Origin of the sequence: Streptomyces sp. NPDC048002, assembly GCF_040653275.1 — a bacterium.
GTDB lineage: Bacteria > Actinomycetota > Actinomycetes > Streptomycetales > Streptomycetaceae > Streptomyces.
Genome location: NZ_JBEZNL010000002.1, coordinates 229,060 through 457,745, shown reverse-complemented (window position 1 = coordinate 457,745; position 228,686 = coordinate 229,060). Strand labels below are relative to the sequence as shown.

General features: G+C 71.5%; 195 protein-coding genes, 1 tRNA gene and 3 pseudogenes (2 of these 199 only partly in view). 112 read left to right on the top strand and 87 right to left on the bottom strand.

The window, feature by feature from the left end; translation table 11 throughout:
- The 3 genes from AB0E07_RS05020 to AB0E07_RS05010 all read right to left on the bottom strand — a co-directional run.
- Positions 1-253: the 5' end (the start) of a PTS transporter subunit EIIC gene (locus AB0E07_RS05020; RefSeq protein WP_362246517.1), read on the bottom strand. It extends 1,076 nt beyond the left edge of the window; the window shows 253 of its 1,329 coding nt (coding positions 1-253); its start codon is at positions 251-253; its stop codon lies off the left edge, out of view.
- Positions 254-269: 16 nt separating this feature from the next.
- Positions 270-1,205 carry an N-acetylmuramic acid 6-phosphate etherase gene (gene murQ / locus AB0E07_RS05015; RefSeq protein ID WP_362246515.1) on the bottom strand — a complete coding sequence of 312 codons (936 nt, stop codon included), beginning with the start codon at positions 1,203-1,205 and terminating at the stop codon, positions 270-272.
- Positions 1,206-1,282: 77 nt separating this feature from the next.
- Positions 1,283-2,215, bottom strand: coding sequence for a MurR/RpiR family transcriptional regulator (locus AB0E07_RS05010; protein WP_362246513.1), 933 nt, complete (start codon positions 2,213-2,215; stop codon positions 1,283-1,285).
- 55 nt (positions 2,216-2,270) lie between these two features.
- Here AB0E07_RS05010 and AB0E07_RS05005 point away from each other — a divergent pair, with 55 nt between their 5' ends.
- Positions 2,271-2,663: a hypothetical protein gene (locus AB0E07_RS05005; RefSeq protein ID WP_362246511.1), complete on the top strand. Its 393-nt coding sequence runs from the start codon at positions 2,271-2,273 to the stop codon at positions 2,661-2,663.
- Positions 2,660-2,920, top strand: a complete 261-nt coding sequence (locus AB0E07_RS05000) for a DUF4031 domain-containing protein (protein WP_362246509.1) — start codon at positions 2,660-2,662, stop codon at positions 2,918-2,920. The genes AB0E07_RS05005 and AB0E07_RS05000 overlap by 4 nt, the downstream gene beginning before the upstream one ends.
- Here the strand turns inward: AB0E07_RS05000 and AB0E07_RS04995 are convergent.
- Both AB0E07_RS04995 and AB0E07_RS04990 read right to left on the bottom strand, forming a co-directional pair.
- Complete coding sequence (locus AB0E07_RS04995) at positions 2,917-4,017, bottom strand: GNAT family N-acetyltransferase (RefSeq protein ID WP_362246832.1); 1,101 nt, start codon at positions 4,015-4,017, stop codon at positions 2,917-2,919. The two genes, AB0E07_RS05000 and AB0E07_RS04995, sit on opposite strands and share 4 nt — an antisense overlap.
- 18 nt (positions 4,018-4,035) lie before the next feature.
- A complete protein-coding gene (locus tag AB0E07_RS04990) occupies positions 4,036-4,698 on the bottom strand; it encodes a hypothetical protein (RefSeq protein ID WP_362246507.1) in 663 nt (220 codons plus the stop codon).
- Positions 4,699-4,827: 129 nt separating this feature from the next.
- On the opposite strand from AB0E07_RS04990, the gene AB0E07_RS04985 reads away from it, so the two are divergent.
- The gene (locus AB0E07_RS04985) at positions 4,828-5,520 is read left to right on the top strand and encodes a copper homeostasis protein CutC (RefSeq protein WP_362246505.1); all 693 of its coding nucleotides are present in this window, start codon (positions 4,828-4,830) and stop codon (positions 5,518-5,520) included.
- Positions 5,521-5,776: 256 nt separating this feature from the next.
- Here AB0E07_RS04985 and AB0E07_RS04980 read toward each other — a convergent pair whose 3' ends face one another.
- Positions 5,777-7,819 (bottom strand): UvrD-helicase domain-containing protein, encoded by a 2,043-nt coding sequence (locus AB0E07_RS04980; RefSeq protein WP_362246503.1) that lies wholly within the window; start codon positions 7,817-7,819, stop codon positions 5,777-5,779.
- 307 nt (positions 7,820-8,126) lie between these two features.
- Here AB0E07_RS04980 and AB0E07_RS04975 point away from each other — a divergent pair, with 307 nt between their 5' ends.
- Positions 8,127-8,312 carry a hypothetical protein gene (locus AB0E07_RS04975; protein WP_362246501.1) on the top strand — a complete coding sequence of 62 codons (186 nt, stop codon included), beginning with the start codon at positions 8,127-8,129 and terminating at the stop codon, positions 8,310-8,312.
- A 6-nt stretch (positions 8,313-8,318) separates the two neighbouring features.
- Here the strand turns inward: AB0E07_RS04975 and AB0E07_RS04970 are convergent, their stop codons facing one another.
- Both AB0E07_RS04970 and AB0E07_RS04965 read right to left on the bottom strand, forming a co-directional pair.
- Positions 8,319-9,965 (bottom strand): DNA repair helicase XPB, encoded by a 1,647-nt coding sequence (locus AB0E07_RS04970; RefSeq protein ID WP_362246499.1) that lies wholly within the window; start codon positions 9,963-9,965, stop codon positions 8,319-8,321.
- A gap of 85 nt (positions 9,966-10,050) precedes the next feature.
- The gene (locus tag AB0E07_RS04965) at positions 10,051-12,573 is read right to left on the bottom strand and encodes a helicase C-terminal domain-containing protein (protein WP_362246496.1); all 2,523 of its coding nucleotides are present in this window, start codon (positions 12,571-12,573) and stop codon (positions 10,051-10,053) included.
- Positions 12,574-12,706: 133 nt separating this feature from the next.
- Here AB0E07_RS04965 and AB0E07_RS04960 point away from each other — a divergent pair, with 133 nt between their 5' ends.
- Together AB0E07_RS04960 and AB0E07_RS04955 are read left to right on the top strand one after the other, a co-directional pair.
- Complete coding sequence (locus tag AB0E07_RS04960) at positions 12,707-13,705, top strand: hypothetical protein (protein ID WP_362246494.1); 999 nt, start codon at positions 12,707-12,709, stop codon at positions 13,703-13,705.
- A 23-nt stretch (positions 13,706-13,728) separates the two neighbouring features.
- Positions 13,729-14,376 carry an HAD family hydrolase gene (locus AB0E07_RS04955; RefSeq protein WP_362246492.1) on the top strand — a complete coding sequence of 216 codons (648 nt, stop codon included), beginning with the start codon at positions 13,729-13,731 and terminating at the stop codon, positions 14,374-14,376.
- On the opposite strand, the gene AB0E07_RS04950 is transcribed toward AB0E07_RS04955, so the two are convergent.
- A complete protein-coding gene (locus AB0E07_RS04950; protein WP_362246490.1) occupies positions 14,355-14,603 on the bottom strand; it encodes a hypothetical protein in 249 nt (82 codons plus the stop codon). The genes AB0E07_RS04955 and AB0E07_RS04950 overlap by 22 nt on opposite strands.
- A 165-nt stretch (positions 14,604-14,768) precedes the next feature.
- Between AB0E07_RS04950 and AB0E07_RS04945 the strand changes: the two genes are divergently transcribed.
- Positions 14,769-15,152 (top strand): cold-shock protein, encoded by a 384-nt coding sequence (locus AB0E07_RS04945; protein ID WP_362246487.1) that lies wholly within the window; start codon positions 14,769-14,771, stop codon positions 15,150-15,152.
- A 24-nt stretch (positions 15,153-15,176) separates the two neighbouring features.
- On the opposite strand, the gene AB0E07_RS04940 is transcribed toward AB0E07_RS04945, so the two are convergent.
- From AB0E07_RS04940 to AB0E07_RS04925, 4 genes are all read right to left on the bottom strand, one after another.
- A complete protein-coding gene (locus AB0E07_RS04940; protein ID WP_362246485.1) occupies positions 15,177-16,016 on the bottom strand; it encodes a 1,4-dihydroxy-6-naphthoate synthase in 840 nt (279 codons plus the stop codon).
- On the bottom strand, positions 16,013-16,645 hold the full coding sequence (locus AB0E07_RS04935) for a futalosine hydrolase (protein WP_362246483.1): 633 nt from the start codon (positions 16,643-16,645) through the stop codon (positions 16,013-16,015). The genes AB0E07_RS04940 and AB0E07_RS04935 overlap by 4 nt, the downstream gene beginning before the upstream one ends.
- Before the next feature lie 23 nt (positions 16,646-16,668).
- Positions 16,669-17,157: a DUF2771 domain-containing protein gene (locus tag AB0E07_RS04930; RefSeq protein WP_362246481.1), complete on the bottom strand. Its 489-nt coding sequence runs from the start codon at positions 17,155-17,157 to the stop codon at positions 16,669-16,671.
- A 70-nt stretch (positions 17,158-17,227) separates the two neighbouring features.
- A complete protein-coding gene (locus AB0E07_RS04925; protein ID WP_362246479.1) occupies positions 17,228-18,652 on the bottom strand; it encodes an MFS transporter in 1,425 nt (474 codons plus the stop codon).
- Positions 18,653-18,926: 274 nt separating this feature from the next.
- Here AB0E07_RS04925 and AB0E07_RS04920 point away from each other — a divergent pair, with 274 nt between their 5' ends.
- From AB0E07_RS04920 to AB0E07_RS04905, 4 genes are all read left to right on the top strand, one after another.
- Entirely contained in the window at positions 18,927-19,853 is a 927-nt protein-coding gene (locus tag AB0E07_RS04920) for a DUF3027 domain-containing protein (protein ID WP_362246477.1), read from the top strand.
- A gap of 863 nt (positions 19,854-20,716) precedes the next feature.
- Entirely contained in the window at positions 20,717-23,866 is a 3,150-nt protein-coding gene (locus AB0E07_RS04915) for a molecular chaperone Hsp90 (protein ID WP_362246475.1), read from the top strand.
- Between the two features lie 175 nt (positions 23,867-24,041).
- Positions 24,042-24,902: a DUF5707 domain-containing protein gene (locus tag AB0E07_RS04910; RefSeq protein WP_362246473.1), complete on the top strand. Its 861-nt coding sequence runs from the start codon at positions 24,042-24,044 to the stop codon at positions 24,900-24,902.
- 158 nt (positions 24,903-25,060) lie between these two features.
- Positions 25,061-25,969, top strand: coding sequence for a hypothetical protein (locus AB0E07_RS04905; RefSeq protein WP_362246471.1), 909 nt, complete (start codon positions 25,061-25,063; stop codon positions 25,967-25,969).
- Positions 25,970-25,987: 18 nt separating this feature from the next.
- On the opposite strand, the gene AB0E07_RS04900 is transcribed toward AB0E07_RS04905, so the two are convergent.
- Positions 25,988-28,381: a cation-translocating P-type ATPase gene (locus AB0E07_RS04900; RefSeq protein ID WP_362246469.1), complete on the bottom strand. Its 2,394-nt coding sequence runs from the start codon at positions 28,379-28,381 to the stop codon at positions 25,988-25,990.
- A gap of 135 nt (positions 28,382-28,516) precedes the next feature.
- Positions 28,517-28,780 (bottom strand): DUF2530 domain-containing protein, encoded by a 264-nt coding sequence (locus tag AB0E07_RS04895; RefSeq protein WP_362246467.1) that lies wholly within the window; start codon positions 28,778-28,780, stop codon positions 28,517-28,519.
- A gap of 132 nt (positions 28,781-28,912) precedes the next feature.
- Here AB0E07_RS04895 and AB0E07_RS04890 point away from each other — a divergent pair, with 132 nt between their 5' ends.
- The gene (locus tag AB0E07_RS04890; protein ID WP_362246465.1) at positions 28,913-30,364 is read left to right on the top strand and encodes an NCS2 family permease; all 1,452 of its coding nucleotides are present in this window, start codon (positions 28,913-28,915) and stop codon (positions 30,362-30,364) included.
- 81 nt (positions 30,365-30,445) lie between these two features.
- On the opposite strand, the gene AB0E07_RS04885 is transcribed toward AB0E07_RS04890, so the two are convergent.
- Positions 30,446-30,628, bottom strand: coding sequence for a ribbon-helix-helix protein, CopG family (locus tag AB0E07_RS04885; protein WP_015659639.1), 183 nt, complete (start codon positions 30,626-30,628; stop codon positions 30,446-30,448).
- Positions 30,629-30,781: 153 nt separating this feature from the next.
- Here AB0E07_RS04885 and AB0E07_RS04880 point away from each other — a divergent pair, with 153 nt between their 5' ends.
- The 3 genes from AB0E07_RS04880 to thpR all read left to right on the top strand — a co-directional run bounded on the left by AB0E07_RS04880 (position 30,782) and on the right by thpR (position 33,400).
- The gene (locus AB0E07_RS04880; RefSeq protein WP_362246462.1) at positions 30,782-31,219 is read left to right on the top strand and encodes a MarR family transcriptional regulator; all 438 of its coding nucleotides are present in this window, start codon (positions 30,782-30,784) and stop codon (positions 31,217-31,219) included.
- Positions 31,220-31,271: 52 nt separating this feature from the next.
- Complete coding sequence (locus AB0E07_RS04875) at positions 31,272-32,606, top strand: MFS transporter (RefSeq protein WP_362246460.1); 1,335 nt, start codon at positions 31,272-31,274, stop codon at positions 32,604-32,606.
- Positions 32,607-32,827: 221 nt separating this feature from the next.
- A complete protein-coding gene (gene thpR, locus AB0E07_RS04870; RefSeq protein ID WP_362246458.1) occupies positions 32,828-33,400 on the top strand; it encodes an RNA 2',3'-cyclic phosphodiesterase in 573 nt (190 codons plus the stop codon).
- Between the two features lie 136 nt (positions 33,401-33,536).
- Here the strand turns inward: thpR and AB0E07_RS04865 are convergent, their stop codons facing one another.
- From AB0E07_RS04865 to AB0E07_RS04855, 3 genes are all read right to left on the bottom strand, one after another.
- Entirely contained in the window at positions 33,537-34,526 is a 990-nt protein-coding gene (locus tag AB0E07_RS04865; protein WP_362246456.1) for an aldo/keto reductase, read from the bottom strand.
- 44 nt (positions 34,527-34,570) lie between these two features.
- Positions 34,571-35,191 (bottom strand): 1,4-alpha-glucan branching protein, encoded by a 621-nt coding sequence (locus AB0E07_RS04860; RefSeq protein ID WP_362246454.1) that lies wholly within the window; start codon positions 35,189-35,191, stop codon positions 34,571-34,573.
- Between the two features lie 85 nt (positions 35,192-35,276).
- Positions 35,277-35,960: a GDSL-type esterase/lipase family protein gene (locus AB0E07_RS04855; protein ID WP_362246452.1), complete on the bottom strand. Its 684-nt coding sequence runs from the start codon at positions 35,958-35,960 to the stop codon at positions 35,277-35,279.
- An 89-nt stretch (positions 35,961-36,049) separates the two neighbouring features.
- On the opposite strand from AB0E07_RS04855, the gene AB0E07_RS04850 reads away from it, so the two are divergent.
- The gene (locus tag AB0E07_RS04850) at positions 36,050-37,033 is read left to right on the top strand and encodes a WD40 repeat domain-containing protein (RefSeq protein ID WP_362246449.1); all 984 of its coding nucleotides are present in this window, start codon (positions 36,050-36,052) and stop codon (positions 37,031-37,033) included.
- A gap of 93 nt (positions 37,034-37,126) precedes the next feature.
- Here the strand turns inward: AB0E07_RS04850 and AB0E07_RS04845 are convergent, their stop codons facing one another.
- Positions 37,127-37,894, bottom strand: a complete 768-nt coding sequence (locus AB0E07_RS04845) for a TetR/AcrR family transcriptional regulator (RefSeq protein WP_362246447.1) — start codon at positions 37,892-37,894, stop codon at positions 37,127-37,129.
- 88 nt (positions 37,895-37,982) lie between these two features.
- Between AB0E07_RS04845 and AB0E07_RS04840 the strand changes: the two genes are divergently transcribed.
- Both AB0E07_RS04840 and AB0E07_RS04835 read left to right on the top strand, forming a co-directional pair.
- Positions 37,983-38,945, top strand: a complete 963-nt coding sequence (locus AB0E07_RS04840) for an ATP-binding cassette domain-containing protein (RefSeq protein ID WP_362246444.1) — start codon at positions 37,983-37,985, stop codon at positions 38,943-38,945.
- The gene (locus AB0E07_RS04835) at positions 38,942-39,781 is read left to right on the top strand and encodes an ABC transporter permease (RefSeq protein WP_362246442.1); all 840 of its coding nucleotides are present in this window, start codon (positions 38,942-38,944) and stop codon (positions 39,779-39,781) included. The genes AB0E07_RS04840 and AB0E07_RS04835 overlap by 4 nt, the downstream gene beginning before the upstream one ends.
- Positions 39,782-39,887: 106 nt before the next feature.
- On the opposite strand, the gene serC is transcribed toward AB0E07_RS04835, so the two are convergent.
- Positions 39,888-41,006 carry a phosphoserine transaminase gene (serC, locus tag AB0E07_RS04830; protein ID WP_362246440.1) on the bottom strand — a complete coding sequence of 373 codons (1,119 nt, stop codon included), beginning with the start codon at positions 41,004-41,006 and terminating at the stop codon, positions 39,888-39,890.
- A 91-nt stretch (positions 41,007-41,097) separates the two neighbouring features.
- On the opposite strand from serC, the gene AB0E07_RS04825 reads away from it, so the two are divergent.
- The 4 genes from AB0E07_RS04825 (at position 41,098) to AB0E07_RS04810 (ending at position 45,936) form a co-directional block, all read left to right on the top strand.
- Entirely contained in the window at positions 41,098-44,124 is a 3,027-nt protein-coding gene (locus AB0E07_RS04825) for an FAD-binding and (Fe-S)-binding domain-containing protein (protein ID WP_362246438.1), read from the top strand.
- Between the two features lie 160 nt (positions 44,125-44,284).
- Positions 44,285-45,241, top strand: coding sequence for an EamA family transporter (locus AB0E07_RS04820; RefSeq protein ID WP_362246436.1), 957 nt, complete (start codon positions 44,285-44,287; stop codon positions 45,239-45,241).
- A 69-nt stretch (positions 45,242-45,310) separates the two neighbouring features.
- A complete protein-coding gene (locus AB0E07_RS04815) occupies positions 45,311-45,673 on the top strand; it encodes a DUF6247 family protein (RefSeq protein ID WP_362246433.1) in 363 nt (120 codons plus the stop codon).
- Positions 45,670-45,936: a hypothetical protein gene (locus AB0E07_RS04810; protein ID WP_362246431.1), complete on the top strand. Its 267-nt coding sequence runs from the start codon at positions 45,670-45,672 to the stop codon at positions 45,934-45,936. The genes AB0E07_RS04815 and AB0E07_RS04810 overlap by 4 nt, the downstream gene beginning before the upstream one ends.
- A gap of 86 nt (positions 45,937-46,022) precedes the next feature.
- On the opposite strand, the gene AB0E07_RS04805 is transcribed toward AB0E07_RS04810, so the two are convergent.
- A complete protein-coding gene (locus AB0E07_RS04805) occupies positions 46,023-46,211 on the bottom strand; it encodes a DUF397 domain-containing protein (RefSeq protein ID WP_362246830.1) in 189 nt (62 codons plus the stop codon).
- 49 nt (positions 46,212-46,260) lie between these two features.
- Positions 46,261-47,109 carry a helix-turn-helix transcriptional regulator gene (locus tag AB0E07_RS04800; RefSeq protein WP_362246429.1) on the bottom strand — a complete coding sequence of 283 codons (849 nt, stop codon included), beginning with the start codon at positions 47,107-47,109 and terminating at the stop codon, positions 46,261-46,263.
- Positions 47,110-47,229: 120 nt separating this feature from the next.
- On the opposite strand from AB0E07_RS04800, the gene AB0E07_RS04795 reads away from it, so the two are divergent.
- From AB0E07_RS04795 to AB0E07_RS04760, 8 genes are all read left to right on the top strand, one after another.
- Positions 47,230-48,060 carry a TIGR03084 family metal-binding protein gene (locus tag AB0E07_RS04795; RefSeq protein ID WP_362246426.1) on the top strand — a complete coding sequence of 277 codons (831 nt, stop codon included), beginning with the start codon at positions 47,230-47,232 and terminating at the stop codon, positions 48,058-48,060.
- Positions 48,057-49,742, top strand: coding sequence for an acyclic terpene utilization AtuA family protein (locus AB0E07_RS04790; RefSeq protein ID WP_362246424.1), 1,686 nt, complete (start codon positions 48,057-48,059; stop codon positions 49,740-49,742). Before AB0E07_RS04795 ends, AB0E07_RS04790 begins: the two co-directional genes overlap by 4 nt.
- Complete coding sequence (locus tag AB0E07_RS04785; protein ID WP_362246422.1) at positions 49,739-51,337, top strand: carboxyl transferase domain-containing protein; 1,599 nt, start codon at positions 49,739-49,741, stop codon at positions 51,335-51,337. The genes AB0E07_RS04790 and AB0E07_RS04785 overlap by 4 nt, the downstream gene beginning before the upstream one ends.
- Positions 51,338-51,342: 5 nt before the next feature.
- A complete protein-coding gene (locus AB0E07_RS04780; protein ID WP_362246420.1) occupies positions 51,343-53,184 on the top strand; it encodes a biotin carboxylase N-terminal domain-containing protein in 1,842 nt (613 codons plus the stop codon).
- 81 nt (positions 53,185-53,265) lie between these two features.
- Entirely contained in the window at positions 53,266-54,399 is a 1,134-nt protein-coding gene (locus tag AB0E07_RS04775; protein WP_362246418.1) for an acyl-CoA dehydrogenase family protein, read from the top strand.
- 27 nt (positions 54,400-54,426) lie between these two features.
- A complete protein-coding gene (locus tag AB0E07_RS04770; RefSeq protein WP_362246416.1) occupies positions 54,427-55,995 on the top strand; it encodes a 4-coumarate--CoA ligase family protein in 1,569 nt (522 codons plus the stop codon).
- The gene (locus AB0E07_RS04765; RefSeq protein ID WP_362246414.1) at positions 55,992-56,726 is read left to right on the top strand and encodes an enoyl-CoA hydratase family protein; all 735 of its coding nucleotides are present in this window, start codon (positions 55,992-55,994) and stop codon (positions 56,724-56,726) included. Before AB0E07_RS04770 ends, AB0E07_RS04765 begins: the two co-directional genes overlap by 4 nt.
- Positions 56,714-57,340 carry a TetR/AcrR family transcriptional regulator gene (locus tag AB0E07_RS04760; protein WP_362246412.1) on the top strand — a complete coding sequence of 209 codons (627 nt, stop codon included), beginning with the start codon at positions 56,714-56,716 and terminating at the stop codon, positions 57,338-57,340. The genes AB0E07_RS04765 and AB0E07_RS04760 overlap by 13 nt, the downstream gene beginning before the upstream one ends.
- 65 nt (positions 57,341-57,405) lie before the next feature.
- On the opposite strand, the gene pdxH is transcribed toward AB0E07_RS04760, so the two are convergent.
- The gene (pdxH, locus tag AB0E07_RS04755; protein ID WP_362246828.1) at positions 57,406-58,035 is read right to left on the bottom strand and encodes a pyridoxamine 5'-phosphate oxidase; all 630 of its coding nucleotides are present in this window, start codon (positions 58,033-58,035) and stop codon (positions 57,406-57,408) included.
- Positions 58,036-58,371: 336 nt separating this feature from the next.
- On the opposite strand from pdxH, the gene AB0E07_RS04750 reads away from it, so the two are divergent.
- Positions 58,372-59,472, top strand: a complete 1,101-nt coding sequence (locus tag AB0E07_RS04750) for a citrate synthase 2 (RefSeq protein ID WP_362246410.1) — start codon at positions 58,372-58,374, stop codon at positions 59,470-59,472.
- A gap of 94 nt (positions 59,473-59,566) precedes the next feature.
- On the opposite strand, the gene AB0E07_RS04745 is transcribed toward AB0E07_RS04750, so the two are convergent.
- A complete protein-coding gene (locus AB0E07_RS04745) occupies positions 59,567-60,541 on the bottom strand; it encodes a 2-oxoglutarate and iron-dependent oxygenase domain-containing protein (protein ID WP_362246408.1) in 975 nt (324 codons plus the stop codon).
- Between the two features lie 499 nt (positions 60,542-61,040).
- Between AB0E07_RS04745 and AB0E07_RS04740 the strand changes: the two genes are divergently transcribed.
- Together AB0E07_RS04740 and AB0E07_RS04735 are read left to right on the top strand one after the other, a co-directional pair.
- A complete protein-coding gene (locus AB0E07_RS04740) occupies positions 61,041-61,487 on the top strand; it encodes a GNAT family N-acetyltransferase (protein ID WP_362246406.1) in 447 nt (148 codons plus the stop codon).
- A gap of 143 nt (positions 61,488-61,630) precedes the next feature.
- Positions 61,631-63,031 (top strand): PAS domain-containing protein, encoded by a 1,401-nt coding sequence (locus tag AB0E07_RS04735; protein WP_362246404.1) that lies wholly within the window; start codon positions 61,631-61,633, stop codon positions 63,029-63,031.
- Positions 63,032-63,091: 60 nt separating this feature from the next.
- Here the strand turns inward: AB0E07_RS04735 and AB0E07_RS04730 are convergent, their stop codons facing one another.
- Complete coding sequence (locus AB0E07_RS04730) at positions 63,092-63,847, bottom strand: SIS domain-containing protein (protein ID WP_362246402.1); 756 nt, start codon at positions 63,845-63,847, stop codon at positions 63,092-63,094.
- A gap of 328 nt (positions 63,848-64,175) precedes the next feature.
- Here AB0E07_RS04730 and AB0E07_RS04725 point away from each other — a divergent pair, with 328 nt between their 5' ends.
- Both AB0E07_RS04725 and AB0E07_RS04720 read left to right on the top strand, forming a co-directional pair.
- The gene (locus tag AB0E07_RS04725) at positions 64,176-64,868 is read left to right on the top strand and encodes a metal-dependent transcriptional regulator (RefSeq protein WP_362246400.1); all 693 of its coding nucleotides are present in this window, start codon (positions 64,176-64,178) and stop codon (positions 64,866-64,868) included.
- A gap of 441 nt (positions 64,869-65,309) precedes the next feature.
- Positions 65,310-66,185, top strand: a complete 876-nt coding sequence (locus AB0E07_RS04720) for an alpha/beta hydrolase (RefSeq protein WP_362246398.1) — start codon at positions 65,310-65,312, stop codon at positions 66,183-66,185.
- 293 nt (positions 66,186-66,478) lie between these two features.
- On the opposite strand, the gene AB0E07_RS04715 is transcribed toward AB0E07_RS04720, so the two are convergent.
- From AB0E07_RS04715 to AB0E07_RS04705, 3 genes are all read right to left on the bottom strand, one after another.
- A complete protein-coding gene (locus AB0E07_RS04715) occupies positions 66,479-68,119 on the bottom strand; it encodes a transporter (protein ID WP_362246396.1) in 1,641 nt (546 codons plus the stop codon).
- Positions 68,116-68,886 (bottom strand): ABC transporter ATP-binding protein, encoded by a 771-nt coding sequence (locus AB0E07_RS04710; RefSeq protein WP_362246394.1) that lies wholly within the window; start codon positions 68,884-68,886, stop codon positions 68,116-68,118. Before AB0E07_RS04710 ends, AB0E07_RS04715 begins: the two co-directional genes overlap by 4 nt.
- A 94-nt stretch (positions 68,887-68,980) precedes the next feature.
- Positions 68,981-69,640, bottom strand: a complete 660-nt coding sequence (locus AB0E07_RS04705; protein WP_362246392.1) for a bifunctional DNA primase/polymerase — start codon at positions 69,638-69,640, stop codon at positions 68,981-68,983.
- 300 nt (positions 69,641-69,940) lie between these two features.
- Here AB0E07_RS04705 and AB0E07_RS04700 point away from each other — a divergent pair, with 300 nt between their 5' ends.
- Together AB0E07_RS04700 and AB0E07_RS04695 are read left to right on the top strand one after the other, a co-directional pair.
- Positions 69,941-71,326 (top strand): transcriptional regulator, encoded by a 1,386-nt coding sequence (locus AB0E07_RS04700; protein WP_362246390.1) that lies wholly within the window; start codon positions 69,941-69,943, stop codon positions 71,324-71,326.
- A 200-nt stretch (positions 71,327-71,526) separates the two neighbouring features.
- Positions 71,527-73,119, top strand: coding sequence for a hypothetical protein (locus AB0E07_RS04695; protein ID WP_362246388.1), 1,593 nt, complete (start codon positions 71,527-71,529; stop codon positions 73,117-73,119).
- A gap of 32 nt (positions 73,120-73,151) precedes the next feature.
- Here the strand turns inward: AB0E07_RS04695 and AB0E07_RS04690 are convergent, their stop codons facing one another.
- Positions 73,152-74,459 (bottom strand): ABC transporter substrate-binding protein, encoded by a 1,308-nt coding sequence (locus tag AB0E07_RS04690; RefSeq protein ID WP_362246387.1) that lies wholly within the window; start codon positions 74,457-74,459, stop codon positions 73,152-73,154.
- A 117-nt stretch (positions 74,460-74,576) separates the two neighbouring features.
- On the opposite strand from AB0E07_RS04690, the gene AB0E07_RS04685 reads away from it, so the two are divergent.
- Positions 74,577-75,077, top strand: coding sequence for a hypothetical protein (locus tag AB0E07_RS04685; RefSeq protein ID WP_362246385.1), 501 nt, complete (start codon positions 74,577-74,579; stop codon positions 75,075-75,077).
- Between the two features lie 47 nt (positions 75,078-75,124).
- Positions 75,125-76,006 carry a formyltetrahydrofolate deformylase gene (purU, locus tag AB0E07_RS04680; protein ID WP_362246383.1) on the top strand — a complete coding sequence of 294 codons (882 nt, stop codon included), beginning with the start codon at positions 75,125-75,127 and terminating at the stop codon, positions 76,004-76,006.
- Between the two features lie 180 nt (positions 76,007-76,186).
- On the opposite strand, the gene AB0E07_RS04675 is transcribed toward purU, so the two are convergent.
- Positions 76,187-77,521 carry a zf-HC2 domain-containing protein gene (locus AB0E07_RS04675; RefSeq protein ID WP_362246381.1) on the bottom strand — a complete coding sequence of 445 codons (1,335 nt, stop codon included), beginning with the start codon at positions 77,519-77,521 and terminating at the stop codon, positions 76,187-76,189.
- Positions 77,518-78,087, bottom strand: coding sequence for a sigma-70 family RNA polymerase sigma factor (locus tag AB0E07_RS04670; protein WP_362246379.1), 570 nt, complete (start codon positions 78,085-78,087; stop codon positions 77,518-77,520). The genes AB0E07_RS04675 and AB0E07_RS04670 overlap by 4 nt, the downstream gene beginning before the upstream one ends.
- A gap of 313 nt (positions 78,088-78,400) precedes the next feature.
- Here AB0E07_RS04670 and AB0E07_RS04665 point away from each other — a divergent pair, with 313 nt between their 5' ends.
- Positions 78,401-78,781 (top strand): STAS domain-containing protein, encoded by a 381-nt coding sequence (locus AB0E07_RS04665; protein WP_362246377.1) that lies wholly within the window; start codon positions 78,401-78,403, stop codon positions 78,779-78,781.
- Between the two features lie 142 nt (positions 78,782-78,923).
- Positions 78,924-79,436: an EF-hand domain-containing protein gene (locus AB0E07_RS04660; RefSeq protein ID WP_362246375.1), complete on the top strand. Its 513-nt coding sequence runs from the start codon at positions 78,924-78,926 to the stop codon at positions 79,434-79,436.
- On the opposite strand, the gene AB0E07_RS04655 is transcribed toward AB0E07_RS04660, so the two are convergent.
- Positions 79,420-80,997, bottom strand: coding sequence for an AMP-binding protein (locus tag AB0E07_RS04655; protein WP_362246373.1), 1,578 nt, complete (start codon positions 80,995-80,997; stop codon positions 79,420-79,422). The genes AB0E07_RS04660 and AB0E07_RS04655 overlap by 17 nt on opposite strands.
- Positions 80,998-81,119: 122 nt before the next feature.
- Here AB0E07_RS04655 and AB0E07_RS04650 point away from each other — a divergent pair, with 122 nt between their 5' ends.
- From AB0E07_RS04650 to AB0E07_RS04640, 3 genes are all read left to right on the top strand, one after another.
- Positions 81,120-82,256 carry an acyl-CoA dehydrogenase family protein gene (locus tag AB0E07_RS04650; RefSeq protein ID WP_362246371.1) on the top strand — a complete coding sequence of 379 codons (1,137 nt, stop codon included), beginning with the start codon at positions 81,120-81,122 and terminating at the stop codon, positions 82,254-82,256.
- Positions 82,257-82,258: 2 nt separating this feature from the next.
- Positions 82,259-83,122, top strand: a complete 864-nt coding sequence (locus tag AB0E07_RS04645) for an acyl-CoA dehydrogenase family protein (protein WP_362246369.1) — start codon at positions 82,259-82,261, stop codon at positions 83,120-83,122.
- A gap of 502 nt (positions 83,123-83,624) precedes the next feature.
- Positions 83,625-84,101, top strand: a complete 477-nt coding sequence (locus tag AB0E07_RS04640) for an ATP-binding protein (protein ID WP_362246367.1) — start codon at positions 83,625-83,627, stop codon at positions 84,099-84,101.
- Between the two features lie 387 nt (positions 84,102-84,488).
- Here the strand turns inward: AB0E07_RS04640 and AB0E07_RS04635 are convergent, their stop codons facing one another.
- Positions 84,489-85,415, bottom strand: coding sequence for a cyclase family protein (locus AB0E07_RS04635; protein WP_362246365.1), 927 nt, complete (start codon positions 85,413-85,415; stop codon positions 84,489-84,491).
- An 85-nt stretch (positions 85,416-85,500) separates the two neighbouring features.
- Here AB0E07_RS04635 and AB0E07_RS04630 point away from each other — a divergent pair, with 85 nt between their 5' ends.
- Genes AB0E07_RS04630 through AB0E07_RS04620 form a run of 3 tightly spaced genes read left to right on the top strand, consistent with a single transcriptional unit; the run spans position 85,501 to position 88,579 of the window.
- Positions 85,501-86,376, top strand: a complete 876-nt coding sequence (locus AB0E07_RS04630) for an SDR family oxidoreductase (protein ID WP_362246363.1) — start codon at positions 85,501-85,503, stop codon at positions 86,374-86,376.
- A gap of 11 nt (positions 86,377-86,387) precedes the next feature.
- A complete protein-coding gene (locus tag AB0E07_RS04625; protein ID WP_362246361.1) occupies positions 86,388-87,530 on the top strand; it encodes an acyl-CoA dehydrogenase family protein in 1,143 nt (380 codons plus the stop codon).
- Positions 87,530-88,579, top strand: a complete 1,050-nt coding sequence (locus tag AB0E07_RS04620) for a Zn-dependent alcohol dehydrogenase (RefSeq protein ID WP_362246359.1) — start codon at positions 87,530-87,532, stop codon at positions 88,577-88,579. The genes AB0E07_RS04625 and AB0E07_RS04620 overlap by 1 nt, the downstream gene beginning before the upstream one ends.
- Here the strand turns inward: AB0E07_RS04620 and AB0E07_RS04615 are convergent.
- The gene (locus tag AB0E07_RS04615) at positions 88,576-89,664 is read right to left on the bottom strand and encodes a helix-turn-helix domain-containing protein (RefSeq protein ID WP_362246357.1); all 1,089 of its coding nucleotides are present in this window, start codon (positions 89,662-89,664) and stop codon (positions 88,576-88,578) included. The genes AB0E07_RS04620 and AB0E07_RS04615 overlap by 4 nt on opposite strands.
- A 71-nt stretch (positions 89,665-89,735) precedes the next feature.
- Here AB0E07_RS04615 and AB0E07_RS04610 point away from each other — a divergent pair, with 71 nt between their 5' ends.
- Positions 89,736-91,037: an MFS transporter gene (locus tag AB0E07_RS04610; protein ID WP_362246355.1), complete on the top strand. Its 1,302-nt coding sequence runs from the start codon at positions 89,736-89,738 to the stop codon at positions 91,035-91,037.
- A gap of 10 nt (positions 91,038-91,047) precedes the next feature.
- Here the strand turns inward: AB0E07_RS04610 and AB0E07_RS04605 are convergent, their stop codons facing one another.
- The 7 genes from AB0E07_RS04605 to AB0E07_RS04575 all read right to left on the bottom strand — a co-directional run bounded on the left by AB0E07_RS04605 (position 91,048) and on the right by AB0E07_RS04575 (position 99,820).
- Positions 91,048-92,241, bottom strand: a complete 1,194-nt coding sequence (locus AB0E07_RS04605) for a hypothetical protein (RefSeq protein ID WP_362246353.1) — start codon at positions 92,239-92,241, stop codon at positions 91,048-91,050.
- A gap of 108 nt (positions 92,242-92,349) precedes the next feature.
- Positions 92,350-92,949 (bottom strand): flavin reductase family protein, encoded by a 600-nt coding sequence (locus AB0E07_RS04600; RefSeq protein ID WP_362246351.1) that lies wholly within the window; start codon positions 92,947-92,949, stop codon positions 92,350-92,352.
- A gap of 91 nt (positions 92,950-93,040) precedes the next feature.
- The gene (locus tag AB0E07_RS04595) at positions 93,041-93,817 is read right to left on the bottom strand and encodes an enoyl-CoA hydratase-related protein (protein WP_362246826.1); all 777 of its coding nucleotides are present in this window, start codon (positions 93,815-93,817) and stop codon (positions 93,041-93,043) included.
- 74 nt (positions 93,818-93,891) lie between these two features.
- Positions 93,892-96,117: an acetate--CoA ligase family protein gene (locus AB0E07_RS04590; RefSeq protein ID WP_362246349.1), complete on the bottom strand. Its 2,226-nt coding sequence runs from the start codon at positions 96,115-96,117 to the stop codon at positions 93,892-93,894.
- Positions 96,118-96,241: 124 nt separating this feature from the next.
- Complete coding sequence (locus AB0E07_RS04585; RefSeq protein ID WP_362246347.1) at positions 96,242-97,432, bottom strand: NAD(P)/FAD-dependent oxidoreductase; 1,191 nt, start codon at positions 97,430-97,432, stop codon at positions 96,242-96,244.
- A 139-nt stretch (positions 97,433-97,571) separates the two neighbouring features.
- Positions 97,572-98,099, bottom strand: a complete 528-nt coding sequence (locus tag AB0E07_RS04580) for a hypothetical protein (RefSeq protein WP_362246345.1) — start codon at positions 98,097-98,099, stop codon at positions 97,572-97,574.
- Between the two features lie 140 nt (positions 98,100-98,239).
- Complete coding sequence (locus AB0E07_RS04575; RefSeq protein WP_362246824.1) at positions 98,240-99,820, bottom strand: subtype B tannase; 1,581 nt, start codon at positions 99,818-99,820, stop codon at positions 98,240-98,242.
- Between the two features lie 196 nt (positions 99,821-100,016).
- Between AB0E07_RS04575 and AB0E07_RS04570 the strand changes: the two genes are divergently transcribed.
- From AB0E07_RS04570 to AB0E07_RS04555, 4 genes are all read left to right on the top strand, one after another.
- A complete protein-coding gene (locus AB0E07_RS04570) occupies positions 100,017-100,466 on the top strand; it encodes a DoxX family protein (protein WP_362246343.1) in 450 nt (149 codons plus the stop codon).
- Positions 100,463-100,894 carry an OB-fold domain-containing protein gene (locus tag AB0E07_RS04565; protein ID WP_362246341.1) on the top strand — a complete coding sequence of 144 codons (432 nt, stop codon included), beginning with the start codon at positions 100,463-100,465 and terminating at the stop codon, positions 100,892-100,894. The genes AB0E07_RS04570 and AB0E07_RS04565 overlap by 4 nt, the downstream gene beginning before the upstream one ends.
- Positions 100,895-100,915: 21 nt before the next feature.
- Positions 100,916-101,518, top strand: a complete 603-nt coding sequence (locus tag AB0E07_RS04560; protein ID WP_362246339.1) for a GNAT family N-acetyltransferase — start codon at positions 100,916-100,918, stop codon at positions 101,516-101,518.
- 76 nt (positions 101,519-101,594) lie between these two features.
- On the top strand, positions 101,595-102,470 hold the full coding sequence (locus tag AB0E07_RS04555; RefSeq protein ID WP_362246337.1) for a GNAT family N-acetyltransferase: 876 nt from the start codon (positions 101,595-101,597) through the stop codon (positions 102,468-102,470).
- A gap of 244 nt (positions 102,471-102,714) precedes the next feature.
- Here AB0E07_RS04555 and AB0E07_RS04550 read toward each other — a convergent pair whose 3' ends face one another.
- From AB0E07_RS04550 to AB0E07_RS04540, 3 genes are all read right to left on the bottom strand, one after another.
- The gene (locus AB0E07_RS04550; RefSeq protein ID WP_362246335.1) at positions 102,715-103,380 is read right to left on the bottom strand and encodes a pyridoxal 5'-phosphate synthase; all 666 of its coding nucleotides are present in this window, start codon (positions 103,378-103,380) and stop codon (positions 102,715-102,717) included.
- A 10-nt stretch (positions 103,381-103,390) separates the two neighbouring features.
- Entirely contained in the window at positions 103,391-103,816 is a 426-nt protein-coding gene (locus AB0E07_RS04545; protein ID WP_362246333.1) for a pyridoxamine 5'-phosphate oxidase family protein, read from the bottom strand.
- A 152-nt stretch (positions 103,817-103,968) separates the two neighbouring features.
- Positions 103,969-105,117, bottom strand: a complete 1,149-nt coding sequence (locus AB0E07_RS04540; protein WP_362246331.1) for an acetyl-CoA acetyltransferase — start codon at positions 105,115-105,117, stop codon at positions 103,969-103,971.
- A 78-nt stretch (positions 105,118-105,195) separates the two neighbouring features.
- Here AB0E07_RS04540 and AB0E07_RS04535 point away from each other — a divergent pair, with 78 nt between their 5' ends.
- Together AB0E07_RS04535 and AB0E07_RS04530 are read left to right on the top strand one after the other, a co-directional pair.
- The gene (locus AB0E07_RS04535; RefSeq protein WP_362246822.1) at positions 105,196-106,368 is read left to right on the top strand and encodes an acyl-CoA dehydrogenase family protein; all 1,173 of its coding nucleotides are present in this window, start codon (positions 105,196-105,198) and stop codon (positions 106,366-106,368) included.
- On the top strand, positions 106,365-106,859 hold the full coding sequence (locus tag AB0E07_RS04530) for a nitroreductase family deazaflavin-dependent oxidoreductase (protein ID WP_362246329.1): 495 nt from the start codon (positions 106,365-106,367) through the stop codon (positions 106,857-106,859). Before AB0E07_RS04535 ends, AB0E07_RS04530 begins: the two co-directional genes overlap by 4 nt.
- A 234-nt stretch (positions 106,860-107,093) precedes the next feature.
- Here the strand turns inward: AB0E07_RS04530 and AB0E07_RS04525 are convergent, their stop codons facing one another.
- Positions 107,094-107,714: a LysE family translocator gene (locus tag AB0E07_RS04525; protein ID WP_362246327.1), complete on the bottom strand. Its 621-nt coding sequence runs from the start codon at positions 107,712-107,714 to the stop codon at positions 107,094-107,096.
- Positions 107,715-107,796: 82 nt separating this feature from the next.
- Here AB0E07_RS04525 and AB0E07_RS04520 point away from each other — a divergent pair, with 82 nt between their 5' ends.
- Complete coding sequence (locus AB0E07_RS04520; protein ID WP_362246325.1) at positions 107,797-108,249, top strand: Lrp/AsnC family transcriptional regulator; 453 nt, start codon at positions 107,797-107,799, stop codon at positions 108,247-108,249.
- 77 nt (positions 108,250-108,326) lie between these two features.
- Here AB0E07_RS04520 and AB0E07_RS04515 read toward each other — a convergent pair whose 3' ends face one another.
- Entirely contained in the window at positions 108,327-108,974 is a 648-nt protein-coding gene (locus AB0E07_RS04515; RefSeq protein ID WP_362246323.1) for a TetR family transcriptional regulator, read from the bottom strand.
- Between the two features lie 122 nt (positions 108,975-109,096).
- Between AB0E07_RS04515 and AB0E07_RS04510 the strand changes: the two genes are divergently transcribed.
- The 3 genes from AB0E07_RS04510 (at position 109,097) to AB0E07_RS04500 (ending at position 113,070) form a co-directional block, all read left to right on the top strand.
- A complete protein-coding gene (locus tag AB0E07_RS04510; RefSeq protein WP_362246321.1) occupies positions 109,097-109,819 on the top strand; it encodes a VOC family protein in 723 nt (240 codons plus the stop codon).
- A 174-nt stretch (positions 109,820-109,993) separates the two neighbouring features.
- Positions 109,994-112,342, top strand: a complete 2,349-nt coding sequence (locus AB0E07_RS04505; RefSeq protein ID WP_362246318.1) for a serine/threonine-protein kinase — start codon at positions 109,994-109,996, stop codon at positions 112,340-112,342.
- A 176-nt stretch (positions 112,343-112,518) separates the two neighbouring features.
- The gene (locus AB0E07_RS04500) at positions 112,519-113,070 is read left to right on the top strand and encodes a hypothetical protein (RefSeq protein ID WP_362246316.1); all 552 of its coding nucleotides are present in this window, start codon (positions 112,519-112,521) and stop codon (positions 113,068-113,070) included.
- Between the two features lie 28 nt (positions 113,071-113,098).
- Here AB0E07_RS04500 and AB0E07_RS04495 read toward each other — a convergent pair whose 3' ends face one another.
- The 3 genes from AB0E07_RS04495 to AB0E07_RS04485 form a co-directional block, all read right to left on the bottom strand.
- Positions 113,099-114,283 carry an ISAs1 family transposase gene (locus tag AB0E07_RS04495; RefSeq protein WP_362246314.1) on the bottom strand — a complete coding sequence of 395 codons (1,185 nt, stop codon included), beginning with the start codon at positions 114,281-114,283 and terminating at the stop codon, positions 113,099-113,101.
- 248 nt (positions 114,284-114,531) lie between these two features.
- Positions 114,532-115,152, bottom strand: coding sequence for a DUF6461 domain-containing protein (locus AB0E07_RS04490; protein WP_362246312.1), 621 nt, complete (start codon positions 115,150-115,152; stop codon positions 114,532-114,534).
- Between the two features lie 79 nt (positions 115,153-115,231).
- Positions 115,232-116,635, bottom strand: a complete 1,404-nt coding sequence (locus AB0E07_RS04485) for a hypothetical protein (RefSeq protein ID WP_362246310.1) — start codon at positions 116,633-116,635, stop codon at positions 115,232-115,234.
- A gap of 270 nt (positions 116,636-116,905) precedes the next feature.
- On the opposite strand from AB0E07_RS04485, the gene AB0E07_RS04480 reads away from it, so the two are divergent.
- A complete protein-coding gene (locus tag AB0E07_RS04480) occupies positions 116,906-118,102 on the top strand; it encodes an ISAs1 family transposase (protein WP_362246308.1) in 1,197 nt (398 codons plus the stop codon).
- Between the two features lie 431 nt (positions 118,103-118,533).
- Here AB0E07_RS04480 and AB0E07_RS04475 read toward each other — a convergent pair whose 3' ends face one another.
- A complete protein-coding gene (locus AB0E07_RS04475) occupies positions 118,534-119,265 on the bottom strand; it encodes a helix-turn-helix transcriptional regulator (RefSeq protein WP_362246306.1) in 732 nt (243 codons plus the stop codon).
- A gap of 530 nt (positions 119,266-119,795) precedes the next feature.
- Here AB0E07_RS04475 and AB0E07_RS04470 point away from each other — a divergent pair.
- Together AB0E07_RS04470 and AB0E07_RS04465 are read left to right on the top strand one after the other, a co-directional pair.
- Positions 119,796-119,963 carry a hypothetical protein gene (locus AB0E07_RS04470; RefSeq protein WP_362246304.1) on the top strand — a complete coding sequence of 56 codons (168 nt, stop codon included), beginning with the start codon at positions 119,796-119,798 and terminating at the stop codon, positions 119,961-119,963.
- The gene (locus AB0E07_RS04465) at positions 119,960-120,199 is read left to right on the top strand and encodes a hypothetical protein (protein WP_362246302.1); all 240 of its coding nucleotides are present in this window, start codon (positions 119,960-119,962) and stop codon (positions 120,197-120,199) included. Before AB0E07_RS04470 ends, AB0E07_RS04465 begins: the two co-directional genes overlap by 4 nt.
- 1,020 nt (positions 120,200-121,219) lie before the next feature.
- Here AB0E07_RS04465 and AB0E07_RS04460 read toward each other — a convergent pair.
- From AB0E07_RS04460 to AB0E07_RS04450, 3 genes are read right to left on the bottom strand one after another with little or no spacing between them, the layout of a single operon-like run.
- Complete coding sequence (locus AB0E07_RS04460; protein WP_362246300.1) at positions 121,220-121,993, bottom strand: enoyl-CoA hydratase/isomerase family protein; 774 nt, start codon at positions 121,991-121,993, stop codon at positions 121,220-121,222.
- On the bottom strand, positions 121,990-122,403 hold the full coding sequence (locus AB0E07_RS04455) for an OB-fold domain-containing protein (RefSeq protein ID WP_362246298.1): 414 nt from the start codon (positions 122,401-122,403) through the stop codon (positions 121,990-121,992). Before AB0E07_RS04455 ends, AB0E07_RS04460 begins: the two co-directional genes overlap by 4 nt.
- A gap of 7 nt (positions 122,404-122,410) precedes the next feature.
- On the bottom strand, positions 122,411-123,559 hold the full coding sequence (locus tag AB0E07_RS04450; RefSeq protein WP_362246296.1) for a lipid-transfer protein: 1,149 nt from the start codon (positions 123,557-123,559) through the stop codon (positions 122,411-122,413).
- An 83-nt stretch (positions 123,560-123,642) separates the two neighbouring features.
- On the opposite strand from AB0E07_RS04450, the gene AB0E07_RS04445 reads away from it, so the two are divergent.
- Positions 123,643-125,217, top strand: coding sequence for a FadD3 family acyl-CoA ligase (locus AB0E07_RS04445; RefSeq protein ID WP_362246294.1), 1,575 nt, complete (start codon positions 123,643-123,645; stop codon positions 125,215-125,217).
- Positions 125,218-125,256: 39 nt separating this feature from the next.
- Here AB0E07_RS04445 and AB0E07_RS04440 read toward each other — a convergent pair whose 3' ends face one another.
- The 3 genes from AB0E07_RS04440 to AB0E07_RS04430 all read right to left on the bottom strand — a co-directional run bounded on the left by AB0E07_RS04440 (position 125,257) and on the right by AB0E07_RS04430 (position 129,316).
- Positions 125,257-125,709, bottom strand: a complete 453-nt coding sequence (locus tag AB0E07_RS04440) for a phospholipase (RefSeq protein ID WP_362246292.1) — start codon at positions 125,707-125,709, stop codon at positions 125,257-125,259.
- Positions 125,710-125,958: 249 nt separating this feature from the next.
- Positions 125,959-126,156 carry a hypothetical protein gene (locus AB0E07_RS04435; protein WP_362246290.1) on the bottom strand — a complete coding sequence of 66 codons (198 nt, stop codon included), beginning with the start codon at positions 126,154-126,156 and terminating at the stop codon, positions 125,959-125,961.
- Positions 126,157-126,364: 208 nt separating this feature from the next.
- Positions 126,365-129,316 carry a BTAD domain-containing putative transcriptional regulator gene (locus tag AB0E07_RS04430; RefSeq protein WP_362246288.1) on the bottom strand — a complete coding sequence of 984 codons (2,952 nt, stop codon included), beginning with the start codon at positions 129,314-129,316 and terminating at the stop codon, positions 126,365-126,367.
- A 202-nt stretch (positions 129,317-129,518) separates the two neighbouring features.
- On the opposite strand from AB0E07_RS04430, the gene AB0E07_RS04425 reads away from it, so the two are divergent.
- The 11 genes from AB0E07_RS04425 (at position 129,519) to AB0E07_RS04375 (ending at position 144,028) form a co-directional block, all read left to right on the top strand.
- Positions 129,519-130,757 (top strand): amidohydrolase family protein, encoded by a 1,239-nt coding sequence (locus AB0E07_RS04425; protein WP_362246286.1) that lies wholly within the window; start codon positions 129,519-129,521, stop codon positions 130,755-130,757.
- Positions 130,758-130,770: 13 nt separating this feature from the next.
- Positions 130,771-131,685, top strand: a complete 915-nt coding sequence (locus AB0E07_RS04420; protein ID WP_362246284.1) for an LLM class F420-dependent oxidoreductase — start codon at positions 130,771-130,773, stop codon at positions 131,683-131,685.
- 11 nt (positions 131,686-131,696) lie between these two features.
- Entirely contained in the window at positions 131,697-132,467 is a 771-nt protein-coding gene (locus AB0E07_RS04415) for a glucose 1-dehydrogenase (protein ID WP_362246282.1), read from the top strand.
- A 94-nt stretch (positions 132,468-132,561) separates the two neighbouring features.
- On the top strand, positions 132,562-133,680 hold the full coding sequence (locus AB0E07_RS04410) for an LLM class flavin-dependent oxidoreductase (protein WP_362246280.1): 1,119 nt from the start codon (positions 132,562-132,564) through the stop codon (positions 133,678-133,680).
- 121 nt (positions 133,681-133,801) lie between these two features.
- A complete protein-coding gene (locus tag AB0E07_RS04405; RefSeq protein ID WP_362246278.1) occupies positions 133,802-135,526 on the top strand; it encodes a D-aminoacylase in 1,725 nt (574 codons plus the stop codon).
- Positions 135,523-136,968, top strand: coding sequence for an aldehyde dehydrogenase family protein (locus tag AB0E07_RS04400; RefSeq protein ID WP_362246276.1), 1,446 nt, complete (start codon positions 135,523-135,525; stop codon positions 136,966-136,968). Before AB0E07_RS04405 ends, AB0E07_RS04400 begins: the two co-directional genes overlap by 4 nt.
- Positions 136,969-137,189: 221 nt before the next feature.
- Complete coding sequence (locus AB0E07_RS04395; protein WP_362246274.1) at positions 137,190-138,734, top strand: APC family permease; 1,545 nt, start codon at positions 137,190-137,192, stop codon at positions 138,732-138,734.
- A 156-nt stretch (positions 138,735-138,890) separates the two neighbouring features.
- A complete protein-coding gene (locus tag AB0E07_RS04390) occupies positions 138,891-139,643 on the top strand; it encodes an endonuclease/exonuclease/phosphatase family protein (protein ID WP_362246272.1) in 753 nt (250 codons plus the stop codon).
- A 69-nt stretch (positions 139,644-139,712) separates the two neighbouring features.
- A complete protein-coding gene (locus AB0E07_RS04385) occupies positions 139,713-140,558 on the top strand; it encodes an LLM class F420-dependent oxidoreductase (protein WP_362246270.1) in 846 nt (281 codons plus the stop codon).
- A gap of 252 nt (positions 140,559-140,810) precedes the next feature.
- The gene (locus AB0E07_RS04380) at positions 140,811-143,396 is read left to right on the top strand and encodes a bifunctional FO biosynthesis protein CofGH (protein WP_362246268.1); all 2,586 of its coding nucleotides are present in this window, start codon (positions 140,811-140,813) and stop codon (positions 143,394-143,396) included.
- A gap of 68 nt (positions 143,397-143,464) precedes the next feature.
- Entirely contained in the window at positions 143,465-144,028 is a 564-nt protein-coding gene (locus AB0E07_RS04375; RefSeq protein ID WP_362246266.1) for a hypothetical protein, read from the top strand.
- A gap of 12 nt (positions 144,029-144,040) precedes the next feature.
- On the opposite strand, the gene AB0E07_RS04370 is transcribed toward AB0E07_RS04375, so the two are convergent.
- The 3 genes from AB0E07_RS04370 to AB0E07_RS04360 form a co-directional block, all read right to left on the bottom strand.
- On the bottom strand, positions 144,041-144,538 hold the full coding sequence (locus AB0E07_RS04370; RefSeq protein ID WP_362246264.1) for a DUF2165 domain-containing protein: 498 nt from the start codon (positions 144,536-144,538) through the stop codon (positions 144,041-144,043).
- A 75-nt stretch (positions 144,539-144,613) separates the two neighbouring features.
- Positions 144,614-144,796 carry a DUF397 domain-containing protein gene (locus tag AB0E07_RS04365; protein ID WP_362246262.1) on the bottom strand — a complete coding sequence of 61 codons (183 nt, stop codon included), beginning with the start codon at positions 144,794-144,796 and terminating at the stop codon, positions 144,614-144,616.
- Positions 144,793-145,602 carry a helix-turn-helix transcriptional regulator gene (locus AB0E07_RS04360; protein WP_362246260.1) on the bottom strand — a complete coding sequence of 270 codons (810 nt, stop codon included), beginning with the start codon at positions 145,600-145,602 and terminating at the stop codon, positions 144,793-144,795. The genes AB0E07_RS04365 and AB0E07_RS04360 overlap by 4 nt, the downstream gene beginning before the upstream one ends.
- Positions 145,603-145,787: 185 nt before the next feature.
- On the opposite strand from AB0E07_RS04360, the gene AB0E07_RS04355 reads away from it, so the two are divergent.
- The 4 genes from AB0E07_RS04355 (at position 145,788) to AB0E07_RS04340 (ending at position 148,318) form a co-directional block, all read left to right on the top strand.
- Positions 145,788-146,903, top strand: coding sequence for an ADP-ribosylglycohydrolase family protein (locus tag AB0E07_RS04355; RefSeq protein WP_362246258.1), 1,116 nt, complete (start codon positions 145,788-145,790; stop codon positions 146,901-146,903).
- A gap of 73 nt (positions 146,904-146,976) precedes the next feature.
- Positions 146,977-147,471: a TM2 domain-containing protein gene (locus tag AB0E07_RS04350; RefSeq protein ID WP_362246256.1), complete on the top strand. Its 495-nt coding sequence runs from the start codon at positions 146,977-146,979 to the stop codon at positions 147,469-147,471.
- Positions 147,464-147,847, top strand: coding sequence for a DUF2752 domain-containing protein (locus AB0E07_RS04345; protein ID WP_362246254.1), 384 nt, complete (start codon positions 147,464-147,466; stop codon positions 147,845-147,847). Before AB0E07_RS04350 ends, AB0E07_RS04345 begins: the two co-directional genes overlap by 8 nt.
- Before the next feature lie 207 nt (positions 147,848-148,054).
- Positions 148,055-148,318: a TM2 domain-containing protein gene (locus AB0E07_RS04340; RefSeq protein WP_362246252.1), complete on the top strand. Its 264-nt coding sequence runs from the start codon at positions 148,055-148,057 to the stop codon at positions 148,316-148,318.
- A gap of 87 nt (positions 148,319-148,405) precedes the next feature.
- Here the strand turns inward: AB0E07_RS04340 and AB0E07_RS04335 are convergent, their stop codons facing one another.
- Together AB0E07_RS04335 and AB0E07_RS04330 are read right to left on the bottom strand one after the other, a co-directional pair.
- Positions 148,406-149,983 carry a sodium:solute symporter family protein gene (locus AB0E07_RS04335; protein WP_362246250.1) on the bottom strand — a complete coding sequence of 526 codons (1,578 nt, stop codon included), beginning with the start codon at positions 149,981-149,983 and terminating at the stop codon, positions 148,406-148,408.
- Positions 149,984-150,109: 126 nt separating this feature from the next.
- Positions 150,110-150,895, bottom strand: coding sequence for an SDR family oxidoreductase (locus AB0E07_RS04330; protein WP_362246248.1), 786 nt, complete (start codon positions 150,893-150,895; stop codon positions 150,110-150,112).
- Positions 150,896-150,970: 75 nt separating this feature from the next.
- On the opposite strand from AB0E07_RS04330, the gene AB0E07_RS04325 reads away from it, so the two are divergent.
- Positions 150,971-151,798, top strand: coding sequence for a hypothetical protein (locus AB0E07_RS04325; protein WP_362246246.1), 828 nt, complete (start codon positions 150,971-150,973; stop codon positions 151,796-151,798).
- A gap of 17 nt (positions 151,799-151,815) precedes the next feature.
- Here the strand turns inward: AB0E07_RS04325 and AB0E07_RS04320 are convergent, their stop codons facing one another.
- Together AB0E07_RS04320 and AB0E07_RS04315 are read right to left on the bottom strand one after the other, a co-directional pair.
- Positions 151,816-153,672: an MFS transporter gene (locus tag AB0E07_RS04320; RefSeq protein WP_362246244.1), complete on the bottom strand. Its 1,857-nt coding sequence runs from the start codon at positions 153,670-153,672 to the stop codon at positions 151,816-151,818.
- A 235-nt stretch (positions 153,673-153,907) separates the two neighbouring features.
- Positions 153,908-156,337, bottom strand: coding sequence for a D-alanyl-D-alanine carboxypeptidase (locus AB0E07_RS04315; protein WP_362246242.1), 2,430 nt, complete (start codon positions 156,335-156,337; stop codon positions 153,908-153,910).
- Positions 156,338-156,562: 225 nt separating this feature from the next.
- Here AB0E07_RS04315 and AB0E07_RS04310 point away from each other — a divergent pair, with 225 nt between their 5' ends.
- From AB0E07_RS04310 to AB0E07_RS04300, 3 genes are all read left to right on the top strand, one after another.
- Positions 156,563-157,318 carry a GPP34 family phosphoprotein gene (locus AB0E07_RS04310; protein ID WP_351932504.1) on the top strand — a complete coding sequence of 252 codons (756 nt, stop codon included), beginning with the start codon at positions 156,563-156,565 and terminating at the stop codon, positions 157,316-157,318.
- A gap of 295 nt (positions 157,319-157,613) precedes the next feature.
- Complete coding sequence (locus AB0E07_RS04305; protein WP_362246240.1) at positions 157,614-158,483, top strand: helix-turn-helix transcriptional regulator; 870 nt, start codon at positions 157,614-157,616, stop codon at positions 158,481-158,483.
- A gap of 219 nt (positions 158,484-158,702) precedes the next feature.
- Positions 158,703-158,894: a DUF397 domain-containing protein gene (locus AB0E07_RS04300; RefSeq protein ID WP_362246238.1), complete on the top strand. Its 192-nt coding sequence runs from the start codon at positions 158,703-158,705 to the stop codon at positions 158,892-158,894.
- 146 nt (positions 158,895-159,040) lie between these two features.
- On the opposite strand, the gene AB0E07_RS04295 is transcribed toward AB0E07_RS04300, so the two are convergent.
- From AB0E07_RS04295 to AB0E07_RS04285, 3 genes are all read right to left on the bottom strand, one after another.
- Complete coding sequence (locus tag AB0E07_RS04295; protein WP_362246236.1) at positions 159,041-159,949, bottom strand: MerR family transcriptional regulator; 909 nt, start codon at positions 159,947-159,949, stop codon at positions 159,041-159,043.
- A gap of 52 nt (positions 159,950-160,001) precedes the next feature.
- Positions 160,002-160,511: a glutathione peroxidase gene (locus AB0E07_RS04290; RefSeq protein ID WP_362246234.1), complete on the bottom strand. Its 510-nt coding sequence runs from the start codon at positions 160,509-160,511 to the stop codon at positions 160,002-160,004.
- A 154-nt stretch (positions 160,512-160,665) separates the two neighbouring features.
- On the bottom strand, positions 160,666-161,643 hold the full coding sequence (locus AB0E07_RS04285) for a helix-turn-helix domain-containing protein (protein ID WP_362246232.1): 978 nt from the start codon (positions 161,641-161,643) through the stop codon (positions 160,666-160,668).
- Positions 161,644-161,719: 76 nt separating this feature from the next.
- Here AB0E07_RS04285 and AB0E07_RS04280 point away from each other — a divergent pair, with 76 nt between their 5' ends.
- The 3 genes from AB0E07_RS04280 to AB0E07_RS04270 all read left to right on the top strand — a co-directional run bounded on the left by AB0E07_RS04280 (position 161,720) and on the right by AB0E07_RS04270 (position 166,645).
- Positions 161,720-162,934: an MFS transporter gene (locus AB0E07_RS04280; RefSeq protein WP_362246230.1), complete on the top strand. Its 1,215-nt coding sequence runs from the start codon at positions 161,720-161,722 to the stop codon at positions 162,932-162,934.
- 116 nt (positions 162,935-163,050) lie between these two features.
- Positions 163,051-164,682 carry a cellulase family glycosylhydrolase gene (locus AB0E07_RS04275; RefSeq protein ID WP_362246820.1) on the top strand — a complete coding sequence of 544 codons (1,632 nt, stop codon included), beginning with the start codon at positions 163,051-163,053 and terminating at the stop codon, positions 164,680-164,682.
- 178 nt (positions 164,683-164,860) lie between these two features.
- Positions 164,861-166,645, top strand: coding sequence for a subtype B tannase (locus AB0E07_RS04270; protein WP_362246228.1), 1,785 nt, complete (start codon positions 164,861-164,863; stop codon positions 166,643-166,645).
- A 51-nt stretch (positions 166,646-166,696) separates the two neighbouring features.
- Here AB0E07_RS04270 and AB0E07_RS04265 read toward each other — a convergent pair.
- The 3 genes and pseudogenes from AB0E07_RS04265 to AB0E07_RS04255 form a co-directional block, all read right to left on the bottom strand.
- Positions 166,697-166,867 (bottom strand): annotated as a pseudogene (locus AB0E07_RS04265) (Uma2 family endonuclease); the annotation flags it as partial.
- Positions 166,868-166,940: 73 nt separating this feature from the next.
- On the bottom strand, positions 166,941-167,792 hold the full coding sequence (locus tag AB0E07_RS04260) for a helix-turn-helix transcriptional regulator (RefSeq protein WP_362246226.1): 852 nt from the start codon (positions 167,790-167,792) through the stop codon (positions 166,941-166,943).
- A 16-nt stretch (positions 167,793-167,808) separates the two neighbouring features.
- Positions 167,809-168,567 (bottom strand): annotated as a pseudogene (locus AB0E07_RS04255) (DUF6879 family protein).
- A 173-nt stretch (positions 168,568-168,740) separates the two neighbouring features.
- Here AB0E07_RS04255 and AB0E07_RS04250 point away from each other — a divergent pair.
- From AB0E07_RS04250 to AB0E07_RS04235, 4 genes and pseudogenes are all read left to right on the top strand, one after another.
- Positions 168,741-168,944, top strand: coding sequence for a hypothetical protein (locus tag AB0E07_RS04250; protein WP_362246224.1), 204 nt, complete (start codon positions 168,741-168,743; stop codon positions 168,942-168,944).
- Between the two features lie 5 nt (positions 168,945-168,949).
- Entirely contained in the window at positions 168,950-169,159 is a 210-nt protein-coding gene (locus tag AB0E07_RS04245) for a hypothetical protein (RefSeq protein WP_362246818.1), read from the top strand.
- A gap of 150 nt (positions 169,160-169,309) precedes the next feature.
- Positions 169,310-169,810: pseudogene (locus AB0E07_RS04240) on the top strand (hypothetical protein).
- Between the two features lie 71 nt (positions 169,811-169,881).
- The gene (locus tag AB0E07_RS04235) at positions 169,882-170,538 is read left to right on the top strand and encodes a class I SAM-dependent methyltransferase (RefSeq protein ID WP_362246222.1); all 657 of its coding nucleotides are present in this window, start codon (positions 169,882-169,884) and stop codon (positions 170,536-170,538) included.
- 284 nt (positions 170,539-170,822) lie between these two features.
- Here the strand turns inward: AB0E07_RS04235 and AB0E07_RS04230 are convergent, their stop codons facing one another.
- Both AB0E07_RS04230 and AB0E07_RS04225 read right to left on the bottom strand, forming a co-directional pair.
- Complete coding sequence (locus tag AB0E07_RS04230; RefSeq protein WP_362246220.1) at positions 170,823-171,086, bottom strand: hypothetical protein; 264 nt, start codon at positions 171,084-171,086, stop codon at positions 170,823-170,825.
- Positions 171,083-171,400, bottom strand: coding sequence for a hypothetical protein (locus tag AB0E07_RS04225; RefSeq protein WP_362246218.1), 318 nt, complete (start codon positions 171,398-171,400; stop codon positions 171,083-171,085). Before AB0E07_RS04225 ends, AB0E07_RS04230 begins: the two co-directional genes overlap by 4 nt.
- 148 nt (positions 171,401-171,548) lie before the next feature.
- Between AB0E07_RS04225 and AB0E07_RS04220 the strand changes: the two genes are divergently transcribed.
- Positions 171,549-171,815, top strand: coding sequence for a winged helix-turn-helix domain-containing protein (locus AB0E07_RS04220; protein WP_362246216.1), 267 nt, complete (start codon positions 171,549-171,551; stop codon positions 171,813-171,815).
- A gap of 267 nt (positions 171,816-172,082) precedes the next feature.
- Here AB0E07_RS04220 and AB0E07_RS04215 read toward each other — a convergent pair whose 3' ends face one another.
- A complete protein-coding gene (locus AB0E07_RS04215; RefSeq protein ID WP_362246214.1) occupies positions 172,083-173,450 on the bottom strand; it encodes a macro domain-containing protein in 1,368 nt (455 codons plus the stop codon).
- A gap of 247 nt (positions 173,451-173,697) precedes the next feature.
- On the opposite strand from AB0E07_RS04215, the gene AB0E07_RS04210 reads away from it, so the two are divergent.
- Positions 173,698-174,561 (top strand): macro domain-containing protein, encoded by an 864-nt coding sequence (locus tag AB0E07_RS04210; protein ID WP_362246212.1) that lies wholly within the window; start codon positions 173,698-173,700, stop codon positions 174,559-174,561.
- Positions 174,562-174,679: 118 nt separating this feature from the next.
- Here AB0E07_RS04210 and AB0E07_RS04205 read toward each other — a convergent pair whose 3' ends face one another.
- The 3 genes from AB0E07_RS04205 to AB0E07_RS04195 are packed head-to-tail and all read right to left on the bottom strand — an operon-like array spanning position 174,680 to position 177,848.
- Complete coding sequence (locus tag AB0E07_RS04205; protein WP_362246210.1) at positions 174,680-175,372, bottom strand: nucleotide-binding protein; 693 nt, start codon at positions 175,370-175,372, stop codon at positions 174,680-174,682.
- A 20-nt stretch (positions 175,373-175,392) separates the two neighbouring features.
- Positions 175,393-177,021 carry a hypothetical protein gene (locus tag AB0E07_RS04200; protein ID WP_362246208.1) on the bottom strand — a complete coding sequence of 543 codons (1,629 nt, stop codon included), beginning with the start codon at positions 177,019-177,021 and terminating at the stop codon, positions 175,393-175,395.
- 56 nt (positions 177,022-177,077) lie between these two features.
- The gene (locus AB0E07_RS04195) at positions 177,078-177,848 is read right to left on the bottom strand and encodes a hypothetical protein (protein WP_362246206.1); all 771 of its coding nucleotides are present in this window, start codon (positions 177,846-177,848) and stop codon (positions 177,078-177,080) included.
- 345 nt (positions 177,849-178,193) lie between these two features.
- On the opposite strand from AB0E07_RS04195, the gene AB0E07_RS04190 reads away from it, so the two are divergent.
- Positions 178,194-179,813, top strand: coding sequence for a PH domain-containing protein (locus AB0E07_RS04190; protein ID WP_362246204.1), 1,620 nt, complete (start codon positions 178,194-178,196; stop codon positions 179,811-179,813).
- Between the two features lie 265 nt (positions 179,814-180,078).
- On the opposite strand, the gene AB0E07_RS04185 is transcribed toward AB0E07_RS04190, so the two are convergent.
- Positions 180,079-180,151 (bottom strand) — tRNA-Arg (locus AB0E07_RS04185).
- A gap of 1,129 nt (positions 180,152-181,280) precedes the next feature.
- Here AB0E07_RS04185 and AB0E07_RS04180 point away from each other — a divergent pair.
- Positions 181,281-181,544: a hypothetical protein gene (locus AB0E07_RS04180; protein ID WP_362246202.1), complete on the top strand. Its 264-nt coding sequence runs from the start codon at positions 181,281-181,283 to the stop codon at positions 181,542-181,544.
- Positions 181,545-181,665: 121 nt separating this feature from the next.
- Here the strand turns inward: AB0E07_RS04180 and AB0E07_RS04175 are convergent, their stop codons facing one another.
- The 5 genes from AB0E07_RS04175 to AB0E07_RS04155 form a co-directional block, all read right to left on the bottom strand.
- A complete protein-coding gene (locus AB0E07_RS04175) occupies positions 181,666-183,288 on the bottom strand; it encodes an ATP-binding cassette domain-containing protein (protein ID WP_362246200.1) in 1,623 nt (540 codons plus the stop codon).
- A gap of 27 nt (positions 183,289-183,315) precedes the next feature.
- The gene (locus AB0E07_RS04170; protein ID WP_362246198.1) at positions 183,316-184,488 is read right to left on the bottom strand and encodes a malic enzyme-like NAD(P)-binding protein; all 1,173 of its coding nucleotides are present in this window, start codon (positions 184,486-184,488) and stop codon (positions 183,316-183,318) included.
- On the bottom strand, positions 184,485-185,822 hold the full coding sequence (locus AB0E07_RS04165; RefSeq protein ID WP_362246196.1) for a peptide ligase PGM1-related protein: 1,338 nt from the start codon (positions 185,820-185,822) through the stop codon (positions 184,485-184,487). Before AB0E07_RS04165 ends, AB0E07_RS04170 begins: the two co-directional genes overlap by 4 nt.
- Positions 185,823-185,845: 23 nt before the next feature.
- Positions 185,846-186,358 (bottom strand): LuxR C-terminal-related transcriptional regulator, encoded by a 513-nt coding sequence (locus AB0E07_RS04160; protein WP_362246194.1) that lies wholly within the window; start codon positions 186,356-186,358, stop codon positions 185,846-185,848.
- 61 nt (positions 186,359-186,419) lie between these two features.
- Positions 186,420-187,181 (bottom strand): alpha/beta fold hydrolase, encoded by a 762-nt coding sequence (locus AB0E07_RS04155; protein WP_362246192.1) that lies wholly within the window; start codon positions 187,179-187,181, stop codon positions 186,420-186,422.
- Between the two features lie 120 nt (positions 187,182-187,301).
- On the opposite strand from AB0E07_RS04155, the gene AB0E07_RS04150 reads away from it, so the two are divergent.
- From AB0E07_RS04150 to AB0E07_RS04100, 11 genes are all read left to right on the top strand, one after another.
- Positions 187,302-187,631 carry a phosphopantetheine-binding protein gene (locus tag AB0E07_RS04150; protein WP_362246190.1) on the top strand — a complete coding sequence of 110 codons (330 nt, stop codon included), beginning with the start codon at positions 187,302-187,304 and terminating at the stop codon, positions 187,629-187,631.
- Between the two features lie 3 nt (positions 187,632-187,634).
- Entirely contained in the window at positions 187,635-192,248 is a 4,614-nt protein-coding gene (locus AB0E07_RS04145) for an SDR family NAD(P)-dependent oxidoreductase (protein WP_362246188.1), read from the top strand.
- A complete protein-coding gene (locus AB0E07_RS04140) occupies positions 192,245-195,553 on the top strand; it encodes an amino acid adenylation domain-containing protein (protein WP_362246186.1) in 3,309 nt (1,102 codons plus the stop codon). Before AB0E07_RS04145 ends, AB0E07_RS04140 begins: the two co-directional genes overlap by 4 nt.
- A complete protein-coding gene (locus tag AB0E07_RS04135) occupies positions 195,550-203,079 on the top strand; it encodes an amino acid adenylation domain-containing protein (protein ID WP_362246184.1) in 7,530 nt (2,509 codons plus the stop codon). The genes AB0E07_RS04140 and AB0E07_RS04135 overlap by 4 nt, the downstream gene beginning before the upstream one ends.
- A gap of 26 nt (positions 203,080-203,105) precedes the next feature.
- Entirely contained in the window at positions 203,106-204,380 is a 1,275-nt protein-coding gene (locus AB0E07_RS04130; RefSeq protein ID WP_362246182.1) for an MFS transporter, read from the top strand.
- Between the two features lie 37 nt (positions 204,381-204,417).
- Entirely contained in the window at positions 204,418-205,488 is a 1,071-nt protein-coding gene (locus AB0E07_RS04125; protein WP_362246180.1) for a VOC family protein, read from the top strand.
- The gene (locus AB0E07_RS04120; RefSeq protein ID WP_362246178.1) at positions 205,488-206,597 is read left to right on the top strand and encodes an alpha-hydroxy acid oxidase; all 1,110 of its coding nucleotides are present in this window, start codon (positions 205,488-205,490) and stop codon (positions 206,595-206,597) included. Before AB0E07_RS04125 ends, AB0E07_RS04120 begins: the two co-directional genes overlap by 1 nt.
- Positions 206,591-207,883: a PLP-dependent aminotransferase family protein gene (locus AB0E07_RS04115; RefSeq protein ID WP_362246176.1), complete on the top strand. Its 1,293-nt coding sequence runs from the start codon at positions 206,591-206,593 to the stop codon at positions 207,881-207,883. Before AB0E07_RS04120 ends, AB0E07_RS04115 begins: the two co-directional genes overlap by 7 nt.
- Positions 207,864-208,604 carry a 4'-phosphopantetheinyl transferase superfamily protein gene (locus AB0E07_RS04110; RefSeq protein ID WP_362246174.1) on the top strand — a complete coding sequence of 247 codons (741 nt, stop codon included), beginning with the start codon at positions 207,864-207,866 and terminating at the stop codon, positions 208,602-208,604. Before AB0E07_RS04115 ends, AB0E07_RS04110 begins: the two co-directional genes overlap by 20 nt.
- Positions 208,601-209,290 (top strand): hypothetical protein, encoded by a 690-nt coding sequence (locus AB0E07_RS04105; RefSeq protein WP_362246172.1) that lies wholly within the window; start codon positions 208,601-208,603, stop codon positions 209,288-209,290. The genes AB0E07_RS04110 and AB0E07_RS04105 overlap by 4 nt, the downstream gene beginning before the upstream one ends.
- Positions 209,291-209,421: 131 nt before the next feature.
- A complete protein-coding gene (locus tag AB0E07_RS04100; protein WP_333754889.1) occupies positions 209,422-209,577 on the top strand; it encodes a hypothetical protein in 156 nt (51 codons plus the stop codon).
- Between the two features lie 15 nt (positions 209,578-209,592).
- Here the strand turns inward: AB0E07_RS04100 and AB0E07_RS04095 are convergent, their stop codons facing one another.
- Entirely contained in the window at positions 209,593-212,652 is a 3,060-nt protein-coding gene (locus tag AB0E07_RS04095; RefSeq protein ID WP_362246169.1) for a BTAD domain-containing putative transcriptional regulator, read from the bottom strand.
- Between the two features lie 310 nt (positions 212,653-212,962).
- Between AB0E07_RS04095 and AB0E07_RS04090 the strand changes: the two genes are divergently transcribed.
- The 6 genes from AB0E07_RS04090 to AB0E07_RS04065 all read left to right on the top strand — a co-directional run bounded on the left by AB0E07_RS04090 (position 212,963) and on the right by AB0E07_RS04065 (position 220,368).
- Entirely contained in the window at positions 212,963-213,718 is a 756-nt protein-coding gene (locus AB0E07_RS04090; protein WP_362246167.1) for a hypothetical protein, read from the top strand.
- 163 nt (positions 213,719-213,881) lie between these two features.
- A complete protein-coding gene (locus tag AB0E07_RS04085; protein WP_362246816.1) occupies positions 213,882-214,991 on the top strand; it encodes an ATP-grasp domain-containing protein in 1,110 nt (369 codons plus the stop codon).
- Between the two features lie 32 nt (positions 214,992-215,023).
- Positions 215,024-216,214: a cytochrome P450 gene (locus AB0E07_RS04080; RefSeq protein ID WP_362246165.1), complete on the top strand. Its 1,191-nt coding sequence runs from the start codon at positions 215,024-215,026 to the stop codon at positions 216,212-216,214.
- The gene (locus tag AB0E07_RS04075) at positions 216,211-217,971 is read left to right on the top strand and encodes a non-ribosomal peptide synthetase (RefSeq protein ID WP_362246163.1); all 1,761 of its coding nucleotides are present in this window, start codon (positions 216,211-216,213) and stop codon (positions 217,969-217,971) included. Before AB0E07_RS04080 ends, AB0E07_RS04075 begins: the two co-directional genes overlap by 4 nt.
- Positions 217,972-217,975: 4 nt before the next feature.
- On the top strand, positions 217,976-219,394 hold the full coding sequence (locus AB0E07_RS04070) for an AMP-binding protein (protein ID WP_362246161.1): 1,419 nt from the start codon (positions 217,976-217,978) through the stop codon (positions 219,392-219,394).
- Positions 219,391-220,368, top strand: coding sequence for an alpha/beta fold hydrolase (locus AB0E07_RS04065; RefSeq protein WP_362246159.1), 978 nt, complete (start codon positions 219,391-219,393; stop codon positions 220,366-220,368). The genes AB0E07_RS04070 and AB0E07_RS04065 overlap by 4 nt, the downstream gene beginning before the upstream one ends.
- A gap of 694 nt (positions 220,369-221,062) precedes the next feature.
- On the opposite strand, the gene AB0E07_RS04060 is transcribed toward AB0E07_RS04065, so the two are convergent.
- The 4 genes from AB0E07_RS04060 to AB0E07_RS04045 form a co-directional block, all read right to left on the bottom strand.
- The gene (locus AB0E07_RS04060) at positions 221,063-222,532 is read right to left on the bottom strand and encodes a hypothetical protein (RefSeq protein WP_362246157.1); all 1,470 of its coding nucleotides are present in this window, start codon (positions 222,530-222,532) and stop codon (positions 221,063-221,065) included.
- Positions 222,525-223,472, bottom strand: a complete 948-nt coding sequence (locus tag AB0E07_RS04055) for a hypothetical protein (RefSeq protein WP_362246155.1) — start codon at positions 223,470-223,472, stop codon at positions 222,525-222,527. The genes AB0E07_RS04060 and AB0E07_RS04055 overlap by 8 nt, the downstream gene beginning before the upstream one ends.
- Before the next feature lie 328 nt (positions 223,473-223,800).
- On the bottom strand, positions 223,801-224,490 hold the full coding sequence (locus AB0E07_RS04050) for a hypothetical protein (RefSeq protein WP_362246153.1): 690 nt from the start codon (positions 224,488-224,490) through the stop codon (positions 223,801-223,803).
- Between the two features lie 281 nt (positions 224,491-224,771).
- A complete protein-coding gene (locus tag AB0E07_RS04045; RefSeq protein WP_362246151.1) occupies positions 224,772-225,293 on the bottom strand; it encodes a hypothetical protein in 522 nt (173 codons plus the stop codon).
- A 466-nt stretch (positions 225,294-225,759) separates the two neighbouring features.
- Here AB0E07_RS04045 and AB0E07_RS04040 point away from each other — a divergent pair, with 466 nt between their 5' ends.
- The 3 genes from AB0E07_RS04040 to AB0E07_RS04030 form a co-directional block, all read left to right on the top strand.
- A complete protein-coding gene (locus AB0E07_RS04040; RefSeq protein ID WP_286253737.1) occupies positions 225,760-226,101 on the top strand; it encodes a helix-turn-helix transcriptional regulator in 342 nt (113 codons plus the stop codon).
- Between the two features lie 550 nt (positions 226,102-226,651).
- Entirely contained in the window at positions 226,652-228,076 is a 1,425-nt protein-coding gene (locus AB0E07_RS04035; RefSeq protein WP_362246148.1) for a hypothetical protein, read from the top strand.
- Positions 228,073-228,686 carry the 5' portion of a hypothetical protein gene (locus tag AB0E07_RS04030; RefSeq protein WP_362246146.1) on the top strand. Its footprint extends 205 nt past the window's final position, so 614 of the gene's 819 nt are visible here — the first part of the coding sequence; it begins with the start codon at positions 228,073-228,075; its stop codon lies beyond the right edge, outside the window. The genes AB0E07_RS04035 and AB0E07_RS04030 overlap by 4 nt, the downstream gene beginning before the upstream one ends.

The following is a 228,686-nucleotide window of genomic DNA, read 5'->3' as shown; positions in this document are numbered from 1 at the left end:
TCCGCTTGCGCAGCAGCGCCTCGAAGTCGGCCGTCACCCGGGCGACCGCGCCCGGCCCCAGCACGATCTGGTACGTGTCGTCGTCGACCACGCCGAGGACCCCGGGCACCGCCCGCAGCGCCTCCTCGTCCACCAGGGAGCGGTCGTTCAGGCCCAGTCGCAGCCGGGTCATGCAGTGGGCGACGGAGGTGATGTTCGCGGGGCCGCCGACGAGGGGCAGGATCGCGGCGGCCGTGTCGCATGAGGTGCTCACCCCCCGAGACTGCGGTTCAGCCGCCCGCCGCCGCCAGCGCGGCACGCAGATGACCGCCGGACTCCTCCAGAAGGCGGGCGGCCGTCGGGCCGTCGACCCCGGCGAGGACGGCGAGGACGGCGTTCTTCACCTCGCCGTCGGTGGCGGTCAGCGCCCGTTCGATCTCCGCGTCCTCCGCGCCCGTGGCCAGCGCGACGATCCGGCGGGACCGGGCGCGCAGCTTGTCGTTGGAGGCCCGCACGTCGACCATCAGGTTCCCGTAGGTCTTGCCCAGCCGGATCATCGTGATCGTCGAGATCATGTTGAGGACGAGCTTCTGCGCCGTCCCGGACTTCAGCCGGGTGGAACCGGTGAGCAGTTCGGGGCCGACGACGACCTCGATGCCGTGCTCGGCGGCGGCCGCGAGGGCACTGTCCGCGTTGCAGGACAGGCCGATCGTCAGCGCGCCCAGGGCCCGCGCGTGTACGACGGCGCCGACGGCGTACGGGGTGCGGCCGGAGGCGGAGACGCCGACCACCGTGTCGAGGGCGGTGAGCCCCAGGGCGTCGAGGTCGGCGCGGGCCAGCTCGGCGGAGTCCTCGGCGCCCTCCACCGAGGTCACCATCGCCGTCGGTCCGCCCGCGATCAGCCCGACCACCTGCGCGGGGTCGGTGTTGAAGGTGGGCGGGCACTCGGAGGCGTCGAGCACGCCGAGCCGCCCGGCGGTGCCCGCGCCCGCGTAGACGAGCCGTCCGCCGCGCGCCATGCGCTCGGCCACGGCGTCGACGGCGGCGGCGATCTTCGGCAGGCAGGCGGCCACGGCGGCGGGCACGGAGGTGTCCTCGCCGTTCATCAGACGGGCGATGTCGAGGGTGGGGAGCTTGTCGATGTCGGCCAGTTCGGGGCGGAACGCCTCGGTGGTGAGGGAGTCCAGCTCGGCACGGAGTGCGCGGGGGTCGGACGATGCGGTCATGGAGCTCATTTCCGGTGCGGGTGCGGCCTGTCGTCTTCCGGGCCGCGGCCGGTGGGGGTGCGGCCCGTCGTCTGGGGCTACCGCCGGTGCCGGTGCGCCAGCGCCTCGTAGGACGCCGCCAGCGCGGGCGCCGCGGTCTCGTACGTACGCTGCATGACACCCACGAACAGACAGTCCACGACCAGGAGTTGACTGGTCCGGGAGGACATGGCCGCGGGGCGCAGCTCGGTCTCGCGCGCGGTGGACGTGGTCAGTACGTGGTCGGCGTACTGGGCGACCGTACCGTCCGGCCGCCCGGTGATCGCCACCGTCGTCGCGCCGTGCTCGAAGGCGACGCGGAGCGGCTCGATCACGTCACCCGTGGAGCCGGAGTGGGTGATCGCGACGGCCGCGTCACCCGCGCGCAGCTGCACGGCGTTGGTCACGGCGAGGTGCGGATCGCTGTGCGCCTGGGCTATGAGCCCGATGCGCAGCAGCTTCTGGGTGAGGTCCTGGGCGACGAGTCCTGAGGCCCCGATGCCGTAGACGTCGATCCGGCGGGCACCGGACAGCGCGGTGACGGCCGCGCCGAGCTGGGCGGTGTCGAGTCCGGCCGCGGTGTCGGCGAGGGTCTGCTGCTCGTCGTAGGCGAGTTTGGCGACCACGTCGGCGATCGGGTCGTCGACCGCGATGTCGGTGGTGATCGCGGGGGCCCGCCCCGACTGCTGCTGGGCGGCGAGCCCGGCGAGGGCGAGGCGCAGATCGCGGTAGCCGGGGTAGCCGAGCAGCCGGGCGGTGCGCACGACGGTCGCCTCGCTGGTGCCGGTCAGCTCGGCGAGGCCGGTGACGGTGAGCGCCGCGCAGCCGGCCGGGTCGCCGGCCACGGCCTCGGCGACGCGCTGCATGGAGCGGGTCATCGACGGTGCCAGCGTGCGCACCTTCGCCGCGAGGGCGGCGGGGGCCGGAGGCGGGCCGCTCGGCCGGTCGGCCCGACCGCCCTGCCCGAAAGTTTCCTTCACATGCTGGGTCACGGTTGAAAGATATTTTCGCTTCAGTGTTGTGGTCAAGAGTGCGCACAATGGGGGCATGGATCCCTCCGGCCACCCCCTAAGCCCTCTGGAGCAGGCGTTGCACGCGGCACGCGCCCGGGTGCTCGCCGATCTGGTCGCGCGCGAGGTCGCCGAGGCGGACGTCGTCTCCCTGGTGGAGGACTCGGTGGTCCAGCGCCGCTGGTGGGTGGAGCAGTGGCCGGAAGGCGCCGCCTATGTCGCGGGTCTGGTCGCGCAGGACGTCCAGGACGCCCTGCTGGAGCGGTACGGCCGCTGGCCGCTGTGCCCGGTCTGCGGCCAGGGCGACCCGCACGCACTGGACGTGGAGCCCGAACTCGGCCCCGATCCGCACTGGGTGTGCCACAAGGCGGGCGTGAAGGTGGCGTCCGTCGGTTCGCTGGGCGCGGCGGGCGGAGCGGCCCGCCCGTGACGGTGTACATCGACCCGCCGACCTGGCCCGGCCACGGCCGCATGTGGTCCCACCTGGTCAGTGACGTCTCCTTCGCCGAACTGCACGCCTTCGCCGACGCCCTAGGCGTACCCCGCCGGGCTTTCGAACGTGATCACTACGACCTACCCTCGCACCGCTACGCCGACGCGGTGGCCGCCGGAGCGGTGGAGGTCAGCAGCCGGGACGTGGTGCGGTTGCTGACCGGAGCGGGTCTGCGCCGCCCGAAGGGGCGCTAACCGGCGCTGGTGCGCAGGTACACCTGGAGGGGGCCGTCCGTCTCGCGGTGCTCGCCCATCGCCCGCTCCTCCTCCACGGTGGCCCGTACGAAGCCCGAGCGGGTGAGCACGGCCTGCGAGGCGCGGTTTCCGTGGTCCACGGTCGCCAGCAGGGTGTGCACGTCGTCCCTGGCCAGCGCCCACCCGGCGAGCGCGCGCAGCGCCTCCGTGGCGTAGCCGTGGCCGCGGGCGGACTCCGCGAGGTCGTAGCCGATCTCGACCCGGCCCTCCTCGTCCGGGGCGCCGTGGAAGCCGAGCGCGCCGACCGCCCGGTCGTCCTCCCGCCGGACCAGGACGAAGACCCCGAACTCCGGGCGGTGCACGCCCGCTTCGTACGCCTTCAGCAGCATCCCGGACGCCTCGCGGGTGCCGTCGTAGGGGCCGCCCGCGACCCAGTCGAAGCCGCCGTCGCCGCCCGCGGCGAGGTCGGCGGCGGTCGCCGGGGTCAGGCTCTCCAGGGTGAGGCGTTCGGCGGGGACGACGAGGTTGTTCACCCAGTGCCAGTCGGTGACCGGGGCGCGGCCGGGCAGGTCGCCGCGGCCGGTGGCCCACAGCAGGGTGCTCCAGGGCGTGGGGCCCGGCTGGACGTGCGGCAGGAGCCTGGTCAGGACGGACTCGGCCAGTTCGGCGGGCGGTCGGTACTCCAGGCCCAGGGCTTCGGCGATGTCGTACGTGTGCAGGAGCACCTCGCCCACGCCGAGCGCGGCGAAACCCTCCGGGTCGGCGGTGCCGTACGGGCACGGGTGGTGGGCGCGGAGGCCGCGCGGGGTGGTGCGGACGGTGGCGGTGAGCAGGGCGCCGGCGGTCTCCACGGCGTGCAGGGCGCCCGCGCCGCCCGGGCCGTCCTCCGGGGCGACGGAGAAGGGCACGTGCGGGTTCTCCCCGCGGGCGGCCAGCCGGCTCGCGTAGATCATCAGGGAGTGGGCGACGTGCACCGCCGCCTCCCGGCAACTCCACCGCGAGCGGGCCGCCTTGACCGTGTCCCAGTCCCGTGCGTCCGCCGTCCGCAGCAGAGCGACCGAGCCCGCCACCGCTTCCCGCACCCGTTCCCCGCCCATGTGTCGCATGCGGGCAGGCTATGCGGACGGGGCGGACGGCTGCGAGAGCATTTCCAGTTCGCCGGCGAGGTTGCGGCGGGCCGCCTCCTCCCAGTTCCGCTCACCGTACGGAGTCCTGAACAGCCTTGGCAGGTCCAGGAGTTGGCGCAGGATCGCGGACCGGCCGGTCCGGAAGGCGTCGTCCGGCACGAAGTGGTACTCGGCGCGGACGGCGGCCGTGTAGGCGGCGTACGCGGCGGGCGGCGAGGCGAGGACCGCGAGATCCGCGTCGCACAGGACCCGGCCGTCCGCGTCGCCCTCGGCGGGATCGTGGGTGACGGTGAGGCGGACCAGGCGGGCGACCTCGGCGACCCGCTCCCCGCCCACCCCGGCCTCGGACAGGGCGCGCTCGGCGAGCCGCGCGGACCGCTCCTCGTTCTCCGAACGGTCCGGCAGATACACCGCGTCGTGGAACCAGGCCGCCAGCCGGACCGTCACGGGGTCGTCGGCGTACCGCTCCAGCTCGTCCAAGTGGCCCAGGACCGCGGCCAGATGATCGACGGTGTGGTAGTGCCGCTGCGGCTCCGACCAGCGCTTGAGCAGCGCCTCGCCGTACCGCTCGGGATCGGGGTGGTCCGCGTCGCCGCGTGCCCGGAGCAGGGTGTCCAGCCAGCGCCGGCGGAGGTCGTCGAGATCGGCCATGCGCCCATTCTCCGCGACCGGCGCGGGGCGGGCCGGGGGCGGGGGCCTTCCGGGGCGGGCCCGTGGTGTGGCAGGCGTAGTCTTGGGACACAATTGGACTAGACCTATAGAGCCGATGAATGGGGCCCCATGAGCAAGCGTGCAGTCCTGGAGGTGATCGCCCTCGACGCCGAGGACGCGGTGGCCGCCCAGGCCGGAGGCGCGGACCGCCTCGAACTCGTCACCGACATGGCGGCCGACGGGCTCACCCCGCCCCTCGGGACCGTCGCGGCGATCCGCGCCGCGGTGGACATCCCGGTGCGGGTGATGCTCCGGCTCACGGACGGCTTCGCCGCGGGCGACGTCGACCGGCTGGTCCGGGTGGCCGGGGAACTGCGCTCCACCGGGGCGTCGGAGTTCGTCCTCGGGTTCCTCGACACGGACGGCGCGGTCGACCTGGACGCGGTGGAGCGGCTCACCGCGGTGCTCGAAGGATGCCGGTGGACGTTCCACCGGGCCGTCGACAGCGCGGCGGACCGGGACGCCCTGCGCAAGGCGCTGGACGGCCTGCCCGGTCTCGACACCTACCTCACCGCGGGATCGGCGGCCGGTGTGGACGAGGGCCTGCCGGTCCTCCTCGCCGAGGCCGCGCGCGGCGGCGAACCGGGGTACGAGCAGCAGATCCTCGTCGGCGGCGGACTGCGCCTGGAACACGTCCCGTATCTGCGCTCCGCCGGAATAGACGCCTTCCACATCGGCGGCGCGGCCCGCCCCCGAGGCTGGGGCGAACCCCTGTCCCAGGCGGCCGTCGCGGAATGGCGCCGAGTCCTCGACACCCCCTGAACCACCCCGGGCCCGCGGCACTCCTGAGCCACCCCGGGCCCGCGGCACTCCTGAGCCACCCCGGGCCCGCGGCACTGCTGAGCCACCCCGGGCCCGCGGCGCCCCTGAGCCACCCCGAACACGCGGCACCCCTGAGCCACCCCGAACACGCGAACGGCGTCCCGCCACCGGCCGGACGCCGTCGTCGTTCCGCCACCGGCCGGACGCCGTCGTCGTTCCGCCCAGCCCGGCCCCGCACCTGACCGGGGGCCCCGGGTCAGGCCGTGAGTTCCGGGGGCAGCGGTGCCGTGTGGGTCACCGTCAGGCCCGAGACCGCGCGGGTCAGGGCCACGTACAGGCGGCGCAGGCCCGTTCGTTCGTCGGGCTCGCCGGCGACCACCGCGCCGGGCTCGTCGAGCACCACGTAGTCGTACTCCAGACCCTTCGCCAGCGATGCCGGGACCAGCGTGAGACGGGTCTCCTCCGTCGTCTCCTCACCGGGGGAGAGGTGGCCGATGCCCGCCCCGGCCAGCGCCCGCGCCAGCTCCGGGATCCGCGCGTCCGCCGCGATCAGGCCCGTGGAGCCCTCGTTGCGCAGCAGCTCCTCGCACGCCGCGACCACGTCCGCCGTCCCGCTCACCGGCCGCACCTCGAAGAACCCCGGGTTCTCCCGGACCGAGGCCACCGGGGTCAGCCCCGGCGCGATGTGCGGGAGCAGCCGCGAGGCGTAGGCGATCACGTCCGTCGGGACGCGGAAACCCGCCGTCAGCTCCTCCACCTGCCCGTCCGCCTTGCCCAGGTGCGCCAGCGCCTCCGCCCAGCTCTTCGTCGCCCACGGCGTGGTGCCCTGCGCCAGGTCGCCCAGCACCGTCGCCGAGCCCGTCGTGCAGCGCCGGCCCACCGCCCGGTACTGCATCGGCGACAGGTCCTGCGCCTCGTCCAGCACCACATGCCCCAGCGAGGGCGTCCGCCGGACCAGGTCCGTCGCCTCGTCGATCAGCACCGCGTCCGCCGCCGACCACTTCGCCGACTTCACCGACCGCACCGGACGCGCCCACAGGATCAGCTTCCGCTCCTCCTCGGTCAGCAGGTCCGCCGCGTGCTCCGCGAGGAACTCCTCGTCCGTCAGCAGCCGCAGCACCAGCTTCGCCGGCTCCACCGCCGGCCAGACCGCCTTCACCGCCGCCTTCACCGCGGTGTTGCGGGCCACCGCGTCCTGGACCCGGTCGTCGGGCGCCTCGCCCGAGCGCTCCATCTGCACCAGCACCGCGTGCGCGATCCGCTGCGGCAGCGCCTCCCTCGCGGCGCCGTACCGGATCTCCCGGTCCAGCAACTCCCGCACGATGTCCTGGAGTTCGTACGACGGCACCCGCCACCGGCGCGAGCCGCGCACCACCACGACCGACTCCGTCGGCATCGTCACCTGCGCGTACAGCGCCCGCCGCAGCACCTCGGCCATCCGCGCGTCGCCCTTCACGACCGCGGCCGCCGCCTCGTCCGTGCCGCGCACCTCCACGTGCGCCACCAGGTCGTCCACCGTCGCCTGCTGCACCGTCAGCTCGCCCAGCGCGGGCAGCACCTGCTCGATGTAGTGCAGGAAGGACCGGTTCGGCCCGATCACCAGCGTCCCGGTACGGGCGAGCCGCTCCCGGTGGGCGTACAGCAGATAGGCCACCCGGTGCAGGCCCACCGCCGTCTTCCCGGTGCCCGGACCGCCCTGCACGCACACCGTGCCGCCCAGACCGGACCGTACGATCTCGTCCTGCTCGGGCTGGATCGTGGCGACGATGTCCCGCATCGGGCCCACGCGCGGGCGCTCGATCTCCTGCTGGAGCAGCTTGCTGGTCCGGGCCGCCTCGCCCGGGTCCGACAGGTGCTCGTCCTCGTAGGCGGTGAGGCTGCCGCCCGTGTACCCGAAGCGCCGGCGCAGCGCCACGTCCATCGGGTCCTTCCGGGACGCCCGGTAGAACGGCTGCGAGACCGGCGCCCGCCAGTCGATCACCATCGGATCGCCGACCGCGTCGTGCACATGCCGGCGCCCGATGTAGAACTGCTCGCCCTCGGAGCCCTCGGTCAGCTCCACGCCCGGCGCGTGCAGGTAGTCGAGGCGGCCGAAGAAGAGCGGGGTGTCGCTCAGATCGGCCAGCGCCTTGATCCGGTCGTCGATCTGGCGGGCGAGCACCGCCGCGTTGACCCAGTTCGCGGTGACGTCCTTGATGTCGAGCGCCTCGGCGTCCTCGCGCATGGCGCGCAGCGCGGCACGGGAGGAGGCCAGGTGGGAGCGCTCTCTGGACAGCGGGTCGTCGAGGGGCGTGGACAAGGGGGTGCCTCCGGTGGGCCTGCGGTTCGGGCGCTGCGGGAAGCCGTCCGGTTTCCGTCCGGACGGCGGCACTCCGCGAAGGGAGGCGGGCAAGAGCGGAGATTCTAGGCGAGGGCGGGAGGCTCGGGCGAACGCATTTCCCCGCACCCTCCCGTCCGTTCCGACGTTCCGACGTCCCCTAGGGGACTCCTGCCCGGCGCTCTCCTCCTGGAGGGCGGCCGCTCCGCCCTGGGGACGACCCGCTGCCGGACCGGGTTCGCCCCGCAGACCGATGCTCTCCTTATGTCCCGGAATCCACCATGGAGACATGAGTACAGCAACCGTCCACCCAGCCCCCGGCCGCCATCCGGCCACCGGAGCCACCCCGGTCCTCGGCAGCCACCGCCACCGCCTCGGCGACGCCGTGCGCGCCGTGCGCGTCTTCGTCGGCGCCGCCTACGACGTCGTCATCCTCGGCGAGTACGGCGACGAGGCGGGCGTCCGCCGCCGGTGAGCGCCCTCAGGAGCCCTCCGCCAGGATCTCGTCCGCGTCCACGATCCGGTACGCGTACCCCTGCTCGGCGAGGAACCGCTGGCGGTGCGCCGCGAAGTCCTGGTCGATCGTGTCGCGGGCGACCACCGAGTAGAAGTGCGCCTGATGGCCGTCGGCCTTCGGCCGCAGCACCCGTCCCAGCCGCTGGGCCTCCTCCTGGCGGGAGCCGAAGGTGCCCGAGACCTGGATGGCGACCGTGGCCTCCGGCAGGTCGATGGAGAAGTTGGCGACCTTCGAGACCACCAGCACGCTGATCTCGCCCTCCCGGAACGCGTCGAAGAGCTTCTCGCGCTGCGCGTTCGGCGTCTCGCCCTTGATCACCGGCGCGTCCAGATGCTCACCCAGCTCGTCGAGCTGGTCGATGTACTGGCCGATCACCAGGATCTGCTGGCCAGCGAACCGCCGCACCAGCGCCTCCGTCACCTTCCGCTTGGTGGCGGTCGTCGCGCAGAAGCGGTACTTCTCCTCCTGCTCCGCGGTCGCGTACGCGAGCCGCTCGGAGTCGGTGAGATTGACCCGGACCTCGACACAGTCGGCGGGCGCGATGTAGCCCTGCGCCTCGATCTCCTTCCAGGGCGCGTCGAAGCGCTTGGGCCCGATCAGGGAGAACACGTCCGACTCCCGGCCGTCCTCCCGCACCAGCGTCGCCGTCAGCCCCAGCCGCCGCCGCGCCTGGAGATCCGCCGTGAACTTGAAGACCGGCGCGGGCAGCAGATGCACCTCGTCGTAGACGATCAGCCCCCAGTCCCGGGAGTCGAACAGCTCCAGATGCGGGTAGACGCCCTTCCGCCGGGTCGTCAGCACCTGGTACGTGGCGATCGTGACCGGCCGGATCTCCTTGCGGGTCCCGCTGTACTCGCCGATCTCGTCCTCGGTCAGCGAGGTCCGCTTCACCAGCTCGTGCTTCCACTGCCGGGCCGAGACGGTGTTGGTGACCAGGATCAGCGTCGTCGACCTGGCCTCGGCCATCGCCCCCGCGCCGACCAGCGTCTTTCCGGCCCCGCAGGGCAGGACGACCACTCCGCTCCCGCCGTGCCAGAAGTTCTCCACGGCCTGCCGCTGGTACGGCCTGAGCGCCCAGCCGTCCTCGGCCAGATCGATGGGGTGCGCCTCGCCGTCGACGTACCCGGCGAGGTCCTCGGCCGGCCAGCCCAGCTTCAGCAGCGTCTGCTTGATCTGCCCGCGCTCGGAGGGATGGACGACCACCGTGTCCGGGTCGATCCGCGCGCCGACCAGCGGCGCGATCCGCTTGGAGCGCAGCACCTCCTCCAGCACCGGCCGGTCGGTGGTGGTCAGGACGAGCCCGTGCGCGGGGTGCTTGGACAGGGTCAGCCGGCCGTACCGGTCCATGGTCTCCGCGACGTCCACCAGCAGCGCGTGCGGCACGGGGTACCGGCTGTACAGCACGAGCGCGTCCACGACCTGCTCGGCGTCGTGCCCGGCGGCCCGCGCGTTCCACAGCCCGAGCGGGGTCACCCGGTAGGTGTGGATGTGCTCCGGCGCCCGCTCCAGCTCGGCGAACGGCGCGATGGCCCGACGACAGGCGTCGGCCTGCTCGTGGTCGACTTCCAGAAGCAGAGTTTTGTCGGACTGGACGATCAGCGGTCCGTTCACGTACGCATCCCTCCGGACGGGTCCAAACCTCCAGTGTGCCCCAACCCCGCCCGGTCGCGGGGCGGGCGTGGGTCACACCCGGGGCCTACTCGTCCGCCAGCTCCGCCACCCCCGTCACCCGGTGCAGGGGGTAGGTGCGGACCTCGTCCGCGGTGTGGTCGTACGCCGTGACGAAGCCGCCCTCCACGCGGATCGGGGCGATCACGCGCTGGCTGGCGGCGCCCTCGGCGTTGACGTAGCCGATCCACACCGCCTCGCCGGTCAGGACGGCCGCCTGCATGGTGGCGAGGGTCTCGGCGGAACCGGTGCGGGGGAGTTCCCCGCCGGAGGGCGCGGCCTGCTTGCGCGGGGCGGTGGAGGCCAGGTCGCCCGCCCGGATCGCGCGGATCGCCGCCGACAGCAGCGTCGCGTCCGGGACCGGCGGGCCGTCCGGGACCGGCTCGGGCGCGGTGCGCGGCGGGGTGCGGTGGGCGAGGGCACGGGTGATCAGGACATCGCCCTCCGCGGACTCCGCGGCCGGCGCGAAGCCCATCGCGCGCAACCCCTCCAGCAGGGCCGCCGGGTCGGCCTGGGCGGCCAGCACGGTCGGCGCGAGACGGCGCAGCCGCAGACCCGCGGCCCGCTTGTCGGCGAGGATCTCGTTCAGTACGGCGTCGTCGTCGCAGCGGACGTAGGCGGAGGCCGCGCCCACCCGCAGATGGCCGTGCTTGCGGGCCACGTCGTCGATCAGGTACGCCAGCGGCTGCGGCACCGGCGTGCGGGAGTGCGCGGTGAGGAAGGCGTGCAGGTCGGAGGCGGACTGACCGGAGTCGAGGGCACGGCGCACCGAACCGGGCGTGAAGCGGTAGACGGTGGCGCCGCCCTTGGACTCCACGTCCGCGAGGACGCCGAGCATGTCGGCGAGCGGCCGCCGGAGCGGGCCCGGGGCCACCGCGGTCAGGTCCGCCTGGAGCAGCACGTGGTCCAGCGGCTCGGGCAGCAGCGGAGCCAGCAGCCGCGCGGCCGTGGCGGCGGCGGTGGCCTGCTCGGGCGGGGAGAGCGCGGCGACGGCGGGCGCCGGATGGTGGTGGACGGGCAGCTTGTCGCCGGGTCCGGCCGGCTCCTTCGCCGCGCGGGCCCGGCTCTGCGGCTCCGGCAGCCCGAGCAGGGCACGGCCGTGCGCCGCCAGGGCGCCCCGACCGGTCACGCCGAGCCGCTCGGCCTCCTCCAGCGTCCACCGGGCCAGCTGTCCGCGCAGGTCCTCGCCCTTCTGCGGGCCGCGCAGGGGCCGCTCCCAGCCGAGCCGGGCGAGCACCGAGGCGCCGTCCGCCGCGGCGCCCGGCGGCAGCGCGGCCAGCAGCGCCAGCACCCGGTGCCGGACCTCCGGCGCCGCGGAACGGTCGAGTCCGGGGCCGAGGGCGGAGAGCGTACGGTCCTTGGCGTCCCGGCCGCCGACCAGCCCGGGCGTCCTGGTCGCCGTCAGCCAGGTCCGGGCCAGTTGCGCCCACCGCAGCTGCGGGGGCTGCTCCAGCCACTCGTCGTAGGCGGGAGTGGCCGCGTACCGTTCGTCGGCCTCGCCGTCGGAGGCGAGCAGCCCGGCGGCGAGGGCCAGTTCGACCCAGAACGCGGCGACCGGTTCGGCGACGTCGAGGGCGACGGCGGTCCGCTTGAGGTCACGGACGCTGAGCCCGCCGGCCCGCAGCACCGCCGGCCCGCCCTCGTCCCAGTCCTTGAGGAGTTCCTCCACGGTCGCGAGGGCGCTGTACGCCTGTCCGGCCGCGGTCGCGTCCACCACCTGCGGGGCGTGGGTGGCGGCGGCCTCCACGGCGGGCGGCAGCGGCTCGGTCGCGCGGTGCGCGCGGCCGCCGCGCAGATGCAGGGCGACCTCGCGGGGCAGGACGACGGTGCCCGGTGTCGTCGGCAGCAGCAGCCCGCGGTCCAGCAGCCAGCGCAGGTGCGCCGCCGGGTCGGCGGTGACCTGTCCGTAGGGCGGGCCCCAGACCAGGCGGGACAGCACGTCCAGGGAGTCGGCCGGGGCGTCGGCGAGCAGCGCGGACATCCGGCGCCGGTCGGTGAACAGCCCGGTCAGCGCGGTCACGGCGGAGACGGCGTCGTGCGTGGACGGCAGTCCGGCGGCGGCGACGATCTCCTGGACGCGGCCCGGCGACATGCCCGAGGTCGCCTCCCGCACGGTGGGCCCGAGACCGGTCGGGGACGGGTGCTGGGGGCTGGGGGAGAGCAGCTCACGGGCGGTGCGCACCAGCCGGAGCCGGTCGTCGTCGCCCCACACCAGTGCCTGCTCGCGCAGCAGGGCCACGGCCCGGGGGAGGGCTCCCTCGACCGCGCCGTCGCCCTCGTCGCCGGCCGTCAGCCGCAGCAGTTCCCCGTACGGCGCCGGGTCCGCGGCCACCGCCAGCGCCTCGGCGGTCTGGAGCGCGAAACGGTCCAGCCGCTCCAGCGCCCGCACCACGGAGGCGCGCGTCCCGGCCCGCGTCGCGAGCTGGGTCAGGTCCGTCGGGACGGGGGTGATGAGATCGGGCCGGCTGCGCAGGAGCACGGCCAGGGAGGCGTCGTCCCGCGCGCGGAGCGCTTCCGCGAGGGAACGGGGCGAGGGTGCCGGGTCGCTCATCCGACCCACGTTAGCGGGTGGGTATGACGATCGGGTTCGCCCGCGTCGCCCGGACGCCCTCGGTCTTCCGGGCGGTGCGACACGGTACCTTCGTCGCGCGGGGTTTCAACACGGCGACCCCCGGAGGGACTTCGTGGGGATTGAGAGCGACCAGGTCGTCTACGAGTATCTGAGCCGCGTCGGAGACGTCGCTCAGCAGCGGCAGTTGCCGTCGGCCACCCGGATGCGGCTCGTGTCGGAGCTGCGCAACGAGATCGACCGGCGCCGGTCCAAGGTGCCCGTCGACTCTCCCGCGGCCGTCCGCCGGATCATCGAACGGCTCGGCACCCCCGACGACGTGGTCACCGCGGCCGGCGGCCGGGGCGGTCCCGCCCCCCAGGCACCGGCCGCCGTCGTGCCCGCACAGCCCGACGGGGAGCCCCGGAGGCTGCGGCGGATCGTGCCGCGGCCCCGCACCGCCGAGGCCGCCGCGGACCCCGACGTCCCGTCCCCGCCGCATCTCGCCGGTACCCACGAACTCGGTGACAGCGCAGCCCAGCCCGACTGGTGGCGGGTGGACTCCAGCCCGTTCGGGGTCGGCGACGAGGTCCCGGGGTTCGTCGGCGGCGTCGAGATCCCCGAACTGCTCAAGCCGCCGCCCCCCAAGGACTCGGGCGACACCAAGCCGGGCGGCAAGGGCGCGGGCGACCGGGCCCCGGCCGCCGCGGTCGTGGAGAAGGCGGCCGAGCCGGCCGAGGAGGAGACCGCCGGGCGCCGGCGGCTGCGGTTGCTGCCCGGCGGGGCGTTCAAGGGCAAGGGCCGGCAGAACCCGCTGCTGCTCCTGGCCGCCGCGCTGCTCGTGGCCGGCGCGGTCCTCGGCAACCTCGTCGTGCTGATCCTCGGCTGGCTCCTCGCCTACGGCTCGCGGCGGCTGACCGACGGCGAGCGCAAGGGCGCCGTGGTGATCGTGCCGGGGCTGGCCGCCACCGCGGGCGCCGTCTGGCTGTGGGGCCGCGCCGAGGGCCGCTGGGGCGACCCCATTGCCGAGGGGCAGCTGAACGACGCCGTCGCCGGGACCTGGCCCTGGGTGGTGCGGGGCGCCGCGGTCGCGTCGGCGCTGTATCTGGTGTGGCGGTCGCAGAGGCAGAAGTAGGGGCGCGGGAGCGGGTGGGCACAATGGCCCATATGGCCTTCACCGCGCACCCCGAGCCCGCCCCGACCGTCGGCTTCGACCTCGACATGACCCTCATCGACTCCCGGCCCGGCATCCACGCCTGCTACACCGCGCTCGCCGAGCGGACCGGCACCTTCGTCGACGCCGATCTCGCGGTCACCCGGCTCGGTCCGCCGCTGGAGGAGGAGCTGGCCCACTGGTTCCCGGCGGAGCGGATCGCGGGGACCGCCGAGCTGTACCGGGCGATGTACCCGGAGCACGCGATAGCCGCCACCCCGGCGCTGCCCGGCGCCGCCGAGGCCATCGCGGCCGTACGCCGGGCCGGCGGGCGGGCGGTCGTCGTCACCGCCAAGTACGAGCCCAACGCGAAGCTGCACCTCGAACACCTCGGGATCGAGCCCGACGCGGTCGTCGGCGACCTGTGGGCCGAACGCAAGGCGGAGGCGCTGCGCGAGTACGGCGCGGGCGTCTACGTCGGCGACCACCTCGGCGACATCCGCGGCGCGCGCGCCGCCGGGGCGCTGTCGGTGGCCGTCGCGACCGGCCCCTACGACGCCGAGGCCCTGCGCGCGGCGGGTGCCGACGTCGTCCTGCCCGACCTCACGCACTTCCCCGCGTGGCTGGCGGACTACCGCCCCGCGCGCGCCTGACGGCGCCCCGCCGCGATCGACTGGAACACCCCCGCGCCGGCGATCAGGAATCCGACCCCCATCAGCATGCTCAGCAGGAACATGAACGTCGGAAAGGGAGTCGTTCCGAGCAGCAGCGGGGCCACGGTGACCAGAGTGGCCAGGGCACCGGCGAAGAACACGACCGCTCCGACTCGGATCAGTCGGTCACCGGCCGCGGCGGAATTCGTTTGGGTTTTGTCACGCACTCGACCAGGGTAGTTCCCTGCCCGAAGGAACAACCTGGGGACGTCTTGTCACCGGCCCGAAGACCATTAGCCTGGGAACCGGCGGGTCAAGGTCGACCCGCCCCAGTGCTATCAAGACCCCTTAGCAGAAGCAGTTTTCCGACGAGTACGAGGACGAGGACAGACGTGCCTACCGGCAAAGTCAAGTGGTTCAACAGTGAGAAGGGCTTCGGCTTTCTCTCCCGCGACGACGGCGGTGACGTCTTCGTGCATTCCTCGGTTCTCCCCGCCGGAGTGGAGACGCTCAAGCCCGGTCAGCGCGTGGAGTTCGGCGTGGTCGCCGGACAGCGCGGCGACCAGGCCCTCTCCGTCTCCATCCTCGACCCGACCCCCTCGGTCGCGGCGGCGCAGCGCAAGAAGCCGGACGAGCTCGCCTCGATCGTGCAGGATCTGACGACCCTGCTGGAGAACATCACGCCGATGCTGGAGAAGGGGCGTTACCCCGAGAAGACCTCCGGGAAGCAGATCGCCGGTCTGCTCCGAGCGGTCGCCGACCAGCTCGACGTCTGACCGTCACGGGACCTCCTCAGGAGGTCAGGGGAATTCCAGTGCGTCCGGGCCGAGGGGCGGCAGCAGTCCCTCGGCCGCGGCACGGGTCAGCAGTCCGCGCACCGCGGCGTAGCCGTCCTCGCCGAGGCCGGCGGTGAACTCGTTGACGTACAGCCCGATGTGCTGGTCGGCGACGGCCGGGTCCATCTCCTGGGCGTGCTCCATGACGTAGGGCCGGGAGGCCTCGGGGTCGTCCCAGGCCGCCCGCACCGAGGCGCGGATCGACTCGGCGAGCGCGGTCAGCCGCTCGGCGCCCAGCGCGCGCTTGGCGATGATCGCGCCCAGCGGGATCGGCAGCCCGGTGGTCCGCTCCCAGTGCTCGCCCATGTCGGCGAGCTTGTGCAGCCCGTACTCCCGGTACGTGAACCGGGCCTCGTGGATCACGAGTCCGGCGTCCACCTTGCCGTCCCGCACCGCGGGCATGATCTCGTGGAACGGCATCACCACGATCTCGCCGACCGTGCCGCCGAGGGTGTCCGCCGCCCAGAGCCGGAACAGCAGGTACGCCGTCGACCGCTCGCTGGGCACCGCGACCGTGCGGCCGGCGAGATCCAGTCCCGGCTCCCGGGTCAGCACCAGCGGACCGCAGCCCCGGCCCAGGGCGCCCCCGCACGGCAGCAGCGCGTACTCGTCGAGGACGTAGGGCAGCACCGCGTACGACACCTTCAGCACGTCGAACTCGCCGCGCTCGGCCATGCCGTTGGTGAGGTCGATGTCCGCGAAGGTGACGTCCAGCTCGGGCGCGCCGGGGACGCGGCCGTGGGCGAGGGCGTCGAAGACGAAGGTGTCGTTCGGGCAGGGGGAGTACGCGATGCGAAGGCTCATACCGACTTCCAACTCTCCAGTGCGGGCGTGAGCTTCCCGAAGCCCGCCGCCAGGGCCGCCAGGGCCTCGGGGATGCGCCAGGCGGCGCGGTCGCGCGGACCGACCGGGTTGGAGACGGCCCGGATCTCCAGGACGGGCACCCCGTGCGCGGCCGCCGCCTCGGCGACGCCGAAGCCCTCCATGGCCTCGGCGAGGGCGGCGGGGTGGGCCTGACGCAGCGCGGCGGCGCGGGCGGCGGTGCCGGTGACGGTGGAGACGGTGAGGACGGCGCCGGTCAGGGCGTGCGCGGCGTCGGCCGCCCGGCGCACCAGCTCCCGGGGCGGGCGGTGGGTGACGGCGCCGAAGCCGAGGTCGGTGACCGGCACGAAGCCGTCGGGCGTCTCGGCGCCCAGGTCGGCCGCGGTGATCTCGTCGGCGACGACGAGGGAGCCGACGGGGGCGTGCGGCGCGAAACCGCCGCCGATGCCGGCGGAGACGACCAGGTCGTACGGGCGGCCGGCGAGCGCGGCCCGGGTCAGCGCCACGGCGGTGCCGGCGGCTGCCGCGGCGGGACCGACCCCCACGGCCAGGACGTCACCGGGGAACGCTCCGGCCACCGCGTCCCGTTCGGCGGGGACGGCGGTGGCCACGAGGACGCGTACGGGGGACGTGGTCAGTCGTCCTTCTTCAGCTTGAAGGACCACAGCCCGGTGACCGCGGTGCTCTCCTCCTCGCCGTCGCCGGCCTTGATGGAGACGAGGGTGGAGTTGCCCTGGGCGCCGTACTGGGCGTTGAAGAACACGCTGCCCGGGATGGTGGTGTACGTCTTGTCGAAGGAGTCGGTGAGCGGCTGGCCGTTCATCAGGATCGTCCAGCGCTTGTCCGCGATCTCCGGGTCGACACCGAAGCGGACGGTCTCGTCGGGGTCGACGGTGATGGACTTGATGTCGGTGTCCTTCAGGCACGCCGTCAGGTCCTGCGTCTTCAGCGTCTCGCCCTCGCCACCGCAGGTGGCCTCCTCGCTGACCGAGGAGGATCCGACGGTGATCGTCGCGATCGGGGTGGGCTTGTCGCAGGCAGACAGAACGAGCAGTCCGGCGGAAACGGCGCCGGCGGCTGCGACGGCGCGGCGGCGTCGCACAACGGATTGCAGCGTGGTCATGGGCGAAGGTTATCGGGACCTTACGGCGCTCTCTCTACGTGGGGGTACGGCGTGCCGCGGCGGGAGGGCCCTACGCCACTCCCGTGCGCGGCGAGCCGCCGTGCCGGGCCGAGCCGATCAGGCCGCGGACGGTGGTCAGCCAGCCCGCGCCGACGATGACGGCGGCCACCGACATGCCGAGCACGCCGTTCAGCGGCAGCACGATGCCGATGGCGCCGCCGAGCACCCAGGACATCTGGAGCAGCGTCTCGGAGCGGGCGAAGGCCGAGGTGCGCACCAGTTCCGGCACGTCCCGCTGGATCAGCGCGTCCAGGGACAGCTTCGCCAGGGCCTGGCAGAACCCGGCGACGGCCGCGAGGCAGGCGACCAGGGCCGCGCTGAAGAGGACGGCGGCGGTGATCGCGGCGGCCCACACGCAGGCCACCACGGTGACGATGATGATCTCCGGGGCGCGCGATCTCAGCCATGCCCCGACCGCCGTGCCGCAGGCGTTGCCCACGCCGGCCGAGACGGCCACTATCCCCAGCGACACCGCGGCGCTCTGGCCGGCCAGCGGATGCTCGCGGAGCAGGAACGCGAGGAAGAAGATCAGGAAGCCGGAGAGACAGCGCAGCGAGGCGTTGGCGCCGAGCGCGTGGGTGACGGCGATGCCGACCGTGCGCAGCCCCGGGCGCTTGACGGGCTTCAGGTGCGGGCCGTGCAGGTGCTGGGCGTCCGCCGCGAGCAGCGCGGTGTCCTCGCCCTTGGCGGAGTCGACCTTCGGCGGCAGCGTGAAGGACAGGATCGTCCCCGCCACGAAGATCACGAAGGCTCCGTAGAGCGGCCAGCGCGGCCCGATCGCCTGGAGGCCCGCGCCGATGGGCGCGGCCACACCGGTGGCCAGCAGTCCGCCCAGGGTCACCCGGGAGTTCGCCTTGACCAGCGAGAACTTGGGCGGCAGCAGACGTGGCACGACGGCGCTGCGGACCACGCCGTACGCCTTGGAGGCAACCAGGACGCCGAGGGCCGCCGGGTACAGCTGGATGCTGCCGGTGATCACGGCGCCGGACAGGACCAGGGCGAGCAGGGCGCGGGCGAGCATCGCGCACGCCATCGCCGCGCGGCGGCCGTGCGGGACCTTGTCCAGCAGCGGGCCGATCACCGGCGCGAGGAGCGTGAAGGGCAGCATGGTGATCGCGAGGTACATCGCGACCCGGCCGCGGGCCTCGTCGGTGGGGACCGAGAAGAACACGGTCGAGGCGAGCGCCACGGTGATCATGACGTCGCCGGCGCCGTTCACGGCGTGCAGCTCGATCAGTTTGCCGAGGCCCGACTCGCCCGCTCCGTGGGCGTGGGTCGCCTTGCGGATGCCGCGTACGGTGCCGGTGACCGGAAAGTGCAGGGCACGTCCGACGGAGCGGACGGCGCCGCCGATCCGGCCCGAACCGCCGCTTCTGCTGCGTCCCCTGTTCCCACCGACCCCGGTGGCTCCCTGGGGCGTCCGCGCGGCTGCCACGACGTCATAGTGCCCCGAGATGGGCCCGCGTAGTGCGGTTACCGCGCGTATGGCGGTGGCTTTGTCAGTGGTTTGCGACCGTCGGTGTAGGCCGAGCGCCGGTGAACAGGTAGCGTGCGTATCTCGGCCATCCCGCAGAATGGATGGTGACAGGTGCGCCCGAGTGTGAAGGGGCGAGGACGTCGACGCGGTCCCCAGGTCCGCTCCGTCCGCCGCCCCGCCGCCTTCAGGCAGCCGCACCACAGTGAGACGGCGTAGGAGAGAAGCGATACCTGTGAGCGCAGCGACCACGCGAAGCCGCACCCCCGACCGCCTGTGCGCCGAGGCGGTCGACCTCGCCCGCACCGCCGCCGAGGAGGCCGCCGCGCCCGGCGTCGTCGGGGAGCACGCCGGTCTGGTCTCCGAGGGCGACCGAGTCGTCACGCACTTCTTCGAGTGCAAGGAGATGGGCTACCGGGGCTGGCGGTGGGCCGTGACGGTGGCGCGGGCCTCCCGGGCCAAGTTCGTCACCCTGGACGAGGTCGTCCTGCTGCCCGGCCCGGACGCCCTCCTCGCCCCCGAGTGGGTGCCGTGGAGCGAGCGGCTGCGCCCCGGTGACATGGGTCCCGGGGACCTGCTCCCCACCGACGCCGAGGATCTGCGGCTGGAGCCCGGCTACAGCGGGGAGGACGAGCCGGTGCCCAGCTCCGCCGTCTCCCACGAGATGGCCGAGCTGGTCGAGGCCGAGGACGCCGAGGTCACCGGCGGCACGCCGGCCCATCTGCCCGTCGCGCCCTCGCGGGGCTCGATCGCGTCGGTCGCCGAGGAACTGGGCATGCGGCGCGCGCGGGTCCTGTCCCGCTACGGACTGCATGTCGCCGCCGACCGCTGGGAGGAGGGGTTCGGGGCGAAGACCCCGATGGCGCAGGCCGCCCCCGCGCCCTGCGTCAGCTGCGGCTTCCTGATGCCGCTGGGCGGCTCCCTGGGCCAGGCCTTCGGTGTCTGCGCCAACGAGTTCGCCCCCGCCGACGGCCGGGTCGTCTCCCTGACCTACGGCTGCGGCGGCCACTCCGAGGCGGCCGTCATGCCCAGGCCTCCGCAGCCGCCCCCGCCGGTGATCGACGAGACCACCGTCGACCCCTTCCCGCTGCGCCCGGCGTCCGACTCGGGCTCGGTCCCGGCGGTTTCGGACGACACCACGGCGGACCTGGGCCACTCCTAGCCCAGTCGGGCCGGGGGTTCTCCTCCGCGGTCCGAGTGGGCGGGCGCCCGGCGGTTGGGTTTTCTCCTCCGGGTCGAGTGGGTGGGTGTCCCGGCGGTTGGATTTCTCCACCTGGCCGAGGGGGCAGGCGTCCCGGTCGCTCCACGGTCGCTCCACGGTCGCTCAACGACCGCGGACGCGGATCGCCGTTGCGGCCCCGCAGACAGCCGCGTACGCCGCCCGGCTCGCCGTCCGGGCACCGGGTGCCTCCCGTGCGGTCCGCAGGGCCCTGGGCCGCCCCGCACACCGGCGCAGGGCATCGGGCCGCCGCACACCGGCGCAGGGCATCGGGGCGCCGCGCACCGGTGCCGCCGCACACCGCCGCACGGCGGCGGCCGGTTCGCCGCCGCCGCGCCGCGGGGGCCAGTGGTGCGCGGGCGGGAGTCCGGGGCGCGGGTGCCGCCGCTCGTGGGCCCAGATGCCGCCCGTACGCCACGGCAGGCCGCGTGAGGTGCGGCAGCCGGTGGCGCGTGGCGGCCGCCGAGGTTCCGTGAACGTCGGCGGCCGGCCGCGGAAGCCTCATCCACGCCCACGGGGTGTCCGAGGGGTCGTGCGGCCGCACGCCGTAGTCGCCGGTGCCGGCTCCCCGAGAGCGGTTGTCGTGCGTGCCGCGGGCCGGACGTGCGGCTTCCCCGGTCCGGCGCCGGGGGCCCGCCGGTTGTCGGCGCGGTCCGTGCGGGGGCTGCTCGCGCCCCGGTGTCCGAGGGCGTCGCGGGCGGCCGGGAGCGGGGTGGGTGCGGGCCGGGGGCGGCGTGGACGCGGGGCGTCCGTCGGAGGGTGGGCAGCGCGGTACCTTCGTCGTCACGCCGATGAGTGGAGTGAACGTGAGCAAGTTCGTGCGGCCGGCCGTCGGGGGAGCGGATCCGTTCGGGACCGCCCGGCTCCGGCGTGGGGTCCTGGACGCGTGGGCGACCAGCCCGGCCCGGTTCCGGGAGGACGCCAACGCCGAGGAGGACCTCGTCCTCGGCGGGTACCGGGACCGGCTCGTCGTGGAACTCGCCCAGAACGCCGCCGACGCCGCCGCCCGCGCCGGTGTCCCCGGACGGCTCAGGCTCACCCTGCGCGACGGCGTCCTGGTCGCCGCCAACACCGGCGCCCCGCTGGACGCGGCCGGTGTCGAGTCGCTCGCCACGCTCCGCGCCTCGGCGAAGCGGGACACCCCGTCCATCGGCCGCTTCGGCGTGGGTTTCGCCGCCGTCGTCTCCGTCACCGACGAGCCCGCCGTGGTGGGCCGGCACGGCGGCGTCCGCTGGTCCCTGGCCGAGGCCCGGGAACTCGCCGCCGACACCGCCCGGCACAGCCCCGGCCTCGGGGACGAGGTCCGCCGCCGCGACGGGCACGTCCCGCTGCTCCGGCTCCCGTTCGCCGCCGAGGGCACCGCACCCGACCCGTACGACACGGCCGTCATCCTGCCGCTGCGCGACACCGCCGCCGCCGACCTCGCCGAACGGCTCCTGGACGCCGTCGACGACGCCCTGCTGCTGGCCCTGCCCGGTCTCACCGAGGTCGTCGTCGAGACGGACACCGTGCGCACCCTGCGCCGCACCACCGAGGGCGCCTTCACCGTGGTGGAGGACTCCCGGGAAGGCACCACCCGCTGGCGCACCGCGTCCGCGCACGGGCCGCTCACCGCCGACCTGCTGGCCGACCGGCCGGTCGAGGAGCGGCTGCGGCCGCACTGGTCGGTGACCTGGGCGGTGCCCGCCGACGCCGACGGCGCCCCCGTCCGCCCCCGTACCAGCCCCGTGGTGCACGCCCCGACGCCCAGCGACGAGGCGCTCGGCGTGCCCGCCCTGCTCATCGCCTCCCTGCCGCTGGACACCACCCGGCGGCGCGCGGCCCCCGGCCCGCTGACCGACTTCGTCGTCGAGCGCGCCGCCGACGCCTACGCCGAACTCCTCGCCGCCTGGCGGCCGGTGACCGCGGGCATCATCGACCTGGTGCCCGGCCCGCTCGGCAAGGGCGAGCTGGACGGCGCGCTGCGGGCGGCGATCCTGACGCGGCTGCCGCGCACCGGGTTCCTGCCGCCCGCCCTGCCCGCGGCCCCCCGGCCCGACCCCGGCCCCGCCGACGACCTGTCCGAGACCGACACCCTGCCCGAGGCGCTGCGCCCGCGGGACGCCGAGGTGGTGGAGGGCGCGGGCGCCGACACGGTCCGGGTGCTCGCCGAGGTGCTGCCGACCCTGCTGCCCGCCGGTCTCGAACGGCGGGTGGAGCTGCGGACCCTGGAGGTCGCGCGGGTTCCGCTGACCGACGCCGTCGACCGGCTGGCGGGCCTGGAGAAGGACCCCGGCTGGTGGTGGCGGCTCTACGACAGCCTCGCCGGCGTCGACCCCGACCGGCTCTCCGGGCTGCCGGTGCCGCTGGCCGGGAGCGGGCGGACCGCCATCGGCCCCCGCCGGATCCTGCTGCCCACCCCGGGCGACGCCGGGATCGACCCGGAGCTGCTCGCCCGGCTCGGCCTGAAGGTCGCCCACCCGGACGCCGCCCACCCCCTGCTGGAGAAGCTCGGCGCGCTGCCCGCCACCCCCCGGGCGGTGCTCACCACCCCGCAGGTGCGGGCCGCGGTCGCCGCCTCCCTGGACGACGAGGGCCCCCTGGACTGGGAGCAGGACGCGCTCGACGCGGAGGAACTCGCCGACACCGTGCTCGCGTTGGTCCGGGACGCCGACCTCGACCCCGGTGACGAGCCGTGGCTCGGCGCGCTGGCGCTGCCCGACGAGGACGGGGAGCCGGCTCCCGCCGGTGAACTGGTGCTGCCCGGCAGCCCCTTCCACCAGGTCATGCGGGAGGGCGAACTCGCCACCGTGGACGCCGAGCTGGCCGAGCGGTGGGGCGAACAGCCCCTCGCCGCCTGCGGGGTGCTCGCCTCCTTCGCGCTCGTCCGGGCTGCTGACGTGGTGCTCGACCCCGACGAACTGGAGCCCCGCGAAGGGGACTTCGCCGAACCCGACGACGCCGGACTGCTGGACGCGGTGGACGTGTGGAGCGAGGACGTCCTCGACCGCTTCCCGGACAGCCCCGTCCCGCCCGTCGCCACGGAACTGGTCGCCGTGCGCGACCTGGACCTCGTCGACGACGACAAGTGGCCGCAGGCCCTCGCGATGCTCGCCCGCCCGCCGCTGCGCGACGCCCTCACCCAGCAGGTGCGGATCCTGCTGCCCGACGGCACCCACGAGGTCGTACGGCCCTACACCGCCTGGTGGTTGCGCGGGCACCCGGTGCTCGACGGCCGCCGCCCCGCGGGCCTGCTCGCGGCCGGCGGCGACCCGCTGCTGCGCGGCCTGTACGACGAGGCCGACGCGACCGGCTTCGACGACGAACAGGTGCTGCGGGCGCTGGGCGTGCGTACCTCGGTGGCCGCGCTGCTCGACGAACCCGGCGGTGCCGCGGAGCTGCTGGACCGGCTCGCCGACCCCGAGCGGGAGGTCACCGGGGCCCAACTGCACGCGCTCTACGGGGCGCTGGCCGACCTCGACCCCGAGCAGGTGACGCTCCCGGAGGAGCTGCGCGCGGTGGTCGACGGGCGGGTGGAGGTGGTGGACGCCGCGGAGGCGGTCGTCGTCGACTCGCCCGACCTGCTGCCCTTCACCGAGGGCGTGCCGCTGCTGCCGGTGCGTCCGGCGCGCGCCGCCGAACTGGCGGAGCTGTTCCAGGTGCGGCGGCTGAGCGAGTCCGTCACCGGCCGGGTCGACTCCGAGGGCACCGAGCACGAGGTGCCGGAGGCGGTGCGGGTGCTGCTCGGGGCGCGCACGCCCGCGTCGTACGTCGAGCACGAGGAACTCGTCGTGGACGGCGTGGAGATCGACTGGCGGCACACCGACGACGGGGTGCTGCACGCGGCCACGCTGGAGGGTGTCGCGGCGGGGCTGGCCTGGGCGGCGGGGCAGTGGCCGCGGCGGTTCGAGGTGGCGGCGCTGCTGGAGGACCCGTCCCGGACCCGGGAACTGGCCCGGGACCGCTGGTTCGACTGAGGGGTGCACCGGACGCCGGAACCTTCACGGAAGAACTTCCGTACGTCGTACAACCATTCACATGTGTCACAGGTCTGATCGTGCGAGCCAACAGGCTCCACGATCACTTGGGCCCCGACAGCCGACGAGCCGTAGGGAACGACCACGTCGGGGTCCCTCTCCACGTGGGGAACACATGCGCATTCGAGCCACCGTGGCCGCCGTCACCGGCGCCCTGGCCCTGTCCGCCCTTGCTGTCCCGTTCGCGCAGGCCGACTCGCGGGACGCCGCCGGAGCGGACAAGCCGAGCGCCGCCGAGCGCTTCGGCTCCTCCTCCGCCAAGTCCGCGTTCAGCACGGCCGCCGAGGCGCCCACCGTCTCCAACGTGACGGTGAACGCCGGCAAGAACCTCGTCTTCGGTGTCACGACCGAGAAGACCTTCACCGTTTCCCTCACCGCGTCGCACCCGAGCGGTATCGCGGACGCGTACATGGACCTGTGGCACGGCACCGACCCGGTGGAGGACATCGACGGCTACTTCCCGCCGAACGAGGAAGCCGCCACCTGCACCCCGGTCAGCGCCACCACGTCGAACTGCAAGCTCACCATCACCGCGAGCACGTACGACGACCTGCTCTCCAACACGCTGGCCGGCAGCTGGCACGTGACCGCGGCCGCGCTGTCCAACGACGGCGAGATCTACGCCAACGACTTCTACAAGACCCACAAGGTCCAGCGCACCTCGAAGCTGACCGTCAACGCCTCCCCGGAGCCGGTGAAGAAGGGCAAGACCATCACGGTCACCGGCAAGCTGACCCGCGCCAACTGGGAGGAGCTCAAGTACTCGGGCATCCCCAGCGGTCAGAGCGTCGTGCTGCAGTTCCGCAAGAAGGGCTCCACGACGTACTCCAACGTCAAGGGCATCAAGACCACCACCGGCGGCGCGCTGAAGACCACCACCACCGCGTCCACCGACGGCTACTACCGCTTCGTCTACAAGGGCATCACGAGCACCGCGCCGGCCACCGCCGCCGGTGACTTCGTCGACGTGCAGTAGCAGTTGACGCTTCGTCCGACGCCCGCCCCCGGCAGCCGGCCGGGGGCGGGTGTCCGTGTTTTCGGTCAATCGCGGAGTCGCGGGGCAACCGAACCAACCCAGGTGCCATCTGATCTCGTGGAGCATCCAGGCTCCCTTCACGACCACTTGGGGAACGCATGCGCATACGTGCCACCGTCGCCGCCGTCACCGGCGCCCTGGCCCTGTCCGCCTTCGCCGTGCCGGCCGCGCAGGCCGACGACTCCGGCTCCGCCTACCGCGCCGACGTCGCGAAGGCCCGTGCCGCGCACGCCAAGAGCGCCTTCGGCACCCGCGCGGACACCCCGTACGACATGGACGTCACCTTCTCCAACTTCAAGATCGCCAAGAGCTTCAAGGTCGGTGCGAAGGACCGCGTCTCGACGACGGTCACCTACACGCTGACCCACGCGGCGGACGTCGACATCACGGCCGACGACTTCGAGACCGGCCCGTACCTCTACAAGGGCTCCTACACGGCCCCCGACAACATGCTCTTCGGCAACGCGCCGGCGACCTGCGCCGCGACCTCCGCGACCACCGCCGACTGCAAGGGCAAGATCGACGTCTACCCCTCCGAGGGCGAGCTGATCAACGCCGACGCCGGCTCCTGGAAGGGCGCGGCCCTCGCGCTCGCCCGGAACGGCCAGGACCCGCTCAGCGACGAGTACGACATCACCAAGACCGGTTACGCCGACCAGGGCGGTCTCGGCTCCACGCTGGTCCAGCGCAACGCGAAGCTGACCGTGGACGCCGCGCCGGAGCCGGTGAAGAAGGGCAAGACCATCACGGTCACCGGCAAGCTGACCCGCGCCAACTGGGAGACCAACAAGTACTCCGGCCTGCCCAGCGGCCAGAGCGTGGTCCTCCAGTTCCGCAAGGCCGGCACCACCGCCTACACCAACGTCAAGGGCATCAAGACCACCACCGGCGGCGCCCTGAAGACGACCGTGAAGGCCGACGTGGACGGCTACTACCGCTTCACCTACGCCGGCATCACCAGCACCGCGCCGGTCTCCGCCGCGGGCGACTTCGTCGACGTGCGGTAGGACGTCCCGCACCGCGTCTCACGCGGGGAAGCGGCGGTCGACCCACCTCCACAGGAACTCCAGGGCGACCGCCGCCACCGCCGAGATGCCCACCGCGATCCACGGCATCGTGACGCCCACCAGCTTCAGCGCGAAGAACTCCTGGAGCCACGGCACGACCAGCACCACGACGAAGCCCAGCGCCATGGAGCCCACCAGTACCACCCGCCACCAGGTGTAGGGGCGGGCGATGATGGCCAGCACCCACATCGAGATCAGGAACAGGGTGAGCGTGGCCGCGCTGGTCTCCGCGTCCAGCGCCCCCTCGCCCGTGTAGTGGTGCCGGGCGATCAGATAGGTCAGGAAGGTCGCGACGGCGGCCACCACCCCACCGGGGATCGAGTACCGCATCACCCGCCGTACGAAGTGCGGTCGCGCGCGCTCCTTGTTGGGCGCGAGGGCGAGGAAGAAGGCCGGGACGCCGATCGTCAGGGTGGACAGCAGCGTCAGGTGCCGCGGCAGGAACGGGTACTCCACCTGCCAGCACACCACCAGCACCGCCAGCAGCACCGAGTACACGGTCTTCACCAGGAACAGGGTGGCGACCCGGGTGATGTTCCCGATCACCCGTCGCCCCTCGGCGACCACCGAGGGCAGCGTCGCGAAGCTGTTGTTGAGCAGCACGATCTGGGCCACCGCCCGGGTCGCCTCGGACCCGGAGCCCATGGCGACGCCGATGTCGGCGTCCTTCAGCGCGAGGACGTCGTTGACGCCGTCGCCGGTCATCGCGACGGTGTGCCCGTGCGCCTGGAGCGCGCTCACCATGTCCCGCTTCTGCTGCGGGGTGACCCGTCCGAAGACCGTGCCCGCGTCCAGGGCCTCGGCCATGCCGTCCTTCTCGCGCGGCAGCGTCCGGGCGTCGACCGTGCTGCCCTCCAGACCCAGCTTGGCGGCGACCGCGCCCACGGAGACGGCGTTGTCACCGGAGATGACCTTGGCGCGGACGTTCTGCTCGGCGAAGTAGCGCAGGGTGTCGGCGGCGTCGGGCCGCAGCCGCTGCTCCAGGACGACCAGCGCGGCCGGCCTGGCACCGGCGGCCACCTCGGGGGCGTCCAGCTCGCGTCCGGTGCGGGCCAGGAGCAGGACGCGCAGGCCCTGCTCGTTGAGCCGTTCGGTCTCGGCGAGGGCGGGGTCGTCCGGGGCGAGCAGCACGTCGGGCGCCCCCAGCAGCCAGGTGCTGGACTCGCCGTTGCCCTCGCTGAAGGAGGCGCCGCTGTACTTGCGGGCGGAGGAGAAGGGGAGGGACTCGGTGCAGCGCCAGTCCTCGGTGTCGGGGTAGGCGTCGATGATGGCCTGGAGGGAGGCGTTGGGGCGGGGGTCGGACTCGCCGAGGGCGCCGAGCACCCGGCGTATGTACTCCTCGTCCTGGCCGCCGAGCGGTCTCAGCTCGGTGACGTCCATGCCGCCCTCGGTGAGGGTGCCGGTCTTGTCGAGGCAGACGGTGTCGACGCGGGCGAGGCCCTCGATGGCGGGGAGTTCCTGGACAAGGCACTGTTTTCGGCCAAGTCGGATGACGCCGATGGCGAAGGCGACGGAGGTGAGCAGGACCAGGCCCTCCGGGACCATGGGGACGATGCCGCCGACGGTCCGGGCGACGGAGTCGTCCAGGTCGTTGTTCTTCACGAACAGTTGGGTGGCGACCAGGCCGAGCGCGGCCGGGACCATCATCCAGGTCACGTACTTGAGGATGGTGGAGATGCCGGAGCGCAGCTCGGAGTGGACGAGGGTGAAGCGGGACGCCTCCTCGGCGAGCTGGGCGGCGTAGGCCTCGCGGCCGACCTTGGTGGCCTGGAAGGCGCCGCCGCCCGCGACCACGAAGCTGCCGGAGAGGACCTGGTCACCGGGGCGTTTGACGACCGGGTCGGCCTCGCCGGTGAGCAGGGACTCGTCGATCTCCAGCCCGTCCGCCTCGACGCAGATCCCGTCGACGACGGCCTTGTCGCCGGGCCCGATCTCGATCAGGTCGTCCAGCACGATCTCGGCCGTCGCCACCTCGGTGGCGATGCCGTCGCGCCGGACGGTGGGCCGGGCCTCTCCGATGACGGCGAGGGAGTCCAGGGTCTTCTTCGCCCGCCACTCCTGGACGATGCCGATGCCGGTGTTGGCGAGGATGACGAAGCCGAACAGGCTGTCCTGGATCGGCGCGACGAACAGCATGATCACCCAGAGCACGCCGATGATGGCGTTGAACCGGGTGAAGACGTTGGCCCTGACGATCTCGGTGGTGGACCGGCTGCTGCGCACCGGGATGTCGTTGACCTGGCCGCGCCCGATCCGCTCGGCCACCTCGGCGGCGGTCAGTCCGCCGGCGTCCACCGGGGCGGGCGGCGTACGGCCGGGATCGACTTCGGTGCCCGCGTCGAGGTGCGTCATGCCTTCGACGGTACGTGCGGAACTACGGCTTCACCCGCCGAGTGCGCGCAGATCCGACCTGGGGAGGACGGCCAACGCCGCGAAGTGGTTCCGTGGTTGTAGTCCGCCACCGGGGGCGGCTCGCGGGCCGCGCGGCTACGGCTGCGGCTGCTCGGACTCCGCCGCCCGCTTGAGCGCCGCGTCGCGGCCCCGGACGTACCAGATGCCGATCAGGCCGAGACCGGCGCCGGCCAGGCAGGTCCACACCCACCAGGCGTGCCCGCGGTCGTCGAACCAGCCGTAGAACGGCAGCTGGACCAGGAAGAGGACGAACCAGAGGATCGTGCCGCCGGTGATGGTGGCGACGACGGGGCCCTCCAGGGGCTCCGGCGCCTCGTGCTTGGGGGTCCACTTCGCCATGGGCACAGCTTACGAGGCGATCGGAATGTGACACGGCCGACCATGGTCTACGCGCGGAGATAGCGATCGCCTCCTTATATGTTCATACTGAAACCGTTTGTCTTTGACCACTTCTGTTCGTAGGAAACGCCAATGACCACCTCGGCCTCCGCCAAGGTCCCCGCCCCCGAGCAGCCCGGCGGCGCGCCCGCGTACGGCGCCCTCGACCGCTACTTCAAGATCTCGGAGCGGGGCAGCACGCTCGCGCGTGAGGTACGCGGTGGCTTCGCCACCTTCTTCGCGATGGCCTACATCATCGTGCTGAACCCGATCATCCTGGGCAGCGCGAAGGACATGTACGGCAACCAGCTCGACAACGGTCAGCTGGTCACCGCCACCGCGCTGACGGCGGCCTTCACCACCCTGCTGATGGGTGTCATCGGCAACGTCCCGATCGCGCTGGCCGCCGGCCTCGGCGTGAACTCCGTCGTCGCGCTCCAGCTCGCGCCCCGGATGTCCTGGCCGGACGCCATGGGCATGGTCGTGCTGGCGGGCTTCGTGGTGATGCTGCTGGTCGCCACGGGTCTGCGCGAGCGGGTGATGAACGCGGTGCCGTTCGGCCTGCGCAAGGCGATCTCGATCGGTATCGGCCTGTTCATCATGCTGATCGGTCTGGTGGACTCCGGCTTCGTCTCGCGCATCCCGGACGCCGCCCACACCACCGTCCCGCTCCAGCTCGGCAGCGACGGTCACCTCAACGGCTGGCCGGTGCTCGTCTTCATCCTGGGCGCCCTGCTGACGCTCGCCCTGATCGTGCGCAAGGTCTCCGGCGCCATCCTGATCTCGATCGTCGTCATGACGGTCGTCGCGCTGGTCGTCGAGGCGGTCGCGGACATCCCCTCCTGGGGTCTGACCACCCCGAAGTGGCCCGGCAACCCGGTCGCCACCCCCGACTTCGGCCTCGTCGGCGAGGTCAGCCTGTTCGGCGGCTTCGCGAAGGTCGGCGTACTGACCGGCGTGCTGTTCGTCTTCACGGTCCTGCTGTCGTGCTTCTTCGACGCGATGGGCACGATCATGGGCGTCTCCGACGAGGCGAAGCTGACCGACGCCCAGGGTCAGATGCCCGGCATCAACAAGGTCCTGTTCGTCGACGGCCTCGCGGTCGCCGCGGGCGGTGCCAGCTCCTCCTCGGCCACCACGGCCTTCGTGGAGTCGACGGCGGGTGTCGGCGAGGGCGCCCGGACCGGCTTCGCCAACATCGTCACCGGCGGCCTGTTCACCGCGGCCCTGTTCCTGACGCCGATCGCCACCATGGTTCCGTCCCAGGCGGCCACCCCGGCGCTGCTCGCGGTCGGCTTCCTGATCCTGGCCGGCTCCGTGAAGGAGATCGACTGGGCCGACTACACGATCGCGATCCCGGCCTTCGTCACGATGGTGATGATGCCGTTCACCTACTCGATCACCAACGGCATCGGCATGGGCTTCATCACCTTCGTGGTGCTGCGGCTGGCGGCCGGGCGGGGCAGGGAGATCCCCGCCGCGATGTACGTCGTCTCCGCCGTCTTCGCCTTCTACTACCTGATGCCGGCGTTGGGTCTGACCTGATCCCGGCCCTGGGTCTGACCTGATCCCGCGTCCCGGTTCTCGGAGTTCTCGGAGTTCTCGGGGTCACCCGCCCGGGTGGGATCAGGTGACCCCGTAGAACTTCTCCGTCTCCTCGACGGCGGTCTGGAACCGCTCGTCGAAGTCGTCGCGAATGAGCGTCCGGACCACATAGTCCTGGACGCTCATTCCCCTTTTCGCCGCATGGTGCCGGAGCCGTTCGAGCAGCTCCCCGTCTATCCGCAGGCTGAGCACGCTGGTCCCCATGGACCGAGGGTCACCCCATGCGGGCGGGCCATGGGTCACTTTCCGGAATCGGCTCACTCATATGGGTGATGAAGAGGTTCAGTGGCCTGAGTCACGGGCAGATGGGCGCTCACGGGTGGTCTTTAGTCAGGGTAATGAGTTAACCTAAAGAACATGTCGGACCTTACCCATGGCGACGACGTTGCCGCCGTGAACTCCCTGCGATCCGCCGTCATGCGGCTGTCCCGCCGGCTCAAGCACCAGCGGGTCGACGAGTCGCTGAGCCCCACCGAGATGTCGGTGCTCGGCACCCTGTCCAACTGCGGCAAGGCCACTCCGGGCGAACTCGCCCGCAAGGAGCACGTCCAGCCGCCGTCGATGACCCGCATCGTCGCGCTGCTGGAGGCCAAGGGGCTGGTCCGCCTGGAGCCGCATCCCGAGGACCGGCGCCAGAAGGTCGTCACGAAGACGGAACAGGCCGAGGCGATGCTCGCCGAGAGCCGCGCCAAGCGCAACGCCTTCCTGGCCACCCTGGTCGACGGTCTCGACGAGGACGAGTGGGCGAAACTCCGCGCCGCCGCCCCCGTGCTGGAGAAGCTCGCGCATCTGTAGGCGCGCATCTGTAGGCGCGTATCTGTAGAGAGGCCCAGAAGGAGGCGACCCTTTGAGTACGGGATCCGGAGCAGCTTCCGCCCCCGCACCGACCACTCCTACCACCAAGTCCTCGTCCTCGATGTTCAGCTCGCTGCGCGTCCGGAACTACCGCCTGTTCTTCATGGGACAGGTCGTCTCCAACACCGGCACCTGGATGCAGCGCATCGCCCAGGACTGGCTGGTGCTCAGCCTCACCGGCTCCGCGACCGCGGTCGGCATCACCACGGCCCTCCAGTTCCTGCCGATGCTCCTCTTCGGCCTGTACGGCGGTGTCCTCGTCGACCGGCTGCCCAAGCGGCCCACCCTGCTGGCCACCCAGTCCGCGATGGCCGTCACCGGTCTCGCGCTGGCCTTCCTGACCCTGACCGGACACGTCGAGGTCTGGCACGTCTACGTCGCCGCCTTCGCCATGCGCCTCGCGACGGTCCTCGACAACCCCGCCCGCCAGTCCTTCGTCACCGAGATGGTCGGACCCGAGCAGCTCCAGAACGCCGTCAGTCTGAACTCGGCGAACTTCCAGTCCGCGCGGCTGGTCGGCCCCGCCGTGGCCGGTCTGATGATCACCGGGGTCGGCACGGGGTGGGCGTTCCTCTTCAACGGCCTGTCCTTCGTCGCCCCCATCTCCGGGCTGCTGCTGATGCGGGCGCGGGAGCTGCACACCGTCGAGCGGGCGCCGCGCGGCAAGGGGCAGCTGCGCGAGGGGCTGCGCTACGTCGCCGGGCGGCCCGAGCTGATCTGGCCCATCGTGCTGGTCGGCTTCGTCGGCACGTTCGCCTTCAACTTCCCCGTCTACCTCTCCGCCTTCACCGACGAGGTCTTCCACGCGGGAGCCGGCTCCTACAGCCTGTTCAACACGCTCATGGCGGTCGGCTCGGTCACCGGGGCGCTGCTCGCCGCGCGGCGGGGCACGGCGCGGCTCAGGGTGCTGAGTCTGGCCGCGATGGTGTTCGGCGCGGTGGAGATCGCCGCGGCGGTGACTCCCGAGCTGTGGATGTTCGCGCTGCTGATGATTCCGCTGGGGCTGTTCGGGATGACGGTCAACGTCACCGCGAACACCACGATCCAGATGTCGACGGATCCGGCCATGCGGGGGCGGGTGATGTCGCTCTACATGATGGTCTTCCTCGGGGGTTCGCCGGTGGGCGCGCCGATCGTGGGGTGGATCACCGACACGTACGGGCCCCGGGTGGGGCTCGCTGTCGGTGGGGCGGTCGCGGCGGTGGCCGCGGCGGTCATCGGGCTGGTGCTTGCCCGGGTGGGCGGGCTGCGGCTGTCCGTGGGGTGGGATCGGGGGCATCCCGTGGTGCGGTTCGTTCCGCGTGAGCGGGTCGCTTCCGCGGTGTGAGCGGGCGGGGGTGCTCGGTCGGGGGTGTTCGGTCGGGTGCGGCGCCGTCGTGGCTGGTCGCGCAGTTCCCCGCGCCCCTGAGAGGCGGGTGCGGCGCCGTCGTGGCTGGTCGCGCAGTTCCCCGCGCCCCTGAGAGGCGGGTGCGGCGTTGTCGTGGCTGGTCGCGTAGTTCCTCGCGTCCCTGGGTGGGTGGGGGTGGCTGGTGGTGGTTGGGTGGGGGGATGAGGCTTTTTGCCGCGGTGCTTCCGCCGGAGGGTGTGTCCGATGAACTCGCCCTTGAAGTCGGTGCGCTGAAGAAGCTGCCGGGGGCGGATCTGATGCGGTGGACCGGGCAGCCCGGGTGGCACTTCACGTTGGCCTTCTACGGGGAGGTCGAGGACGCGGTCGTGCCGGGGCTGTCGGAGCGGCTGGCGCGGGTCGCGCGGCGGACCGGGCCGTTCGGGCTGGGGCTGCGCGGGGGCGGACAGTTCGGGCACGGGCGGGCCCTGTGGATCGGCGCCGACGGCGACGTGGCGGCGCTGCGGCTGCTCGCCGACCGGGCGGAGGCCGCCGGGCGCAAGGCAGGGGTGCCGATGGGCGACCACCGGCGCTACCGGCCGCACCTGACCGTGGCGCGCAGCCGGGACGCGGTGGACGTGACGCCGTACCTGTCGGCCCTGGACGCCTTCACCGGCCGTGACTGGACGGTGGCGGAGCTGGCGCTGGTGCGCAGCAGCCTGCCGAGGTCCGGGGTGCCGGGGGAGCAGCCGCGGTACGAGGCGGTCGCCCGCTGGCCACTCGGCGCGGGCGGTTAGGCTCGGAGTGTGGACCCGAAAACCCGGAACCGGATCATGGCCGGTGCGCTCGTACTGATGTTCGTCGTGGTGGCGCTCGCCTCCGCCCGAGGCTGGTGAGGGGACGCTCCCGCGCGGAGCGCCCCCTGCGCCGCGCCTACCAGGCGAACGCCTCCGGAGAGGGCCCCGGCCCGGGGAAGACCTCGTCCAGGCCGGCCAGCAGTTCCTCGCCCAGTTCCAGCTCCACCGCCCGCAGCGCGGAGTCGAGCTGGTCCGCGGTGCGTGGGCCGACGATCGGGCCGGTCACACCGGGCCGGGTGAGCAGCCAGGCCAGGGCGGCCTCACCGGGCTCCACACCGTGCTTGTCCAGCAGGTCCTCGTAGGACTGGAGCCGGGCGCGGGCCGCCGGGTCGGCCAGGGTGTCCGCGGCGCGGCCCGAGGCACGCCGGCCGCCCTCGGCCTCCTTCTTGATGATCCCGCCGAGCAGACCCCCGTGCAGGGGTGACCAGGGGATGACGCCGAGGCCGTAGTCCTGGGCGGCCGGGACGACCTCCATCTCGGCGCGCCGCTCGTAGAGGTTGTACAGGCACTGCTCGCTGACCAGACCGAGGGAGCCGCGGCGGGCGGCGGTCTCGTTGGCCTGGGCGATCTTGTAGCCGGGGAAGTTGCTGGACCCGGCGTAAAGGATCTTGCCCTGCTGGACCAGGACGTCGATCGCCTGCCAGATCTCCTCGAACGGGGTGTCCCGGTCGACGTGGTGGAACTGGTAGACGTCGATGTAGTCGGTGCCGAGCCGCTTCAGCGAGGCGTCCACGGCGCGGCGGATGTTGAGCGCCGAGAGCTTGTCGTGGTTCGGCCAGGCCGGGCCGTCGGCGCCCATGTTGCCGTACACCTTGGTGGCGAGGACGACCTTGTCGCGGCGGTCGCCGCCCTGGGCGAACCAGTTGCCGAGGATCGACTCGGTGCGGCCCTTGTTCTCGCCCCACCCATAGACATTCGCCGTGTCGAAGAAATTGATACCGGCGTCCAGGGCCGCGTCCATGATCGCGTGGCTGTCGGCCTCGTCGGTCTGGGGGCCGAAGTTCATGGTGCCGAGGACGAGCCGGCTGACCTTGAGTCCCGTGCGTCCGAGCTGCGTGTACTTCATGGCGTACCAGCCAACTGCGTGGAGTGGACTCGAAGCAAGGACGTTCAGCGCAGCTCGGCGAAGAGTCCTCGGGTGGGGGAGCCGTCCGCGGTCGTCCAGTGGCCGGAGACGTGGCCGAGGGCGCCGGGGGGAGGGGAGTCGGGGAGGCCGAGGCGGCGGTGCAGGCGCAGGGTGGTGCCGTCGGAGGCGCGGATGACGGTGCCGGTCGCGTCGTCGACGGCGGGGCCGGTCGCGCGCAGGCCGCCGGTTCCGCCGTACGAGTGGGCGATCTCGTGGTCGGGGGTGCTGTCGATGCTCTGCGCCTGCGGCTGGGCGCGGCCCTCGATCAGTGCGAACAACTCCGTGACGAGCACCGGGTCGTGGCAGCCGTCGTAGGCCCAGCGCCTGCCGAGCACGCCGTGCTCCAGGGTGCCGATCAGCGCGTGCTCGGCGCCGTCCAGCGGGGCGCCGCGGTAGGTGAGGGGCACCAGGTACGCGGTTCCCGAGGCGTCGGTGGTCACCATGAACTCGACCCCCACCTCCCCCTCCGGGTCGTCCAGCCGGAACCCACCCGCCTTGGCCAACTCCGGGCTCTCGGAACCCTCGTACCAGGGGCGACCGGGCAGCCAGCCGGCGAGCAGTTCGAGCTTGGTCGGCTTCAGCGTGGTGCGGTGGATGATCGACATGGGGTCGATTCTGTCAGCCGCGGGGCGAGAACTTGTCGGTCCGCAGGGCGAGTTGTCGGACGGTGTGCCCGCGCCGGCGGGGCAGTCAGTCCGTCCCGGGTCCGTACGTGTCGCCGATGCCCCATGCCTCGCTCATCGCCGCCGCGAAGGCCGCGGCGATGCGGTGTTCGCCGTTGGCGTTGGGGTGGGTGCCGTCGTAGGTGTCGGTGTGGAGGTCGTAGTCCTCGGGCGGGGACGCCAGCAGGATCGGGGAGCGGGGTTCGTCGAGGTCGGCGACCTCCTTGGCGAGCAGGACGTTGAACTGGTCCACCTGCTCGGCGAAGGCGGGGTCGGCGGCGGCCCGGATGTTCGGGATGACCGGCAGAAACACCATCCGCACCCGCGGCCGGGCGGCCCGTGCCTCGGTGACGAAGGCCCGTACGTTCTCCGCCGTCTGCTCGGCGTTGGTGTAGAAGCCGAGGTCGATCAGGCCGAGGGCGACGAGGAGGACGTCGGGGCGGTGGTCGCGGACCGCCTGTCCGACCAGCGGCGCCATGTGCAGCCAGCCCTCGCCCCAGCCGGCCAGGTGGGCGCGGGGGAAGTCGGGGTCGGCGTAGGCGTGCGAGGTGGGGGCGTCGGTGGCCTTGTCGTAGAGCTCCTCGCGCGGGCCGACGAGGGTGCAGGGGCCGCCGTACGTGGTGCACAGGTGCCGCCACAGCCGGTAGCGCCAGGTGTGTTCGCCCGCGCTTCCGATCGTCTGCGAATCACCGACGGGCATGAACCTGAGCATTCGCTCATGATGGACGATCCGCGGGACCGGTGGGGTGTGAGGCCGGACACGCGGGCCGAAGCGGCGGGCGGGATGGCAGGCTTGGCGGCATGCGCCGACCCTTCGCCCTTCTCGCCGCTGTCCTCGTCACGGGCGTGTTCGCCGTGCCCGCCTCCGCCGCCGACGGCGACGAGGCCTTCACCATCGAGGACCCGCGGATCACCGAGTCCAGCGGCCTGGCCGCCTCCCGTCAGCACCCGGGCGTCTACTGGACCCACAACGACAGCGACGACGGCGCCTACCTGTACGCCGTGGACAGCGCCACGGGCGAGACGGTCGCGACCGTCACGATGACCGGGGTCGGCGCCCCGCGGGACGTCGAGGCGATCTCCGTCGGGCCGGACGACCACCTCTACGTCGGCGACATCGGCGACAACCTCGGCGGCACCTGGCCGCACGTGTGGATCTACGAACTGCCCGAGCCGAAGGAGCTGAAGGACCAGACCCTGAAGGCCACGCAGTACGTCGTGCAGTACTCCGACGGCGCCCGGGACGCGGAGTCGCTCGTGGTGCACCCGAAGACCGGCCGGGTGTACATCGTCGACAAGAACGAGGCCGGCGGGCATCTGTACGAGGGGCCGGCGGAACTGTCGGCCTCCGGTACGAACGTCTTCCGGCCCGTCGCCGCCGTGCCCGACCTGGAGGCCACCGACGCGGCCCTCTCCCCGGACGGTCAGGACCTCGTCGTGCGCAGCTACTTCGGCGCCGTCCACTACGACTGGAACGGCGGCGACCTCAAGCGCGTCGGCCGCCTGAGCGTGCCCTTCCTCGGGCAGGGCGAGTCCGTCACCTACACCGCCGACGGCTCCAGGCTCATGTACGGCGCCGAGGGCGAGCGGAGTTCGGTGGAGCCGGAGGACGCGCCGGGGGGCGGGGGCGGGGACGGTGGTTCCAGGTCCGGGGGTGACTCCAAGTCCCCTTCGGGGGAGGAGGGTTCGGGGGACGGTGGCGGTGACTACAAGGTCGGCGCGCTCGCGGTGGCGGCCGTCCTCGCCGTGGTCCTCGGCTTCCGGAGGCTGCTGCGCCGCCGGTGAGGCCGGAGCCGAGCGGGTGGGGAGTCGGCCCGCTGAGATCGCCGCCCGCGCCGGTGAGACGGCCGGGGGAGCCCGCGGTGGCCTGACCGCCCGTCACTCCTCGCGGCGCCGGGCCACGCACACTTCGAGGCCGTCCAGGATGCGTTGCAGCCCGAACTCGAAGTGGTCGAAGTCGGGGCCCCAGGTGTTCTCGTCGAGGGAGGCGAGCAGCGGGTAGCGGTCGGTGGTGAGGACCTTCTCCAGGATCGGCGTCTGCGCCTGCCAGAACTCCGCGTCGGTCAGCCCGGTGCGCCGCTCCGCCTCCCGCTGGTAGAGCTGGGTGCGCGCGGCGCCCACCACATAGCCGTCGATCATGATGATCGCCGAGACCAGTTCGGGGTCGCTCAGCCCCATCGGCTTGATCCGGGCGAGCATCTTCTCCATGCCGTCCAGGGCGCTCGGTCCGAGCAGCGGGCGGGACTGGTTGACCTGGAGCAGCCAGGGGTGGCGCCGGTACAGCTCCAGGGTTGCCCGGCCGAGGGCCTCCAGCGCGGAGCGCCAGCTGCCGTCGCCGAAGCCGTCGGGGTCCTCGGAGGGGCGCTGGACGTGGTCCAGCATCAGGTCGAGCAGTTCGCCCTTGCCGGGGACGTAGCGGTACAGCGACATGGTGCCGGTGCCGAGTTCCGCGGCGACCCGGCGCATCGAGGCCGCCTCAAGGCCCTCGGTGTCCGCCACCCGGACCGCGGCTTCCACGATCCGGTCGAGTGTGAGCGTCGGCCGCGGGCCCCGGCTGGGGCGCCGTCCGGTGTCCCACAGCAGCTCCATGGTGCGCGCGATGTCGCCGCTGCCGCTGGTCTCCGTACCGCCCTTGCCGCTGGTCATGGCGGTCAGTCTAGGACCCCGGAGAAAAACTGGGTACGGCGTACGCGAAATCGGGTACGGTGTACTCAGTTACGGAGAAGGGGGATCCATGACCGACGGATACGCCGTACGGGCAGAGGCTCTTCAGAAGCGGTACGGCGACAAGAACGCCCTGGACGGATTCGATCTCGCCGTCCGCGAGGGCACCGTGCACGGACTGCTCGGCCCGAACGGCGCCGGGAAGACCACCGCCGTGCGCATCCTGTCCACGCTGCTGAGGCTGGACGGCGGACACGCCACCGTGGCCGGTCTGGACGTGGTCCGCCGGGCGCGGGAAGTGCGCGCCCGGATCGGGCTCACCGGGCAGTACGCGGCCGTGGACGAGGTGCTCACCGGACGGCAGAACCTGGAGATGTTCGGCCGGCTGTTCCACCTCGGCGGGAAGCGGGCCAGGGCCCGTGCGGTCGAGCTGCTGGAGCAGTTCGACCTGACCGACGCCGCCGAGAAGGGCGTCGGCAAGTACAGCGGCGGCATGCGGCGCCGCCTCGACCTCGCCGCCTCGATGATCCTGGCGCCGTCGGTCCTGTTCCTCGACGAGCCGACGACCGGGCTCGATCCGCGCAGCCGGGGTGAGGTCTGGGATTCGGTGCGGGCGTTGGTGGCGAGCGGCACCACCGTGCTGCTGACCACGCAGTACCTGGAGGAGGCCGACAAGCTGGCCTCCCGGATCACCGTCATCGACCAGGGGCGGGCCATCGCCGACGACACCCCGGACGGGCTGAAGAACCTCGTCGGCGGCGACCGGATCGAGGTGGTCGTGGCGGAGCGCTCCGACATCCCGCGGGCGGTGAAGGTCGTCGCCCGGGTCTCCGACGGCGAACCGGAGTCGGACGAGACCGAGTTGCGGGTGCACGCGCCCGTGACCGACCGGGTGGCCGCGCTCACCGAGGTGGCCCGCACCCTTCAGGACGAGGGCGTCGCGGTGGAGGACATCGGGCTGCGCAGGCCGAGCCTCGACGACGTGTTCCTGCGCCTGACCGGGCACCGCACCGAGAAGGAGGCGGCCGCATGACCACCGTGGACACCGTTGACACCGTTGACCTCAACACCCAGGCCGGGCACGGCCGTACGTACTGGCTGCTCGCCGACGTCTGGAACATCGTCCGCCGGGGCCTGACCCACTACCGGCGTCAGCCCGTCAACATCGCCTGGCAGCTGGGCTTCCCGATCCTCTCCGTCCTGCTCTACGGCTATGTCTTCGGCAGCGCGATGACGGTGCCCGGCGGCGGGGACTACAAGGACTTCCTGATGCCGGGCATGTTCGTGATGACCATGGCCTTCGGCTTCATCAACACCGCCACCCTGGTCGTCTACGACTCCACCAAGGGGGTCATCGACCGCTTCCGCTCGATGCCGATGGAGTCCTCCGCGGTGGTCGCCGGGCGCGGGGTGACCGATCTCCTCGTCGCCTGCGCCGAGTTGGCCATCATGATGCTGACCGCGGTGGCGATGGGCTGGCGCCCGGACGGCGGGCTGAACTTCCTGGCCGCGTTCGGACTGCTGCTGTGGCTGCGCTGCTCGCTGATCTGGATCGGGGTGTGGCTCGGCCTGATCGTCCCCAACCCGGAGGCGGCGGGCGGTCTGTTCGCGGTGGCGTTCCCGCTGACGATGATCTCCAGCATCTTCGTCGCCCCGCAGCTGATGCCCGACTGGCTGGGCTGGGTGGCGGCCTGGAACCCGATCTCCTCCACGGCGGCGGCGACCCGCGACCTGTTCGGCACCCCGGTCGGCGGCGGCGACTCCTGGGTCGAGGAACACGCCCTGCTGATGGCGGGCGTGTGGCCGGTCGTACTGACGCTGATCTTCCTGCCGCTCGCGGTCCGCAGGTTCCAGAAGCTCAGCCGCTGACGGCCGACGGCCCTCGGCGGAACGGCGGAACGGCGGAACGGACGAAGGGCGCCCACTCGCGTGGGCGCCCTTCGCCGTCGTACGGAAGCCGGTTACAGCTTCTCGATCACAGCTTCTCGATCACGTAGTCGACGCACTTCGTCAGCGCCTCGACGTCCGCCGGGTCGATGGCCGGGAACATCGCGATCCGCAGCTGGTTGCGGCCCAGCTTGCGGTAGGGCTCAGTGTCCACGACGCCGTTGGCGCGCAGGACCTTGGCCACGGCGGCCGCGTCGATCTCGTCGGCGAAGTCGATCGTGCCGATGACCTGCGAGCGCTTGGCCGCGTCGGTGACGAACGGCGTCGCGTACTTGCTCTCCTCCGCCCAGCCGTACAGCCGGGTCGAGGAGTCCTTCGTACGGGCCGAGGACCAGGCGAGACCGCCCTGGCCGTTGATCCACTCCAGCTGCTGGTTCAGCAGGAAGAGGGTCGCGAGCGCCGGGGTGTTGTACGTCTGGTTCTTGCGGGAGTTGTCGATCGCCGTCGGCAGGCTGAAGAACTCCGGGACGTGCCGGCCGGAGGCGTGGACCCGCTCGGCGCGCTCGATCGCGGCCGGGGAGAACACGCCGATCCACAGGCCGCCGTCGGAGGCGAAGGACTTCTGCGGGGCGAAGTAGTAGACGTCCGTCTCGGCGATGTCCACGGGCAGACCGCCCGCGCCGGAGGTGGCGTCCACCAGGACCAGGGAGCCCTCGTCCGCACCTGCCACGCGCTTGATCGGCATGGCGACACCGGTGGAGGTCTCGTTGTGGGTGTACGCGTACACGTCCACGCCCGCCTCGGCCCGCGGCTCCGGGTGCGTGCCCGGCTCGCTCGCGATGACCGTGGGCTCGGCCAGCCAGGGGGCGAGCTTGGCGGCCTTGGCGAACTTCGAGCTGAACTCACCGAAGTTGAGGTGCTGCGACTTGTTTTCGATCAGGCCGTGCGTCGCCACGTCCCAGAACGCGGTGGAGCCGCCGTTGCCGAGGACGACCTCGTACCCCTCGGGCAGGGAGAACAGCTCACTGATGCCCTCGCGCACCTGACCGACCAGGTTCTTGACCGGAGCCTGGCGGTGGGAGGTACCGAGGAGGGACGTGCCGGTGGCGGCCAGCGCGTCCAGCGCTTCCGTCCGCACCTTGGAGGGGCCCGCGCCGAATCGACCGTCGGCGGGCTTGATGTCAGCGGGAATCTGGATCTCAGCCACGGAAGGGAGGGTAGCCGTTGGGGGAAACCTGGTCGAAACGCAGTCCGTCGGCTGAGACGGGAGGCGGGGGGCGGTTTGGAATGCTGGGAGCATGACGGTTCCAGAGGCTGAGCTGCGCAAGGCCGTCCGGGGCGAGGTCCGGTTCGACGCCACCGCCCGGGCGCTGACCACCATGGACGCCTCCAACTACCGGCGTGTCCCGCTCGGCGTGGTCGCCCCGCGGGACGCCGAGGACGTGGCGGCGGTGCTGGAGATCTGCCGCGCCCACGGCGTGCCGGTCGTACCGCGCGGCGGGGGCACCTCCATCGCCGGCCAGGCCACCGGCACCGGAATCGTCCTGGACTTCACCCGCCACATGAACCGGCTGCTCTCCCTCGACCCGGAGAACCGCACCGCCGTCGTGCAGCCGGGACTCGTACTGGACCGCCTCCAGGAGGCTGCCGCCCCGCACGGCCTGCGCTTCGGGCCCGACCCCTCCACCCACTCCCGCTGCACGCTCGGCGGGATGATCGGCAACAACTCCTGCGGCTCGCACTCGGTGGCCTGGGGGACCACCGCGGACAGCGTGCGGGAGCTGGAGGTGCTCACCGCGCGCGGCGAGCGGCTGCGCCCCGGCCGCGGCTGGGCGGGCGCGCCCGAGGGACTGCGGAGCCTGGTGGAGGGCGAACTCGCCCTGCTGCGCACCGGGTTCCCGGAGCTGCCCCGCCGGATCTCCGGGTACGCCCTCGACGCGCTGCTGCCGGAGCGCGGCGCGGACGTGGCGCGCTCGCTGTGCGGCTCGGAGGGCACGCTCGGGGTGCTCACCGAGGCGGTCGTCGACCTGGTGGCGGCGCCTCCCGCGCGGGCCCTGGCCGTGCTGGGCTACGCCGACGAGGGCGCCGCCGCCGACGCGGCCGCCGGACTCCTCCCGCACGGCCCGCTGACCGTCGAGGGCATGGCGGCCGACCTGGTGCCCTCCGCGGTCGCGCTGCCCCGGGGCGCCGCCTGGCTGTTCGTCGAGACCGGCGGGGAGTCGGCGGCCGAGGCACGCGCGCGGGCCGAGGCGATCGTGCGGGCCGCCGACGCGGCGGACGCCCTGGTGGTCACCGACGCGGCCGGGCAGCGGGCCCTGTGGCGGATCCGGGAGGACGCCAGCGGGACGGCGACGCGGATGCCGGACGGCAGCGAGGCGTGGCCCGGCTGGGAGGACTGCGCGGTGCCCCCGGCCCGGCTCGGCGCCTACCTGCGGGACTTCCGCGCCCTGCTCACCGGGCACGGGCTGCGCGGCACCCCGTACGGGCACTTCGGGGACGGCTGCATCCATGTCCGGATCGACTTCGACCTGCTCACCGCGGCGGGCGTGGCCCGCTTCCGGCGTTTCTCCGAGGAACTCGCCGACCTGGTCGTGGCGCACGGCGGCTCGCTCTCCGGGGAGCACGGCGACGGCCGGGCGCGCGCGGAACTGCTGCCGCGGATGTACGGGCCCCGGCTGGTGGGCCTGTTCGAGCGGGCGAAGACGGTGTGGGACCCCGACGGCCTGCTCAACCCCGGCATGCTGGTCCGCCCCGCGCCCCTCGACACCGACCTCCGCTTCTCCGTACTGCCCCGCGAACCGGTCGACGTCGCCTTCGGCTACCCCACCGACGGCGGTGACTTCGCCGCCGCCGTACGCCGCTGCGTGGGCGTCGCCACATGCCGTACGACGGGGGCGGCCGGCTCCGCCGTCATGTGCCCCTCCTTCCGGGCGACCGGCGAGGAGGAGCACTCCACGCGGGGGCGGGCCCGGCTGCTGCACGAGATGCTCGCCGGTGAGGTCGTCACCGACGGCTGGCGCTCCACCGAGGTCCGCGACGCCCTCGACCTGTGCCTGTCCTGCAAGGGCTGCCGCTCCGACTGCCCGGTCGGCGTCGACATGGCCACGTACAAGGCGGAGTTCCTGCACCACCACTACGCCGGGCGCCGCCGGCCGGCCGCCCACCACTCCATGGGCCGGCTGCCGGAGTGGCTGCGCCTGGTGGCGCTGACCCGGACCGCGGGAGCGGTCAACGCCCTCGCCTCGGTCCCCGCCCTGGCGGCGCTCGGCAAGCGGCTGGGCGGGATCGCGGGGGAGCGGAGGGTTCCGAGGCTGGCGAGGCGGACGTTCAGTGGATGGTGGCGGGCCCGGAGCGCCCCGGACCGTGCCGCCGGGGGTGCCGTGGGCCGGGGTGGCTCGGGCTCGGTTGCCGGGGGTGCCGTGGGCCGGGGTGGTTCGGACCCGGTTGCCGGGGGTGCCGTGGGCCGGGGTGGTTCGGACCCGGTTGCCGGGGGTGCCGTGGGCCGGGGTGGTTCGGACCCGGCTGCCGGGGGTGCCCTGGTCGTGCTGTGGCCGGACACCTTCACCGAGCATCTCTCGCCCTCCGTCGGCCGGGCGGCCGTGCGGGTCCTGGAGGCGGCGGGACTGCGGGTGGCGCTGCCGCCCACCCTGCGCACCCGCCGCCGGCCGGTCGGGGACGCCCGTACGGCCTCCGCCCTCTCCCTGCTCACGGCCCGCCGCCGGGGCCGCGTCTGCTGCGGCCTGACCTACATCTCCACCGGGCAGCTGGACCGGGCCCGCGCGGTGCTGCGCCGCACGCTGGACCTGATGGAACCGGTGCTGGAGACGTCCGCGCCGGTCGTGGTCCTCGAACCGAGCTGCGCCGCCGCCCTCCGCACCGACCTGCCCGAACTGCTCCACGACGATCCGCGCGCCGCGCTGCTCGCCTCCCGGGTCCTCACCTTCGCCGAGACCCTCCGGCGCCACGCCCCCGACTGGACCCCGCCCGTCCTGGACCGCCCGGTCACCGGCCAGACCCACTGCCACCAACACGCCGTACTGGGCGACGACGCGGACCGCGCTCTGCGCGCGGCGGCGGGGCTGACGGGCGAGCTGAACGGCGGCTGCTGCGGGCTCGCGGGCAACTTCGGCTTCGAGAAAGGCCACTTCGAGGTGTCCGCCGCCTGCGCCGAGGAACAGCTCCTCCCGTCGGTGCGGCAGGCGCCGCCGGACGCGGTGCTCCTGGCGGACGGCTACTCCTGCCGAACCCAGCTGGAGCAGTTGGGCGGGGTCCGGGGACGCCATCTCGCGGAGGTGCTGGCGGAGGCGCTGGACGACGAGGACTGAGCCGGCTCGGGCCGCCTCGGGTCGGCTCGGGCCGCCTCGGGTCGGTGGCTCGGGGCGGCCGTCCCAGTCAGTGGTATACCGCTTCACACACCTGACTGAGTCCACTACCCTGGACGCGGAAGTACATCAGGATGAACGATCCCGAGCACCTGGACCGCCCGTGAGCACCCCCGACGCCATCACCTCCGCACCCACGCCGACGCCGACTGCCTCCGCACCCGTGCCGGCCGGTGCCCCGGGCCGCTGGGGTTCCCTCGGCCCGGTCGGCCTGCTGCTGGCCGGCGGTGTCTCGGTCCAGTTCGGCGGCGCCCTCGCGGTGACGCTGATGCCCAGGGCGGGCGCGCTCGGCGTGGTCACCCTGCGGCTGGCCGTGGCGGCGGTCGTCCTGCTCCTGGTCTGCCGCCCCAAGTTCCGCGGGCACTCCCGCACCGACTGGGGCACGGTCGTCGTCTTCGGCCTCACCATGGCCGGGATGAACGGCCTCTTCTACCAGTCGGTCGCCCGCATCCCGCTGGGTCCGGCGGTCACCCTGGAGGTCCTCGGCCCCCTGGCGCTCTCCGTCTTCGCCTCCCGCCGCGCGATCAACCTCCTCTGGGCGGGCCTCGCCCTCGTCGGCGTCTTCCTCCTCGGAGGCGGCGGCTTCGGCGGCCTGGACCCCGTGGGCGTGGCCTACGCCCTGGCCGCCGGCGTGATGTGGGCGGCGTACATCGTCTTCAGCGCGCGCACGGGCCGGCGTTTCCCCCAGGCCGACGGGCTCGCCCTCGCCATGGTGGTCGCGGCGGTGCTGTTTCTTCCGCTGGGCGTGGTGGAGTCCGGCACGAAGCTCCTGGACCCGATGACCATCGCGCTCGGCGCGGCGGTCGCGATCCTCTCCTCGGTCCTCCCGTACACCCTCGAACTCCTCGCCCTGCGCCGCCTGCCCGCGTCCACGTTCGCGATCCTGATGACCCTGGAACCGGCCATCGCGGCAACAGCCGGCTTCCTCATCCTCGACCAGGCCCTCTCGGCCTACCAGGCCCTCGCCATCGCCCTGGTCATCGCGGCGAGCATGGGCGCGGTACGGACGCAGGTGGGCCGTGGCAAGGCGAAGCAGACGGCGGAGGCTCTTGGGGGCTGACGGTTGTCCGGGCGGAGTGAGTGCGCTTGGGGCTAGAGTCGGGGTCGTGCCTGTGAAGGGAGCGGCGGCATGAGCCTCCAACACACGGAACCCGTCGGTGACCATCCGCTGGTTCCCCGTCCGGAGTGCACGCCGGGCGCGCTGCGTGCCGCATGCGCCGTGGTGGCACCGCACCTCCTGGGCGCGTACGACCGGGACAAGGACCAGGCGCTGGCGGACGCGGTGGACCACGGATCGATCGCTCCGGTCCACGCCTACCTCCATCACTGGGCCGCGCTGATCGAGATCGAACGCCATCCGCTGACGTCCAGGGCGTACCACCGCGCCGAGTACCTCGCCCGCGTGACGACCGAGCCCGACGAGTCCCGCGTCCACCTGGCCGAGGCGAGCGACATCTACCGCGCGGCCTCCCGGGCGGTTCGACCGGAGTGACCTGGCGCTGGGAGTACGTGCCGGACGAGGAGACGGTGACGGGCGGCGCGCCGACCGCATTCCTCGCCGAAGTGCGGAAGAGGGCAGACGAACTGGTCCGCGCCGCGGAAGCCCTGCACCTCCACGGACCGGCCTACGAGGGGGCTGACGAGGGCGCGAAGCACGCTTTCGTCGACGGCGGCTTCTTCGTCTACATGATTACTCCGCGCTCGGAACTCGTCACGATCTGGCAGATCACACCGAGCCCGTTCGGTAGCGGCTAGGGAGAGGACGGGCTGCTGGAACGGATCCGGCGGCCCATTTCGGGCGTGAGAGGCCGTACGTTGCCGATCCGCACCGCGGACCGCAGTCAGCCGAGGATGCCGTCTGCGGTCGCCTTGACGAAGAGGGTGAAGCTCTCCGGGGTGACGGTGACTGTTCCGTGGGCGGGGTGCTTGGAGTCGCGGATGGCTATGTGGGGGGCCAGGTCGGCCACCTCGACGCAATCACCGCCGGTGTCTCCGCTGTGCGAGGACTTGACCCAGGTCGCCGTGCCCACGGGGGCGCACTCGACGCACTCGCCGCCGCTGCTTCCGCTGTACGAAGACTTACGCCAGGTCGCGCGCGTCAGGTTCGGGTTGCTCCCCATAGCGGTCCTCCATCACGCGGGTGATCAGGGCGGCCGAGTCCTTGGGTGAGAGCGCTGCGGCCTGCAAGCGAGCGTAGCTGAGTGAACGCTCTTTGATCACTGGCGGATTGGCGGTCATATGGCCCTGGTCGTAGCTCTCCGTGTAGTGCATGTCCGGATCGCTTTCGAACCGTAGCAGCGTGAACGAACCCATCATCCCGGTGTGTTCTCCCAGCGAGAACGGCAGCACCTGGATCTCCATCCACTTCTGGCCGAACATGCTGACCAGGTGCGCCAACTGCTCTCGCATGACCGCGCGGCCGCCGATCTCGCGGTGCAGCACCGCTTCGTCGAGCACGACCCATAAGACCGGCGGTTGGTCTCTCCTTAGGGCGCGTTGTCGGTCCAGCCTTGCAGCGACCGCCTCGTCGAGGCTGTCGGAGTGTTCGACGCCGAGAACCGCACGCGCGTACCCCCTCGTCTGCAGAAGTCCATGGACCAACTGGCACTGGTAAGTAGAGATGAAGGCCGCCCTCGCCTCCATCTCCGCATACGGCTGGAACCACCCCGGCAACTGACTCCGTAGGACCAGCCCCACCAGGCGGGAGAACGTCCCGCCTGTCCCCAGTGCCGCGTCCACCCGTTCGGAGAACTCCCGTTGCGGCACCTTCACGGCCGTTTCGATCTGTCCGATCAGTGACCCCGTGCAGAACACGATCGAGCCGAGCTGCGCGAGGGTCAGCCCCGCCTCCTCCCGCGCCCGCCGCAACTCGTAGCCGTAGTAGTCCAGCGGAGACGCGCTCGGGTCGAGCTGTCGGATGTTCGCCATGACCACCACCTCCCCTCACTGAGAGTAGCCAGGGCGGCGCGCAGCGACACCGGAAGTCCCCGAAAGAAATTAATGCAAGCACGCTTGATTGTTTCTGGGCCCGCTGCCATGCTCCCCGTCATGGCCGACCCGACGCCCGTCCTTGACGACCTGCGCGCGGAGAGCGAGGAACTCGACCGGCTCGTGGCCGAGTTGAGCCCGGACCAGTGGTCCCTCGCCACTCCCGCCCCGCGCTGGACCGTCGCACACCAGATCGCCCACCTCGCCTGGACCGACCACGCCGCCCTGCTCGCCGTCACCGACGCCGAGGCGTTCGGGAAGGAGGTGGAGAAGGCCCTCGCGGCCCCCGACCGGTTCGTCGACGAGGGTGCCGAGGAAGGCGCCGCGCGCCCGCCGGACCGGATCCTCGCCGACTGGCGCACCGGGCGGGAGGCGTTGCAGGAGGCGCTGCGCGCCGCACCGGCCGGCGTCCGCTTCCCCTGGTACGGGCCGCCGATGGCCGCCGCCTCCATGGCCTCCGCCCGGCTGATGGAGACCTGGGCGCACGCCCAGGACGTCGCCGACGCCCTCGGCGCCGTGCGCACCCCCACCGACCGGCTCCGGCACGTGGCCCGGATCGGCGTGCGGGCCCGCGACTACGCGTTCGGGGTGCGCGGACTGACCCCGCCCGCCGAGGAGTTCCGGGTGGAACTCCTCGCACCGAGCGGTGAGCTGTGGACGTACGGGCCCGAGGACGCCCCCCAGCGCGTCGGCGGGCCCGCGCTCGACTTCTGCCTGCTGGTCACCCGGCGCGCCCACCGCGCCGACCTGGCGGTCACGGCGGAGGGCGAGGACGCGGGACGCTGGCTGGACGTGGCCCAGGCGTTCGCCGGCCCGCCCGGCGAGGGGCGCCCGCCCCAGGGGGGCGGCCCTTCCCGCGAAGGGCGCCCGGCCGAGGGGGACGTCCGGTGAGGACCCTGCGTATCGGCAACGCCTCCGGGTTCTACGGCGACCGTTTCGACGCCGTGCGCGAGATGCTCACCGGCGGCGAACTCGACGTCCTCACCGGCGACTACCTCGCCGAACTGACCATGCTGATCCTCGGCCGGGACCGGCTGAAGGACCCCTCCGCCGGATACGCCCGCACCTTCCTGCGGCAGTTGGAGGAGTGCCTGGGGCTGGCCCAGGAGCGGGGCGTGCGGATCGTCGCCAACGCCGGGGGACTGAACCCCGCCGGACTCGCCGACGCCGTAAGGGAGTTGGCGGACCGGCTCGGGCTGTCCGTCCGCGTCGCCCAGGTCGAGGGCGACGACCTCACCGCCGGCCACCCCGGCGCTCTCGCCGCCCACGCCTACCTCGGCGGCTTCGGCATCGCCGCCTGCCTGAACGAGGGCGCCGACGTCGTCGTCACCGGGCGGGTCACCGACGCGGCCCTGGTCACCGGGCCCGCCGCCGCCCACTTCGGCTGGGGCCCCGCCGACCACGACCGGCTCGCCGGGGCCGTCGTCGCCGGGCATGTACTGGAGTGCGGCACCCAGGCCACCGGCGGGAACTACGCCTTCTTCGCGGAGCGGCACCCCCGCGACCTGCTGCGCCCCGGCTTCCCGCTCGCCGAGATCCACGAGGACGGCAGCGCCGTCATCACCAAGCACCCCGGCACCGGCGGCTTCGTCGACCTCGGCACCGTCACCGCCCAGCTCCTGTACGAGACGGGCGGCGCGCGGTACGCCGGACCCGATGTCACCGCCCGGCTGGACAGCGTCCGGCTGGAGCAGGACGGGCCGGACCGGGTCCGGATCCACGGGGTGCGGGGCGAGGCGCCGCCCCCGACCCTCAAGGTCGGCGTCAACCGGTTCGGCGGCTTCCGCAACGAGGTCGTCTTCGTGCTCACCGGGCTCGACATCGAGGCCAAGGCCGAGCTGGTGCGCGCCCAGATGACCGAGGCGCTCGCCAAGTCGCCGCCGGAGGAGACCCGTTGGGAACTCGTCCGGACCGACCGGGCCGACGCCGGGACGGAGGAGACGGCCAGCGCCCTGCTGCGGCTGGTCGTCCGGGACCCGGACCAGGAGGCCGTCGGCCGGGCGCTCAGCGGGGCCGCCATCGAACTCGCCCTCGCCGGCTACCCCGGCTTCCACGTCCTCGCCCCACCCGGAAAGGGCGCCCCCTACGGCGTCTTCGAGGCCGAGTACACGGCCCAGGACGCGGTGCCGCACCTGGCCGTCCTCCACGACGGCAGGCGGATCGCCGTGGCGCCGCCCGAGGAGACCCTCGTACTCGCGGAGGTCGAGGAGCCCCCGCTCCCCGAGCCGCTGCCGGACGGGCCCGTCACCCGCGCTCCGCTCGGGCGGGTCGCCGGGGCCCGCAGCGGCGACAAGGGCGGCGACGCCAATGTGGGCGTCTGGGTCCGCACCGACGAGGAGTGGCGCTGGCTCGCCCACGAGCTGACCGTCGACCGGTTCCGGCAGCTGCTGCCCGAGTGCGCGGAACTGCCCGTCCACCGGCACGTCCTGCCCGGACTGCGCGCCCTCAACTTCGTGGTCGAGGGCGTCCTCGGTGCCGGAGTCGCCTCCCAGGCCCGATTCGACCCCCAGGCCAAGGCGCTCGGCGAGTGGCTGCGCTCGCGCCACCTGGACATACCGGAGGTGCTGCTGTGACCGTCCTGTCGTCCGCGCTGGACGTGACGGGCCCCGACTACCGGGCCCACCGCGAGGCGATGCTCGCCAAGCTCGCCGACCTCGACACCGAACACGCCAAGGCGCTCGCGGGCGGCGGCGAGAAGTACGTCCAGCGGCACCGGGGGCGCGGCAAACTCCTCGCCCGGGAACGCATCGAACTGCTCCTCGACCCCGACACCCCCTTCCTCGAACTCTCCCCGCTGGCCGCCTGGGGCAGCGACTACGCCGTCGGCGCCTCCCTGGTCACCGGGATCGGAGTCGTCTCCGGCGTGGAGTGCCTGATCACCGCCAACGACCCCACCGTGCGCGGCGGCGCCAGCAACCCCTGGTCGCTGAAGAAGGCGCTGCGGGCCAACGACATCGCCCTCGCCAACCGGCTGCCCTGCATCAGCCTGGTCGAGTCCGGCGGCGCCGACCTGCCCTCGCAGAAGGAGATCTTCATCCCCGGCGGCGCCATCTTCCGGGACCTCACCCGGCTCTCGGCCGCCGGCATCCCCACCGTCGCCGTCGTCTTCGGCAACTCCACCGCGGGCGGCGCCTACGTCCCCGGCATGTCCGACCACGTGATCATGGTCAAGGAGCGCGCCAAGGTCTTCCTCGGCGGGCCCCCGCTGGTCAAGATGGCCACCGGCGAGGAGAGCGACGACGAGTCGCTCGGCGGCGCCGAGATGCACGCCCGCGTCTCCGGGCTCGCCGACTACTTCGCCGTCGACGAACGGGACGCGCTGCGCCAGGCCCGCCGGGTCGTCGCCCGCCTCAACCACCGCAAGGCGTACGAGGATCCGGGACCGGCCGAGGCGCCCAAGTACGACGCCGAGGAACTCCTCGGCATCGTCCCCGGCGACCTGCGGACCCCCTTCGACCCGCGCGAGGTCGTCGCCCGCATCGTCGACGGCTCCGACTTCGACGAGTTCAAGCCGCTGTACGGGACCAGCCTGGCCACCGGCTGGGCGAGCCTGCACGGCTACCCGGTCGGCATCCTCGCCAACGCCCAGGGTGTGCTGTTCAGCGAGGAGTCCCAGAAGGCCGCCCAGTTCATCCAGCTCGCCAACCAGCGCGACATCCCCCTGCTGTTCCTGCACAACACCACCGGCTACATGGTCGGCAAGGAGTACGAGCAGGGCGGCATCATCAAGCACGGCGCGATGATGATCAACGCGGTGTCCAACTCCCGCGTCCCGCATCTGTCGGTCCTCATGGGCGCCTCCTACGGCGCCGGGCACTACGGCATGTGCGGGCGGGCCTACGACCCGCGCTTCCTGTTCGCCTGGCCCAGCGCCAAGTCGGCCGTCATGGGCCCCCAGCAGCTCGCCGGCGTCCTGTCGATCGTCGCCCGCCAGTCGGCCGCCGCCAAGGGCCTGCCCTACGACGACGAATCGGACACGGCGCTGCGCGCGATGGTGGAGCAGCAGATCGAGTCCGAGTCGCTGCCGATGTTCCTCTCGGGCCGGCTCTACGACGACGGCGTCATCGACCCCCGCGACACCCGCACCGTCCTCGGCCTGTGCCTCTCCGCCGTCCACACCGCGCCCTACGAGGGCGCGCGCGGCGGCTTCGGCGTCTTCCGGATGTGAGACGAATGATTACTTCTGTACTGGTCGCGAACCGGGGCGAGATCGCCTGCCGCGTCTTCCGCACCTGCCGTCAGCTCGGCATCCGCACGGTCGCCGTGCACTCCGACGCCGACGCCGGAGCCCTCCACACCCGCGAGGCCGACACCGCCGTACGGCTCCCCGGCGCGGCCCCCGCCGACACCTACCTGCGCGGCGACCTGATCGTGAAGGCCGCCCTCGCGGCGGGCGCCGACGCCGTCCACCCCGGCTACGGCTTCCTCTCCGAGAACGCCGACTTCGCGCGGGCCGTCCTCGACGCCGGACTGACCTGGATCGGGCCGCCGCCCGAGGCCATCGAGGCCATGGCGTCCAAGACCCGCGCCAAGCAGCTCCTCGGCATCGCGCCCCTGGCCGACGTCACCGGGGCCGACCTGCCGGTCCTGGTGAAGGCCGCGGCGGGCGGCGGCGGACGCGGCATGCGCGTGGTGCGGAGCCTGGACGAACTGCCCGCCGCCCTGGAGGGCGCCGCCGCCGAGGCCGCGAGCGCCTTCGGCGACGGGGAGGTGTTCGTCGAGCCGTACGTCGAGGACGGCCGCCACATCGAGGTGCAGATCCTCGCCGACACCCACGGCACCGTCTGGGCGCTCGGCACCCGCGACTGCTCCCTCCAGCGCCGGCACCAGAAGGTGATCGAGGAGGCCCCGGCGCCCGGCCTGTCCGCCGCGCTCGACGAGGAGCTGCGCACGGTGGCCGTACGCGCCGCCCGTTCCGTGGACTACGTCGGCGCCGGCACGGTCGAGTTCCTCGTCGCCGACGGCCGCGCGCACTTCCTGGAGATGAACACCCGCCTCCAGGTCGAACACCCCGTCACCGAGGAGATCTTCGGCCTCGACCTGGTCGCCGAGCAGATCCGGATCGCCGAGGGGGAGGCCCTTCCCCAGGACCCGCCGCCCGCGCGCGGCCACGCCGTCGAGGCCCGCCTGTACGCCGAGGACCCCGCCCACGGCTGGGCCCCGCAGACCGGCACCCTGCACCGCCTCACCGCCCCCGACGGCATCCGACTGGACACCGGATACACCGACGGCGACGAGATCGGCGTCCACTACGACCCGATGCTCGCCAAGCTGATCGCCCACGCCCCCACCCGCGCGGAGGCGCTCCGCAAGCTCGCCGGCGCCCTGGAACGCACCACCCTGCACGGCCCCACCACCAACCGGGCCCTGCTGCTGGCCTCCCTGCGCCACGAGGAGTTCACCTCCGCCCGCATGGACACCGGCTTCTTCGACCGCCACCTCGCCGACCTCGGCGGCCCCGCCGACCCCCTCGCCCCGCTGGCGGCGGCGCTGGCCGACGCCCACGGCCGCTCCCGCTTCGGCGGCGGCTGGCGCAACGTCCCCTCCCAGCCGCAGACCAAGAGCTACGCCATGGCGGGCGAGGAGCACGAGGCCCGCTACCGCCACACCCGCGACGGCCTCCAGGCCGACGGAGTGCGCGTGGTGCACACCGCCCCCGACCGGGTCGTCCTCGAAGTGGACGGCGTACAGCGGACGTTCGAGGTCGCGCGGTACGGCGACGAGGTGTACGTCAACGCCACCGCCCTGCGCGCCCTGCCCCGCTTCCCACCCCCCGGCACCCCACACGCCCCCGGCTCCCTCCTGGCCCCCATGCCGGGCACGGTCGTCCGCGTCGCGGAGGGGCTGGCCGAGGGAGCCGCCGTCAAGGCCGGAGAACCTCTCCTCTGGCTGGAGGCAATGAAGATGGAACACAAGATCACAGCCCCGGTAACAGGAACGCTGACGGCCTTGAATGTCAAAACGGGACTGCAAGTGACGGTCGGTCAATTGCTGGCGGTAGTGCAAGCCCCCTAGGGGTGCGGGGCTGCATCGATATGCGGCTCCGCCGCGTGAGCGCGACCAGCCACACACAACCCGCACCCGGGAAGGATCGCCATGCCCACCACCCTCGAATCCGAAGAACACAAGGCCCTCCGCGCAGCCGTCGCCGCCCTCGGCAAACGCCACGGCCGCACCTACGACCGCGAAACCCTCTGGTCGGAGGCCGCCAAACTCGGCTACCTCGGCGTCAACCTGCCGGAGGCATACGGTGGAGGCGGCGGAGGAATAGCCGAACTCTCCATCGTCCTCGAAGAGTTGGGCGCCGCCGGCTGCCCCCTGCTCATGATGGTCGTCTCCCCGGCCATCTGCGGCACGGTCATCGCCCGCTTCGGCACCGACGACCAGAAGCGGAAGTGGCTCCCCGGCCTCGCCGACGGCACCCGCACGATGGCCTTCGGCATCACCGAGCCCGACGCCGGTTCCAACAGCCACCGCATCACCACCACCGCCCGCCGCGACGGCACCGACTGGGTCCTGACCGGCCGCAAGGTCTTCATCTCCGGCGTAGACATCGCCGACGCCACCCTCATCGTCGGCCGCACCGAAGACGCCCGTACCGGAAACCTCAAGCCCTGCCTGTTCATCGTCCCGCGCGACACCGACGGCTTCGGGCGGCGCGCGATCGACATGGAACTCGACGCCGTGGAGAAGCAGTTCGAACTCACCCTGGACGACGTGCGGCTGCCCGCCGACGCGCTCGTCGGTGACGAGGACGCCGGGCTGCTCCAGCTGTTCGCCGGGCTCAACCCCGAGCGCGTCATGACGGCCGCGTTCGCGATCGGCATGGGCCGCCACGCCCTCGCGCAGGCCCTGGCGTACGCCCGTGAACGCACCGTGTGGAAGGCGCCCATCGGCTCCCACCAGGCCATCGCCCACCCCCTCGCGCAGGCGCACATCGACCTCGAACTCGCCCGGCTGATGATGCAGAAGGCCGCCCACCTCTACGACGCCGGCGACGACATCGGCGCCGGTGAGGCCGCCAACATGGCCAAGTACGCGGCCGGCGAGGCGTGTGTGAGGGCGGTCGACCAGGCCGTGCACACCCTCGGCGGGAACGGCCTCACCCGGGAATTCGGCCTCGCGCGATTGATAACCGCCTCCCGCGTGGCTCGTATTGCTCCGGTGAGCCGGGAGATGATTCTCAACTACGTCTCCCACCAGACCCTCGGTCTGCCCAAGTCGTACTGACCGCACAGCGTTGTGCGAGGAGGCCCCATGTTCCGCAGCGAGTACGCAGACGTGACCCCCGTGGACCTGCCCATCCACGAGTTCGTCCTCGGGGGCGCCGCCGAGTTCGGCGACACGCCCGCCCTGATCGACGGCACCGACGGCACCACCCTGACCTACGCCCAGGTGGACGCCTTCCACCGCAGGATCGCCGCGGCCCTCGCGGAGGCGGGCGTGCGCAAGGGCGACGTCCTCGCCCTGCACAGCCCGAACACCGTGGCCTTCCCCACCGCCTTCTACGCCGCCACCCGCGCGGGCGCCTCGGTCACCACCGTGCACCCGCTCTCCACGCCCGAGGAGTTCGCCCGGCAGCTCGGCGACAGCGCGGCCCGCTGGATCGTCACCGTATCGCCCCTGCTGGAGACCGCCCGGCGGGCCGCCGAACTCGCGGGCGGCGTCGAGGAGATCTTCGTCTGCGACAGTGCCCCCGGACACCGCTCGCTGATCGACATGCTGGCCTCCACCGCCCCCGAGCCCGAGGTCGACGTCGACCCGGCCGAGGACATCGCCGCCCTGCCGTACTCCTCGGGCACCACCGGCACCCCCAAGGGCGTGATGCTCACCCACCGGCAGATCGCCACCAACCTCGTCCAGCTCGACGCCGCCGTCACCGCCGGCCCCGGCGAACGCGTCCTCGCCGTCCTGCCCTTCTTCCACATCTACGGCCTGACCGCCCTGATGAACGCGCCCCTGCGCAAGGGCGCCACCGTCGTCGTCCTGCCCCGCTTCGACCTGGAGACCTTCCTCGCGGCCATCCAGAACCACCGCATCACCGCGCTGTACGTGGCCCCGCCGATCGTCCTCGCCCTCGCCAAGCACCCCGCGGTGGAGAACTACGACCTGTCGTCGCTGAAGTACCTCATCTGTTCCGCGGCGCCCCTCGACGCGCAGCTCGCCGCGGCCTGCTCCCGCCGTCTGAACCTGCCGCCGATCGGCCAGGCGTACGGCATGACCGAACTCTCCCCGGGCAGCCACGTCGTCCCCCTGGACGCCGTCGCCGAGGCACCCCCCGGCACCGTCGGCCGGCTCATCGCGGGCACCGAGATGAGGATCGTCTCCCTGGACGACCCCGGCAAGGACCTCGGCACCGGCGAGCCCGGCGAGATCCTCGTCCGCGGCCCCCAGGTGATGAAGGGCTACCTGGGACGCCCCGAGGAGACCTCCGCCCTGATCGACGCGGACGGCTGGCTGCACACCGGTGACGTCGGCCATGTCGACGCGGACGGCTGGCTGTTCGTCGTCGACCGGGTCAAGGAACTCATCAAGTACAAGGGTTTCCAGGTGGCCCCCGCCGAACTGGAGGCCCTGCTGCTCACCCACCCCGGCATCGCCGACGCCGCCGTCATCGGCGTGTACGACGACAACGGCAACGAAATCCCGCGCGCCTACGTCGTCCGCCAGCCCACCGCCGGGGCGCTCTCCGAGGGCGAGGTCATGATGCACGTCGCCGAACAGGTCGCCCCCTACAAACGGGTGCGCGAGGTCGTCTTCCTCGACGCGGTGCCCCGCGCCGCCTCCGGGAAGATCCTCCGCCGCGAACTGAGGGAGCGCGCGTGACCCTGATCGGCCGGTCCCACGACCGCGGGGTGAGGACCCTCAGCCTGGACTCCCCGGACAACCGCAACGCCCTGTCGGCCGCGCTGGTCGCCGAACTCGCCGACGCGCTCACCGACTGCGCCAAGGACACCGACGTCCGCGCGGTCCTCCTCACCCACACCGGCACCACCTTCAGCGCCGGCGCCGACCTGCGCGACCCGCCGCCCCCGGACGCCTTCGTCGCCCTGCTCCGGCAGCTCGTCGAGCTGCCCCGGCCGGTCGTCGCCCGGGTCACCGGACACGTCCGCGCGGGCGGCCTCGGCCTGCTCGCCGCCTGCGACATCGCCGCCGCCGCGCACACCGCGAGCTTCGCCTTCACCGAGGTGCGCATCGGCGTGGCCCCCGCGGTCATCTCGCTGCCGCTGCTGCCGCGCACCGACCCCCGCGCCCTCGCCCGCTTCTACCTCACCGGCGAGCGCTTCGACGCCCCCGAGGCGGCCCGCACCGGCCTGATCACGGTCGCCGGGGAGGACGTGGACGCCGTCCTCGCACCCGTCCTCGACGGCCTCAGGCGCTCCGCCCCCGAGGCCCTGGCCGAGACGAAGCGGCTGCTCACGGCTAGGGTGCTGGAGTCATTCGACCGGGACGCGGCCGACCTCACCGCGCTCTCGGCCCGGCTGTTCTCCGCCCCGCAGGCCAGGGAGGGGATGACGGCCTTCCTGGAGCGACGGGATCCCTCATGGGTGGTGTGAGTACGGCGGAACGCGACCGCGTGCCCAAGCAGGACCGCAGCCGGGCCACCCGGCAGCGGCTGCTGGAGGCCGCCGTGGCCTGTCTCGCCGAACACGGCTGGGCGGGCTCCACGGTGTCCGTCGTCGCCGAACGGGCCGGTGTCTCCCGGGGCGCCGCCCAGCACCACTTCCCCACCCGCGAGGACCTCTTCACCGCGGCCGTCGAATACGTCGCCGAGGAACGCTCCACCGCCCTGCGGGACCTGTTCCCGCAGGGCGCGGTCCAGGACCGGCGGGCCGTCGTCGCCGCCCTCGTCGACCTCTACACCGGGCCCCTCTTCCGCGCCGCCCTGCACCTGTGGGTGGCCGCCTCCAACGAGGAACAGCTGCGCCCGCGGGTCACCGAACTGGAGGCCCGCGTCGGGCGCGAGACGCACCGTATCGCCGTGGAGCTGCTCGGCGCCGACGAGTCCGCGCCGGGGGCCAGGGAGAGCGTGCAGGGACTGCTCGACATGGCCCGCGGGCTCGGCCTGGCCAACCTGCTCACCGACGACCGGGGGCGCCGGCAGCGGGTCGTGGCCCAGTGGGCGGACCTGCTCGACGACGCCCTCGGCGCGCGGAACGTCACGGACTGAGCGGCGCGACGCCCGGCACGGAGAACGTCACGGACTGAGCGGCGCGACGCCCGGCACGGAGCACCTCACGGACTGAGCCGCTCGACCTTCCAGCTCCCGTCCGGCCGGGCCACGTACCGCAGCCGGTCGTGCAGCCGGTTCTCCCGGCCCTGCCAGAACTCCACCGACTGCGGGGCCACCCGGAAACCGCCCCAGTGCGGTGGCACGGGCACCTGCTCGCCCTCCGGATACCGGGCCGCCAGCTCCGCGTAGGAGGCGTCCAGCTCGGCCCGGGTGGGGACCACCGAGGACTGCGCGCTCGCCCACGCCCCGAGCTGGGAGCCGTGCGGGCGGGTCCGGAAGTAGGCCGCCGTCTCGTCCCGGCCGGTGCGCCGCGCGACGCCCCGCACGATGACCTGCCGCGCCATCGGATGCCAGGGGAACAGCAGCGAGACGTACGGGTTCTCCGCCAGGTCGCGGGCCTTGCGGGAGTCGTAGTTGGTGTAGAAGACGAAGCCCTGCTCGTCGAACTGCTTCAGCAGCACGGTGCGTGAGCTGGGGTGGCCCTCCGCGTTCGCGGTGGACACGACCATGGCGTTCGGCTCGTAGAGATGGGCCTCGCTCGCGGCCTGCTTGAACCAGCGCGCGAACTGCTCCAGCGGGGTGGCGGCCAGCTCGTCCTCGGCGAGGCCCGCGGCCCGGTACTGCTTGCGCATCGCGGCGGGATCCGGCAGTGCGGCGTCTCGGTCGGTCACACCGTCATCCTGCCGTATCCGCGCCGTTCGCCAGTCATGGTGTCCTACGTCACACTGGCACTCAGTGCCGCGAGAACTCCCCAGAACTGGCACTGAGGGCCTATCGTTTTGGAGGTGGCGCAGTCGGGTGACCGTCCGCCGCACGGGGCATCACACGAGTACCGCACAGGACCGCGAGCCTCCAGAGCCGGGACCGCGGATCCGCTGGGCATGAGCCGTTTCCCGCCGTACCGGTCACGGTCCGCACCATCGCCCCCACAACACCATCCGTCGCACGCATCACGAGGGAGCCGCCTGATGTCCGACTTCGTACCCGGACTCGAAGGAGTCGTCGCGTTCGAGACGGAGATCGCCGAACCCGACAAGGAGGGCGGCGCGCTCCGGTACCGCGGCGTCGACATCGAGGACCTCGTCGGCCACGTCTCGTTCGGCAACGTCTGGGGCCTGCTCGTCGACGGGGCCTTCAACCCCGGCCTGCCGCCCGCCGAGCCCTTCCCCATCCCCGTCCACTCCGGCGACATCCGCGTCGACGTGCAGTCCGCGCTCGCCATGCTGGCACCCGTGTGGGGCCTCAAACCGCTCCTCGACATCGACGCCGAACAGGCCCGCGACGACCTCGCCCGCGCCGCCGTCATGGCCCTGTCCTACGTCGCCCAGTCCGCACGCGGCCAGGGCCTGCCGATGGTCCCGCAGAGCGAGATCGACAAGGCCCAGTCCGTCGTCGAACGGTTCATGATCCGCTGGCGCGGCGAGCCCGACCCCAAGCACGTCGCGGCCGTCGACGCCTACTGGACCTCCGCCGCCGAGCACGGCATGAACGCCTCCACCTTCACCGCCCGCGTCATCGCCTCCACCGGCGCCGACGTGGCCGCCGCCCTGTCCGGCGCCGTCGGCGCGATGTCCGGCCCGCTGCACGGCGGCGCCCCCTCCCGCGTGCTCTACATGATCGAGGAGATCGAGCGCACCGGGGACGCCGAGGCGTACGTGAAGCAGGCCCTGGACAAGGGCGAGCGGCTGATGGGCTTCGGGCACCGCGTGTACCGCGCCGAGGACCCCCGCGCCCGCGTCCTGCGCCGCACCGCCCGCGAGCTGGGCGCGCCCCGCTTCGAGGTCGCCGAGGCGTTGGAGAAGGCCGCGCTGGCCGAGCTGCACGCCCGCCGCCCCGACCGGGTGCTGGCCACCAACGTGGAGTTCTGGGCGGCGATCGTCCTCGACTTCGCTGAGGTCCCCGCCCACATGTTCACCTCGATGTTCACCTGCGCCCGCACCGCCGGCTGGTCGGCGCACATCCTGGAGCAGAAGCGCACCGGACGCCTGGTCCGCCCGTCCGCCCGCTACACCGGGCCGGGCTCCCGCGATCCCCGCGAGATCGAGGGCTACGGCGACATCGCCGGCTGAGCGGGAGGGCCCGCGCCGGAACCTCCGAGCCGGAACCTCCGCGCCGGAACCTCCGAGCCGGAGAAGGGCGCCCCCGCCGGGGGCGCCCCGCACGTCACGCGGGCGTCAGCAGCCCGGAGTGATGCCGCTCCGCGACCAGCGGATGCGCCCGGAGCTTCCCCTTCAGCTCGTTGAAGCCGTACTCGGCGAAGAGCGGATTGCCCGGGTCCGCGGTCACGCCCGGCGCCGTCGACGCGAACGGGAAGGGCACCGGCTCCACCCGCGCGTCCAGGCTCGGGTTGTAGAAGAACGGCACCGAGAAGCGCTCGGTCGCCCCCGGCGGGGACACCACGCGGTGGTTGGTGGCGACCAGGTAACCGTTGGTGGCCACCTCCAGCAGCTCCCCGAGGTTGACCACGAAGGCCCCCGGGACGGGCGGCACGTCGTGGAAACGCCCGTCCTCACGCTGCACCTGGAGCCCGCCCACCTGGTCCTGGAGCAGCAGCGTCAGGAAGCCGTAGTCCTTGTGCGCGCCGACGCCCTGCCCCGCGCCGTCCCCGGCGCTGCCCGGGTACCGGACGAGCTTGAGGTGCGGATGGGCCCGCTCGCCGAAGACCGGGTCGTAGAAGTCGGGGGGTGCCCCGATGGCGGTGAGCAGTTCGCGCAGCAGCCGCTGGGCGACGGCGCTGAGCCGGTCGATCCACTCCAGCGCGGCCGCGCGCAGCTCGGGCAGGGCGGCCGGCCACTGGTTGGGGCCCTGGAGCCACCAGTAGGCGGGCTCGCCGGGACCGGGGACGCGGGCGGGCCGTTCGGCGCCTATGTCCAGCTGGTCCCGCCAGTCCCGGGAACCGCCGGTCCGCTCGTCGCCGGTGCGGGTGTAGCCGCGGAAGTGCGGCGAGCCGACGTTGTCGAGGGCCAGCCGCTCGGCCTCGGGCAGCGCGAAGAACCGCCGCATCGCCGAGAGCAGGCGCTCGGTCTCGGCGGCGCCGACGCCGTGCCCGACGAGCTGGAAGAACCCCACGTCATGGGCGGCGCCGTGCAGCCGCGCGTGCAGATCGGGGGCGGAGAGATCGATGATCGGAAGCTGCATGGGAGGTCCTGTGCAGGAAGAGGGACGGGGCGCTGGGTTCAGAAGGAGCGCCGACAGCCCATGCTCGTGACGCGGAGGAAGTCCACGTGGCGTCGTCGAACGAGCGAGATCATGCGGCCAGAGTACTGCGCGCCGCAGTTTTTCCGGATGGCGTGGGTCACACCCGAATTTCCTCCGGAAACGCAGACGACCCGCGAACTCGGGTCCTCCACCGAAGCGGAAGGGCCGGCCGGACGTACCGGCGAGCTCGCGGGTCGGGTGACTGCTGGGATTGGGCCGGCTGCGCCGGCACCGCACTGGTGGGGTGTCGGGCGTCAGCCCGCAGCCACCTCGTACGTCCGGGTGTCACTCATGAACCCGATCACCTCCTTTCCTACGTGGGACACACCTTAGGAACCACCTGCCGCGCCTTCAACCGCTTTTTTTCGCACCCGCCCGCAGCAGCTTCTGACATGCGAATTCGTGATTGAGGTGTACGCGTCGCGGGGAGACGGTCGGTGTGGATGATCTTCGTGTCGTGGTGGTGGACGGCGAGCGCCTGCGGGAGCAGTGGCGGTACGTCCACAACGTCGTCGTGCCGCCCGACGAGCTGAGCGCCGACGAGGTGCGGGAACGCGTGGGGCGGCACCGCCTGGAGAACGCCTATCTCGGGGACGTGCTCGTCGGGTGCTCCACCGTGCGGCCGCCGGACGGGGAGCGGGGTGTCGCGACGGTGATCGCGCGCGTGCTGCCCGAGTACCGGGGGCGCGGGATCGGGGCGGCGCTGTACGAGCACTGTCTGGCGCGGGCGTTCGCGCTGGGCGCGCGGGAGGTGCGGACGGTCGTGCTCGCCGCGAACGCCGACGGTGTGCGGTTCGCTCGGAAGCGCGGGTTCGTCGAGGTGGAGCGGTACGTGGCGCCGGAGGACGAGACCGAGGTGTGGCTCACGCTGAGGCTTGAGTCATGAGTGGTACGACGGCGTCGGTCCACAACGATTCCCGCAATCTTGCGGGAACCCGCTGTGTGCTGCGTCACGTTCGAGTTGAATGATTGTTAGTGGGCGAACAGCCGCACCACAGGCGTGCGGACGCGGCTTGGCAGGGGGTCCAGGTGAGTGCTTCCCGGCGTAGTGGGACCACCGACGAGCTGGGGCCGGACGAACCCGAGGGTGCCGGTCCCGAGGGCTCGGGCGGCTCCGATCTGCTCGCCGCGCTGCTCGACGGCATGGACGCGGCGCTGTGCGCCTTCGACGCCGACGGGGTCGTCACCCACTGGAACCGTGAGGCGGAGCGGATCCTCGGCTGGACCGCGGCCGAGGCCGTGGGGCGGCCCGGTTTCGCCGGGTGGGCGGTGCGCAGCGCGGACGCCGAGGAGGTCGAGGGGCGGCTGATGTCCGCCATGGAGGCCCCCGGACGCCAGGTGCACGAGTTCGCGCTGCTGACCAAGGACGGCGGCCGGGTCCTGGTGCGGACCCAGTCGGCCGCCGTGCGCGGGCCCGACGGCAAGCCCGCGGGTGTGTACTGCGCTTTCAGCGAGGTGCACGCGCAGATCGACCTGGAGCGTTCCATCGCGCTCAGCGAGGCCCTCTTCGAGGACGCCTCCTGGGGCGTCGTGCTGGTCGACGCCGACCTGCGCCCCGCGGTGGTCAACGCGCACGCCGCCCGGTCGCTGGGCATCGGCCGTACGTCCGTGCTGGGCCGCCCGCTGGGCGAGCTGCTCGCCCAGGGCGTGGAGGAGCTGGAGGCGGCGCTCACCCATGTGCTGGCGGAGGGCGCGCCGCCCGCGCCCGCCGAGATCTGGGTGAGTGTGCGGGCCGCCGAGGGCGAGCAGCGGCGCTGCTGGCGCTGCGGGTTCGTCCGGCTGGCCTCGCCGCTCGCGGAGGAGCCGGTGCCGCTGGGTGTGGGCTGGCTCTTCCAGGACGTGACCGAGGCCAAGCAGGCCGAGCAGGAGGCGGCGCTGCTGCGGTTCCGGGGCAATCAGACGCACCGGGCCGCACGGGCGGCGGCTGAGTGCGAGGACCCGGTCGAGGCGGCCACCGTGCATCTGGACTTCGCGCTCGCCGGATTCGCCGACCACGCCCTGGTCGACCGGGTGGCGGGCGGTCCGCTGGGGGACGCGGACGCGGCCGGTCCGGTCCGTCTGGTCAGAACGGCGGCCACCCCGTCAGGTCCGCCCGGACCCAGCCTGCCCACGGGCGCGGCGGGCCTGCCCGTGCGCTACCCGGAGGGGCATCCGGCGCTCCAGTGCGTGGCGCGGGCCGGCTCGGTGCGGGCCGGCGTCGGCACCGTGCCGCCGGAGCAGGCGCGGATCTGGGCGCAGGCCCGCCAGTGGCCGTCGGACTCGGTGCACGCGCTGTGCGCGGTGCTGCGCAGCCGGGGCCGGACGCTGGGGGTGGTGACGTTCCTGCGCGGGGGCGGGCGCAGCGCCTTCGAGCGGTCCGACGCGGTGTACGCGGAGGATGTGGCCGCGCGCATCGCGGCGGCCCTGGATCTGGCGGATGCGTCCGGCTGACGGCGCGTTCGTCCTGAGCGCGTTCGTTCCGGGCGCGTTCGTCCTGGGCGCGGTGGGCCGTCAGCGCCGGTAGAAGATCCGGTCGCCGTACTCCTCCATGACCCGTCCGTTCCACTCGTGGCCGCCGTCCACGTTGCCCGAGCGCAGCAGCGGCGGTTCGATGCCCCGGTCCGCGAGGGCGCCGGCCGCGGTGGCCAGGACGGCCTGGAGCAGCGCGGAGGTGACGACGGTGGACGCGGGCGCGAACGGCGCGGGGACGGTGTCCAGGGTCAGCTCGGCGTCCCCGACGGCGATCCGGGAGTCCAGGACGAGATCGCAGTGGTCCTTGAGATAGGTGCCGGAGGCGTGCCGGGACTTGGTCTCGGTGGCGTAGGCGACGGACGTCACGCCGATGACCTTCACGCCGAGCGCGCGGGCGTTCATGGCCATCTCCACGGGCAGCGCGTTGCGCCCGGAGAGGGAGATGATGATCAGGACGTCGCCGGCGCGCAGGGGCGAGCTGTCCAGCACGGCCGAGGCGAGCCCGTCGACGCGCTCCAGGGCCGAGCCGAGCGTGGCGGGCATCACATCGACGCCGACGACGCCCGGCACGGCGAGCAGGTTCATCAGGGCCAGTCCGCCCGCGCGGTAGACGACGTCCTGGGCGGCGAGGGAGGAGTGTCCGGCGCCGAAGGCGAACAGCCGCCCGCCGTTCTCGACGGTGTCGGCGAGCAGTTCGCCGGCCGCCTCGACGTGCTCGCCCTCCTCGTCGCGGACCGTCCGGAGCAGCTCGATCGCGGCGTCGAAGAACTGGCCGGCCAGCTTGCGGTCGCTCATGCGCGGGGCCCCTTTGCCGTGCGGAGTGCGGTGGCGGATGTGATCTGTGTCGCGGATCACCGTGCGGTCTGGACCACTGCGGTGTCAATACGGCGGTGGGGTGGGTCGCGGCGTGTCCGGCGGGCCTGAGGGAGCCGGACGGACGGGACCGGGGGAGCCGGGCCGCCGGTGCCGGGGGAGTCGTACGGGCCGCTCGCCACACGTGCGAAACCCGTTGGTTTCAACGGCGCGGCACGGTTGTCAGCGCTATGCGTCAGAATTGAAGCCAGGGCCAGCGCACGCGCCGCGAAGCTGTCGCGCTTCCGGCAGATCTCATCGAGGGGCACGTATGTCCGGACTGATCGACACCACGGAGATGTATCTCCGCACCATCCTCGAACTGGAAGAGGAAGGGGTGGTCCCGATGCGCGCCCGGATCGCCGAGCGACTCGACCAGAGCGGGCCGACGGTCAGCCAGACGGTGGCCAGGATGGAGCGTGACGGTCTGGTGTCCGTCGCCTCCGACCGGCATCTGGAGCTGACCGACGAGGGCCGCCGGCTCGCCACCCGCGTGATGCGCAAGCACCGGCTCGCCGAGTGCCTGCTGGTCGACGTGATCGGCCTGGAGTGGGAGCAGGTGCACGCCGAGGCCTGCCGCTGGGAGCACGTGATGAGCGAGGCCGTGGAGCGCCGCGTCCTGGAGCTGCTGCGGCACCCGACCGAGTCGCCGTACGGCAACCCGATCCCGGGCCTGGAGGAGCTGGGCGAGAAGGACGGTGCCGACCCGTTCCTGGACGAGGGCATGGTGTCGCTGGCGGACCTGGACCCGGGGCTTGAGGGCAAGACCGTCGTGGTGCGCCGGATCGGGGAGCCGATCCAGACCGACGCCCAGCTGATGTACACGCTGCGGCGGGCGGGCGTGCAGCCCGGTTCGGTGGTGAGCGTGACGGAGTCGGCCGGCGGCGTGCTGGTGGGCAGCGGCGGCGAGGCGGCCGAGCTGGAGTCGGAGATCGCCTCGCACGTCTTCGTCGCCAAGCGCTGAGTTTGCCCGGTCGTCCCCGCGGGGTAACTCCTGTTGTTGCAGGGGTGGTTGGGGCAACCGGCGTGATCCCGTCGAATCGGGGGTGCAGTCCGTCGAATCGCAGCGCTCCGGCGCTTCGCGTGCAAGGCTGTCGCGTGGGGCATATGACCTGAGGGGGCGGAGAGATGCGCCGCAGTCGTGTGGAGGGCCCCGGCGCCTTGCGGCGCCGGGGCCTGTCCTCCCCTGTGCTGACCCGGAGCCCCGAGCTCCCAGGGTCATTCCCCTCGGACCGTTTTCCCCGAGCGGTCCGCCTCCCGTTGAAGATCTCCCCTCGGGTGCGGCGGTCAATCCTTGAGGGAGGTCACTCGAATGAGGGGTGTTGTCGGGCGAGACGCCATTTTCGAATAGGGGTTCGATAATCTGCGGGGCAACGGCAGGCGGAGCTCTAGGGGGGTGCCACCTATGGCACGGCGCATCGACGTGACCGGGACGGGCGGGGTGCCCCTCGCGGCCTGGGAGTTCGGCGACCCGCCCAAGACCACCGACCGGGCGGCCCACGAGGGCGAGCCGGGACACGGTGTGCTGTTACTGCACGGGCTGATGGGCCGGGCCTCGCACTGGGCCGCCACGGCCCGCTGGCTCTCCGAGCGGCACCGCGCGGTCGCGCTGGACCAGCGCGGACACGGCCGCAGCGGCAAACCGGCCGAGGCCGCGTTCACGCGCGAGGCGTACGTGGACGACGCGGAGGCCGCGCTGGAACAGCTCGGACTCGGACCGGCCGTGCTGATCGGGCACGCGATGGGCGCGCTGACCGCCTGGCAGCTCGCCGCGAAACGCCCCGACCTGGTCAGCGGCCTGATCATCTGCGACATGCGGGCCTCCGCGCTCGGCGCGGCCTCCCAGCGGGAGTGGGCGGACTGGTTCAAGTCCTGGCCCGTGCCCTTCGCGACCCTCGCCGACGTGCGCAAGTGGTTCGGCGAGGACGACCCCTGGGTGGAGCGGCCCAACCCCGCGCGCGGCGCGTTCTACGCCGAGGTCATGCAGGAGTGCGAGGACGGCTGGCGGCCGGTCTTCGAGCCCGAGCAGATGCTGAAGTCCCGGGAGACCTGGGTGTACGACGCGCACTGGGAGGAGCTGGCCCAGGTCCGCTGCCCGACGCTGGTGGTGCGCGGCCTGGACGGGGAACTGGGCCGGGCCGAGGCGCAGGAGATGGTGCGGGTGCTGCCCAGCGGGGAGTACGCGGAGGTCGCCGACGCCGGGCACCTGGTCCACTACGACCGGCCCGAGGCCTGGCGGGCCGCCGTCGAACCGTTCCTGGACGCGGTCCGCACCCGCTGACGGGCGCCGCGCCCGCGCCCGGACCTCTCGCCGGCCCCCGGGCCCCTCCGCCCGCGTACGGACCCCGCCCCCGGGCCCCTCGCCCGCGTACGGACCTCTCGTCGGCCCCTGGGCCCCTCGCCCGCGTACGGACCCTGCGCCCGCGCCCGGGCCCCTCGCCCGCGTACGGACCCTGCGCCCGCGCCCGGACCTCTCGCCCGCCCCCGGGCCCAGCGCCCGCGTACGGACCCCGCGTACGGACCCTGCGCCCGCGTACGGACCCCGCGTGCGGACCCCGTGCCCGCATCAGGCCCTCAGCCGCGGCTCACCGCCGTCAGGATCTCCGGCAGCCGTTCCGCGGTCCGGGGCGCCGCCAGCCGCAGACCGGCGACCGTGATCCCGGCCCCGTAGGCCGCCCCCACCGGAAGCAGCAGCCACGCCCAGTCCTCGCCGTCCGCCGAGACGTTCAGCCAGATCGTCAGCGCGATGACCGGGGCGCACAGCAGCGCCGCCGCGACCATGCCGCCGAAGATGGAGATCCAGGCCAGGCCGGCCTGACCGGGCGCCACGTTCTTGTAGCCCTCCTGTGGAATGGAGTACGGGAACCGGGCCGAGGTCCAGGCACCCGTCGCCAGCATCGCGCCGAGCAGGGCGAAGGAGAGGCCGAGCGCCTCCGGCAGCCGGGCCCAGTCGCCGAGCAGGGCCGCCGTCAGGACCGTCACCAGCGCCGCGTACGGCAGGGTGATCACCAGCAGGGCCAGCGCGCGGGCGCGGAGTTCGACATAGGCGTCCCGGGCGGTGGCGATCGTCGTCGCGACCATCCAGAACGCCGAGGTGTCCTGGCCGAACTGGTTGTACATCAGGATCCCGAGCATCCCGGCCGCGAAGCAGGCGAAGTAGATCGACCCGGTGCCCTGCACGGCGTTGAAGACCGGCACGATCAGCCCGATGGCCAGCGAGGTCACCCAGGCCGCCTTGGTCTTCGGATCCCGCCAGATGTAGCGCAGGCTGCGTTCCATGACCGTTCCGGTGCGCCCGCCGGGAAGCAGCCGGCCCAGGCCCGTGGAGCCGCGTACCACGGTGTCCCCGGCCGGCTGGAGGGTCGAACCGTCGGGTTCGGTCATCAGCCGCGTCAGATGACGCGCCCACACGGCCACCAGAGCCGCCAACGCGAGCGCCGAGAGCGCGAGTTGCGCCAGCGCCATCCCGTACGAGCCGTCGCTCGCGGAGTCCGCCGCGCCGATCGCCGACGCGGGCGGCACCCAGCGCAGCACGTCCGCGGCCGGGTCGAGCTGCCCGAGACCGGACGAACCGAGCCGCTGCGCGCCGAAGTTGACGACCTGCGCGCCGATCGCGATGACCAGCCCGCTCAGCACCGCCAGATCGCGGCCCTTGCGGCTGGTCAGCAGCCGGGTGTTGGCGGTGGCCACGGCCCGCGCGAGGGCCACGCACACCAGCAGCGCCAGGACCGTCCCGACGGCGCCCACCACGAGGGCCGCGGCGCCGTGCGCCACCGCGATCATCGAGCCGGCCAGCAGACAGAGCGTGAACAGCGGCCCGATGCCGACCAGGGAGGCGGCCAGCAGGGCGCGCACCAGGGGGCGGGGCCGCAGCGGCAGCATCACCAGGCGGGTCGGGTCGAGGGTCTCGTCGCCGCCGGGGAAGAACAGCGGCATCACCGCCCAGCCGAGCGCCAGCACCGCCACCAGCAGGACGGCCACCGAGGCGGCGTGGGCGTGTCCGCGCAGCGCGATCAGTCCGATCAGCTGCGCCGCGGCGAACAGCAGCGTGAGGACGGCGGAGGCGATCCAGGCGGCCCGGCGGCCGGTGGACTGGCGCAGCCCGTTGCGCAGCAGCGACAGCTTGAGCCGGACCAGGACGGCGGTGACCGAGGCGGCGGGCGGAGCCGTGACGGGGGCCGGCGCCGGCGCCGGGGCCGGGGCGGGGGCGCTCACCGGGCCCCGCCGCCCAGCCAGTCCAGGCGCGTACCCGCGTCCCGCTCGTGCGCCCCGACCAGCTCCAGGAACGCCTGCTGGAGGGAGGGCGCGGTGCCGCGCACCTCGGTCAGGGGGCCGTGCGCCCGGATCCGGCCCGCCGCCATCACGGCCACCCAGTCGCACAGCGACTCGACCAGCTCCATGACGTGGGAGGAGAAGACGACCGTGGCGCCGGAGGCGGTGTACCGCTCCAGCACACCCCGGATGGTCTGCGCGGAGACCGGGTCGACCCCCTCGAACGGCTCGTCCAGGAAGAGCACTTCGGGGTTGTGCAGCAGAGCGGCGGCGAGCCCGATCTTCTTGCGCATACCGGTCGAGTAGTCGACGACCAGCTTGTGCTGGGCCCCGGCCAGGTCCAGTACGTCGAGCAGTTGGGTGGCCCGCTTGTCGACCTCCGTCCCGGGCAGACCGCGCAACCGGCCCGTGTACGCGAGCAGTTCGCGTCCCGAGAGTCGTTCGAACAGGCGCAGGCCCTCCGGCAGCACCCCGATCCGCGCCTTCACGGCCACCGGATCCCGCCACACGTCGTGCCCGACGACCTCGACGGAGCCCTGATCGGGGCGCAGCAGGCCGGTGACCATGGAGAGCGTGGTGGTCTTCCCCGCTCCGTTCGGCCCGACCAGACCGATGAACTGCCCCGCGGGCAGCTCCAGATCGATCCCGGCCACGGCGATCTGCTGCCCGAACCGCTTCCAGAGTCCACGTACACGCACGGCCGACGTCATGGAAGCCAACCTAAGGGGCGCGGGGCCCCGCCGACATGCGTCAGCGCCGCGCGGGCCCGCTCGCACCGCCCGCGCGGCGACGGTTCGGTACCCGCTACCGGTCCCGGCCGCAGGCGTAGGCGAGCGGTGAGATCAACTCCTCCGCGTCCGGCAGCCACCGGTTCGCGGGCGTCGGACGGCAGGCCCACTGCACGGCCCCCCGGGACCCGAACCGGGTGGGCGGCGCGGCCACCCAGCCGCCCTCGCCGAGCGCGTGCAGGTCCAGGGAGGCGGGCGCCCAGCCCAGCTTCCGCACCAGGTCGGGCACCTTCGCCGAGGCCCCCGGCAGCACGAAGAAGTGCATCCGCCGGTCCGGGGTCAGCGTCACCGGGCCGAGCGTCAGCTCCATGCGCTCCATCCGGGCCAGCGCGAGGAACCCGGCCGTCTCGGCGACGGAGATCGCGTCGAACGTGCGCCCGGTGGGCAGCAGGATCGAGGCGAGCGGCTGCTTCGACCACATCCGGCGGGCCACGGTCGCGCTGCCGGTCGCCTGGGTCGCCCAGTCCGCGCGCGCGGGATGCGCCCCCGGCGCGTCGCACGCGGCGTCGTCGCACGAGCAGTGCTGTGTCCCGTCGACGGCTTCCAGCCAGGTGCCGGGGAACACGTCCCAGTGGCGCTCCTCGGTGTAGCGAACGGCGGTCTCCAGCAGCGATTCCCCCCGCTGCTGGGGAATCTGGGCGGCGTCAGTGCTCGCGATCGTCTCTTCCACGCACATCACAACTCCCGCACCCACCTCGGGTTACGCCTGAAGGCCGTCTCGGACGCGCGCGGGGGAGGAGCATCGATTCGGCAACTGGGGCGCATGGGTGCACGTGCGGGGGCGCGCGGGAGGATCGGCGGCGGGGGCTGGGTAGCCAGGAGTGGGGTCGGCTTCCGGCTTTACCCCGGCAATCCTCGTATGTCTCGCATTGTCGGTATGTCCGCGGGGCATTGATCTTCACGGCCGGATCCGTTCGGTACGAAGACCAGTCAACTCGGTGCGTGGGCAGGCACCGCAGCCACAGGGGGTACGCCAATGGCCGCAAGGCCTCTCGTCGCGCGACAGCCGAACGAACGGCTGCAGGCGCTCATCCAGGAGGCGGGCTGCTCGAACGCAGGGCTCGCCCGCCGGGTCAACATGTGCGGTGCCGAACACGGCCTCGACCTGCGCTACGACAAGACGTCCGTGGCCCGCTGGCTGCGGGGACAGCAGCCGCGCGGGCGCGCCCCGGCGATCATCGCCGAGGCCCTGGGCCGCAAGCTGGGCCGTACGGTCACGATCGACGAGATCGGCATGGCCAACGGCAAGAACCTGGCCTCCGGAGTGGGGCTCCAGTTCTCGCCGACGGTCCTCGGCGCCATCGAGCAGGTGTGTGAGCTGTGGCGCAGTGACGTGGGCCGCCGGGACTTCCTCTCCGGCTCCTCCGTCGCCGCCTCCGCGCTGGTGGAGCCCAGCCGGGACTGGCTGATCTCCGCGCCCGACTCCCAGGTCGCGCGGGCGGCGGGCCCGCGCGTGGGCCCGTCCGACGTGGCGGCCGTCAAGGCGATGACCCAGGCCCTGGTCGACCTGGACCACCGGCACGGCAGCGGGCATGTGCGCCCGGTCGTCGTGCACTACCTGAACAGCGTCGTCTCGGGCCTGCTGGCCGGGTCCTACCGGGAGGCGGTGGGACGCGAACTGTTCGCCGCCGTCGCCCGACTGACCGAGCTGGCCGGCTACATGGCCATCGACACCGGCCAACCCGGCCTCGCCCAGCGGTACTACATCCAGGCCCTGCGGCTCGCGCAGGCGGCCGGGGACCGCGGCTACGGCGGCTACGTCCTGGCCGCGTCGATGAGTCATCTGGCCGCGCAGCTCGGAAACCCGCGTGAGATCGCCCAGTTGGCGCGGGCTGCGCAGGAGGGGGCGCGCGGCCGGGTCACCCCCCGCGCGGAGGCGATGTTCCACGCGGCGGAGGCCCGGGGGCACGCGCTGATGGGCGACGCGCGGGCGGCGCAGCTGGCGTCCGGGCGGGCGGTGAGCGCGCTGGAGGCGGCGGATCCGGCGTCCGGCGACGACCCGGCGTGGATCGCGCACTTCGACGAGGCCTATCTGGCCGACGAGTTGGCGCACTGCCACCGCGACCTCGGGCAGGCCGAGGCGGCGGCGCGGCGGGCGGAGGAGTGTCTCGCGGGGCTGCCCGCGACGAAGGCCCGGCGGCGGGCGATCGGCTATGTGCTCCTCGCCACGGCCCAGGTGCAGCAGCGGGAGATCGAACAGGCCTGCCACACCGGGCTGAAGGCGGTGGAACTGCTGGAGACCCTGCGCTCCAACCGGGGCGCCGAGTACCTGGAGGACTTCCAGCAACGCCTGGAGCCGTACCGGGAGGAGCCCGTGGTAAGGGAGTTCGGGGCGCGGCTGGAACTTCGGGCGGCGGCGTGAAAGCAGCGGCCACGCGGCCGTGAACACCGGGCAAACGCAGGTACGGCGGGGGAGAGGGGGAACACACCGGGAGTGGGGGACCGCGCTGTAACGGCGGTCACAGGGACGGGCGTAACCGCCTGAGCTGCGTGGCACGCGGCTCGCGGGACCCGGTAGCGTGAGCCGACGATTCCGAAGGTCCCCCATTCGTAGGAGTCCCGGTGACGCAGAGTGGACAGGGCGAGGAGCCCTCGGCGCGGCCCGCGCGCGAAGGCATCGTGCTGCCCTCCGACGGAGGCGAGCCGCTGCTCCCGGGCATGACGGGCCCCGTCGGTCCGCCGCACGCCCGTCCGGCCCAGCCGCCCGCCCCGGCGGCCCCGCCGGGCGGTCAGTCGTGGAACGGCTCCTGGGGGCCCGAGCAGCAGCACCAGCAGCCGGCGGCACCCGCCGGCGGGCAGGGCTGGAGCACCCCGCCCGCCCAGCCCTGGGCGGAACCGCAGCAGTCCGCGGACGCGTGGGGCACGCCGCCCGCCGCGTCCCAGCCGCTCCCGCCGGAGGGCGCCCCGGCCCCCTCCTACGGCACCCCGCCCGCGGGCGGCCCGGACTACGGCGCGCAGGGCTACGACACCCCCGCGCAGGGCTACGACACTCCCGCGCAGGGTTACGGCACCCAGGGCGCCGCCTTCCCGCCCGCCGCCCCCTACGGCGCGGACGGCGCCACCCAGTACATACCGCCGGTGACGGACCTGCCCGGCGCGGACGGCGCCACGCAGTACATACCGCCGGTCGTGGACGACGGCGCGACCCAGTTCATACCGCCGGTCGGCGGCGGTGCGCTGCCGCCCGAGATCACCCCCGAGGCGCCCGGCGAGAGCACCACGGTCCTCGGCCGGGTCCGGCCGCAGGCGGCGCCGGCCGCGGACGCCGAGGCCACGCAGTACATCCCGCCGGTGCCCGCGGGCAGCGGCGAGCGGCAGCCGCCCGCGGAGTTCGACAACCTCTTCCGCAGCGAGCCCGGCGGCGAGTCGCCGGCCGGGTCCACCCAGCAGCTCCCGCGCTTCCAGCAGCCCCAGCCGCAGCCGCAGTCCTACGGCGGCGCGCGGCAGCAGCAGGGCACGTTCATCCCCCGGCGCGAGACGGAGGACGACGAGCCGCGCCGCTCCGGCGGCCGGACCGGTTCCCGGCTGCCGCTCTTCGCGGCCGTCGGAGTGGGCATCGCCGTCGTCGGCATCGGCGCCGGGGCGCTGCTGGCCGGCGGTGGCGGGGACGACGGCGGGGACGACAACAAGACCGTCGCCGCGACCGCCCCGGCGAGCGAGTCGCCCTCCGCCTCCGCCTCGCCGTCCGCCGACCCGGCCGAGCAGCAGGCCGTGGAGCTGGACAAGCTCCTCGCGGTCAGCGGCGACAGCCGGACCATGGTCATCAACGCGGTGGCCGACGTGAAGGCGTGCAACAACCTCAGCCAGGCCGCGAAGGACCTCAGGGACGCGGCCAAGCAGCGCAACGACCTGGTGACGAAGCTGTCCGGTCTGTCGGTGGACCAGCTGCCGCAGCACACCGAGCTGACCACCGCCCTCACCGCCGCCTGGCAGGCGTCGGCGTCGGCCGACAACCACTACGCGGCCTGGGCCGACCAGGTCGCGCAGCGCAAGGACAAGCTCTGCAAGAAGGGCCAGGCCCGCTCCACGCCCCAGACCCAGCAGGGCAACACGGCCAGCGGCACGGCCACCACGGAGAAGGGCAAGGCCGCCGCGCTGTGGAACTCGATCGCCAAGTCCTACGGCCTCACCGAGCGCCAGCCGACCCAGCTCTAGGCCGGGCCGGCCGGGGCCGGCGGGTCGGGCGGTCAGGCCAGGTCGGCCTGGAGCAGGGTCTTCGTCACGTCGATGAAGCCCTTGCGGGCCGCCACCAGCCGCCCGTCCCGGACGACCTGGAGGGTCACGTCGGCGTTGACCAGCTGCGGCAGGCCCACCGAGGCGAGGCTCTCGGAGTGCTCCCAGCTCAGCTTCGGGGTCAGTCCGCCGGTGCTGATCTGAAGACCGTTGTCCAGGGCCCGGCGGACCGCGCGCGCGGTCACCGGGTCGTCGCCGATGGACTCGACCACGGCCTTGAGGACGGTGTAGGCGATCCAGGTCGTCTGCACCCCGGCGTCCGAGGGGTCGATGCGGTTGTCGCCGAACGCGTGCTTGCTGATCACTTCCTTCAGCCCGTCCCAGCGCCGGTCGCTGGAGACCGGGTACCAGCCGGTGATGTACGCGCCCTCGTACGGGCCGGACTTGCCGCCCGAGGCGTCGATCACGGTCTGGTCGACGCTGCCCAGCACGGTGGCGGTGCGCACGTCGGCGGACTCCTCGCGCCCGCGCCGGAAGGAGTCCATGAAGGTGCTGGTGCGGTCCCCGAGGGCGGGCACCACACAGCCGGCGTTCGCCGGGTCGCTGGTCGTGTAGGTGAGCGCCTGCTGCGAGTGGGCCGAGTACTCGGTGGCGTCCTCCGCCGCGAGCTGGTCGGCCGCGTCGGCGTGGCCGCCCGCGGAGAGCCCGGAGTTGAGCAGGGCGGGCAGCTCGTCGCCGGCGATGCTGTCGGGCCGTACCAGGGCGACGGGCCCGCACTCCTCGGCCAGCTCCCGGCCCAGGCCCGCCAGCAGGCTGGGCTGGCCGCCGTTGACGGGGTAGGACAGCGGGCTGGTGAACTCGGCCCCGGTGACGCCGTAGCCGCCGATGTAGGGGATGCCCGCGCTCTCCAGCGTGGGGAAGAAGGAGTCGGCGTGCTGGCTGTAGGAGCCGACGACGGCGACCACCTTCTCGTCGACGGCGCGCTCGGCGCACTTCGCCGCGGAGACGCTGTCGTTGTGGTCGTTGCAGTTCAGGACCCGGAGCTTGCGGCCGTTCAGCCCGCCCTGGGCGTTGATCGAGCGGGCGTAGGCCAGGGCCAGTGCGGGCATGCCCGGCTTGTTGGTGGCCTTGGTGTCCTGGGGCGCCCAGGTCATGACGGTGATGGGATCGTCCCCGGCGCCCCCCGTGACACCGGGGATGACCCCGCAACCGACGGTGAGCGACGCACACGCGATCAGTGCCGCCAGTTTTCCTGCGGTGGCCCTGAAGGGTTGCGCGAACGCGGGGAGGTGGGTATTGCGTATGCGACGCCTGCCGGTCATGGACACGCACGATTCCGTCACATCACTAACCGGGGAGTTACCTTCGGTCAACGGAAGGTGACCTGAAGGTGAATTACGGGGGCCCGTGAGTGATCGCGGAGTGAGAACGTACGATCGATGACCGTGCAAGGTTCGGAGAACTCTTCCCGTCGCGGCCGTCGCTCCTCCACCATGGGCGGCATGCCACTGAACGACATGCCGTGGTGGCGCTGGCGCAGCAATGTGCGCTCCGCGCTGCACATGCTCTCCGACCCCGGGTTCCAGCGGGACGTCTGGCTGGCCGGCGTCGACGGATACGGAGACGTCACCGACGCCGTGTACCGCCTCGTCGAGGACACCTGGCTCGACAACTGGTCCGCCGAGAAGTACGTCGGCACGATCTTCCGTGACTCGCAGGAGGCGGCGCTCGTCGACACCGCCGTGCTGCGGGTGCTGCGGATCATGCACCAGGTCGGGCCGGACGCGCCGGTCGCCGCGTATCTGGAACACCAGGGCTGGCCGGACGCGGTGCGTGCCGCGCGGGACGCCCATGTGCGGATGGCGGCGAGCGACGGGGACGAGGCCGACGCCCCGCCGCGCACCCTGGAGGTGCTGAGCATCATGACGAGGTCCGCGTAGCGGGACGGCAGTGATCGGCGGACGCCGGTTGTGGGACCCTGTCCTGCATGAACGAGCAGCCCGACCGAGTCGCGGTCACCCCCGACCAGTACGTCCTGACGCTGTCCTGCCCCGACAAGCAGGGCATCGTGCACGCCGTGTCGAGCTACCTCTTCATGACCGGCTGCAACATCGAGGACAGCCAGCAGTTCGGGGACCACGACACGGGTCTGTTCTTCATGCGCGTCCACTTCTCGGCGGATGCGCCGGTGACGGTGGAGAAGCTGCGCGCGAGCTTCGCGGCGATCGGTGACTCCTTCCAGATGGACTGGCAGGTCAACCGGGCCGACGAGAAGATGCGCGTCGTCCTGATGGTCTCCAAGTTCGGGCACTGCCTGAACGACCTGCTCTTCCGGGCGCGGATCGGGGCGCTGCCGGTGGAGATCGCCGCGGTGGTCTCCAACCACACGGAGTTCGCCGAGCTGGTGGGCTCGTACGACATTCCCTTCCACCACATCCCGGTGACCAGGGACACCAAGGCGCAGGCCGAGGCGCGGCTGCTGGAGATCGTGCGCGAGGAGAACGTCGAGCTGGTCGTGCTCGCCCGCTACATGCAGGTGCTCTCGGACGATCTGTGCAAGCAGCTCAGTGGGCGGATCATCAACATCCACCACTCGTTCCTGCCGAGCTTCAAGGGTGCGAAGCCTTATCACCAGGCGCACACGCGGGGTGTGAAGCTGATCGGGGCCACGGCGCACTACGTGACGGCGGACCTCGACGAGGGGCCGATCATCGAGCAGGAGGTCGAGCGGGTCGGGCACCAGGTCACTCCGGACGAGTTGGTCGCGGTGGGGCGGGACGTGGAGTGCCAGGCGCTGGCGCGGGCCGTGAAGTGGCACGCCGAGCGGAGGATCCTCCTCAACGGCCGCCGCACGGTCGTCTTCGCCTGACGCCCGGCGTCCCGGGGGTTCGCGTTCACCGGCGACCGCGGGCCGTCCCGCGCCGCTCGCGCAGTTCCCCGCGCCCCTGGGCGCCTGGGCGCGGGGGCGCTGACGAGGCGCGGTCACCGGGCGTACCCAGGGGCGCGGGGAACTGCGCGATCGGCCACGACGTGCCCGCGGCCGACGGCGTTACATCCGGCTCAGGGACGCCGTGGCGAACAGGACGTCTCTGATGGCGGTCCGGTCGCCGGACTGGCCCGCCGCCGCTTCCGCCGGAGGCACATGGCCCGCGGCCAGCTGGCAGAACTCCACCCCGTCCAGCGCCACATGCGCCACCTCGTGCTCGGCGGAGCCGACCGCCGCCGGGGAGTCCAGCGGGATCAGCCACTCCCCGCCGCCCGTCCCCTCGATCTCCAGCCGCACGCTGCGACCGGGCCGCCCGGCCGTCCCCAGGTGGCGGCCGGGTGCCGGGGCGGCCAGCCCCAGCTGCCGGCGCCGGGCCAGCACACCGGGCAGTATCCGGGCCGCCAGGTCGATCATGTCGTGCAGATGACGCCCCGAGGGCGGCCCGTACGGGTAGTCGACCGCGTCCGCGATGTCCTCCGCGTGCACCCAGCACTCGAACGCCCGGTCCAGCAGCGCGTCGTGCAGCGGCAGCTCGAAGTCCCCGTAGGAGATGGGCAGTCCGCCCTCCCGGCCGCCGGTGAAGGAGGCCGTGCGGACCAGGTCGTGGCTCTGCTCGCGCCAGGGCCCCCGCACCGACCGGGTGGGCGGGAAGTGCGAGGCGCGCCAGTACGCCTCGGTGCGGGAGGCGGGCGTGGGGCGCTCGGCGGGCACGTCGCCCAGCGGGTCGTCCAGACCGAGGCCGACCGCGAGCAGGCCGTCGACCGTCATCAGGTGGGCGATCACCCCGGCGACCGTCGTACGGCGGCTGGTGGGCTCGTCCGACTCGAACCATCTGAGCCTGACGGGCGCGTGCCACTCGGCGTCCCCGAAGTCCTGGAGCAGCGCGTCGAGACGCGCGGTCTCGGCGTCGTAGGCCGCCGCCCAGCGGGGGACCGGGATGCGCGGCGGGCGGCGTTCCAGGCAGCTCTCCAGGACCCGGGTGCGCAGCGCGGGGTCGAGGTCGAGGCTCTCGGCCGGGTGCAGCAGTCCGACGGCCTCGCGCAGCCGCAGCGCCTCGTCCGCGCAGGGGCCGCAGTCGCCGAGGTGGGCCTCGACGGTGAGGGTCTCCTCCGGTGAGCAGGCGGCCAGCGCCCACGCGCCGAGCAGTGAGGTCAGCACCCTGTGCTCCAGGACCAGCGGGGCCGGCGGGTCGAGGTCGGGCAGGGGCCTGCCGGTGTCCTCGACGGAGGCGCGGGGCAGCGGTATGCGGGGCGGCCGGACCGGGCCGCTTCCCGTGCCGTCGCCGGGGCCGTCACCGGCACCGCCACCGCTGTCCTCGGAGTGCTCGGAGTGCCCGGAGTCATCGGGCTTCTCGGGTTCGTCGGGACCGTCGTACGCCTCGTACCTGCCGGTGCTCACACGGCACCCCCGTATCCCGGCGGGGCGCCGGCGTCGTGGGCGGTGGAGAGCAGCTGGAGGCCCAGGCGCAGCCGGCGGCGGGCCTCGTCCTCGGTGACGCCGAGGTCGGCCGCGGTCTGCCGGTAGTCGCGGCGCTGGAAGTACGCCAGCTCCAGGGCGGCGCGCAGCGGCACCGGCATGGCCTGGACGATGTAGTCGGCGCGGGCGGCCACCGAGGCGTGCCGCACCTTGCGCTCCAGGTCCTCGGCGGTGCCGTCGCCGCCGACGAGGGCGGCGGTCTCGGTGGCGCGCAGCCGCCGTACGGCGAGGCGGTGGGTGAGAGCGGCCACCCAGGAGCGCAGCGGGCCCTGCTTGGGGTCGTAGGCGTCGGGGTGTTCCCAGACGTGGGTGAAGACCTCGCGGGTGATGGCGTCGGCGCCGCGCTCGTCGCCGAGGACGGTGTGGGCCAGTCCGTGCACCAGGGAGGCGTACCGGTCGTAGAGCTCGCCGAGGGCGGCGGCCTCACCGCGGGCGAGTCGCTGCTGCATCTTGCGGTCCCAGCGGGGCGGTGCGTCCTTCTTCGCCATGCGGCCCCCTCACGTCACCCTGCCTGTGCCCTGGTCAAGCCTGCTCCCACTGTCTCCTCGAATGTAGTCGGCACCTCTGACGGCGCACGCCCCTTTGTTGCAATGTGCGCCCCCAGGAGGGCCCGGGGTGATAGGGAACCGACGTCTACCCCGTACACAGCTGATCGAACAAGACCGAAGGTGATGGAAACAAGCCTCCTTGCGCCCTTTTCGGTTTTCAGGGCGGAGTTTCAGGGCACAGCCGCTGGGCAGCCGCGCTGCAAGGAAGCGTAGGGACAGCTTCCGGTTGCGGGGGTTCCGGCGAGCGAAGGGCATGGCGGTGGCGTTCAAAGTGACCTGCGGCGAGCAGGACGGGTGGGCCGTGCTGAGGGTGTCGGGCGAGCTGGACCTGGTGACCTCACCCGTGCTGCGCCAGCGCGTGCACGACGAGGTGGCCGAGGGTCGGCACAGTCTCGTGCTGGACCTGTCGGAGGTCTTCTTCTGCGACTCCAGCGGGGTCGGCGTGCTCATCGCCGCCCGGCGCCTGGTGCGCTCCTGCCGGGGCCGGCTGCGCCTGATCCTGCCCGCCCAGGGCGCCGTGGAGGGCTCCCACGTCAACCGGGTGCTCGGTGCCCTCGGCGTCCGGCGCCTGTTCGACGTCCACCCCGACCTGGACTCGGCCACCGACGAGGCGGCCGGACCGCTGTCCGCGTAGCGACCTGCCGGCGCGCCACACCGTTGTCCCGAAATTCCCCCGGTCTTGGCACAACCGTCGCCTTCTCGCTCCCGGACGGCCCCGCACGTCGTACGCTCCCTGCCAGACGTACCCCACGTGACGCAAAGGTGGCACAAAAGACATGGTCAGCAGCGAGTACGAGCGCAGGATCGCGGCCCGGTTCGCCACCTTCGACCAGGACGGCAACGGCTACATCGAGCGCGAGGACTTCAACGCGGCGGCCAGGGCCCTGCTGACGGAGTTCGGCACGCCGGCCCGGTCCGACAAGGGCCAGGCGCTGTACATCGGCGCCGAGGCGTTCTGGCAGGGCATGGCCGGCATAGCGGACCGGGACGGCGACCAGCGCATCAGCCGGGACGAGTTCGTGGGCGGCGCGGTCAAGCGGCTGCGCGACAACCCCGACCGGTTCGCCGAGATCGCGCGCCCCTTCCTGCACGCGGCCCTCGCGGTGGCCGACGCGGACGGCGACGGAGCGGCCACCCTCGACGACACCGCGCGCGTGCTGTCCGCGCTCGGCGTGCCCGCCGACGTCGCCCGCGCCGCGGCCGCCACGCTCGACGCCGACAGCGACGGCAGGGTGGAGGAGTCCGAGGTCGTGACCGCCTTCGCCCGCTACTTCACGGTCCCTGAGTAGGACTTCCCTGAGTAGGACTTCCCTGAGTAGGACTCCCCGGAGCCGGACGTCCCGGAGCGGCGCTCCCCGAGTAGCGCTCCCTGAGCTTGTACTTGAGCACCTTGCGCAGCGCGTCGTTGCGCGGCAGGGCGTCGACCACCTCCAGCTGCTCCGGCAGCTTGTGCGCCGACAGCCCTGCCGCGCGCAGGTGCTCCGTGACCTGCGCGAGGCTCAACCCCGCCGCCCCCGGCGGCTGTTCGACGACGGCGCAGACCCTCTCCCCGCGCTCGGCGTCCGGCAGGCCGATCACCGCCACGTCCGCCACCGCCGGGTGCCGGTGCAGCAGTTCCTCGATCTCCTTCGCGGAGATGTTCTCCCCCTTGCGGATGATCACGTCCTTCAGCCGGCCGGTGAGCACCAGGTACCCCTCGTCGGTGAGGTGCCCCAGGTCGCCGGTGCGCAGGAAGCCCTCCTCGTCGAAGGCGGCCGCGGTCTGCTCCGGGTCCAGATAGCCCCGGCAGACCGCCTCGCCGCGCAGCCGGACCTCCCCGTCCACGATCCGGATCTCCATCCCCTCGGGCGGCCGCCCCTCGGTGCCGGCGAGCAGTTCGGGGTCGTCGGCGGGGTCGCCCATGGTGATCATCGGGACCTCGGTCATGCCGTAGCCGTGGCTCAGCCGCACCCCCATCTCGCGGACCACGGCGTGGTGCAGTTCCGGCGGCTTGGGCGCCCCGCCGCCGGCCAGCAACCGGAGGGTGGGGATCACCTTCTCGCCGGGCCGCTTGCGCTGCTCGGCCAGGAACATCGAGTAGAACGCGGTCGAGCCGCCCGCCGTCGTCACCCCGTGCCGCCGGTACTCCGCGAGCGCCTCCGGCAGCGCGAACTTCTCGAACAGCACGGCCGGGAACCCGTACAGCAGCAGCATGACCAGGTAGTCCGGGCCGCCGATGTGGGCGTAGGGGAAGGCGATCGAGCCGACGTCGGAGGGGGCCGGGCGCAGCGCGTGGGCGAGGCAGGAGCCGCCCGCGATCAGTGAACGGTCGGTGTGCAGCACGCCCTTGGGGTCCGAGGTGGTGCCCGAGGTCCAGTAGATCCAGCGGACCGAGGTGCCCTCGGCGGGCGGCGCGGGCAGTACCCGCGGATCGCCGTCCGGGAGCCGGTCGTACGTCTCCAGGACGTTCTTCGCGCCGAGCCGCCGGGCCAGCGCGGTGTGGTCGTAGCCGCGCCAGGTGCCCGGTACGGCGAAGTACTCGGCCCTGGACTCGCGCAGCACGAAGCCGACCTCGCGGTCGCGGTGGAAGGGGATCACCGGGGACTGCACGGCGCCGAGACGGGCCAGCGCGAGGGAGAGCACGACCGTCTCGATCCGGGTGGGCAGTTGCCAGGCGACGACCGTGCCGGGGCGCACCCCGAGCCCGTACAGCCCGGCCGCCGTCCGCTCGGCCCGCCCGCGCAGGGCGCCGAAGCTCACCGAGCGGTCCTCCTGGAGGAGCGCGGGCCGGTCCGGGGTGCGTGCGGCGCGCAGGTCGAGCAGGTCCCACAGGGTCCGGGCGGCGCTCGGGTCGGGTGCGGTGTCGGTCACGGCGGTGACCCCCTTTGCTGACGGTGTGTCAGATCGTGCGCAGAGCGTAGGGCGCCCCGCCTTGTCGGTCCAGGGGTGCGGGGCTAGCCTGAGCTGACGGATCGTCAGATCGGAGACTCCGGATGGACCTCGCGTACACGCCCGAGGAGGAGGAGTTCCGGGCGCGTCTGCGGCAGTGGCTCGGCGAGGTGCTGCCGAAGCTGCCCGACCCGCCCCCGCCCGCCGACTGGCCCGCCCGGCGCGCCTACGACCTCGGCTGGCAGCGCATGCTCCACGACGCCGGGTACGCCCACGTCCACTGGGACGCCTCCCCGACCACCCGGCTGATCTACCTGGAGGAGACCGAACGCGCGGGCGCGCCCTACGTGGGCGCCAACTTCGTCGGACTCCTGCACGCCGGGCCCACCGTCGCCGCCGAGGGCACCCCCGAACAGCGCGAGCGCTGGCTGCCGCCGATCCTGCGCGGCGAGGAGGTCTGGTGCCAGGGCTTCAGCGAACCCGGCGCCGGCTCCGACCTCGCGGCCCTGCGCACCCGCGCCCGGCGCGACGGCGACGACTACGTGGTCACCGGATCCAAGATCTGGACCTCGCACGCCGAGGTGGCCGACTGGTGCGAACTGCTGGTCCGCACCGACCCGTCGGCCCCCCGGCACCGCGGCATCAGCTGGCTCGCGCTGCGCATGGACGCGCCCGGCGTGACCGTACGGCCGCTGCGCACCCTCGCCGGGTCCACCGAGTTCGCCGAGGTCTTCCTCGACGAGGTGCGGGTGCCGGCCGCCCACCGGGTCGGCGAGGAGAACGACGGCTGGCGCGTGACGATGGTGACGCTCTCCTTCGAGCGCGGCACGGCCTTCGCGGGCGAGGTGGTCGCCTGCCGCCGGGTGCTGCGCGAACTCGCCGCCGAAGCGCGCGCCAACGGCCGCTGGGACGATCCGGTGCCGCGCCGCCGGCTCGGGCGGCTGAACGCCGAGTTCCGGGCGCTGTGGCGGCTGACGCAGTGGAACGTGAGCGAGGCGGAGGCGGCCGGGACCGGTGTGCCGGGCGTCGGCGGCTCGCTGTTCAAGCTGCGCTACTCGCACGCCCGTCAGGAGCTGTACGACACCGCCGCCGACGTCCTCGGCCCCGACTGCCTCGACCTCGGCCGCGCCTGGGTCCTCGACCGGCTGTCCTCGCTGTCGTACACCATCGCGGCCGGTACCTCGCAGATCCAGCGCAACATCGTGGCCGAGCGGATCCTCGGACTGCCGAAGGGATCATGAGCATGCGCTTCCGACCGACCGCGGAACAGCGGGCGTTGCGGGCGGGCCTGCGGGAACTGCTGGAACGGCGCCTGGGCGAAGGGCCGCCGCCGCCCGGACCGGGGCTCGACCGCGCCCTGTGGCGGGAGCTGGGCGGCGCCGGGTTCTTCGCGCTCCGGCTGCCCGAGGCGGACGGCGGCGTCGGACTCGGGCTGCCGGAGGCGGTGCTGCTGTTCGAGGAGACCGGACGGGCCCTGCTGCCGGGCCCGTTGATCCCGACCCAGCTGGCGGCGGGCACGGTGCCGGGCGCGGCCGCCGGGGACACCGTCGTGACGGCCGTGGACGGCGCCCTGGTGGAGTGGCTGGCGGAGGCGGACGTCGTGCTCGGGGACGCCGAAGGGGCCGTCCCCCTGCGCTCGGTGGACCCGCTGACACCGCTGCACCGGCTGCCCGGGGCGCCCCGGGCCGCTCCGGGCGGACCCGAGGCGGCCCTGCTGACCGCCGCCGAACAGCTCGGCACCGCGACACGCGTGGGCGAGCTGGCCGTGCGCCACGCCCGGACCCGGGAGCAGTTCGGCCGGCCGGTCGGGGCCTTCCAGGCGGTCAAGCACCTGTGCGCGGACATGCTGGTGCGGGCGGAGACGGCCCGCGCGGCCGTGTACGCCGCCGCCGTGACCGGGGACCGTGCCGACATCGCCGCCGCCCGGCTGCTCGCCGACGAGGCCGCCGTGCGCGGCGCCCGCGACTGTCTCCAGGTGCACGGCGGGATGGGCTTCACCTGGGAGTGCGAGGTGCATCTGCATCTGAAGCGGGCGTGGGTGCGGGCGCAGCGTGGCGGTGGGGGTGCGCAGAGTGAGGAGTTGCTCGCCGCCGACCTGGTCGCTTGACCTTCGACAACGCCTCTGGCCTGCGCTTCCGGTGGTGCGGCAGGGAGTGATGTCGCGGATTGTGGCATACCGGAACTACGGAGCGTTGATATCGGGTTGTGTCCTACGTGTGACTCGTCACGGCCTGGAGTCGGTGTCCGGCTCCGGTACCTTGTGTGGGATGCGAGTGGTTCCGAGGCCGAGCCATGCCGGAGTTGCCCCCGAGGCGGCTCCGGATCCGGCGATGCGCGCCGGTCATCGCAGGGTGGGCGCGGTTTCGCGGCCCGTCTGTTCGACTCCCCGTCAAGAGCGTCGCACAGTATCCCGCACGGGTACTCCTTCGCGCTGGAATATGCCCGAAGCGCTTGTTGGGGTGACTGTACGTCAACCATGCTTTCTCGTAAGGGATTCACGTTCCGTGATCCTGGCTCCGGCCATTGTCCTGGTCATGCAAAAAATGGCTACGATCGTGGCCCTCGCGAGACGCGGGGCTATGTGTCCGCCGGTTCGGATGGTGTGAGCGGTGCAGGTGCTTCAAGTGCAGCTGGAGATCCGGCCCGACCCCGCTGAGGTGGGACGGGCCCGGCGGTGGGCCCGTTCCCGGCTCGCCGGTTCCGGGATAGGGGTCGACGACACGCTCTCGGAGACCCTGGTCCTGCTCGTCTCCGAACTGGTCACCAACGCCGTGGTGCACACCGGCTGCCCCGCCGTGCTGCGCCTGTTCCTGCCCGGGGTCCCGGCCGGTGCCGAGTCCGCCACGGTGCGGCTCGAAGTGGTCGACTCCAGCGACCGGGCCCCGGTGCCGCGCTGTGCGGGCGGCGGGGAGACCGGCGGCCGCGGGCTCGCCCTCGTCGACGGTCTGGCCGACCGCTGGGGCTGGATGCCCGACGGTCCCGGCAAGCGCATCTGGTGCGAACTGGACCGCTGCGCGGAGCGGCGCGCGCCCCAACCGGCCTTCGGTAGCGGCACCTTCGAGGGGCTGGCGTTCGAAGCCGTGTGAGCCCCTCGGCCCGCGCGACGCCGTGCTCCTGACGCTCCGGCAGTCCCCGTTCCGCGTGATGCGCCGGGGCGTGCTTCACCGTGCGCCCACCGCATATGGGGTTTAAGTGATGAATCGCCGAACGGGTGTTGACGACACCTGTCCGTTTGATCACGCTTGTGGTCAGCGATTCGCCGCGAGGGGACGGCGAGGGTTTCGGTGACGGGAGTCCTCGCCGAGTGCGGGTCGTGATGCGGCGCCGGCCCCCTCGGGGCCCGAGGGCGGCGGGGGTCCGTGCGCCGGAGTCGGAGGGCGGTGCGCGCCGTCGCGATCGGGGGCGGAGGGGCGCGCACCGTCAACCGCGCCGTCAGCCGCACCGCGGGGAACCCGTGCGGTCCGGGCGGGGATTCAGAGAACGGCGACCGGTGCCACCGGTGCGCCCGTCGCGCCGACGAACGGTTCCGGGGTCGCCGACAGCAGGAAGCTGTAACGGTTCTCTTGTCCACAGGCTGTGGACAACTCTTCGAGATTCCAGTTCTGCCCCTGCGGCATCCCCATCTCCACCAGGTCCAGCGCGTGCACGGGCAGCCAGAGGTCCTCGATCTCCGGCGGGAAGATCTCGAAGGTGAGGGTGTCGTTGGCGACCGCGGCGACATCGCGGGCGTGGAACCACTCCGGGGTCCGGATCGACAGGCCCGGTGAGGGATACCCGTACCCGTGCGTGTCCCCCGCCAGGCAGAGCCCCATCTGGCCGGTGCGGACCAGCACGATGTCGCCCGCCCGCACCCGCGTGCCCGCCAGTTCCTCGGCCGCCTCCAGGTCCTCCGGGGTGACGGCGTGCCCGCCGGCCAGCCGCTCCACGCCCCGTGCGCGGGCCACGTCGAGCAGCACCCCGCGGGAGACGACGTGCCGCGCCGTGGCCATCCCGGCGAACCCGGCGCCCCCGTGCGCGGTGACGGTGTCCGCGGGGCGGCCGTTGTAGAGCCGGCCCGAGTGCGAGACATGGGGCAGCGCGTCCCAGTGGGTGGCCGCCTGAAGTCCCATGGTCACGGCGTCGTCGCTGCACGCCACCGTCCCCGGGCCGAAGATCTCCTGGTTGATCTGCACCATGACGTGCAGCGGGTTGACCCGCCCCGGGATCATCCCGGTCTGCACCCCGTCCTGCCGCAACGGCAGCGCCAGCGGGATCCGGCGGCCGCCGCGGACCTCCGCCGCCGCCGCGCGGACGACCTCGTCGGTGATCAGGTTGAGGGTGCCGAGTTCGTCGTCGGATCCCCAACGGCCCCAGTTGTTCACGCGCTCGGCGATGGCGTGGAACGCGTCCGGCAGTGACATCGGTCCCTCCCCGGGGCTTGTCTCCTGTGGTCCGGCGGGTCATAAAATCTAACGGTCCGTCAGAAACCGCGGGAAGGGGCCGGACGTGGGGAACTTCTTGGCAGGCAAGGCCGTCGCGGTGACCGGCGCCGGACGGGGCATCGGCCGGGCCGTGGCCCTGGCGGCCGCCGCGCACGGGGCCCGGGTCGTCGTCAACGACCACGGGGTCGCGGTCGACGGGGCCGCACCGTCGAGCGAGGTCGCCGAGGGGGTCGTCAAGGAGATCGAGGCCGCCGGGGGAGAGGCGGTCGCGGTCGCCGACGACATCTCCACCATGGCGGGCGGCCAACGGGTCGTGGACACCGCCCTGTCCGCGTACGGGCGGCTCGACGGGGTCGTGTGCGTCGCCGGGATCCTGCGCGAGCGGATGCTGTTCAACATGACCGAGGAGGAGTGGGATCCGGTGATCGCCACCCACCTCAAGGGGACGTTCACCGTCTTTCGCGCCGCCTCCGCGGTGATGCGCGGACAGCGCTCCGGCACCCTGATCGGCTTCACCAGCGGCAACCACCAGGGGTCCTACTCGCAGGCCAACTACAGCGCCGCCAAGGGCGGGATCATCTCGCTGGTGCGCAGTGCCGCGCTGGGCCTGAGCAAGTACGGGGTGACCGCCAACGCGGTCGCGCCCGTCGCCCGTACCCGGATGTCGGCGATGGTCCCCACCGCGCTGACGGAGATCGGGGAGCCCGAGGACGTCGCCGCCCTCGTGGTCTACCTGCTCTCGGACCGGGCCAGGGAACAGGGCGTCACCGGGCAGGTCTACACGCTCGCCGGGCCCAAGCTGGCCGTCTGGGCGCAGCCCAGGGAACTGCGCGCCGCGTACGCCGAGGGCTCCTGGACCCCGGAACGGATCGCCGAGTTCCTGCCGGGGACGGTGGGCACCGATCCGATGCCGCTGCTCCGGCCGCCGAACGCCTCGTAGGGGAGAGAGCCGTGGACTTCGGATTCGGTGCAGCGGACGACGAGTTCCGCGCGGAGGCCAGGGACTGGCTCACCGGGCACGTCGAGCCGGGCCGGGACCGCCGGTCCTGGGAGCGCGCCCTCGGCGCGGCCGGCTGGATCGGCCTGTCCTGGGGCGCCACCGGGTACGGCAACCGGGCCGCCACCCTCACCCAGCAGGTCGTCTGGGCCGAGGAGTACGCCCGCTCCGGGGCGCCCCCGCGGTCCGGGCACATCGGGGAGAAACTGCTCGCGCCGACCCTCCTCGCCCACGGCAGCGAGGAGCAGAAGGACCGCTTCCTGCCGCCGGTGGCCGCCGGGGACGAGCTGTGGTGCCAGGGGTACAGCGAGCCCGGCGCCGGGTCCGACCTGGCCGCCGTACGGACCGCGGCCGTGCGGGACGGCGGTGGGTACCGGGTCACCGGGCAGAAGATCTGGACCTCCCTCGCCCACGAGGCGGACTGGTGCTTCGTCCTGGCCCGGACCGAACCCGGCTCCCGCCGCCACCGGGGCCTGAGCTTCCTGCTGGTGCCGATGGACCAGCCCGGCCGGATCGACGTCCGGCCCATCCGGCAGCTGACCGGCACCAGCGACTTCAACGAGGTCTTCCTCGACGGCGCCCGCGCGGAACACGTCGTGGGCGGCGAGGGCAACGGCTGGCAGGTGGCGATGAGCCTGCTCGGCTTCGAGCGGGGCGTCTCCACGCTCGCCCAGCAGATCGGCTTCGCCGAGGAGTTGGAGCGCGTCCTGCGCGCGGCGGTGGAGACCGGCGCCGTCACCGATCCCGTGCTGCGCGAGGGGCTCGTGCGGCAGTGGGCGCAGCTGCGCACGATGCGCTGGAACGCGCTGCGCACCCTGGGCGGCGCGCAGGACGCCGGCGCCGCCAGCGTGGCCAAGCTGCTGTGGGGCGGGTGGCACCAGCGGCTCGGGGAACTGGCGGTCCGGGTCCGCGGGACCGGGGCGGCGGTCGGACCGGGCGACTGGACGGCCCGCGCCCCCTACGCGCTCGACCCGCTCCAGCACCTGTTCCTCTTCTCCCGCGCCGACACCGTCTACGGCGGCTCGGACCAGATCCAGCGCACGATCATCGCCGAGCGGGTGCTCGGCCTGCCCAGGGAGCCCAAGGGGGTCGTCTGATGCGAGCGGTGCTGTTCGACGGGAAACGGGCCGAGGTCGTCGACGATCTCCGGGTGCGCGAGCCGGGGCCCGGCGAGGTGGGGGTCGCCGTCGTGGCGGCGGGCCTGTGCCACAGCGACCTGTCCGTGATCGACGGGACCATTCCGTTCCCGGTCCCTGTGGTCCTCGGCCACGAGGGCGCCGGTGTCGTGGAGTCCGTGGGCGCGGGCGTCTCCCACGTCGCGCCCGGCGACCACGTCGCCCTGTCCACGCTCGCCAACTGCGGCACGTGCCCCGAGTGCGACCGGGGACGGCCGACCATGTGCCGGCAGGCGATCGGACGGCCCGGACGCCCCTTCCACCGGGACGGGCGTCCGGTGCACCAGTTCGCCGCCAACTCCGCCTTCGCCGAGCGGACGGTGGTCAAGGCGGTGCAGGCGGTCCGCATCCCCGAGGAACTCCCGCTGACCTCGGCCGCGCTGATCGGGTGCGGGGTGCTGACCGGGGTGGGCGCCGTGCTCAACCGGGCCCGGGTGGACCGCGGGGACAGCGTGGTGGTGATCGGGGCCGGCGGCATCGGACTCAACGTCATCCAGGGCGCGCGGATCGCGGGCGCGCTGCGGATCGTCGCCGTCGACGCCAACCCGGCGAAGGAGGAGACGGCCCGCCTGTTCGGCGCCACCGACTTCCTCACCTCCACCGAGGGCGTGCGGGAGCTGCTGCCCACCGGTGCCGACCACGCCTTCGAGTGCGTCGGGCGCGTGGAGCTGATCCGCGCCGCCGTCGACCTCCTGGACCGGCACGGGCAGGCGGTCCTGCTGGGCGTGCCGGAGGCCACCGCCGAGGCGTCCTTCCGGGTCTCCACCCTCTACCTGGACAAGTCGATCCTGGGCTGCCGCTACGGCTCCTCCCGCCCCCAGCGCGACATCGCCCTCTACGCGGGCCTGTACGGCTCCGGGCACCTGCTCCTAGACGAACTGGTCACCCGCACCTACCCGGTCGAGGAGTTCGAGAAGGCGGCGGCGGACGCGGAGGCGGGACGGGTGGCCAGGGCCGTGCTGACGTTCTAGGGCTGAGCGGGCTGAGCGGGCGGCCTGGGCAGGGCGGGCGGACTGGGCCGGGCGGGCGGAATGGGCCGGGCGGGCTCGCCGCTCTCCCGCTCCGAGCGGCGGAACGTCCTGCGGTACGCCGTCGGGGTCACCCCGAGCACGCTCTGGAGGTGCTGGCGCAGCGACTGGGCCGTGCCGAAGCCCGCGTCGCGGGCCACGTGGTCCATGGAGAGGGCGGTGGACTCCAGGAGGTGGCGGGCGCGTTCCACGCGTTGCCGGGTGAGCCACTGGCCGGGGCTGACACCGGCCTCCTCGCGGAAGCGGCGGGTGAAGGTCCGTACCGACATGGACTCCTGGGCCGCCATGTCCCGCAGCTGGAGCGGCTCGTGCAGCCGGCCCAGGGCCCAGGCCCGCGCCCGGGTCGTCGTCGACTGCTGGGGGTCGGGCACCGGGCGGTGGATGTACTGCGCCTGGCCGCCGTCGCGGTGCGGCGGGACGACCGTACGGCGGGCGATCTCGTTGGCGACGGCGGTGCCGTGGTCGCGGCGGACCATGTGCAGGCACAGGTCGATCCCGGCGGCGACCCCGGCCGAGGTCAGCACGTCCCCGTCGTCGATGAACAGCACGTCGGGGTCGACGTCGATCCGCGGGAACAGGCGCTGCAACTGTTCGGTCTCCGCCCAGTGCGTGGTGGCGCGGCGGCCGTCGAGGTAGCCGGCGGCGGCGAGCACGAACACCCCGGTGCAGATGGAGGCGAGCCGGGTGCCGGGCCGGACGTGGGCGAGCGCGGCGGCCAGCTCCTCGGTGAGCACGCCCTCCTCGAAGACCGGGCCCAGCTCGTAGGAGGCGGGGACGATCACGGTGTCGGCGGTGGCCAGCAGCTCGGGTCCGTGCCCGACCATGATCTCGAAGTCGGCGTCCGTGACGACCGGGCCCGGCGGCCGGACCGAGCAGGTCAGCACCTCGTACAGGTGACGGCCCTCGGTGTCCTTCGGGCGGCCGAAGATCCGGTGCGGGATGCCCAGCTCGAAGGGGAGCAGGCCGTCGAGGGCGAGGACCACGACGCGGTGCGGACGGAAGCCGGGGGGCTGCGGGTCACTGCGCATGGCCCGATCCTAGCGAACCCTGTCCTCCGGGCCACTCGATGGCGAAGGGACCGGAGGCGATCCTCGATGTTGTGACCCAGACAACCGAGGCCCCCGCAGCGGAGGGCAGCGAGGCCCGCGGCCGGCGCCGCATCCACCGTGCGTGGTTCGTCGCCGCCGTGACCTTCGTGACGATCATCGGCGCCGCCGCCTTCCGCTCCCTGCCCGGACTGCTCATCGACCCGCTGCACGAGGAGTTCGGCTGGTCGCGTGGCACCATCGGCGCCGCGGTCTCCGTGAACCTCGCCCTCTACGGACTGACCGCGCCGTTCGCCGCCGCGCTGATGGACCGGTTCGGCATCCGCCGGATCGTCGCGATCGCGCTCACCGTGATCGCGATCGGTTCCGGGCTCACGTACTGGATGACCGCGGCCTGGCAGCTGCTGCTGTGCTGGGGGCTGCTGGTGGGCCTCGGCAGCGGCTCGATGGCGCTGGCCTTCGCCGCCACCGTCACCAACCGCTGGTTCACCGAGCGGCGCGGCCTGGTCACCGGCATCCTCACCGCCGCCTCCGCCTCCGGCCAGCTGATCTTCCTGCCGGTGCTGTCCTGGATGGTGGAGGAGCACGACTGGCGCCCGGCCGCCGTCACCGTCGCCCTCGCCGCCCTCGCGGTGGTCCCCTTCGTCTGGCTGCTGCTCCGCGACCACCCCGCCGACGTGGGCCTGAAGCCCTACGGCGCCGAGGAGTTCGTGCCGAAGCCCGCCCCGGCCACGGGCGCCGCGCGACGGGCGGTGACCGTGCTGTTCCGGGCGGCCCGCACCGGGCCGTTCTGGCTGCTCGCCGGCACCTTCGCGATCTGCGGCGCCTCCACCAACGGCCTGGTCCAGACCCACTTCGTGCCCGCCGCCCACGACCACCACATGCCGGTGCAGGCCGCCGCCTCGCTGCTCGCGGTCATCGGGGTCTTCGACGTCGTCGGCACGATCGCCTCCGGCTGGTTCACCGACCGCTACGAGGCCCGCCGGCTGCTCGCCGTGTACTACGCGCTGCGCGGAGTCTCGCTGCTGTTCCTGCCGATGCTGCTGGCGCCCGAGGTGCGCCCGCCGATGATCTTCTTCATCGTCTTCTACGGCCTCGACTGGGTCGCCACCGTCCCGCCCACGGTCGCCCTGTGCCGGGAGCACTACGGCGAGGACAGCGCCATCGTCTTCGGCTGGGTCCTCGCCTCCCACCAGGTGGGCGCCGCTCTGGTGGCCTTCCTCGGCGGAGTCGCCCGTGACGTCTTCGGCTCCTACGACGTCGTCTGGTACGCCTCCGGGGCGCTGTGCGCGGCGGCCGCGCTGATGGCCCTGGTCATCCGGCGCCGCCCGGCCCCGGCGCCGGCCCCCGCCTGAGCGGGACCGCTCAGGAGGACCTACGGAAGCGGCGCACGGCGAGGACCAGCAGGGCGCCCAGCGCCGCCGCCGCGCCCGCCGCGCCCGCGAGGAGCGGGGCGCCGTCGGAGCCGGTGGCGGCCAGGTTGCCGCCGGTGGTGGACGAGCCCGTGGTACCCGTCGTGCCGGTCGAGCCGGAGGTGCCCGAGCTGCCGGTGCCGCCCGCGGCCTGGCCCTCGGGGTCGTTGCCGCCGTCACCCGGGTCGCCGGGCGTGCTGCTGCCGGACGGGCTGGGGGTGGGCTCGGGCTCGTAGTCGGTGGGGATGGCGACACGGATCACGGCCGTGTTGTTCGCGAGGTCGCGGTCGTACTCCGGCGTGGTGCCGTAGACGGAACTCGCCCTCACCTCGCCCTCGGTGGTCTTCGCGTCCTCGTCGATGTCCAGCATGAAGGTGTACGTGTGGGACTCGCCGACGTCGAGGGTGCCGTCCTCGGGCCAGCAGACGTAGCGGGGCTTGCCCGGCACGGGCGGGCCGCTGGGGCCGTCGACGTCGAACGGCGAGCACGCGTCCGGGACTTCGGAGGCCCGCGTGCCGGGCGGGATCGTCACCAGCAGGCCGGGCAGGTCGTCGCTGTCCTGGTTCTGGATCCAGCCGGGGCCGTCGTTGCGCAGGCCGACGTTGATCGACTGCCGGTCCCCGGCCAGCGCCTCCGTGTCGTCGCCGACCGCCACCAGGTCGGCCGAGCTGTCGGCGGTCAGGGTCAGCCGCCGGTTGGCGTCGTCGAAGCCCTCGCCGGGCGCCTCGCCGGTGGCGCCGGTGCCGTACTCGACGGCCTCCATGAGGGCGTTCGGCAGGGCCTTGAAGCGCACCGGGGCGGTGAGCGTGGCGCCGGGTTCGAGGACCGTGTCCAGCTCGCACAGGGCCTGCCGGACCTGGTCGCCGACGGTCGAGTAGGCGCAGCCCGCGACCTGCTCGGGGAAGTCCAGACCGCGGGTGAGCCGGACCCGGAAGGTGACGCCGTCCGCGGGGGCGGTGCCGCGGTTGGTGACGGTGACCGTGCGGTCGTATACCTCGCCCGGCGCGGGCGAGGCGGCCGGCAGCGTCGACACCGTCAGGTCGGGCGCGGTCTCCTCCGCGTGCGCCGCCGGGGCGAACGCGGCGGGGGCGGCGGCGACGATCGCGGCGGCCACGACGGCCGACGAGCGGCTCAGGAGCTGACGCACGGTGGGTCTCCTCGGTACGGCGGGCGGACGGGCCCGGACGGGTTCGCCACCCGGACATGTCCTGGACACCCGGAGCACGCCGAGGGTTGTACGGCGGTACGCGGCGCGTCAGAGGAACCGGCCCCGGTGGAACAGCAGCGGCGCCCTGTCCTCGGCGTCCTCGGACGTGCCGAGCGCGTCCACCCGGCCGACCACGATGAGGTGGTCGCCGCCGGTGTGGACGGCGTGGACCGCGCAGTCGATCCAGGCGACGGCGCCGGCCAGCCGCGGCGAGCCGGAGACCGGCGCCGCGTCATGGGCGACCGAGGCGAACTTGTCCCCGCCGCTGACCGCGAAGCCCCGGCACAGCTCGCCCTGGTGCGCGCCGAGGACGTTGACGCAGAAGACGCCGGCGCGGGCGATGCGCGGCCAGGTCGTCGAGGCGCGGCCCACCATGAAGGAGACCAGGGGCGGGTCGAGGGAGAGTGAGGAGAAGGACTGGCAGGCGAAACCGGCGGGGGAGGACTCCCCCTCGGCGGCCGGCGCGGTCACCACGGTCACGCCGGTCGCGAAGTGCCCCAGCACGCGCCGGAACTCCGCCCGGCTCACCGGGGCCCGCTCGTCCTCGCCGACGCACCGCAGCTCCGGCCGCGGCAGGGCCTCCGCGCGCGGCGCGTCGACCGACCTGAGGTAGCGGACGGCGGCTGCCGCCATCCCTGCGTGTCCCATCACACGAACATTGAAACTGACGGAGCGTCAGATGGGAAGGGACGGGAGGGAACCCGACGCCTCGAAACCCGACGCCTCAAGACCCGACGGCTCAACGCCCCAGATATCGAGGGCTTCTGCGTTCCACGAAGCTCGCCACGCCCTCCTGGGCGTCCCGGGTCGTCATGTTGATCTCCTGGGCCGCCGCCTCCGCCGCGAACGCGGTGGCGCGGTCGCTGTCGAGGGAGGCGTTGACGAGCTGTTTGGTCAGGGTGAGGGCCCGGGTCGGACCCGCCGCGAGCCGCTCGGCCCACTCCCGGGCCGTCTTCGCCAGCTCCCCGTCCGGCACCACCCGGTTCACCAGCCCGAGGCGTTCGGCGTCCGCCGCGCTCAGCGCGTCGCCGAAGAACATCAGCTCCTTGGCCCGCAGCGGTCCCACCAGCCGCGGCAGCAGATAGGCTCCGCCGCCGTCGGGGACCAGGCCGCGGCGGACGAACACCTCGATGAACCGGGCCGATTCGGCGGCCAGCACCAGGTCGCAGGCGAAGGCCAGATGGGCGCCGAGGCCGGCCGCGGTGCCGTTCACGGCGGCGATCACCGGCTTCTCGCAGTCCAGCACGGCGGCGATCAGGCGCTGCGCGCCCAGGCGCAGGACCCGCGCGACGTCGCCGGGGATCCGCTCCCCGGCCGTGGACGCGCCCCGCAGGTCCGCGCCCGCGCAGAACCCCCGCCCCGTTCCGGTGAGCACGACGGCCCGGACCCCGGGGTCGGCGGAGGCCCCGGCGAGCAGCTCGATGACGCGTTCGCGCTGGTCCGGGGTGAGGGCGTTGAGGGCCTCGGGGCGGTCGAGGGTGATCCGGCAGACCTGACCGTCGACGGTGTGCCGCACCTGCGTACCGGCAAGACCCCCGGGCTCGGCGCGGGAGTCGGGCGGGTCCGCCGCGGGAACCGCGTCCGGGGCGCTCACCGGCACACCGCCAGCGCGTCCAGCGCCACCGCGCCCTGTCCCTGCTCCAGCACCATCAGCGGGTTGATGTCCAGCTCCGCCAGGTCGTCCCCCAGCTCCAGCGCCATGCGCTGCACCCGCAGCACCACCTCCACGAGCGCGTCCAGGTCCGCCGGCGGACGCCCCCGGACCCCGTCGAGCAGGGCCCGCCCGCGCAGCGCGCCGAGCATGTCCCGCGCCTGTTCCTCCCCGAAGGGCGGCACCCGTACGGAGGTGTCGCGCAGCACCTCGACCAGCACCCCGCCGAGCCCCACCGTGACCGTCGGCCCGAACAGCTCGTCCCGGGTGACGCCGACGACCATCTCGACGCCCCGCTCGACCATCTGGCAGACCAGGACACCGTCCAGCGGGACGTCCTCGTACCGGGCGATGTCCGTCAGCTCCCGGTAGGCGTCACGGACCTGGCTGGCCGAGGTGAGGCCGACCTTGACCAGGCCCAGCTCCGTCTTGTGGGCGATCCTCGCGCCGGACGCCTTCATCACCACCGGGTAGCCGACCAGCCCGGCCGCCCGCACGGCCGCCGCCGCGCTGGTCACCAACTGCTCGCGCGGTACGCGGATGCCGTACGCCCGCAGCAACTGCTTCGCCGCGTGCTCGCTCAGCTGCTTGCCCGGCCGCATCAGGGCGCGGGCCTTGCGGTAGGACGGCGAGGGGGTGCGCGGGGCGTGGTCGAAGGGGGAGCGGTAGCCGGTGACGAAGCGGTGGTGGTCGAGGTGGGCGCGGACGGCGGTGATGCAGTTGGCGACCGTGCGGAAGGTGGCCACCCGGGAGGAGCCGAGCAGGACCTCCCGGTAGGCGGGTTCGGTGCCGACCGGTGACCCCCACACCACGCACACCAGCTTGTCGGTGTGCTCGGCCGCGTCGACCAGGTCCCGCACCAGCCGGTCACTGAGCGGCGGGAAGGGCCCGGTGACCGGGCAGACGAGGACGCCCACCTCGGGGTCGTCGAGCAGAGCGTCGATGATCTTCCGGCCGCGCTCGTCGCCGACCGGGTGACCGCCGTTGTCGACCGGGTTGGCGACGCTCAGGTACTCGGGTATCCACTGGTGCAGTTCGGCCTGCCGGGCCGCGGACAGCACCGGCAGCCGCAGCCCCGCCTCGGTCGCCAGGTCCGCGAAGTGCGCGCCCGTCCCGCCCGAGATCGAGTAGACGGCGACCCCGTCGGCGTGCGGCGGCCGGGCCCGCGCCAACAGGGCGGCGGTGTCCTGGAGTTCGTCGAGGCCGTCGACGCGGATCACCCCGTACTGCCGCATCGCCGCGTCCACCACCGCGTCCGCGCCGGTCAGCTTGCCGGTGTGGGAGGCGGCCGTGCGGGCGCCGGTCTCGGTACGGCCCACCTTGACCGCGACCACCGGCACCCCGCGCCGGGCCGCCCGGTCCGCGGCGAGCAGGAAGGAGCGGCCGTCCTTCAGGCCCTCCACGTAGCAGGCGATGGCCCCGACCTCGGGGCGCTCGGCGAAGTAGGAGATGAAGTCGGCGGTCTCCAGGTCGGCCTCGTTGCCGGTGGGCGCCCAGTGGGAGAGGCGGATGCCGAGTTCCTGGAGGGCGAAGACCGGCCGGCCCTGGTGCCCGGACTGGGTGATCAGGGCGATGGCCGGCCCGTCGAGGTCGGTACGGAACTCCTCGAAGGCGTTGAGGTTGGTGTTGGGGCCCAGCAGCCGTATCCCGGACCGCTCCACCGCGGCGGCGAGCCGTGCCTGCGCGGCGGCGCCCCGCTCACCGGTCTCGGCGAAGCCGGAGGCGAAGACGACCGCGAACCGCACCTTCGCCTCGCCCAGCTCCCCGATCACGGCGAACGGGTCCGCGACCAGCAGCACCGCGAGGTCGACCTGTTCGGGCAGGTCGGCGACGGAGGGGGAGCAGGGGATGCCGAACACGGAGGCGCGGGTGGGGTGCACGGGGTGCAGCCGGGCACCCACCCGCTCGGACCAGGCGAGGAGTTGGCGGGTGATGCCGGTGTTCGGCCGGCCCTCGGTGTCCGAGGCGCCGATCACGGCGAGCGACTCGGGCCGGAAGAAGCGGTCCAGATCGGGGACGGCCGCGTGCAGGGGCCGACCGCTGACGTCGAGGTCGTCGGGCTCGGCCGGGCGGCCGTGGACGGCGGGGCCGGGCTGTTCGCCGCAGGCGATGACCCGGGCCCGCCGGGAGTCGGTGGTGAGGGTGCCGTGGGTTGATCCAAGCATCGGTCCGCCCGCTCCTGTGAGACAGCGATTAACTGACGCAGTGTCAGATTACTGAACTGACACTCCGTCAGGAACGGCCGTGCAGGCAAAGTTGAAGGAGCGGACGATCCCCGGCGGCGGATTCTCAGGTGACGGGCAGCCTCGACACCCGGTCGCCGCTCTCCTTGGCCACGGCCTTCGCTATCTTCTCCGCGTCCCTGGCCAGCTCCCTCAGCATGCCGCTGATGGGGTTGGTGAAGCCGGTGAAGTACAGGCCCGGGGCCTCGGCGGACGTACGGCCGCCGTGCGTCACCGGACGCCCGCGGGCGTCGAGCACGCCGAGATGGCCCACCAGCCCCTCCAGCGCGCGGACGTATCCGGTGGCGGCGATGACCGCGTCCGGCTCGGTGAGGGTGCCGTCGGCCAGCGAGACCTTGCCGTCGTCGAAGCCGTCCACGGCGGCCACGACCTCCACCCGCCCCGCGCGGACGGCGTCGATCAGACCGACGTCCTGCACCGGGATGGCGCCCTCCCTCACCCGGCTGTACAGGCCGGTCTCCGGCCGGGGCAGCCCCTGCGCCGAGAGGTCCGGCACGCTGAGCCGTGCCATCGGCCGGGAGAGCCGGTCCACCAGGCCCACCGGCAGCCGCCGCACCAGCACCCCCGAGTACTGGGCGGCCCAGCCCGCCGTGGAGCGGCGCACGAGGTGCGGGGCCGTGCGCACCGCCAGCCGCACCCGGGAGGCGCCGCCCTCCACCAGGTCGACGGCGATCTCGGCGCCGGTGTTGCCGACCCCGACGACCAGCACGTCCCGGCCCGCGAAGGGCTCCGGATTGCGGTAGGCCGAGGCGTGCAGGAACGTGCCCGCGTAGCTCTCGCGGCCGGGCCAGTCGGGCAGCCGGGGCGTGTGGTTGTACCCGGTGGCCACGACCACCGCGGCGCCGGTCAGCTCGCGGCCGCCGGTGGCGTGCAGCAGCCAGCCCCCGTCGGGGGCGCGGTCGATCCGGGAGACCTCGACGCCGGTGACGATCTCCAGCTCGTGGTGCTCGGCGTACTTCTCCAGGTAGCGCACCACGTTGTCGCGGGAGACCCACCGCCCGAACCGCCGGGGCATCGCGAGCCCCGGCAGCGCCGACAGCCGCCGGGTGGTGTGCAGGTGGAGCCGGTCGTAGTGGCCGCGCCAGGAGGCGCCGACCCGGTCGGACTTCTCCAGCACGACGGCACGGATGCCCCGGGCGCGCAGGGTGTGCGCGACGGCGAGCCCGCCGGGGCCGCCTCCGACGACGTACACCGGGCGGTCCGCGGCGGGTGGGGTGAGCGCAGAGGAGTCGGCCATAGCGCGAGCGTAATCACGCACCCCGTTGTTGGGTCTCGGTCAAGACCGGAATTGGTTGCGGATTGATCACGCCTGTGGCGGAAGCGGGCGGGGTGGGCGGTGCGTCCGGCTCTGTCGCGGGGTTTCCGTACGGCCCGGTTCAGTCGTCGGCCGCGACGAGCAGCGTCAGGGTGGTCGCCGGGCGGTCGATGAGCACCAGTTCGTGGAAGTCGACCTGGATCCCGCCCCAGTCGTGCCGGGCCTCCTTGGGCAGCGGGCCCAGCAGATAGGTGCTGGTGGCGGTGGCGATGGGGGTGTGCACCTGCTGCTGCATGGACTGCGCGAGCGCGTGCGGCACCGGGCCGTGCTGTCCGGCCCAGGAGCGGATGACGGTGCTGGCGGCCGCCGCGTCGACGGCCCGGTAGGTGTCGGGGGTGATGCGGTCGAGCCACCACCGGCCGTGCCGGGGCCAGTCCTGGACGCCGGAGCCGTCGTAGGTGTCGCGGAACTGGGGGTGCGCGATCAGGGCGGCGAGCAGGGCGCGGTCCTCGGGTGCCGCGCTCGGGAGGCGGAAGCGCTTGATGTCGATCCAGCGGTGGCCGTGGGCGGAGGCCTCGGCGAACCGGTAGTCGCGGAAGTTGATGAACGGACTGTCCAGGTGGGCGAGGACGGGCGGCACGGCTTCCATGCCGGACAGCGTAGGACCGGAGGGACATTTCGCCCGGACGGCGCCACGGCGCCGAACCCCTCCGAGGGGGGCTCGGCGCCGCGGCCTTAGCGGTGGCCGGGTTCATGACGGGAACCGGCACCGCGTCCTGGGGGTGTGGGCTACGCCGCCTTGTACCCGGTCACCTCGGCGATCCAGGTGATGAAGTCGCCGGGGTCGGTGTTGGCGCCGTGGCCCTCGTCCCAGTAGTAGAGGTGGTTCACGTCGTCGCCGAGGCCGTTCGCGGCGGCGGCCAGGTTGGCGGAGACGGTCAGCGAGGTGTCGGAGTCCTTGGTGCCGAGCCGGATCCACCAGTGCTTGGAGCGGCGGGAGTTGACCTTCTCCACCAGGTGGTGCATGGGGTTCATCAGGTCCAGTTCGGCGGTGATGTCGCCGGCCGGCCGCCGGGAGGAGAGCCCCGTGGAGTCGTTCTTCGCGCCGTACGCGGTGAAGTGCCGGGCCAGGGTGGTCCCGGCGCCGAAGAGGTTGTTCTCCCCGGAGGAGAGGTCGAAGGCGTCGAAGGCGGGCGCGCTCTTCTTGCGCGCGCCGACATGGGTCAGGAAGTCGGCCCAGGTGAAGGACGCCCGGCCGTTCTTCCAGGTGATGAAGGGGTTGGCGGCGAGGTAGGTCTCACGCGCGGAGTCCGACAGGTCGGCCAGGTACCGGGTGGCCGAGGGCTCCAGGTACTGCTGGACCAGATACGCGTCGTAGTTGCGGGCGGTGAGCGTGCCGAACCGGTCCAGGCCGCGCAGCCGCAGGCCCGCCTGGTACTCGGCGAACTGCCCCTGGAGCGCCTTGGACACCGTCTGGTCGGCCTGCTTGCCGGTGCTGAGCGCGTTGGTGCCCCAGTTCCACTCGTAGGCGCCGTCGGCGTGCTCCAGGTCGGTGATCGGGCACCAGGCGCCGACCGCGAAGGTCGCGTCGGAGGCGTCGGCGGCGCCGATCTCCTTGAGGTAATGGTCGTAGAGCGGGCTGTCGCCGGAGGCGCCGAGCAGGGCGGACAGGGCGCCGCCCGCGCTGGTGCCGGCCGAGACGATCCGGTCGACGTCGCCGGGGATGCGGCCCTTGTTGGCCCGTACGTACCGGACGGCGGCCTTGAGGTCGACGATGGCGGCGGGGGCGGTGCCGTAGTACTCGCCGGCGGAGTTCTTCAGGGTGCGGCCGCGGGCGCCGGGCTCGACGACGACGTACCCGGCGGCGAGGGCGAGCAGCTGGTTGGAGGCGAGGGCCCCGCCGTTGGCGTTGGTGTTGCCGTTGGCGTTGGGCAGCGCGCTCGCCGAGGCGGACGCGGACGGGGCGCCGCCGCCGGCCTGGTCGCCGCCCCCGGTCGTCCCGCCGCCGATACCGGTCGCAGTCGCGACGGAGGACGGCATGTAGCCGCCCACCGAGTTGGCGAGGAGGATCGGGGCGCGGGAGGCGTCGACCGCCTTGCCGTCGATCTTCACCGGGACGCTGACGTTCAGCGACTGGTACGCCTCGTCCACCGGCTTCGTGACGTAGGTGAGCGCCTTCCAGAAGTGGTACGTCACCTCGTGCTCCGTGCCGTCCGCGCCGGTGACCGTGGTCGTCAGCTCGGTGTGGCCGTCGGGGTCGAAGGCGAGCGCGCCGGTGGCCGAGGCGGACGAGGAGCCCTTCGACGACGCCTGCGCGTTCAGCGCGACGCCCCCGGCGGCGGCCACGCCGGCGGCCGCTCCGATGCCCATCACCACGGTCCTGCGCTTGACGGCCCTGTGCTTCACGTGCGGCTCCCTCGATCGGTGGGCTTGCTTCCGCGAAGGTAGCCAAAGTGCCGACAAGATTGCCAACAATCCGTGGCTTTCATGCCGGACCCACAGCTTCACAGGGGACGGACAGGCAGCCCCCTTCCGGGGTCTCCGTATCTGACGTACCGTCAGATCCATGGACACGATCTGGCTCAGCGGCGCGGAGTGGCTGGCCGTGCTCCGCATAGGTCTCGGCCTGTGGTGGCTGGAGAGCTGGCGGCACAAGGACAAGAGCACCTGGTTCGAGGGCGGCGGGATCACCTGGGCCGCCGACGTGGCCGCCAAGCACCGCTGGACCGCCGTGCGCTCCGGCTTCGACGTGGTCGTGGCGCCCCGGCCGCGGACGATGGCGTACGTCGTCGCCTACGCGGAACTCGCCCTGGGGCTCGGACTGATCGCCGGGTTCCTGACGCCGGTGGCCCTCGTCGCCGGACTGCTGCTCAACGGCGTCTACTTCACGCTGATGATCCACGACTGGGCGGAGCAGGGCCAGAACTCGATGATGGCGCTGATCTCGGTGGTCGCCCTGTTCGGGATGGGCTGGCAGACCTGGTCCGTGGACGCCTGGCTGGGGCTCTTCGGATGACCGCCGGGGCCCGCTTCGACCTGCCCGAGCCCGACGCCTTCACCCGCCCCTACTGGGCGGCGGCGGCCGAGGGGCGGCTGCTGATCCGCCGGTGCCGGGCGTGCGGCCGGGCGCACCACTACCCCCGCGCGTTCTGCCCGTACTGCTGGAGCGAGGACGTCGGCTGGGAGACCGCGAGCGGCCGGGCCACGCTCTACACCTGGTCGGTCGTGCACCGCAACGACCTGCCGCCCTTCGGCGGGCGCGTCCCCTACGTCGCCGCCGTGGTCGACCTCGCCGAGGGACCCCGGATGATGACCGAGATCGTGGAGTGGACGGAGTCGGCGGGCGAGGCGCCGCTGCGGGCCGGGATGGAACTGGAGGCCGGATTCAGGGACGGGGTGCCGGTGTTCCGCCCTCGAAAACGCATCCGACCCGCACAAGGGTGAGCGACCGGTTTCAATGGCTCCATGAGCCTCGCCGGTCAGCATCCCGCACAGCCCTCCCCCTCCGGTCCGCGCTTCCCGGACCTCTGGCTGCGCTCCTGGGACCCGGAGTCGGAGACGGACGTCGAGGCGTGGCTGCGCGGCCGGACGGACCCCGAGTTCCGGCGCTGGAACACCCCGCTGCGGTTCACCGAGAGCCTCGACGACGCGTACGAGGACCTGCTGGCGGTCGCGCGCAACGCGGCCGAGGGCACCGCCGCCCCCTTCTGCATCGCCGACGGGGCGACCGGGCGGCCGCTCGGGCACGTCGGCGTCAACGTCGTCAACCGCGCGCTGAACACGGCACGCGTCGGCTACTGGGTCCTCCCCGAGGCGCGCGGCCACCGCGTCGCCACCCGCGCGCTGGCCCTGGCCACCCGCTGCGCCTTCACCGACCTGAGCCTGTACCGCCTGGAACTCGACCACGCCCTGGGCCACGACTCCTCGTGCCACATAGCCGAGCGCTGCGGATTCGCCTACGAGGGGACCCTCCGGGGCGCCATGTGGGAGGCCGGCCGCCACGACGCGTACCGGGACATGCACCTGCACGCCCGCCTCGCCGACGACCCCGACCCGGACGCCGAGTAGGGCTGTCGTCCTCGCGCCGACCGGTTCACCTCCCCCAGGCATGGCCAAGTCCCGTACGGACGCGGGATCATGAGACATGCGCTCGGACGACTGGTACGTCACCGAAGACCTCGACCGCTTCCTCGCCCACGCGGGCGGCTTCCTGCGGTCGCGCCCCGATCTGCACACCGTGGCCCTGACGGTGACGGAGTCCCTGCGCCTGCGCGGACTGCGCGCGTACGGAGGCGACGAGCCGCCCGTCTTCGGGGTGATGGAACGCGACGGCGAGGTCCGCGGAGCCTACTTCCGCACCCCGCCCTACCGGCTCAACGTCACCCCCCTCACCGCCGACGAGACCGACGCCCTCGCCGCCCACCTGGTGGCCACCGGCCATCCCGTCCCCGGCATCATCGGCACCCAGGAGACCACCACCGGCTTCGTCCGCTCCTGGCAGCGCCACACCGGCGCCGCCGCGGCCCTGCGCCAGCGCCAGCGGCTCTACCGGCTCGGCATGCTGATGATGCCGCAGCCGGTCCCCGCCGGCCGGGCCAGAGTGGCCGACGAGAAGGACCGCGACCTGCTCGTCCGCTGGTACGGGGAGTTCACCCAGAGCGTCGGCGACCACGCCGCCGGCGAGGTGGAGGCCTGGGCCGACCACCGCATCTCCTACGGCGGCATCACCTTCTGGGAGGACCCCGACGGCACCCCCGTCGCCATGTGCGGGGTCACCCCCACGGTCGCCGGACAGGTCCGTATCGCCCCCGTCTACACCCCGCCCCACCTGCGCGGACGCGGATACGCCGGGGCCGTGACGGTGGAGGTCAGCCGGGCCGCCGTCCGCTCCGACGCCGAGGAGGTCCTGCTCTTCACCGACCTCGCCAACACCACCAGCAACAGCCTCTATCAGCGGATCGGGTACCGGGCGGTGGCGGACTTCGAGGTGTACGACTTCGCGGACGGCGCGGGCGGATAGGCCGTGTCTGACGATTCCCGTCTGCCCCGCGGCGCCATGCACGCTCCCCCAGAGGGGGCACCCCCACTCGCCGCACCGGGCACAGACCCACGGACAACCAGTCCGAGGGCCCGCGCCCGGCACGCCGAGAGCACGCTCCCCCAGTCTCGGCTGCGCTCGACCGGGAGGTACCCCCACGACCCCGCGGAGCCGCCCTCCGGGCGACGACGGGAATCGTCAGACACGACCTAGGCCGCACCGGGCCTCACGGCCAGAGCAGCTCCCGGGTCCAGGCGTCCTCGTCGCGGAGGTAGCGCAGGCGTACGTGCCGGCGGCGCTCCTCGCCCTGGAAGAACTCCACCTCCTCGGGGCGCAGCCGGTACAGGGTCCAGGTCGCGACCGGGGCGTCCGGATCCTCCTGGGCCCGCGTCCAGGACTCCTGCGAGACCCGCGCCAACTCCTCCAGGGAGGAGAGGACCTCGCTCTGCCGGCCGGTGAGGGCGGCGGCCAGCGCGCCCGTCGAGCGGGCGTGCAGATCCGCCCGGCTCTCCGCGGAGGGCGCCGCGGTCACCGTGCCCCGCACCCGCACCTGCCGGCCGAGCACCGGCCAGTAGAAGCCCAGCGCCGCGTACGGCCGGGCCGCGAGCTGGCGTCCCTTGCGGCTGCCCGCGTGCGTCGCGAAGGACCAGCCCGCCGCGTCGGCGCCGTGCAGCATCACCGTCCGTACGTCCGGCAGGCCCTCCTCGTCCGCGGTCGCCAGCGACATCGTGTGCGGCTCCGGCTGGCCCGCCGCCACCGCGTCCGCGAACCAGGTCGCGAACAGCGGCAGCGGCTCGGACGGCGCCGCGTCCGGGTCGAAGGCGGCCAGTTCGGTCACCTCCGGGTCCCACACCCGCAGCGACCTCAGCAGTTCATGAAGATCCGTTCCCATGCCCCGATTGTCAGACGGAACCCAGGTCCGAGGAGACCCAACGCTCGGGCCGCATCCACACGATCACCATCTCGCCGTGGTTCTTCCAGGAGAAGTCGACGTACGCGTCGACCTTCTCGGCGGGCAGATAGCGGGCCGACATCTCCCTGAGCAGCTCGATCGTCGCGGGCTCCGTGCCGGTCACCGGCCCCTCCACCGACACGTACCGGATCGTCGGCTCCAGCCGGTCCACCATCAGCGTGAACCGGCCGGCCGAGCTGATCAACTCGTGCTTCCTGGACTCCAGGCCGGTGATGATCCAGACGGTGCCGTCGTCCGCGACCTGGTACCAGATCGGCACGGTCAGCGGCGCGCGGTCCGCTCCCGCCGCCACCGAGAGGGCGGCGATGTGCGGCTCGGCGAGGAACTCGGCGCGTTCGGTGCGGTTCAGGGCCATGAGCGGTCTCCTACTCCACGTCGGCGGTCCGGAGGGGCGGGCCCCGGCGTCCGCGGGACCCGCCTCCGGTACGCACTCCTCAACGCGCGCCCCGTCAGGAGGTGTTCCCTCCGCCCGCCGCCCCGGCCGGCCGAGCACCACCGCCCCGGCCCCTACCGGCCCAGCACCACCGTCCCCGATGAGCAGAACCAGCCGCCCGTCCCCGAGGCCACGGCGAGCCGCGGCAGGCTGCCGTCGGCGCGCAGCACCTGCCGCTCCCCGCACTCCCCCCGGAGCTGCCGTACCGCCTCCACCAGCAGGAACAGCCCGCGCATACCGGGGTGCTGGGCCGACAGGCCGCCGCCGTCGGTGTTCACCGGCAGCTCCCGGGACTGGACGAAGGCCCCGCCCTCGCCCTTCTTGCAGAAGCCGAGGTCCTCCAGCGTCACCAGGGTCATGTAGGTGAAGGCGTCGTAGATCTGGGCGAGGTCGATCTCCGCGGGCCGCACCCCCGCCCGCCGGAAGGCGAGCGGCCCGCTGACGGCCGCCGGGGTCACCGTGAAGTCCTCCCACTCGGACATCGCGGAGTGGGACACGCACTCGCCGGTCCCCAGCACCCACACCGGCGCCCGGCGGCAGTCGCGCGCGTACTCCTCCGCCGCCAGCAGCACCGCCGCCCCGCCGTCGGAGCGCAGGCAGCAGTGCAGCTTGGTGAAGGGGTCCGCGATCAGCGGCCCGGACAGGACGTCGTCGACGGTGATCGGGTCGCGGAACATCGCCTCCGGGTTCAGCGCCGCGTACTGCCGCGCCTGCACCGCCACCTCGGCCAACTGCTCGATCGTCGTGCCGTGTTCGACCATGTGCCGGCGGGCCGCCATCGCGTACTTCGCGACGAGGGTGTGCCCGTAGGGCGCCTCGAACTGGAGCGGGCCGCGCGCACCGAAGGAGAGGTTCCCGGTCCGGCGGCCCGCCCTGATGTCGGCGCGGGCGGTGGAGCCGTAGACCAGCAGGACCGCCTCGGCGTGCCCGGCCGCTATCGCGTCCGCCGCGTGGGCGGCCATCACCTCCCAGGTGGCGCCGCCCACCGAGGTGGAGTCGACCCAGGTCGGGCGCAGGCCCAGGTATGCGGCGACCTCGACCGGCGCGAGCACCCCGGTTCCGGTGGAGGCGAGGCCGTCGACGAGCGAGCGGTCGAGCCCGGAGTCCGCGAGCGCCCGGCGGGCGGCCTGGGCGTGCAGGGTGTGGGGCGTCGCGTCGTCCACGCGGCCGCAGTCGGCGAGGGCGACCCCGACCACGGCGACTTTCCGGTTTCCGGCGGTCATGGAGGCCTCTCCCTCTGTGCATCTGGACCCGACCCTCCTAATATGACGGACCGTCAGATCTGGTGGGAAGGGGCAGCGATGGACGCCGGTTTCACCCCCGAACAGGACGGGATCCGCCGCGCTCTGCGCGAACTCCTCGACAAGCGCTGCGGATCGCGTGAGCTGCGCGCCGCCGTCGACAGCCCCGACGGGTACGACCCCGCCCTCTGGGCGGCCCTCGCCGGACAGCTCGGCCTGCCCGGACTCGCCCTGCCCGAGGAGTACGGCGGCGTCGGCTGCTCGGTGACCGAACTCGCCCTGGCCGCCGAGGAGACGGGCCGGGCCCTGGCGCCCACGCCCCTGCTGGCCACCGCCGTCCTCGCCGCCCCGCTGATCCTGGCCCTCGGCAGCCCCGACCGGCGCGCCGCCCTGCTGCCCCGGATCGCCGACGGCTCCCTCACCGCCGCCCTCGCGGCCCCGCCCGCCTGTCTCGCCCTGACCGGCGCCAACGACGGCGACTGGGCGGGCGGGGGACGCTCGGGCGGGGTCCAGGCCCGGCCGACGGCCGACGGGTGGCGGCTCTACGGGGAGGTCGACCACGTCCTCGACGGGCACCGGGCCGGGCTGCTCCTCGTCGCCGCCCACACCGGCGGTTTCGCCCGCTCCCGGACCGGCCTGTTCCTGGTCCCCGGGGACGCCGCCGGGCTGGTCCGGGTGCGGCGCACCGCCCTGGACGCCACCCGGCCGCTCGCCGGACTCCAGTTCCGGGAGGTCGGCGCGGAGCCGCTGGGGCGGGAGGGGGCCGACGTGCCCGCGGCCCTCGCCCGGCTGGGGGACACCGCCGCGACCGTACTGGCCTGCGAGGCGGTCGGTGCGGCCGAGCGGGTGCTGGAGCTGACCGTCGGGCACGTGCGGCGGCGGGAGCAGTTCGGGCGGCCGATCGGCTCCTTCCAGGCCGTCAAGCACCGGCTGGCCGATGTGTACGTCCAGGTGCAGGCCGCGAGGTCCGCCGCCCACTACGCCGCCTGGGCCGCCGCCCATGCCGAACCCGTCGGCGGGCTCGCCCTCGCCGAGGCGCTGACGGCGCTGCGCGTCGCCGCCGGGGAGGCCATCCAGCTGCACGGCGGCATCGGCTTCACCTGGGAGCACGACGCCCACCTCTACTTCAAACGGGCCACGGGCGACGAACTGCTCTTCGGCCCGGTACACCGGCTACGGGCCCACGCGGCGAACACCGCGCGCCTCTTCGAGGCACCGGAGGTGACGGTGTGACCGGAGGAACCGGTGGCCTCGGCGTGCGGGTGGTGCGGTGGGTGTCGTTGACGCGGGGCTTTGCCAAGGTCGCCCCGCAGGTGATTCCCGCGCTCGACCGTTCCGTGCACCGGCTCACCCGGGGCCGGGTGCTGCTCAGCGCGCAGCTGCTGCCCGGGGTGATCCTGACCTCCACCGGCGCCCGCAGCGGACTGCCCCGCCGCACTCCGCTCGCCTGTATGCCGGAACCGGAGCGGGGGAGCTGGATCCTCGTCGGCTCCAACTTCGGCCGGCCCGGCCACCCCGCCTGGACGGCCAACCTGCTCGCCCGCCCGGACGCCGAGATCAACTGGAAGGGCGCCGACATCGCCGTGACGGCCCGGTTGCTGACGGGCGAGGAGCGCGCCGCGGCCTGGCGGGCGGCCCTGGCCTTCTGGCCCCCGTACGCGACGTACCAGTCCCGCGTGGACCGCGAGATCCGCCTCTTCAGAATCGAGCCGACCGGGTCGTAGCGCTGCCGTCCGGCAGGTGGGGGCAAGCTGCGGTGGGCGGTGCGGCCCGGTGGCCCTCCGCGCGGCCGCAGCCGCGGAACGGGCGGGGTTTTGGCGGCGCTTCGGGTGCCCCGGCGGGCGAGTGGCGCGAGCCGGCCGGCCGGAGCGGTTTCGGCGCCGCACGTGAATGTCTGCCCTCCTGCCGTGGTCCAGGGCGGGCGGGCGAAGCCGTATCTGGCCCGGCCCGGCCCCCGGTCACAGGGCGTGCTGGACGAGGAGGAAGGCTCCCATGCCGAGCATGGCCGCGCCGGAGGTGCGGGTCACCGCGCGGGCCGCGGCGGGGCGGGCGCCGAGGACCGCGCGGGCGCCGAGACCGACCGTCAGGTAGACGGCGGCGCAGCAGGCCATGTGGAGCAGTCCGAGCGCCGCGGTCTGCGCGGGCACCGGCAGCCGGCCGTCCCCGGTGACCAGGAACTGGGGCAGCACCGAGAGATAGAGCAGCAGTCCCTTCGGGTTCAGGCCGCTGATGACCGCCCCGCGCAGGAACACCCGCCCCCCGTCGGAACCCGCGGCGGACCCGGCCGCCCGCGAGGGCACCGCCGGGCGGCGCAGCACGCTCCAGCCGAGCCACACCAGGTACGCGGCCCCGGCGACGGTCAGCGCGGTCAGCAGCGTGGGGGAACGCGCGACGAGCACGGCGAGGCCCGCCGTCGCCAGCACCGTGTGCAGGGCGTACCCGCTCACCAGCCCGCCCACGGCCCGCGCGACCGAGCCGCCGCGCAGTCCCGCCGAGATCGCGTACGCCCAGTCGGCGCCCGGTACGCACACCAGCAGCAGGTCCAGCGCGAGGAAGGAGAGAAGGGTTCCGGAGTCCATGCCGGGGAGATTAGGCCGGAATGGCCCGAAAGTGTTGTCGAAGTTTGCGCGCCATGGCCGGGTCTGAGGGAAGATCTGCCCCATGGACGACGTGGACCGGAAGATTCTTGCCGAACTCCAGCAGGACGGTCGGCTGACCGTGACCGAGCTGGCCGGACGGGTGCGGCTGAGTGTCTCGCCGTGCCACCGCCGGCTCAGGGAGCTGGAGCGGTCGGGGGCGATCAGCGGCTACCGGGCGGTCGTGGAGCCGGCCGCCGTGGGGCTGACCTTCGAGGCCCTGGTCTTCGTCTCGATGCGGCAGGAGGACCGGGACACCGTCGCCGAGTTCGAGCGGGCCATCGCCGAGATCGAGCATGTCCTCGACGCGCAGAGGCTGTTCGGGGAGCCGGACTACCTGCTGCGGGTGGCCACCGCCGACCTCGCCGCCTTCCAGCGGCTCTACGACGAGCGCCTGGCCACCCTGCCCGGCGTGCAGCGGCTGACCTCGACGCTGGTGATGAAGCACGTCGTACGGGACCGCCCGCTGCCCGCATAGCGCGGCAGGCGGTCGTCCACCGGGGTGGACGACCGCCTGCCAGACAGGACTTGGGGGCCCGGGGAAGAGGGTGGGTGCTACTTCGTGGGCTTCTTGCCCGTCACGCCCAGATGCACCAACAGGGCGAGGTTCGGCTTGAGTTCGGCCTGCTTGACGCCCCAGGACTGGAAGCCCTTCTGATGCGAGGCCACCGCCGCGAGCATCGCGACGATCGAGCCCGCGATCGCGGCCGGGTTGACGTCCTTGTCGACCTTGCCCTTGGCCTGCAACTCCGCGACCGCGTCGGCGAGGGAGTTGTTCACCGAGTTCAGGATCTTCATCCTGAGCTTGTAGAAGCGCTTGTCGCCCTCGGCCGCGCCGAGGTCGACCACGCGCAGGATCGCGTCGTTCTTCCGCCAGAACTCCAGGAATCCGTCCACGAGTTCCTGGGCGGTCTGCCAGCCGGACTTGCCGACCCAGGAACGCCCCTGGAGCAGCTCGGTCAACCCGGCGCCCTCGGCGGCCATTTGCTCGGCGATCTCCAGAACGGCGCCTTCGACGTCCGGGAAGTACTGGTAGAAGGTGGCGGGCGAAGTGCCCGCCTTCCGGGCGACATCGATGACTTTGACGTCCCGGTAGGGGGAGGAGCTGAGCATCTCGCTGAGGCAGTCGAGCAGCTTCTGCCGGGTCGCCTGCCCACGCCGGCCGGCCACGCGGCCGTCGACGGTACGCACTTGTCCTGTCATGCCGTCAGCTTACCGAGGGGTGATGGGAGCGCGATTCGGCCGACTGCAAATGGGGTGCGGGGGCTCCCGGAGCCGGGTGTGCCTGGTCTGCGGCGTGCGGAAGGGCCCGTTACTTTGACGACATGGCCGAAAACAGGGCATCCCGGTATGTGGAGGGCGTCCCGTGCTGGGTGGACGCCCAGCTCCCCGACGTCGAAGCGGGCAAGCGGTTCTACGGAGAGCTCTTCGGGTGGAGCTTCCCGGAGGACGAGGAGCCGTACGCGCTGAAGGACGGGGAGCGGGTCGCCGCGCTGGTCCCCAAGACGGACGGACGGATGCCGACCGTCTGGACCGTGTACTTCGCCACCCCGGACGCCGTGGCGCTGGCCCGGCGGATCCGGGACGCGGGCGGGCAGATCGTCACCGCCCCGGTCCCCTCCGGCGAGGAGGGCACGACCGCCCTGGTGACCGACGCCGAGGGCGCCGTCTTCGGCCTCTGGCAGGCGGGCGCCCACCCCGGCTTCGGCCGCCGCCACGAGGAGGGCACCTTCGTCTGGGCCGAGCTGTACGCCCGGGACACCGAGGCCGCCAACGCCTTCTACGGCGGTCTCTTCCACGACGCCCTGTTCGGCCCCGACGCCGAACCCGACTTCGGCCGCGCCCCCGTCGCCGGCGTCTTCTCCGCCGTGATGCCCCCGCACTTCCTGGTCCACTTCCGGGTGGCGGACTGCGCGGCCGCCGTCGACACCGTGCTGCGCCTGGGCGGACGGGTGCAGGCTCCGCCCTTTGAGACGTCCTACGGCACGGTGGCCGTCGTGACCGACAATCAGGGGGCGTCGTTCGCGGTACTCGAACGCGCCGACTGAGTCGTTTCGTCCCCATTCGTAGGGAGACACCCCGATTCGCCCCCGGGTTCGCAACCACGCCCCGGGCCAGGAAGAATCGGGGTGCGTGCCGCCATGGCGGTGCGGTGGTGAGACGCTGCACGGGGTCGCGTACATACGTGGGTGACGCGGCCCGTACGGGGAGGTGGCAGGCAAGTGGTGGATCAGCTGACGCAGCACGATCCGCGGCGGATCGGGCCGTTCGAGGTGCTGGGACGGCTGGGGGCCGGCGGCATGGGGCTGGTCTATCTCGCGCGCTCGGCGTCGGGCCGGCGCGTGGCGATCAAGACGGTCCGTACGGAGCTGGCCGAGGACCAGCTCTTCCGCGTCCGCTTCACGCGCGAGGTGGAGGCGGCCCGTGCCGTGTCCGGCTTCTACACGGCGGCCGTGGTCGACGCCGATCCCCGTGCCGCCGTGCCGTGGCTGGCCACCGCCTATGTGCCCGCGCCCTCCCTCGAAGAGATAGTGAACGAGTGCGGGCCCCTCCCGGCCCAGGCGGTGCGCTGGCTCGCGGCGGGGGTCGCGGAGGCGCTCCAGTCCATCCACGGCGCCGGTCTCGTCCACCGCGACCTCAAGCCCTCCAACGTCCTGGTCGTCGAGGACGGCCCCCGGGTGATCGACTTCGGTATCGCCTCCGGCGTGTCGAACACTCGTTTGACGATGACCAACGTGGCCGTCGGCACCCCCGCCTACATGTCCCCCGAGCAGGCCAAGGACTCCCGCAGCGTCACCGGCGCCAGCGACGTCTTCTCCCTCGGCTCGATGCTCGTCTTCGCGGCGACCGGCCACCCGCCCTTCCACGGCGCCAACCCGGTGGAGACCGTCTTCATGCTGCTCCGGGAGGGCCCGGACCTCGAAGGACTCCCGGACGAGCTGCGTCCGCTGATCGAGTCCTGCATGCAGATGGAGGCCACCGGCCGCCCCAACCCGGCCGACCTCCAGGCCCAGCTCGCCCCGCACCTGTTCGGCTCCGGCTCCGACGACAGCGGCACCGCGTCGGCCTGGCTGCCCGAACGGGCGGTCGGCCTGATCGAGGCCCGCCGCAACGGCCGCCCCCCGGCCAAGCCCGCGCCCTCCTCCGGGGGCCGCAGCGGCGGCCGGATGGTGCCGCCGCCCCCCGCCCACGACCCCGTCGTCCCGGCCCCCGTGCCGGTCGGCGCCCCCGACACCGGCCCGGTGCGCCTGGCGGGCGCCCAGGTGCCGATCGGCCCGGGTCCGCGCGTCGCCGACGCCCGCGCCGCCGCCGTGAAGGCACCGCCGCCCGAGGCCGGCCTGGTCGCCTCCTGGACCAAGCCCCGGCCCGGCGTCAACGGCGCCGACCCGGCGGTGGGCGCCGCCGCGCCGCCCGTGCCGGCCGCGCCCCCGGAGACCGCGAGCGGCTGGCGGCCCTGGCGCTTCCGGATGTCGAACGACGTGTGGGGCACGCCCTCGGTCGCCGGCGACCTGGTCTACGTCACCTCCTTCGAGGTGCACGCCCTGGACGTCGGCACCGGCCGCCGCCGCTTCAAGACCCGGGACGTCGCCTGGTCGATGGCGGTCGCGGACGGCCGCATCCACGCCTCCGACGGCCCCACCCTCTTCGCCCTGGACTGCCGCGAGGGCGGCGACCTGTGGCGGCTGCCGACGGACGCCTGGGTGTACTCGCTCAAGGCCGAGCGCGGCACGGTCGTCACCGGCACCCGCGGCGGCGGCGTCCAGGCGTGGGAGGCGTCCACCGGTAGACGGCTGTGGGAGCTGGGCGGCGCCCAGACGGACTTCGAGTCCCCCGAGGCGGGGCCCGCGCTGCACGACGGCACGGTCTACGTCTGGCAGGACGCCCGGCTGCGGGCCCTGGACGCCCGTACGGGGGACGAGCGCTGGTCGTACCCGATCGGCGACACGGCCTCCTGCGGCGGAGTCCCGGTGCGGGTCTCCCCGGCCCCGGACGGCTATGTCTACGTCTCGGCCGGCACCCGGGTGCTGGCGCTCGACGTCGCCTCCGGACAGGTCCGCTGGCACTTCGAGGCCCCCGCGGTCTTCCTCTGTCCGCCCACCTTCGTACCGGGCCCGGCCGTGACCGGCGGCGGGGTGTACCTCGCCGACTACCTCGGCACGGTGTACGCCCTGGACGCCACCGACGGCCGCGACCGCTGGCGGATCGCCACCGAGTCCCGGTCCTCGACCGAGCCGGTCCTGGTGGCCGCGGGACATGTGCACGTCGGCAGCGGCAAGGGCCTGTACACGCTGGACGCGGTCACCGGGACGCCGAAGTGGCGCTTCCAGGCGGGTGGGGACATCGTGGGGGCGCCCGCGGTGGCGGCGGGCCGGATCCACTTCGGCTCGACGGACCACCTGCTGTACACGCTGAAGGCGGACGACGGGCGGCTGCGCTGGAAGCTGGCCACCGGCGGCGAGATCACCGGTTCCCCGGTCGTCCAGGACGGCGTGGTGTACGCGTGCAGCAAGGACCGGTGCGTCTACGCGCTCGACGCGGAGAAGGGGACGGGCACCGCGCGCACGGCCTGAGGGACGGCCTGAGGCAGGGGACGGCCGTCGGACCGGTCGCACGGAAGGGACCCGGGCGGCGGCCGTCGCTGCCGGGAGCGGCCCTGACGCCGCTCTCCCTCCGGACGCTACGCCGGGGACGCTCCGGTCGCCATGCGGTGACATGGTCGTGACAGGTGATCGCTAGGGTCGCCGTCATGGATCTTCGGGGGCGCGGACTCAGGTTCACAGCGGTGACGGCCATGGTGGTGCTGGCCCTGACGGGCTTCTCGTCGGGGCGCGGCCACGGCGGCGGCGGTGACGGCGGTGGGGGTGGCGGCGGTTGCAGCAGCTCCGGTCAGAACCACGACAGCTCGTCGTCGACGTCGGGCGGCTCGTCCGGCTCCGGCGGCTACGACGATGACGACCACGACACCGACTACGACACCGACTACGACGCGGACACCGGTTCCGGGTCGGGTTCCGGCAGCTCCGAGGCGCTCCAGGACGGCACGGTCGAGCTGGTGAGCTGCGCGACGGAACAGAACCCGTACGCCACGGTGGAGCTCACCAACCCCCACACCTACGGCTCCTACTTCACGGTGACCGTCGACTTCCTGGACGCCTCCGCCAACCTGGTGGAGCAACGGACGGCGGACGAGTTCGTGGCCGCGGGCGAGACGGCGACGGTCCAGGTGGACCTCTCCAACGGCGGCGTCGCGGCCAGGGTCGCCGAGTGCGAGGCGGAACCGTACGCGACGGTGGAGTGAGGGGCGGCACCTGAAGCGCAGGGCTTGATCAAGTTCCGTTGAGGTCGGGCTTGTAGGTGATGCCCAGGATGGGGAGGGCTCGTTCGGGTTCGTCGCGGATGGTGCGGGTGGTCTTCGCGATGTTGGTCGCTCCGAGGGTCTTGAGGGCTCCGATCGCGAGGTTGCGGAGGGTGGCCATGACGCCGGGTGCGTTGCCGGCGTGGACGGTGGAGGCGTCTTCGGCGAAGGTGCGGTCGCGGATGTGGTGCTGGGCTTCCACGGTCCGGTGTCCGCGCAGGTGAGAGGCGAGTTCGGCCGGTTTCGCCTGGTGGATGTCGAGGCTGGTGACCGCGTAGACGGTCTCTCGGGTCTCCTTCCTGCCGGTCTCTTTGCGGCGGCGGTGGACGCGGAGGGCGAGCTTCGCGTGGGGGAAGGCGATGCCGCCAAGGTTGTCGGCGATGGCGAGAGTCTTGATCGAACGGGACTCGCGACGGCCGTGTCCCTTGTTCGAGGCGGTGTGCTGGATGGCCACCGCATGCCAGTCCAGTCCGTCCAGTTGGGCCCAGGCGGTGGGCTGATTGGGCTTGATCACGGCCACGTAGTGCGCCTTCCTGGTCTCGGTCAGCCAGGCGACATTGGCCTTCACGGAGTGCAGCGCGTCGAAGGTGACCACGTTTCCGTTCAGGTCGAGCGGTGCGAGCAGGGGCTGGAAGTGCCGTGTCTCGTTGGTCTTGGACCCGACCTCGGCCTGGGCGAGGGTGACCGGGCAGCCGTGGGTGACGGCGGACAGCAGGTGCCTGCGGGGCTGGTCCAGGCGGGCGGAGCCGCGCAGTGCCTTGCCGTCCACGGCGATCACCCTCCGTCCGCCCCGGGCTGCTGCTGTCCGGGCAGTGCGGCGGTGAGCCAGCCAGGCGCCCACGGCCGCATCGAATGCTTCGGCGTCGAGCCGCTCGAGGACCCGCCCGATCGCCGACCTGGACGGCGCATGCCGCCAGTGCGGCAGGTGACGGCGCACGCCGAGCGTCGCGAGCAGCCCGGCGTCGGCGCGGGAGCCCCACTCGGCGAGTTCGTCGATGGTCCGGGCTCCCGAGACCGCGGCTGCCGCGCAGACCAGCAGGATCGCGGTCAACGAGTACCAGCGGCCGCGTCGGGAGCGCGGGTCGGGAACCCCCTCCAGGAAGATGCGGAGGTCAGCCGTGTCGTCCGGATTGAGGGGACCCAGCTTGGCCAACACGGCAGGGATCGGGGAAGATGAGACAGGAACCTTCTTGATCACTTGGCTTAGACACCTGAATGATCACGGACCCCGTGCCCGCTCTGTCATCCGCCCCAACCCACAGCATCCCCACGCCAGTTGGGCGATCCCGGGAACTTGCGCGAGCCCTGAACCGGGATGTCCCTTTCAAGATGCGCCAACACGGCACTCGGGTCGAGACGTGATCATGCAATGGCCCGTGGGCCTGAGGGAGAGGCAGTGGTGTGCTAAAGCCGTCGTCCCAGGCGACTGGAACTTTTTCGGGGAGACGGCGGATATAGCAGTGGAGGATCCGGGTGGTCCAGGCCGGGACGGTCGATTTCTGCGATCGCCGCAGACAGCAGGGGTCCCTGAAGAATTTCCGTGCCCAGCTCATGACCGATGTGTTGAGAGATTACCTGCGAGCATGCCGCGATCGCACCCGCGCCGGCCGAGGTGAGGACATGAACCTGAGACGCGAAACCGTGTCGGCTCCGGCCTCGAACACTGGGTGGATATCCAGGCTCGAACCATTCGTGAACTTCTCCGTCTACGGCGTAGTGGAACGTCTTCAATGCTTTCGCTGTCCGGAGAAGGATGATCGATTCGGTGCGCTCTGACAGGTCGCGCATGATTTTTGCTGTCCAGCCGATCGGATTGTCGAACTCTAGGCAGAAGGCCCATCGCCCCAGTGACCCGGCCCGCAGTGCAGTGCCCAGGGCGGGTGATGCGGGAGCTTCCTCTGCGGATAGCCAGCGAGCCTTATTGAGATCAGCTCCGTAGATGGCAAGCACCTGTTCCGGGGTTTTTTCCAAGGAAAAACTCAGGCAGAACTGGTCCGAATTCTCCCACCGCCAAGGGTTGGGCATCTGCTCTCCAGGGGTCTCGTTCAGCCCTCCAGTTAATCCACGGACGGAGCTCCGTGGATTAACTGGAGCGGCAAGCCTGCTACTCGACTGTGTCGAAGTAGTCGGGCACGGTGAGGTAGAAAGGATCCTTGTCGATCAAGCGCATGTTCTGTATGAGGTTGCTGTATGCAGTGCCAGCGAGCGAGTTCTGGCCAAGGTTGACGTGACCGCGCACACAGGGCTCTGTTCCGGTGACCGGCCTGGAAGGGTCGGCCTCGTATACTCTCCATTTTCCGTCATCTTCGAACAAGGGTACGATCTCGGCGCACATGCCGCCATCGGTACCACCTTGTTCGGTCGAGGCGAAGGGGAATTCATCGCACGAGTCATCCAGGACTACATCGGCCGGTTTCTTAACGAAAGGGACTGAACTCTTCTCCTCGCAGGTGAACTTTCTCCTGGCATCGCCATCCAGGGCTCGAGTCATCGGGGACCCACTGTAGAGCCCCCACTTGTTCGGGAGATTCCACTGCGCCCACCCGTACGTAACTGCCGCGGCACCGTACTGACTGACCGGAAGTTCCAGTTGGGGTTTGATGCTGGGCAGTGCGCATCCGGTGCTGGTGCTGCCGCCTCCGGTCAGGGCGGAATCGCAGCGGACAACACGGGGATTCGACCAGTTGACGTTGGGAATTGTCGGTATCGTTCCCGGCTGCGTTATGTAGAGGTTGTACTTAACCGTCGACGAGTCGGCCACTCCGACGGCAGGGACGTCGGAGTAGGTGACCGAACCGAGAGCGATCTGCCCATCGGTGAGGGTCCAGTTACCGTTCCACGGGTGCTCATCCGTTGCTTTACAGGTCGAGGTGCACAATGCAGTGGCCGCGACGTTAAGGCTCGTCACTTGTTGCGTGTACTGAGTGGCCTCAACCACTATCTCCTCACTCCACTCGCCTGAGCGTGGATTCAGGGTTGCACTTGAGCTGACATAGAGGATCGCCGTCCCCAGCACCTGCTGCTGATCGCCCCGGAGAGTGAAATTCACCGTCATCTCGCGAAGGCAGTAGCTCAGCCTTTCGAAGTGCCAGTACCCCGGATCCGTGATGCTGCAAACGCTTCCGGCCGCCGTTGCGGTGGCGGTACGGGCGTCCTTGACCGAGTTTGACGACTGAGCCGTGAAAGGCAGAACGGCTGTACACGTCTCCGCGACTCCGGCATGACGCTCAGGTGAATCCGGCGGCGTTGAAGTGCATGACTCCTCAGTCGACTCCGCCTTGACGGATTCCGACGTCATGCTCTCTTCTTGCGACCCCACGTCGAGTTCTGTCTCCAGAGTCCGGAGCGTCGACGCATTATTCTGCGAATGAGTTTCGGCAACCGCCTGAGCAGGTAAGAGCGGCATCGTTAATGCTGCCACCAGCACCAAAATCCATCTACATCTGCTGTTCACGGAATTCCCATTCTTTGCCTTGAGGGCGCGCTTCGGACGGCAGTAGAGAATCACGACATGATCGCTACGTCAACGATCATTTTTGGACAGCAAATTCCCGCGCCTATCTAAACTTAACGGCCGATGCCATCTAGGTTTACCTTTTATTGACGGTTTTCTCAGCGAAATGACCTACGCGAAGCGGCATGTACCACTTCATGCGTGATCAGGGCGGACAGGCTGCCCCCGCCCCAGGCGTGGTGCGTGCTCGGATCTTGGACGGGAGGCCGGGTGAACTCGGAAGGGCGCGACCCGTCATGATCATGTGATTCCACTCGCAAGATCGTGAAGGCCGCGCCCGCATGCCATCCTGCCCGTCCCTGCCTGCCGTCGCTGCTGGAGGCCGTCCGCACGGTGCCCGACCCGAGGACTCCGCATCTGGTCACACACGCCTGGCCGATGCTGCTCGGCCTGGTCGCCTGCGCCATGCTGTGCGGGGTGTGCTGGGTGCGCGGTGTGATCCGCTGGGCGCGTGGCCAGGGCGCCGGCGTCCTGGCGGCCCTCGAAGTCCCCGGCGCGGACCCGGACCGGCTTCCGGCGGCCACCACGCTCACCCGCGCGCTCGCCCGTCTGGACGCGGACGCCCTGGACGCGGCTGTCGGCACGTTCATCCAGGCGCACACCGCCGACCCGCTGGCCGGCATCGCCGGCGAGATGCCCGTGCTCTCGCTCGCGGCGGACGGCAAGACGGTCCGCGGCGCCCGCGACAGCGACGGGCATCAACTGCACCTGCTGGGCGTCTACCTCACCGATCCGGGCGTGATGCTCGCCCAGCGAGAAATGCAGCACAAGCCGCACGAGACCCTCCACTTCGCCCCGGCCCTGGACCTGGTCACCGACATCTCCGGCATGATCGTGACCGCGGACGCTCTGCACACCGTCGCCGCCCACGCCCGCTACCTGCACCGACGCGGCGCCTTCGGCCTCTTCCCGGTCAAGGAGAACCGGCCCGCCCTCTTCGCCCAGCTCGACGCTCTCGACTGGGACGAGCACACCAACACGGCCATCACGGTGCACCGCACCGAGGAGACGAACAGCGGCCGTCACGAGATCCGTATCGTGCGCGTCCAGCCCCTCGCCGACGGCCAGGTCGCCTTCCCGCACGCCACCCAGGCCCTGCTCGTCGAGCGGTGCACCACCGGCCGCGGCGACGGCAAACAGCACGCCGTGGTCGAACTCGGCATCACCACCGCACCCGTTGCCACAGCCGACGCCGCCACCCTGGCCCGCTGCACCCGTGATCAGTGGTCCATCGAAGCCCAGCACCACATTCGCGACCGTACCTTCGCCGAAGACGCCTCCACCGTCCACGCCGGCAACGCACCCCGCGTCGTGGCCACCCTCCGCAACCTCGCGATCGGAGCCCTCAAGACCCTTGGCGCGACCAACATCGCGAAGACCACCCGAGCTCTCCGCCACGAACCCGAACGAGCACTCGCCATCCTGGGCATCACCAACAACCAGGACACTCACGGAACTTGATCAAGCCCTGACCTTGAGCTGCGTGAGCAGTTCGTTCGCGTACACCTTCCAGCCTTGGATGACGTAGGCGTCCCGATCACTGGCACAGAGGGTTGGGCTGTCTCCAGGCGTGGAGTCCTTACCAAGGAACCGTGACTGGATGTTGGTTCTCCCGTCCGCTGTCTTGCGCAAACCTCGGCGACATCCTGATGGTCGAGAGCTCATTCGATGCCGTCAATCCAGTTGCTGCAAAGTGGCGCAATCTTTTTGGGACTTGGAAATCACCCGCTCTAAGTTCATCCAGGGGGAAACAATCCACGAAGGCGGCACCGAGGGGAGAAGCGTCGTGACTTGTCCCGACGTTCTGACGGAAATGCCCCGGCGTTCCCTCGTGTCTGCGAGGCGGATGCCAGGGCGTTTCTTTGTCTGGGAAGCCTAAGATGCTGCGGGCGTCAGGCCCCCACCTGTACGCCTCTGGCCCACAGTTCTTCGGCATGCTCGGAAAAACGGTCGAACATTCCGCCGCTGTCGTGCTTGCGCAGGTGCAGCATCGGGGAGTCATGCCCGACCAACCTCGCGAGATGCGGAGTGACAAGCGCTTCGTTGTCGAATCGGAACACCGACAGGGAGACATGGTTTACGGCATCGTCGGGAGCAGAGAAGCGGGTTTCAAGGCCCGCATGTGCCCCCAGTTTGCCGAGATGTTCAAGGGTGATCCGAATGCGCGTGGACACTGATAGTGCCACGTCTTCGATCGACTCTCGGTTGCGTGTCACCTCTCCGTCGGGGTCGCCGAGTAGGAAACGCACTCGGCATCCGTTGTCCAGCTTAAGACGGAGAGTTGATACGAATGCAGGCTGGTCAAGCCACAGGAAATAGTTTGTGTATCCGGCGAAGAACAGGTCTTCTGTCGCGTCGGCAATCAACTCGCCCCACAGTGTTGAAGGGCAGGCCGACCGGTACGGGTAGGAGCGGATGATCTCACGGTCGCCACCGGTCTTGATTCGGTCCTTTACCGCTTTCGGCCAGATCATTTCTTCGTCAACTCCCAACGCACCGCAGGCGTCTTCGCGATTTCTGGCATGCGGGATGAGGTCTGCGTCTGCAACCCATCGTTCAACGGTCTTGCCGGAAACGCCCACACGGGCGGCGAGTTGGCGTGGCGACAAACCGGCCGTCTCCATAGCTGATCTTAACGCCGTGTTCAAGGCTTCCCCCTGGGACGTTTGGGCGTTCTTCGAGGTTACCGCCGAGTCCTCCCAACTGTCGCCCCATCAGGGCGAGGACGTCCCCCATGGGTCGGCAGCATGGTCAGACGCAAGAGACCCCCGCGCCGCTGGAACGGCCGGGGGCATGGCCAACGCTTCAGAGGAGCGCTGACGGTGTCCTGCCTATCACGAACGCTCGAACGAGTGAGAGCCTCATTCCGGCGACGCACCCCCGGCAAGCACGCCCGTACGAACATGCCCCAGGTGCCGCGTCACCTACCGTCGACCGACGTGTTGGGCGCACGGCTGGTCATCGCGCGGAAGGCCCGCAGGGAACTGTACGGAGTGCCCGCCCAAACGCCCCAACTCCCGCCGCGCGCCAAGTGGTGCACGCCCGACCCGTGGGAGCGCACAGGCGCCATGGTCCGGCCCTACGTCGGCCCACTGGGCGGCGCCTCGCAGGCGTACCGGACAGGCGCCCAGGGCGCCACTTGGGGGAATGCCTCATGAGCACCTGCAAGCAATGCACGGCGCTGGGGGCGCTCAAGGCGTCGACCAGTGACGAAAGCCTGAAAACTGATTGCGCCGTGATGCTGCGCCGCCATCCGGCCCATGAGGATTACCCGGAATCCGTCACGAAGGCCCTGCGGGCTCTGCAAGGGGGCAAGCGGTGAGCACTCACATGACCAAACACCCCCTGATCGGCAAGCGCGTGAGCGACCCTGACGGGAAGACCGGCATTCTCACGGACGTCATGGGCACGACTGCATACCTGCGCCCGGAGCGCGGGGGTCGGGAATGGCCCGTGCCCGTCCATGACGTCGAGCCGGTAGCAGATAGCGCCCAGGATGCCGACGCGCTGAGCGACAAGGTGGCCGAAGCCAACCGACGTAGCAGGAGGGCACTGTGACGCGTTCGATCATCAGGGCCACCGAGTGGACGCTAGGGCCGGAAACCGCCCAGGGCGCAACGCAGGGCATCGACTCCGCCGAGTGCATCACATGTGGGTCGCAGGCGCAGTCAACTGACAATGAGCGCTTGCCAGTTGAGGTCTGGGCTTTGAAGTACACGGGCCTGAATCCGACGCATCGTCAGTTCAAGGCGACGGCGGGAACATTCTGGAGAGTCACGCCGGCAGGAGACAACCCGTACGACGAGAGTGACCCCCAGGGTGCCATACAGGGCGCATAGCGCCACCCCCGACGGCTGCCGCTTCCGGGGTGCTGCGAGGCGCGGGGGCAGCAACGTATGACCCCCGTCCCTGTCCCCCGCCGGGACGGTCCCAGCGCCCCCAACTGTGCAAGCAAGGCGCCCAGTTGGGGGCGCCTTGCTGTGCGCGTATATCGCGCCTGTCGCCTCTCAAGCCGTCACAAGCTTGGGCAGCTCGGAGGAATGGTCTTTTCCCCTTCAAGTGACCTTTGGCGCACTAGTGTTGAGATGAGGTCAGGCGAGGTAGGTTGATCCAACGATCCTCCTGGGGCGGCCTCATGAATGGAAAGCCTGTTCCGGCTCCGAGTGATACGTACGACCTCGTGCCGCTGGGGTCGCCTGCGGGCTGGTACAACCTTGATGACCTACGCAAGGTTGCCCGTGCGCGCGAGGATGCCGCTGCCAAGCCGTCTCGCAATGTCAATCCATGGCATGCGGCCTACACCGCTGCTCAAGGCTCTGGCCGGCGGCGTAACTCGTTGACAATAAGCAACTGGACTTGAGGCTGTGCCCGAGGTTCTACGGAGCTTCTGACGGACAACATCACTTGAGACTGGCGGCGCCGCACCCCGATGCGGCAGCGGCAACGTCGCGAGAGACGAGAGAACGCCGCGTGGTCGCGGAACGGGCACGGTTTCTGAGGTCAAAGAGTGCCCTGAAGTGACCGTTTCCGCAGGTCAAGGCTGGGTTGCCCCTCAACTGTGCCTCCAAGGGGAGGAAGTCACCTGACCCGGTGGGCGTCCGCCCGCCGGGTCCTGAACAGTTCCGCCTGCCGCTCGGGCGGGAGGTTTCCCAGGGCGATCAGGTGGGGTGCCTGGGCGAAGGACCGGGCGAGGGCGCCCTCCCGGGCCGCCCACAGGGCGCGGACCGTGCCCTGGACGGCGGCCGGGGGATACCCGGCCAGCACCTCGGCGCACCGCACGGCCGCCGCCAGGTCCCCGCCCGCCTCGGTGACCTCGGACACCAGGCCCACCTCGTGCGCCCTGCGGGCGGAGAGCCGCTCGGCGGTGCCCATCAGCGTCATGCGCGCCACCTCGCCGGCCGGCATGCGCTGCGCCATGAGCATCGACTCGTAGGCGCTGACCATGCCGTAGGAGGTGTGCGGGTCGAAGAACTCCGCCGTCGGGTCGGCGATCAGGAAGTCGCACTCCCCGAGCAGGTAGAAGGCGCCGCCGCAGGCCATGCCGCGCACGGCGCCGATCACCGGTTTCCACAGGTCGCTGGATTTCGGTCCGATGCCGAGCAGCGGATCGTCCTGCGTGTAGGGGGAGTTCGGCTGGGGGACCACGGCGTCCCGGTCGATGCCCGTGCAGAACGCCCGCTCCCCGGCGCCGGTGAGGACCACGGCCCGTACCGAGTCGTCGAAGCGGAACGCCCGCCAGGCCTCGGCGAGTTCGGCCGCCGTGTCGAGGTCGATCGCGTTCAGGCGCTCGGGCCGGTTCAGGGTCACGACCGCGACGCCGGTGTCCTGGTCGGTGGTGAGGGCGACGCTCATGGCCGCTCCGGGGTCCAGCGGACCAGGCCGTCGCCGAACACGGCCCTGACCCGGGCGCCGATGCGGACGCGGTCCGGGTCGAAGGAGCCGAGCGGGGCGCCCGGGGCGGCGACGAGATTGCCCACCAGGCGGATCCGCGGGGCGTCGGCCAGCTCCACCAGGATCACGTTGTACGGCGCGAGCGCCGCGTAGTCGGGGAGCAGGGGCGGGTGCGGGACGACCCAGGACCAGATCCGGCCCTGTCCCGTGACCGGCCGCCACTCGACGGCGAACGACTGGCAGTGCGGGCAGCAGGGCCGGGGCGGGAAGCGGGGTTCGCCGCAGTCGCCGCAGGACTGGACGCGGAGTTCGCCGCGCTCGGCGTAGTGCCAGAAGGGGGCGCCGTCGGCGTCGGGGACGGGTGCGAGCATCGGTGGGTCAACTCCTCAACAGCAGTGCGGAGGTGGGCACTCCCTCGCCCGCGGTGACGAGGCAGGTGGCGGCGCCGGGGACCTGGGCGGTGCTGGTGCCGCGGAGCTGCTTGACGCCCTCGTTGATCAGGTTGAAGCCGTGCACATAGGCCTCGGAGAGCCCGCCGCCCCCGGTGTTCAGGGGCAGCCGGCCGCCGATCTCCAGGGCGCCGCCCTCGGTGAACGCGCCGCCCTCGCCGCGCGCGCAGAATCCGTAGCCCTCAAGGGAGAGCGGGACGAGCGGGGTGAAGGCGTCGTAGATCTGGGCGACGTCGATGTCCTGCGGGGTGAGGTCCGCGTGCTTCCACAGGTGCCGGGCGGCGGTCCAGGCGGGTCCGGTGAGCGGGTCGTCGTTCCAGTAGTTGACCATCCCGTGGTGCTGGGCGGGCAGGCCCTGGGCGGCGGAGTGGACGTAGACGGGCCGCCGGGCGCAGTCGCGGGCGCGTTCCGCGGTGGTCACCACGCAGGCCAGGGCGCCGTCCGTCTCCAGGCAGTTGTCGTACAGGCAGAGCGGCTCGCTGATCCAGCGGGAGGTCATGTACATCTCGCGGGTGAGCGGGCGGTCGTACATGATCGCGGCCGGGTTCTGGTTGGCGCGGTTGCGGCAGGCCAGGGCGACGTTGAACAGGTGGTCGCGGGTGGTGCCGTACTCGTGCATGTGGCGGCGGGCGAGCATCGCTATCTCGTCGACCGGGCGCAGCAGGCCGTAGGGGCGGGTCCACTGGGCGGGGGTGGGGAGCTGGACGGCGGTGTTGGTCCAGGGGCGGGGGCCCGAGCCGCGTTTGCGGGAGCGCCAGGCGACGCCGACGGTGGCCTGGCCGGCGGTGATGGCGGCGGCGAGATGGGCGACGGTGGCGCACGAACCGCCGCCGCCGTAGCCGACCTTGCTGAAGAAGGTGAGGTCGCCGAGGCCGACGGCCTTGGCCAGCTCCACCTCGTCGGTCTCCTCCATGGTGTAGGAGGCGAGGGCGTCGACCTCGCCGGGGGCTATCCCGGCGTCGTCCAGCGCGGCGAGGACGGCACGGCAGGCCAAGGTGCGTTCGTCCTCCGCCAGTTGCCTGGCGAAGGAGGTCTGTCCGATACCGACGATCGCGGTCGCGTCCTTGAGCCCGGCCATGGTGTGACCCCTCCCCGTCTGCTGACAGTGCGTCAGGTTACAGCTAATCTGACGGACAGTCAGCTACTGGTCTGGGGGCTGTTGTGCGCGGTGACACGGAATGGGGAAGCATCCCGGGGCTCGTCCGGTACGCGTCCGAGCGGTACGCGGACGCCGAGGCGGTCGTGGAGGGCCGTACGCGGATCACCTACGCCGAACTGGGCGCCCGGGTGGAACGGTCGACGGCGGCCTGCATGGCGGACGGGGTCCGGCCCGGGGACCGGGTGGCGATCTGGGCCCCGAACACCCTGGACTGGATCGTGGCGGCGCTCGGGGCGGTGTCGGCGGGCGCGGTGCTGGTGCCGCTGAACACCCGGTTCAAGGGCGCGGAGGCATCCGACGTGCTGCGCCGCAGCGGGGCGCGGACGCTGTTCGTCACCGGCACCTTCCTCGGCACGTCCTACGTCGCCTCGTTGCGGCGGGCGATGGCCGCGGGCGGCGGACTGGACGCGCTGCGGGTCGTGGTGCTGGCCGACGACGCCCCGGCCGACTTCCGGACCTGGAAGGACTTCCTCGCCGAGGGCGAGGGGGTGGGGCAGGCGCGGGTGCGGCGGCGCTGGGAGTCGGTGGCGGGGGAGTGGCCCTCGGACCTCGTGTACACCTCCGGCACGACGGGCCGGCCGAAGGGCGCGGTGATCACCCACGCCCAGACCCTGCGCGCCTACGAGGTCTGGAGCGACCTGGCGGGCCTCGGGACCGGGGACCGCTATCTCATCGTGAACCCGTTCTTCCACACCTTCGGCTACAAGGCCGGGGTCATCGCCTGTCTGACGCGCGGGGCCACGATGATCCCGCAGCCCGTGTTCAACGTGGACACGGTGCTGGCGAACCTGGCCGCCGAGCGGGTGTCGGTCCTGCCCGGCCCGCCGACGCTCTTGCAGTCCCTGCTCGACCACCCCGCCCGGGGCGCCCACGACCTCTCGGCGCTGCGGCTGGTGGTCACCGGGGCGGCGGTGGTGCCGCTGCGGCTGGTGGAGCGGCTGCGGGACGAACTGCGGGTGGCCACGGTGCTCACCGCGTACGGCCTGTCGGAGGCGAGCGGGATCGTCACCATGTGCCGCCGCGGCGACGACCCGGCGGTGATCGCCGCCACCTCGGGGCGCGCGATCCCGGGCACGGAGGTGCGGGTGGACGCACCGGCCCCCGGGGAACCCGGCGAGGTCCTGGTCCGCGGCTTCAACGTCATGCGGGGCTACTGGCAGGACGCGGCGGCCACGGCCGGAACGCTGACGCCGGACGGCTGGCTGCGGACGGGGGACGTCGGGGTCCTGGACGCGGCGGGCAATCTGCGGGTGACGGACCGGATCAAGGACATGTTCATCGTCGGCGGCTTCAACGCCTATCCGGCCGAGATCGAGCAACTCCTCGGCCTGCACCCGGACGTGGCGGACGTGGCGGTCGTCGGGGTGCCGGACGCGCGGCTCGGGGAGGTGGGCCGGGCCTACGTGGTCCGGCGTGCGGGCGCGCCCCTGACCGGGGAGGACCTGATGGCCTGGGCGCGCCGCGAGATGGCGAACTACAAGGTGCCCCGCTCGGTGGAGTTCGTGGCGGAGCTGCCGAGGAACGCGAGCGGCAAGGTGGTCAAGGGCGGGCTGAGAGGGACGCCGGCGACCGGCTGATCCGGCGCCCCACCTTCGCCCGCGGGGGCTCGGTAACGGCTAACCGAAGGCGCGGACGGCCTGGTAGTACGTCCAGGCCGTGCTGGTGCACGCGGTCTTCGTGGCACCGCTGTAGTTGTTGCAGACCCGCTTGAGGTCCTCGTAGAAGGCGCTGTCGAGGCGGGACTTGTTGGCGCTGAAGGTGCCGGCGGCCTTGTAGTTGCGGTAGCCGAAGTCGTGGCGGGCGCAGGAGTTGGAGAACGGGAAGCCGAAGGGGTTGTCGGGCGAGGAGGAGCAGTAGTCGGTGGACCAGTCGAAGCCGTACGCGGACCAGGCGCTCTGGTTGGCGCGGGCGGCGGCCCAGGCGTTGTAGCTGGACGCGCTGGTCTGCGTCCAGCTCGACAGCACCTGCGGCTTGTCGGCGGGGGCGGCGCTGGAGGCCGACGCGGTGGCGACGACGGTGACCAGGGCCAGGGTCGAGGTTGCAAGTGCGGTGCCAAGTCTGCGGTGCATCCCACACCTCCATGAGGCTGCCGGCCCGCTGGTTGGGCGGCAGGTTCATGTCATGAGGATGGGCGGGGGTGGCCGGTTCTGACAGTGGCCGCACACAAAGCCACTGTGAAACCTGGGATTTGACGGGTAATCGCGAAGTTAACGAAGACTCCCCCGGCCGAATCCCGCTCCCCGGACACACCTCGGCCGCGGCGGCTCCCCCTCCGCGCCGCCGCGGCCGATCCCCGTCGGGACAGGTGTGTGGGCCGGTCAGGCCGGGTTGTCCGTGGCGTGGACGTTGTCCGTGGTCGCCTCGCCGGTGTCGGCCTTCAGCTTGAGCGGCTCGCTGGTCGCGTGCACGTTCTTGGTGGCGATGGGCTCACTGGTGGCGTGGACGTTGTCCGTGGTGGCGTCACCGGTCGGCTCACCCGTCGCGTGGACGTTCTCGGTGCTCGTCTCGTCGGTCATTTCTCTGGCTCCCCTGCAAGAAAGAACGCGTGGTTCGTGAAGGACACGAGATCCGCCCGGCAACTCCCCCGTGGACCGCCGGGCGGATCTCGCGGGCCGGATCACCATAAGGGTCCGGCCGGTTGCCGCTCCGTCTGCCCCCCGACGCGACGGCTTGGCACAGTTGAGACTGCCTGGCCGCGATAAACGAACGATGAACGCCGGGCCCTCAGACCGTCGCGGCCGGGGTCAGCAGGCCCCTGATCCCGGCGGCCTCCGCGGCGCCCAGCGTCTCGAAGATGTCGAGCGCCTCGCGCCAGCACACCTGGGCACGGTCGAGCTGTCCGATGCCGTCGAGGGCGTGACCGAGCACGGTGAGCACGTTCCCGCGCCGCCACTCCCCGCCGATCCCGCGCAGCTCCGTCAGCGCCAGCTCCGCGTTGGCCGCCGCCTGGGCGGGGCGTCGGGCCGCCAGGTCGACCTCGGCGAGCCGGAACAGCGTCATGCCCTCCCAGAGGCGCTGCCGGCTGTCCCGGAAGACCTGGAGGGCCTGGTGCAGGCACTGGGCCGCTTCGCTCAGCCGTCCGCTCTGGGTGAGGGCCAGGCCCAGCGCGTACCGGCCGTTGGCGCCCTTCAGCGCGTGGCCCATGTCGTCGTACATCGCCGTGCCCTGGCGGGCCAGCGTCTCCGCGCCGGCCGTACGGGACGTGGCCAGGTGGATGCGCGACAGGTTGCACAGCGCGCTCGCCTCGCCGGGGCGGTCCCCGAGCGCCCGGAAGTTCTCGATGGCGCTGGTGAAGTAGGCCTCGCCCTCGTCGTGGCGGTTCTGGTAGAGCGCGACGACACCGCTGATGTTGGCGGCCCAGCAGCCGGTGAGCGGGTCGTCGGCCGACGTGGCCAGCTCCAGTGCGTGCTGGGCCTCCTGGAGGGCCACGTCGAACCGGCTGCCGGAGATGTGGTGGACGAAGGCGAGCGCCGTCAGCGCCCGGCCCTCCGCGCGCAGGTCGCCCGCCTCCCGCGCGGCGTCCCGCAGCAACTCCGCGACCGCCTCGTACTCCTTGGAGTTGGCCCCCGACTCGGCCAGGTCGATCGCGGCCCACAGCACGTCCACCGCGCGGCGCAGCGACCCCGTCCGCGCGGCCTGGCGGACGCAGGCCAGCAGGGCGACGGCCTCCGAGTACAGCCAGTCCCGGGCCGCCCGACGGCTTCCGAAGGCCAGCCCCGTGCAGCGGCTCCGCTCCAGGTGGTCGACCAGCCGGTCGCCGGGCCGCTCGATCAGATAGACGCCCGAGACCGTGGACAGGTAGAAGTCCAGCAGCCGTGACAGCGCCGCGTCCCGCTCGGTGGGCGGATGCTCGTCGCGCTCCGCGCACGCACGCGCGTAGAGCCGCACCAGATCGTGGAACCGGTAGCGGCCGGGCGCCGCCGACTCCAGCAGGGACGTGTCGACCAGCGACTCCAGCAGGTCCTCCGTCGTCTCGACCGGAAGATCCAGCATCGCCGCCGCGGCCGCCAGCGAGAGGTCCGGACCGTTCGCCAGCCCCAGCAGCCGGAACGCCCGGGCCTGCGCCGGTTCCAGTTGGCCGTAGCCGAGTTCGAACGTGGCCTTCACCGCGAGGTCGCCCGCCTGGAGTTCGTCCAGCCGGCGCCGCTCGTCCGCGAGCTTCGCCGCCAGGACCGAGACCGTCCAGGTGCGCCGCGCCGCGAGCCGCGAGGCGGCGATACGGATCGCCAGCGGCAGGAAGCCGCACGCCGCCACCACGTCCAGCGCCGCCTCCCGTTCCGAGGCCACCCGCTCCTCGCCCACGATCCGCGTGAACAGGGCCAGCGCCTCGTCGGGGGACATCACGTCCAGGTCGACCAGATGGGCCCCGGCCAGGTCCACCATCCGCACCCGGGACGTCACCAGCGCCGCGCACCCGGAGGTGCCCGGCAGCAGCGGACGCACCTGCGCCGCGTCCCGCGCGTTGTCGAGCAGGACCAGCACCCGCCGCCCGTCCAGCACCGAGCGGTACAGCGCCGCCCGCTCCTGGAGGGAGTCCGGGATCGCCGAGTCCGCGGTGCCGAGGGCGCGCAGGAAGGAGCCGAGGACCGTCTCCGGGTCCGCCGCCCGCGCGCCCGCGCCCTGGAGGTCCACGTAGAGCTGGCCGTCGGGGAAGGCGGGCCGGGCCTGGTGGGCCACGTGCACCGCGAGCGTCGTCTTGCCCACGCCGCCGATGCCGGCCAGCGCCGACACCGCCATCACCCCGCCGTCGGCCGAGGCCAGCACCTCGCTCAGTTCGGAGACGAAGGCCGAACGGCCGGTGAAGTCCGGCACCGTGGCGGGTAGTTGGGCGGGGCGGACCGGGACGGCCGGGGGCTCGGCGAGCGGCGCGGAGGGCTCCGCGAGACCGGGGTCGGCCCGCAGGATGCGCTGCTGGAGTTCGCGCAGGCCGGGCCGGGGGTCGACGCCGAGTTCGTCGGCGAGCAGACGGCGGGTGTCGGCGTAGACCGCGAGGGCCTCCGCCTGCCGGCCGCTGCGGTACAGGGCCAGCATCAGCAGTTCGCGCAGCCGCTCGCGCAGCGGGTGCGCGGCCGTCAGCGCGGTCAGCTCCGAGACCGCCTCCGCGTGGCAGCCCTGCTCCAGGTCCATGTCGAGCCGGGATTCGAGGAGTTGAAGCCGCCACTCCTCCAGGCGGACCCGCTGGGCCTCGGCGTACGGGCCGGGGACGCCGGCCAGCGGCTCGCCGTCCCACAGGGCCAGGGCCCGGTTCAGGACGTCCCGGGCGTGGCACAGGTCGCCGGTGCCGCGCGCCTTCTCCGCCTCGGTCGCCAGTTCCTGGGCCTCGGCCAGGTCCAGCGCGCCGTCGTGCAGTCCGCGCACCGCGTAGCCGCCGGACTCGCTGACCAGGACCCCGGGGGCGAGGATCTTGCGCAGCCGCGAGGCGTACGTGCGGACCGCGGCCAGCGCCTGGGAGGGCGGCTCGTCGCCCCACAGCGCGTCGATCAGCTCGGCCGCGGTCGCCGTGCGGCCCTCCCGCAGCAACAGGGCCGCGAGCAGCGCGCGTTGCTGCGGGGAGCCGGTGCTGAGCAGCTCCTCCGCACGCCAGGCGCGCACCGGCCCGAGCACGCCGAAGCGCAGCGCCCTCGGCTCCTGCGAGCCGCCACGCCGCTGCTCCGGCACCCGCGGTCCACCGTCCATCGCCGTCCCCCTGCAGAACGTCATGACAACCAGGCCAGTTTGCCTTGTTCATGGCGGATGCGTCAGCCGTGCGAGACCGCACTCACAGCCAGACGTGCGGTACACCACAAGGCCCTCACAAGCTTTCCGCACCGTTCCGCCGGAAGTCGTCCCTCTGACACGTGAGCTGACGGACCGTCAGATCGGCGCTACGGTGAGCCCCATGGAGACCAAACCGACCTTTCCCCTGATCATCTCCGTCGACGACCACACGGTGGAGCCCCCGCAGGTGTGGCAGGACCGGCTCCCGAAGAAGTACCTCGACACCGGTCCGCGGATCGTCCGCGCCCCGCTGAAGGAGATGACCTTCCTCGGCGGCCGCTTCAAGCCGGTGATGGGCACCCCGGGCAGCACGGACGGCCCCGTCGGCGACTGGTGGGTCTACGAGGACCTGCACCGCCCCCTGACCCGCCTGGACACCGCCGTCGGGTACGACAGGGACGAGATCAAACTGGAGGTCATCACCTACGAGCAGATGCGCCCCGGGTCCTACGACGTGCCCGCCCGCCTCGCCGACATGGACGTCAACCACGTCCAGTCCGCGCTCTGCTTCCCGACCTTCCCGCGCTTCTGCGGCCAGACCTTCACCGAGGCGGGCGACCGCGAACTCGGGCTGCTCTGCGTCCGCGCCTACAACGACTGGATGGTGGAGGAGTGGTGCGGCCCCGCGGCGCGCGGGCGGCTCATCCCCCTCACCCTGGTCCCCCTCTGGGACGCCGAACTCGCCGCGGCCGAGGTCCGCCGCAACGCGGCCCGCGGGGTCCGGGCCGTCGCCTTCTCCGAGATACCCCCGCACCTCGGGCTGCCCTCCGTCCACACCGACGACTGGGACCCGTTCCTCGCCGCCTGCGACGAGACCGGCACGGTCGTCGCCATGCACATCGGCTCCAGCAGTCGGATGCCCTCCACCTCCGCCGACGCCCCGCCCGCCGTGGGCTCCACCATCACCTTCGCCAACTGCTGCTTCTCGATGGTGGACTGGCTGATGAGCGGCAAGTTCGAGCGCTTCCCCAACCTCCGGGTCATGTACGCAGAGGGTCAGATCGGCTGGATCCCCTACATCCTGGAGCGCGCGGACGTCGTGTGGGAGGAGAACCGGGGGTGGGGCGGGGTCGCCGACAAGGTGCACCGGCCGCCGTCGGAACTCTTCGCCGAGCACGTCTACGGCTGCTTCTTCGACGACGCCTTCGGACTGCGCAACCTGGACTCCATCGGCGTCGGCAACGTCCTCTACGAGACGGACTACCCGCACTCCGACTCCACCTGGCCCAGGTCGCGCGAGGTCGGCGAGACCCAGATGGGGCATCTGGCCCCGGACGTCGTCGAGCGGATCGTGCGCCGCAACGCCGTCGAACTGCTCGGCCTCACCGACGACGGGCTGTGGCCCGGCCCCGGGGCCTGAGGGGGGAGCGGGCGTGCGCTACGGAATCCAGCTCCCCGTCCAGTCCCGGAGCACCCTGTACGCCGAGCCCTGGGAGGCGGCGGCGGGCCCCGAGGACCTGGTGGCGGTGGCCCGCGCGGCCGAGACCGCGGGCTTCGACTACATCGCCTGCTGCGACCACGTCGCCGTGCCGCGACGGCTGGCACCGGCGATGAGCACGGCCTGGTACGACCCGGTCGCCACCCTCGCCCACCTCGCCGCGGTCACCGAACGGGTCCGGCTGCTCAGCCATGTCGCCGTGGTCGGCCTGAGGCATCCGCTGGTCACCGCCAAGCAGTACGCGACCCTCGACCACCTCAGCGGTGGCCGGCTGCTGCTCGGGGTCGGCGCCGGACACGTGGAGGAGGAGTTCACGGCGCTCGGCGTGGACTTCCGCCGCCGGGGCGCCGTGCTCGACGAGACCATCGACGCCCTGCGCGCCGCCCTCGGCCCGGAGGAGTTCCCCGAACACCACGGCAAGCTCTACGACTTCGAGGGCCTCGGCCAGCTTCCCCGGCCCGCGCAGGAGCACGTCCCCCTCTGGGTCGGCGGCTCCTCGCCCGCGGCCGTGCGCCGGGCCGCCCTGAAGGGCGACGGCTGGCTGCCGCAGGGCGATCCGCGCGAGGCGCTGCCCGCGCAGATCGACCGCGTCCGGCGGTTGCGCGAACAGGAGGGCCTGGACGGCCCGTTCGCCATCGGCGCCATCGCCGAGCCCCTCTACCTCGGCACCCCGGACTGGCACGTGGGGCGCCGCACGCTCACCGGGGAACCGGAACGGCTCGCCGAGTCGCTGCGGGCCTACCGGGCGATGGGCGTGGACCGGATCCAGGTGCGGTTCCGCAGCCGCGGCCGCAGCGAACTCGTCGACCAGATCGCCGCCTTCGGCGCCGATGTGGGACCCCATCTGTGAGGAGTCGCCCCATGGGCAAGCTGGACGGGCGGGTCGTCGTCGTCACCGGCGCGGCACGCGGACAGGGTGAGCAGGAGGCGCGGCTGTTCCGGGAGGAGGGGGCCGAGGTCGTGGTGGCCGACGTCCTCGACGAGCCGGGCAAGGCCCTCGCCGAGGAGATCGGGGCGCTGTACGTACGGCTCGACGTGGGGGAGGAGGACGACTGGCGGTCCGCCGTGGCCGCCGTGAAACGGACCCACGGACACATCGACGGGCTGGTCAACAACGCCGGGATCCTCACCTTCAACTCCCTGGTGGACACCCCCCTCGACGAGTTCATGCGGGTCGTACGGGTCAACCAGGTCGGCTGCTTCCTCGGGATCAGGACGGTCGCGCCCGAGATGGAGGACGGCGGCACGATCGTCAACACCGCCTCCTACACCGGGCTGACCGGGATGGCGGCGGTCGGGACCTACGCGGCGACCAAGCACGCGATCGTCGGGCTGACCCGGGTCGCCGCGCTGGAACTGGCCCCCCGGGGCATCCGCGTCAACGCGATGTGCCCCGGCGCCGTCGACACCGCGATGTCCAACCCGGCCCTGCTGGACCCGGACGCGGACGCCGAGGGAACGGCACGGGTCCTGGACGGGCTGTACCGCAAGCTCGTGCCGCTCGGGCGGATCGGCCGGCCCGAGGAGGTGGCCCGGCTCGCCCTCTTCCTGACCTCGCAGGACTCCTCGTACATCACTGGCCAGCCCTTCGTGATCGACGGCGGCTGGCTGGCCGGCGTATCGGTGATCTGACTGTCCGTCAGCTATTGACGCCTCATGCGGGCGGTGCCACAGTCAGCGATCTGACGATCCATCAGAAACTTCGGACCGGGGACGGTGAACAGCCGTGGAATTCGGGCTCTTCGTACAGGGATACGTCGGCAAGCGCGCCGAGACCGATCCGCTCGCCGAGCACAAGGCGCTGATGGAGGAGACCGAGTACGTCATCCAGGCGGACCGGTCGGGCTTCAAGTACGCCTGGGCCTCCGAGCACCACTTCCTGGACGAGTACTCGCATCTCTCCGCCAACGACGTGTTCCTCGGCTACCTCGCCCACGCCACCGAGCGGATCCACCTGGGATCGGGCATCTTCAACCCGCTCGCCCAGGTCAACCACCCCGTCAAGGTCGCCGAGAAGGTCGCCATGCTCGACCATCTCTCCGAGGGACGCTTCGAGTTCGGCAGCGGCCGGGGCGCCGGCTCGCACGAGATCCTCGGCTTCCTGCCGGGCATCACGGACATGAACCACACCAAGGAGATCTGGGAGGAGACGATCGCGGAGTTCCCCCGGATGTGGCTCCAGGACGAGTACGTGGGCTTCCAGGGCAAGCACTGGTCGCTGCCGCCGCGCAAGATCCTGCCCAAGCCGTACGGGAAGTCCCACCCGGCGATGTGGTACGCCGCCGGGTCGCCGCCCTCGTACGCCATGGCCGCCCGCAAGGGGCTCGGGGTGCTGGGCTTCAGCGTGCAGAAGGTCTCCGACATGGAGTGGGTGCTGGAGCAGTACAAGTCCGCGATCGTGGACGCCGAGCCGATCGGGGACTTCGTCAACGACAACGTCATGGTGACCACCACCGCGATCTGCGCGCCCACGCACGAGGAGGCGGTGCGGATCGCGGCGAGCGGCGGGCTGCACTACCTGCCCTCGCTGGTCTTCCGGTACCACGACACCTTTCCCCGGCCCGAGGGCTTCCCGGTGTGGCCGGAGACGCTGCCCGAGTACACGGAGGACTTCGTCGAGGTCCTCATCGAGGAGGAACTCCTCATCTGCGGGGACCCGGACGAGGTGCTGCGGCAGTGCAAGCGGTGGGAGCAGGCGGGGGCGGACCAGTTGAGCTTCGGGCTGCCGGTGGGGGTGCCGAAGGAGGAGACGCTCCAGACGATTCGACTGATCGGGGAGCACGTGGTTCCGAAGATCGATACGGATCCTGTTCATCGGACTTCGCGGTTCCGGAGGGGTGTCTGAGGCTTGTTGGCGGGTGCGGGATCGCTGTGGCTGGTCGCGCCCACGCGGCGGAGCCGCAGATCGATACAGCCCCGCGCCCCTGGGTAGGACGACTCACCGCAGTCCGTAGGGAGTGACCCCTGTGCTTGATCACGTCATCAAGGGTGCGTCCGTCATCGACGGGACCGGTGCCCCAGCTCATACCGCCGACGTAGGGATTCGCGATGGACGTATCGCCGTCGTCGCCCCCTCCGTCACCGAACCCTCCCGGTCCGGTGAGGACGGGGCCGGGCTCGTTCTCGCGCCCGGGTTCGTCGATCCGCATACCCACTACGACGCCCAGCTGTTCTGGGATCCGTACGCGACGCCCTCCCTCAACCACGGTGTGACCACCGTCGCCGGCGGGAACTGCGGCTTCACCCTCGCCCCGCTGAAGCCGGAGGACGCCGACTACACGCGGCGCATGATGTCCAAGGTCGAGGGCATGTCGCTGGTCGCGCTGGAGGAGGGCGCGCCCTGGACCTGGCGCGGCTTCGGGGAGTACCTGGACGCCCTGGAGGGGCGGATCGCCGTCAACGCCGGCTTCATGGTGGGGCACTGCGCGCTGCGGCGGTACGTGATGGGGGAGGACGCCGTCGGCGGCCGGCCGAGCGCGGAGCAGCTCGACGCCATGGTGGGCCTGCTGCACGAGGCCATGGCGGCCGGCGCCTGGGGGTTCTCCACCACTCAGTCCTCCACGCACTCCGACGGGGACGGCCGCCCGGTGGCGTCCCGGCACGCCGACCCGGCCGAACTGCTCGCGCTGTCCCGGGCCGTCGGCGAGCACGAGGGCACCCAGATCGAGGCGATCGTCGCCGGGTGCCTGGACCGGTTCAGCGACGCCGAGATCGAACTCTTCGCCGAGATGAGCGCGGCCGCCGGACGGCCCCTGAACTGGAACGTGCTGACCATCGACGCCGCCGTGCCCGAGCGGGTGCCCCGGCAACTGCTCGCCAGTGAGCGGGCCCGCAAGGCCGGCGGTCGGGTCGTCGCGCTCACCATGCCGATCCTGACCCCGATGAACATGTCCCTGGGCACGTTCTGCGCGCTGAACCTGATACCCGGCTGGGGACCGGTGCTCGCGCTGCCGGTGCCGGAACGGATCGACCGGCTGCGGGACCCGGCGGTCCGGGCGGAACTGCTGGAGCGCGCCGCGTCCAAGGAGGCCGGCGTCTTCCGGCGGCTCGCGGACCTCGGGCGGTACGTCATCGGCGACACCTACAGCGAGGCCAACCGCGGGCTCACCGGGCGCGTCGTACGGGACATCGCGGCCGAGCGCGGACAGGACCCCTTCGCCTGTCTGGTCGACATCTGCGCGGCCGACGACCTGCGCACCGTGCTGTGGCCCATGCCGCCGGACAACGACCCGGCGTCCTGGGAGCTGCGGGCCAGGACCTGGCAGCACGAGGACGTCCTGCTCGGCGGTTCGGACGCGGGCGCGCACCTGGACCGGATGTGCGGGGCGCCGTACACGACCCGGTTCCTCGGGGACTGTCTGCGCGGGCGGAAGCTGGTCGGTCTGGAGCAGGCCGTGCGGATGCTGACCGACGCGCCCGCCCGGCTGTTCGGGCTCAGGGAGCGGGGGCAGGTGCGGGAGGGGTTCCATGCCGACCTGGTGCTCTTCGACCCGGAACGGATCGACGCGGCCCCGGCCACCCTGGTGCACGACCTGCCGGGCGACAGCCCGCGGCTGGACTCCAAGGCCCTCGGGATCCGCGCCGTGTGGGTCAACGGCGTCGAGGCGATCCGCGACGACCGGGTGACCGGCGCGGTGCCCGGCCGGGTGCTGCGCTCCGGACGGGACACCCGGACGGTGAGCACCCGGTGAACGGGCGGCTGTTCATCGGGGGCGAGTGGACCGCCCCGGACGGCGGTTGCTACGACGTCGTCGACCCGGCGACCGAGCGGAGCGTGGGCCCGGCGCCCGAAGCCTCCCGGGAGCAGGCCGGGCAGGCCTGCGCCGCGGCCCGCGAGGCCCTCGGGCCCTGGTCGCGCACGGCACCCGAGGAACGGGCCGCGATCCTGGCCCGCACCGCCGAACTCGTCCGGGAGCGGCTCTGGTCCCACGCCGAGCTGGCGCGGGCCGAGACCGGCGCCACCACCGGCACCGCGCGCGGTATGCAGGTCGGCGTGGCCGCCGCCCGCTTCCGGCGCTACTCCCGCGTGGAGAGCGCCGAGTGGGCGGTGCCGCCGCAGATCAACGAAGCAGGTCCCATGGGGCGGGCGGGGGTGATGGGCGCGCTGGCCGTGCGGCAGCCCGTCGGGGTCGTCGCCTGCGTCTCCTCGTACAACAACCCCTGGGCGAACGCGGCGGGGAAGGTCGCGCCCGCGCTGGCCATGGGCAACACCGTGGTGGTCAAGCCCGCCCCGCAGGACCCGCTGTCGGTGTACCGGATGGCCGAGGCGCTGGCGGAGGCCGGGGTGCCGCCGGGGGTGGTGAACGTGGTCTCCGGGTCCTCGGCGGAGGTGGGGGAGGCCGTCGTCGGCTCCGGGGACGTCGACATGGTCAGCTTCACCGGCTCCACGGCGGTCGGACGGCGGATCGCCGAGGTGTGCGGACGCGACATGAAACGCCAGCTGATGGAGCTGGGCGGGAAGGGCGCGGCGCTCGTCCTCGACGACGCCGACATCGGCTCGGCGGTGGCCGGGATCGGCACCACCTTCTCCTTCTACAGCGGCCAGATCTGCACCGCCCCGACCCGGGTGCTGGCGCAGCGCGCGGTGTACGACCGGGTGGTGGAGCGCCTGGCCGCCTACGCGGGCCGGCTGAAGGTGGGCGACCCCACGGAGCCGGACACGGTGGTCGGTCCGGTGATCTCGGCGGCGCACCGGGACCGGGTGGAGGCCTACGTCGAGCTGGGCCGCAAGGAGGGCGCGGTCGTCGTGACCGGCGGCGAACGCCCACCGCGGGAGCGGGGCTTCTATGTCGCGCCGACCGTGCTCGCCGACTGCACCAACGACATGCGGGTCGCCCGCGAGGAGATCTTCGGCCCCGTGGTCACCGTGATCCCCTTCGACGACGAGGAGGAGGGCATCGCCCTCGCCAACGACTCCGACTACGGGCTGATCGACTACGTCTGGTCGGCGGACGTGGCGCGGGCCTTCCGTGTCGCCCGGCGGCTGCGGGCGGGCGGAGTGGGCGTGAACACGGTCGGCCGGAACATGGAGGCGCCCTTCGGCGGGTTCAAGAGGAGCGGAGTGGGCCGCGACGTCGGCTCGTACGCGCTGCACGCCTACAGCGAGGTCCAGGCGATCGTCTGGCCGGGGTGACCGGGACCACACGGTCGGATTCGGAATCGGACATTCCAGGCCGTGCTGCGATTATCGAATGTGAGGCGCGGAGGCCATATGCCTTTGAGTCGGTGGCGGTGGCGCCCCGCCGACCATGCAATCATGTGACAGCTTGTCGAGCTGAAGGTTAATTCCAAGGTTCTGCGGGATCGTGGATGGTCCACAGGCCATGGAATTCGCACCATTTAACGTCCTGTTCCATGACTCAGACGGAAATGCGACCCCCGCTTTCCCGGACGGGCGCGGCCGACGACGTCCGCGGCAAGGGACTCGGCGGCAACTCCGTCGGACTGCTCGGCAGCGCCGTGATCGGTGTCTCCACGGTCGCCCCGGTGTACTGCCTGACCTCCACGCTCGGCTCCACCGCCGGCGAGGTCGGCCTCCAGATGCCCGCGGTGTTCCTCGCGGGCTTCCTGCCGATGCTGCTGGTCGCCTTCGCCTACCGTGAGCTGAACAAGGCCGTGCCGGACTGCGGCACCTCCTTCACCTGGACCGTGAAGGCGTTCGGCCCGAAGGTCGGCTGGATGTGCGGCTGGGGACTGGTCGTCGCCACGGTGATCGTGCTGTCCAACCTGGCCGGCGTCGCGACGTCCTACTTCTGGCTGTTGGCCGGGGAGCTGACCGGCAGCGACCCGGTGGCCGCCCTGGACGACAACAAGGCCGTCCACATCCTCACCTGCCTGGCACTGATCGCCGCCGCCACCGCGATCAGCTACCGCGGGATGACGACCACCAAGGGCGTCCAGTACGCGCTGGTCGGACTCCAGATGGTGGTGCTCGCCGTCTTCGTGGCGCTGGCCGTCTCCAAGGCCGGCGACCTCACGGGCGGCGTCGACTTCTCCTGGTCCTGGCTGAACCCCTTCGAGGTCAAGTCCTTCGCCGGCTTCACGGCCGGCCTGTCGCTGTCGATCTTCATGTACTGGGGCTGGGACGCCTGTCTCACCGCCAACGAGGAGACCGTCGGCAGCGAGAAGACCCCCGGCCGCGCGGCCCTCGTCGCCATGGTCGTCCTGGTCGGCTCCTACCTGGTCACCGGCGTCGCCGCGCAGATGGCGGTCGGCTCGGGCGACACCGGTCTCGGCCTCGCCAACCCCGAGACCTCCGACAACGTCTTCGCCGCGCTCGCCGGTCCCGTCATGGGCGAGGCGCTCGGCGTCCTGCTCTTCCTGGCCGTGCTCGCCTCCGCCGCGGCCAGCCTCCAGACCACCTTCATCCCGGTCGCCCGCACCGTCCTCGCCATGTCGACGTACGAGGCGCTGCCGCCGTCGTACGCCCGCGTCCACGAGCGCTTCCGGACGCCGGGCCGGGCGACCGTGGTCGCCGGCATCGCGACCGGCGTCTTCTACACCGTCATGACCCTGGTCAGCGAGCACGTCCTGGTGGACACGATCTACGCGCTGGGCCTCATGATCTGCTTCTACTACGCGCTGACCGCGTTCGCCTGCGCCTGGTTCTTCCGCCGCGAGCTGACCCGGTCCGTCCGCGACGCCCTGTTCAAGGGGGCCTTCCCGGTGACCGGCGGGCTGCTCCTCGCCGCCGTCTTCGGCAAGACGCTCTTCGACATGTGGGACCCCGCCTACGGCAGCGGCTCCGCGGTGTTCGGCGTCGGCTCGGTCTTCGTGATCGGCATCGGCCTGCTCCTGCTGGGCGTCGTCCTCATGCTGGTCATGCGCCGCCGCAGCCCCGCCTTCTTCCGCGGCGAGGTCCTCACGGTGAGCACCCCGGCGCTGGTGGTGGAGGACTAGGGACACCGGGTGCCGGCTGTCCGCGGTGTGAACGGCAACTGAATCCGTCGGTCGGTCCGGCTGCGGCGGGCCCGTGGTGGGCATGGGTGAGGAGGGGCGTCCGCGTCCTCCAGTGGTGGTCCCTGTGTCCCTCGGTCGGAAGCGGGCGGTGTGCCGGTGCGGGTCGTGACCTGGAATCTGTGGTGGCGGTTCGGCGCCTGGGCCGACCGCCGCAAGGCGATCCTCGCCGTCCTGCGGGACCTTGAGCCCGACCTGGTGGGACTCCAGGAGGTGTGGTCGGCCGACGGGGAGAACCTCGCCGAGTGGCTCGCCGACGAACTGGGCCTGCACTGGACCTGGGCGCCGTCCCCGGCGCCGGAGCGGTGGCGGCGGCGGATCGGGGACCCGTCGGTGGACATCGGCAACGCGGTGCTGAGCCGGTGGCCGCTGCGGGAGCGCGAGGTGCTGCGGCTGCCCGTGCCCGCCGAACTCGACGACGGCCGGCTCGCCCTGCACGCACGGACGGGACCGGTCTCCTTCGTCACCGCGCACCTCACCTCCGCCCCCGACGCCTCGGCCGTACGCGCGCGGCAGGCCGCCGCGCTGGCGGAGTTCGCCCGCCGCGCGGGGCCCGTGATCGTCACCGGTGACTTCAACGCCGAGCCCGACGCGCCCGAACTCCGCCCCCTCGCCCGGGACTTACGGGACGCCTGGACCGAGTCGGGCACCGTCGAGGACGCGGCGACCTGGGACTGGGACCCGGAACTCCCGTACCGGCCGGACGGGCCGCGGCAGGCGGCCCGGATCGACTACGTCCGGCTCGGCGGACCGGTGACCGTGCGCGGGGCGCGGCGGGCCGGCGACCGCCCGGTGGACGGCGTCTGGCCCTCCGACCACGCGGCCGTCGTCGTGGACCTGGACCACCGGTGACCGGCAGGTCCGGGGAAATCCCGACCAGTCGGTATCGACATCTCACGTCGCTCCCGGTACAGATGGGGGATGCGCCTCTCCGTCACGATCTTCCTCACCGACGAGACGATCACCCCGGTCCGGCTCGCCCGCGAGCTGGAGCAGCGTGGGTTCGGCGGGCTGTACCTGCCCGAGCACACCCACATCCCCGTCGAGCGCGCCACCCCGTACCCGGCGGGTGGTGACCTGCCGCCCGAGTACGGGCGCACCCTCGACCCCTTCGTCGCCCTCGGGCAGGCCGCCGCCGTGACCGAACGGCTCCGCCTGGGCACCGGGATCACCCTGGTCGCCCAGCACGACCCGGTCGCCCTGGCCAAGCAGATCGCCACCGTCGACCACCTCTCCGACGGCCGGCTCACCCTCGGTCTCGGCTTCGGCTGGAACGTGGAGGAGGCCGACGACCACGGGGTCGCCTGGCGCACCCGCCGCGAACTCGTCCGCGACCGGATGGCGTTGATGCGGGCCCTGTGGGCGGAGGAACCGACCGCGTACGAGGGTGAGTTCGGGAGCGTACGGGCGTCGTACGCCTACCCGAAGCCGGTGCAGAAGCCGCGCGGGCCGGTCACCGGACCGCGCACCCTGATCGGCGGCGCCGCCGGTCCCAAGCTCTTCGCGCACGTCTGCGAGTACGCCGACGGCTGGATGCCGATCGGCGGCCGGGGCCTGACCGAGACCCTCCCGGTGCTCCGCGCCGCATGGGCGGACGCGGGCCGCGACCCCGCCGCCCTCCAGATCGTCCCGTACGCAATCCACCCCACCCCGGGCAAACTGTCCCACTACGCGGACCTCGGCATCGAGGAGGTCGTAACGCAACTGCCCCCGGCGGCCGAGGCAGACGTACTACGAACCTTGGACGCATACGCCCCCTTCCTCTGAACGAGGCCCGGCCCAGACCCCCAGGGGCGCGAGGGACTGCGCGACCAGCCACGTCACACCCGCACTCGGCAACGCGCCTTTTAGGGGCGCGGGGAACTGCGCGAAAGGCCACGACGCACCCGCACCCGGCAACGCACCCTTCTAGGGGCGCGGGGAACTGCGCAAAAAGCCACGACGCACCCGCACCCGGCAGCCCACACCCCCACCCCCGACCCCCTCCGACCCCACAACCCCCGAACGTATGCTCAAGGAATGACGACTCCCGCGGCCTCCGGAACCGGCCCGACCGAGAACTCCATGCGTCGCGCACTGAAACGAGCCCGCGACGGCGTCGCCCTCGACACCGCCGAGGCGGCCGTACTCCTCCAGGCCCGCGGCGAGGCCCTCGACGACCTCACCGCGTCCGCCGCCCGCGTCCGGGACGCCGGCCTCGCCCAGGCCGGCCGCCCCGGCGTCATCACCTACTCCAAGAGCGTCTTCGTCCCGCTCACCCGGCTGTGCCGGGACAAATGCCACTACTGCACCTTCGTCACCGTCCCCGGCAAACTCCGCCGCGCCGGCCACGGCATGTTCATGTCCCCCGACGAGGTCCTCGACATCGCCCGCAAGGGCGCGGCCCTCGGCTGCAAGGAAGCCCTGATCACCCTCGGCGACAAGCCCGAGGACCGCTGGCCGGAAGCCCGCGAGTGGCTGGACGCGCACGGCTACGACGACACCATCGCCTACGTCCGCGCCATCTCGATCCGGATCCTGGAGGAGACGGGCCTGCTGCCCCACCTCAACCCCGGCGTCATGAGCTGGACCGACTTCCAGCGGCTGAAGCCCGTCGCGCCCTCCATGGGCATGATGCTGGAGACCACCGCCACCCGGCTCTGGTCCGAGCCCGGCGGCCCGCACCACGGCTCCCCGGACAAGGAACCGGCCGTACGCCTGCGCGTGCTGGAGGACGCGGGCCGCTCCTCCGTGCCCTTCACCTCCGGCATCCTGATCGGCATCGGCGAGACCTACGAGGAGCGCGCCGAGTCCCTCTTCGCGCTGCGGAAGATCTCCCGCGCCTACCACGGCATACAGGAACTGATCATCCAGAACTTCCGCGCCAAGCCGGACACGGCGATGCGCGGCATGCCCGACGCCGAACTCGACGAACTGGTCGCCACGGTGGCCGTCGCCCGGCACCTGATGGGCCCGGCCGCCTGCCTCCAGGCCCCGCCGAACCTGGTGGACTCCGAGTACGAGCGGCTCATCGGCGCCGGTATCGACGACTGGGGCGGGGTGTCCCCGCTGACCATCGACCACGTCAACCCCGAGCGCCCCTGGCCGCAGATCGAGGAGCTGGCCGAGCGCTCCCGCACCGCCGGCTTCGAACTGCGTGAACGCCTCTGCGTGTACCCGGAGTTCGTCAAGCGCGGCGAGCCCTGGCTGGACCCGCGGCTGCGTCCGCACGTGGCCGCGCTGGCCGACCCGCAGACCGGCCTCGCCCGCCCGGACGCCGTCGTCGAGGGGCACCCCTGGCAGGAGCCGGAGGAGGCGTTCGAGGCCTCGGGCCGTACCGACCTGCACACCACGATCGACACCGAGGGCCGCACCACCGACCGCCGCGACGACTTCGACGAGGTGTACGGGGACTGGGGCGCCCTGCGTGAGGCGGCCGCCCCCGGCATGGTGCCCGAGCGCATCGACACCGACGTGCGCCAGGCGCTCGCCACCGCCGCCGACGACCCGACGAAGCTGACCGACGACGAGGCGCTGGCCCTGCTGCACGCCGACGGCCCCGCGCTGGACGCGCTGACCCGGATCGCCGACGACGTCCGCAAGGCGGCCGTGGGCGACGACGTGACGTACATCGTCACCAGGAACATCAACTTCACCAACGTCTGCTACACGGGCTGCCGGTTCTGCGCGTTCGCGCAGCGCCGCACCGACGCGGACGCCTACACGCTCTCCCTGGACCAGGTCGCCGACCGCGCCCAGCAGGCCTGGGACGTCGGCGCGGTCGAGGTCTGCATGCAGGGCGGTATCCACCCCGACCTGCCGGGCACGGCGTACTTCGACATCGCGCGGGCGGTGAAGGCCCGGGTGCCGGGCATGCATGTGCACGCCTTCTCCCCGATGGAGGTGGTGAACGGCGCGACCCGCACCGGCCTGTCGATCCGGGAGTGGCTGACGGCCGCGAAGGAGGCGGGTCTGGACTCGATCCCCGGCACCGCCGCGGAGATCCTCGACGACGAGGTCCGCTGGGTCCTCACCAAGGGCAAACTCCCCACGGCCACCTGGATCGAGGTGATCACGACCGCGCACGAGCTGGGCATCCGCTCCTCCTCGACGATGATGTACGGCCATGTCGACCAGCCCCGCCACTGGCTGGGCCACTTCCGCACGCTGGCCTCCATCCAGCAACGCACCGGCGGCTTCACCGAGTTCGTGACGCTTCCCTTCATCCACACCAACGCGCCGGTCTACCTGGCGGGCATCGCGCGCCCCGGGCCGACCGTCCGGGACAACCGGGCGGTGACGGCGATGGCGCGGCTGCTGCTGCACCCCTGGATCCCCAACATCCAGACGAGCTGGGTGAAGCTGGGCGCGGAGGGCGCGGCCGAGATGCTCCGCTCGGGCGCCAACGACCTGGGCGGCACCCTGATGGAGGAGACGATCTCCCGGATGGCGGGCTCCTCCTACGGCTCCTACAAGTCGGTGCGCGACCTCGTGGCGGTGGCGGACGCGGCCGGCCGCCCGGCCAGGCCCCGGACCACGCTGTACGGGGAGGTGCCGGAGGAGCGCCGGCGGGCGGCGACGGCCTCGGACGGCCACCTGCCCGAGCTGCTGCCGGTGCTGGACTGAGAACAGGACGGCAGACAGCTGGCAGTACGATGATCCGGCCCTGTCGGTGAGCTGAGGAGAACCTTGCCGTGCCTGCCCGAATACCGTCCTGGGCCTGGGTGACTGGTCTGACCGCGGGGGCTCTCGTCGCGGTCTCCGTCCTGGCCGTCCAGGCCGACCGGGGCACGCGTCCCACCGCGGTGACCGACCGGCCGAGCGCCTCCGTCACCGCCTCCGCGACGCCGGCACCGACCGAGTCGGCCCGTCCGGCGAAGGTCCCGGACGGCTCCGGCACCGGCCGCCGGATCGTGTACTCGCTCGCCGAGCGGCGGGTGTGGCTGGTGGACGCGAGCGACGCCACGCGCCGCACCTTCGTGGTGTGGCCGGGCACGGTCGACCCCGACGCCGGCCGCTACACCGTCGGCACCCGCACGGAGGCGACCACCGGGTCGGACGGCGTGGAGATCGAGCACGTCGTGTACTTCGCGGCGAAGTCCGGGGTGAACATCGCCTTCTCCAACGCCGTCGACGGCTCCTCCCCGCCGCCCCCCGCCGAGAACGCCACCACGGGCGGCGTCCGCATGCGGGCGGGCGACGGCTCGGCCCTGTGGAAGTTCGCCACGGCGGGCACACCGGTGACGGTCGTCAAGTAGACGACCGGCCCGTCAGGCGTCCCGGGTGCCCGGCAGGTGGTTGACCAGCAGGACGATTCCGCTGAACACGAAGACCCGGGTGGCCGCGTCCAGACCGTTCCAGTCGCCGGACTGCCACATGGCGAACCACTCGCCGCCGATCGCGATGAAACCGGCGCCGAACAGGAGCATCACCATCAGCAGTCCGTAGGTGGACCAGCGCCGGGCGCCGCGGCCGCCCTCGCGGGCCCACAGCCAGGTGCCGTAGATCAGGACGAGCGCGGCGACGGTCTCCCAGACGATGATGGCGACGTACGCCGTGTCCTGAAGTCCCTTGCTGGTGACGGCCCTCCACATGAGGTCGTCGTCCTTGAAGGTGGTGTCCATCGCCAGGACGTGCTGTACGAACTGCTGGTTCGTGCCGAAGTCGGTGATGTTCCCGAAGGCGACGAGCGCCATGTAGAGGGCGACGCTCGCGGTGAGCAGGGTCGCGGTGAGGCGGAGTGCGCCGGGTGGGGGTGTCGAGGCCATGACGGCCATCTTCCCCGGGCCGACGCGGTGTGATCCAGATCGATTGAGCCAGAATTGACTTCAGTGAAAGGCGAGTTACCGGGTGCAGCGGTCGACGAACGCCGACCAGGCGTCGTCGGCGAAGGTGAGCCGGGCCCCGTCACGGTCCTTGGAGTCCCGGACGTGAACGACGGGGACGACGGGGGATATGGCGACCTCCACGCAGTCGGGGCCGTCGGCGCTGCTGTAGCTGCTCTTGAACCAGACGAGGGGCGTCATGTTTCTCCCAGAACGTTCTCGATGAAGGCGAGTGACTCGCGAGGAGAGAGAGCTTGCGCTCGGATCATCCCATAGCGCGATTCCAAGATCCGGACCTCCCGGGGGTCGCAGATCAGACGGCTGTGCAACTGAACCTCCAAGTGTCCCAGCGCTTTTCCATCGTGGAACCGCAAGAGCCGGAACGGCCCGCTCAAGCCCGCGTGGTCCTCTCGGTCCGTGGGCATCACCTGGATCGTGACGTGTCTCAACCTGCTTACCTCCAGCAGGTGTTCGAGCTGACGCCGTAACACAGTCCGTCCCCCGACCGGGCGTCGCAGCGTCACCTCTTCCTGTACGAAGCTGATGTCCGGGTGCGGCGTGCGATCGAAGACCACCTTGCGGGCCATCCGTGCGGCGACATGGCGCTCGATCTCTTCCTCCGTATAGGCCGGTCGCCGCAGCGCGTACACGGCCTGGGCGTACTCCGGAGTCTGCAGCAGGCCGTGGATGTGCAGGGCGGTGTACGAACCCATCTCCACCGCCTCGTCCTCCAGTTTCGCCAGGTCCCGTACGTTCTTCGGGTACCGGGCCTGCTCGACGTCCCGCCGCATGGCCGAGATCTTGCCGCCGGCCCCGAGCACCTCGTCCGCCTTGTCCAGCAGGTCCGGCCGCGGGATGCGCTTGCCGCGCTCCACCGCCGAGATCAGGTCGCAGCCGTATCCGAGCGCGTCGCCGAGTTCCGTCTGCTTCAGTCCCGCCGCCTCGCGCCACAACTTGATCTGCCGCCCGACCGCCCTGAGTACGGCCTCGGCCTCCTCGTCCTCCACACCGCCACCTCCCACTACGCACCGTAGAGGACAGGGAGCGCCGGGTGACGGAAAGTGGGAGAAGTGGATCAGTACGGTTCACTTGGTACGCACACCGCATATCGTTCCGCCCCCTGAGCCGATCGTTCCTGGTCGATTACAGTGCTGAGCTGTCTACGTACGGACGGTGCCCCGGGGAGGTCTGGGTGGGTGCGACTGCCGGCCCCGTCTGGGGCCGCTCCGAACAGCAGGACTTCCGCAGCCGGGTGCGCGGCACCGTGCTCGGCGTCGCGGTGGGCGACGCCCTGGGCGCGCCCGTGGACGCCCTGAGCCTCGCGGAGATCAGGTCGGCGTACGGCGCCGAGGGACTGACCGACCTGGGGGTCGCCCACGGGCGCCGGGGCGCGGTCACGCATCTCACCCAGCTCACCCTCTTCTCCGTCGACGGGCTGATCCGGGCGCAGGTCCGGCGGGACACCGGGGCCTGGCACCCGCCGACCGACCTGCACCGGGCGTACCTGCGCTGGGCGGCCACCCAGCGGGACTGGGGCCCCGACGAGCGGCGCAAGGACGACGGCTGGCTGGCCCGCGAGGAGTGGCTCTACGCCCGGCGGGACGCGTCGCGCTCGCTGCTGCTCGGGCTCGGCGACGAGACGATGGGTACACCGGAGGCACCGAAGAACCCGGGCGAGGCGGGACCGGAGGCGGCGGCCCGCTCGGCGCCGTTCGGGCTGCTGGTCGGCTGGGAGCCGCAGCTGGTGGCCCAGCTGGCCGTCGAGTGCGCGGCCCAGACGCACGGCCACCCGGTGGCCTCCCTGACGGCGGGCGCGTACGCGGTGATCGTGCACGCGCTGGCCTGCGGCGAGAGCCTGGACGGCGCGGTGCAGCGGTCGCTGGCGCTGCTCGCGGCCCGCCCGGGGCACCAGCCCGTCTCCGACGCCCTCCAGCACGCGCTCGGCGCGGTGCGGCAGGGCATGCCCACCCCGGGCCGGATCGACGAACTGAGGGGCGCCGGGACGGCGGAGGGACTGCTGGCGGTGGCCGTGTACTGCGCCCTGGTGGGCGAGGACGTCCGGCACGGACTGTGCCTGGCCGTGAACCACGACGGCCCCTCCGCAGCGGCCGGCGCCCTCACCGGCGGGCTGCTCGGCGCCCTGCACGGCGAAACGGCCCTCCCGCCGGCCTGGCTGGCCGAACTGGAGGGCCGTCCCACGATCCTGGAACTCGCCGACGACTTCGCCATGGAGATGACCCAGGGTCCGGCCCTGCACGGACCGGCGGGTTCCGCCCCGGGCTGGCTGGCGCGCTATCCGAGGGCCTGACCGGCTTTCCTCCCGGACCACGTCTGCTGCAAGATGACCTGATCACGCACGCGTCCCATCGGGGGAGAACCAGGTGTCCGAGCAAGACCAGCCGCAGCAGCCCCAGCAGCCCCAGCAGCCGCCCCAGCCGGGATACGGCTACCCGGGCGGCCCCCCGCCAGGCGGCCCCCAGCAGCAGGGCTACCAGCCCCCCGCCGCCGGCTACCAGCAGCCGGGCCCCGGCTACCCGCCCCCCGGCTACCAGGGCTACCCGCCGCCCGGCGGCTACCCCGGCGGCTACCCCGGCGCCGTCCCGCCCGGCGGCTTCACCGGCGACCCCTACGCGCCCTACGGCTACGACCCCCTCGGCCGCCCCTACTCCGACAAGTCCAAGATCGTCGCCGGTGTGCTCCAGTTCGTGCTCGGCACCCTCGGCGTCGGACGCTTCTACATAGGCCATGTCGGCATCGGCCTCGCCCAGTTGTTCACCTGCGGCGGCCTCGGCATCTGGGCACTGATCGACGGCATCATCCTGCTCACCGGCAACGAGACGACCGACTCCAACGGTCGGGTGCTGCGCGGTGGCTGACGCGACGACGGCCGCACCCCTCGCCGTCCTCGCGGCGGGGGCGGCCGGCGCCGCGTACCTCTACACCACCAACCCGCACGAACCAGGACACCTGCTGCCCCAGTGCCCCTTCCGCTGGGCGACGGGCCTGCTCTGCCCCGCCTGCGGCGGCACCCGCATGGTGTACGACCTGATGCACGGTCACTTCGAGCAGGCGTGGGTGGACAACCGACTCCTGCTGCTCACCGCCCCGTTCGCCCTCGCGCTGCTGGCCCGCTGGGCCTGGGAGGGCCTGCGCGGCCGCCGCTGGGGTCCCCGCTTCGGTCGGCGTACGCAGTACGCGATCCTCGCCACCGCCGTCGTATGGACCGTGGCCCGCAATCTCGTCTCGCCCTGACCCCGGCTTTTGATCACGGAACCGGAACGATCTCTTCTCCGATCTCCCTCCCGGGCCCATGATCTTCTTATGCTCACCCCTCACAGGGGGGAACAGCCGAGTGCCGCGTCAAGCGTGCCGAGGCGTCGACGCATGACGTACCTACCCTCCTGCCCACCTGGACATCCCGTTCCGGTGTTTCACGCAAGACCATCAGGAGCAGTACTCATGACCGTTCCCACCCCCGAGGCCCCCTACGGCGTCGACCCGCTCGGCCGCCCCTACTCGGACAAGTCCAAGATCGTGGCGGGGCTTCTCCAGATCTTCCTCGGCACCCTCGGCATCGGACGTTTCTACGTCGGTTCCGTCGGCGTGGGCGTGGCCCAGCTCCTCACCTGCGGCGGCCTCGGCATCTGGGCGCTGATCGACGGCGTCCTCTTCCTCACCAGCAACGACCGCACCGACAAGCAGGGCCGCGTCCTGCGCGGCTGACCCGGACGGCCATGCGGAGGGCCCCGCTACCCCGCCGAGCCGGGGAAGCGGGGCCCTCGCCGTACGCCGACGGCTCGGCCCGCGGCCTCAGTCCTTGACCCGCGTCACCACCGCGTCCTGCGTCCCCTCCGCCGGCCGCGGCACCGGCACCGCGGCGGCCGCGCCGTCGTCGTCGGAGTTGATCCGGTCGATGATCGCCAGCCGCTCCGGGGTGTCCTCGGGCCGCAGGTAGCCGACCAGGATGTAGAGGACGAGGGAGACGGCGAGCGGCACCGACACCTGGTACTGGAGCGGCACCCCGCCGTCGACGTTCCAGTGGATCGGGTAGTTCACCAGCCAGAAGGCCAGCAGGCCCAGGGACCAGCTGGTGAGTGCCGCGGTGGGACCGGAGCGGCGGAAGGGCCGCAGCAGGCCCAGCATCATCGGGATGGCCATCGGGCCCATCAGACCGGCCACCCACTTGATCACGACCGTGATGATGTCCCCGAAGGTCGGCGAGTTCACCTGGGTCGCGGCCGCCATGGACAGGCCGAGGAAGACCACTGTGGTGACCCGGGCCACCCGCAGCCCCTGCCCCTCGCTCCAGCTCCGCGCCCGGCGCCAGAGGACCGGGGCGCAGTCCCGGGTGAAGACGGCCGCGATGGCGTTGGCGTCGGAGGAGCACATCGCCATGGTGTGGGAGAAGAAGCCGACGATGACCAGGCCCAGCAGACCGTGCGGCAGCAACTGCTCCGTCATCAGGCCGTAGGAGTCCGAGCCGTCCGGCTTCTGGGACTCGACCAGCAGCGGGGACATCCACATCGGGAAGAACAGCACCAGCGGCCAGACCAGCCACAGCACCGCCGACAGCCGCGCCGACCGCTCCGCCTCACGGGCGTTGCGGGTCGCCATGTAGCGCTGCGCCTGGTTGAGCATGCCGCCGTTGTACTCGAACAGCTTGATGAACAGGAACGCCAGCAGGAAGACCGTGCCGTACGGCCCCACCAGCGGTTCGCCGTGTCCCTGGAGCTCCGGCTCGTCCCAGGCGCCGAAGAAGCCGATGCCCTTGTCGTCCAGTTCCATCACGACGGCGACGAACATGGCGATGCCGGCCAGCAGTTGGATCACGAACTGGCCCAGCTCCGTCAGCGCGTCCGCCCACAGGCCGCCGATCGTGCAGTAGACGGCCGTGATGGAACCCGTGATCAGGATGCCCTGGTTCAGGGAGATCCCGGTGAACACCGACAGCAGGGTGGCGATGGCCGCCCACTTCGCGCCCACGTCCACGATCTTCAGCAGCATTCCGGACCAGGCCAGCGCCTGCTGCGTCTTCAGGTCGTAGCGGTTCTTCAGGTACTCCAGCGGGGAGGCCACGTGGAGCCGGGAGCGCAGCCGGTTGATGCGCGGCGCGAACAGCTTCGACCCGATGGCGATGCCCAGCGCGATCGGGAAGGACCAGGTGACGAACGAGGTCACGCCGTAGGTGTAGGCGATGCCCGCGTAGCCCGTGAACATCACCGCGCTGTAGCCCGACATGTGGTGCGAGATGCCGGAGAGCCACCAGGGCATCTTCCCGCCGGCGGTGAAGAAGTCGCTCACGTTGTCGACGCGTTTGTGCGACCAGACGCCGATCGCCACCATCACGCCGAAATAGCCGATGAGCACGGCCCAGTCGAGACCGTTCATGTGCGCCCTCCCAGGGTTCAGCCCGGCGCTCATCGTGGGCGCTGCCTCGTGGACACGACAAGCTGGCGTAGGGTCAAAGGGAGGTAAAAGTATTCGGCATGATGGTTCTGGTTTATGTATGTGAACTCATCGCATCAGCTCCCCGGCGTTGACCAGCAACGACTGTCCGGTGATCGACCGGGAGCGGTCCGACACCAGGAACGCCGCCGCGTCGGCCACATCCCCGTCCGTCGCCAGCTCCGGCAGCGCCATCCGCTCCGTGAGCCGCCCCCGGACCACGTCCTGCCCGACCCCCTCCGACTCCGCCGTGAACCGCACGTACGCCTGCACCGGCGGCCCCCACATCCAGCCCGGCAGCACGGTGTTGACCCGGATCCGGTGCGGCCCCAGCTCCCGTGCCAGCGAGTACATGGCACTGGTCAGCGCCCCCTTGGAGGCGGCGTACGCGGCCTGCCGCACCTGCGAGGGCGCCGCCACCGCCGACTGCGTACCGATGAACACCACCGAGCCGCCCCGCTCCCTCAGGGCCGGCAGGCAGGCGCGGGTCATCCGCAGCGAACCCAGCAGGTTCACGTCGAGCACCGACTGCCAGGTGGCGAAGTCCGCGTCCGCGAGCCCCCCGAAGTGACTGTCCAGGGCGGCCACGTGCACCACCCCGTCGATCCGCCCGAACCGCTCCACGGCCAGCCCGGCCAGCTCCTCGCAGCGCTTCTCGTCGGTGATGTCCGTCGTCCGGAACGCGGTGTGCGTCCCGTCCGGGTCGATCGCCCGCGCGCTCCTGGCCAGCGCGGCCTCGGTACGCGCCCCGAGCACCGCGTTCCCCCCGTCCCGCACGACCGCCGCCGCCACCTGGTGCCCCAGCCCCGGCCCGACCCCCGACACGACCACGGTCCTGCCCGCCAGCAGTGACATCCCGACCCCTCCCGACCCTGGTGCTCCATCTGACGGTCCGTCAGAGTATGGGCGACCGCAGGAAAGGGGAACCGCATGAGCGACGACACCCGCAGCGAGGTCTACGCCGAACTGGCCTCCGTCGGCCCGTACGGAGTCCACCCGGGCCACGCCCTGATCACCATGGTCGAACCGCACCCGGGCCACGAGTACGCCTACAACCGCTGGTACGAGGACGACCACTACTACGCCGGGGCCATGGCCATGCCCTGGATGTACGCGGGCCGCCGCTGGGTCGCCACCCGCGAACTCCAACTGCTGCGCGTCCCGGAGGACTCGGCCGTCGCCCGGCCCGTCACCGCCGGCTGCTACCTCTCCACGTACTGGATCACCGCCGGCCGCTACGACGACCACATGAGGTGGACCGTCGCCATCAACAAGCGGCTCAACCGCGACGCCCGCGTCCACCGCGAACGCACCCACGTCTTCACCGCGTTCCAGGACCACGAGACGACCGTCTACCGGGACGGAGCGGCGGGCCCGCGCGACTTCCACGCCCTCGACCACCCCTACGCGGGCCTGGTGCTGGAGGTGATCGACGCGGAGTCCGCCGGGCAGCGCGCCGAACTCCTGGAGTGGCTGCGCACCTGCCACCTGCCCAAGCGCCTCGCGGGCTCACCGGCCGCCATGGTGACGGTCTTCCGGCCCACGCCCCTGCCCGGCGACCGGATGACCTACGTCAAGCAGGTCGAGGGCGTGGACACCCGGCTCACCCTGCTGTGGTTCCTGGAGACGGACCCGGCCGAGTGCTGGGACCCGCACTTCACCGACCTGAGCACCGAGGGCCTCGGCCGGATCGAACTCCTCGCCCCCTTCGTCCCCACGGTCCCGGGCACCGACCGGTACGTGGACCGGCTGCGCTGACCGGAGGGGGAGGGGGGTTACTTCAGCTCGTCCGGGCAGGGCGTGCCGCGCGGGACGTCGTAGGGCGCCGCCAGCCGGTAGGTGCCCGCCTCGGGGGCGAGAAGCATCGTCCACTTGTCCCCGAGCGCGTCCTCCTCGGTCTCCATCAGACAGCCGTTGACGTTGTCGTACGTCTTCGGCTCCCCGTCGGGACGGTCCTCGGACTCCTCGGTCTCCTGGGGCGGGTCGAGCTTCCTGCCCTCGGCGTCGACGATGCTCAGCCACGGCGAGTACGGGATCCGGATCAGCACCCGCCCCGGCTCGCTCACCCGCATCGTCCACTCGCCCTGCTCGGCCCGCTCCACCACGGTGTTCGGCTCCGCCAACGGCGTCGGGTCGAGCACCTCGAACAGCTGCCAGTTCGCGTCGCCCCACACCTGCTTCAGATACGGCATCCCGCGCTGCACCAGCTCCCGCTCGCGCTCGGCGCCGTCCCCGTCCGGCTTGTCCTTGGGCACCACCACGTAGTGCACGGCCCAGCGCCTGAGCCACTCCAGATAGTTCGCCGAGTTCAGGGTGTCGTCGTAGAAGAGCGGGTTGCGCTCCATGTCCGCCTGGCGGTTCCAGCCCCGGGCCAGGTTCACGTACGGCGCGAGCGCGGACGCCTCACGGTGCGAGCGGGCCGGTACGACCTCCACCCGGCCCTGCTCGGCGCCGACCTCCTGGAGCTCGTTGACCAGCGGCGCCAGCTCGCGCGCCCAGGAGGCGGCCGGGGTGGTGTGCACGATGTCGATGACCGACTTCACACCGATCCAGACCGTGAACCCGACCACGGCCAGCACGGTCGCGTACCACTTGCGCGAGCGCGGCACCGCGAACGGCAGCGCCGCCACCAGCGCCACCCCGGCGAAGAGCATGGACAGCCGGGTGATGTTGGAGCCGATCTGCGAACTGATCAGCCACACCAGCAGCACCGACAGCGCGTACACCGCCGCGGTCAGCCGGACCGTCGTCCACTCCCCGGGGACGAGGACCGCGACCAGGACCGCGGAGAGGAACGGCAGGAGCGCCGAGGCGATCGTCATCGGCTGGGTGCCCGAGAAGGGGAACAGCCACGCCGACAGACCGACCACCGCGGCCGGCGCGAGCCCCAGCGCCCAGGCGCCGGGACGCCGCTTCTGGAGGAACATCGCCACCGCGACCAGGCCCACGAAGAGCCCGGCGACCGGCGAGGCCATCGTCGCGAGCGCGGCCAGCGGGGCGGCGCACAGCGCCTTCGCCCACCGCTTGTAGCGCCAGCGGTACGGCCAGCAGAACACGACCGCCACCGCGCCGAGCGCGAACATCATGCCGAGCCCGAAGGTGACCCGGCCCGAGGCCGCGTTGCACAGCAGCGCGAACACCCCGGCCAGCGAGGCCCACAGCGGATTGCGGACCGACCGCCCGCGCAGCAGCACCAGGGTCAGCAGCCCGGCCGAGACGGTCCCGGCGATCATCATCGTGGTTCGCACGCCGAGCACCGACATCAGATACGGCGAGACCACGCTGTACGAGACCGGGTGCATCCCGCCGTACCAGGCCAGGTTGTACGCGGAGTCGGGGTGGCGGCCGACGAACTCGGCCCACGCGTCCTGCGCCGCGAGGTCGCCGCCGCTGTTGGCGAAGGTGAAGAACCACACGATGTGCAGGACCCCGGACAGGGCCGTGACGGACAGCACCGGATGGCGCAGCAGCCGCTCGCGCACGGTGAGCAGGAGGGCCTTGGCCCGGCTGGGGGGTTCCTCGTCGGGAGTCCCGGAGGGCTCCTCGGTACGCGGCGCGGGCACCCGTATTCGCGGGCCGGTTCCCGGGCCCGGATCGGCGTCGTCGGCGCGTGTCGGCTCCGCAGTGGCCACCGTTAAGGCTCTCCCGTGGTGTCCGGCGTGGTGTCCGGTTCTTCTGTTCTGGGCCGCGTCCCGATTGTTTCCTGTGCGTTCCCGGCCCTGTCCCTGAGGGTTTCCCGGCCGTGCCTTGTGAGCGTCGGCCGACCCGGTTCGTGACGCTAGCACGCAGCCCGCCGGGCGGCTCCCGGGGTGGGGAGGCCGGCGGGCTGCGGTGCGGAGCGGTTCAGCTCGTCACAGCTGGTGCGGTTCAGGTGATGCGGGTGAGCTTCGCGAGGAAACCGGGCTCGACGAGGTCGGACTGGAGGGCCACCGGCACCTTCACGGCACCCGCCGTACCGCCGTCGCCGACGGTGAGCGTGCCGACCTCGGTACCGGCCTTCGCCTCGTGCGGCACGGTGTCCGCGGTGAAGTCCAGCTCCACCTTCAGGCCCGCCCAGCCGGCCGCCTTGACGTCCTTCGTGGCCACGACCGCGGTCCGCCCGCCGAGACCGTCGTCGACGTACCCGACGACCTCGCCCTTCTTCAGCAGCGTCGCCGACTCCAGCGCGCCCTGCGCGGCCCGGATCAGCTGGTCGCCGGAGTTCAGGGCGGCGGCCAGGATGCCGCTGCCCGAGTCCGGCTGGCGCACCACGGCGCCGACGATGGTCCGCATCTCCCCGTCGACCTCCTTCTTCGCGGCGAACACCAGGTTGCCGAGGGCGGAGGTGGTGGTACCGGTCTTGATGCCGACGACGTTGTTGCTGCCGACGAGCTGGTTCCAGTTGCCGTGGTTCTGGCCCTTGTAGTCGTCGTACGACATCATCGCGGCGACCTCGCGGAAGACCGGCTGCTCCATCGCGGCCTTGGCCAGCTTCACCTGGTCCACGGCCGTGGAGACCGTGGTGTCGTTCAGACCCGAGGGGTCCGTGTACGTCGTGTCGCTCATGCCGAGGTCCTCGGCGGCGGCGTTCATCTTCTCGACGAACGCCTCCTCCGAGCCGGCGTCCCAGCGGGCGAGGAGGCGGGCGACGTTGTTCGCGGACGCGATGAGGATGCTCTCCAGCGCCTCGCGCTCCGTGATGGCGTCACCGGCGGTGACGTCGACCGTCGACTCCTGGCCGGCGTCGGACTGCTCCTCGGCGGTCTTGTCGATCTGGATCTTCGGACCCTCGGCGCCGCTCTTGAGCGGGTGGTCGCGCAGGATCACATAGGCGGTCATCACCTTGGCGACACTGGCGATCGGCACGGGCTTCCGGTCACCGGAGGACCCGAAGGAACCGATGCCCTGGACGTCGAGCGCGGCCTGCCCGTCGGCCGGCCAGGGGATGTCCACCTTCGAGCCCTCGAAGGTGTAGGTCGACTCGGCGGTGAGGTCCAGGGTGGGCGTCGGCACCGGGCGCACGGCCTGTGCGATCGCGAAGACGATCACCAGCAGCAGAACCAGCGGCGTCCAGATCTTGACCCGGCGGACCAGCGTGCGGACCGGGGTCTCCGGCGGCGGCGGGGTGTTCGTCAGCTCCGCGAGCAGGTCGAGCGGCGGCTTGGGCGGCAGCGGCTGCTGCGTGGTCCGCTCGGGGCCGACCTGCGGGACGGCCGTGGTGACGTCCGGCTTGAGGGCGACGAACTTGCTGGTGGCCCGGTCCACGGGGGGCGGGCCTGCGGGGGCGGGGGCTGCGGGGTCCGACGGCGCGGGGGTCGCGGGGGCCGAGGGTGCGGGTGCGGGTGCGGGGGCCGGGGACTTGCGGTCCTCCGACGGGCGCAGCCGGATGGCCGTGGTCGGCTGGTCCACGACCTTGGCCCGGGGGGCGGGCGGGGCGGTGGCGTCGGTGGTGGTGGCGGTGTCGGCCTCGGCGTCGCCGTCGGTGGCGGGGGTGGGGGTGTCGGCCGCGTCCGAGTCGGCCGCGTCCGTGTCCGGGGCCGTGTCCGCGTCCGTGTCCGTGTCCGGGGCCGGCTCCGGGGTCGTGCCTGCGGCGTCGCCGGTGCCCGCGTCGGCGTCGGATTCCGACTCGGCGTCAACCTCGGGCTCGGGCCCGGCGTCACTCCTGGTGTCGGCGGCGTCCTCGGTGTCGGCGTCGTCCTCCTCCGCCTCCCCGGTGGCCGCGGGGCCCTCGGCCTCACCCTCGGCCTCGGTCGCGTCGGCGTCCTCGGGGCCGTCCTGGGCCTCCGCGTCGGCGCCCTGGCCGTCCCCGGGGGCCTCCGGAGCGTCCTGGGCGCCCTCTGCGTCCTTCGCCCCGCTCTCGTCGCCGCCGGCCACCCAGGCGGCCACAGCGGCCCGCAGACGCTCGTCCCCGGCCTTGGGTGCCGCAGGCTCCGCGTCCGCGTCGGTCTCGGCGTCCACGTCGGTCCCGGACTCCGCGGCGGCGTCCGTGTCGCCCGCCGACTCGTCCGCCTCGGGCGCGTCCGTCTCGGGCTCGTCCGCCTCGGGCTCGTCCGTCTCGGGCTCGTCCGTCTCGGGCGCGTCCGTCTCGGGCTCGTCCGTCTCCGGCTCACCGGAGGCGTCCGGCGCCGCCTTCCTGGCCTCCGCCAGATCGCGCGCCGACAGCACCCGCGTCGCCGTGTCCACGCCGCCTCCGCGCGACATGGCCACGCGCGGATCGGAGGATTCGTTCCTGGCTTCCGGAACCGGACCCGCGCTCCCCGACGTCGTTTCTGCCGACGACTCGCGCTGCTTCGAACTGTCGGGGGACTCGCCCGCCACCGATGCCTCCTAGACCGTCTGAACCGTGATCCGTCTGAACCGCCGCCGCCCGGGACCGCTTCCCAGAGCTGTCCGAACCATGTACCAGTGTCCTGTGTGCGGCCCCGGCTGATGCGGTAGACGAGAACGACATACCTACTGGTTCCACTACAAACAGGTCACGCACCCTCGACAGACCAATGTGAGAGGGGTCACCCTGTCTTTCATCCACGCGGGGAGGCATGGATGGGCAGGAGCCGCAGAACAATTCCGGAGGAGCTTCTGCTGCTGGCGCTGGACCCGGCCACGGGTACCACTGCACAGCCGCAGTCGCTCGACCTCGGTCTGGCCGGAGCACAGCTAGTGGAGCTGGCGCTGGCCGGACGGATAGCCCCAGACGGGGATCGTATCGCCGTGGTGGCACCACGGCCGACAGGAGATCCGACATTGGACTGTGCGTTGGAGTTGCTGCGCAGGCGTGGCGCTCCCGTACGGGCGGTCCACTGGATCGGCGGACCCCGACTGGGGTTGCGCCAGACGTACCTCTCGCATCTGGAGCGGTGCGGCATGGTCGCCGCCGTTCCGGGACAGATGTGCGGGGTGCTGCCGACGACTCGCTACCAGGCGACGGACACCGACATCAGCCGGGAGATCAGGGCCCGGCTGGACTCAGCGATCCGCACCGGCGTACCGCCGGACCCGCGGACCGCGGCGCTCGCCGCACTGGCGCACGCGGTCGGTCTCGGCAAGCACCTGTACCCGGGTAACGAGGGTCGCTCCTCGCGCTCCCGGTTGCGGGACCTGATCAGGCACGACCCCATGGGCGGTCTCGTCGCGCACGCGGTGATGGACGTCCAGAACGGTGTCGCGGCCCAGCCGCGACGCAGCCCCGCCCCGGCGGGCCGCCAGCCGGCCCCGGGTGGCAGGGCGGCACCGGAACCCGCTCGTGGCGTTCCGATGCAACCACGCCGAGGCTCGATGGCGCGCGTCGTGGCTCACTGAGCCGCAGTTCCACGACGCCGCCGCAGTCAGGCAGTACGCACCCCCAGGCCCGGTTCGGGAGCCGCTGGTCCGCGCGGGGCGGCGGGACCGTATGTGTCCGGACGACGACACGGTCCCGCCGCCCCGCGCGGCCGCATGTGCGGGCTCTGTGAAGCCACGGCCCGAACTGGCGTGTATCCAGCGCATATCCACCGTTTCCCAGCGGTAGAAAGCACCTTGGTGGCAATCTGCTGAACAGCAGATACGCAAAGTCGCGAAACAGAGCGAGCAGTACGCAGCCGGAGGTGCACGTCCCGTGGCGTCCAATGTCAATCCCACTGTCAGGCGCCGCCGGTTGGGCCAGGAGCTGCGCCGGCTCCGCGAGCTCAAGGGCATGACGGCGGAGGAGGTGGCGGAGCGCCTGCTGGTCTCCCAGTCGAAGATCAGCCGGCTGGAGAACGGCCGCCGCAGCATCAGCCAGCGCGACGTCCGTGACCTGTGCGGGGTCTACGAGGTCGAGGACGTCCGGATCGTCGACTCCCTGATGCAGATGGCCAAGGACTCCCGCCAGCAGGGCTGGTGGCACTCCTTCGGCGACATCCCGTACAGCGTCTACATCGGTCTGGAGACCGACGCGGCGAGCCTGCGGGTGTACGACCCCCAGGTGGTGCCGGGGCTGCTCCAGACGAAGAGCTACGCGGAGGCGCTGATCCAGGGCGCGCTGCCGGAGGTCACGCCGGGCGACATCGACAAGCGCGTCCAGGTGCGCCTGCGCCGACAGGAACGTATCTCTGCCCCGGACAACCCGCTCCGCCTGTGGGCCGTGCTGGACGAGGCCGCGCTGCGCCGCGAGGTCGGCAGCCGGCACGTGATGATCGAGCAGCTGGAGCACCTCATCGAGATGTCCCGGCTGCCCCATGTCACCGTGCAGGTCATCCCGTTCACCATGGGAGCCCACCCGGGTGTCAGCGGCCAGTACGCGATCCTGGAGTTCCCCGACGCCGCCGACTCCAGCGTGGTCTACATCGAGGGCGTGACCAGCGACCTGTACCTGGAGAAGGCGCAGGACGTGCAGAAGTACAGCGTGATGTACGAGCACCTGCGGGCCCAGGCTCTCAACGCCGACCAGAGCCGGGAGTTCATCTCGAAGGCCGCCAAGGACTACGCGCAGGAGTACACGGGCTGAGTGCGGCGCCGGAAGATACACCCTCGCCCGGTCGCGGCGGAAGTCTCCAATGGAATATGCCATCCGACCGGGTGAATAGTCGCTCCGGACACCGATGTTGGCGAGTAGCGTCGATCACGCCACCGAGCAACAGCGTTGGCGCAAACGTGCCGTGCGAAGACAAGCCACCACCCGCACGGCACGCGGACAGCAACTCAGCAACTGGTTACCGGAGCGAAAATGGCAATCAAGCAGGGTGTCACGGACACGTGGGTCAAGTCCTCGTACTCGCAGGGCAATGGCGCATGCGTCGAGATCAAGTCCCCTGTCGTGTCGGCAATGGCCGTCCGGGACTCCAAGGTCCTCGACGGTCCCGTCCTGGCGTTCCCCACCGCCGCGTGGAACGTCTTTGTGTCCTCGGTCAAGGCGTAAGGGGGAAGACTCCCTGAGCCTCGGCCTATGACCACCGACAACTACACAAGCAGCAGGCAGGAGCCCTCTCGACCAGCTCGCCGTCCTTGCCGAGGGGGCTCGGCTGTGCCCGGCGGACAGGTGTCACGTCCGCCGGGCACAGTCGTTCACCGCGCCGGCTTCGCGGCCGTCCTCACCGGGAAGGCGACATCGCACACCGGGTCCTCGGCGCCCGCCGAGTCCCAGTCCGTGAAGTACACCTCGCGGCAGGGCCCGTCGAAGTCGAGGCCCTCCCGCCGGACCCACTCCTCAACCGCCTCGAACGCGGCGAGGATCTGCGGATGGTTCACCTGGGCCTTGGTGATCCGGGTGTACGCCAGCCGCCGGGCCGGCTCCACCCGCACGGTCGTCTCCCAGGGCCGCCCGCGCCCGTCCGCCCACTCCCGGGCCGCGGCCTCGTCGGCCACCGGCACACAGGACTCGGCCGGGCCGTCGCTCTCCGCCGACACCTCGGAGTGGTACACCACGAACGGTGCCGCCGTGACCCCGCCGCACTCCCCGGCGGCGGTCGTCAGACGTCCCAGGGACGCACCGATCCACGCCGGCAACTCGTCCGCCAGCGTGTGCCGCTTCTCGGCGATCACCACCTGTGCCGGTACGTCCACCGTCTCGACCACGAACTTCTCGTACATCTCGGAGCTCCTCCCCGACAGTCGTCCACGGAGGTACTCGGCGAGCGTCCGCTGGGCCGCGATCCGCGTCTCCACGCCCGACCAGTACGTGGCGAGCCGCTCGGCCGCCGCGTCCCCGTCCGCCGCGTCGACCACCTCGGCGATCCGCGTGAGCGGCATGTCGAGCTGGCGCAGCAGCGCCACGAGCCGGGCGCGCTCGGCCTGGCCGGCGCGGTAGTAGCGGTATCCGCTGGCCTCGTCGACCAGGGCCGGGGTCAGCAGCCCCAGCCGGTCGTACAGCCGCAGCGCCTTGGGCGACAGCCGCGCCCGCGCGGCGAACGCCCCGATGGTGAGCAGGTCCTCGCCCACGTTCACGTCCACGTCCACCTCGCCGTCCTCCGTCACCGGGCGCGGTCCGCCCGGTGACAGGACGCTCGGGTCTGCCCCAGGGGGAAGGTCAAGCGGCGAGCCGGCGCTCCAGCTCCGCCACGACCTCCGCCGCCTCCGGCTCGGTCTGCGGCGAGAACCGGGCGACGACCCGGCCGTCCCGGCCGATCAGGAACTTCTCGAAGTTCCAGCGGATGTCGCCGCTGTGCCCCTCGGCGTCGGCGAAGGTCACCAGACGCTCGTAGAGCGGGTGCCGCGCCTCGCCGTTCACCTCGGCCTTCTCGGTCATCGGGAAGGTCACGCCGTACGTCGCCGAACAGAACTCGGCGATCTCCTCGGCGCTGCCCGGCTCCTGCCCCAGGAACTGGTTGCAGGGCACGCCCAGCACGGTGAACCCACGCTCCGCGTACCGCGCGTGCAGCCGCTCCAGCCCCGAGTACTGCGGGGTCAGCCCGCACTTGGAGGCCACGTTCACCACGAGCACGACCTGCCCGGCGTACTGCTTGAGATCCGCGGAACCCCCCTGAAGGGCCCCGATCTCAACCTCCAGAGGAACACCACCGCTGCTGTCTACAGTCATAACCCGATGCTAGCCCGCCTCTCTGGTCTACCCAGCCGCGGGCAGTCGTGCCGCTGGGGCGGCACGGGTGGGCGCTGGGGGTCCCCCCTCTGGGGGAGGCACCCCGGCAGCGCCGGGCCACGCGACCCACCCCCACGCCGGCCGGAACCCCGGGTCACCGAACCGCCGACCCCGTCGCCTCCACCAGCACATCCCCCGCGGCCGTACGTACGTACAGAACCACCCGCCCCGCCCGCCGCCGCTCCACCAGACCCGCATCCAACAGCACCCGCAGATGCCGCCCCACCGACCCCAACCCCTGCCCGGTCACAGCGACCAGCTGAGTCGTGCTCAGCGGCGCCCCCAACAACACCAACACCCCCGCCCGAGCACCTCCGAGCAACGCCCCGAGCGCGGACGGCACCCCCCGCCCACCCCCGGAGGGCTCGGCGAGCACCCCGGTGCAGGGATACACGACGGCGTACCGCTCCCGCCCCTCCCACGACACCCACCCCGTCCCCGGCGTCACCGGCACGAACACCAGCTCCGCCCCCGAGATCTCCCGAGGCGGATACTCGTGCCGGTTCACCTGGAACCGGCTCTCCCCGAGCCACCGCGTCCCCGGCCGCAGCGAGTCCAGCACCGCCGCCCACCCGCTCCGGCTCACCTGCACGGTCCGCGCCACCACATCCGCCTCCAGGATCCGCCGACGCCGGTCCCAGTCCGGACACACCGCCTCCCGCCACACGTACCGCAGCAGCGCGGCCGCCCGCTCGGGCAGATCGTCCCGCTCCAGCTCCGCCGGCAGCGGCCCCGCCAGGGACATCGCGAGATGCGCCCGCGCCTGCTCGGGGCGGACGGCGCCCACCCGGGCGACGCCCTCCTCGAAGGTCTCCCCGTCCAGGGGCGTCGGGGTGAGGAAGTCGGCGATCCAGTCCCGTCCGAGCCCGGCCCGGACGAGCCGCGCGGTGACCGGGTCGGCGGCCAGCAGGGCCCGGTATCTGGGCAGATGGGCGCGCAGCCAGTCCCGCTCCCCGGGATGGGCGCCCACGCCCGCGTGGAGCAGCTTCAGCCCCGCGAACGTCTCGGCGAGCGGCGACAGCACGAACCGGCTGCGCGCGAGCGTGTCCGCGTTGACCTGCCACCAGCCCACGACCCGCCCTCCCCTCGCCTTTCGCGTCAGCGCGAAACATTAACCACTGACCCGGACCCCGCCCAAGACTCCGCCCATGCACGACGACACTCCGCAACGAAACAGCTACCGAGCCCTCTTCCGCACCCCCGAATTCACCCCGCTCTTCCTCTCCTCCTCGGCCCACATCGCGGCCCAGACCATCGGCGGCCTGGCACTCGCCACCCACGTCTACCGGGCCACCAACTCCCCGTTCCTCTCCGCGGTGAGCATGTTCGGCCCCTCCCTGGCCCAGGTGCTCGGCGCGTCCCTCTTCCTCTCGGGCGCCGACCGGCTGCCCCCGAGGGCCGCCCTGACGGGTATCTCCCTGGCCTTCGCGGCGGCCACGGCCGTCCTCGCCGCCCCCGGCCTGCCGATCGGCGCGGTCTTCGCCGTACTGCTCGCGCAGGGCCTGATCGCCTCGCTCGGCGGGGGAGTCCGCTGGGGCCTGCTCAACGAGATCCTCGCCAAGGACGGCTATCTGCGCGGGCGTTCGCTGTTCAACATGATGAGCGGGGTCATGCAGATCGTCGGCTTCGCGACGGGCGGCGCGCTGGTCGCCCTCCTCTCCCCGAGGCTCTGTCTGACACTGTCGGCGCTGCTGTACGCGGCCGCCGCGGCCGGGGTCCGCCTCGGCCTGACCCCCCGCGCCCCGCGCGCCTCGGGCCGCGCCTCGGTCGCGGAGACCTGGCGGGCCAACGCCCTGCTGTGGTCCTCCCGGCCCCGCCGGACGGTCCTGCTCGCCCTGTGGATCCCCAACGGGCTGGTCGTGGGCTGCGAGTCACTCTTCGTCTCCTACGCCCCCGAGTCCGCGGGCACACTGTTCGCCTGCGCGGCGCTGGGCATGCTGGCCGGGGACGTCACCGTGGGCCGTCTGCTCCCACCGGGGCCGCGCGCCCGGCTGGGGGTGCCGCTGCTGGTCCTCCTGGCGGCGCCGTACGCCCTCTTCGCGCTCGGCCCGTCCGTGCCGCTGGCCGGGGCCGCGGTGGCGCTGGCCTCCGTGGGGTTCGGAGCGAGCCTGGTGCAGCAGGAGCGGCTGATGGAGCTGACGCCGGACGAACTGAGCGGGCACGCACTGGGGTTGCACTCGGCCGGAATGCTGACCCTCCAGGGCGTGAGCGCGACACTGGCCGGCGCGGTCGCCCAACTGACCTCTCCGGCAACGGCGATGACCGTCATGGCGGTGTCGTCCCTCGCCGTCACGGCATGTCTCACACCGGGACTGCGGCCGGCACCGGTGCCCGTGGGAATCGAGGAACGCCCGGTGTCTTGACGTGTCCCTGGCGGGATGGGTTCATGGGGATGGCGCTGTGTGGGAGCGCTCCCAAGCTCCACCCCTTCCGAAGCTTTCCCGTGTCTCATTTCTCAGGAGTCGCAGTGAGAACACCCATGAGCTCGGCGGCGGCGAGGCTGCTCACCGCGCTGGCCACCCTCTTAGGCCTGCTCGTCCTGGGCGCCGCCCCGTCCCACGCCGTCGAGGAGCCCACCGCGCAGGCGACCGGCCTCCACATCGCCGACGGCCGCCTCCTGGAGGCGAACGGCAACGACTTCGTCATGCGCGGCGTCAACCACGCCCACACCTGGTACCCCGGTCAGACCCAGTCCCTGGCCGACATCAAGGCGCTCGGCGCGAACAGCGTCCGGGTGGTCCTGTCCAACGGCGTCCGCTGGACGAAGAACAGCGCCGCGGACGTGGCGTCCGTCATCGCCTCCTGCAAGACGAACCGCCTGATCTGCGTACTGGAGGTGCACGACACCACGGGCTACGGCGAGGAGGCGGCGGCCGCCACGCTCGACTCGGCGGCGGACTACTGGATCGGCCTGAAGGACGTCCTGGCCGGCCAGGAGGACTACGTCATCGTCAACATCGGCAACGAGCCCTGGGGCAACACCGATCCGGCCGGCTGGACGAACCCGACGATCGCCGCGATCCAGAAGCTCCGGGCGGCGGGCCTGGAGCACACGATCATGGTGGACGCGCCCAACTGGGGCCAGGACTGGCAGGGCGTGATGCGCGCCAACGCCCAGGCGGTGTACGCGGCGGACCCGACCGGCAACCTCATCTTCTCCATCCACATGTACAGCGTGTTCGACACCGCGGCGGAGATCACCGACTACCTGAACGCCTTCGTGGCGGCCCGACTGCCCATCCTCATAGGTGAGTTCGGCGGCCCCGCCGACCAGTGGGGCGACCCGGACGAGGACACCATGATGTCCGCCGCCCAGAACCTGGACCTCGGCTACCTCGCCTGGTCCTGGAGCGGCAACACGGACCCGATCCTCGACCTGGCGATCGGCTTCGACCCCGACCAGCTCAGCTCCTGGGGCCAGCGCATCTTCCACGGCGCCAACGGCATCGCCCAGACCTCCGAGGAGGCCACCGTCTTCGGCGGCGGAGGCGGTTCGGACACCGAGGCCCCGACGGCCCCCGGCACCCCGACGGCCTCCGCGGTGACCGCGACCTCGGCCCAGCTGAACTGGCCCGCGGCCACGGACAACACCGGCGTCACGGCCTACGAGGTGGTCCGCGTCACGGGCTCCACGGAGTCCACACTCGCGGCCTCCACCACCACCTCGGCCACCCTCACCTCCCTGACCCCGAACACGGCGTACACCCTGGCCGTCTACGCCAAGGACGCGGCGGGCAACCGCTCCCCCCGCTCGGCGACGGTGACCCTCACGACGTCCACCCCGCCCACCGGCACCTGCGCGGTCGCCTACCGCACGACGAACGAGTGGCCGGGCGGCTTCCAGGCGGACATCACCGTCCGCAACACGGGCACCGCCGCGATCAACGGCTGGACCCTGGCCTTCTCCTTCCCGGCCGGCCAGACGGTCACCAACATGTGGGGCGGAGTACCCACCCAGACGGCCGCGGCGGTCAAGGTCGCCCCGGCCTCCTACACCACAACGATCCCGGCAGGCGGCACGATCACCATCGGCTTCACAGGCACGAAAACAACAACGAACCCGCCCCCGACGACCTTCACCCTCAACAACAGCACCTGCACAACACCCTGACCCCCCGCTCCCTCCCAGGCTGGGCCCCGCGAACGCTCGACGCGCGGGGCCCACTTGCGTTCGGTTTCCATGGGTGCCGACATAATCACTGACCATATTGTTAACAATCTGCTAACCTGCGCCACACCTTGGGCCCGACGTGCCGACTCAGCGGCGGCCACGACGAAGGAGTCTTCCCATGCAGTGGTTTCAGGCGTCCCTCAGAAGCGTTGCTCAGGCACCCCCCGCACCCGCCCGCTCGGGCCGCGCTCTCACCCGCAAGCAGATGCTGCGCGGCACCGCCCTCGCGGGCTCCCTCGCCCTGGCGGTCGCCGCCGCCCCCACGGCGGCGCTCGCGGCCCCCGTCGCCCGTACCGCCGACGCGCAGGACGCGGCGCTGGCCTTCGACGCCTCCGACTACACGACGATCACGGTCACCGTCGACGGCGAGCCGATGAACGTCCGCTGGTACAAGGAGGTCTGCTACGTCGCGAACCCCGTCGCCGCGGCCGCGCAGCAGCCCGGCCTCGGCGGTAACACCACCACGATCTCCAATACCGCCTGCGGATACCAGAGCATGAACGTGTTCGTGCCCGAGAGTGCCGTCGGCAACCAGCGCGCGCCGTTCTACTTCGCCGTGAACAACGGCGGTTGGTGGGCCAGTTACATCAAGGCGAGCGTGACCAGCGGTGCCTCCTACAGCAGTTCGACGAGCAACGTGGGGGCCGCGCTGAAGGCCGGTTACGTCTTCGCGGACGTCGCCAGCCGCAGCCGCGGCCTGGTCGGCGCCGACGGCTCGTCGCCCGGCAAGGCCCCGTCCGCCGTCGTCGACGCCAAGGCCGCGGTCCGCTACCTGCGCCTCAACGACGCCACGATGCCCGGCAGCGCCGAGCGGATCGTCGTCAACGGCACCAGCGGCGGCGGCGCCCTCTCGTCGATCCTCGGCGCCTCCGGCAACAGCCCCGCCTACGACCGCTACCTCGCGCAGATCGGCGCCGCGGGCATCGACTCCAAGGGCCGCAGCACCCTGCGCGACGACGTCTTCGCCGTCAACGCGTACTGCCCGATCACCGACCTCGGCAACGCGGACACCGCCTACGAATGGCTCTACACCATCCTCGGCACCCGCGACGAGACCGGATCGAACGCCACCCCCGAGGCCGCCGCCGAGATCGCGGCCGCGTTCCCCGCGTACGAGCGGAGTCTCGGGCTGCGCAACCCCGACGGCACCAGGCTCACCGCCGCGACCATGCTGAAGACCATCGAGCAGGAGGTCATCCGCTCCGCCCGCGCCTACCTCAAGGCGGACCCCGCCCACACCATCCCGGCACTGGGCGAGAACTTCGTCATCACGTCCGGCGGCCAGGGCGGTGGTGGCTCCACGACCACCTACGTCAACGACTGGATCGACGTCGACAACACCACCGGCAAGGTGCGCTCGCTCGACATGGACAGGTACCTCGCCTTCGTCGCCACCCAGGCCAAACTCAAGACGACGCCCGCCTTCGACGCCGTGGGCGTCTTCGGGAACACCACCAGCCGCACCGAGACCAACCTCTTCGGCCCGCCCACCCAGAAGTACCTCAACTACACCGAGTACAGCTGGAACCACAACGACGTGCCCGGCGACGGCAGCGGCCTCGACGACACCGGCCTCACCTGGGCCCAGTACATCAAGAAGCCGAGCACGACCGTCGACGACCAGGTCCACCTGATCAACCCGCTGGACTTCGTCGGCACGAAGGCCGACACCGCGCCGAACTGGTACGTCCGCAACGGCACCCGGGACAGGGACACCTCGTTCATCGTCTCGATCAACCTCGACCGGGCGCTGGCGGCGGACCGCGACGTCAAGAACCTCGACTACCAACTGGCCTGGAACCAGCCCCACGCCGGCAACTACGACGTGCCCGAGGCGATGGCCTGGATGGCAAAGATCGTCGCCAAGGCCGGCGACCCCCTCACCACCGGCCACCGAGGCTAGACCCCGCAGGACGGCACCTCGCGGCACAGTGTTTGCCGCGAGGTGCGGTACTCAGATCAGACAGAGGTCGATCTCCGCCTGGAAGGGCGCCGCCACCTTGAGGACACCGGTGAACACGCCCCCGTCCCGGTACCTCTTCGTCGCGGGATCGAGAACGTAGGTGTACACGAGTGGGACACCCGTCGCGGCCTGCTCGATCCGCCAGTAGAAGCCGATAGCTGCCTAGACAGTAAAACGCCCCCGCTCCGAAGAGCCGGGGGCCACCTGCTGGGGTCAGACCCAGGTGACATCGGCTTCAACGTGAGCCCAACGTCCATCGCACTGCACTGATGAGGTGATGCGCGTCGGCGCCGTACACGGCGGACTCCCGGAGCGTCTTCCAGGTGCGCAGATACGTGTCCACGCTGGCTTCGTCGTCGATCCACAACTCGGCGTGCCAGTTCTCCACGATCACCTGGCGGTCGTCGTAGACCCAGAAGGCGGCGGCCGGGGGGATCTTGAGAGAGGCGGACAGCGGGATGATCCCCAGCTCGACCGTGTCGAGGCCGACGGCTCCTGCGAGTCGGTCGAGCTGAGCTGCGAGTACCGAGGGCGGACAGACCAAGGTGTGAAGGGCGGCCTCCCACAGGAGGAGGTGGAAACGCTTCGAGGAGTCGTACAGAGCCTCTTGACGCTTCATGCGGGATCGAACTGCATCCTCCGTGTCGCGCGGCGATCGCTGTAGCTCCGCGTACCTCGTGAAGATCGACCGGGCATAGTCCGGCGTCTGGAGAATCCCGAAGATCATGGAGGACTCCCAACCACGGAACACGGAGGCGTCGACATGAGCGCTCAGGTGCGTGTCCTGGACCGCCTTGTGTCCCGAGGCCAGCTGCCGCCGCCATGACCGGATGTGCGACTCGAAGCCCCGGAGACGGGCCAGCAGCTCGTCGTACGCCTCGGGCTGACCGGTCGCCTCGGCCCACTTGCGCAGGTCGTCGGATGTTGGAGTCTGCCTGCCGTTCTCCAGCCTGCTGACCTTGGACTTGTTCCACCCGTGCTGCTCGGCGAGCTTTGTACCGGTGAGCGGGCGTCCAGGGGCGGAGAGCCGGAGTTCGCGCAGTCGTACCCCGAGAGCTTCCCGTGCCTGCTGATAGTCCGTGCTCACCGGTACGCACCTGCTTTCAGTCCTCCTTCGCGGTCAGTTGTACCGCGAACTTCTCGTACGGGATGGCGTGGTGCATCGCCGCGTCACGCGTCATGGCGTACCGCAGGACCGCCACGGGCTCTGTGACCAGTTCGACGTTGACCAGGTTGTCCGCGTCGTCGAAATGGAGCAGTGCGACCAGCCGGGAGTCGAAGATCCAGAAATCTTCGGTGGGCAGGCTGAGTCGGTTGGCGTCCCCACGCAGAAGATTGAAGATCTTCTCGCCGACGGCGCTGTTGCGGCGCGCGTTGTCCAGCAGATAGAGCTGGCCGGTCGTCGGTGGGTTGTCGACGATGCGGACACGTTCGAACCGCTTGCCGAGCCCGGTCTGCTCGCGGCGCTCGGCACACCACTCGGCGTCGACGCCCGCCCAGTTGACGGGCTCGCCACGGGTGAACTGCGCCTATGTGTCCGTGAGTTCGTCGGACGCGTACCGGCGTCGGCTCTCCAGGCGCCAAGCCGTGTGCTCGAACCGCGTGAAGAGCCGGTCGAACTCATCCAGCCCGATGATGTTCGGCACGCGAGTGACCTCCTTGGGCGCGAAGTCGACGAGCAGTTCCCGTGGCACCACGATCGGCACCTCCCCCTCGTTGAGGTGCTTGAGCTGGGCGACGTCGTCGGCCTCGGTGAGGGCCGGGCCGTGCACGATGACCTCGCCCGTGTCGAGGTCTTCGTGAAGGGACGGACACCCGTTGACGCCGCTGCCCGTGCCGTTGAAACGCAGTCGTCGGGCCATGATCACGTCCTTCTGCTGGGGGACTGATCTCCCAAGCCTTCCCGAGGTCAGCGCCTTCTGGTTGGGATTCCGTCCACCTGCTTCAGCAACCTTGCGCAACCTCGCCAGGCAGTCAAGCAACTTCGCGCAACTTCCGTGGCGGCCGGCGACGCCACCTCCCTAGCGTCCTGTTCATGCCTACGACGGAACTGCGGGACGTCGACCCGCACGCGGCAGTGGAGTCTCTTGGAGCGGCGCTCACCGAGGTCGGGGTCGTCTTTCCCGCCCCTGGCGTCGACTTCGCGCACCCCGACCTGAGACTCGTCGAGCTGGGGCGCGTCCGCCCCGACGTGGCTGAAAGACCGACGGAAGCACTTCGGCGAGGGGGCCGTCAGTGATGGCGATGCGGGAAGGGGATGGCGCCCTGGTCGTCGACACGAAGACGGACAAGATCGGCTACGTGATGGGGCACGCCGGCCCCTATGTCCAGCTCCGGCCTCCCGGCGGTGGACGCGAGTGGGACGCGGACCCCGACGCCATCCGGCAGGCCACGGATACCGAAGTGCTGCGCGGTCGTGTGACCGAAATGAACCGGGCAGAGCGCCTCGGCTGACCGTGCCGCCACCAAGATCTTGCCCCTGTCGGCCGAGTACGCGCTCGCCACCACCCGACTACGCGGGACCCTCACCGCGGGTGCCGCCCGACCGAGGACATCTCGCTGTCCCACGCACACGGAACGACACCTCTCAGAAAGGGAACGTCCATGACCGTTCTGCTCGACAGCCTCTCCCGCACTCGTACCAGGGAGCCGAAGGAACTCCTCAACGCCGTCCAGCCCCACATCAAGCACCTGACGATCAACGTGCTGGACAGCGGCATGACCCTCTGGGACCGCGAGATCGCCCTGCTGCTGCGCGACCACACGATGGTCTGAGACATGGCCGAGCGCATCCTCGGCAACGCCGTCATGTACACCATCGGCTGCATGGAGCACCCCGAGGTCCACCTGGGTGTCGGCAAGCTCGTCGACATCGGCGTTCACCAGCTCATCCTCGACACGCCGGTGTGGTGGGCCCTCTGCGAGGTGTACAACGAGGGCCGCTACAAGCACCACGCCCCGTTCGTCGAGCGTCGGCGGGACGGCCTGTGCCTGCGCACGGCGGACTTCCTGAAGTCCATCGGTTTCGAAGTCGACGAGGAACTGTGGGCGATCGACGGCACGGACTGCTCGCCGTGTGACAACAAGGTCCCCGACAGCCACTGAACGGTCCTACGCCGGCCCCTGTCCTCGGTTCCCAGGAGGACAGGGGCCAGCCCTTTCGAAGAGGAAACGCCTTGCCCGCACAACACGACATCGCCGCCGAGACGGAGCTGTGGGACACCTTCGCCGCTTCCGCCTTCAAGGACGATGCGGAGCCGAGCTTCTGCTGGACCCAGTACGCCGGTCACGGACCCGGTCCGGAACTACTCGGCGACCCACGCTCCGTTCTGGAAATCGGCTGTGGCACCGGCCGCGCCCTCGCCTGCCTCGCTGAACGCGGCATCACCGCCCGGGGAGTTGACCTCTCTCCCGTCATGGTCAAGAAGATCACCACGAAGTGGGCCAGTACCGGGGCGGAGTTCGTGTGCTCCGAGGTCCTGGAGTACCTGAAGGAGCACGAGGACGCATACGACGCCGTCTACTCGATCTTCGGGGCCGCTTGGTTCACCGACCCGGGCCGTCTGTTCCCCCTTGTCCGTCAGCGGCTCAACCCCGGCGGCGTCTTCGTCTTCTCGCAACCGCCGGCCATCCCCGGCGCATACGGGCCACAGGGCATGTACAAGGGAGGTTTCGCAGGCAAAGCGATGTTCACCTACCGCTACAGCTACCGCCCGGCTGTGTGGGAGCGCCTGCTCACCCGGGCCGGGTTCGACACGACCGACGTGGAGGTCCTGAATGCGCCTCACCCTGGACACATCGGGACACTCCTAGTCCGTGCCGTCGCTCTATGACCAGTTCCCCAGCCGCGCTTCGATCGCTGCTCCAGGAGGTTCCGCCAGGCGGCAGAAGACGGACCCGCTTCGCATCGTGCGTCCTTGATCGCCGCCGCTCGGTCGTGGGCCGGGCATCGCGGTCTCATCCGGAAGTGAGGCGGGCAGCTGAGCGGCACGCGTGCGAGAAGGGTGACGACCGGAAACGGACCCGAGGTCAAGGAGCGGCGGCGGATGTGGGCCGGTGGTGCCCGGGATGAACCTTCCGGGCGCCACCGGCCGCAAGGTGGAATACCTCTATGCCGTCACTCCCTGTCGGCCGCCATGATGCCGACGCATTCTTCGAGCGCGGCGTGCAACGGCGTGACGAAGGCGGCGAGTTCGGCCTCCGACGCCTTCCCCACCTCCAGCACGGCGCCGACGACCGTCACCAGCACAGCGGCGGCCTTCAGCGCGTGGGCGTCGGCCAACTCCTCAAGAAAGCCGCCGGGGTGGGTGATCGCCAGGGCCCTCTTCCCGGTGACCGGGTCGAGGCCGAGGCTGCGCAGACGCGGCGTGCTCGCGCTCATGCGGCGACCTCCCAAGGAACCGCCGGAACGTAGTCCTGCCCCAGCGTCGCCAGGACGGCGGCCCTGCGCCGCTCGCGCTGAAGGCGCCGCCGGTCGTGTTCGTCCCGCTCACGCTCCCATTCGACGACGTACGGCCGGACCAGGGGCATGCCGTCGGCGGCGATGACGTCCGCCGGGTGCGGGCACGTGATCGCGGACAGGGGCTCGGGGGCGGGCAGGCAGGAGGTATGGGGCAGCGGTGGCGGCGCTGCGGCGCGATGGGCGCCCCGGGCGGGCAGGAACAGGGCCAGAATCGCGGCCAGTAGGCTGCGCATAGGTCGACTCCTTGTCAGTCGGCTGAGGCCCCGGCAGGGAAGTAGCCGCTTCCCGTCGGGGCCGCTCTGTGCTGCGAACCAACAGTAGCGCGGATAACCGCAGATAACCACGGATGCATGGAATGCTGTGGTCACCCACGCTGATGCAATGGAGCTTGACCGCACACGCCCCCTGTGGCGGCAGATCGCAGCGGAGATCATCCGGCGCATCGAGAACGGTACGTATCCGCCGGGAAGTCGCGTGCCCTCCACTCTGGAAATCGCCCAGGAGTTCGGCGTGGTGAATGCGACAGCGGCGAAGGCGATGCGGCATGTACGGGAGCAGGGGTGGACGCGGGGCGAGGTCGGGCTGGGGACTTTCGTCGCCGACCACCTGCCGCCCTCTCCCGAAACCCCCGCCGCCCCCTCCGCATAGCCAAACTCGGTCGGGTCTGAGAGCGGGGCTGCCGCGGCGGCGAGGCGGGTGGCCTACCGCGTGACCAAGGCGCTCCCTGAAGCGGATCGGAAGCGGATCGGAAGTGGTCGGCCGGTACCGGCGGAAGCGCGCGGGGTGGTCTCGTGGTGGTGGTGAGGCCGGGCGGGGCAGCGCGTGGAGGACGGCGGGGGTACGCCGCGAAGGGGGAGCTGGAGAATGCGGATCAAGCCGTCGGCCCCGGGGGCACGACTCCGTCACCGCACGGCCTCACCTTGGCCCTCGCTCGGCGCCGCGCGCGTCGAGGACCAGGTCCTGGAAGCGCTGCTCCACCGGGGTCAGATCGGTGCGGGCCAGTTCCTGCGGCCGGATCACGATCCGGAGTTCGGGCGTCAGGGCGGGGTGGCGGCGGCAGGCGTCGATGAAGGAGTCCACGATCAGGGCGAGCAACTGGCCCCGGTCCAGCTCGGTGACGCGGGCCAGCCCGGAACCGATCAGCGGGACGGCGACCGGCTTGAACAGTCCGTACACGGCCACGGAAGCCCACAGGTTCTCCAGGCTCAGCCGCAGCTCGCGGTCGCTGGAGCGGGCCACCAGATCGTTGCCGAGCTGCGAGTAGGCGGTGGCGAACACCCGGCGACCGTCGATGGGCACCGCCACCGTGGTCCCCACCGGGTAACGCACGCGCCGGCCCAGGGGTTTGGACCGTGCGGTCTCCGTACCCGCCGCGTTCAGCTTGCGCAGCCCCGCTCTCAGCTTCTCGTCGAGCAGACGCCGCTGCCCGGCGAACACCCGGTCCACGAGCTGGCTCTGCACGCTCTCCCGGCTGATCACGAGGTCCTCGGCCATCTCGGTGTCGAAGGTGTCGCAGAACCCGACCACCAGGTTGCAGTCGCTCTGGTCGAACAAGTCGCCGCGCACCAGCACCACGTCCGCGCGCTGGCCCGGCAACGGCACCCGGTGCCGCAGCAGTTCGGCCCCGTGCCGGGCGCGCAGCTCGGCCCGCAGGGTGTCGAGGACGCGCGCGGCCTCGACGTCGTCCGGGCGTTCGTGCACGATCAGCTCGGCCACCGGCAGCGCGAGTTCGGGACGTCCCAGGTCCGTCTGGGCCCGGACGAGTTCCCGCCGGGCGGTCTCCAGGAGGACCGTCAGACGGCGGACGAAGGGCATCGCGAAACCCTCACCGTCCACCTCGGCCAGCGGCCGGCCGCGCACCATGGACAGCGCCTCGGCCAGCTGGTGCGCGGCGGTGGCCGGCGGCGCGAGCAGCGCCTCGTTCACCATGGCGGTGAAACGCGCGCAGTCCAGTTCGTCGGGGCCCAGCACGAGACGGTAGGCGGTCTCCGGTCCGTGCACGGTGACCTGCTGCTCGGTCCGCAGGAGCGTCGTCACGGTGCCGTCCTGGCCGGGGGCCAGGGCCCGACGCAGTTCCAGCACCCGTTTCTGGACCTCGTTGCGGTTGCGCTGGTCCAGATGGCGGGGCTCGTCGGCGAGTCCCCACACGTCGCGGCGCAGTTGGCGTACCGGCACCGCCTCGCCCGCGGCCGCCACCAGGCGGACCAGCAGCCGTACCGTCAGCGGTGTCAGCCGTACCGGCAGCCCGTCGACCTCCAGCTGAACCGGGCCCAGTACCTTCACTCGAACACGCGCTCGCGCACCGACCATCCCCGTCGCCCCCCGGCGGTTCTGCGTCACTCTGAGTCATGTTTCAGTGACGGGCAGATTATCACCGGTGGATGGGTCAGCCATGTGTTCGGGTGATTCCGGCGCCCTGAACCCGCTGAACCCGGTACCATCCCCGGACTCCTTCCGGCCGGGGCCCCGCCCCGAACCCCCGGTCGGCCCAAGGCGCTTGCCGGGCCGCCGTTCCCGGCCCGTGCGCTCCTTGCGGCTGCCGCGTGGCATCCGCCGGGCCCGGCAGGTGGTCGTGCGTGACACCATGGTCGCCTTCGGCGGGCTGTCCGCCGTGCTCCAGGTCGCCGGGCCCTTCGTGCCGCACCTCGGGTCCGGCGCGGTCGTCGGACTGTCGGTGGCGGCCTGCCTGGGCTGGGGGCTGTTCAGGGCCCGCCCGGTGAACCGGGTCCAGCAGGTCTTCCGACGGCCCGACGTGACGGTGGTCGTCGAGGCGGGCGATGTGTTCGACCAGGCGGCCCATGTCGTCGTCGGGTTCTGCGACACCTTCGACACCCTGTCGGCCGACGGCAGGGTCATCAACGGCGACAGCGTGCAGGCGCAACTGCTGGACCGGGTGTACGGCGGCGACCTGGCCCGGCTGGACGGGGAACTGACCGCGGCGCTCGCCTCGGTCGAGCCGGTCGCGAGCGAGGAAAGGGCGGCCAAGCCGCTCGGCAAGCTCGACCGCTACCCGATCGGCACGGTGGCCGTCCTCGGCACTCGCCCCCGCCTCGTGTTCGGCGTGGCCTACAGCCGGATCAGCAACGACTACGTGGCCGCGTCCGGTGTGGAGGACCTGTGGCAGGGTCTGGGCGCGCTGTGGGACGCCCTGCGCACCCATGCCCAACTGGACACGGTGGCCATGCCGTTGGTGGGCTCGGGCCTGGCGAGGCTCGGTTTCCTCGACCGTGACAGCCTCCTGCGGCTGGTGCTCGTGTCCTTCGTGGCCCGCTCCCGGGAGAGCGCGATCTGCCGTGAACTGCGCCTGGTACTCAGGCCCGAGGAGCTGGAAGGCGTCGACCTGCGCGAACTCGCCGCGTTCCTGGAGGCGCTGGCATCCGACCCGGACCGCTGAGAAATGATGCCGGCGCCCCCCCGGCTGCCGGTGGACGGCGAAGGGTGCGCACACGCCTGAGGCGCTGCGCACCCATCGCCGTGGCATCCGTCAGGGCATTCTGCAGTAGGCCGCCAGGTCAGGGAACCCTGCGGTAGGCCGCCAGGTCGGCGAAGTACGAGAGGTCACGCCAGTCCGGGCGGGTGTCGTCGAGGTCGCACTCGGCTCCCTTGAGCCGCTCGACGATCTTCGCGACGGCGGTCTCGGAGCCGTCGAAGTGGATCACGTTGCGACCCCCGAGATCCGCGGCCGGCCGCACCTGGCCGACCTGCACGATGATCGTCCGCTCCGGGTAGGCCATCAGCGCCATCCCGAGTTCGATCAGCACGTTCTGGCGGGGCTGACCGGTCAACTGGCGCTCGTAGGACGGCTCCTGGGCGCCCCGCAGCTGCGGGTGGAGCATCGCGGCATCGTCCGGGGTGAGCAGCACGAGGGCCGCCTGCGCCTGCGACAGCGCCTTCTCGATGACCTCGCCGAGGAACGGCGCGGTCCCTCCGGTGGCCCGGACCAGCCGCTCCCACTCCAGCGGGCGCAGGTCGAGCCGGCGCAGCAGGCCGAACATCGCCGTGCGGACCTCCTCGTCGCGACCGTGCACGACGAAGACGCTCCGGCTGCGGCCGTAGTCCGCGCGGGCCCGAGCCGCACGCTCCGCCTCCTCCTCGGCGGACGGCTGAGGGGGTGGCGGAGCGTTGTGGACGTTGTACCCGAAGCCACTGTTGCTGCCACCGAGGATGTTCTGGTTCCGGTCGCCGAAGGTCTGGCCCTGACTCATGGCCCCGCCCCTGCCTTTCGTCACGCCCCGCTGCCCGCGGGACGGTAGTTGTAGCCGAAGTCGCTGTTCTGGCCGCCGAAGACGTTCTGGCTGTTGTCGCCCAGCAGGATGTTGGTCTGGGCGCGGTCGTGCTCGGCGAGGTCCACGTCGTGCTCGTCGAGGAACCTGCGGATGTTCTCCAGCAGCCGGCGTTCCACGATCTCCGTGTACTTGTTCGCGTCACAGCTCTGGAAGAAGTGGTGGTGGTCCAGGCTGGTGCCCATCTCCCGGACACTGGCCAGGGCGCCGCAGTTGAGGGAGTCGTTGACGTAGCGGCCGAGCCGGAACTCGCTGCTGTCCACGGTCTCGTCGGCGATCAACTGCTCGATCCACGCGTTCCGGGCCCTTCTGGCCCGCCAGGGCCGACTCAGCCGGACCGCCCACGACGGCAGGAACCGACTGGGGATCAGCAACAGCGGCAGCAGCAGGGGCAGCAACAACCAGCGCCCCAGCGCCATGAACATGTCCCAGGCCACCCGCGCCGCCAGCCGCCAGTCGACCGCGCTGGGCAGCTGGTCCACCAGGTGGAAGTCCGCCGCGATCGGCTTGAGCACGTAGGTGTAGAACTCGGTGTGCAGGGTGTTGCCCTTGATGTCGAAGCCGACGAAGATCGAGGTCACCACCTCCTCGTTCCACGAGCCGACCCGCACGCAGAGGTACTCGCGCGCCGCGTCGTAGTCCTCCCGCCAGTGGATGCCGACCGGGTCGCCCTTACTGGCCGGGTCGCCCTTGCCGGCCGGGTCGCCCTTGCCGGGCAGCGCGGACCAGCCGGAGCCGCTGGGGCGGTCGTTGACGCGGATCGCGGTGGCGAAGCTGCGCAGTTCCACGGTCAGTCCGTCGATCCGTTCGCGGCGTCGCGCCTCGTCGCGCAGATCGGCGGCCATCCGGGCGGCGACCTCTCCGGTGATCTCGCGCACGGTGAACGGGACGACCTGCCGGCGCTCCACGGTGTCGAGGTCGGGCGGTGAGCCGTCCTCGCTCTTGCGCGCCATGATCCGGGTCTTCGGCGCGCCGAGCAGCAACTGGGCGTTCGACCACTCGCGCAGCATCTCGCCCGCGCCGACGAAGGGCCGGTAACCGCCGTAGAAGACCATTCCGTTGCGGCTGGTCTGCTCGTTGTCGATCTTGTCAGCGAGTTCGTCCGTCAGTTGCGCGTGGGAGGGGCAGGAACCGTCGAAGCCGCCGTCCGGGCCGCTCTCGCGCAGCCGTGTCATCAGGGTGTGCAGGGTGACGATCCGGCGCAGATAGGCCGCCGCCCACAGCACCCAGCACAGCAGGATGTTGCCCAGGGCCTCGCCGAGCACCCCGTTGTTCATCAGCAGCAGGACGACGGTCGCCGCGCCGGCGGCCGCCGCCCACTGGATGCGCCGCAGCCGGCGCGCGGCGAGGGCGTGGGCGAGGACGGCCACGGTGTCGTAGCCGTAGGAGGGCGGGACGACCCGGAAGCGCTTCTTCAGCAGTTCCCGGATGACCGCGCGCCGGTAGCCGGGATGGAGGTAGGTCCCCGCCGACAGCAGCCGGGTGGCTCTGGTGCGCGCGTACGCGCGCTGCTGAGGCGGTCTCTGCGGCACCGGGCCGGGCGGATGGGAGGCGAGTGTTTCTGTGGCCATGGTGGTTCAGCGCTCCGCTCGTGCGGGCACACCCCTGCGGGCACGCCCGGTCGGTGTCAGTCGGTCTGCGTGCCCTTGCCATCGGTGATCACACCGTCGCGGACGGTGTAGGTGACGTCGTACGAGTCGGTCGTACCGTCGGTCTGAAGCGCCTCGATGGTCAGCCGTACGTCGTTGCCCGTCTCCGAGACGATGCTGACCGTGTCCTGCTCGGTGGTGGCATAGCCCTCGACGAACTCGTCGTAGTCGGAGGCGAGGTTCTTGCCGCCGAGGTCCCAGGCGGTCTTGTAGTCACGGGAGTTGATGGCCGCGAAGTAGGCGAGGACGACATCGCGCGGGGTGTCGGCGAGGCTGTCCGCGGGGTCGGGGTAGCCGTCGTCCCCTGAGCCGTCGGAGGCGGTCGCATCCGGTGTGCCGCTGTCGTCGAACGGCCCGCCGGGCGCCGTCGTCGGTTCCTCGGCCCCGTAGCTGGGCTCGTCGGCCGCGTCGCCGAAACCGGAGCCCAGGGAGCCCGATCCGTAGGGGGCGGAACCGAAGGGGTCGGAACCGAAGGGGTCCGAGCTGAACGCGCCGGACCCCGACGACCCCGACGACCCCGAGGACCCGGACGCCCCGGAGGACCCGGACGAGGCGGCGCTGTCGTCCAGGCCGCCGAACAGGGCCAGCGCCACGGCGAGCAGCAGGGGAGTGGCGATGACCACGAGCCCCCAGGTGCGGGCGGGTCCCCTGGGAGGGACCAGCCCAGGGGCCCGGTAGGAGAGCGGAGCGGAAGGGGCGGGCGGTGGGTCGGGAGGCCCGGCCGGCGGTGTCGGCCCTGGGACGGTCATGGGGTTCTCCAGAAGTCACGCGGTGCGGCGCGCCGCCCGTACGGGATAGGTGCGTACGGACGGACCCGGCGCGGGGCGCCCCGTGAACAGCGGCGCGCAGACGAGCGGTTGACGCCTCCGATGCGACCAGCGTCAGCGCTTCCGTGGCCAGAACCGATCTGCTTCCGATCCGCTTCCGACCCGCTTCGCGACCCTTCCTTGTACGCGTGCGCTCCGCTCCTCGTACGCGCGCGCTCCGCTCCTCCGCGCTCCTCGCGACGGGCCCGACCCGGCAGCGTCGCAGGCCGGGAAACTGCCGTGCACCGCACAAGCGGGCGCAACCCTGCCGATGGCACGATCCCGACCATGAGCGGTGTCCGGGAAGTGATCTGTCGTCCCCATCTGAAGCGCCCCGTGTGGCGGTTCGTCGTCCTCGCGGCGGCCGGGGCGAGCCTGGCCGGGACGGGTCTGGCCGTGGTGCGCGTCGCGTACGGGGACGGGCCGGCGGACGTGTGGGCCTATGTGGGCCTGCTCGTCGCGCTGCTGGGCGTCGCGTGCCTGCACGGGGCCGTCGTCCAAGTGAGCGCCGACGCGTACGGAGTGCACTCCCGCACGCTGCTGCGCCGCCGGAGCGTGCCGTGGCACGACATCGCCGACCTGCGCGTGTACGTGCAGTACGGGCGCCACAGCGAGGAGATCCACCGTGTCGAGGTGGTGCTGCGCGGCGGACCCACGCGCCGCCTGCCCCTGCCGGCCGGCGTGTCCTCGGACGACCGGCCGGACTTCGACGCCAAGCTGGACGCTCTCCGCGCGCTGCACCGCTTGTACGGCACCCCGGAGTCGAGCCACGTCGCCGTCATCTCGAAGCGCACCGCCGGTCGCGGCACGGCCGTGCCGCTGACCCTGTGCGTGCTGCTGCTGGCGGGCGCCGGTCTGGCCGCCTGGTTCGTGCCGGCCGCGGAGTCGGTGAACCACGCGTGGACGTCGGCTGTCCCGTGCACCGCCGAGGCGCCCGCCGCGGAAGGGTCGGTGTCCCCCGTGCCCGAGCGAAGCCGAGAGCCTGACGGGGAGTGCCTGACCACCCTGTCGGCCGTGATCACGCGGGCCGAGGTCGGCGAGGGGAAGCAGCGCAGCTGGCTGTACTTCGCCGAGAGCCGGCCGCTGGAGCGGCTCTCGGTCTCGCAGGAGGGCGCCCGGGGATTCCGGCCCGGAGACCGCGTCGAACTCACCGTCTGGCGCGGCGAGGTGAGGCAGGTCACCGGCGAGCACCACGTCTGGCGCGAACACTTCCCCAGTGGCGGAGAGGTCGCCGTCATCGCGGCGGGGTGCGCCCTGGCCGCGGGCTACCCCGGCTCCTTGGTACTGCTGCGCCGACGCGGTCGTCGGCTGCCCGCTGACGAGGTCCTGCCGTCGGCGCTCCCGTTCGCGGGCGCGCTCGCCGCTACGGCCCTGTGGCTGCTGCCGCTCTGCTACGTCCACCCCACGACCCCGCCGACCTCTCCCGGGGCCCTCACCTGGGCGGTCGCGGGCTCCCTGGCCACGCTGATCCTGTTCACCTGGGCCTGGCGCGCGACTCGCATCCGTACGCCCCACAAGGCCGCGGCGCCCCGAACTCCCCCGGAGCCCTTCGACGAGGACGAGGACGAGGAGGTCTTCCTGACCGCCCGCTTCCTGGAGTCCACCGACTTCAACCCGAACAACTTCGGCACCCACATCGTCCTCGGCGGCGGCCCGCCCGCCGTCACACCCCACCCCGGCCCGGGCCGGTTCGCGGCGAAGCGGATCCCGGTGGAGCGCCTCACCGTCAAGGATGTACGGCGCCCCCGCGGCGGCGACGGTGACGGCGTGCCCAGAAGCTGGCAGATCGCCGAACTCGACGACGCGGGCCGATCGGTCCGCCTTACGGCAGCCCCGGCCGACCTGGCCCGCATCATCCGGGCGCTGAGCCCGGCGAGGATGCCCGCTCCGCCCCCCGGATCAGCGTGATCCGGCGCGGACGGGCCGTCGTCCACGCCGGCTGCGGCAAGCGGGCCCGGTTATGCGCTCTCGCAGACCTGTCCCTCGACGCATCGGCGCCGGACGCGCCGACTGGAGCGCGGGACCGGCGTCTGAAGCGAACGTCACACGCCCCGGAGATCAACTCCCCGACCGCTCACGCACCGCTCACGCAAACGGCCCCGGACGAGGAGTCCGAGGCCGAGCAGGAGCCCTCCCTGGGGGAGAAATCCCAGGTCAGGGCAGGAACGCGTTGTGCCCCCGGCAGGATTCGAACCTGCGACACCCGCTTTAGGAGAGCGGTGCTCTATCCCCTGAGCTACGAAGGCGGGGGCTTGTAAAAAACCTTGTCGAAAATCCAGGCTGTGGATCTTCGACGTGGAGCACAAGCCCGCTGGTCAGACGTGGTGCGACCCGCTCTACAGTGCAGCTTGAGCAGACAATGTGGTGTACCAACGACTGGCCAAGGACACTCTAGCGGATGTGTGCCAGTCAGAGTCGTCGGTATCGGAGACCTGATCTGTAACAGCACCTCTGGCCTGCTGTTTCGCCAGCTGCTGGCGGATGATCGGGGACACCCAGAGGACATGGTTCGAGGGCGATAGGACCGTTGTGCTCTCCGTGTCGGGTTGCCGTGGGCGTCGGGCGCCAACTCTCGCGCTGTCTTGTGGGCCGAGATGCCGAGCAGGCGCAGGCTGCGGTAGCAGTGTGCCGCTTCAGTGATCCACCGATGCCGGTGCTGCCGAAAAAGTGGCTTGGTCATCCTCTACAGTCCCGGCGTGTCGAGTACCCCGGTGCGGCTATTGCCGTTGTCGTCTTGCTGTTCCAACGGTCGTCGGGGACGAACTGCGAGCTTGCCGACCGGATGGAGGTCAAGGCGCGCACCGTGCGATGGGACGTGCCCGGCTGCGCACCTCGGCTTCGGCTGCAGGGGCGTATCCGATCTAGGGCCGGGGGTGGCTACCGCATGGCGCCGGGCAGCGCCTTCCCGCCGCTGAACCTCGAAGACGAAGCTCTGGCCATGGCGGTTGCGTTGCGGGAAACAGTCCTGCGGGGCTTGCTGAGGGCAACCAGGCGGCGCTGTCCGCATTGTTCAAGCTGCAGCGGATCTTGCTGCGCCGGGTGGCCAACTGGCTCAGCGCGTTTGCCGACGCCGTCGTGCGCGCACCGCGGGGGCCCGGCGATCGGTGTCGTCCGAAGTCCTTCTGGAACTGGCCGATGCCTGCCGTCACAGCCACCGCCTCAGGATGGTGTACTCCGACCGCGCGGGGCGCCGTATCAGCCGTGCGGCACCTACCGGCTCGTCCGGACCCGAAACCGTTGGTACCTGGTCGGCCTTCCCCGTAGACCGAGTCGTCGAAGCGCGGCCCAACGGGCAGCCGGTCCGAATCGAGAATCCACCGGATGCCGCGCGCATGGTGGCCGACGTGCTGACCGGTAACTACCCCCTACGCGAACGTGGAGCTGCCGCTGCCATTGGAGGAGGCAAACCGGCCGGTCCCGCCCGGGGTGGGCCGCCACGGGAACACCGGTCCCGACACCACCCGCGTTACCCTTGGCGGTACTGACCTGGACGAGCTCGCGACCCGCCTGCTTGCACTGGCCGTCCAGCTCAGCGTGGTGGCGCCCGACAAGCTGGGGGTACGACTGCGCCAGCACCTCGACGCCCTCACCTCCTACGATGGCTTGACGCATCAACAAAGCGGCCACAAGGCGGGGTAACCGGACGGGGATGCTCGCAGTTGCCAGCTCACATGACACCAGTTTTCCTATGCCGTAGGCCAACCTACGTACGCAAGCACTGCGGTGCGGCCCCGTCTTCTGCGTCGCGGCCGCGTAGGGGTTACAGCAACTCAGAGTCACCCAACTGGAAACCGTCGGCTTCGAGTTGCCACCAACGCGTGAGGCCGATGTCGCGCAGGAAGGAACGATCGTGACTCACGACGACTAGCGCTCCCTGGTAGCTGGAGAGTGCCTGGATGAGCTCGTCGATGCTGGGCAGGTCCAGGTTGTTGGTGGGTTCGTCCAGCATCAGGAGCTGGGGTGCCGGTTCGGCCACGAGGAGTGCAGCCAGGGTTGCCCGGAAGCGTTCCCCGCCGGACAGGTCCGCCACAAGACGGTCCGCCGTCCGGCCCTTGAAGAGCAGCCGGGCCAGCCGGGCGCGTATCTCGTTGTCCGTCGAGTGCGGGGCGAACCGCGCCACGTTCTCGATGATGGATGAGCTCTCGTCGAGCAGGCCGAGCCGCTGCGGAAGGTAGCGCGACGGCACGTGCACCTCGACGCGCCCGTCCGCTGGCGGTATCTCCCCGGCGAGCGTCCGCAGGAGCGTCGTCTTGCCGGCGCCGTTGCATCCGGTGAGCGCGATGCGCTCCGGCCCATGCACCCGGATGTCCCCCAGGTATGTACCGGTGCGCAGACGCACGGTGTGGAGGGAGAGGACGGCGCGTTCGGCGGGGACGACGGTGCCGGGCAGGTCCGTGCGCATGACAGCGGCGTCCCGCACCCGGTCCTGCGCGTCGGAGAGCCGCTCCCGCGCCGTTGCCAGGCGTTCTTCGTGGGCCCCCTGGCGCTTGCCGGCCGATACCTGTGCGGCACGCTTCTTGTACTGGGCCGTCCCCTTGTCGAACTTGTTCCGGGCGGACTGGGTCTTGCCGTACCGGGCGCTGCGGGCCTGACGCGTCTGCGCGTCGGCCAGCGCTCGCCGCTCCCGGGACACCTCGCCCTGTGCGTTGCGCACGGAGCGGGCCGCCGCCTCCTGCTCGGCGCTGACGTATGCCTCGTACGCGTCGAGATTTCCCCCGAAGGTGCGCAGGCCGTCGGAGGTCAGCTCGGCGATGTGGTCCACCCGCGTGAGCAGCTCCCTGTCGTGGCTGACGGTGGCCACGATCCCTCTGTGGCGCGCCAGTGCCTCGTACAGGTAGGCACGGGCACGGCCGTCCAGGTTGTTCGTGGGTTCATCCAGCAGGAGGACGTCGGGACGTTCCAGGAGCAGCGCGGTGAGCCGGAGCAGCACCATCTCGCCGCCCGACATCTCGCCCACGACGCGCTCGAGGCCGATGTGAGCCAGGCCGAGCTGGGCGAGTGCGGCCCGAGCGCGCTCCTCCACGTCCCAGTCGTCACCCACCGCGGTGAAGTGCTCCTCACGGACATCACCGGATTCGATGGCCCGTACGGCGGCCCGGACGTGGGCGATCCCCAGGACTTCGTCCACGCGCAGCGACGGTTCCACCGAGAAGTCCTGCGGAAGGTAGCCGATCCTTCCGTTGACGCGGACGGTCCCTGTGTCGGGAGTCCGCAGCCCCACGACGGTTTGCAAGAGCGTGGACTTCCCGCTGCCGTTGAATCCGATGAGTCCGGTGTGGCCGTGACCGGCGGTCCAGGAGATTTCCTTCAGTAGCGAGGTGCCGTCGGGAAGAGAGACGGAGACATCGGTGCATACGACGGATGCGCTGGTGGGCGTGGACAAGGCTGCCTCCGTGAGAAGTTGTCGTGGTCACACCCGCCCGGCAGCCCGGACGACCGCACGGGCCACGGCCGGCGCCAGACGGGGGTCCAGAGGGTGCGGCACGATTCGATCCGCTGTGATGGAGTCCTCGACGATGCCGGCGATCGCATCCGCCGCGGCGAGCTTCATCTCCGTGGTGATGAACCGGACGCCGGCGTCGAGCACGCCGCGGAAGATGCCGGGTGAAGCGAGGGTGTTGATGATCTGATTGGGGTGGTCGCTCCCCCCGGTGCCCACGACCGCGGCATACTGGGCCGCCAGGCCCGGATCGACCTCGGGCACTGGGCTGGACAGCGCGAAGACGATCGGATCGGGTGCCATCGTGGCGATCAGGGAGTCTGGGACGGTCGCCGCGCACAGACCGATGACGACATCGGCGTCGCGGAGGGCCACCGCCGCTCCACCCCGCAGGCCCCGGGGGTTGGTACGGGCGGCCAGTGCCGCCTTGACCGGATTCAGTCCGCCGCGGCCGTCGAACAGGATGCCGCGGGAATCGAGCACGGTGACGTCGTGGACACCAGCGGCCAGCAGGAGGTCCGCGGTGGCGGAGCCCGCGGCACCGGCGCCGAGTACCACGATCCTGCTTGTGTCGATTCGCCGTCCGAGCAGCGTGCACGCGCCGCGCAGACCGGCCAGGACGGCCACCGCCGTCCCGTGCTGGTCGTCGTGGAGCACGGGGCAGTCCAGCGCGGCTCGGAGTCGTTGCTCCAGCTCGAAGCAGAGGGGCGCGGCGACGTCCTCGAGGCAGACGGCGCCGAACGACGGGCGGAGCCGCATGAGGACGTCGACCATCTCGTCGACGTCCGACGAGTCGAGGACCAGGGGGATGGCGTTCAGCCCGGCGAAATGCTTGAAGAGGGCGGCCTTCCCCTCCATGACCGGCAGGGCGGCGGCGGGACCCACGTCGCCCAGGCCGAGCACGGCGGAGCCGTTGGTCACGATGGCGACGAGCCGGCTCGCCCAGGTGTAGCGGGCGGCGAGCGAGGGGTCCTCAGCGATGGCCCGGCTGACCGCCGCCACCCCCGGGGTGTAGGCGACGGAGAGGTTCTCCGAGGTGTCGAGCGGGAGAGCGCATCCCGTCGAGAGCTTTCCCCCGATGTGTGCCGCGAATATCTCCGACTCCCGGAGCCGGACCGGTTCCCGCGCGTCGACGATGGTCATGCCGCCCTCCCGGTTTGTGCGAGGAGACCCGCCAGGGCACGCTCCAGTCGCTCCGCGTGCTCGGTGCTCTCGGCCGCGATGCAGTACTCGCCGTAGCCGTCGGATGCGCTGTTGTCCTCGACGGTGACGAGTACTCCGGTGCGGGACACGGGGTCGTAGGCCAGACCGCTGTCCGTCAGACGCTCAAGGATGGAGGGCGGGAAGGTGCATCGCCGCTGTTCCACGAGTACGCGCTCGTCGGGGAACATCGGGCCGACGATCCTTTCGCCGATGTGGTAGGCGTGCGTGGAGCCGCTGACCCGGCAGTTGAACTCGTTGATCAGGATCCGCCGACCGGGTGTCACGATGGCGTCGACGCTGACCGTGCCACGGTAGCCCATCGCGTGGATCGCGGAGCACAACGCGTGTGCCTCACCCAGGAAACCGTTGAAGCCGGTGAGCCCGGCCGCAGGCGCCGGCCAGATATGCCCGTTCAACACCGGCTCCATCCGCATGGCGCCGTGACCGGCGAGTTCAACGCCCCGTCCGGTGAGATGGAACTCCGAGCAGAGGGGCAGTGAGTCGGTGAAGTACCGCTCCACGACGACCGGGCTGCGGCCGGCGTCGGTCAGCCAGTACCAGCGTTCCGCGAAGTACTTGGACAGTTCCTCACGATCGGCTGCGACCACCGTTCGGAGGGCTCCCACGGGTTCGACCCCCGGTACAGGACTGACGACCTCATTGCCAAACCCGGCGACGTGGTAATCCTGCTTGAGAATGGCGGGCAGCCCCCGCGACAGCAGGTGCCCCCAGACGTACTCCTCCGCCTCGTCCTGTGAGGCGCACACCCGGCCCTCGGGGACGGAGACACCACAGCCGGCTGCGAGGGCGCGAAAGGCCGCCTTGCTGTTGAGCAGTTTCCCGCCCCCTTGGTCCAGAAAGCCGAAACCCGGTGTCAGGGTGTCCAGCCCCAGCAGCTTGGCCATAGAGGCGATGGTGGTGTCGAAGTGGAACGGGAAGATCTCCCGGATTCCATGCGCCGTGACGATCCGCTGCAACTCCTGCAGGAATTCTTCGTTCAGCAGCCGGTCACGGGAGAGCAACCCGGCTCCGTAACTCCCGGTCGGCGGGACGACGACCTCGACGGTCTCGCGGTCGATGTTCAAAAGCCCGGTGACGTAGTCGAGGAAACGCTCACTCGGCTGCACGGGGAGCACGAGAACATCGCCCTCCTGCAGGGACCAGGTCATGCGCTGGGCCTGGTTGCCGAGGTACTCGCGATACTCCGGGGAGAGTATCTGCAAGTCTCCGACCATTTCCTCGGTCCGCTGGTTGCTGACGATCAGCTTGGCCATGAGGGGAGACTCTCCATTCGGTCCTAGACGAGGTTCAAACCGAGTGCGACGCGCGTGAGTTCGGCCTTGTTTCCCACACCGAACTTCGTCCGCACCCGCTTGACATAGGTGTCGACCGTGTGACGGCTGATACCGACCCGCCGGGCCACCTGATCATGCGTCATTCCCGACGCGATGAACTGGAGCACCTCCTGCTCCCGCGGGGACAGCGGAGCCACCCAGCCGTGGTCCGCCGCCTGCGTGTGAGGTGCCGGGGCGGCCCGCCGACCGGTCACCCGGCGAAGCACCTCCTCGGGCTGGGCGTCGGCGCTCAGAGGGACGATCTCCGGCCCGTGGTGTCCGCCGGCCCGGACAGCCGGGGACGACGGCGCGCGTTCGAGGAGTTCCTCCTCGACGATCAGGATGTCGATGTCCTCCAGGTTCCCCGGCAGCTCGTGGTCCGAGATGTGCACAACGTCGCACGAGGTGTGCACGGTCAAGAGGTGCTTCAGCCCCAGGATCACCAGGGGGTGCCGGTGGCAGATCGCGGTTCGCATGACGAAAGCATCCGGCCCCCGCTTCCCGATCGGGTCCCGCGCGGCTCCTGCGCCGGTCCGGTCACATCCTGTTCATCACCGACGACAGCACCCGTGAGGCCCACTTGGACAGGTAGAAGTGCCCGCCGGGGAATTGCTCGATCGTGACGGACCCGCTGAAGTGCTCGTCCCACGCGTGCAGGGCCTCGACCGTCACCGCGGGGTCGTCCGTCCCGCCGAACACGGCGGCGGCGCAGTCCAGAGGAGGCTCCGGAATGTGGCGGTAGCGGTCCAGCAGCGTGAAGTCGGCGCGGATGGCAGGCGTGATGAGCGGCCGCAGCTGATCTGATGCGGCGATCTGCGCCGGGATGCCGCCGAGCCGGCCCACTTCCGCGAGCAATTCCTCGTCGTCCAGGCCCTCCAGGGAGGGCAGACGCCGCTCACGGTCGGGCGAGCCGTAGCCTGACAGGGCGATCAGCTCGGGAGTTTCCCGGCCCTCGCGGCGCTGCTGCCGGGCGGTCTCGTAGGCGAGGACGGCACCCATGCTGTGGCCGAGGAAGACGTGCCGGCGTCCGCGTGCGTCCTCGGTGACCAGGCGAGCCGCGGCAGCGGCGAGATCGCCCATATGTCGGAACGGGGGGACGCCCAGCATGTCCTGCCTGCCGGGGAGCTGCAGCGCACGCAGACCGACCGTCGCCGGCAGGAGAGCGGTCCAGGGCTGGTAGAACGTCGCACTTCCGCCCGCGTAGGGAAAGCAGTAGAGGAGGATCTCGGGGTCACTGACGGATCCGTAGGCCCGCAGCTGAAGGCCCGGCCGGACGGTCGGCGTGACGTCAGTCGTCATGGCAGTCACAGAGGCCAGCGTCCCCCGTATCTCACCGCCGCGTCATGTCCCCTGAATCAGGGTCACTCGTTTCTGCGGCGTGCTAGTCGATCACCGCGACGGAAACATGAGGACCACACCATGCGCGGCATTGCGTCACGACGAAAGGTTGGTCTGGTGGCCATTCCCCGGGAGCGGTCAGAGGTGCCGGAAACCCTGGCACGGATCTGGTGCAGGACATTGAAGGTGGACTCTGTCGGCGTCCACGACGACTTCTTCGGACTGGGTGGCAACTCACTCTCGGCCATTCGCGTCAGCATGCTTGCCGCGAAGGAGTTCCACGTCGAGGTGTCGGCCGCCGATCTGATCGCCGACTCGCTCTTCAGCTCCATGGTCGAGCGGATTCGGACGGCCGTGCAGCACGCCGAGAACAGAGAACTGGCAAGCACTTCGATCGGAACCGAGGCCTGACCCATGAGTGACGCACAGCAGTCCGTGGACATCGCGGTCGTCGGCATTTCCTGCAAGTTCCCCGGTGCCGACGGGCCCGAGGAGTTCTGGCGGAACATACGGGACGGGGCCGACTCCCTCACCCGGCTGACCGATGAGGACCTCGTCGCGGCCGGAGTGGACGAGGCCCTGATGAAGGCGCCCAACTACGTGAAGGTCGCCGCGTCCATCGACGACATCGACATGTTCGACGCCGGGTTCTTCGGCATGAGCCCTCGCGAGGCGGAGCTCATGGACCCGCAGCAGCGGCTCTTCCTGGAGCACTGCTGGCGCGCCATGGAGGCCGGCGGCTACGCCCCCGACCGGACCGAAGTTCCCGTTGGCGTTTACGGCGGGGCGGGGGTCAACTCGTACATCCACCAGATCCGCGCCAACGCCGAGGTACAGGCGCGAAACGCGGACGGCGGCAATCTGCACGACGTCGGATCCGTGGAGAACGACCTCGACTACCTCACCACGCGGGTCTCGTACAAGCTCAACCTGACCGGCCCCAGCGTCAACGTCAGCACGGCCTGCTCCACCTCGCTGGTCGCCGTGCACATGGCTGTGCAGGCGCTGCGCACGTTCGAGTGCGACATGGCGCTCGCCGGTGGTGTGGCGGTCACCCCGCCCCTGAAGAGCGGCTACCTCTACCAGGAGGGAGCCATCTCCTCCTTCGACGGGCTGACCCGTAGCTTCGACGCCTCGTCGACCGGAACCGTGCTCGGCGCGGGCGTCGGTGTGGTGCTCCTGAAGCGGCTGGAGGACGCTCAGCGGGACGGGGACGTCATCCACGGCGTCATCCTCGGTTCCGCGATCAACAACGACGGCTCCGACAAGGCCGGCTTCACCGCGCCGGGCATCCCCGGGCAGGCCGAGGTGACGGCGAACGCCCACGCCGTGGCGGGTGTCTCCGCCGACACGATCACGTACCAGGAGGCGCACGGCACCGGCACGCTCATCGGCGACCCGATCGAGGTTCAGGCCCTCAGCCAGGCCTACCGCGAGACCACCGACCGCCGGAACTACTGCGCGCTGGGCTCGGTCAAGGCCAACATCGGGCACATGGACACTGCCGCGGGTGTGGCGGGTCTCATCAAAGCCGTGATGGCGGCCAAGCACGGAGTCATCCCCCCGCAGATCAACTTCGAGCAGCCCAACCCGGGTCTCGGTCTTGAAGAGAGCCCCTTCTACATCACCCGCGAGGCACGGCCCTGGGACCTGCCCGAGGGCATGCCGCGACGGGCCGGTGTGAGCGCCTTCGGGTTCGGCGGAACCAACGCCCACGTCGTCGTCGAGGAGCCCCCCGTCCGCGGCGACGAGGCCGACGAAGTGGCGGGCACGGACGACGGTGTCCGGCTCGGAACGGACCACACCGATTGGCAGATCCTGCCGGTGTCGGCCCGCAGCGGGGAGGCCGTTGAGGACTACCTCCGCTCCCTCGCAGACCGATTCGCCGAATCCGGGCACCCGGACCTCACGGTGCACGGCGCCGCGCGGACACTGCAGCGTGGCCGCTCCCGCTTCGGGCACCGGGCCGCCGTGGTGGCCCGCAACCGTGAGGAGGCGGTCGAGGCCGTCCACTCGCGGGCGCAGACCCCCGCGGTCCGGGCCATGCCGGGAGCGCCGGCGTTCCTGTTCCCCGGACAGGGCTCGCAGTACGCCCGGATGGGACAGGGACTGTACGAGGAGCACCCGACATTCCGGGCGGAGTTCGATCGCTGCGCCGAGCTCTTCCGCGCGGAACTCGGCGTGGACCTGGCGGAGCTGCTGCACACCCCCGAGGACGGCCAAGGCCTGCACCCGGTCAATGAGACCTGGCTGACCCAGCCGGCCCTGTTCGCGGTCGAGTACGCCCTGGTCCGCACACTGGACGCACTGGGGATCCGCCCGCAGGCGATGATCGGGCACAGCCTCGGCGAGATCGTCGCGGCCACCGTGGCGGGCGTCTTCACGCTCGAGGACGCCGTACGGGTGGTGGCCAAGCGGGCCGCCCTGATGGAGGCCGCCCCCCGAGGGGCAATGCTCGCGATCCCGCTCCCGGCCGAGGAAGTGGAGCCGCTGCTGCCGGCCGACGTGGAGATCGCCGCGTACAACGCCAGGCGCCTGGTCGTGGCTTCCGGCACCGAGGAAGGCATCACCGTGCTGGCCACGCGCCTCGAGGCCGCAGGGGCACGGCCCCGTCGGCTGCGTGTCTCCTGCGCCAGTCACTCGGCGCTGATGGACGAACCCGCCCGGGAGTTCACCGAGTTCCTGCGGCGCGTCCCCATGCGCTCGCCATCGATCCGTGTCATGTCCAACGTCACCGGGGACTGGCTGACCGCGGCGGACGCACAGGATCCCGAGTACTGGGGACGCCATTTGCGCGGCGCCGTCCGCTTCACCGACGGCATCGCCCGGCTGCTGGAGTCCGTGGACGGCCCGCTGCTGGAGGTCGGCCCGGGCAAGGGACTGCTATCACTGACGCAGGGCGCGGCGAGTGGCGCCGATCTGCCGCCGCTCGTCCCGACGATGCGCCACCCCAAGGACACCGAGGACGACACACGCACGTTCCTGACCGCCGTCGCCCGGCTGTGGGAAGCGGGCACCGAGCCGGACTGGTCCGTCTGCGGTCCGCGTGACGTCAGCAAGGCGGAGCTTCCCACGTACCCCTTCCAGCGCGAGCGGTTCTGGATCGACGCCTCCCCGGAGGAGGAGGTCGAGTTGAGCCGGCGCCTGATGGAACGGGAGAAGGAGCCGGGCAAGTGGTTCTACGTGCCGTCCTGGCGCCGCACCGCGGCGGCGGGCCGGCTCGCCGAGCACCGGCGGCTCGACTCGCTGAAGTCGGTCCTCCTGGTCACCGACGGCTCCGGCGACGCCGGGCGGATCGCCGCCCGTCTCACCGAGCGGCTGGCCGTCCGGAGCGTCGGCTGCGTGGAGTTCGCCGACGCCGGAGGGTACCTGCGGCAGAGCGAGTCCCGCGTGGAACTGGGCACAACCGACCCCGTGCACCTGTCCCTCGCCCTTGACGAGGAGGAGGCGACCGCCGACTCCACCGCGGTCGTCCTCCTGGCCGGCCGGGGAACCGACACGTCCGGGATCCCGCACTCCACCCGGACCCTGCTGACGCTGGGCAAGGTCCTGGGCGAGAAGCCCGTCGCCGGGCAGCTGATCGTGATCACCGAAGCCGCCTTCGACGTCACCGGCACCGAGGCCGTCTCGCCCCGGGACTGCCTGCTGGAGGGCATGGTCCGGGTGCTGCCGCGGGAGATCCCGGGGCTGTCCTGCCGGCTCGTCGACACCGACCCCGCCGAGGGCGACGAGGCCGTTGTCGCGGCCGTCCTCGAAGAGCTCCTGGTGGATGAGCCGGACGCGACCATCGCCTACCGCTCGGGCCGCCGCTGGTTCCGGGGTGTGGAGCGGATCCACGTGCGCGAGGAGGAGGTTCGCCACCCGGGTGGCGCCCGGGCACCCCGGACCGGCGGTACCTACCTGGTCACCGGTGGTCTCGGCGGGATCGGTCTGTCGCTGGCGGAGTTCCTCGCCCGCGAGTACCGCGCCAACCTCGTCCTGACCGGCCGAGGCGCCTTCCCTGAACGCGATGCCTGGGAGTCCTGGATCGCCGAGCACGGCTGGGACGACCGGACCAGCCGCCGCATCGACAAGCTTCTGCGGATGGAGCAGCACGGCGCGCAGGTGCTGGCACTGCAGTCCGACGTGTCCGACGCGGACCAGGTGGACGCCCTCATGCGGCTGGTGGACGAGCGCTTCGGGCGGCTCGACGGAGTGGTCCACGCCGCAGGCCTTCCCGGCGGCGGCCTGGTGCAGACTCTCGAACCCGGTGCCTACCGCGAGGTGCTGGCGCCCAAGGTGCAGGGTTCCCACCACCTGCTCACCGCGACCGAGGGCCGGGACCTCGACTTCCTGATGCTCTTCTCCTCGCTGAACGTCGTCGACGGCCGGTTCGGTATCGCCGACTACACCTCGGCCAACGCCTACCTGGGAGGGCTGGCCCACAGCTGTTGGCGGCAGGGCCGTACCGAGGTCGTCAGCGTCGACTGGACCGGCTGGCGGGACCTGGGCATGGCGGTCGACGCCGGAGCGACCGACGAGGGCAACGACGAACTGCGCGAGATCGAGCGGCTCACAGTCATGTCGGAGGCCGGCATGGCCTCGTTCCTCACGGAGGAGGAGGGTCACGCGGTGTTCCTGCTGGCACTCGCCGCCGGGGTGCCCCAGACTCACATCTCCACGCAGGACCTGAACGCCGTGGTCGAGCAGGGACGCCGTCTCGACGTGGCCACCGCCCTCGAGCTGCTCGCCGGAGCCGACCGGGGAGCGGCCAAGTACCAGCGGCCCGACCTGGAGACCGACTACGCCGCTCCGGCCGACGACCGGGAGAGGTTCATCTGCGAGACCCTGCAGATGCTGCTGGGCATCGAGCAGGTCGGCGCCTGTGACGACTTCTTCGCGCTGGGCGGCAACTCGCTGCTCGCGTTGGACGTCACCTCCCGGGTCAACAAACGCTTCAGCACCGACGTGTCCGTGGCGGCGTTCCTGGCCGCGGCGAGCGCCCGGGCACTCGCCGGGCTCACCGCGGAGCGGACGGAGGCCAGGTGAGCGCCCAGTCGGCCCCGGCCACCGGTGCCCCCCGCCTTTTCCCGGAGGCGGCGGGCATCCCGGCCTCCGGGACACAGGCGGGCCTGTGGTTCATCAACCAGACGCGCCCGGATGTCCCCCTTTACAGCGTTCCGCTGGTCCTGCGCCTGACCGGCGAGCTGGAACCCGAGGCCGTGCGGGAGGCGCTGCACGCCCTGCCGCAACGGCACGACCTGCTGCGTCTGCGTTTCGCAGTGGGCCCCGAGGGGGCCGTACTGGTCCCCGCCGATGGCGGCCCCGATGTCACTGTCCTGGACCTGCGGGAGCGGCCGGACGCCCCGGCTGCCTGGGAGGCCGTCCTCCAGGACTTCCTGCACCGCCCACAGGATCTGGGCGCCGGGCCGGGCTACCGGGCCGTGCTCGCCTCGCTGGACGACCGTCGGCACATGCTGGCGATCTTCCTGCACCACGCCTACCTGGACGCCCGCTCCGTCGAGGTGCTCCTGCACGACCTCGTGGTCGAGCTGGGGTCCGGGACGCCACCGGACCGCGCGCCGGTGCCCTACCGGAGGGTGGCTGAGTGGCTTCGTGACAGCGCCCGGGGTCCCGCGGGCGAGGCGAGCCGCGCCTATTGGCGGGCGGAACTCGATGAAGCCGCCGACTTCCGGCTGCACACCGACCACGACCGCCCGCAGGAACGCTCCCACGCCGCGGGCTGCCTGCGGCGGCGCGTCCCGGCGGAGTTTATGACCCGGCTCGAACGGTTCTGCCGGGAGCAACGAGCCACACCGTTCATGGTGTTGGCCTCGGCCTACGCGGTGGCACTGGCGTCTTGGCAGGGCGTCGCCGAGGGCGCCGATCCGGTGATGTCCGTGCCGCAGACGCTACGACGGGAGGAGTGGCTTCAGGACGTCGTTGGGCCGCTTCTGAACAGTGTGCCGCTGCGCGTCCCGGTGAACTGGACCGGCACGTTCCATGAGCTGCTGACCACGACCCGTAAGCAGGCCGCAAAGGCCATGCTGCACGCGACCATCGGCCAGGACGAGATCCTGGCGGCTTCCGGCCGGGCGAGCGGCAGATCCGAACCCCCGTTCACCTCGGTCGCCTTCCAGGTCTCCGAGGAAGTGCCGCAGACGTTCCGGGCCGAGGGCCTGGTCGTGGAGGACCTGCTCGTCCCTCCCCCCGTCATCGACCTGGACCTCACCTGGGACGTGCGGCTGGACGAGGACGGCGGATCCCTCGTGGTTGCGTACGCCGCCGAGTTGTTCCTTCCCGGCACCGTGGAGCGGCTGGCCGACGAGTTCCTGGCGCTCACCGAGGCGCTGATGGCGGCACCCGACGTTCCCCTGTGCCAGGTGTCCTGGCGCGGCGAGGAGGACACCGCCCGGGCCTGGGCCCGGGGCGAGGGAGCGCCGCTGCTGCGGCCGCCCGGGGCGACGGTGGACGAGGTGTTCCGGCAGGCGGTCGCCGCGCATCCGGACGCGCCCGCCGTCGTCGACGGCACGCACACCTGGTCCTACGCCGGACTCGATGCGGCCGCCGAACTGGTCGCGGCCCGGCTGCGGGACTCGGGCGTGCCCCGGGGCGCGGTCGTCGCACTGGCACTCCCGCGCAGCCGCACGACCGTTGCCGCGATGCTGGGTGTCATGCGGGCCGGTGCTGTCTACGCGCCGCTCGATCCGGACGAGCCGCCGGCCCGAACCCGAGCCGTCGTGGAACGGGTCCGGCCCGCTGTCGTCCTGGCGGACGACAGCACCGCCGAAACGGCCGGCGCCCTTGGACGGCCCGTCGTCCTGGTCCCGGACGAGGCCCCACCAGCCCGGAGCCCCCGCTCGGCCGCACCGCCGGAGCAGCACGGTGTCTCCCCCGACGACCCGTGCTACGTGATGTGCACCTCGGGGACGACCGGTGAGCCCAAGGCATTGGAGATCACCCACCGTGGTGTGGTCTCGCTCGCCCACCGCCCGGCATTCGCCCCCATCGGGCCCGAGGACGTCGTTCTCCAAGTGGCCCCGGTGCACTTCGACGCGTCCACCTTCGAGATCTGGGGGGCCCTGCTCAACGGCGCCGCCCTCGTCGTCGCGCCGCGCACCCGGCTGACCGGCCCGGAGCTCGCCGAGCTGGTCGAGGAGCACGGTGTCACCGTCCTACACCTGACCGCCGGGCTGCTGCGCGTGGTGGCCGACGGCCACAGCCGGTGTTTTGCCGGGCTGCGCACCCTGCTCACCGGCGGTGACGTCGTGCCGGTCCAGTCGGTACGCCAAGTCATGGCGGAACATCCAGGGCTATGCGTGGTGGCCTGTTACGGGCCGACTGAGAACACCACGTTCTCCATGGTGGCGGTCCTGGACCGGCCTCCCGCTGACTTCGTCCCGCTGGGCGTCCCGCTGGCCGGCCGCAGTGCCCACCTGCTGGATCCGTGGCTGCGGCCCGTACTGGACGGAGCCGTCGGCGAGATACACGTGGGCGGAGCCGGGCTGGCGCGTGGATACCTCGGTGACGCGGCGGCCACGGCCGACAGATTCGTCGACCACCCCGTGCGGCCGGGCGAACGGCTCTACCGCACCGGTGATCTGGCGCGGTGCCGACCGGACGGGACCTGGCAGTTCCTCGGACGCCGCGACCACCAGGTGAAGATCCGAGGGGTGAGGGTGGAACCCGCCGAGGTGGAATCAGCGCTGCTGCGCCACCCCGGTGTCCACCGATGCGTGGTGCTGCCCCGGGGCGCGACGGGCGACCTGTCCCTGACCGCCTACGCCGTGGTCCGTCCCGGCACGGCGGTGGCAAGCCTGCGCGAGCACCTCCTCGGTCTCCTGCCCGTCGCACTGGTGCCCACCGGCTACGTCCTGCTCGACGAACTCCCTCTGACCCCGCAGGGGAAGGTGGACGCCAGCCGCCTCGGCCGGCTCCCCCTCACCACGGTGGCGGAGGACGTGACTGCGGAGCCACTCGGCCCCACCCAGGAGAGGGTGCGTGACGTCTGGTGCGCGGCCCTGCGGCTCGAGGAGATCTCCGTGGGCACCGACTTCTTCGAAGCCGGAGGGCACTCGCTCGCCGCACTGGCCATCGCCGGCCTGCTGGAGCGTGAGTTCGGCCGACGGGTACCGGTCTCCGAGGTACTGCGCCGCCCGACGGTACGCGCTCTCGCCGCCTGGCTGGACTCCGACAGGCCGTCGTTCGCCACGCCATCAGAGCGGCCCCGGCCATCAAACAGCCTCGGGCTGGCCGCGGACATCGCCGCAGCCAATGAGGAGGAACTCGCCGTGCTCCAGCGGCTCGTCCCGGGCTACGACTCCGCCCTCACCACGGAAGGTTCCCGCTCATGATCGCGTCCGCCCCCGGGCAGCCTCCGCGTGCCGCCACGGTTTGGCCGCTGACCCCGCCCCAGCAAGCCCTGTGGTTCCTGGACAACTTCAACCCCGACAGCTCCTTCTACGTCATCAGCATGGGTCTTGTGCTGCGCGGCCGGGTCGACGAGACGGCGCTGTTCAACGCTCTGTCGGACTGCGTCGCCCGTCACGAAGCGCTGCGCACCCGGTTCCTCAGCCTGGGCGGACGCCCCTACCAGGTGTTCTCCGAGGATCAGCCCGTCGACCGGACGGTCACCGACCTCTCCAGCGCGGACGACCCGCTGTCCCGGGCCCGCGACTGCCTCGACGAGCTGTCCGAGGCCCCGTTCGACCTGACCGCGCAGCCACCGATCCGCACCCGGCTGGTGCGGATCGCCGAGGACCACTACGTACTGCTGCTCGTCGTCCACCACATCGTCTTCGACGGGTGGTCGACCCAGGTATTGCTGTCGGACCTTGCTGACGCCTACCGGGCGCGGGCCGCAGGCGGGACGCCGCGGTTCGCCGCTTCCGGCGCCCGTGTCGGCGAGTACGCCGCCCGGCTGGCCGCTCAGGCCGGGGTCGGAATGGATTCCGAGGAACTCGCGTACTGGCGCGAGACGCTGCAGGACGCTCCCCGGCTGGAACTCCCGGCCGACTTCCCCCGGCCCGCCCACCGGACGTTCGCCGGCGCCGTGCACACCTTCCACCTGGAGGCGGAGACTGCGGCGGCCGTGCAGGACATCGCCCGGCGCTTCGGCACCACCGCCTTCACCGTGCTCGGCACCGCCTTCACCCGGCTCATGGCCCGGCTCTCGGGCAGCCAGGACGTGGTGATCGGTGTGCCCCTCGCCGGGCGCACCGACGCCGACACGCTGGGTGCGGTCGGCTTCTTCGCCAACACGCTTCCCCTGCGCATCGACCTGGCCGGCGTGGAATCGTTCCAGGAGGCCCTCGAGCGCCACCGCACGGCTCACCAGGAACTCCTCAATTGGCAGCACGTGCCCTTCGCGCAGTTGGTGGAAGCCCTCAAGCCGAAGCGCCGGGCCAACCGGAACCCGTACTACGACATCTGCTTCCAGTACCTGCCCGCCCCCGCCCAGGGAACCGACTTCGGCGGTCTGGCCCTCGAGTCGCTCGGCGGCGGGCACACCACGGCACAGTTCGACCTGAGCTGCGACATCCAGCAGGCGGGGGAGCGCCTGCGGGTGTACTTCGAGTACAGCAGCGAGCTGTTCACCGAGGTGACGGTCCGAGAATGGGCCGACGCGTTCACCGGGCTGGTGCGGGAACTCGTCACCGAACTCGCCGGGTACCGGCCCTCGCGCACTCCGGCTGCCGCCGTGGCGCCGCCCCGGAGCGCCGACGCGCCGGTCCACAAGGGTCTGGCGGACATCCTCGCCGCCCAGGCGCTGTGCCGGCCGCACAGCGAAGCGGTGCGGGACACCCGGCAGAGCATGACCTTCCAGCAGCTGCACGCGGCGGCGGACCACTACGCCGCCGTCCTGGCCGCCCGTGGCATCGGCCGCCACGACACCGTGAGCGTGCTGGCGTCACCGTCGGTCCAGCAAGTGGCGGCAGTACTGGGCGTCCTGCGGTCCGGAGCGCTGTATGTGCCTCTCGACCCCCGGCTACCCGCCGAACGCCTCGCGGGCATGGCGGAGGCCGCTCGATGCCGTCTGGTGCTGCACGACGGCGCGGCCCCCGAGGCGTCGGCCGCGCTCGCTCTTCCCCTGCTGTCCTTCGAGGAGGCGCTCGGCGAGCCCGGGACCACGCCCGTCGCCACGCCGTGTACGCCGGACGACCCGGCGTACCTCATCTTCACTTCCGGCAGCACCGGTCGTCCCAAGGGCGTCCTGGTCCCGCACCGGGCGGCGCTCAGTCTGGCGCAGGCCGCCGCGGCCGTCTACGGACTGACCTCGGCGGACACCGTGCTGAACATGGCGTCGCCGGCCGTCGACGTGTCCGTCGAGGAACTCTTCGCTTCCTGGGAGGCCGGCGCGGCGGTCCTGGTACGGGGTTCCGACATCGGCGACCTCACGGCTTTGGTGGAGGAGGAACGCCTCACGGTTCTGAATCTGCCGGCCGCCCTGTGGCACGAGTGGACGCGCCAGGCCGCTGCCGGGGAAACCCGGATACCCGCCGGACTGCGCCTGGTCGTCGCCGGCAGCGACCGCGTGGATCCGGCGCGGGTGCGTCAGTGGCACGAGGGCGTCGGTGCCGGCGTCCGACTGCTGAACGCCTACGGCGTCACCGAGGCCGCGGTCACCTCCACCTGGTACGACACCGCGGAACTTCCGCAGGACGCCCCGTACACACCGCACGTGCCGATCGGCAGGCCGCTGCCGAATACCGTGGTCCACGTGCTCGACGAGAACCGGGAGCCGGTACCAGCGGGGATGCCGGGCGAGCTGTACATCGGCGGTTCCGGTATCGCCCTCAGCTACCTCGACGCCCCTGAGGAGACGGCCGCCCGCTTCCTCCCCGACCCCTTCCGCGTGGGGCACCGCATGTACCGCACGGGCGACCGGGTCAGAATGCTCCCCTCGGGGGCACTGGAGTTCCGCGGCCGCCTCGACAACCAGGTCAAGATCCGGGGCACCCGCATCGAACTCGCCGAGGTGGAACGGGTCGCAGGCGAGACGCCCGGCCTCGGCGGCTTCGTGGCCGACCTCCGCACGGACGAGCAGGGGAACCCGCGCCTGGTGGGGTACCTGCAGATGGCCCAGGAGGATTCCGCCGCCCTGCTCGACGAGGCCCGGGTGGACGAGTGGCGGCAGGTGCACGACGCCGAGGTGTTCAACGAGGTCGAGGAGGACCAGGACGCGGACCTCAACACGAGTGGCTGGATCAGCAGTTACGACCTCAGGCCGATCCCGGCGGAGGACATGGCCGAGTGGAGGGACGAAGCCGTCGCCCGGGTCAAGGAGTCACCGGCGCGCAGAGTGCTGGAGATCGGCTGTGGCACCGGCATGATCCTGCTCGCCATGGCCCCTCACACCGAGACGTACACGGGCACCGACATCTCCCCGCGCGCCCTGCGGTACGTGGAAGCCCAGTTGCCGGCCGCCGGTCTCGACGACGGCAGGGTCAGGCTGATCGAGGCACCGGCCCACGACCTCTCCGCAGTGGCCGACGAGCGGTTCGACCTCATTGTGCTCAACTCGGTGGTGCAGTATTTCCCGACCGCGCGTTACCTGGACGACGTGCTGCGCCAGGCCTGGCAGCTGCTCGCACCCGGGGGCCGGATCGTCGTCGGTGATGTGCGCGACGCGACACTGCTCCATGCGTTCCACCTGTCCGTGTACCTGTACCGCAACCCGGAGGCAAACGATCTGCGCGGACTGCTCGACAGCGTCGAGGAGGCGGTGGAGAACGAGAACGAACTTTGCCTCGCTCCGGACTGGTTCCACGCTCTCGGAGACCGGCTGCCGGGATTCGGCCTCGCCGAGGTCCGGGCGAAGTCGGGTCGGGCCGAGACGGAGATGAACGGTTTCCGCTTTGACGTCGTCCTGCACAAGGCCGGCGGGGACGCGGCATCCCTTACCCCTACGCGCCTGGTCGACGGCACGGACCTCACGCTGCCGCGCTTCACCGCACTGCTGCGGGAGATCACCTCCGACGGCCTCCTGATCCGGGGCGTGCGAGACGTCCGTGCGGCCGCCCACACCACCCTGCACAGGGCGCTGACCGACCCGCGCTGCGCCTCGCTCGACAACGGTCTGCGCCAGTCGCGGGAAGGGTTCGCCGGGGTGCATCCGGCCGATCTGGAGGCGGAGGCGCAGCGCGGGGGTCTGGCGATCGCGGTCTCTTCGGCGGGCAACGGTCTTCTCGACGTCACTCTCGCCCCTGGCCTCCTTCCGGCGCGAATCCTGTCGGTCCCGCAGGACCGGCAGAGCGATGGCCAAACCGAGGGCGTCGAGGACTTCGCCAACCGGCCGCTCCGCTCGGCTCTTCGCCGGGACCTTGTGCGTCGGGTGCGCGGACTCATGTCCCGGAGGTTGCCGCAGGCCATGATTCCCAGCCGTATGGTCTTCGTGGAGGACTTCCCGCTGACCGTCAGTGGCAAGGTGGACCGCTCCCGCCTCCCAGAGCCGGCGCGTGCGGGAGCAGGTGCTGGTACCGCCCGGCGGCTGCCCACAACGGCGCAGGAGCGTGCGCTCGCCCGGGTGTGGGAGGAGGTGCTGGGCGTGGCCGCGCTCGGGGTCGACGACAACTTCTTCGAGATCGGCGGCGACTCGATCAGCTGGCTGCGGATCATCTCGCGGTGCTCGGCGCAGGGCATCGCCCTCACCGCCCGTGACGTCTTCCAGCACCAGACGCTCCGCGAACTGGCGGCCGCCGTGTCGGAGCGCCAGGCCGCACCCGGCGACGGGAGCCGCGCGCGGAGCACCACCGACGTCGAGGAGGAGCCGGCCGAGGCCGCACTGACCCCGATACAACAGTGGTTCTTCGAGGCGTTCCCGGCAGGCCGTGACCGGCAGACGCAGACCCAGTGGTTCGCGGTCGCCGAAGGTTGCGACCTGTCGGTGCTACGGCAGGCGGTGCACGATGTGACCGAGCGGCACACCGTGCTGGGCGGAGTGCGCTTCACCGGCTCCGGCAAGAGCCGGCGGCAGGTGGCCGGACCCGTTCCCTCAGCCGCAGAGCTCGCGATGGAGGAGGTCGTGCTCGCGGAGGCTGGCGAGGTGCGCGACCGCATGCTGGCCGAGGCCACCGAACGGGCGCAGGACGGACTGTCGGTGACGGACGGCCCGCTGCTGCGCATGGTGGTGTTCCGCACCCCGGCCGGCGAGGAGGACCTGCTCTTCTGGTGCATCCACCACCTGGTGGTCGACGCCGTCTCCTGGCAGATCCTCACGGAGGACCTCGAGGCTGTGTTGCGGGCGCGCCGCGCGGGGCACCAGCCGGAGCTGCCCGCGACCGGGACGTCCTTCCTGGCCTACAGCCGGTGGAACCGACGGGCCGTCGGCGCCGTCCCAGACCGGGAACGGCAGTACTGGCGGGAGGTGGACCGGGTCGGCGCGGTCGAACTACCGCTGGTCCATGCCGGGAGGCCCGGTCGTTACGGGGACGCCCACCGGCTGGTCCGTCGGGTGCCCCTCGCCGAGACCCGCACCAGGCGCTCCGGTGAACAGGTGCTCGCGGGCTGCCTGAACGCACTGCGCCGCTTGTTGGCCGACGGAGCCGACACGTCTCCGGCGAGTGTGACGCTGGAGTTCCACGGCAGGCCGACCGGCCAGGACGCTCCCGAGGTGGCACGCACGGTCGGCTGGTTCACCGCGCTGTTCCCCTTCGTCCTGGAGGATGAGCCGGTCACGCGGACCGCCGTCCGCCTGGCCCAGGTGCCCGACGGCGGGATCGGCTACGGACGGTTGCGCCAGGAAGCGGGGCAGCCGCTGACCGGCGGTCGCGGCGGGGTGGTCGTCAACTACCTCGCCGACGGTGGCGAGGAGATCACCGAGGCAGGGCTGCGGCCAGTGCCGGCACCGTCCGCCCCGGTGGGGCACGACGTGGACGCCGCAGCGGTGATGCCGTTCGCCGCCGAGGTCAACTTCTCCCTCGGGCAGGACGGCACATTGACGGCCGGCCTGGTGCTGGACGACCGCTACTTCGACGCCGCCGCGGCCGGTCACTTCGCCGACCGGTTGGCAGGCGCCTTGGGCCGGGCGTTCGGCGCACCCTTCTCTCTGCTGCCCGAACAGTCGTTGCGGTCCCCGGCCTACGCCTCGCTGCGGGCCGAACTCCGGCCCGAGGACGCCTTCCCGCTCGTCCCGATGCAGCGGGTCATGCTGAATCGGCACCTGCTGGCAGGCAACCACGACGCCAACTACAACGAGTGCGTCCTCACGCTGCGCGGCCCCCTCGACGGTGACCTCTTCCGGAAGGCCTGGCGGGCGCTGGCGCGGCGGTTCGACGTGCTGCGTACCTCCGTCGAGTGGGAGTCGCTGCCCGAGCCGCTTCAGATGGTTCACCGGACGCCGTCGGAGGCCGTGGCCTTCCTCGACTGGACGGAATTGTCACCGGTGCAGGTCAGACGGCGGCTCGCCGCCCTGCTGGCGGAGTACCGGGCCGCGCCCCCGGCCCTGTCCGGCACGCCGCCCTTCCGGCTGGTCCTGGTCAAGACCGGGCCGCGGGAGGGGCAGCTGGTGTGGACCGATCACCACATACTGCTGGACGGCTGGTCGTCGTCCTTGCTGACAGGTGAACTCCTGCGCGCGTACAACTCGCTGGCGCGAGGTGTCGAACCCTTCGCGGATGAGGCGCCCGCCGTCTCGTACGGCGCCTTCGTGCGCTGGCTGGGGGAGCGGTCGACCGAGCGGACCCGCGGCTTCTGGCGGGAGGCGCTCGGCGGGTTCACCAGCCCCACTCTCCTGCCCTTCGACGTCCCCCCACCGGCGTTGTCGGCCCACGCGGACGACTACGCGGAGCACGAGACCACGCTGTCCGGGAACGACCTCGCCGCACTCCGGTCGCTCGCCCTCCGTCGACGGACGACGCTGGGGACCGTACTGGCCACGGCCTGGGCCGCTCTGCTGCACCGCAACTCCGGAGATGCCCGGGTGACGTTCGGGGTGTCGCTGAACGGTCGTCCGGCGGAGCTGGGCGACGTCTCCGCGATGGCGGGTCTGTACCTCACGACGCTTCCGCTCGCGGTGGACACCGACACGGGGACGTCACTGGACGGGCTACTGAGCACCGTGACCGAGACATCCTGGAAACTGGGTGAGATCTCGGCGGGCGAGTCGCTGGCCGACGTCTACGAGGCGGCCGGGATCCCGTTGAGCCGCACCCTGTTCCACAGTGTGCTCGTCGTGCAGAACTTCGGTGGGCAGGCCTCCGACCAGGGGACGGACGCCGACGCCCTCCGGGTGGGGTCGGGGCAGGGCAGGCTGCTCACCGGGGCGCCCTTGAGCCTGGTGGCCGTTCCGGACATGGGCATGCTGCGCCTGGTCTGGGACGAGCGGGTGTTCGCCACCGAGACCGCCGAGCTGCTGCTGGGCCAGTACACGGACATCCTGAAGGAACTCGGGCAGGCTTCCGGGCGGCTTCTGGGGGAACTGCCCGCGCCCGTCTTCACACCACGGCCCGTCAAAGCGGGCTCCCAGGCGCCGCATGCCGTGGCCGACACGGGGGTGCCGCCGCAGGGGGCTCTCGAGCAGCGCATCGCGGACGTCTGGCGGGAGGCGCTGGGAACGGCCGCAGTAGGTCGTGCGACGAGCCTGTTCGAGGCCGGCGCGAACTCGATGACGGTCACCCGACTGCACGCCCGGCTGTGCGAGGAGTTCGAGGTGACGCTCTCCGTGGCGGACCTCTTCCGCCACCCGACCGTGGCGGCGCAGGCGCTGCTTCTCGCCCCGGCCACCCCGTCGAGCCGGCAGACCGAGCGCGCCAGGGACGACGCCTCGGCGGGTGCACGGGGTTCCAGGCGCCGGGCCGCCCTGGCACGGCGGGGCCCACAGCGCCGGCCGGTCAGGACGCGGACGGAGTCCGGTTCGAGCTCCACGACCGACGCGTCGTGACCAGGTATCAGAGATGGAAGGTTGATGTGAAGACGGAGATACTCCGCCCGCTCGGTCTGCCGGCGTTCCGGCGAGTGTGGTTGGGACAGGCGCTCAGCACCGTCGGTGACGGCATGTTCGTGGCGGCCCTGGCCGCGGCTGTGCTGGAGGACCGGTCCGGCTCCGACCTGGGGCTGGTCCTCGGCGCGGAGAGCCTCGCCCTAGTGGCCGTCGCGCTTGGCGGAGGCGTACTGGCCGACCGGCTGCGGCGCTCCCGGCTGATGATCGCGTCCGATGTGCTCCGACTGCTGTGCGTCGTGGGATTCGCTCTCGGGGCGGCGTCGGGGCCGCTGCTGCTGGCCGCCGTCCTGGCGGCAGGCATGGGATTCGGCAGTGGCCTGTTCCGCCCCGCCCACCGCGCCCTGCTGCCCACGCTCGCCCCCGGGCTGCTGCCGCAGGCCAACGCACTGCTGTCGGCCACTTCCCGCGTCGCCATGATCGTCGGTCCCGCCCTCGGCGGGCTGCTGCTTGCGGTGAGCAGTGCCCGTACCGCGTTCTGGATCGATGTGGCCACGTTCGCCGTCAGCATCGTCGCTCTGTTGGGGATTCGGGACTCCCGTCCCCAGCGGGAGGAGCGCACGAGCGTACTGGCCGACGCCCGAGACGGGTTTCGAGCGGTCCTCGACCGGCCGTGGGTGGCCGCCATCATCGGTCAGGGCACTCTCCAGCTGATCCTGGTCATGGCACCCATGCTGGTTCTGCTCCCTATCCACCTCTCCGCACAGGGGCAGATGGACCAGTACGGGCTGATGCTGGGGCTACAGGCGGCGGGCTCCGCGATCGGCGGGCTCGCCGTCGGTGCCCGCCCGCCCAGCCGGCCCGGCACCGTGGGAGTGCTGGGATTGGGGCTGGGCGCGGTTCAGCTCGTCTGCATGATGACCGGGGCGCCGATCCCGTGGCTGGGCTTCTCCGTCCTGCTCACCGGCCTGGGATACGGCCTCTTCGGTGTTCTGTGGGCCAGTGCGCTCCAGCGTTCCATCCCGGACGAGTTGCTGGGCCGAGTGTTCGCGGTGGAGATGCTCGGCACCTACGCCCTGGAGCCCGTTGGCCTCGCACTGGCTCCCCTGGCGGCCGATCTGCTCGGTCTGCGGGCCGTCCTGACGGTCGCGCTCGTGGCGCTCGCCGTCACCACCGTCGTGCCGCTGTTTGTACCCGGGGTGCGGTCCTTTGCCGACCCCGCTCCCGCCGCCCCCGCGGAATCCACGGACGCCCGGGACTCCGGGCAGGCCGGGCCCCGGTCCGGGGCCACCACCAACGGCTGAACCGATCGTGAACCGATCGTCGAGCAAGGGAATGATCATGGAGATATACGGGATCGATCACCTGGAATTGTTCGTCTCCGACCTGGAGCGGAGCCTGGAGGTCTTCCGGGACGGCTACGGATTCCACGCCGTGGCCGCCACGTCCCCGCCGGAGGACGACCTCACTGGCCGCCGGTCCGTCCTGCTCCGGCATGATGGCGCCCGAGTCGTGGTGACCGCCGCGACACGTCCGGACAGCGAGGTCGCCGTGTTCGTCGCCGAGCACGGGGACTGCGTACGCGACATCGCGCTCCGGGTGGACGACGTGGCGGCCGCCTGTGAGGCGGCGGCGGTCGGCGGAGCGGCCCTGGTTGCCGCCCCGTCCACCTGCGGCGACATCACGTCCGCGACGGTTGCCGGGGTCGAGACACTCCGCCACACCTTCCTCTCGGGAATCGGTGCGGACGGCCTGCTGCCCGGCTTCCACCCGCTCCCGGAGGGGCCCCCGACCGCCGGACCGATTCGGGAGATCGACCACGTGGCGATCTGCCTTCCGGGCGGCACGCTCACCCGGACCGAAGCCTTCTACCGGGACGTTCTGGGGCTGCGGCGGACGTTCGTCGAGACCATCGAGGTCGGGGACCAGGTCATGGAGTCGCTGGTGCTCCAGGGAGGCACCGGGGACACGGTCACCTTCACTCTGGTGGCACCGGACTGCGCGGAGGGCCAGCTCGTCGATTTTCTCCGGGCCTGTGGCGGCGGTGGCGTGCAGCATGTGGCGTTCCGCTCCGACGACATCGTCGGCGCGGTGCGTACGATGGCGGCGCGCGGCGTGCAATTCCTGTCGACGCCGGCCACCTACTACGACGAGCTTCCCGCCCGGCTGGGCTACTCCGCCCAGGACGCGGCCGTCCTCGCCGATCTGGGCATCCTCGGCGACCGGGACCACTGGGGCGATCTGCTGCAGATCTTCACCGCCTCGCCGTTCGCCAACCGGGCGGTCTTCTTCGAGCTCATCGAGCGGCGCGACGCGCGGACGTTCGGCAGCGCCAACATCCGGGCCCTGTACGAGGCGGCCGAGCGTCTGCGCGCGAACGAACTCGTGCCGGCGGGCGGGAGGACCGAATAGTGGTACCCGCTCAGGTCGGTTCCGCGGAGGCGGACGAGCTGGAACGGGCCGCCGATGCCGTCCTGCCGCAGTCTGTCGCGGATTTCGTCCGCGGCGGCGCGGGGGACGAGCTGACCCTGGCCTGGGAGACAGATGCGTTCAGGGAGTACGCCCTGCGCCCCCGGGTGTTCGGTGGCATCGACCGGCCGGACCTCTCCACGACGATGCTCGGCAGCCGTGTCTCGTTGCCGGTGGCCGCGGCCCCCATGGCCTACCAGCGGCTGGTGCACCCCGCGGGGGAACGTGCGGTTGCCGAGGCCGCGGGGCGGGCCGGGGCACTCACGGTCGTGCCGATGCTGTCGAGTGTGTGCCTCGAAGAGGTGGCCGAAGCGGCCGCCGGCCCCTTGTGGCTCCAGCTCTATCCCCTGCGGGACCGGGAGGTCGTCGGGGAACTGGCCCGTCGCGCCGAGCGAGCCGGGTACCAGGCTCTGGTACTGACCGCGGACGCTCCGCGCCTCGGCACCCGGCGCCGCGACCTGCGCAACGGGTTCGCACTGCCCTCCGGCGTGGAACCGGTGAACCTGCCGTGCCAGGTCGGCACGGTGGCCGAAGTGGACAGGGCCGGCGCGTCGGCGATCGCCCTGCACGCCGAGGCCACGCACGACCCCACCTTCGGCTGGGCGGACCTCGCTCGACTGTGCGACCAGACCGCGCTGCCGGTCGTCGTGAAGGGAGTCCTGCGCGCCGAGGACGCCCGCCGGGCGGCCGACATGGGCGCCCGGGGGGTCGTCGTCTCCTCGCACGGCGGACGGCAGCTGGACCGCGCGGTGCCGTCCCTGCACGCCCTGCCCGAGGTGGCCGAGGCAGTGGGTGACCGATGCGAGGTCTATCTCGACGGCGGTGTACGCCATGGCGCGGACATCCTGATCGCCGCGGCGCTCGGCGCGCGGGCGGTCTTCACCGGGCGCCCGCTGCTCTGGGCGCTCGCCGTCGGCGGCGCGGACGCGGCGGCCCGGCTGTTCGCCAGGCTGGGCGGCGAACTCGAAGAGGCCATGGTGCTGGCCGGCCGGGCAAATCTGACCGATCTGGACGGGCTGCTCCAGCCGAGGAGAGGGGACCGAGCATGCTGACCACAGCGGATCTGCACCCTTCGCTCAGCGATCCGGGGCTGACTGTCATGACCTTCCTCAACGAGGCCACGGCCCGTTACCCGCAGGCCGTCTCCTTCGCCTCGGGGCGCCCGCACGAGCGGTTCCTGGAACTCAAGTCCCTGCAGACGTATCTGGAGCGCTTCCTGGAGTATCTGCGCACCGAGCGCGGGCTCGGCGAAGGCGCCGTCGCCACGGAACTGCTCCAGTACGGGGCGACCTCTGGAATCATCCGCGAACTGATCACCGCCATGCTCCTCACCGACGAGCAGGTGTCGGTGGACCCGAGGTCCGTGGTGGTGACCACCGGCTGTCAGGAGGCGCTGGTGATCACCCTGCGGGCCCTGTTCGGCGCGCCGGACGATGTCCTCCTCGTCGCCTCACCCTGCTATGCGGGGATCACGGGGGCCGCTCTGCTGCTGGGCGTCCAGGTCGAGCACGTGCCAGAAGGAGAACGGGGGCTGGAACCCGAACAGGTCCGCTCCGTCGTACGGCGCCTGCTCCGGGAGGGCCGACGGCCGCGCGCCCTGTACGTCGTACCGGAGGGAGCCAATCCCGGCGGCACGTCCCTGGAGCTCGACGCACGTGAGGAACTCCTCGCCCTGGCCCAGGAGTACGACCTCCTGCTGATCGAGGATCACGCCTATGCCGTGTTCGCACCCGTGACCAGCCCTCCCTCGCTCAAGGCCTTGGACCGTGACGGGGCGCGGGTCGTCCACATCGGCACCTTCTCCAAGTCCGGGTTCCCCGGCCTGCGTCTGGGTTACGTGATCGCGGACCAGGTGCTCCACGACGGCACGGGACCGACACGGCTCCTGGCGGACGCCCTGTCCGACGTGAAGAGCATGGTCACGGTGAACACCTCGCCCATCACCCAGGCGATCGCCGGGGGGATGCTGCTGAACTGCGACTTCAGTCTTCGCCGGGCCAATGCCGAAGCGGCCGGCTTCTATCGGGAGAACCTGGCCACCGCCCACCGCGAGCTGACCCGCGCCTTCGGCGCGCCGGGCGGGCCCGTCTCCTGGAACACGCCCGAGAGCGGCTTCTTCATGGTGGTCTCGGTTCCCTTCGAGGCGGACGACAAGGCGCTGGAGCGGTCCGCACGCGACTACCGGGTGCTGTGGACACCCATGCGCTACTTCCAGCCCACGGGCGGGGAGCGCAGACTGCGGCTTTCCCTCAGCTACCTGACACCCGAAGAGATCCGGACCGGCATCGGCCGGCTCGCCACATTCATCGAGGACGAGCGTGTACGACAGACCACGTGAACACGACGGAACGTGCCACATCTGGTGGGCCGCCGTGCACGGTGCGGCACGCAGCCGACGCCATCTGCTGTCCCCGGCCGAACGAGAACGGTCCGACACCCTGAGGCAGACCGCCGACCAGGACCGCTTCGTTGCCGGCCGGGCCTTGCTGCGCACCCTCGTGGCCAACCTGCTCGCGACGACCGCGAACCGCGTGATCGTGGGTTCGTCCTGCCCCGACTGCCTGCGCCCGCACGGGAAGCCGACCCTCCCGGGAACACGGTGGGAGGCCTCCATCTCCCACTCCGGCAACCTGGTCGCCGTGGCGCTCTCCACCGCCGGGCCGGTAGGTGTGGACGTCGAGCTGATCGACGAGGCCCTCCCGTTGGAGGAACTGCGTCCGCAGGTGCTCTCCGCGGCCGAGGCGGCGGTCCGCGCCTACGACACACCCCGGACCTTCTTCCGCGCCTGGACCCGCAAGGAGGCAGTGCTCAAGGCGATGGGGACGGGCCTGCGCGTTCCCATGACTCGGATGACGGTCACCGCGGCGGACGCCCCTCCCGCGGTGACGTCGTTCCAGGACCGGCCGGAACTGGTCGGTCGCATCCGTATGGCGGACTTGGATCCGGCACCCGGCTACTCGGCGTCCGTCGCGGTGATATCCGACGTACCCGTGCGGTACGCGGACCACGGGATCACTGGGCTGGACTCCCCGGCACTGTCTGCGGCGGAGGCACGGTGAACGGCGACGACACCACGCGGCGGGTCCTGATGGTGATGCCCGGACCCGCGCTCGTACGGGCGGCGGTGGCGGCCGGTTTCGAGGTCTGGGCGGTGGCGGACTCACTGTTCCTGGCTCCGGAGCTCCTGAGACGGACCGGAGTACCGCCGCAGCGGCTGATCCCGGCCGACCTCACCGATCCCCTCGCCCTCCGCGGACTGCTGGAGCACACCGCGCACACGTACGGGATCGACCGGCTCCTCTACGCCGAGGGGGACGTGCGTGACATGGTGCGCCCCGCCCTCGGGGCCGAACCCACGAACCGGGTGGCGGCGCGGACCCAGGAAGTGGTCAGTGACGTCGCCCGGAAGCTGGGCAGACCCGCCAGCGTCCTGCCAGGGACCGCGACGCTGCGTCGGCTCCTCGAGCAGGGCGGGTACCCGGGTCCCCATTTGGGCGGAGAGATGCCAGCAGGCCCCCTGGTCCGGGTGCGGACGCTGACCGTCGACGGAATGCACCTCGTCGTGGACATCGCCGCGCGGGAACCGGCAGCGGTCGGGACGGCCGCGCCGGCCGAGGCGGAGCGGGCCGGGATCCGAGCGACGGTGCGGGCCCTGCTGGACTTGGCGGAATACGAGCACGGGAGTGTTCGCACGGATGTAGTACTCGCCCCGCAGGGGTGTCATGTCGCGGGTGTAACGCTGTGACCACGCGTTCCTTCTCGCGGTATGGAGATGGGAACGCTTCGGGAGCGGCCTGCGGAATCGTCACGGATGTCGAACAAGGAAGTCACCGCACGGCGCCGTAACGGCCCGCACATCCCAGGGGGAGTCAAAGTATGCGCACCAAGCTGGTCGGACTGACAGGAATCGTCGCGGCTGTCGCCCTGGCGCTCGGTCTGGGCGCGACCGCACAGTCCGGCACGGTCGGGCAGCCGGACGCGCAGCACGTCATCGTCGCGGACAACAAGGGGCCGGCGGTCATCGCGCAGTGATCTTCCGAGCCCGGATCAGTAACCGCGGCCGGTCACCGGAAGCTCCATGAGGTCGAACAACTCCGTTGCCATCGCTCGGCTCCTTCCGGCTGCCGCGGTGTCACCGAGCCCTTCGGCCGCCCGTGCCAGACCCAGATGCGCCGAGGCCTCCTCCGAACAGAACTTGATGGCCGATGCCAGTTTGAGCGCGTGGGCGTGCAGTGCCATCGCCGACGAGTACTGCCCCTGGGCGGTGTACAGGCGGCCGAGTATGTTCTCGGTCCTCGCCTGGCGGACTGGTGTACCGCCCGACCGTGCGAGGGTGCGGGCACGCTCGGCTAGTCCCGACACCACGACACTGTTGCCGAGACGGTGCGCCACCTCAGCGGACAACGCGACCACCAGGGCGACGTCCCCTTGCGGCACGCTGTCATCGCACTTTTCGAGTGCCTGGTTCAGACTCGCCTCGGCGTCTGCGTACTGGCCCATACCCAACTGGGCAAAGGCCAGATCGGCCAGGGCCATGGTTTCGTTCACAGGATCGGCGGTGCCAGGCTCCAGTTCGAGGGCATGGCGGGCGGCTCCCGCCGCCTCCGGGTAACGGCCCCAACGCGCGTAGAGCGAGCTGAGGGTCGTCTGGGTCTCCGCCTCCGATCGTGGGGTGCCCAGCTCCCGGGCCAGCCTGATGGCCCGTTCCAGCAGGGGCAGCGCCTCGTTGTAGCGCCCCAACATCGACATCAGCAGGCCAAGGGTGGATTCGCTGTGCACCTCTGCATCCCGGTCGCCGAGGCGCACGGCAATCGTGCGTCCCTCACGGGCCACGGTGATGCCCTCCTCGAAGGATCCGAGCTTCCAGCAGGCCACACCCAGACTGGACAGGCTGATGCTCAGGAGGACCAGGTCGTCAAGCCGGCGTGCGGCTCGGACGGCCACGCGGCCGAGTGACCGGAATTCCTCGAAGTACCCGCCCCCGTTCAGATGGAAGGCAAGATTGCGGATCAGCCAGCCGGTATGCCGGTCATGGCCGAGCCGGTCGGCCAGATCCACGGCTGCCAGGAGTCCTTGGTGCTCACGGCCGAACCAGAGCCGCGCGGATTTCTCCGCCAGGAACTCCGGAAGCTCGCCCTGATAGGGGGGTATCCCGCTGGAGCGTGCAGTACGGCCGGGAAAAAGCACGTCGCAGGCTACGTCGGTAGCCGTCAGGTAGTAGCGGAGCAGCCGTTCGAGAGCGTCCGCATTGGTCCGTTCCGTTGTCGGACCGCTCCGGCTCTGGGCGAAGCTGCGCACCAAGTCGTGAAAGGCGTACTGGCCCAGGTCCGGCTGCTGGAGCAAATGCACGTCGAGCAACAGCTCCAGGATGTCCTCGGCCTCCCGGACGCCGACGTCGAGCAGTGCGGCCGCCGAGTGTGCGTCGATGGTGGCGCTTGGGTGCAGCGAGAGGACACGGAACGCGGAGCGGTACCGTTCTTCCATCGCCAGGTATGACAACTGGAGAGTGGCTGCGACACTGCGGTCGCCCGAACTCAACTCGTCCATCCGGCGACTCTCGTCGCGCAGTCGCTCGAGCAGATGCCGCACGGTCCACCGTGGCCGGTTGCGTAGCCGCGCGGTGGCGATACGCAGTGCCAGGGGTAGGTGACCGCACAGTTCGGTCAGTTCGGCGACGGCCTCCGGCTCGGCCGCCACCCGCGCCGCGCCGAGCGTCCTGACGACCAGCGTGGCGCTCTCCTCGGGAGACATCAGCCCCAGGGAGATCCACTCGACGCCATCCAGGTCGACCAGCCGTACCCGGCTGGTGACGAGCACCAGGCAACCCGGGGGAGCTGACAGCAGCGGGAGGACCTGAGTGGCGTCGGAGGCGTTGTCGAGGAGGAGCAGCATCCGGCGTCCCGCCAGTGAGGCCCGCCACGTCGCTGTGCGTCCCAGCAGGTCCTCAGGAATGCGCTCGCTCGGGGTGCCGAGCGCCCGCAGCAGCGTGTCCAGCGCTGTGGAGGCCGAGACGGGGGACTGCTCGCCTGGTGTGAATCCGCGCAGATCCACATAGAGCTGCCCATCGGGGAACTCCGCCGCGAGCTCGTGGGCGGACCGTACCGCGAGCGACGTCTTTCCCATGCCGCCCATGCCGTCGATGGCCACGACTCGGGCGCTGTGTTCGTCTGGTCCTCTTTCGGCCCGGACCCGATCGAGCAGGAAGGCCAGTTCCCTGTCCCGGCCGGTGAAGTCCGGCACGGCGTACGGCAGCGTGCAGATCGGTCCGTGCCGCTCGTCGGGCACCTTGGCGGGGGCGGGATGCATGCCTTGCGGTGCGGCCAGCTCGGTGCTCTCCCGAAGGATCCCCTCGTGCAACTTGACCAGATGGGGCCCCGGATCGACACCGAGCTCCTCGACGAGCAGCTCGCGTACCTTCCCGTACTCCTCCAGGGCGTCGGCTTGCCGGCCTGAGCGGTACAGGGCAAGCATCAACTGGCCGCGCAGCTTCTCACGCAGGGGGTGCGCGTCGACGAGGGCCCGCAGATCGGCCACGAGTTCACTGCTCGCACCGAGCCCGAGGCGCAGGTCGTACAACTGCTCGACTGCAGCGAGGCGGCGTTCCTCCAGCGCGGTTGCCGCGCGGTCGACAACGGGGCCTCCCGCACCCGCGAGGACGGGGCCCTGCCACAGGCCGAGTGCGTTCTGCAGCTCCAAACAGGCGTCGTCCGACCGCCCGGCCGCCACGGCCTGGGCAGCCGCCTGGATCCGTGCGTCGAAGTCGAGGAGGTCCAAGCGGGCGGCCGCCGTGAGCACCCTGTACCCGGGACCGTCGGTGCTGATCACTTCTCCACCGCAGGGCAGACGCCGACGCAGGTCGGCGACGGCCTTGCGCACCTGGTGCGCCGCAGTCGCGGGCGGACTTTCACCCCAGGCGGCCTCGACCAACCGGACGACCGGAACCACTCGTCCCGGGGCGAGTAGCAGCGTAGCCAGAACCCGCTCCTGAATGGTGCCGCCGAGCCGCACTCGTTCGCCGCCCGCCCACACTTCGAGCGGGCCGAGTACGCGGAACCGAAGTTCCTGCGCGGACAGATTTCTGTCCCTTCCCGAAGTTGCGGGTGTCATCGATCCTCTGCCCCCCATGTCCAGAACCCGAGGTAGAGGGCTTGGCATGGGGATCATAAGCCATGGGTCGCGCCGATCGACAGCATTCACTCCGGGCTGCGGCGGAGGGGTATCGGCAGGTCGCCGTCCTGTTGTTGGGAGCGAGACAGGACCGGGACGGGAAGCGCCGCACGGACCATCGTCACGGCATCGCGAGAGGCAAACTCGGTCATGGCTGCCGCCGACCGGCCTGAACGCGCTGCCGTCCAAGCGCTGCCGGAATCTCATGAAAGGGCTGGCCTGAGCCATGGTTGACCCGTCAAGACAGTCGTTGACTCTCGACGTCATTGACTATCCGGGGCGCCGTCCGGAGGCGTACATCGCCGATCTGGAGCTGGAGCACGAGGGATTCGGCACGCGTTACCTGCTGGATCGCCACAGCCAGACCGACGCCACCGCGGTGGCCTACGCGGAGGCCCTGTTCAGCAGGGAACCGCGCGAGGGCGGCCGGGTGCCCGCCGTGCTCGGCTACTGCGCCTCGAGTGGGGTCGCCGCTCATTATGCGGAGGTCGTGGCCCGGGAGACCGGCGAAGTGCCGTTCCTCATCTGCTTCGACGCCAGCCCGTGCACCATTGGCGACATCGAGGACTGTTACCTGACCGCAGTCCAGCAGATCGAAGAGGACGGGCCCGCAACGACGGAGCCCCCGCTGCACCTGGTGGAGTTGGGGGAACACCCTCAGCTGCTCATTGACACCGTACGGGCGGACCTAGTGAGCCGCATGGTCCGCACGCTGGCCGCTGATGGCGTCACCGACGACGTCGCCGGCCTGGTTGCCCAGACAGTCGACGGTACCCACATCGCCTGGATCACTCACCTGCTGGCCTGCCGTGATGCCGACCCCGCCGTTCGGACGCAGCGGACTGTGAACGTCGTGTCCCGTGGGTACACCGAGGCCCCGGAATGGCTGCGCGGTGAGAGCGTTCGCACGGTGCGCATCGACTGCGACCGGGCTGATCTGCTCCGTCATCCGGACACGAGGTCCGCCGTTCTCGGCTTTCTCCGGGGAGACGGCGACCGTGGGTGAATCGGAATGGCCGGAGAAGCCTGTGCGGAAGACACCGAAAGTAGCCGTGGTCCACGACGTGGGATCCGTCGGGGTCACGGACATCGTGATCGCACTGGAGGATTTCGCGGTCCCTGTCTTCGTCTGCCCCGACTCCGAGCACGAGGACCCCGCCACCGAATTGATGGCGGAGTTCGGTGTCCTGTGCGACATCCGCGGAATCGATTTCGCCGAGGCGGTCGAGCACATCCGGCGCCTGAATCCCGACGGCATCGTGACGTTCAGCGAGTACCAGCTCGACCTGACGTCCAGGCTGGCGGCAGCACTCGGTCTGCCCTTCCACAGCCCTGCCGTAATCCAGGCACTGACCCGCAAGTCCGTACAGCGCCGGTTACTCAACGACTGGGGTGTCTCGGCCGTCGCCACCGAACTGGTCACTGACCGGCTCTCGCTGCTCGACGCCTTCGCCCGGATCGGTGGGCCCGCAGTGCTGAAGCCGGACTCCGGCACCGGCAGCCGCAGCACTTACCGGATCCTTGACACGCACGACGCCGCACGGGCCGCCGTGGACGTCTTCCCGGACAACGGGTCCGCCCCGTCCGAGCCGTTCGTGCTCGAGGCGGAGATCCCCTCGCTACCCACGGAAAATTCCTGGGGCGACTACGTATCGGTCGACTCCGCCGTCTTCCATGACCACATCGAACATGTGGCTGTCCTCGGGAAGTTTCCGCTGGCCAAGCCTTTCCGGGAGACGGGTTCCTTCTTCCCGGCGGATCTGCCGCCGGACACAGCCGCCGCCGTGACCTCTCTCACGTCCCGGGCCCTTCGTGCCCTGGGTGTTCGCCTCGGGGTCTGCCACACCGAAGTGAAGTTGTCTGCTGACGGGCCGCAGATCATCGAGATCAACGGGCGTCTGGGCGGACGGGTGAACGAACTGGTGCAGAAGGCGGGCGGCCCCAGCTTGGTGAGGATCGCGGTGGAACTCGCCCTTGGCAGGCCGGGCACGCCCCGCTTGGTGGACGAGTGGGATCCCGGCTGCGTCACCTTCCTGTACGCGAAGCCGCCGCCCGCCGGGGCGAAGCGGCTGCTCACGATGCGCGGGGTGGAGCGGCTTCGGGACAGGGCGGAGATCTCTCTGGTGACCGCGGAATACGAGGAAGGGGTGGCGCTCGACTGGCGCCGGGGCAGGCTGGCGAACGTCTATGTGTGCTACGGCAACGTGGACACGCACGCACAGCTGGCTCGGCTCCTGCCGGAGATCGACCGGACCGTTTCCCTGAGTTTCGAGTACTGAGTGAGTTCCCCGCGAGTGAGGAAAGCCGATCCGTGTCCAGCCGTTGTCCCTACGCGCACGCAGCCGTCGTCCAGCCTGATCCCTGTACGGACTACTTGGCATTGAAGGAGGTCGCGCCCGTCCACCGGGACGAGGTGCTGGGTGTGTGGTTCATCACCGGGACCGAGCAGGTCGGTGAACTCATCCGGCATCCGGCGCTGTCGTCCGCCTGGCCGGAACGCGGCCGTACTGTCCTGCACGATGGGGCCGACGCGGCGAACGCGGGCGGTCGCACCGCCGACACCGTGCGCCGCTGGTTCATGTTCAACGACGGCACACGCCACAAGACCCTGCGTGGTCTCGCCGCGCCGCTCTTCTCCGCGAGCCGACTGGCCCGCCTGCGCCCGTTCGTCGGTGAACAGATCGACGACCTGTTCACCGGACGGCCGGGCCGTATCGACGTCATGGCCGACTTGGCCGTCCCACTGTCCAGCAGAGTGATCTGCCGAGTGCTGGGCCTTCCCGCCGAAATCGCCCCACGGTTGGAGGGCTGGTCCCAGGACATCGCCGCGCTGCTCGTCGCGGACTACCTCCCGGAGGTGTCCCGTCGCGGAGACCTGGCACTGAGCCAGATCCAGCACGCCGTCGGCGCGGCCCTGGGGAGCCCTGACCTCCCGCCTGACAGCGGTCTCGCCCTGCTGAAGAAGGCCCAGGAGAGCGGCGAGGCGGACGAGGCCGACATCGAGGCCGTCGCGGGACTCATCGTCTACGCCGGCTTCGAGACCACGTCGACGTTCATCGGCAAGGCACTGCGATCCGTCCTGCACGCCGGCGCATGGCGGGATCTGCGGAGCGCGGACCCGGCCACCGCGGTGGAGGAGCTCCTCAGGTTCGACACCTCGGTACGGCAGATAGCCCGTGTCGCGACGGCGCCCATCACCCTCGACGGACAGCGCATCGAGGCCGGCGACCTCGTGCTGCTCATGTTGGGGGCGGCCAACCGCGACCCTGGCGCCTTTGCCGACCCCGACGCCCTCCGGCTGGACCGCAGTATCAGGAAGCACCTGGCTTTCGGGCAGGGACAGCACTACTGCCTGGGCGCCGGGCTGGCGCGCATGGAGGTCCAGATAGTCATCGAGAAGATCTCTCGGGCATGGCAGGACGTGAGGCTGGTCGAACCCCCCACGACAAGGCTCCACTTCGGAATTCCGGTGCTTGAACGGCTTGAGCTGGAAGTGTCATGAAGAACAGAAGTAACCCGCTGATGGCGAACCGCACCGAACAGCGGACCGTACACCGTCTCATAGAGCAGTTGGCTCAACGCTCGCCCCACGAGCCGGCTGTCGAGTGCGGAAAGGAACGGCTCACCTTCGGGGAGCTGTGGGACCGGTCCACCGAGGTGGCAGCAAGCGTGAGAAACATGGAGGGCCACGCACCCGGTGGGCTCGTCGCCACTCTCTTCACCCGGGGGATACCCGGCGTGGTGGCACAGCTCGGCATCTGGCGGGCGGAATGCGCCTACCTTCCGCTGGACCCGTCGTTGCCCGACGACCGGATCCGCACGGTCCTCATCGGTGCCGGGCAGCTGGGCGTCATTGCCGAACCGGAGCAGCGCTGGCGGGTCCCGGATCCGGACGGCCCGGGCGGGAGAGTCCCGGTCTGCCCGTACGGCGGAGCGGATGACGTCGGCACGGCCAGAGACGCTGCCGCCTACGTGATCTACACCTCCGGATCCACCGGCACCCCCAAGGGAGTCGCCGTCGGACATCACAGCCTGGTCAACCTGATCGACTGGCACCGTCAAACCTACGGTACGGGCCCCGGGGTCAGGGTAGGCGCCGTCGCCGGCTTGGGGTTCGACGCCTCGGTGTGGGAGGTGTGGTCGACCCTCGCGAACGGCGCCACGCTGGTGCTTCCGGAAAGCGGTCTCGACACGGCCGACATCTCCGCGATCGCCGGGTATCTCGAGGCCTGTGCCATCGAGCAGTGCTTCCTCAGCACCCCCCTGGCGGAGCAGTTCTTCGCCTTGGACGGCGTACCGCCCTCCTTGAGGATCATGACGACCGGTGGTGACAGACTCCGGGTCTATCCCCCCGCCGACTTCCCCGCAGCGGTCTTCAACCACTACGGCCCGACCGAGTCGACGGTGGTCACCACCTCTGGCATCGACCTGCGGTACGTGCCCCGAACCGGCCTGCCTGCCATAGGCCGCCCGATCGCCAACGCCACAGTGCGGCTGACTGACCCTGCCGGCCGTGTCATCGTCGCTCCGGGCGAAGAGGGCGAACTGTGCGTCGGCGGCGACGTCCTGGCACTCGGTTACCACCGCGACGAGACCCTGACCGCCGAGCGCTTCGTGCGCGAGGGGGACGGCTCCACCTGGTACCGCACCGGGGACATCTGCCGCTGGAACGAAGGAGGAGAACTCGAGTTCGTTGAGCGGCGCGACGGCCAGGTCAGCCTGCGCGGCTATCGCGTCGAACTCACCGAGATCGAGCAGTCGGCGCTGAGTGTGCCTGGTGTCGAGCAGGCGGCGGCGACGGTCCTCCCCGGCCCGGACGGCGACCCGACGCTGCTCTTCTTCTACTGCGGGACGGCGCGGGAGGACGGAGTACGCGCCGCTCTTGGACAGCGACTCCCTGCCTACATGGTGCCCAACGCCATTCACCACGTTGAGAGGATCCCTTTGAACGGCAACGGAAAAATCGACCGCGGCGCCCTGTCCGCAGCCCTACTCACCGCCTCGCCCGCCGACACGGGGGTGACCGGGGGAAGCACCCTGGAACGCATGGCGGACATCTGGGCCCAGTACCTCGGTCACCGCCCCGATACCCAGGACGACTTCTTCACCATCGGCGGCCATTCCATCAGGGCTGCCCGGGTGACCGCAGAGGTCCGCAAGCAGTTCGCTGTGACCATCGGGCTCACCGTGCTCTTCAGCAACCCCGTACTGACCGACTACGCGAGCCGCGTGGACGAGCTGGTGCGGGAAGGGGCATAGCGTCATGCGGACCATATGGGACGTCGTCCACGAACAGGCGCGGCGTGATCCGGAGGCCACGGCGGCAGTGGCCGAGCGCCGGTACTCGTACCGCCAACTGGTCCGGTACGTGGCCGGGCTGTCTGAGGTCATCGGGCGTCGGGCCGACCGGGGCTCACTGGTGGCGCTCGACATGGACAGCCCGCTCAGCGGTGCCGTGGCGATCCTCGCCGCCGCACGCGCCGGCTGCCCGGTGCTTCCGTTGAACCGGCAGAGCCCTCAGGAGCACAGGAGGAGGATTCTGGCGGACGCCCGCCCCTCGCTCGTGGTGCGGGCGACCGCGGAATGCGCATTCGAAGTGACCGAACCGGAGCACGCGCCGGGCGTCGACGATGCGCTGGGCGATGTAGCCTACGTCCTCTACACGTCCGGATCCACCGGCGCGCCCAAAGGCGTCATGGTCAGCCATGCGGCGCTGCTCGACCGCCTGTCCGGCCTTGCTCGCACCCCCGGCCTCTCGGCCGGAGAATCCATGGTCGCGATGACATCCCTCTCCTTCGACATCTCCATGGCCGAGATGCTCCTTCCGCTCACGGTCGGCGCCCGACTCCTGGTGGCTCCCGCCGACGCACGTCTCGACCCCGACGTGTTCGTCGACTTCCTGGACACACACGCGCCGGACGTAGTGCAGGCGACCCCGAGCTTCTGGCGGCTGGTGACCACGGGTACCTGGAACGGGGCGGCCGGAAGCCGCATCTGGTGCGGAGGCGAGGCCCTCACCCCAGCTTTGGCGCGGCAGCTCGCGCCCGTCTGCAAGGAGTTGTGGAACCTGTACGGCCCCACGGAGGCCACCATCTGGGCGACCGCCGCGCTGATCGGCGTCGACGACCCGATCACGCTGGGTTCCCCGCTCCCGGACACGTTCGCCTGTCTGGACACGGAGGGCCAAGGGGATCCGGACGAGGGCGAGATCCTGCTCTACGGCGCCGGACTCGCGAAGGGATACCTGCGGCGCTCGCAGCTGACGAGCGAACGATTCTGCCACCGCCGAACGCCGCATGGCCGAACCCTCGTCTACCGGACCGGGGACCGGGCACGTCGGCACGCCGACGGTTCGCTGGTCTTTCTCGGTCGTGACGATGGTCAGATCAAGCTGCGCGGTCACCGCATCGAACTCGGGGAAATCGAGAGCACGCTGGAGGAACACCCTGAGATCTCCCAAGCGGTCGCACTTTTGTGCGATGACGACCGCCCGGACCGCGCCTCCATCACGGCGTTCGTGGTCGCGGAGCGGACGAGTGAGGCGGAGGTCAAGGAATGGCTGCGGGACCGCCTTCCCCCCAGCCATACGCCGACCCGCGTCACCGTGCTCGCGGCCCTTCCCCGAACTGCCGCCGGGAAGGTCGACCGCATGGCCCTGACTGGAAAGGAGATAGTCCCATGACTCACACCTTTTCTCCAGAAAGAACGTACCGGGATATCATCTCGGAAGCGTGGCTGAAAACCTTGGAGATTCAATTCGCGCATGACGACCAGAATTTCTTCGATGCGGGGGGAAATTCGATTCTTCTGGTCCAGATGCAGCGTTCGCTTACGGCCGGACTGGGCTTCAAAGTGCCCCTCCAGGAAATATTCCAGCACCCTACCATCACGGATCTGGCTCGGCGTCTCGAGGTGTTGATGTCCTTTTCGGCGCCGGTCGGAGGGCAGCGGTTCAACCTCTACTGCCTGCCTTACGCTGGTTGTTCCGCACGCGTCTTCGAAGGCTGGAAGGCGTATGCGCCCGAATTCCTCAACATCCTCCCGGTTGAGCTGCCCGGGCGGGGGTCGCGATGCACGGACAACCCGATTTCTGACCTTTCCGGTCTTCTGGACGATCTGTCTTCCGCGATAGATGCCGATGGTCGCGTCCCGTACGGCATTTTCGGCCACAGCTTCGGGGCGATCATCGCCTATGAGCTTGGGAGGAGGATGGTTTCAGACGGGCGTCCGAAGCCGAGCACTCTGGTGGTGTCCGCCTGCAGGCCCCCGCACCTGGCGACTCCCGAGGTGCCTATTTTCGACCGCCCGGACCGCGATTTCCGCAAACGGCTGCTGGAAATACGCGGAACACCCCCGGAGCTACTGGAAAATGACGAGCTTATGGAGCTCTACATCCCGGTTATCCGTGCCGATTATTCCATACTCGACAATTATCGCCCGACCAGTCCCGCTGGTATCGGCTGTCCAATAGTCGCCCTTTATGGCGGTGCGGACGAGGAAGCCGACGGAGCTGTCATGGAACAGTGGAGCGCGTACACACAGTCCTCGTTCGTAAAGTATGAAGTTTCTGGCGATCATTTCTTCCTGCACTCTGCCGAACAGGAAATTGTGAGTCGCATCGCATCGGAGACTCTAATCGGAATTCCGTCTGCTTGACTCTTCGTCCCGAACAAGGTTGCTTGGGCCGACGCGTGTAGTCGCTTGCTATGCCGCGGTGCGAGCAACCGCGGCATAGCGCTAGTTCGGCAAATCCGGCGGTAGATGTTCCAACTTCTACCTGGCCCAGGACCGGGACGCCCTGTTCACCAACCCGGTCCCGACCGAAATCGCCACCGCACACGGCAAGAGCGTGGCCCAGGTGGTCCTGTGCTGTCTGATCGAGCGCTGTGTCGTGGTCATCCCGTAGTCCGCCCGCCCCGCGTGCATGGCCGAGAACCTCGACGTCTTCGGACTTCCACCTCACCGAGGAGGAGACGAAGCGCGTTGCCAAGCTGGACACCGGCGCCAACGGCATCTTCGACCACCATGACATCAAGTCCGTCAGCCGGTTGGGCAAGGTCCGCTTCGACACTGAACACCACGCCGCGTGCGAAGGCACCCTCGTTCGCCAGGCCGCAGGCAGTGCTCGGCCTGGCCATGGGCGCTGCCGACGGCCAAGTCGCAGCGGACCTTCTGCAAGGCGTCAGCGGACGAGACAATGTCACACAACTGTTGTACTGCTTCGGCCGCCGCCGTTTTCGCGGCTGCGTGACCTGGCAGTCACCGACGTTGAGACCCTCTACGTGTACCCTCACGCCGCCTTCGCCGTCTGCAACTCGACTAGCTCCACGTCGACACACGACGCGACCTCTCATGTCGTGACCCCAGCTTGTAGGGCTCTTGAGCGTTCCAGGAACACGCGTCGGCTGGTGGCGTTCTGGGCAACGGCGAATCCGAGCGCGAAGACTTTCTGGCGTTCGAGGCCGTAAGAGATCATGCGGTTGTTCCACATGCTCCTGTCGAACTGGCTGTGTACCGACTCTGAATTGCTGCGGTAAGGGTAGAGCCGCTGGTGGGTGAGGGTGGACTCCGGTATCTGCTGGAGGTGTTCGGCGCGGTGGAAGTCGCGTTCGCTGTCGCTCTTGAGGCGTCGGCCGGTGGCCGGATCCGTGGCCGTGCGGTCGCCGGGGGTCGTGGTGATCCCGACCTGTACGCGGTACGGGTGGGCGTCGTGACGGCAGGGGATGAGCAGCAGATGGTACCAGCGTGACTTCGTAAGGCCCTGTCGGTGTTCCAGGCGGGTGACGGGAACCGGGATCAGAATGCTCGTGCCGTCGTCGAGGAGGACGCGCTCGGCGATGCGGCCCTGGTCGCACCACAGGTCATGGCGGCAGCGCCCGAAGCGCAGGAGTTCGTAGGCACGGGGTTTGACCGAGCCGTGCTGCTTATTGATGACCAGCAACCCGAGACGGGCGAGGGCGTCGCGGTGGACGCCACGGAACGCTCCGTCGTAGATCACGCCCATGCAACCGGGAAGCTGCCTGCTCAGCTGGCTGAAGGAGCGCACGGCGACGGCGGCCTCGTCCTCGTAGTCGCCGCCGGCAACGTGGCGGACGGCGAGGATCACGCGCTGCCAGTAGCCGTCGTCACGCGCCGAGGCGAAGAACCACTTCGTCCCCCTTGCCAAGCGCTTCTCCTTCTCGCCGTTCTCGTAGTAGAGCCGGGCGGCGGGATCCACTCGGTGCCTGCGCATCTCCCCGGTGGTGGTGTCGAGGGTGAAGGCGTGTTCCGCCTTGGAGGGCGCTTTGGGGACAGTGGCGTCGCCGACGAGGAGCTGACGGCGTTCGGGTCTCACCCAGTTCCGTGTGGCATCTTCCGGGAACAGACCCTGGTGCAGGGCCTGTTGGACGGCTTGCTGCTCGAAGAGGTCTTGGAGCAGTTCGATGCTGGGGGCCAGGAGCTTCTCTTCGGCGTACAGATACTGGCCACGGCTCGGCGGGGTGACCGGCAGCAAGGCTGCTGCCGTGCGTCCGGCATTGCGTCGTATGGAGGCGCGGACAGCGCGCCACTGTCTGGTGTCCAGGGTGCCGACAGCGGAGCGTTTGGAACCGGTGACGGTCATCAGGGCGGCCAGCAGGACGTAGACGACGGCCGGGTACTGCCGGGGGCAGCCGCGGCTGGCCGGCGCGGGCAGCAGTTCGGCCATCTCGTAGATGAGGGTCTCGTCGAGGCAGTCCGCGATCCGTTGTGGCTGCGTGCGTTGTTCCCAGTCGCTGAGCTGGCGCTTTCTGCTGGGCCGGAGTTCCTGAGGGAGTGGGTCGCCGAAGACGTCGTCAGGCACCGACCGCCTCCTGCCCGTCCCCAGCGCTGGAAGTGCGCCATGTGTAGCCGACGACCGCTGCGGCTCGGTCTAGGGAGCGCAGACCGAGGCGACGGGCCGCGTCCTCGATGCGCCTGGTGCGCTCGAACTCCGCGACAGCCGCCCAAGCGGTGATCGAGGACGGTTTGACATCCTCCTCGTCGCCCAGGCCGATGCGCCTGAGGAGGTCACCCAGGGCGACACAGGCACGTGCCTGCAAGTAGGCGTCGGAGCCGTGCCGATCGGACACGGCCAGGCGGGCGTTCGGCGCGGACTCCTTGCGCAGCTGCCGCGCGCTGACGAACTTGGCGCGGCTGGTCAGGACGCTGAGGCCCCAGTCGTCGAGAGGGCACCAGCGTGCGTCCACCTTGGTGGAGCCGTGCATCCACACGCGGCGCCGGTTGATGTCGAGGTCTCGTACGCGGATGTGCCCGATCTCCCCGCTGTGACCGCCGGCCAGCGCGAGCGCGGCGGCGGCTCCATGACGGCTGGGACGGGTGACGAACGAGGCACGGTGGCGCAGATCGATGACCTCGTCCTCGGCCAGCGGCCGGACACCACCGATCGCCCGGGCGGGCAGGACGATGTCCCGCGCGGGGTCGGCATCGCTCAGACCGAGTTCCCGCAGGGTTCGGTAGGCGGTACGGACTACTGAGCGGCGTAGCCGCATCATGGCCGCCGCGGAATCGGTGACGCGGCCGTGGCGGCCACGGCCGCGGGCGGTGACGAAGTCCTCCGCGAGGTCGGCGGTGACATCGTCGAGGACAACGGCGCCGCGCAGCTGCATGTAGCGCTCGCAGCGTCTGAGCAACAGACCGAACTTGTCGAGGGTTTGCTCGGTGAATTCGCCGCGGGCGGCCATGGTCTGCCAGGCGTCCTGGACACGGTCGAACGCGTACGTGAGAGAGGGGTCGCTTCCCACAGTGAGGGCCCTTCGCCGGGGTGGCACCAGCGCAACCGGCTCTGATCCCTCGACAAGAGAATGCGCGACGGAAGGGTGCAAAGCGGTTGAAAAGGTGATGTTCCGTACATGCGACACCTTGGGCATGGATGATCTCCGCGGCAACAGGAGGGAGGCAAACGAGGGTGACAGACGCAGCGGTCGTGCTGGCAGGAGACAGACGTGCTCAGGCGCGGTGCCGACGCAACGGCTCCGTGGTGGCACGACCGCTGACCGCCTGGCTCAAAGAGTGCAGGCGGGTGAAGCGGCGCCGCGGCCGAGAAGCCGCGGCGCCGGGAAACGGGCTCGCTCAGCCGGTGGTCTGCTGTCGAATCCGTGGGGACAGCGAGGCGAAGACGGTCTGATAGGCGCCCATCAGCGCGATGAACTGGTCATCAGGCAGCGCGGAGATCTGCGCGGGAGTGGCGCTCATCAAGGGGTCCAGGACGCCCAGCGGCTCCTGCTTCTTCGGCGCGGAGGCCGTGAGACGCTCCTCTCCGGCGGGGAGCGTGCATCGCCCCAGCTCGTCACGGTCGACCAGCAGGGCGTATACCAGCCACTCCGTGAGATAGAGGCCGCGTTCCGCGGGGCCAGGAGCGCCGGCCTTGAGTCGTCGGGCCAGCTCGGCCTCCTCCAAAGGCCCGTACGACAGGTGTTGTACGGCGGATCGCTGGAACCACTGGCCCTGCCAGCTGTCCCGCAGCAAAAGCCGTGCACGTGCCGAATCGCTGCTTCGCAACTGGGCGAGGGCGAAGCCGAGCTCGGTCAGTGCCAAGGAGCCGGTGTCGGCCCGGAAGATCCCGGCCTGGGCAAGGAAACCTGCCGTCCCGCTGACGGACCTCGGAGCGATATTCAGCCGCTTCCCGACGGTAGTGGCCCTGACGGCAGACCGGCCAGGGCCGCCGAGTTCGGCTATGACGTCGATGACTTCAAGCTGCCGGCGCGGGGTGAGGCGCTCGGTCGGAAGGATCCGCGACCGCGAGGAATCGGAGGGCGCCATCACGCACCTCCTGCACGCAGGGCACAACGGGTCATGGGCAGCGCGAAGGAGCGGCATTTGCTGATGTATGGCGCCAAAAATGGCATAACGGGCCCTCAGTTCGTGTCCTGCTACAGGCATTTCTGATCAGGGCCCGACGCGGAACAGGGGCTATGCCCTAGGGTGGTGTTCGATGCGTGGGCCCTCAGCTGACGTGTCACCGGCGCCGCTGGAGGAGAACCGGCAAGTACTCTCTGGCGGCGCCACGCGCACGTTGCTGCTGGGTTATGAGGTTGCAATCTCTAGGTGTCTGTGCGGTACGCCTCCGGGATCACCAGCAGTCGGTAGGCGCCCCGGCGGACGATTTCCACCGTTTCCCTCTTGTGCAGAGCCGCCAGGGCGGCGCGGATCGCACTTGCGGTCGAGTCCGGTCGGACCTCTCGTACACGCTCGTAGATCAGCGTCAGTGGAGTGATCTCTCCGATGTCGAACGCGTCCACCACGAGGTGCTTCAGGGAGCGCCCTGGAGCACTCGGAGTGGCAGCCGTGTCCGCGCTAGGCTGCCCTGTTTGTTCGTCGCGGGAACCAATGTCCGATGCGTCCTGTGCCTGTTGCCCCACATATGCTTCGGCGGCCTCGACGGTCGCCAGGACAGCGGCATGGCGCTCGGCCGCGACACGCTGAAGGTGTTGGGTTTCCTGCAGCACGCGCTCGGCTTCCGCTACGGCCAGATCGGCCGCTTCGCGACGGGCTCGCTCGACATCTGCCAGCTCCCGGAGACGAGTGATGAGCGGCTGAGCAGAAGTGCTCGTCGCGTTAGCCACCACACCCTCCTCGGCTGCTTCCGGAGCGACTTGTGGATCACCCTACCTGGCGGTGCAGCGAACTGCAGCAAGTAGCCGAATGCTCCGTGAGCAAAACGCACCTGATGGTCCGTCTGCTCAGGTCGGGCGGTCGGATTAGTGGTGATCTAAGACTACTTGCGTCAGCGAGTTGCATCCAACCTGCCAGTCAGTAAGGAGAGTTGATGCATTAGATAAGCGGCGCGTAGTGGCAAGTCACTTAGTTTCACGGGCGGTTGGTAGGTGCAGGGCTAGGTACGCCGACAGGTACAAGAGGAGAGGAGACGTAGATATCCAGTCGTCGCGCGCGCCCCGGAGGGGACGGCTTCAGGCGCCGCGGGCGACCCTGGACGAGCAATAGGTATCCCGTGTCCGGACCGTATTTCGACGGGTTGCAGCGCTCGCACAGCCTGCCCGGGGGCGGTACTGCGCGTGGCACGATCGGGCCATGCCACGCAGCAACAACGACAAGCCTCCTCTGTTCTATGTGGCGGACGGCACCTGGCCTGAGGTAACCCTCGCCTCGGATGCTCCGCTGAGCGCTCACTGCGGTCTCTTGCTGGCGCGAGACCTGCGCCGGACGATGCGGTCACGTGATCTGTCCCTGCGCGGACTCGCCGAGGTCGCCTGTGTCGCCCATTCCACCGTCGCCCGCGTGGTCAACGGTGACGTGCTTCCCGACATCGGCACCCTCACACGCCTGGAGGACGCCCTCGACCATCAACTCTGGCCGGGACCGTCCGCGGTGCGGTCGGCTGCGGTCTCGATGCCAAGGACTGTGGGTCGATGAGATGGGAGCAGTCAGACCGGTGCGTGATCCCACGGCTTGAGCGTGCAGGCGGCTCAGGAGAAGCGACGCAGCCGTGCCTGGTGCACATGGGCCGCGGTGTCGCCGTAGAGCGGGATGTGCACCCTCCAGCGAACTGATTCCCTCGTTCCCTTCACAGTGCGCGATTGCTGAGGCCTACTCCAGGATCGATGCCTCAATGTGATTCTCGAGCAATGTGCGCAGGGTTGGGCCGCGAGGTAAGCGTGCCATCGTGGGAAGCTGCCTCCTGGGGCCTGGCAGGTCTCGAAGCGGCGGGCTGATCCACCAATCTCGGGCTGCTGTACCTCCCTGCATGGGGCCTGCGGCTCGCCAAGGGTACGAGGAGCCGGCCGTGTCCGAGGCCGCCTGCTGTCCGTCAAGGATGAACAGACAAATAAGCTGAGAAAACCCAAGTCCGAAGTAGTCGCACATGGTTAGTGTGTCAACTGTGCGAGATGAGACCTGGGAGCCTGCTGCCACGGTTGACGAAGGCCTCAGCCGTAGAGCGAAGGCGCTGGCATGCACCGCCCCGTTGCACGAGCTCGACGCCCGTAAGGGCATGATCGAGTGGGCCGAGGCGAAGACCTATCTGATGGCGGAGATCGCTCTGTACACCATCGACCAGGTCGCGATCACCATGGACTTCGACACAGGCGCCGGGCACCAGCACATCGTGGAGCGGGTCCAGCGGTTCGTCGCACGACGGACACCGCAGCGTCCTGCGAAGGAGCACGCGCGGGTCACGGCCTGGGTGCTGGAGAGTCTGATCAATGTCGGGGACGTGGATCGTACGTTCCGTCGACCGTACGGAGCAGTGGACGCCAACGGCGTCTACCGGGTGCACACGTTCGACTTCAAGCTCATTGAGGAGCGCAGGGACGCCACGGGCAAGCTGTACCTGCGTGCCTCCCACGAGGCTCTGAACGTCCTGGTCGGCGCCCTGGACACCGATGTCGAGTCCGCTCAGGTCGCCGCCGAGGTGAAACTCGACAACCTGATCAGACGGGGCCAGCTGGCAGACGCGAAACAGGTCGCCGAGCAAGCTCGTATCCGGACGATCCAGTATGGGGAGATGATCCGGGTCCAGTTGGATGCCACCAAGCGCAACGTGCAGGCGGTGGACTGGCGGGAGAAGGTACCGAAACTGCTCGACGACGCGCTTGCCCACGTCGAGGAACGGGTTAAGGCCGAACGGGCGATCGCGAAGTACATGGCCGAGGCACGCGACGAAGCGGAGGAGCCCGTGCGCAAGAGTCGCGCGGCGGAACTCGTCGACATCGTCGAGGACTGCGTACGACGCCACATCAAGCTCCACGCCCGCCTCATGGGGGCCCGGGACCTTTTTCGGGAGCAGCAGGATCGCCAGCAGTTCGCCGACACTCCCCAGCGCCAGACCCTCAACCTGTACGGCCACCTCCTCATGCCTGCTCTCGACCTGCCGGTCACTGACGCCTCCGCACTGGCCGACCGCTACTTCACGGATTCCTCGGGCCCGGTCGTCCGCGATCTGCCGGACCTGGCCACCCTCGTTCCCCTGCTGCTGCGCCCGGCACCTGAACGCACACGGTTCGCGGGCGAAGTCCTCGAACCCGACCTGGAGACGTCGGAAGAGCAGAAGCGCTTCACCGACCGTCAGTGGGAACAGGCCGACGCGCTTCTCGACCTGCCGGACGAAGTACGCACGCTGTCCGGTCTCCTGGACGAAGCGGCAGCCCTCGACCCCGAGCTTCCCGAACTCGTAGCACTCCTGGCGTTGCACGCGTACGGCCCGCAGACCGGAACCGCCCTGCGCCGCAGAGACGACAGGGTCCTGCTGGCCGTGCACGCCGACACCAGGCTGAACAGCCAGGGCTTCGAGGGCGACGACCTGCTCCTCACCACGGCACGGCTTGTGGCCCCCGCCACCGCCGACCGCCCGACGCAGACAAAGAAGACCACCGGAGGTGACGACCGATGAGCGGTGTCCTCGGCACCTACAGCGAGCACGACGCGGAGGAGGCGACGCGGCTCGTCGGATACGGCCTTAGGCCCAGGCTGCGCCCGCACCGGGACGCCGACTACGCGTCCCTTGTCCGCCGCTATGACGAGGAACCGGCGTTCGAGGAACTGGTGAGGAAGAGCGCGGCAGGTCTCGGGCTGCGGGTCATCGGAATCACCCAGCGCGCAGGTGCCGTCTTCGGCGCTCTGCCGGGCTCGGTGTTCGAGACCAAACTCGATCTCTATGCGCGACAAGCACGCCAGGCCCACCAGCGAGAGGCGGAGCGGGTGCTGCACGGCATCGCCCACCTGGCCATCGCCGCCTGCTGTTTCCCGCGGCCCGAGGACCTCGCCGACGACGGCTACGTCGGCCAGGCCATGGTTCCGACAGTGGACAACCTGGTACGCCACCTCTGCCAGGAACTGTCCGAACGGGTGGCCGGATCCGAGGAGAACAGCGACCCCATGGCCAACGCCCCCGAACTGGAACGTGCCTGGCGTGTCTACCTGCGCAGGCCCGAGGCCGGTTCGACCAGCGACGGCCGCGTCGCCCCGCCGTCCACCGAGGCGATCGTGGGCAAGGCGCTCCG

What these genes read in the sequence shown, in the direction of transcription:
- murQ (WP_362246515.1), bottom strand. Translation starts at nt 1,205, where the DNA reads ATGACCGCATCGTCCGACCCCCGCGCACTCCGTGCCGAGCTGGACTCC.
- AB0E07_RS05005 (WP_362246511.1), top strand. Translation starts at nt 2,271, where the DNA reads ATGGATCCCTCCGGCCACCCCCTAAGCCCTCTGGAGCAGGCGTTGCAC.
- AB0E07_RS04995 (WP_362246832.1), bottom strand. Translation starts at nt 4,017, where the DNA reads ATGGGCGGGGAACGGGTGCGGGAAGCGGTGGCGGGCTCGGTCGCTCTG.
- AB0E07_RS04990 (WP_362246507.1), bottom strand. Translation starts at nt 4,698, where the DNA reads ATGGCCGATCTCGACGACCTCCGCCGGCGCTGGCTGGACACCCTGCTC.
- AB0E07_RS04985 (WP_362246505.1), top strand. Translation starts at nt 4,828, where the DNA reads ATGAGCAAGCGTGCAGTCCTGGAGGTGATCGCCCTCGACGCCGAGGAC.
- AB0E07_RS04975 (WP_362246501.1), top strand. Translation starts at nt 8,127, where the DNA reads ATGAGTACAGCAACCGTCCACCCAGCCCCCGGCCGCCATCCGGCCACC.
- AB0E07_RS04965 (WP_362246496.1), bottom strand. Translation starts at nt 12,573, where the DNA reads ATGAGCGACCCGGCACCCTCGCCCCGTTCCCTCGCGGAAGCGCTCCGC.
- AB0E07_RS04955 (WP_362246492.1), top strand. Translation starts at nt 13,729, where the DNA reads ATGGCCCATATGGCCTTCACCGCGCACCCCGAGCCCGCCCCGACCGTC.
- AB0E07_RS04940 (WP_362246485.1), bottom strand. Translation starts at nt 16,016, where the DNA reads ATGAGCCTTCGCATCGCGTACTCCCCCTGCCCGAACGACACCTTCGTC.
- AB0E07_RS04930 (WP_362246481.1), bottom strand. Translation starts at nt 17,157, where the DNA reads ATGACCACGCTGCAATCCGTTGTGCGACGCCGCCGCGCCGTCGCAGCC.
- AB0E07_RS04910 (WP_362246473.1), top strand. Translation starts at nt 24,042, where the DNA reads ATGCGCATTCGAGCCACCGTGGCCGCCGTCACCGGCGCCCTGGCCCTG.
- AB0E07_RS04905 (WP_362246471.1), top strand. Translation starts at nt 25,061, where the DNA reads ATGCGCATACGTGCCACCGTCGCCGCCGTCACCGGCGCCCTGGCCCTG.
- AB0E07_RS04900 (WP_362246469.1), bottom strand. Translation starts at nt 28,381, where the DNA reads ATGACGCACCTCGACGCGGGCACCGAAGTCGATCCCGGCCGTACGCCG.
- AB0E07_RS04895 (WP_362246467.1), bottom strand. Translation starts at nt 28,780, where the DNA reads ATGGCGAAGTGGACCCCCAAGCACGAGGCGCCGGAGCCCCTGGAGGGC.
- AB0E07_RS04890 (WP_362246465.1), top strand. Translation starts at nt 28,913, where the DNA reads ATGACCACCTCGGCCTCCGCCAAGGTCCCCGCCCCCGAGCAGCCCGGC.
- AB0E07_RS04885 (WP_015659639.1), bottom strand. Translation starts at nt 30,628, where the DNA reads ATGGGGACCAGCGTGCTCAGCCTGCGGATAGACGGGGAGCTGCTCGAA.
- AB0E07_RS04880 (WP_362246462.1), top strand. Translation starts at nt 30,782, where the DNA reads ATGTCGGACCTTACCCATGGCGACGACGTTGCCGCCGTGAACTCCCTG.
- thpR (WP_362246458.1), top strand. Translation starts at nt 32,828, where the DNA reads ATGAGGCTTTTTGCCGCGGTGCTTCCGCCGGAGGGTGTGTCCGATGAA.
- AB0E07_RS04865 (WP_362246456.1), bottom strand. Translation starts at nt 34,526, where the DNA reads ATGAAGTACACGCAGCTCGGACGCACGGGACTCAAGGTCAGCCGGCTC.
- AB0E07_RS04860 (WP_362246454.1), bottom strand. Translation starts at nt 35,191, where the DNA reads ATGTCGATCATCCACCGCACCACGCTGAAGCCGACCAAGCTCGAACTG.
- AB0E07_RS04855 (WP_362246452.1), bottom strand. Translation starts at nt 35,960, where the DNA reads ATGCTCAGGTTCATGCCCGTCGGTGATTCGCAGACGATCGGAAGCGCG.
- AB0E07_RS04850 (WP_362246449.1), top strand. Translation starts at nt 36,050, where the DNA reads ATGCGCCGACCCTTCGCCCTTCTCGCCGCTGTCCTCGTCACGGGCGTG.
- AB0E07_RS04845 (WP_362246447.1), bottom strand. Translation starts at nt 37,894, where the DNA reads ATGACCAGCGGCAAGGGCGGTACGGAGACCAGCGGCAGCGGCGACATC.
- AB0E07_RS04840 (WP_362246444.1), top strand. Translation starts at nt 37,983, where the DNA reads ATGACCGACGGATACGCCGTACGGGCAGAGGCTCTTCAGAAGCGGTAC.
- AB0E07_RS04835 (WP_362246442.1), top strand. Translation starts at nt 38,942, where the DNA reads ATGACCACCGTGGACACCGTTGACACCGTTGACCTCAACACCCAGGCC.
- AB0E07_RS04825 (WP_362246438.1), top strand. Translation starts at nt 41,098, where the DNA reads ATGACGGTTCCAGAGGCTGAGCTGCGCAAGGCCGTCCGGGGCGAGGTC.
- AB0E07_RS04815 (WP_362246433.1), top strand. Translation starts at nt 45,311, where the DNA reads ATGAGCCTCCAACACACGGAACCCGTCGGTGACCATCCGCTGGTTCCC.
- AB0E07_RS04800 (WP_362246429.1), bottom strand. Translation starts at nt 47,109, where the DNA reads ATGGCGAACATCCGACAGCTCGACCCGAGCGCGTCTCCGCTGGACTAC.
- AB0E07_RS04795 (WP_362246426.1), top strand. Translation starts at nt 47,230, where the DNA reads ATGGCCGACCCGACGCCCGTCCTTGACGACCTGCGCGCGGAGAGCGAG.
- AB0E07_RS04780 (WP_362246420.1), top strand. Translation starts at nt 51,343, where the DNA reads ATGATTACTTCTGTACTGGTCGCGAACCGGGGCGAGATCGCCTGCCGC.
- AB0E07_RS04775 (WP_362246418.1), top strand. Translation starts at nt 53,266, where the DNA reads ATGCCCACCACCCTCGAATCCGAAGAACACAAGGCCCTCCGCGCAGCC.
- AB0E07_RS04770 (WP_362246416.1), top strand. Translation starts at nt 54,427, where the DNA reads ATGTTCCGCAGCGAGTACGCAGACGTGACCCCCGTGGACCTGCCCATC.
- AB0E07_RS04760 (WP_362246412.1), top strand. Translation starts at nt 56,714, where the DNA reads ATGGGTGGTGTGAGTACGGCGGAACGCGACCGCGTGCCCAAGCAGGAC.
- pdxH (WP_362246828.1), bottom strand. Translation starts at nt 58,035, where the DNA reads ATGCGCAAGCAGTACCGGGCCGCGGGCCTCGCCGAGGACGAGCTGGCC.
- AB0E07_RS04750 (WP_362246410.1), top strand. Translation starts at nt 58,372, where the DNA reads ATGTCCGACTTCGTACCCGGACTCGAAGGAGTCGTCGCGTTCGAGACG.
- AB0E07_RS04745 (WP_362246408.1), bottom strand. Translation starts at nt 60,541, where the DNA reads ATGCAGCTTCCGATCATCGATCTCTCCGCCCCCGATCTGCACGCGCGG.
- AB0E07_RS04730 (WP_362246402.1), bottom strand. Translation starts at nt 63,847, where the DNA reads ATGAGCGACCGCAAGCTGGCCGGCCAGTTCTTCGACGCCGCGATCGAG.
- AB0E07_RS04725 (WP_362246400.1), top strand. Translation starts at nt 64,176, where the DNA reads ATGTCCGGACTGATCGACACCACGGAGATGTATCTCCGCACCATCCTC.
- AB0E07_RS04720 (WP_362246398.1), top strand. Translation starts at nt 65,310, where the DNA reads ATGGCACGGCGCATCGACGTGACCGGGACGGGCGGGGTGCCCCTCGCG.
- AB0E07_RS04710 (WP_362246394.1), bottom strand. Translation starts at nt 68,886, where the DNA reads ATGACGTCGGCCGTGCGTGTACGTGGACTCTGGAAGCGGTTCGGGCAG.
- AB0E07_RS04705 (WP_362246392.1), bottom strand. Translation starts at nt 69,640, where the DNA reads ATGTGCGTGGAAGAGACGATCGCGAGCACTGACGCCGCCCAGATTCCC.
- AB0E07_RS04700 (WP_362246390.1), top strand. Translation starts at nt 69,941, where the DNA reads ATGGCCGCAAGGCCTCTCGTCGCGCGACAGCCGAACGAACGGCTGCAG.
- AB0E07_RS04690 (WP_362246387.1), bottom strand. Translation starts at nt 74,459, where the DNA reads ATGACCGGCAGGCGTCGCATACGCAATACCCACCTCCCCGCGTTCGCG.
- AB0E07_RS04685 (WP_362246385.1), top strand. Translation starts at nt 74,577, where the DNA reads ATGACCGTGCAAGGTTCGGAGAACTCTTCCCGTCGCGGCCGTCGCTCC.
- purU (WP_362246383.1), top strand. Translation starts at nt 75,125, where the DNA reads ATGAACGAGCAGCCCGACCGAGTCGCGGTCACCCCCGACCAGTACGTC.
- AB0E07_RS04670 (WP_362246379.1), bottom strand. Translation starts at nt 78,087, where the DNA reads ATGGCGAAGAAGGACGCACCGCCCCGCTGGGACCGCAAGATGCAGCAG.
- AB0E07_RS04665 (WP_362246377.1), top strand. Translation starts at nt 78,401, where the DNA reads ATGGCGGTGGCGTTCAAAGTGACCTGCGGCGAGCAGGACGGGTGGGCC.
- AB0E07_RS04660 (WP_362246375.1), top strand. Translation starts at nt 78,924, where the DNA reads ATGGTCAGCAGCGAGTACGAGCGCAGGATCGCGGCCCGGTTCGCCACC.
- AB0E07_RS04650 (WP_362246371.1), top strand. Translation starts at nt 81,120, where the DNA reads ATGGACCTCGCGTACACGCCCGAGGAGGAGGAGTTCCGGGCGCGTCTG.
- AB0E07_RS04645 (WP_362246369.1), top strand. Translation starts at nt 82,259, where the DNA reads ATGCGCTTCCGACCGACCGCGGAACAGCGGGCGTTGCGGGCGGGCCTG.
- AB0E07_RS04635 (WP_362246365.1), bottom strand. Translation starts at nt 85,415, where the DNA reads ATGTCACTGCCGGACGCGTTCCACGCCATCGCCGAGCGCGTGAACAAC.
- AB0E07_RS04620 (WP_362246359.1), top strand. Translation starts at nt 87,530, where the DNA reads ATGCGAGCGGTGCTGTTCGACGGGAAACGGGCCGAGGTCGTCGACGAT.
- AB0E07_RS04615 (WP_362246357.1), bottom strand. Translation starts at nt 89,664, where the DNA reads ATGCGCAGTGACCCGCAGCCCCCCGGCTTCCGTCCGCACCGCGTCGTG.
- AB0E07_RS04600 (WP_362246351.1), bottom strand. Translation starts at nt 92,949, where the DNA reads ATGGGACACGCAGGGATGGCGGCAGCCGCCGTCCGCTACCTCAGGTCG.
- AB0E07_RS04590 (WP_362246349.1), bottom strand. Translation starts at nt 96,117, where the DNA reads ATGCTTGGATCAACCCACGGCACCCTCACCACCGACTCCCGGCGGGCC.
- AB0E07_RS04585 (WP_362246347.1), bottom strand. Translation starts at nt 97,432, where the DNA reads ATGGCCGACTCCTCTGCGCTCACCCCACCCGCCGCGGACCGCCCGGTG.
- AB0E07_RS04580 (WP_362246345.1), bottom strand. Translation starts at nt 98,099, where the DNA reads ATGGAAGCCGTGCCGCCCGTCCTCGCCCACCTGGACAGTCCGTTCATC.
- AB0E07_RS04575 (WP_362246824.1), bottom strand. Translation starts at nt 99,820, where the DNA reads ATGGGCATCGGAGCGGCCGCCGGCGTGGCCGCCGCCGGGGGCGTCGCG.
- AB0E07_RS04570 (WP_362246343.1), top strand. Translation starts at nt 100,017, where the DNA reads ATGGACACGATCTGGCTCAGCGGCGCGGAGTGGCTGGCCGTGCTCCGC.
- AB0E07_RS04565 (WP_362246341.1), top strand. Translation starts at nt 100,463, where the DNA reads ATGACCGCCGGGGCCCGCTTCGACCTGCCCGAGCCCGACGCCTTCACC.
- AB0E07_RS04560 (WP_362246339.1), top strand. Translation starts at nt 100,916, where the DNA reads ATGAGCCTCGCCGGTCAGCATCCCGCACAGCCCTCCCCCTCCGGTCCG.
- AB0E07_RS04555 (WP_362246337.1), top strand. Translation starts at nt 101,595, where the DNA reads ATGCGCTCGGACGACTGGTACGTCACCGAAGACCTCGACCGCTTCCTC.
- AB0E07_RS04550 (WP_362246335.1), bottom strand. Translation starts at nt 103,380, where the DNA reads ATGGGAACGGATCTTCATGAACTGCTGAGGTCGCTGCGGGTGTGGGAC.
- AB0E07_RS04545 (WP_362246333.1), bottom strand. Translation starts at nt 103,816, where the DNA reads ATGGCCCTGAACCGCACCGAACGCGCCGAGTTCCTCGCCGAGCCGCAC.
- AB0E07_RS04540 (WP_362246331.1), bottom strand. Translation starts at nt 105,117, where the DNA reads ATGACCGCCGGAAACCGGAAAGTCGCCGTGGTCGGGGTCGCCCTCGCC.
- AB0E07_RS04535 (WP_362246822.1), top strand. Translation starts at nt 105,196, where the DNA reads ATGGACGCCGGTTTCACCCCCGAACAGGACGGGATCCGCCGCGCTCTG.
- AB0E07_RS04525 (WP_362246327.1), bottom strand. Translation starts at nt 107,714, where the DNA reads ATGGACTCCGGAACCCTTCTCTCCTTCCTCGCGCTGGACCTGCTGCTG.
- AB0E07_RS04520 (WP_362246325.1), top strand. Translation starts at nt 107,797, where the DNA reads ATGGACGACGTGGACCGGAAGATTCTTGCCGAACTCCAGCAGGACGGT.
- AB0E07_RS04515 (WP_362246323.1), bottom strand. Translation starts at nt 108,974, where the DNA reads ATGACAGGACAAGTGCGTACCGTCGACGGCCGCGTGGCCGGCCGGCGT.
- AB0E07_RS04510 (WP_362246321.1), top strand. Translation starts at nt 109,097, where the DNA reads ATGGCCGAAAACAGGGCATCCCGGTATGTGGAGGGCGTCCCGTGCTGG.
- AB0E07_RS04500 (WP_362246316.1), top strand. Translation starts at nt 112,519, where the DNA reads ATGGATCTTCGGGGGCGCGGACTCAGGTTCACAGCGGTGACGGCCATG.
- AB0E07_RS04490 (WP_362246312.1), bottom strand. Translation starts at nt 115,152, where the DNA reads ATGCCCAACCCTTGGCGGTGGGAGAATTCGGACCAGTTCTGCCTGAGT.
- AB0E07_RS04475 (WP_362246306.1), bottom strand. Translation starts at nt 119,265, where the DNA reads ATGGAGACGGCCGGTTTGTCGCCACGCCAACTCGCCGCCCGTGTGGGC.
- AB0E07_RS04470 (WP_362246304.1), top strand. Translation starts at nt 119,796, where the DNA reads ATGAGCACCTGCAAGCAATGCACGGCGCTGGGGGCGCTCAAGGCGTCG.
- AB0E07_RS04460 (WP_362246300.1), bottom strand. Translation starts at nt 121,993, where the DNA reads ATGAGCGTCGCCCTCACCACCGACCAGGACACCGGCGTCGCGGTCGTG.
- AB0E07_RS04455 (WP_362246298.1), bottom strand. Translation starts at nt 122,403, where the DNA reads ATGCTCGCACCCGTCCCCGACGCCGACGGCGCCCCCTTCTGGCACTAC.
- AB0E07_RS04450 (WP_362246296.1), bottom strand. Translation starts at nt 123,559, where the DNA reads ATGGCCGGGCTCAAGGACGCGACCGCGATCGTCGGTATCGGACAGACC.
- AB0E07_RS04440 (WP_362246292.1), bottom strand. Translation starts at nt 125,709, where the DNA reads ATGCACCGCAGACTTGGCACCGCACTTGCAACCTCGACCCTGGCCCTG.
- AB0E07_RS04435 (WP_362246290.1), bottom strand. Translation starts at nt 126,156, where the DNA reads ATGACCGACGAGACGAGCACCGAGAACGTCCACGCGACGGGTGAGCCG.
- AB0E07_RS04430 (WP_362246288.1), bottom strand. Translation starts at nt 129,316, where the DNA reads ATGGACGGTGGACCGCGGGTGCCGGAGCAGCGGCGTGGCGGCTCGCAG.
- AB0E07_RS04425 (WP_362246286.1), top strand. Translation starts at nt 129,519, where the DNA reads ATGGAGACCAAACCGACCTTTCCCCTGATCATCTCCGTCGACGACCAC.
- AB0E07_RS04415 (WP_362246282.1), top strand. Translation starts at nt 131,697, where the DNA reads ATGGGCAAGCTGGACGGGCGGGTCGTCGTCGTCACCGGCGCGGCACGC.
- AB0E07_RS04395 (WP_362246274.1), top strand. Translation starts at nt 137,190, where the DNA reads ATGACTCAGACGGAAATGCGACCCCCGCTTTCCCGGACGGGCGCGGCC.
- AB0E07_RS04385 (WP_362246270.1), top strand. Translation starts at nt 139,713, where the DNA reads ATGCGCCTCTCCGTCACGATCTTCCTCACCGACGAGACGATCACCCCG.
- AB0E07_RS04380 (WP_362246268.1), top strand. Translation starts at nt 140,811, where the DNA reads ATGACGACTCCCGCGGCCTCCGGAACCGGCCCGACCGAGAACTCCATG.
- AB0E07_RS04370 (WP_362246264.1), bottom strand. Translation starts at nt 144,538, where the DNA reads ATGGCCTCGACACCCCCACCCGGCGCACTCCGCCTCACCGCGACCCTG.
- AB0E07_RS04365 (WP_362246262.1), bottom strand. Translation starts at nt 144,796, where the DNA reads ATGACGCCCCTCGTCTGGTTCAAGAGCAGCTACAGCAGCGCCGACGGC.
- AB0E07_RS04340 (WP_362246252.1), top strand. Translation starts at nt 148,055, where the DNA reads ATGACCGTTCCCACCCCCGAGGCCCCCTACGGCGTCGACCCGCTCGGC.
- AB0E07_RS04335 (WP_362246250.1), bottom strand. Translation starts at nt 149,983, where the DNA reads ATGAACGGTCTCGACTGGGCCGTGCTCATCGGCTATTTCGGCGTGATG.
- AB0E07_RS04330 (WP_362246248.1), bottom strand. Translation starts at nt 150,895, where the DNA reads ATGTCACTGCTGGCGGGCAGGACCGTGGTCGTGTCGGGGGTCGGGCCG.
- AB0E07_RS04325 (WP_362246246.1), top strand. Translation starts at nt 150,971, where the DNA reads ATGAGCGACGACACCCGCAGCGAGGTCTACGCCGAACTGGCCTCCGTC.
- AB0E07_RS04310 (WP_351932504.1), top strand. Translation starts at nt 156,563, where the DNA reads ATGGGCAGGAGCCGCAGAACAATTCCGGAGGAGCTTCTGCTGCTGGCG.
- AB0E07_RS04300 (WP_362246238.1), top strand. Translation starts at nt 158,703, where the DNA reads ATGGCAATCAAGCAGGGTGTCACGGACACGTGGGTCAAGTCCTCGTAC.
- AB0E07_RS04290 (WP_362246234.1), bottom strand. Translation starts at nt 160,511, where the DNA reads ATGACTGTAGACAGCAGCGGTGGTGTTCCTCTGGAGGTTGAGATCGGG.
- AB0E07_RS04280 (WP_362246230.1), top strand. Translation starts at nt 161,720, where the DNA reads ATGCACGACGACACTCCGCAACGAAACAGCTACCGAGCCCTCTTCCGC.
- AB0E07_RS04275 (WP_362246820.1), top strand. Translation starts at nt 163,051, where the DNA reads ATGAGCTCGGCGGCGGCGAGGCTGCTCACCGCGCTGGCCACCCTCTTA.
- AB0E07_RS04270 (WP_362246228.1), top strand. Translation starts at nt 164,861, where the DNA reads ATGCAGTGGTTTCAGGCGTCCCTCAGAAGCGTTGCTCAGGCACCCCCC.
- AB0E07_RS04250 (WP_362246224.1), top strand. Translation starts at nt 168,741, where the DNA reads ATGCCTACGACGGAACTGCGGGACGTCGACCCGCACGCGGCAGTGGAG.
- AB0E07_RS04245 (WP_362246818.1), top strand. Translation starts at nt 168,950, where the DNA reads ATGCGGGAAGGGGATGGCGCCCTGGTCGTCGACACGAAGACGGACAAG.
- AB0E07_RS04230 (WP_362246220.1), bottom strand. Translation starts at nt 171,086, where the DNA reads ATGAGCGCGAGCACGCCGCGTCTGCGCAGCCTCGGCCTCGACCCGGTC.
- AB0E07_RS04225 (WP_362246218.1), bottom strand. Translation starts at nt 171,400, where the DNA reads ATGCGCAGCCTACTGGCCGCGATTCTGGCCCTGTTCCTGCCCGCCCGG.
- AB0E07_RS04220 (WP_362246216.1), top strand. Translation starts at nt 171,549, where the DNA reads ATGGAGCTTGACCGCACACGCCCCCTGTGGCGGCAGATCGCAGCGGAG.
- AB0E07_RS04205 (WP_362246210.1), bottom strand. Translation starts at nt 175,372, where the DNA reads ATGAGTCAGGGCCAGACCTTCGGCGACCGGAACCAGAACATCCTCGGT.
- AB0E07_RS04200 (WP_362246208.1), bottom strand. Translation starts at nt 177,021, where the DNA reads ATGGCCACAGAAACACTCGCCTCCCATCCGCCCGGCCCGGTGCCGCAG.
- AB0E07_RS04195 (WP_362246206.1), bottom strand. Translation starts at nt 177,848, where the DNA reads ATGACCGTCCCAGGGCCGACACCGCCGGCCGGGCCTCCCGACCCACCG.
- AB0E07_RS04190 (WP_362246204.1), top strand. Translation starts at nt 178,194, where the DNA reads ATGAGCGGTGTCCGGGAAGTGATCTGTCGTCCCCATCTGAAGCGCCCC.
- AB0E07_RS04170 (WP_362246198.1), bottom strand. Translation starts at nt 184,488, where the DNA reads ATGACCATCGTCGACGCGCGGGAACCGGTCCGGCTCCGGGAGTCGGAG.
- AB0E07_RS04165 (WP_362246196.1), bottom strand. Translation starts at nt 185,822, where the DNA reads ATGGCCAAGCTGATCGTCAGCAACCAGCGGACCGAGGAAATGGTCGGA.
- AB0E07_RS04160 (WP_362246194.1), bottom strand. Translation starts at nt 186,358, where the DNA reads ATGCGAACCGCGATCTGCCACCGGCACCCCCTGGTGATCCTGGGGCTG.
- AB0E07_RS04155 (WP_362246192.1), bottom strand. Translation starts at nt 187,181, where the DNA reads ATGACGACTGACGTCACGCCGACCGTCCGGCCGGGCCTTCAGCTGCGG.
- AB0E07_RS04150 (WP_362246190.1), top strand. Translation starts at nt 187,302, where the DNA reads ATGCGCGGCATTGCGTCACGACGAAAGGTTGGTCTGGTGGCCATTCCC.
- AB0E07_RS04145 (WP_362246188.1), top strand. Translation starts at nt 187,635, where the DNA reads ATGAGTGACGCACAGCAGTCCGTGGACATCGCGGTCGTCGGCATTTCC.
- AB0E07_RS04135 (WP_362246184.1), top strand. Translation starts at nt 195,550, where the DNA reads ATGATCGCGTCCGCCCCCGGGCAGCCTCCGCGTGCCGCCACGGTTTGG.
- AB0E07_RS04125 (WP_362246180.1), top strand. Translation starts at nt 204,418, where the DNA reads ATGGAGATATACGGGATCGATCACCTGGAATTGTTCGTCTCCGACCTG.
- AB0E07_RS04115 (WP_362246176.1), top strand. Translation starts at nt 206,591, where the DNA reads ATGCTGACCACAGCGGATCTGCACCCTTCGCTCAGCGATCCGGGGCTG.
- AB0E07_RS04100 (WP_333754889.1), top strand. Translation starts at nt 209,422, where the DNA reads ATGCGCACCAAGCTGGTCGGACTGACAGGAATCGTCGCGGCTGTCGCC.
- AB0E07_RS04095 (WP_362246169.1), bottom strand. Translation starts at nt 212,652, where the DNA reads ATGACACCCGCAACTTCGGGAAGGGACAGAAATCTGTCCGCGCAGGAA.
- AB0E07_RS04085 (WP_362246816.1), top strand. Translation starts at nt 213,882, where the DNA reads ATGGCGGAGTTCGGTGTCCTGTGCGACATCCGCGGAATCGATTTCGCC.
- AB0E07_RS04075 (WP_362246163.1), top strand. Translation starts at nt 216,211, where the DNA reads ATGAAGAACAGAAGTAACCCGCTGATGGCGAACCGCACCGAACAGCGG.
- AB0E07_RS04070 (WP_362246161.1), top strand. Translation starts at nt 217,976, where the DNA reads ATGCGGACCATATGGGACGTCGTCCACGAACAGGCGCGGCGTGATCCG.
- AB0E07_RS04065 (WP_362246159.1), top strand. Translation starts at nt 219,391, where the DNA reads ATGACTCACACCTTTTCTCCAGAAAGAACGTACCGGGATATCATCTCG.
- AB0E07_RS04050 (WP_362246153.1), bottom strand. Translation starts at nt 224,490, where the DNA reads ATGGCGCCCTCCGATTCCTCGCGGTCGCGGATCCTTCCGACCGAGCGC.
- AB0E07_RS04040 (WP_286253737.1), top strand. Translation starts at nt 225,760, where the DNA reads ATGCCACGCAGCAACAACGACAAGCCTCCTCTGTTCTATGTGGCGGAC.